184 protein-coding genes, 5 tRNA genes, 1 other RNA gene and 18 pseudogenes (1 of these 208 only partly in view) are annotated in these 230686 nt (G+C 35.5%); 115 read left to right on the top strand and 93 right to left on the bottom strand.

Translation table 11 applies throughout. The features are described from left to right. Positions 1-59 precede the first annotated feature (59 nt). From EA652_RS04465 to EA652_RS04445, 5 genes are all read left to right on the top strand, one after another. Positions 60-1832, top strand: a complete 1773-nt coding sequence (locus EA652_RS04465) for an Rne/Rng family ribonuclease (protein WP_012673301.1) — start codon at positions 60-62, stop codon at positions 1830-1832. Positions 1833-1918: 86 nt separating this feature from the next. Continuing rightward, positions 1919-3841 carry a molecular chaperone DnaK gene (gene dnaK, locus EA652_RS04460; protein ID WP_012673300.1) on the top strand — a complete coding sequence of 641 codons (1923 nt, stop codon included), beginning with the start codon at positions 1919-1921 and terminating at the stop codon, positions 3839-3841. Between the two features lie 70 nt (positions 3842-3911). Beyond that, the gene (locus EA652_RS04455) at positions 3912-4196 is read left to right on the top strand and encodes a BolA family protein (RefSeq protein WP_007549117.1); all 285 of its coding nucleotides are present in this window, start codon (positions 3912-3914) and stop codon (positions 4194-4196) included. Between the two features lie 7 nt (positions 4197-4203). Next, positions 4204-5445 (top strand): cystathionine beta-lyase, encoded by a 1242-nt coding sequence (gene metC, locus EA652_RS04450; RefSeq protein WP_012673299.1) that lies wholly within the window; start codon positions 4204-4206, stop codon positions 5443-5445. After that, entirely contained in the window at positions 5420-6847 is a 1428-nt protein-coding gene (locus tag EA652_RS04445) for a Mur ligase family protein (RefSeq protein WP_012673298.1), read from the top strand. Before metC ends, EA652_RS04445 begins: the two co-directional genes overlap by 26 nt. Before the next feature lie 188 nt (positions 6848-7035). Here the strand turns inward: EA652_RS04445 and EA652_RS04440 are convergent, their stop codons facing one another. From EA652_RS04440 to EA652_RS04420, 4 genes are all read right to left on the bottom strand, one after another. Further along, a complete protein-coding gene (locus EA652_RS04440) occupies positions 7036-7767 on the bottom strand; it encodes a ComF family protein (RefSeq protein WP_006280671.1) in 732 nt (243 codons plus the stop codon). A 115-nt stretch (positions 7768-7882) separates the two neighbouring features. Then, positions 7883-8527, bottom strand: a complete 645-nt coding sequence (locus EA652_RS04435) for a hypothetical protein (RefSeq protein ID WP_007549694.1) — start codon at positions 8525-8527, stop codon at positions 7883-7885. Positions 8528-8581: 54 nt separating this feature from the next. Next, positions 8582-11377 carry an excinuclease ABC subunit UvrA gene (uvrA, locus tag EA652_RS04430; RefSeq protein ID WP_012673297.1) on the bottom strand — a complete coding sequence of 932 codons (2796 nt, stop codon included), beginning with the start codon at positions 11375-11377 and terminating at the stop codon, positions 8582-8584. A 1242-nt stretch (positions 11378-12619) separates the two neighbouring features. After that, on the bottom strand, positions 12620-15583 hold the full coding sequence (locus EA652_RS04420) for a phosphoribosylformylglycinamidine synthase subunit PurL (protein ID WP_012673296.1): 2964 nt from the start codon (positions 15581-15583) through the stop codon (positions 12620-12622). Between the two features lie 108 nt (positions 15584-15691). Here EA652_RS04420 and EA652_RS04415 point away from each other — a divergent pair, with 108 nt between their 5' ends. Continuing rightward, positions 15692-18523 (top strand): WPE palindromic element domain-containing protein, encoded by a 2832-nt coding sequence (locus EA652_RS04415; RefSeq protein WP_012673295.1) that lies wholly within the window; start codon positions 15692-15694, stop codon positions 18521-18523. A gap of 290 nt (positions 18524-18813) precedes the next feature. Here EA652_RS04415 and EA652_RS04410 read toward each other — a convergent pair. Next, positions 18814-19694 (bottom strand): annotated as a pseudogene (locus EA652_RS04410) (IS110 family transposase). Between the two features lie 261 nt (positions 19695-19955). Here EA652_RS04410 and EA652_RS04405 point away from each other — a divergent pair. After that, positions 19956-21338, top strand: coding sequence for an IS66-like element ISWen3 family transposase (locus EA652_RS04405; protein WP_007548562.1), 1383 nt, complete (start codon positions 19956-19958; stop codon positions 21336-21338). Positions 21339-22017: 679 nt separating this feature from the next. Here the strand turns inward: EA652_RS04405 and EA652_RS04395 are convergent. Further along, positions 22018-22090, bottom strand: a tRNA-Gly gene (locus EA652_RS04395). A 172-nt stretch (positions 22091-22262) separates the two neighbouring features. Between EA652_RS04395 and EA652_RS04390 the strand changes: the two genes are divergently transcribed. The 11 genes and pseudogenes from EA652_RS04390 (at position 22263) to radA (ending at position 31131) form a co-directional block, all read left to right on the top strand. Next, on the top strand, positions 22263-22883 hold the full coding sequence (locus EA652_RS04390) for a ribonuclease D (protein ID WP_012673294.1): 621 nt from the start codon (positions 22263-22265) through the stop codon (positions 22881-22883). Positions 22884-22999: 116 nt separating this feature from the next. Beyond that, positions 23000-23323 (top strand): thioredoxin, encoded by a 324-nt coding sequence (trxA, locus tag EA652_RS04385; RefSeq protein WP_007548839.1) that lies wholly within the window; start codon positions 23000-23002, stop codon positions 23321-23323. A gap of 42 nt (positions 23324-23365) precedes the next feature. Then, a tRNA-Ile gene (locus EA652_RS04380) sits at positions 23366-23442 on the top strand. Positions 23443-23512: 70 nt separating this feature from the next. Next, entirely contained in the window at positions 23513-24169 is a 657-nt protein-coding gene (locus EA652_RS04375) for a CADD family putative folate metabolism protein (protein ID WP_007548840.1), read from the top strand. A gap of 39 nt (positions 24170-24208) precedes the next feature. After that, entirely contained in the window at positions 24209-24595 is a 387-nt protein-coding gene (locus tag EA652_RS04370; RefSeq protein WP_007548841.1) for a dihydroneopterin aldolase, read from the top strand. Further along, on the top strand, positions 24592-25875 hold the full coding sequence (folP, locus tag EA652_RS04365; RefSeq protein WP_006280499.1) for a dihydropteroate synthase: 1284 nt from the start codon (positions 24592-24594) through the stop codon (positions 25873-25875). Before EA652_RS04370 ends, folP begins: the two co-directional genes overlap by 4 nt. Then, complete coding sequence (locus EA652_RS04360; protein WP_007548842.1) at positions 25869-26357, top strand: dihydrofolate reductase; 489 nt, start codon at positions 25869-25871, stop codon at positions 26355-26357. Before folP ends, EA652_RS04360 begins: the two co-directional genes overlap by 7 nt. 1 nt (position 26358) lies before the next feature. Further along, positions 26359-27114: a putative folate metabolism gamma-glutamate ligase gene (locus EA652_RS04355; RefSeq protein ID WP_012673293.1), complete on the top strand. Its 756-nt coding sequence runs from the start codon at positions 26359-26361 to the stop codon at positions 27112-27114. Positions 27115-27181: 67 nt separating this feature from the next. Further along, positions 27182-28014 (top strand): IS5-like element ISWpi1 family transposase gene (locus tag EA652_RS04350; RefSeq protein WP_094189578.1). Its coding sequence is split into 2 segments (ribosomal slippage): positions 27182-27551 and positions 27551-28014, totalling 834 coding nucleotides; the frame shifts between segments, so codons are not numbered across the junction. A gap of 109 nt (positions 28015-28123) precedes the next feature. Then, positions 28124-29112 (top strand): annotated as a pseudogene (locus EA652_RS04345) (IS630 family transposase). Positions 29113-29787: 675 nt separating this feature from the next. Then, a complete protein-coding gene (gene radA, locus EA652_RS04335; protein WP_012673292.1) occupies positions 29788-31131 on the top strand; it encodes a DNA repair protein RadA in 1344 nt (447 codons plus the stop codon). On the opposite strand, the gene ftsY is transcribed toward radA, so the two are convergent. Then, positions 31118-32029, bottom strand: coding sequence for a signal recognition particle-docking protein FtsY (ftsY, locus tag EA652_RS04330; protein WP_007548850.1), 912 nt, complete (start codon positions 32027-32029; stop codon positions 31118-31120). The genes radA and ftsY overlap by 14 nt on opposite strands. A gap of 178 nt (positions 32030-32207) precedes the next feature. Here ftsY and iscU point away from each other — a divergent pair, with 178 nt between their 5' ends. The 4 genes from iscU to hscA are packed head-to-tail and all read left to right on the top strand — an operon-like array spanning position 32208 to position 35194. Then, positions 32208-32591 (top strand): Fe-S cluster assembly scaffold IscU, encoded by a 384-nt coding sequence (gene iscU, locus EA652_RS04325; RefSeq protein ID WP_007548853.1) that lies wholly within the window; start codon positions 32208-32210, stop codon positions 32589-32591. Between the two features lie 12 nt (positions 32592-32603). Next, positions 32604-33017 carry a HesB/IscA family protein gene (locus EA652_RS04320; protein WP_007548854.1) on the top strand — a complete coding sequence of 138 codons (414 nt, stop codon included), beginning with the start codon at positions 32604-32606 and terminating at the stop codon, positions 33015-33017. Continuing rightward, positions 33010-33468 (top strand): iron-sulfur cluster co-chaperone HscB C-terminal domain-containing protein, encoded by a 459-nt coding sequence (locus EA652_RS04315; RefSeq protein WP_012673291.1) that lies wholly within the window; start codon positions 33010-33012, stop codon positions 33466-33468. Before EA652_RS04320 ends, EA652_RS04315 begins: the two co-directional genes overlap by 8 nt. Beyond that, a complete protein-coding gene (hscA, locus tag EA652_RS04310; RefSeq protein ID WP_012673290.1) occupies positions 33446-35194 on the top strand; it encodes a Fe-S protein assembly chaperone HscA in 1749 nt (582 codons plus the stop codon). Before EA652_RS04315 ends, hscA begins: the two co-directional genes overlap by 23 nt. A gap of 7 nt (positions 35195-35201) precedes the next feature. Here the strand turns inward: hscA and lepB are convergent, their stop codons facing one another. The 4 genes from lepB to EA652_RS04295 form a co-directional block, all read right to left on the bottom strand. Beyond that, positions 35202-35948, bottom strand: coding sequence for a signal peptidase I (lepB, locus tag EA652_RS04305; RefSeq protein WP_007548756.1), 747 nt, complete (start codon positions 35946-35948; stop codon positions 35202-35204). A gap of 755 nt (positions 35949-36703) precedes the next feature. After that, positions 36704-36835, bottom strand: a complete 132-nt coding sequence (locus EA652_RS07305) for a hypothetical protein (RefSeq protein ID WP_255317428.1) — start codon at positions 36833-36835, stop codon at positions 36704-36706. Positions 36836-36880: 45 nt separating this feature from the next. Continuing rightward, the gene (locus tag EA652_RS04300; protein WP_006280416.1) at positions 36881-37768 is read right to left on the bottom strand and encodes an aspartate carbamoyltransferase catalytic subunit; all 888 of its coding nucleotides are present in this window, start codon (positions 37766-37768) and stop codon (positions 36881-36883) included. Positions 37769-37971: 203 nt separating this feature from the next. Next, positions 37972-38997, bottom strand: coding sequence for a Fe(3+) ABC transporter substrate-binding protein (locus tag EA652_RS04295; protein ID WP_006280417.1), 1026 nt, complete (start codon positions 38995-38997; stop codon positions 37972-37974). 721 nt (positions 38998-39718) lie between these two features. Here EA652_RS04295 and EA652_RS04285 point away from each other — a divergent pair. Then, positions 39719-40551 (top strand): IS5-like element ISWpi1 family transposase gene (locus tag EA652_RS04285; protein WP_094189578.1). Its coding sequence is split into 2 segments (ribosomal slippage): positions 39719-40088 and positions 40088-40551, totalling 834 coding nucleotides; the frame shifts between segments, so codons are not numbered across the junction. Between the two features lie 349 nt (positions 40552-40900). Here the strand turns inward: EA652_RS04285 and EA652_RS04280 are convergent. Beyond that, positions 40901-41362, bottom strand: a complete 462-nt coding sequence (locus EA652_RS04280; protein WP_006280933.1) for a hypothetical protein — start codon at positions 41360-41362, stop codon at positions 40901-40903. A 177-nt stretch (positions 41363-41539) separates the two neighbouring features. Between EA652_RS04280 and EA652_RS04275 the strand changes: the two genes are divergently transcribed. Beyond that, positions 41540-42372, top strand: a protein-coding gene (locus EA652_RS04275; protein WP_094189578.1) for an IS5-like element ISWpi1 family transposase whose coding sequence is annotated in 2 segments (ribosomal slippage) — positions 41540-41909 and positions 41909-42372 — 834 coding nt in all. Because the reading frame shifts where the segments join, the coding sequence is not laid out codon by codon here. A 5-nt stretch (positions 42373-42377) separates the two neighbouring features. On the opposite strand, the gene EA652_RS07555 is transcribed toward EA652_RS04275, so the two are convergent. Continuing rightward, positions 42378-43619 carry a hypothetical protein gene (locus tag EA652_RS07555; protein WP_007548761.1) on the bottom strand — a complete coding sequence of 414 codons (1242 nt, stop codon included), beginning with the start codon at positions 43617-43619 and terminating at the stop codon, positions 42378-42380. Positions 43620-43770: 151 nt separating this feature from the next. On the opposite strand from EA652_RS07555, the pseudogene EA652_RS07650 reads away from it, so the two are divergent. The 5 genes and pseudogenes from EA652_RS07650 (at position 43771) to tnpC (EA652_RS04240) (ending at position 49198) form a co-directional block, all read left to right on the top strand. After that, positions 43771-44711 (top strand): annotated as a pseudogene (locus EA652_RS07650) (IS5 family transposase). Positions 44712-44718: 7 nt separating this feature from the next. Further along, positions 44719-45057 (top strand): hypothetical protein, encoded by a 339-nt coding sequence (locus EA652_RS04255; RefSeq protein ID WP_238514583.1) that lies wholly within the window; start codon positions 44719-44721, stop codon positions 45055-45057. A 12-nt stretch (positions 45058-45069) separates the two neighbouring features. Continuing rightward, positions 45070-45342: a 30S ribosomal protein S15 gene (gene rpsO, locus EA652_RS04250; protein ID WP_006279944.1), complete on the top strand. Its 273-nt coding sequence runs from the start codon at positions 45070-45072 to the stop codon at positions 45340-45342. 14 nt (positions 45343-45356) lie between these two features. Beyond that, entirely contained in the window at positions 45357-47630 is a 2274-nt protein-coding gene (pnp, locus tag EA652_RS04245; protein WP_012673288.1) for a polyribonucleotide nucleotidyltransferase, read from the top strand. Between the two features lie 205 nt (positions 47631-47835). Further along, a pseudogene (tnpC, locus tag EA652_RS04240) lies at positions 47836-49198 on the top strand (IS66 family transposase). A gap of 265 nt (positions 49199-49463) precedes the next feature. Here tnpC (EA652_RS04240) and EA652_RS04235 read toward each other — a convergent pair. From EA652_RS04235 to rpmE, 3 genes are all read right to left on the bottom strand, one after another. Further along, positions 49464-50831 (bottom strand): hypothetical protein, encoded by a 1368-nt coding sequence (locus tag EA652_RS04235; protein WP_007548601.1) that lies wholly within the window; start codon positions 50829-50831, stop codon positions 49464-49466. An 83-nt stretch (positions 50832-50914) separates the two neighbouring features. Further along, the gene (locus EA652_RS04230; RefSeq protein ID WP_006280584.1) at positions 50915-51709 is read right to left on the bottom strand and encodes an NAD kinase; all 795 of its coding nucleotides are present in this window, start codon (positions 51707-51709) and stop codon (positions 50915-50917) included. Between the two features lie 38 nt (positions 51710-51747). Then, positions 51748-51951 (bottom strand): 50S ribosomal protein L31, encoded by a 204-nt coding sequence (gene rpmE / locus EA652_RS04225; RefSeq protein WP_007548602.1) that lies wholly within the window; start codon positions 51949-51951, stop codon positions 51748-51750. Positions 51952-52079: 128 nt separating this feature from the next. Here rpmE and fabD point away from each other — a divergent pair, with 128 nt between their 5' ends. After that, positions 52080-53060: an ACP S-malonyltransferase gene (fabD, locus tag EA652_RS04220; RefSeq protein ID WP_007548603.1), complete on the top strand. Its 981-nt coding sequence runs from the start codon at positions 52080-52082 to the stop codon at positions 53058-53060. A gap of 39 nt (positions 53061-53099) precedes the next feature. On the opposite strand, the gene gpmI is transcribed toward fabD, so the two are convergent. The 7 genes from gpmI to EA652_RS04185 form a co-directional block, all read right to left on the bottom strand. Beyond that, the gene (gpmI, locus tag EA652_RS04215) at positions 53100-54620 is read right to left on the bottom strand and encodes a 2,3-bisphosphoglycerate-independent phosphoglycerate mutase (protein WP_007548604.1); all 1521 of its coding nucleotides are present in this window, start codon (positions 54618-54620) and stop codon (positions 53100-53102) included. Positions 54621-54653: 33 nt separating this feature from the next. After that, positions 54654-54725: transfer RNA gene (locus EA652_RS04210), tRNA-Asn, on the bottom strand. A gap of 638 nt (positions 54726-55363) precedes the next feature. Next, the gene (gene purH / locus EA652_RS04205) at positions 55364-56875 is read right to left on the bottom strand and encodes a bifunctional phosphoribosylaminoimidazolecarboxamide formyltransferase/IMP cyclohydrolase (protein ID WP_007548605.1); all 1512 of its coding nucleotides are present in this window, start codon (positions 56873-56875) and stop codon (positions 55364-55366) included. Positions 56876-56955: 80 nt separating this feature from the next. Next, entirely contained in the window at positions 56956-57855 is a 900-nt protein-coding gene (gene fmt / locus EA652_RS04200) for a methionyl-tRNA formyltransferase (RefSeq protein ID WP_012673287.1), read from the bottom strand. A 12-nt stretch (positions 57856-57867) separates the two neighbouring features. Next, positions 57868-58233 carry a 50S ribosomal protein L20 gene (rplT, locus tag EA652_RS04195; RefSeq protein ID WP_006279340.1) on the bottom strand — a complete coding sequence of 122 codons (366 nt, stop codon included), beginning with the start codon at positions 58231-58233 and terminating at the stop codon, positions 57868-57870. Positions 58234-58253: 20 nt separating this feature from the next. Next, complete coding sequence (gene rpmI, locus EA652_RS04190; RefSeq protein WP_007548610.1) at positions 58254-58460, bottom strand: 50S ribosomal protein L35; 207 nt, start codon at positions 58458-58460, stop codon at positions 58254-58256. Between the two features lie 98 nt (positions 58461-58558). Further along, positions 58559-59002, bottom strand: a complete 444-nt coding sequence (locus EA652_RS04185) for a PAS domain-containing protein (RefSeq protein WP_006280113.1) — start codon at positions 59000-59002, stop codon at positions 58559-58561. 165 nt (positions 59003-59167) lie between these two features. On the opposite strand from EA652_RS04185, the gene alaS reads away from it, so the two are divergent. Together alaS and EA652_RS06955 are read left to right on the top strand one after the other, a co-directional pair. Next, positions 59168-61810, top strand: coding sequence for an alanine--tRNA ligase (gene alaS / locus EA652_RS04180; RefSeq protein WP_007548612.1), 2643 nt, complete (start codon positions 59168-59170; stop codon positions 61808-61810). Positions 61811-61996: 186 nt separating this feature from the next. Beyond that, positions 61997-62140: a hypothetical protein gene (locus tag EA652_RS06955; protein ID WP_153801319.1), complete on the top strand. Its 144-nt coding sequence runs from the start codon at positions 61997-61999 to the stop codon at positions 62138-62140. Positions 62141-62871: 731 nt separating this feature from the next. On the opposite strand, the gene EA652_RS04165 is transcribed toward EA652_RS06955, so the two are convergent. After that, complete coding sequence (locus EA652_RS04165) at positions 62872-64407, bottom strand: lysine--tRNA ligase (protein WP_007548613.1); 1536 nt, start codon at positions 64405-64407, stop codon at positions 62872-62874. A 108-nt stretch (positions 64408-64515) separates the two neighbouring features. Between EA652_RS04165 and EA652_RS04160 the strand changes: the two genes are divergently transcribed. From EA652_RS04160 to rsmD, 8 genes are all read left to right on the top strand, one after another. Next, the gene (locus tag EA652_RS04160) at positions 64516-64812 is read left to right on the top strand and encodes a type IV secretion system protein VirB3 (RefSeq protein WP_007548615.1); all 297 of its coding nucleotides are present in this window, start codon (positions 64516-64518) and stop codon (positions 64810-64812) included. A 9-nt stretch (positions 64813-64821) separates the two neighbouring features. After that, on the top strand, positions 64822-67227 hold the full coding sequence (locus EA652_RS04155) for a VirB4 family type IV secretion/conjugal transfer ATPase (RefSeq protein ID WP_010962886.1): 2406 nt from the start codon (positions 64822-64824) through the stop codon (positions 67225-67227). Further along, positions 67220-69784, top strand: a complete 2565-nt coding sequence (locus EA652_RS04150) for a TrbL/VirB6 family protein (protein WP_012673286.1) — start codon at positions 67220-67222, stop codon at positions 69782-69784. Before EA652_RS04155 ends, EA652_RS04150 begins: the two co-directional genes overlap by 8 nt. 9 nt (positions 69785-69793) lie before the next feature. Continuing rightward, positions 69794-72181: a TrbL/VirB6 family protein gene (locus tag EA652_RS04145; RefSeq protein ID WP_012673285.1), complete on the top strand. Its 2388-nt coding sequence runs from the start codon at positions 69794-69796 to the stop codon at positions 72179-72181. Then, complete coding sequence (locus EA652_RS04140; protein ID WP_012673284.1) at positions 72178-75123, top strand: TrbL/VirB6 family protein; 2946 nt, start codon at positions 72178-72180, stop codon at positions 75121-75123. The genes EA652_RS04145 and EA652_RS04140 overlap by 4 nt, the downstream gene beginning before the upstream one ends. A gap of 89 nt (positions 75124-75212) precedes the next feature. Further along, entirely contained in the window at positions 75213-78950 is a 3738-nt protein-coding gene (locus EA652_RS04135; protein WP_012673283.1) for a TrbL/VirB6 family protein, read from the top strand. Beyond that, on the top strand, positions 78940-79572 hold the full coding sequence (locus tag EA652_RS04130; protein WP_007549230.1) for a WD_0853 family protein: 633 nt from the start codon (positions 78940-78942) through the stop codon (positions 79570-79572). The genes EA652_RS04135 and EA652_RS04130 overlap by 11 nt, the downstream gene beginning before the upstream one ends. Before the next feature lie 122 nt (positions 79573-79694). Continuing rightward, the gene (rsmD, locus tag EA652_RS04125; protein WP_006280837.1) at positions 79695-80243 is read left to right on the top strand and encodes a 16S rRNA (guanine(966)-N(2))-methyltransferase RsmD; all 549 of its coding nucleotides are present in this window, start codon (positions 79695-79697) and stop codon (positions 80241-80243) included. Here rsmD and EA652_RS04120 read toward each other — a convergent pair. From EA652_RS04120 to EA652_RS04105, 4 genes and pseudogenes are all read right to left on the bottom strand, one after another. After that, positions 80201-80476: pseudogene (locus EA652_RS04120) on the bottom strand (hypothetical protein); the annotation flags it as partial. The gene rsmD and the pseudogene EA652_RS04120 sit on opposite strands and share 43 nt — an antisense overlap. 156 nt (positions 80477-80632) lie before the next feature. Continuing rightward, positions 80633-82015, bottom strand: coding sequence for an IS66-like element ISWen3 family transposase (locus tag EA652_RS04115; protein WP_007548562.1), 1383 nt, complete (start codon positions 82013-82015; stop codon positions 80633-80635). A gap of 147 nt (positions 82016-82162) precedes the next feature. Next, positions 82163-82753, bottom strand: a complete 591-nt coding sequence (locus EA652_RS04110; protein WP_007549231.1) for a COQ9 family protein — start codon at positions 82751-82753, stop codon at positions 82163-82165. 6 nt (positions 82754-82759) lie between these two features. Then, the gene (locus EA652_RS04105) at positions 82760-84313 is read right to left on the bottom strand and encodes a Mur ligase family protein (protein ID WP_007549232.1); all 1554 of its coding nucleotides are present in this window, start codon (positions 84311-84313) and stop codon (positions 82760-82762) included. Positions 84314-84966: 653 nt separating this feature from the next. On the opposite strand from EA652_RS04105, the gene EA652_RS07300 reads away from it, so the two are divergent. The 4 genes from EA652_RS07300 to EA652_RS04085 all read left to right on the top strand — a co-directional run bounded on the left by EA652_RS07300 (position 84967) and on the right by EA652_RS04085 (position 86951). Then, the gene (locus tag EA652_RS07300) at positions 84967-85089 is read left to right on the top strand and encodes a hypothetical protein (protein ID WP_007549233.1); all 123 of its coding nucleotides are present in this window, start codon (positions 84967-84969) and stop codon (positions 85087-85089) included. Positions 85090-85185: 96 nt separating this feature from the next. Next, on the top strand, positions 85186-85533 hold the full coding sequence (locus tag EA652_RS04095) for a ferredoxin family 2Fe-2S iron-sulfur cluster binding protein (protein ID WP_012673282.1): 348 nt from the start codon (positions 85186-85188) through the stop codon (positions 85531-85533). Between the two features lie 7 nt (positions 85534-85540). Continuing rightward, positions 85541-86581, top strand: coding sequence for a hypothetical protein (locus tag EA652_RS04090; RefSeq protein WP_012673281.1), 1041 nt, complete (start codon positions 85541-85543; stop codon positions 86579-86581). Beyond that, a complete protein-coding gene (locus tag EA652_RS04085; protein WP_015589263.1) occupies positions 86565-86951 on the top strand; it encodes a cytochrome c-type biogenesis protein in 387 nt (128 codons plus the stop codon). Before EA652_RS04090 ends, EA652_RS04085 begins: the two co-directional genes overlap by 17 nt. 344 nt (positions 86952-87295) lie before the next feature. Here EA652_RS04085 and EA652_RS04080 read toward each other — a convergent pair whose 3' ends face one another. Both EA652_RS04080 and EA652_RS04075 read right to left on the bottom strand, forming a co-directional pair. Then, complete coding sequence (locus EA652_RS04080) at positions 87296-87544, bottom strand: IS110 family transposase (RefSeq protein WP_049749685.1); 249 nt, start codon at positions 87542-87544, stop codon at positions 87296-87298. Beyond that, positions 87537-88369 (bottom strand): annotated as a pseudogene (locus tag EA652_RS04075) (IS982 family transposase). Before EA652_RS04075 ends, EA652_RS04080 begins: the two are co-directional and overlap by 8 nt. 85 nt (positions 88370-88454) lie before the next feature. Here EA652_RS04075 and EA652_RS04070 point away from each other — a divergent pair. Next, positions 88455-88775 (top strand): annotated as a pseudogene (locus EA652_RS04070) (transposase); the annotation flags it as partial. Between the two features lie 396 nt (positions 88776-89171). Beyond that, complete coding sequence (gene uvrB / locus EA652_RS04065; protein ID WP_012673279.1) at positions 89172-91085, top strand: excinuclease ABC subunit UvrB; 1914 nt, start codon at positions 89172-89174, stop codon at positions 91083-91085. 196 nt (positions 91086-91281) lie between these two features. On the opposite strand, the gene EA652_RS04060 is transcribed toward uvrB, so the two are convergent. The 8 genes and pseudogenes from EA652_RS04060 to hflK all read right to left on the bottom strand — a co-directional run bounded on the left by EA652_RS04060 (position 91282) and on the right by hflK (position 101336). Further along, on the bottom strand, positions 91282-92664 hold the full coding sequence (locus EA652_RS04060) for an IS66-like element ISWen3 family transposase (protein WP_007548562.1): 1383 nt from the start codon (positions 92662-92664) through the stop codon (positions 91282-91284). Between the two features lie 271 nt (positions 92665-92935). Further along, on the bottom strand, positions 92936-94948 hold the full coding sequence (locus tag EA652_RS04055) for a hypothetical protein (RefSeq protein ID WP_012673278.1): 2013 nt from the start codon (positions 94946-94948) through the stop codon (positions 92936-92938). A gap of 20 nt (positions 94949-94968) precedes the next feature. Continuing rightward, positions 94969-95199: a hypothetical protein gene (locus tag EA652_RS04050; protein WP_007549698.1), complete on the bottom strand. Its 231-nt coding sequence runs from the start codon at positions 95197-95199 to the stop codon at positions 94969-94971. Between the two features lie 93 nt (positions 95200-95292). Next, complete coding sequence (locus EA652_RS04045; protein WP_012673277.1) at positions 95293-96597, bottom strand: hypothetical protein; 1305 nt, start codon at positions 96595-96597, stop codon at positions 95293-95295. A gap of 390 nt (positions 96598-96987) precedes the next feature. Beyond that, positions 96988-97708 (bottom strand): annotated as a pseudogene (locus tag EA652_RS04040) (hypothetical protein); the annotation flags it as partial. Between the two features lie 230 nt (positions 97709-97938). Next, entirely contained in the window at positions 97939-99423 is a 1485-nt protein-coding gene (locus tag EA652_RS04035; RefSeq protein WP_012673276.1) for a DegQ family serine endoprotease, read from the bottom strand. A 3-nt stretch (positions 99424-99426) separates the two neighbouring features. Beyond that, a complete protein-coding gene (hflC, locus tag EA652_RS04030; RefSeq protein ID WP_012673275.1) occupies positions 99427-100299 on the bottom strand; it encodes a protease modulator HflC in 873 nt (290 codons plus the stop codon). Between the two features lie 2 nt (positions 100300-100301). Further along, complete coding sequence (gene hflK, locus EA652_RS04025) at positions 100302-101336, bottom strand: FtsH protease activity modulator HflK (protein ID WP_012673274.1); 1035 nt, start codon at positions 101334-101336, stop codon at positions 100302-100304. Positions 101337-101781: 445 nt separating this feature from the next. On the opposite strand from hflK, the gene EA652_RS04015 reads away from it, so the two are divergent. Beyond that, positions 101782-102381: an actin-bundling T4SS effector WalE1 family protein gene (locus EA652_RS04015; protein ID WP_041582619.1), complete on the top strand. Its 600-nt coding sequence runs from the start codon at positions 101782-101784 to the stop codon at positions 102379-102381. On the opposite strand, the pseudogene EA652_RS04010 reads toward EA652_RS04015, so the two are convergent. Beyond that, positions 102361-103193, bottom strand: a pseudogene (locus EA652_RS04010) (IS5 family transposase). The gene EA652_RS04015 and the pseudogene EA652_RS04010 sit on opposite strands and share 21 nt — an antisense overlap. On the opposite strand from EA652_RS04010, the gene EA652_RS04005 reads away from it, so the two are divergent. The 4 genes and pseudogenes from EA652_RS04005 to EA652_RS03990 all read left to right on the top strand — a co-directional run bounded on the left by EA652_RS04005 (position 103148) and on the right by EA652_RS03990 (position 106006). Next, a complete protein-coding gene (locus EA652_RS04005; RefSeq protein ID WP_458694593.1) occupies positions 103148-104590 on the top strand; it encodes an actin-bundling T4SS effector WalE1 family protein in 1443 nt (480 codons plus the stop codon). The pseudogene EA652_RS04010 and the gene EA652_RS04005 sit on opposite strands and share 46 nt — an antisense overlap. A gap of 451 nt (positions 104591-105041) precedes the next feature. Beyond that, positions 105042-105347, top strand: a pseudogene (gene cutA, locus EA652_RS04000) (divalent-cation tolerance protein CutA); the annotation flags it as partial. Beyond that, positions 105338-105412, top strand: a tRNA-Gln gene (locus EA652_RS03995). The pseudogene cutA and the gene EA652_RS03995, both read left to right, overlap by 10 nt. Before the next feature lie 18 nt (positions 105413-105430). Further along, complete coding sequence (locus tag EA652_RS03990) at positions 105431-106006, top strand: hypothetical protein (protein ID WP_006280734.1); 576 nt, start codon at positions 105431-105433, stop codon at positions 106004-106006. A 15-nt stretch (positions 106007-106021) separates the two neighbouring features. On the opposite strand, the gene EA652_RS03985 is transcribed toward EA652_RS03990, so the two are convergent. The 3 genes from EA652_RS03985 to recG all read right to left on the bottom strand — a co-directional run bounded on the left by EA652_RS03985 (position 106022) and on the right by recG (position 109363). Continuing rightward, positions 106022-106309: a hypothetical protein gene (locus EA652_RS03985; protein WP_007549783.1), complete on the bottom strand. Its 288-nt coding sequence runs from the start codon at positions 106307-106309 to the stop codon at positions 106022-106024. A 236-nt stretch (positions 106310-106545) separates the two neighbouring features. Continuing rightward, positions 106546-106746, bottom strand: coding sequence for a hypothetical protein (locus tag EA652_RS06950; protein WP_010962861.1), 201 nt, complete (start codon positions 106744-106746; stop codon positions 106546-106548). A gap of 595 nt (positions 106747-107341) precedes the next feature. Next, positions 107342-109363 carry an ATP-dependent DNA helicase RecG gene (gene recG / locus EA652_RS03980; RefSeq protein WP_012673272.1) on the bottom strand — a complete coding sequence of 674 codons (2022 nt, stop codon included), beginning with the start codon at positions 109361-109363 and terminating at the stop codon, positions 107342-107344. Positions 109364-109667: 304 nt separating this feature from the next. Here recG and EA652_RS03975 point away from each other — a divergent pair, with 304 nt between their 5' ends. After that, positions 109668-110615: a hypothetical protein gene (locus EA652_RS03975; protein WP_012673271.1), complete on the top strand. Its 948-nt coding sequence runs from the start codon at positions 109668-109670 to the stop codon at positions 110613-110615. On the opposite strand, the gene miaA is transcribed toward EA652_RS03975, so the two are convergent. Next, positions 110612-111496, bottom strand: coding sequence for a tRNA (adenosine(37)-N6)-dimethylallyltransferase MiaA (gene miaA / locus EA652_RS03970; protein WP_006280293.1), 885 nt, complete (start codon positions 111494-111496; stop codon positions 110612-110614). The two genes, EA652_RS03975 and miaA, sit on opposite strands and share 4 nt — an antisense overlap. A gap of 75 nt (positions 111497-111571) precedes the next feature. Between miaA and EA652_RS03965 the strand changes: the two genes are divergently transcribed. From EA652_RS03965 to EA652_RS03945, 5 genes are all read left to right on the top strand, one after another. After that, entirely contained in the window at positions 111572-112042 is a 471-nt protein-coding gene (locus EA652_RS03965; RefSeq protein ID WP_010082479.1) for a hypothetical protein, read from the top strand. 118 nt (positions 112043-112160) lie between these two features. Further along, positions 112161-112748 carry an L-threonylcarbamoyladenylate synthase gene (locus EA652_RS03960; RefSeq protein ID WP_006280292.1) on the top strand — a complete coding sequence of 196 codons (588 nt, stop codon included), beginning with the start codon at positions 112161-112163 and terminating at the stop codon, positions 112746-112748. Positions 112749-112765: 17 nt separating this feature from the next. Then, a complete protein-coding gene (locus EA652_RS03955; protein WP_012673270.1) occupies positions 112766-113587 on the top strand; it encodes an AAA family ATPase in 822 nt (273 codons plus the stop codon). A gap of 73 nt (positions 113588-113660) precedes the next feature. After that, positions 113661-114455, top strand: a complete 795-nt coding sequence (locus tag EA652_RS03950; RefSeq protein WP_012673269.1) for a hypothetical protein — start codon at positions 113661-113663, stop codon at positions 114453-114455. A 58-nt stretch (positions 114456-114513) separates the two neighbouring features. Next, on the top strand, positions 114514-115176 hold the full coding sequence (locus EA652_RS03945) for a hypothetical protein (RefSeq protein ID WP_006280401.1): 663 nt from the start codon (positions 114514-114516) through the stop codon (positions 115174-115176). On the opposite strand, the gene EA652_RS03940 is transcribed toward EA652_RS03945, so the two are convergent. The 6 genes from EA652_RS03940 to EA652_RS06945 form a co-directional block, all read right to left on the bottom strand. Next, positions 115173-116669 carry a proton-conducting transporter transmembrane domain-containing protein gene (locus tag EA652_RS03940; protein ID WP_006280400.1) on the bottom strand — a complete coding sequence of 499 codons (1497 nt, stop codon included), beginning with the start codon at positions 116667-116669 and terminating at the stop codon, positions 115173-115175. The genes EA652_RS03945 and EA652_RS03940 overlap by 4 nt on opposite strands. 510 nt (positions 116670-117179) lie before the next feature. Beyond that, entirely contained in the window at positions 117180-117536 is a 357-nt protein-coding gene (locus EA652_RS03935) for a holo-[acyl-carrier-protein] synthase (RefSeq protein WP_007549151.1), read from the bottom strand. Next, complete coding sequence (proS, locus tag EA652_RS03930; RefSeq protein ID WP_007549149.1) at positions 117533-118801, bottom strand: proline--tRNA ligase; 1269 nt, start codon at positions 118799-118801, stop codon at positions 117533-117535. The genes EA652_RS03935 and proS overlap by 4 nt, the downstream gene beginning before the upstream one ends. 101 nt (positions 118802-118902) lie before the next feature. Further along, entirely contained in the window at positions 118903-119439 is a 537-nt protein-coding gene (locus EA652_RS03925) for a hypothetical protein (protein WP_007549148.1), read from the bottom strand. After that, entirely contained in the window at positions 119436-120089 is a 654-nt protein-coding gene (locus tag EA652_RS03920; protein ID WP_007549147.1) for a hypothetical protein, read from the bottom strand. The genes EA652_RS03925 and EA652_RS03920 overlap by 4 nt, the downstream gene beginning before the upstream one ends. A gap of 412 nt (positions 120090-120501) precedes the next feature. Next, a complete protein-coding gene (locus tag EA652_RS06945; protein WP_162829040.1) occupies positions 120502-120666 on the bottom strand; it encodes a hypothetical protein in 165 nt (54 codons plus the stop codon). 181 nt (positions 120667-120847) lie between these two features. Here EA652_RS06945 and EA652_RS03915 point away from each other — a divergent pair. From EA652_RS03915 to EA652_RS03905, 3 genes and pseudogenes are all read left to right on the top strand, one after another. Next, positions 120848-122103 (top strand): annotated as a pseudogene (locus EA652_RS03915) (IS4 family transposase). A 440-nt stretch (positions 122104-122543) separates the two neighbouring features. Continuing rightward, positions 122544-123071, top strand: coding sequence for a c-type cytochrome (locus EA652_RS03910; protein WP_010082469.1), 528 nt, complete (start codon positions 122544-122546; stop codon positions 123069-123071). Position 123072: 1 nt separating this feature from the next. Next, positions 123073-123834 carry an alpha/beta hydrolase gene (locus EA652_RS03905; RefSeq protein ID WP_012673268.1) on the top strand — a complete coding sequence of 254 codons (762 nt, stop codon included), beginning with the start codon at positions 123073-123075 and terminating at the stop codon, positions 123832-123834. 175 nt (positions 123835-124009) lie between these two features. Here EA652_RS03905 and trpS read toward each other — a convergent pair whose 3' ends face one another. The 4 genes from trpS to rpsP form a co-directional block, all read right to left on the bottom strand. Continuing rightward, positions 124010-125008 carry a tryptophan--tRNA ligase gene (gene trpS, locus EA652_RS03900; RefSeq protein ID WP_006280207.1) on the bottom strand — a complete coding sequence of 333 codons (999 nt, stop codon included), beginning with the start codon at positions 125006-125008 and terminating at the stop codon, positions 124010-124012. A 17-nt stretch (positions 125009-125025) separates the two neighbouring features. Continuing rightward, positions 125026-125595 (bottom strand): nucleotide exchange factor GrpE, encoded by a 570-nt coding sequence (locus tag EA652_RS03895; RefSeq protein WP_012673267.1) that lies wholly within the window; start codon positions 125593-125595, stop codon positions 125026-125028. Between the two features lie 61 nt (positions 125596-125656). After that, the gene (locus EA652_RS03890; protein WP_006280205.1) at positions 125657-126634 is read right to left on the bottom strand and encodes a polyprenyl synthetase family protein; all 978 of its coding nucleotides are present in this window, start codon (positions 126632-126634) and stop codon (positions 125657-125659) included. A gap of 10 nt (positions 126635-126644) precedes the next feature. Beyond that, entirely contained in the window at positions 126645-126965 is a 321-nt protein-coding gene (gene rpsP, locus EA652_RS03885) for a 30S ribosomal protein S16 (RefSeq protein ID WP_006279266.1), read from the bottom strand. A gap of 533 nt (positions 126966-127498) precedes the next feature. Between rpsP and EA652_RS03880 the strand changes: the two genes are divergently transcribed. Next, on the top strand, positions 127499-128521 hold the full coding sequence (locus EA652_RS03880) for an IS110-like element ISWen2 family transposase (RefSeq protein ID WP_007548332.1): 1023 nt from the start codon (positions 127499-127501) through the stop codon (positions 128519-128521). 243 nt (positions 128522-128764) lie between these two features. Here EA652_RS03880 and EA652_RS03875 read toward each other — a convergent pair. The 3 genes and pseudogenes from EA652_RS03875 to EA652_RS03865 all read right to left on the bottom strand — a co-directional run. Next, positions 128765-129100: pseudogene (locus EA652_RS03875) on the bottom strand (ankyrin repeat domain-containing protein); the annotation flags it as partial. 19 nt (positions 129101-129119) lie between these two features. Next, positions 129120-129590: a hypothetical protein gene (locus tag EA652_RS03870; RefSeq protein ID WP_007549853.1), complete on the bottom strand. Its 471-nt coding sequence runs from the start codon at positions 129588-129590 to the stop codon at positions 129120-129122. Between the two features lie 144 nt (positions 129591-129734). Next, positions 129735-130205 carry a hypothetical protein gene (locus EA652_RS03865; RefSeq protein WP_007549851.1) on the bottom strand — a complete coding sequence of 157 codons (471 nt, stop codon included), beginning with the start codon at positions 130203-130205 and terminating at the stop codon, positions 129735-129737. Positions 130206-131088: 883 nt separating this feature from the next. On the opposite strand from EA652_RS03865, the gene EA652_RS03860 reads away from it, so the two are divergent. From EA652_RS03860 to EA652_RS03840, 5 genes are all read left to right on the top strand, one after another. Next, a complete protein-coding gene (locus EA652_RS03860) occupies positions 131089-131580 on the top strand; it encodes an RNA polymerase sigma factor (protein WP_012673265.1) in 492 nt (163 codons plus the stop codon). Between the two features lie 51 nt (positions 131581-131631). After that, positions 131632-132429 carry an ATP-binding protein gene (locus EA652_RS03855; protein ID WP_007549624.1) on the top strand — a complete coding sequence of 266 codons (798 nt, stop codon included), beginning with the start codon at positions 131632-131634 and terminating at the stop codon, positions 132427-132429. A 23-nt stretch (positions 132430-132452) separates the two neighbouring features. Next, the gene (locus EA652_RS03850; RefSeq protein ID WP_007549622.1) at positions 132453-132953 is read left to right on the top strand and encodes a hypothetical protein; all 501 of its coding nucleotides are present in this window, start codon (positions 132453-132455) and stop codon (positions 132951-132953) included. A gap of 179 nt (positions 132954-133132) precedes the next feature. Further along, the gene (locus EA652_RS03845) at positions 133133-134176 is read left to right on the top strand and encodes an AAA family ATPase (protein ID WP_238514224.1); all 1044 of its coding nucleotides are present in this window, start codon (positions 133133-133135) and stop codon (positions 134174-134176) included. Positions 134177-134199: 23 nt separating this feature from the next. Beyond that, positions 134200-136215 carry an AAA family ATPase gene (locus tag EA652_RS03840; RefSeq protein ID WP_012673263.1) on the top strand — a complete coding sequence of 672 codons (2016 nt, stop codon included), beginning with the start codon at positions 134200-134202 and terminating at the stop codon, positions 136213-136215. A gap of 15 nt (positions 136216-136230) precedes the next feature. On the opposite strand, the gene EA652_RS03835 is transcribed toward EA652_RS03840, so the two are convergent. Continuing rightward, the gene (locus EA652_RS03835; RefSeq protein ID WP_012673262.1) at positions 136231-137340 is read right to left on the bottom strand and encodes a hypothetical protein; all 1110 of its coding nucleotides are present in this window, start codon (positions 137338-137340) and stop codon (positions 136231-136233) included. Then, on the bottom strand, positions 137306-138502 hold the full coding sequence (locus tag EA652_RS03830; RefSeq protein WP_007549549.1) for a hypothetical protein: 1197 nt from the start codon (positions 138500-138502) through the stop codon (positions 137306-137308). Before EA652_RS03830 ends, EA652_RS03835 begins: the two co-directional genes overlap by 35 nt. Positions 138503-138814: 312 nt before the next feature. Between EA652_RS03830 and EA652_RS03820 the strand changes: the two genes are divergently transcribed. The 5 genes from EA652_RS03820 to EA652_RS03800 all read left to right on the top strand — a co-directional run bounded on the left by EA652_RS03820 (position 138815) and on the right by EA652_RS03800 (position 144215). Then, positions 138815-140446: a recombinase family protein gene (locus EA652_RS03820; RefSeq protein WP_012673261.1), complete on the top strand. Its 1632-nt coding sequence runs from the start codon at positions 138815-138817 to the stop codon at positions 140444-140446. Beyond that, positions 140367-141839, top strand: coding sequence for a YifB family Mg chelatase-like AAA ATPase (locus EA652_RS03815; RefSeq protein WP_147435546.1), 1473 nt, complete (start codon positions 140367-140369; stop codon positions 141837-141839). Before EA652_RS03820 ends, EA652_RS03815 begins: the two co-directional genes overlap by 80 nt. An 83-nt stretch (positions 141840-141922) precedes the next feature. After that, entirely contained in the window at positions 141923-142372 is a 450-nt protein-coding gene (locus EA652_RS03810; protein ID WP_007552865.1) for a hypothetical protein, read from the top strand. Between the two features lie 248 nt (positions 142373-142620). Further along, positions 142621-143817: a cell division protein FtsZ gene (ftsZ, locus tag EA652_RS03805; RefSeq protein WP_010962790.1), complete on the top strand. Its 1197-nt coding sequence runs from the start codon at positions 142621-142623 to the stop codon at positions 143815-143817. Further along, the gene (locus EA652_RS03800) at positions 143817-144215 is read left to right on the top strand and encodes an EVE domain-containing protein (protein ID WP_007549395.1); all 399 of its coding nucleotides are present in this window, start codon (positions 143817-143819) and stop codon (positions 144213-144215) included. The genes ftsZ and EA652_RS03800 overlap by 1 nt, the downstream gene beginning before the upstream one ends. 228 nt (positions 144216-144443) lie before the next feature. Here the strand turns inward: EA652_RS03800 and EA652_RS07550 are convergent, their stop codons facing one another. Next, the gene (locus tag EA652_RS07550; RefSeq protein ID WP_255322244.1) at positions 144444-144575 is read right to left on the bottom strand and encodes a hypothetical protein; all 132 of its coding nucleotides are present in this window, start codon (positions 144573-144575) and stop codon (positions 144444-144446) included. A 24-nt stretch (positions 144576-144599) separates the two neighbouring features. Between EA652_RS07550 and ybeY the strand changes: the two genes are divergently transcribed. Both ybeY and EA652_RS03785 read left to right on the top strand, forming a co-directional pair. Next, positions 144600-145052 carry an rRNA maturation RNase YbeY gene (gene ybeY, locus EA652_RS03790; protein WP_010082473.1) on the top strand — a complete coding sequence of 151 codons (453 nt, stop codon included), beginning with the start codon at positions 144600-144602 and terminating at the stop codon, positions 145050-145052. An 86-nt stretch (positions 145053-145138) separates the two neighbouring features. Next, a complete protein-coding gene (locus EA652_RS03785; protein WP_012673259.1) occupies positions 145139-145927 on the top strand; it encodes a succinate dehydrogenase iron-sulfur subunit in 789 nt (262 codons plus the stop codon). A 3-nt stretch (positions 145928-145930) separates the two neighbouring features. Here EA652_RS03785 and EA652_RS03780 read toward each other — a convergent pair whose 3' ends face one another. The 4 genes from EA652_RS03780 to EA652_RS03765 are packed head-to-tail and all read right to left on the bottom strand — an operon-like array spanning position 145931 to position 149364. Beyond that, positions 145931-147067, bottom strand: coding sequence for a hypothetical protein (locus EA652_RS03780; protein WP_006280096.1), 1137 nt, complete (start codon positions 147065-147067; stop codon positions 145931-145933). Between the two features lie 42 nt (positions 147068-147109). Next, positions 147110-147889, bottom strand: coding sequence for a GNAT family N-acetyltransferase (locus EA652_RS03775; RefSeq protein ID WP_121721688.1), 780 nt, complete (start codon positions 147887-147889; stop codon positions 147110-147112). Then, the gene (locus tag EA652_RS03770) at positions 147879-148361 is read right to left on the bottom strand and encodes a phosphatidylglycerophosphatase A family protein (RefSeq protein WP_006279290.1); all 483 of its coding nucleotides are present in this window, start codon (positions 148359-148361) and stop codon (positions 147879-147881) included. The genes EA652_RS03775 and EA652_RS03770 overlap by 11 nt, the downstream gene beginning before the upstream one ends. 19 nt (positions 148362-148380) lie before the next feature. After that, entirely contained in the window at positions 148381-149364 is a 984-nt protein-coding gene (locus EA652_RS03765) for an NAD(P)H-dependent glycerol-3-phosphate dehydrogenase (protein ID WP_006280098.1), read from the bottom strand. A gap of 325 nt (positions 149365-149689) precedes the next feature. Between EA652_RS03765 and EA652_RS03760 the strand changes: the two genes are divergently transcribed. Continuing rightward, a complete protein-coding gene (locus tag EA652_RS03760; protein ID WP_006280099.1) occupies positions 149690-150460 on the top strand; it encodes a response regulator transcription factor in 771 nt (256 codons plus the stop codon). 51 nt (positions 150461-150511) lie between these two features. Here EA652_RS03760 and rnpB read toward each other — a convergent pair. Then, an RNA gene (rnpB, locus tag EA652_RS03755) (RNase P RNA component class A) lies at positions 150512-150861 on the bottom strand. Between the two features lie 157 nt (positions 150862-151018). Continuing rightward, the gene (locus tag EA652_RS03750; protein WP_012673258.1) at positions 151019-153121 is read right to left on the bottom strand and encodes a hypothetical protein; all 2103 of its coding nucleotides are present in this window, start codon (positions 153119-153121) and stop codon (positions 151019-151021) included. A gap of 224 nt (positions 153122-153345) precedes the next feature. Here EA652_RS03750 and nuoE point away from each other — a divergent pair, with 224 nt between their 5' ends. The 3 genes from nuoE to EA652_RS03735 all read left to right on the top strand — a co-directional run bounded on the left by nuoE (position 153346) and on the right by EA652_RS03735 (position 157384). Further along, positions 153346-153846 (top strand): NADH-quinone oxidoreductase subunit NuoE, encoded by a 501-nt coding sequence (gene nuoE / locus EA652_RS03745; protein ID WP_007551984.1) that lies wholly within the window; start codon positions 153346-153348, stop codon positions 153844-153846. After that, positions 153847-155064 carry a tRNA guanosine(34) transglycosylase Tgt gene (gene tgt / locus EA652_RS03740; protein ID WP_012673257.1) on the top strand — a complete coding sequence of 406 codons (1218 nt, stop codon included), beginning with the start codon at positions 153847-153849 and terminating at the stop codon, positions 155062-155064. It begins immediately after the preceding gene. A 724-nt stretch (positions 155065-155788) separates the two neighbouring features. Further along, positions 155789-157384: a hypothetical protein gene (locus EA652_RS03735; protein WP_012673256.1), complete on the top strand. Its 1596-nt coding sequence runs from the start codon at positions 155789-155791 to the stop codon at positions 157382-157384. Between the two features lie 299 nt (positions 157385-157683). Here the strand turns inward: EA652_RS03735 and EA652_RS03730 are convergent, their stop codons facing one another. Then, positions 157684-158958 (bottom strand): M16 family metallopeptidase, encoded by a 1275-nt coding sequence (locus EA652_RS03730; RefSeq protein WP_006280495.1) that lies wholly within the window; start codon positions 158956-158958, stop codon positions 157684-157686. A 1-nt stretch (position 158959) separates the two neighbouring features. After that, the gene (locus EA652_RS03725; protein ID WP_012673255.1) at positions 158960-159577 is read right to left on the bottom strand and encodes a superoxide dismutase; all 618 of its coding nucleotides are present in this window, start codon (positions 159575-159577) and stop codon (positions 158960-158962) included. A 901-nt stretch (positions 159578-160478) separates the two neighbouring features. On the opposite strand from EA652_RS03725, the gene EA652_RS03720 reads away from it, so the two are divergent. The 7 genes from EA652_RS03720 to EA652_RS03690 all read left to right on the top strand — a co-directional run bounded on the left by EA652_RS03720 (position 160479) and on the right by EA652_RS03690 (position 168397). Further along, complete coding sequence (locus tag EA652_RS03720) at positions 160479-161885, top strand: cytochrome ubiquinol oxidase subunit I (RefSeq protein ID WP_006280502.1); 1407 nt, start codon at positions 160479-160481, stop codon at positions 161883-161885. Then, the gene (gene cydB, locus EA652_RS03715; protein ID WP_010962802.1) at positions 161878-162900 is read left to right on the top strand and encodes a cytochrome d ubiquinol oxidase subunit II; all 1023 of its coding nucleotides are present in this window, start codon (positions 161878-161880) and stop codon (positions 162898-162900) included. Before EA652_RS03720 ends, cydB begins: the two co-directional genes overlap by 8 nt. Positions 162901-163150: 250 nt before the next feature. Next, positions 163151-164035 carry a GTPase Era gene (gene era / locus EA652_RS03710; RefSeq protein WP_012673254.1) on the top strand — a complete coding sequence of 295 codons (885 nt, stop codon included), beginning with the start codon at positions 163151-163153 and terminating at the stop codon, positions 164033-164035. Further along, a complete protein-coding gene (locus EA652_RS03705; protein ID WP_012673253.1) occupies positions 164028-164849 on the top strand; it encodes a 3'-5' exonuclease in 822 nt (273 codons plus the stop codon). The genes era and EA652_RS03705 overlap by 8 nt, the downstream gene beginning before the upstream one ends. 207 nt (positions 164850-165056) lie before the next feature. Beyond that, on the top strand, positions 165057-167036 hold the full coding sequence (locus tag EA652_RS03700) for a WD0745 family porin (RefSeq protein WP_012673252.1): 1980 nt from the start codon (positions 165057-165059) through the stop codon (positions 167034-167036). A gap of 436 nt (positions 167037-167472) precedes the next feature. Next, a complete protein-coding gene (locus EA652_RS03695; protein WP_012673251.1) occupies positions 167473-168279 on the top strand; it encodes a DUF2163 domain-containing protein in 807 nt (268 codons plus the stop codon). 31 nt (positions 168280-168310) lie between these two features. After that, a tRNA-Ser gene (locus EA652_RS03690) sits at positions 168311-168397 on the top strand. Between the two features lie 106 nt (positions 168398-168503). On the opposite strand, the pseudogene EA652_RS07645 reads toward EA652_RS03690, so the two are convergent. Then, a pseudogene (locus tag EA652_RS07645) lies at positions 168504-169430 on the bottom strand (IS5 family transposase). A 357-nt stretch (positions 169431-169787) separates the two neighbouring features. Between EA652_RS07645 and EA652_RS03675 the strand changes: the two are divergent. From EA652_RS03675 to EA652_RS03665, 3 genes are read left to right on the top strand one after another with little or no spacing between them, the layout of a single operon-like run. After that, a complete protein-coding gene (locus EA652_RS03675; RefSeq protein WP_012673250.1) occupies positions 169788-170897 on the top strand; it encodes an outer membrane protein assembly factor BamB family protein in 1110 nt (369 codons plus the stop codon). Beyond that, complete coding sequence (gene lpdA / locus EA652_RS03670; RefSeq protein WP_012673249.1) at positions 170890-172260, top strand: dihydrolipoyl dehydrogenase; 1371 nt, start codon at positions 170890-170892, stop codon at positions 172258-172260. Before EA652_RS03675 ends, lpdA begins: the two co-directional genes overlap by 8 nt. A gap of 2 nt (positions 172261-172262) precedes the next feature. Continuing rightward, positions 172263-173183: a tyrosine recombinase XerC gene (locus EA652_RS03665; protein WP_012673248.1), complete on the top strand. Its 921-nt coding sequence runs from the start codon at positions 172263-172265 to the stop codon at positions 173181-173183. Here the strand turns inward: EA652_RS03665 and EA652_RS03660 are convergent. After that, positions 173180-174676: an ankyrin repeat domain-containing protein gene (locus tag EA652_RS03660; RefSeq protein WP_012673247.1), complete on the bottom strand. Its 1497-nt coding sequence runs from the start codon at positions 174674-174676 to the stop codon at positions 173180-173182. The two genes, EA652_RS03665 and EA652_RS03660, sit on opposite strands and share 4 nt — an antisense overlap. Positions 174677-174969: 293 nt before the next feature. After that, positions 174970-175992 carry an IS110-like element ISWen2 family transposase gene (locus EA652_RS03655; RefSeq protein ID WP_007548332.1) on the bottom strand — a complete coding sequence of 341 codons (1023 nt, stop codon included), beginning with the start codon at positions 175990-175992 and terminating at the stop codon, positions 174970-174972. Between the two features lie 204 nt (positions 175993-176196). Between EA652_RS03655 and EA652_RS07155 the strand changes: the two genes are divergently transcribed. The 4 genes from EA652_RS07155 (at position 176197) to EA652_RS03630 (ending at position 179500) form a co-directional block, all read left to right on the top strand. Next, positions 176197-176898, top strand: a complete 702-nt coding sequence (locus tag EA652_RS07155; RefSeq protein WP_006280344.1) for a hypothetical protein — start codon at positions 176197-176199, stop codon at positions 176896-176898. A 521-nt stretch (positions 176899-177419) separates the two neighbouring features. Next, the gene (locus tag EA652_RS03640) at positions 177420-177671 is read left to right on the top strand and encodes a hypothetical protein (RefSeq protein WP_010081945.1); all 252 of its coding nucleotides are present in this window, start codon (positions 177420-177422) and stop codon (positions 177669-177671) included. Continuing rightward, positions 177661-178176 (top strand): IS110 family transposase, encoded by a 516-nt coding sequence (locus EA652_RS03635; RefSeq protein WP_006280346.1) that lies wholly within the window; start codon positions 177661-177663, stop codon positions 178174-178176. The genes EA652_RS03640 and EA652_RS03635 overlap by 11 nt, the downstream gene beginning before the upstream one ends. A 265-nt stretch (positions 178177-178441) precedes the next feature. Then, entirely contained in the window at positions 178442-179500 is a 1059-nt protein-coding gene (locus tag EA652_RS03630; protein ID WP_094189589.1) for an IS481-like element ISWpi2 family transposase, read from the top strand. A gap of 165 nt (positions 179501-179665) precedes the next feature. On the opposite strand, the gene tsaD is transcribed toward EA652_RS03630, so the two are convergent. From tsaD to EA652_RS03610, 3 genes are all read right to left on the bottom strand, one after another. After that, the gene (gene tsaD / locus EA652_RS03625) at positions 179666-180673 is read right to left on the bottom strand and encodes a tRNA (adenosine(37)-N6)-threonylcarbamoyltransferase complex transferase subunit TsaD (protein WP_006280520.1); all 1008 of its coding nucleotides are present in this window, start codon (positions 180671-180673) and stop codon (positions 179666-179668) included. A 475-nt stretch (positions 180674-181148) separates the two neighbouring features. Further along, entirely contained in the window at positions 181149-181886 is a 738-nt protein-coding gene (locus EA652_RS03620; protein WP_012673220.1) for a WD_0702 family putative metalloprotease, read from the bottom strand. A gap of 869 nt (positions 181887-182755) precedes the next feature. Beyond that, positions 182756-183892, bottom strand: coding sequence for a cysteine desulfurase family protein (locus tag EA652_RS03610; RefSeq protein WP_007549200.1), 1137 nt, complete (start codon positions 183890-183892; stop codon positions 182756-182758). A 155-nt stretch (positions 183893-184047) separates the two neighbouring features. Here EA652_RS03610 and EA652_RS03605 point away from each other — a divergent pair, with 155 nt between their 5' ends. Then, a complete protein-coding gene (locus tag EA652_RS03605) occupies positions 184048-184746 on the top strand; it encodes an alpha/beta hydrolase (protein ID WP_007549199.1) in 699 nt (232 codons plus the stop codon). A 238-nt stretch (positions 184747-184984) separates the two neighbouring features. Here EA652_RS03605 and EA652_RS03595 read toward each other — a convergent pair whose 3' ends face one another. Together EA652_RS03595 and EA652_RS03590 are read right to left on the bottom strand one after the other, a co-directional pair. Beyond that, positions 184985-185659, bottom strand: a complete 675-nt coding sequence (locus EA652_RS03595) for an ABC transporter ATP-binding protein (protein WP_007549198.1) — start codon at positions 185657-185659, stop codon at positions 184985-184987. A gap of 39 nt (positions 185660-185698) precedes the next feature. After that, positions 185699-186166 (bottom strand): HesB/IscA family protein, encoded by a 468-nt coding sequence (locus tag EA652_RS03590; RefSeq protein WP_012673221.1) that lies wholly within the window; start codon positions 186164-186166, stop codon positions 185699-185701. A gap of 47 nt (positions 186167-186213) precedes the next feature. Between EA652_RS03590 and EA652_RS03585 the strand changes: the two genes are divergently transcribed. The 3 genes and pseudogenes from EA652_RS03585 (at position 186214) to tnpC (EA652_RS03575) (ending at position 189963) form a co-directional block, all read left to right on the top strand. Next, positions 186214-187413, top strand: coding sequence for a deoxyguanosinetriphosphate triphosphohydrolase (locus tag EA652_RS03585; protein ID WP_007549196.1), 1200 nt, complete (start codon positions 186214-186216; stop codon positions 187411-187413). Further along, positions 187413-188495: a bifunctional diaminohydroxyphosphoribosylaminopyrimidine deaminase/5-amino-6-(5-phosphoribosylamino)uracil reductase RibD gene (gene ribD, locus EA652_RS03580; protein WP_007550419.1), complete on the top strand. Its 1083-nt coding sequence runs from the start codon at positions 187413-187415 to the stop codon at positions 188493-188495. Before EA652_RS03585 ends, ribD begins: the two co-directional genes overlap by 1 nt. Before the next feature lie 112 nt (positions 188496-188607). After that, positions 188608-189963: pseudogene (tnpC, locus tag EA652_RS03575) on the top strand (IS66 family transposase). A 143-nt stretch (positions 189964-190106) separates the two neighbouring features. On the opposite strand, the gene rpe reads toward tnpC (EA652_RS03575), so the two are convergent. Both rpe and EA652_RS03565 read right to left on the bottom strand, forming a co-directional pair. Next, positions 190107-190787, bottom strand: a complete 681-nt coding sequence (gene rpe, locus EA652_RS03570; protein ID WP_007549508.1) for a ribulose-phosphate 3-epimerase — start codon at positions 190785-190787, stop codon at positions 190107-190109. Between the two features lie 111 nt (positions 190788-190898). After that, a complete protein-coding gene (locus tag EA652_RS03565) occupies positions 190899-191327 on the bottom strand; it encodes a zinc-ribbon domain-containing protein (RefSeq protein ID WP_007549510.1) in 429 nt (142 codons plus the stop codon). A gap of 75 nt (positions 191328-191402) precedes the next feature. Here EA652_RS03565 and dapD point away from each other — a divergent pair, with 75 nt between their 5' ends. After that, the gene (dapD, locus tag EA652_RS03560) at positions 191403-192233 is read left to right on the top strand and encodes a 2,3,4,5-tetrahydropyridine-2,6-dicarboxylate N-succinyltransferase (RefSeq protein WP_010962782.1); all 831 of its coding nucleotides are present in this window, start codon (positions 191403-191405) and stop codon (positions 192231-192233) included. Between the two features lie 6 nt (positions 192234-192239). On the opposite strand, the gene EA652_RS03555 is transcribed toward dapD, so the two are convergent. Both EA652_RS03555 and EA652_RS03550 read right to left on the bottom strand, forming a co-directional pair. Next, complete coding sequence (locus EA652_RS03555; protein WP_007549418.1) at positions 192240-192524, bottom strand: DUF2610 domain-containing protein; 285 nt, start codon at positions 192522-192524, stop codon at positions 192240-192242. Next, the gene (locus EA652_RS03550; RefSeq protein WP_022626336.1) at positions 192525-192896 is read right to left on the bottom strand and encodes a hypothetical protein; all 372 of its coding nucleotides are present in this window, start codon (positions 192894-192896) and stop codon (positions 192525-192527) included. 101 nt (positions 192897-192997) lie between these two features. Between EA652_RS03550 and EA652_RS03545 the strand changes: the two genes are divergently transcribed. Beyond that, entirely contained in the window at positions 192998-194047 is a 1050-nt protein-coding gene (locus tag EA652_RS03545; RefSeq protein WP_007549412.1) for a class I SAM-dependent methyltransferase, read from the top strand. Positions 194048-194424: 377 nt separating this feature from the next. On the opposite strand, the gene terL is transcribed toward EA652_RS03545, so the two are convergent. The 3 genes from terL to EA652_RS03525 all read right to left on the bottom strand — a co-directional run bounded on the left by terL (position 194425) and on the right by EA652_RS03525 (position 199314). Next, entirely contained in the window at positions 194425-195876 is a 1452-nt protein-coding gene (gene terL, locus EA652_RS03540) for a phage terminase large subunit (protein WP_012673222.1), read from the bottom strand. A 1069-nt stretch (positions 195877-196945) separates the two neighbouring features. Beyond that, positions 196946-198520, bottom strand: coding sequence for a penicillin-binding transpeptidase domain-containing protein (locus tag EA652_RS03530; RefSeq protein ID WP_006280388.1), 1575 nt, complete (start codon positions 198518-198520; stop codon positions 196946-196948). Beyond that, positions 198475-199314 (bottom strand): polysaccharide deacetylase family protein, encoded by an 840-nt coding sequence (locus EA652_RS03525; protein WP_006280389.1) that lies wholly within the window; start codon positions 199312-199314, stop codon positions 198475-198477. The genes EA652_RS03530 and EA652_RS03525 overlap by 46 nt, the downstream gene beginning before the upstream one ends. Before the next feature lie 122 nt (positions 199315-199436). Between EA652_RS03525 and EA652_RS07290 the strand changes: the two genes are divergently transcribed. The 4 genes from EA652_RS07290 (at position 199437) to EA652_RS03510 (ending at position 201145) form a co-directional block, all read left to right on the top strand. Further along, positions 199437-199559 carry a hypothetical protein gene (locus EA652_RS07290; RefSeq protein WP_255317433.1) on the top strand — a complete coding sequence of 41 codons (123 nt, stop codon included), beginning with the start codon at positions 199437-199439 and terminating at the stop codon, positions 199557-199559. Between the two features lie 84 nt (positions 199560-199643). After that, on the top strand, positions 199644-200303 hold the full coding sequence (locus EA652_RS03520) for a JAB domain-containing protein (RefSeq protein ID WP_012673223.1): 660 nt from the start codon (positions 199644-199646) through the stop codon (positions 200301-200303). A gap of 103 nt (positions 200304-200406) precedes the next feature. Then, positions 200407-200739 (top strand): helix-turn-helix domain-containing protein, encoded by a 333-nt coding sequence (locus EA652_RS03515; protein ID WP_041582615.1) that lies wholly within the window; start codon positions 200407-200409, stop codon positions 200737-200739. Between the two features lie 34 nt (positions 200740-200773). Beyond that, positions 200774-201145 (top strand): helix-turn-helix domain-containing protein, encoded by a 372-nt coding sequence (locus EA652_RS03510; protein WP_041582616.1) that lies wholly within the window; start codon positions 200774-200776, stop codon positions 201143-201145. Between the two features lie 136 nt (positions 201146-201281). On the opposite strand, the gene EA652_RS03505 is transcribed toward EA652_RS03510, so the two are convergent. Then, the gene (locus EA652_RS03505) at positions 201282-202364 is read right to left on the bottom strand and encodes a hypothetical protein (RefSeq protein WP_121721671.1); all 1083 of its coding nucleotides are present in this window, start codon (positions 202362-202364) and stop codon (positions 201282-201284) included. Positions 202365-202562: 198 nt separating this feature from the next. Here EA652_RS03505 and EA652_RS03500 point away from each other — a divergent pair, with 198 nt between their 5' ends. The 7 genes and pseudogenes from EA652_RS03500 to EA652_RS07545 form a co-directional block, all read left to right on the top strand. Continuing rightward, positions 202563-203486, top strand: a complete 924-nt coding sequence (locus EA652_RS03500; RefSeq protein ID WP_012673225.1) for a hypothetical protein — start codon at positions 202563-202565, stop codon at positions 203484-203486. A gap of 51 nt (positions 203487-203537) precedes the next feature. Beyond that, on the top strand, positions 203538-203867 hold the full coding sequence (locus EA652_RS03495) for a helix-turn-helix domain-containing protein (RefSeq protein WP_007549995.1): 330 nt from the start codon (positions 203538-203540) through the stop codon (positions 203865-203867). Between the two features lie 22 nt (positions 203868-203889). After that, positions 203890-204264, top strand: coding sequence for a helix-turn-helix domain-containing protein (locus tag EA652_RS03490; RefSeq protein WP_007549999.1), 375 nt, complete (start codon positions 203890-203892; stop codon positions 204262-204264). A 297-nt stretch (positions 204265-204561) separates the two neighbouring features. Next, a complete protein-coding gene (locus EA652_RS06940) occupies positions 204562-204693 on the top strand; it encodes an ankyrin repeat domain-containing protein (RefSeq protein WP_007551899.1) in 132 nt (43 codons plus the stop codon). A 3-nt stretch (positions 204694-204696) separates the two neighbouring features. Then, entirely contained in the window at positions 204697-204822 is a 126-nt protein-coding gene (locus tag EA652_RS07440) for an ankyrin repeat domain-containing protein (RefSeq protein WP_084741744.1), read from the top strand. Between the two features lie 59 nt (positions 204823-204881). Further along, positions 204882-205142: pseudogene (locus EA652_RS06935) on the top strand (hypothetical protein); the annotation flags it as partial. 50 nt (positions 205143-205192) lie between these two features. Continuing rightward, positions 205193-205312: pseudogene (locus tag EA652_RS07545) on the top strand (zinc ribbon domain-containing protein); the annotation flags it as partial. 452 nt (positions 205313-205764) lie between these two features. On the opposite strand, the gene EA652_RS03475 reads toward EA652_RS07545, so the two are convergent. Next, the gene (locus tag EA652_RS03475) at positions 205765-208545 is read right to left on the bottom strand and encodes an ankyrin repeat domain-containing protein (protein WP_012673226.1); all 2781 of its coding nucleotides are present in this window, start codon (positions 208543-208545) and stop codon (positions 205765-205767) included. Positions 208546-209162: 617 nt separating this feature from the next. On the opposite strand from EA652_RS03475, the pseudogene EA652_RS03470 reads away from it, so the two are divergent. Beyond that, positions 209163-210184: pseudogene (locus EA652_RS03470) on the top strand (IS110 family RNA-guided transposase). Positions 210185-210471: 287 nt separating this feature from the next. Here EA652_RS03470 and EA652_RS03465 read toward each other — a convergent pair. Continuing rightward, complete coding sequence (locus tag EA652_RS03465) at positions 210472-212736, bottom strand: hypothetical protein (protein ID WP_012673227.1); 2265 nt, start codon at positions 212734-212736, stop codon at positions 210472-210474. A gap of 9 nt (positions 212737-212745) precedes the next feature. Further along, complete coding sequence (locus EA652_RS03460) at positions 212746-214116, bottom strand: hypothetical protein (RefSeq protein WP_012673228.1); 1371 nt, start codon at positions 214114-214116, stop codon at positions 212746-212748. Between the two features lie 281 nt (positions 214117-214397). Between EA652_RS03460 and EA652_RS03455 the strand changes: the two genes are divergently transcribed. The 4 genes from EA652_RS03455 to tnpC (EA652_RS03440) all read left to right on the top strand — a co-directional run bounded on the left by EA652_RS03455 (position 214398) and on the right by tnpC (EA652_RS03440) (position 217393). Then, positions 214398-214724: a hypothetical protein gene (locus EA652_RS03455; protein ID WP_007549972.1), complete on the top strand. Its 327-nt coding sequence runs from the start codon at positions 214398-214400 to the stop codon at positions 214722-214724. Between the two features lie 391 nt (positions 214725-215115). Continuing rightward, a complete protein-coding gene (locus tag EA652_RS03450) occupies positions 215116-215733 on the top strand; it encodes an ankyrin repeat domain-containing protein (RefSeq protein ID WP_007549519.1) in 618 nt (205 codons plus the stop codon). Positions 215734-215757: 24 nt separating this feature from the next. Then, positions 215758-216090: an ankyrin repeat domain-containing protein gene (locus EA652_RS03445; RefSeq protein WP_007549517.1), complete on the top strand. Its 333-nt coding sequence runs from the start codon at positions 215758-215760 to the stop codon at positions 216088-216090. Positions 216091-216121: 31 nt separating this feature from the next. Beyond that, the gene (gene tnpC / locus EA652_RS03440; protein WP_007549515.1) at positions 216122-217393 is read left to right on the top strand and encodes an IS66 family transposase; all 1272 of its coding nucleotides are present in this window, start codon (positions 216122-216124) and stop codon (positions 217391-217393) included. Between the two features lie 122 nt (positions 217394-217515). Here tnpC (EA652_RS03440) and EA652_RS03435 read toward each other — a convergent pair whose 3' ends face one another. Then, a complete protein-coding gene (locus EA652_RS03435; protein ID WP_007548562.1) occupies positions 217516-218898 on the bottom strand; it encodes an IS66-like element ISWen3 family transposase in 1383 nt (460 codons plus the stop codon). Between the two features lie 255 nt (positions 218899-219153). Here EA652_RS03435 and EA652_RS06930 point away from each other — a divergent pair, with 255 nt between their 5' ends. Continuing rightward, on the top strand, positions 219154-219327 hold the full coding sequence (locus tag EA652_RS06930) for a hypothetical protein (protein ID WP_007549098.1): 174 nt from the start codon (positions 219154-219156) through the stop codon (positions 219325-219327). Between the two features lie 72 nt (positions 219328-219399). Continuing rightward, positions 219400-219645 (top strand): hypothetical protein, encoded by a 246-nt coding sequence (locus EA652_RS03430; RefSeq protein ID WP_146038228.1) that lies wholly within the window; start codon positions 219400-219402, stop codon positions 219643-219645. Positions 219646-219955: 310 nt separating this feature from the next. Here EA652_RS03430 and EA652_RS03425 read toward each other — a convergent pair whose 3' ends face one another. From EA652_RS03425 to EA652_RS03400, 6 genes and pseudogenes are all read right to left on the bottom strand, one after another. Next, on the bottom strand, positions 219956-221035 hold the full coding sequence (locus EA652_RS03425) for a hypothetical protein (protein ID WP_007549100.1): 1080 nt from the start codon (positions 221033-221035) through the stop codon (positions 219956-219958). Between the two features lie 212 nt (positions 221036-221247). Further along, on the bottom strand, positions 221248-221703 hold the full coding sequence (locus EA652_RS03420) for an Hsp20/alpha crystallin family protein (RefSeq protein WP_007549102.1): 456 nt from the start codon (positions 221701-221703) through the stop codon (positions 221248-221250). Positions 221704-222145: 442 nt separating this feature from the next. After that, a complete protein-coding gene (locus tag EA652_RS03415) occupies positions 222146-223195 on the bottom strand; it encodes an ankyrin repeat domain-containing protein (protein ID WP_238514220.1) in 1050 nt (349 codons plus the stop codon). Next, positions 223192-224024: pseudogene (locus EA652_RS03410) on the bottom strand (IS5 family transposase). Before EA652_RS03410 ends, EA652_RS03415 begins: the two are co-directional and overlap by 4 nt. 27 nt (positions 224025-224051) lie before the next feature. Beyond that, on the bottom strand, positions 224052-225905 hold the full coding sequence (locus tag EA652_RS03405; RefSeq protein ID WP_007549104.1) for an ankyrin repeat domain-containing protein: 1854 nt from the start codon (positions 225903-225905) through the stop codon (positions 224052-224054). Positions 225906-226285: 380 nt separating this feature from the next. Then, positions 226286-230686, bottom strand: partial view of an ankyrin repeat domain-containing protein gene (locus tag EA652_RS03400; protein ID WP_012673229.1) — the 3' portion only. 3024 nt of this gene lie beyond the right edge of the window; the window shows 4401 of its 7425 coding nt (coding positions 3025-7425); the start codon falls outside the window, past its right edge — the gene reads right to left on this strand; it ends in the stop codon at positions 226286-226288.

Here is a 230686-nt window from a genome sequence, read left to right as displayed (position 1 = left end):
TCAACAGTGCATTAAGTAGCATGAAGTTAACTTCAGAATGAAAAGCAAACGGTAAATAAGTGGTAAATAGTGGTAAAAGGTTATTATTGATAGAAAATTCCACCTGTTCTAATGAGGTAAGAGTTGCCTTGTCAGTTAATAATAAGGTTGTAGAATTTGAACAAGAATTCAAGGAAAAAAAACAATTAAGAGGTAATATATACGTTGCTTATATAAAGCGTATAGAGCCTTCTTTGCAAGCCGTATTTATCGAATATGGAAAAAATAAGCAAGGTTTTTTGTCTTTTTCCGAGATATCTCTAGATTACTTCAATATTCCAGAAAAAGAAAAGGAAACTATCTTTGAGAGCTACTCAAATGACGATTATACAGAAAAAGGGAACGATACCATAGCAAATGTCTCTTCAGATTCTGCAGCTAGTAAGAATGTCAACGAGTCAGGTAGTGGTTTTGTAAGAGAGGTACCTTTATATAAAAAATACAAATTACAAGATGTTATTTCAGTAAATCAAAAAGTATTGGTTCAGCTAACTAAAGAGGAACGAGGCAATAAAGGAGCTTCATTTACAACATACATAACTTTAGTGGGTAGATACTGTGTTTTCATGCCAAATTCCATGAGTAAAGGTGGAGTGTCTCGCAGAATTGAAGATGCTAATGTCAGAAAGCAGTTAAAGGAGATACTGAGTTCAATAAACTTGCCAAAAAGGTCAGGTTTAATAGTAAGAACTGTTGGTTCAGGAAAAAATAAGAAAGAAATTGAGCAGGATTACAATTACTTATCCTCATTATGGCAGAGCATTCAAAAAAATGCCTTCTCTGTAAACGTTCCATCATTAATTTACAATGAAGCAGATGTAATTATGAGATCTGTTCGTGATTTTTGTAGCGATGGTATAGAAGTTATAGTGTCTGGAAAGGAAGCTTTTGAGGCAGTTAGGCAATATGCTAACAATGCACTAAAAGGTAGTAAGTTGCGCTATAGATTGTATAGAGGTTATGCTCCGATCTTTACTTACTACGGAATCGAAGATCAAATTTCTGAGTTATATAGCAATAGAGTAGAATTGCCATCTGGTGGGTCTTTGATAATAACTTTAACTGAGGCGTTTGTTTCAATAGACGTAAATTCAGGAAAGATGACAGGAGAAGATAGCATAGAAGAAACAGCTTATAGAACCAACATGGAAGCAGTACCTGAAATATCAAGACAGGTGAATCTTAGGGGCCTATCAGGATTAATAGTAGTCGATTTTATTGATATGTTGAAATATCAGTATTGCAGAGCTGTTGAGTCTGCTATAAAGCAAGCGTTTAAAGATGATAAAGCTAAAGTTCAATTTAGCTACATAAATGACTTTGGTTTAATGGTATTTTCAAGACAAAGAATTAAACCAAACATACAAGAAATTAATACTACAGAGTGTTTACACTGCAAAGGTACTGGAAGAGTAAAATCAAACGAAGTAATTGTTTCATCAATACTAAGGGATTTACAACATATTGCTAACAAGAATCGAAATAAGTCTTTTGATTTAGTAGCACACAGTGCAGTTATAGCGCACATTTTTAATAACAAACGCAATACAGTTTCTACAATCGAAAAAGAGTTTAATATTACATTGAACGTTAGTATTGATAACAGTTTAGATGTAAATACATTTGTTTTAAAACAAGGAGATGATGTTAATTTAAACGGTTATAAGCCATTACAGAACTCTGGATACCAAGTTGGGGATAGCAGCAATGAAGAAGCTGATAATTCAAATAAACTACGAGGCAATTTTTGGCTGACTAAGTGGCTTTCGCGCCTTTTAAGTTCTAATAACTAATTAGAAACCTAAATTGGGCTTGTAATTAATGAGCCCTATACTTATATATTCTTATATCAGATAATATTTACAATGGGGTACTCATTATGGGAAGAGCAATAGGCATAGATCTCGGAACAACAAATTCTTGTGTTGCAATAATGCAGGGCAAGGATACAAAGGTAATAGAAAATAAAGAAGGGGCAAGAACTACTCCATCTATAGTTGCATTGACTTCTTCAGGAGAAAGGTTGATTGGTGCTCCAGCAAAAAGGCAAGCAACCACCAATGCAAGTAATACCTTTTTTGCTACTAAGAGATTAATAGGCCGTCAATATAGTGATCCTGAGATGAAAAATCTAAGTGTACCATACAAAGTATTTGCAGCAAAAAGTGGTGATGCATGGGTTAAAACAACTGATAATAAAGAATATTCTCCTAGTCAAATTGGTGCATTTATACTACAAAACATGAAAGAGGCAGCAGAAGCTTATCTTGGAGAGGAAGTAAAAGATGCTGTGATAACAGTGCCAGCATACTTCAACGACTCTCAACGTCAAGCAACAAAAGATGCAGGAAAAATTGCCGGATTAAATGTACTCAGAATAGTAAATGAACCGACTGCTGCAGCACTTGCTTATGGTCTTGATAAGAAACATGGGCACACAATAGTAGTATATGACCTTGGTGGTGGTACATTTGACGTTTCAATACTTGAAATAGGTGATGGAGTTTTCGAAGTGAAAGCAACAAACGGTGATACCCATCTTGGAGGTGAAGACTTTGATAATGGAGTAGTGAGTTATTTACTAGATGAATTCAAGAAAAGTAATGGCATTGATTTGAAAAATGATCCAATGGCTATGCAAAGAATCAAAGAAGCTGCTGAAAAAGCGAAAATTGAATTATCAAGTGCAATGGAAACGGAAATAAATCTACCGTTTATTACAGCTGATGCAAGTGGTCCAAAACACTTAAATATGAAATTAACGAGAGCAAAACTTGAAAGCTTAGTGAATGATTTAATCGAAAGAACTATGGCTCCTTGTAAAAAAGCTCTTGAGGATGCTGGTTTATCTGCTAGTCAAATTGGCGAAGTGGTTCTTGTTGGTGGCATGACTCGTATGCCAAAAGTCATAGAGAAAGTTAAAGAATTCTTTGGCAAAGATCCACATAGAGGAGTTAACCCTGATGAAGTTGTAGCAATTGGAGCTGCAATACAGGCGGGGATCATTCAAGGTGATGTAAGAGATGTGTTACTACTTGATGTGACCCCACTTTCTCTTGGTATTGAAACTCTAGGAGGAGTATTCACTCCACTTATTGAGCGTAATACTACAATTCCTACTAAAAAATCTCAGGTGTTTTCAACTGCAGAAGATAACCAAACAGCTGTTACAATTAAGGTGCATCAGGGTGAAAGAAAACTGGCAGTTGATAATAAGCTACTCGGTCAGTTTAGTTTGGAAGGGATACCTCCTGCTCCGCGCGGAAGGCCACAAATTGAAGTGACATTTGATATAGATGCAAATGGAATAGCACACGTTTCTGCAAAAGATAAAGCTACTGGAAAAGAGCAAAAAATACGCATTCAATCTTCAGGTGGTTTATCTGATGATGAAATAAATCGCATGGTAAAAGAAGCTGAAGAAAAAGCGCAAGAAGATGAAAAGCGCAAAAAGTTTATTGAAGTGAAGAATCAAGCGGATAGCTTAGTCCATTCTACAGAAAAGTCTCTGACAGAGTATGGTGATAAAGTTTCACCAGAAGATAGATCTGCTATTGAAAATGCAGTTAACGAATTAAAAGAAGTTAGTAAATCTGATAACATTGATGACGCTGATTCAATACAGCAGAAAGTCACTAATCTTTCTCAATTATCTATGAAACTTGGAGAAGCTATGTATCAAGCATCTCAACAAAATAGTGCTGAAAATGGCTTTTCATCAGAAGGAAATCCAAATGATAAAGAGGAAAAAGTAGTAGATTCTGATTATCAAGACATAGATAATAAAGAAGAGAATAAGTAATTGCGATTGTCATCCAAGTAGCTGATACTGGGATGACAAGAGGAGCATATTGTTGCTTAAAGAAACCATTATGGATATTATTAAAACGATAGAAGAAAAGATACACGATTCGATAGATGTAATTGATATCAACATTATCGATGAATCAGCAAAGCATGCTGATCATTATTTTGCTTCATCTTCAACACTACCTTCACATATCAAGCTAATATTGATATCTGACAGCTTTATCGGAATGAACACTCTCAAAAGGCATAAATTGATCTATGAATTATTAAAGAGTGAGATAGAGCTAATACATGCAATTTCTCTTCACTTGTATACGCAAAACGAGTACAATTTAAAAAATAAATAATAAAAATGTGAAGGAAGAGTCTTTATTAGTTAAAGCAGGAAGAAAATTTAAGGACTATAAAGGTTCTATGAACCCGCCAGTTTATCATTCTTCTACCATATTATTCCCTACTTACAAGGACTACTTAAATGCAGCAAATGGAGAAAGTATATACGATGTAATCAACGATGATGTTGCAAGAGATTACAGCTATAGTAATGTTGGTACTCCCACTGTTCATTATTTTTCAAATGCACTGGCTGAAATTGAAGGGAGTGGACAAGCGCTTATTTTTCCTTCCGGACTATTTGCACTTACTTTTGCTATTTTGACTTTCACTAAAGCAGGTTCTCATGTTTTAATTCAGGATAACAGTTATTACCGACTCAAGAGATTTGCCGAAAATGAGTTACCAAACAGGGGAATAGAAGTAACTTTTTATGATCCAACACAGGATATAACTGATTTAATTCAGAGTAATACTTCATTGATAATGATCGAGACTCCTGGTTCTGTAACGTTTGAGATTTCGAATATAGAGCATATAGTAAAAGTTGCTAAAGAACGTGGAATCGTAACCGTTTGCGACAATTCATGGGCCACTCCTTTGTTATTTAAGCCGCTTGATTATGGAATTGATGTTGCACTATATGCGGTAACAAAGTATCTAGCCGGTCACTCAGATTTATTGATGGGGACTATGATTGCTGAAGGTGAAATTTTTAAATTGCTTTATGAGAGCTATAAAAATTATGGAGTAACCATTCAATCGCACGACTGTTATCTTGCACATAGGGGACTAAGAACACTGCACACACGTATGAAAAAGTACCAAAATACAGCAATGGAAGTGGCAAAGTGGCTAGAAGCACAGCAAAAAGTTAGAAAGGTTTTATATCCAGCACTTCCCTCCCATCCTCAACACGAATTATGGAAAAGTTACTTTAAAGGAGCAAGCGGCGTATTCAGTATAGTATTGGGTAGAGAATATTCATGTGAAGAACTAAGCTGCATGGTTGATCACATGAAAATTTTTGGTATCGGTGCTTCTTGGGGAGGGTGCGACAGTTTGATATTACCAATAGATCGTAGATCTATGTCAAGATCTGTAATGAATTCAGATTATGGTGGAAGTTTTATACGGATATTTTGTGGACTGGAAGATCCTGAAGATTTAATCTTTGACCTTAATGACGCACTAAAAAGGTTACCATGTTTAGACTTTCAAAACGATGAAGTAGGACATGAAACTGAGAGAATTACTGCATAACATTATTGATGTTAACTTTGATATTGAAATCAAAGGCGTCACATGTAATCCCAAGAAAATCAAGGAAGGTTATCTTTTTGTTTGTGTGTCAGAAAGGGATAGGATTTACATAGATCAGATATTATCTTGTGGAGCTAAAGCGATAATTGCAAGTGATTGCATAACAGAAGCTTTAAGCCTTGGTATCATTCCAACGCGTGATGCTGGAATCTGTATCTTCCACCCAAACCCTCAAGAAATATACAGCGAAATAGTCAGCAGGTTTTATCAATTCAAACAGCCAAAATATGTTGCTGCTGTAACAGGCACAAATGGCAAGACTTCAGTAGTAGAATTTTGCCGCCAGATCTGGCAAAACTCTGGCTATAATGCTGCGTCTATTGGAACACTTGGAACATGCATCAATAATGGCAGAAAAGGTAATAGCAACAGCCTTACCACTCCAGGTGCAGAAGACCTTTACGCAACATTGCGTGGTATAAGTGTAGAACACTTAGTGTTGGAATCATCAAGTCATGGGATTGATCAATACAGAATCCATGGATTAAAGTTGAGTGCTGCAGCTTTTACTAATTTCTCGCAAGATCATTTAGATTACCATAAAAGTCTTGGTGGATATTTAGAAACTAAAAAAAGGTTATTTTACGAAGTATTACCAGAAGGAAAAACAGCGATTTTAAATGCGGATATAGATGAATACGGCGCATTGCTTAAAATAGCTGAAAAACGCAGTAATAAAGTTGTGACTTATGGAAAAAAAGGCTCTGATATTACTTTATTAGAGCAAACATCAACCCCTAATGGTCAACATCTTACAGTAAAAATTGATAACCAAATTTACAATACATTTTTCCCAGTTTTAGGAAAATTTCAAGCATATAATCTGCTATGTGCAATTGGTATATCTGGATTAAATTACAGAGAAATATGCGTAGAAAAACTCGTTTCTCCACCAGGAAGAATGGAAAAAGTGAAACCTTTTGCATTCGTGGATTACGCTCATACTCCAAGTGCGCTTAAACAAGCCCTATTGTCTTTAAAATGGCATATCAACAAAAAAATAATTCTAGTTTTTGGATGCGGTGGAAATCGCGATCAGACGAAACGTTCAGAAATGGGCAAAATAGCACAAATGTATGCAGATAAAGTAATAATTACAGATGATAATTCGCGTGATGAAGATCCGGCAAAAATTCGCCACGATATTTTGCTACATTGCCCTGATGCACTGGAGATAGGAGGTAGGAGAGAAGCTATAGAGAAAGGCGTAGATATTGCCTATAACGAGGGTATGATTCTGCTAGTTGCAGGAAAGGGAAATGAGAAATTTCAAATTATAGGCAACCAAACTTTTGAATTTAGCGATGTTGAGGTTATTAAAAATCATGCCTTAACATACTGATTTTCGCAATGGGCTTACCTCCGCTAATGTGCGAATATTGAAGCAAAAGTGATGTCATCCCAGTGCTTGACACTGGGATGACACCCTCCTTGGCAAACAATGTTCGTACAGCTATGTGCGTGACGCTGGCGCTGGAATCTAGAAAAAAATAGATCCAAGTAGTCAAGCTACTTGGATGATACTGACTGCTAATTTTTTATGCAAGAGGTCCAATCATTCACCGTTCTTGCAAGTGATAGCACTCTCACTTCTTTTGCACCGGAGTTTAAAATTTCCTGAGAGCAAGATCTTACAGTTGCTCCGGTTGTTACCACATCATCAACTAATATCACGATTTTATTTTCGATAATTTTCTTGTTGCTTGTTTTAAAAGCCTTCTTTAAATTTTTTTCACGCTGTTTAAGTGAAAGACCAGCTTGAGGCGCAGTATGGCGAAGGCGTTTTATTGCAAATGGCGTATAGGATAAATTGGATAACTTAGTCAACTCTTTTGCAAGCAGTGCTGCTTGATTATATTTACGTTTAAACAAGCGCATTTTATGTAACGGTATAGGAATTATGATCTCTGCGTTCTGAAATGTATCCTGATTAGCTTGGTGTATCCACTTTGCATAGATTTTTACGTAATTCAAATTATCAAAAAATTTGAAATTTATAATCATGTTTCTACTATGTTGATCATAAGCAAAAACTGATCTTAATACTTTAAACGGTGGAGGATTGATGATGCACTTACCACACGTATAAATATTGTCTGAGATTACTACGCCACAAACATTGCAGTAATGCTTAGTTAGAAAATTGATTTTTTTGTTGCATTCACTACACAGATTAAGATTTTCATCAATGATACATTCGCAACTTACGCATACGCTTGGAAATATGAGATTTGTAGCTTTTTTTAGTAAGAGAAGGTTCACAACTCATTAAATATATTATAAAATAATTTATATAGTATAGCTAAAGTAACTTAAGCTTACACTCTTTCACTTTTTATTCCATTTCAATATAGTTCATGCTGCTGAAAAGCAGAACTTATAACTCAGTTTGTGGTATACCATTGACTGAAGTAGTCTTTGAATTATCCTTAGATAAAAATTGATGTTTTTCTGGCTTCTGTACTTCACTCAACTTACTTTGCACTTTGTCACAAGCCCACACAAGTGGCGTTATGATTGACGCGGCAGCCCAAATGATAGCAGCGCAAGCATAACTTACAATCTTGTTAAATACTCTAGCTACTGCATTAGCACAATCTTGCCCCATTTCTAAAAATATGTTTGAATAATTAACGAATGATTTTGTATCCGTTTTAAAACAATAGTCCCCTGTTATTTTTGACAATAACTTGACTGGAAAGTATGACAAACATGCCACTATCAAAAGTAAAGGTTGCAATATTATGTTGGCTGCTAAAACAGCACCCAGTGTACACAATGAATACACTCTCTCTGCTCTGTGGCCCACGTATTCATATTTATCATTGTTTTTATAATACTTGTTATAATCGTCTTTACTCTCAACTCCACAAATTACATCTTTCACAGATCCTAGCACATTATCAACGTAATGTACGGACTTATAGAAACTATTTTCTGGAACTAGTGTGTTATCTTCTGCTTTCTTAGCAGGTACAACTCCATATTCAACGTACCTTCTAAAGTATCGATATACTGACATTCTTATCTCCAAATCATAAATATGCAACCTAGCCTAATATAATTAAGAAATAGTTTATAATAAATACGTTTTAAGATACCTGCCTGTAACACTTTCTGGAATTTTTACCACTTCTTCTGGAGTTCCAGTAGCAATCACTTCTCCGCCTTTTATTCCGCCCTCTGGTCCGATGTCTATTATATAATCTGCAGTTTTTATAACGTGCAAATTGTGCTCGATAACTATAACAGTGTTTCCCAGATCGACTAATCTATGGAGTATTTTTAGTAAGTTATTTATATCTTCAAAGTGTAATCCAGTTGTTGGTTCATCAAGAATATACAATGTTCTTCCGGTAAATCGTTTTGATAGCTCTTTAGATAGCTTTATTCGTTGTGCTTCCCCCCCAGACAACGTTGTTGACGACTGTCCGAGTTTTATATAGCCAAGTCCCACTTCCTGCAAAGAAACCAACTTTTCTTTTACCATTGGAAGGTTTTCAAAAAAAACACAAGCTTGATCTATCGTCATATCAAGCACATCAGAGATTGATTTTTCTTTATAAGTAACTTCCAATGTTTCCCGATTATACCTTCGCCCTTTACATTGCTCACACTTCACATAAACGTCCGGTAGAAAATGCATCTCTATCTTTAAGTGCCCATCACCTTTACAAGCCTCACACCTTCCCCCTCTGGTATTAAATGAAAACCGGCCTATATTATATCCCCTTGCTTTTGACTCTGGAAGACCAGCAAACCAATTCCTTATATGAGTGAACATACCAACATATGTTGCTGGATTTGACGCTGGAGTTCTACCAATTGGCGACTGATCAACTTCTATAATTTTATCTACGTATTCAAGACCTTCTATCTTATCGCATTGGCCATACCTTGCAGACGAATGATGTATCTTATGTGCTGAATATTTATATAACGTTTCTATGATTAAACTTGATTTTCCTCCTCCTGATATTCCAGTAACACAAATAAGATTCCCTATAGGAAATTTAACGTTTACATTTTTTAAGTTATTTTCACATGCATTTATTACTTTTATGAACTGAGTTGCTTGCTTTCTTCTCCTTGGAATTAAAATTTTTTTCTCTCCACTCAAATATTGCCCTGTTATGCTCCCTGAATTTCTTTGCACCTGGTCTGGTGTTCCTTCTGCAACAACTTTTCCACCATTTACGCCAGCTCCAGGACCAATATCAATCGCATAATCAGCAGCCATTATTGTATCTTCATCATGCTCAACAACGATTACAGTGTTACCCATGTCTCTTAAGTTTTTTAGTGTGGCAATTAACCGATCATTATCACATTGATGAAGGCCTATCGAGGGTTCATCAAGCACGTACAGCACTCCTGTTAAACCAGAGCCAATTTGTGAAGCAAGTCTGATCCTCTGACTCTCACCGCCAGAGAGAGTGCTAGATTCTCGATCAAGCGTTAGGTAATTCAACCCTACATTCTTTAAAAATGCTAGCCTCTTGATTATTTCATTTAATATTTTACTTGAGATTTGCTTCTGTTGTTCTGTGAGCTTGTCTGGCAAATTTTCAAACCATTTAAGGGATTCATCGATGCTGAGCCCTGATATTTCACCTATATGTTTGCTATCAATTTTTACTGTAAGCGCTTCTTTTCTCAATCTATAGCCAGTGCATTCTCTGCAGTGAGTAACAGAGCAATATCGCTCAACAAGCGTTTCATCATAATCCATCTGGTTTTCTAAGATACTGACCAAACCTTGAAATTTACCGAAGCCAAAGAGTATCATATCTTTTACTTCTTGATCTATGTTCTTCCACGGAACATCAAGGCTAAATTTACAATTTTCAGCCAGTGATAGAATTGCACTTTTTAAAAATCCATAACTTGTGTGCACTTGACGGAACATTGATCCCACTGGCTTTAAAGCGCCTTCAGATATTGAAAGAGTTTCATCTGGCACTATCAGCTTTACATCAACAGCCAGCTTTTTACCAAGCCCATTACACGAACCACATGCACCGTAAGGGCTGTTAAAAGAAAATAATCTTGGTTCTATTTCCTCAAGAGTGAAACCAGACTCGGGGCATGCAAAATTCTCTGAAAAAATCAGAATTTGACCATTTTTATACTCGGAATTATGGTTGTCAGGTAGGTTTACTATTTCTACATACATTAGACCATTACCAAGTTTTAGTGCGGATTCTATACTACTTGGCAGTCGATTTCCTATATCGTCCAATATTGATATTCTATCTGCAACCACAAAAACGTCGTGTTTCTTGTTCTTATCGAGTTTAGGCAAGTCATCTACATTGTACACTTCACCATCTATTTTGAACCTTACGTAACCTTGTCTTTTAATTTCCAATATCTCTTTGAGATGTTCTCCTTTTCTACCACGCACAACAGGGGCAAGTATATATATTTTAGTTTCTAAAGGTAACGCAATTATAGTATCTACAATTTGAGACACCGTTTGTTTTGTTATTGGTAATCCAGTTGCAGGTGAATAAGGAACTCCTATTCGTGCATACACTAAGCGCAAGTAATCGTAAATTTCGGTAACAGTTCCAACGGTTGACCTTGGATTTTTTGAGATAGATTTTTGGTTGATAGATATTGCAGGAGAAAGGCCTGTAATCGACTCAACATCTGGTTTATCCTGAATGTTGAGAAATTGACGTGCGTAAGCTGATAGGCTTTCGACGTACCGGCGTTGGCCTTCCGCATAAATTGTATCAAAAGCAAGGCTAGACTTGCCAGAACCACTAAGCCCAGTTATAACAACCAGCTTATTTTTCGGTATATTGACGTCTACACCTTGCAGATTATGTTCCCTTGCGCCCTTAACTCTGATAAAATCGTCCATATTATACCATATAGCGTATTAACCATTATAGCCTCAAAATACGTGAATTTATAGTGATATATTGATTTTCTATTGATTTTTTCAACTGTTACGGAAAATTAAGCAGCGTTTGATAAATCGTCATTCCGCTACTTGTTAGCGGCTGAGATACCGCGACGGTATGACGGTTAAGTAGGCCAGTGCCCCTATGATGTCATCCCAGTGTCAAGCACATAGCTGTACGAACGTTGTAGTTTAGGAGCAATTCCCACCAGTGGGCCAGTGCCCAGACACTGGTTCTATGCAACTTAATTAAAAACGTTTGTTTTAGCGTAAGACAACTACCTTTAGCTCATCAGCTCAGTTATAAGCAAAATTTCTGGATTCCAGACTGGAATGACACCATTTGCTGTGCAATTTACCTTCAAAAATGAATGTTCGTACAGCTATGTGTCAAGCACTGGGATGACACCATTCTTTTTTCTGGATTCCAGTGTCTGGGCACTGGAATGACACCCCCCTGATAGGCTCAAATCATAGTGTTTGTACAGTTGTGGGTTTAGGCTACCTATAAATTCTAAACTGTTGTTACGTATTAGGACCACCAAATACACCCCCAGGACCCAAAGTCAGTTTAGCTATATCAGAAAACAGGTTATGTGGAAATCTTAAAATACTTCTTGTTCGCCAAGCAAAATAAATACATTCCTACAAACAAGCAGATGCTCAATACTGACACATAAGAAAACTTAAAAATTAAATCTCTAATGTATATTGATAAGCATTTACCTGCAGAAAATTTGTATAGTAATCCAACACATACAACGGCACTATCAACCACTGATGCTATAATTAAAGTAATGAAATTTGCCATATGAAAATTCAACTTGGACTTCAATTTTTCAAAAATAATTATGCTTGAGAGAAGAGATACTAAAATTGCAGTATATGAAATCAATATCATCAAATTAAAACTTTGCCATTTAAAAACACAACATAGCGCTGTACACACTATTAAGTTGTACGTAGCTTTGCTTCTGCCATAAAATTCAACCATTGAATTTACAACTAAAGCAGCTCCCACAAATAAGGCAGCACATATCATCAATTTATTTGAAGTGTTGAGTAAAGAAAGACTGATAAACAGGAGTATCGATAAAATAGACATAATTACCTACCCAAAATTAATAACATACATTCATTCTAAATAAACATTACATATAGTAAAAGAGTTATTTAGCATAATAAGAAAAATATTTTATATTAGCATGCCACATCTTTCAGATCTACTTTTAAAACATCCTTTATGTTTAGCACCTTTTTCTCTGTTACTTTGCCAATACATGAATAAACTGCACCTTCAAACAATTCTTCAAACCTCTTCTGATTTTGTGGTGCAATAGTAACCAAAATTCTACTTTGCGATTCAGAAAACATTATTATCTTGTTTATTATGTCTGTATTTTGTATTTTTCCTATTGGCACTAGTGAAAGATCGATTTCAGCACCAAGGTCTCCTGCAATTAGCGATTTTGCCAGAGCAATAACTAATCCGCCTAAGTTTGGTGCAATTGCAGAGGCAATTATGCCATCTTTTATTGCCTGGTTGTAACGCTCATACAACTTCCTAGCGCTCTTTGCATCAACTTTTGGTACGTTGTTATTACCTATTCCACTATATAACTGATATTCAGATCTACCAAGTTCATCAAGTGTTTCTCCAAGCACGTATATTAAGTCCCCCGGCATTTTTACATCAAGCGATACTGCATTTTCAATATTTTCTATAATTCCAATTGCTGAGATGAGTAATGAAGGTGGTGCAGAGATTATCACTTTCTCGCCATTTTCATCATATCCCTTGAAGTCATTGAACATACTGTCTTTTCCGGATATGAATGGTGTTTTAAATGCAGTTGCGAAGTCGTAACAAGCCTCTGCAGCTTTCTTTAGTTGCCATAGCCTTTCTGGATTATAAGCATCACACCAGCAAAAATTATCGAGCAACGCTAGATGATTTATATTTCCTCCTGCGGCTACATAGTTGCGTATCGCGGTGTCAATTGCACATGCTGCCATGTGGTAGGTGTCAATTTCTCCATAACTTGAGCCAAATCCTTGCGATTTTACAACACCTTTATTTGAAGAAAGAACAGGCCTTGAGACAATAGCTTCGCTGCACATTCTTCCCTTGCCTTGCAGTGGTTTTAACACTGACGATCCTTGAACCTCATGATCATATTGCACCACTATGAACTCTTTACTGCAAATGTTTGGTCTGCTTAACATTTCTTTTAATTCAATTTCTAAAGAAGGCGAACTTGTTGTCATTCCAGCGCGTGGCGCTGGAAGCCCCTTAGACCACGGCTTTGTCTGTAAATGCATTTTAGGATTACCATCATGCAGAAATTCAGTTCCGATATCCATTATTACTGTCCCTTTAGGACATTTAACAACGGCTTTACCACTCTCATTAAACTCTCCAATCACACAAACCTCCACATCATGTTTTTTCATGATTTGCTTGAACATAGGGAGATTTTCTTCTGGCACTGCTAAGGTCATTCTCTCTTGTGATTCTGATATCCATATTTCCCACGGAGCCATACCATCGTTTTTAAGGAGAACCTTGCTCAAATCAACTTCAAATCCGTCTTTTCCCATTTCACCAATAGACGACGACAGCCCACCGGCTCCATTGTCCGTTATTGCATTATAAAGACCAAGATCTCTTGCTTTTATGACGGCATTGGATAGTTTTTTTTGTGTTATGGGGTCACCAATTTGCACAATTGTTGAAGGGCTGTTTCCCGACAAAGCCTCTGAGGAAAACGTTGCGCCGTGAATTCCGTCCCTTCCAACTCTTCCACCAATAATTACGATTTTATCGCCATTTTTTGGTCCTTTAATGTGTGAAGGTGCGTTATTTATGTTGCGCGGAATAATTCCGACACTGCCAACAAAAACTAACGGCTTGCCACAAAATCTATCGTCAAAATATACCGATCCAAGTTGCGTTGGAATACCAGAGCAATTACCAGCAACATTAACACCGTGGATCACTTCTTTCATTATATATTTTGGCGGTAAGATCTCATCAGTGCGCTCTTTGTCCCTATAAAACTTGCCTTTTGCTTCTTTGGCAAAGCAAAAGTAATAGGTATTCATTATAGGCTCCGCGCCTTTCCCGAAACCCACTATATCGCGATTAACTCCAAGCACTCCAGTCATTGCTCCACCAAACGGATCAAGCGCCGAAGGGCTATTGTGAGTTTCAACTTTATCTACAATTAAGTAATCGTCATCAAAAATTATTCCTCCGGCGTTGTCGGAAAAAACTGACACGCATATGTCAGAATTTATCTCACGCGTTGCACGCTTAATATAATGCTCATATAGGCCGTCTTTTATTTCATCAATGGGAGAGGAGAAAATGTTATGCTTGCAATGTTCAGACCAAGTCTGTGCCAGAGACTCAAGTTCAATATCATATGGATTTCTACCGAGTTTTTTAAAGTAATCCTTTATAGCTCTCATTGCTGCCAGCGAGAGCCCTAAAGTGCCGTTACCATCGATTCCATCTCTGCTGATTTTCTCAAGTTCTTGGTCAATTACATTTAAGTTAACAGATTTGGCTTTGCCATTAATGGTGTCATTTGAGTAGCTGACACTGGAATCTACATCTTTTTTCTGGATCCCAGTGTCTGGGCACTGGGATGACAAGTAAGAGAGCGCTGAAGAGTTTGCTTTGTATTTACCATAATATTTCCAGCTATAGTTATTATTTTCTTTACAGATAAGTGTGCAATACTCAGTGATAGGGTTGAATTCTTGTTTTATATCATCTTCAGTTGCTTGACTTAGAATCAATTTTGAACTTCTTGCTTTTATACAAACATTTTCATCAATGTAGTCCTTGTTTATTAAATATTCTCTAACAATTTGTTTCGCTGTGTTGCCTACATTGTCAGTCATGCCAGGTAAAAAGCTTATCTCCAAGCCCCACTTTGCTTGTGGTTCTATGAAGTTATATTGAACTTCTTCAAGGTTTTCATTGTAGGAATAATAACGGCAGTCTTGTATGACTTTATTATAAAATAGCCCACAAATTTCTTCATGTAATTTTGATGGTAATTCTTTGCTTATGTAAATCAAGTAAACATTAACTACCCTTCTGCGGCCAACTTGTTCACATTTATTTAAAACTTCTATTCTGATGTTTGCCATGTAATATTGTGAAAGACTTTAATATATCATAGCATAAGAAACTGCGAGCACATTTATATTTTAAATAATTTCTATACAATAAAAGTATTGTATTAATTGTTACTGTTAGTGGGAAGAGTTTTTACTGTTAATGTGGATGAATCCCTTTTTGATGTGCTGGTTCAGCACATATTTTCTGAATATGAAAGAGAAAAAATTCCCGAGATAAAGGTCATACTTCCTTGCAAGAGGGATGTGATAGCGCTACTCAATGCATTCAAGAATTATAACGCTGAAAAATGCATAATTTTGCCAGAGATAGTTTCGCTAGAGAACATTGATGAGGAAGATTTAATATTAAATCTTGATAGAGTTAAAGTTATAAGTCCAATAAAAAGGACGCTGCTACTCATTCAATTCATATTGGAATGGAATAGAAAAAATAATGATAATTTCCCAATTGATTTAGCTTATAGCCTGCCATCATTGCTTGATAAAATTCAGTATACCCAAATGGCAGAGTTCGATGAACATTCAAAAAAAATAGAAAGTTTCATAAATTTACTTATTGAAACATGGAATAAAATTTTAAAAGATTTAGGAGTAGTAGATATATTAGAACATAAGAGTGATTACATAAACAGTATGATAACCTCTTTACAAAAAGACCAACATATAATCTTTGTTGGAATCGGAAAGGATAAGTCGTTAATTAAGGCTATATATGACCTGCCGTTTGGAGAAATAATTTTGCCTAACCTGAATTTGAAAATTAAAGAGAAAGACTGGAAATTGCTTGATAAAAAACACTATCAATATTGTTTGAAAGATCTGCTCGATTATTTAAATGTAGATAGAAGGGATGTGAGTTTTCTGCCAGAAGCGTGTTCTCCAGTGCTCCGACACTGGGATCCAGAAAACTTAACTTTAAATGAACGCACCAGGTGGCTGTACAATAGAAACTGGATTCCAGTGTCAAGCACTGGAATGACACCATCTACTACTCAAATTACCTGCAAATTACAATGTTCGTACACTAAAAATCAGAGGGCTGGGATGACAGGAAGTCCTGAGCTAGATTATGTCTTTGATACAACTGCCGATCTAAGCAAAGTTAGTAGTGGACATATTGGCAATATTGAAGTCATCACTTGTGATTCCAGAGAGGAAGAAGCACAAGTGACATCATTAATTATAGAAAATGAAGGTTATGAAAACGTTTCTTTGGTTGTCTTTGATAAATTACTTGCAGCTCGTATAGCATGTTTATCAAGGCAACACAGTGCCATACCGGAAAATTATCCTTATATAACGCTTCTACTTTATAGTATCGAAGTTTTGACCTCAAATTGGAGCAGTGTGGCATTACTTTCGCTCCTTAAACATAGGCTAGTGACTTTTGGTTACACTCAAGAAGAGTACTCTCGGATTTTATCTGAATTTGAAATAGAGATATTACGCAACTTTAGTACAAATGGCCTGAGCGATATTATAAATGCTATCAATGCTCATAAAAAGCTAAAACATAAAGAAGATATATTACTTATTATCAGTAAGTTAGAGATTATATTTAATCCTTTACTTAACATTATAAATTGCCCTATTTCTGATGTGGTGGCAACTCATTTGCAGTGTATTAATGTGCTATCTGGTATAAATTTTTCAGAGCTAAATAGTGAAATAGGTAATTTCACCTGTAATTTCTTGAATGCATGTGAGGGTATAGAAATTAAGTGCTCCTTAGAGTTATATAGCCAAATTCTGACCTTATTTTTAGAGAAAGAGTTTTTCTCTGTAGCAAGTGACTTGAATAAATTCAGCTTATATCACAACAAAGTTGTAATACTCGCTGGATTTAATGAAGCGCCAAGCTTTCAAAGTCCGCTTTTGAATGCACTTACGAGAGAAAAATTTAACCTTCCTTCTGCGCAAGAAGAGCAGGGGTATTTTTTTTATACTTTACACAATTTGTTTTGTGCAAGTAAGGTTTATATTACAAGATCGCTAAGCCATAGAAAACCAATTCTATTGCAGCGTTTGGAAATTCTGCTTAAGGAGGGGAAACAGCCGTATCGTGATTGGCTGAGGGTATTAAATACGCCTGAATGTACTGTTCCATGTACTCAGCCTATGCCAAAACCTCAAACCGAAGTTAGAAAAGAAAAAATGCAGGTGATGTCTTGCAGTGCAATAGAAAAGCTAATCCGCAACCCTTATTCATTTTACGTTGAATATATACTGGGCCTTAAACAATTAAGAGACTTGAATTTTAAGCCATCGATATTGGAATTTAGCACTATGGTACACAACATTCTTGCAAGATATTTACGCAACAAAAAATCTCCAATGAGCATTGCACGAGAAGCATTTTCGACTAGTCAGTTTAATTTTTCAAATATGTGGTGGGTAAGACTACAAAAGATAATTCAATCTTTTGTCGAATTTGATGAAACTCGAAGCAATTATGTTGAGTTGGAAAAGAACTTTTCCTGTCCGATATTTCATATTCCAGCGCGTGACACTGGTTCTTGTGATCAGTATGAAACTGCTTGGATGACAAATAGGCCACAAGAAATCTTACTGACAGCAAGATGTGATAGAGTTGAGTATCTACCAAGTGGGCAAGTAGCAATTATAGACTATAAACTTGGTTCACCACCTTCCAATGAAGAAGTGATGTCGGGGTTTTTTCCGCAATTAATTTTGCAAGCTTTAGCGGTAGAGTATGTGACCGGAAGGGAAGTCTCAGAACTTGCTTATTGGAAACTTGATTATGATAAAATAAAAGTTATTTCTTTGCGAGATTATAGACAAAAAATGCAAGAATTTCAGAATGATCTGCCAGATTTTTTATCTAATTATTTAAGTAATTCCACACCCTTTATTGCCTCTCCATATTTTGATAAATTCCTGAGATTTAACAGCTATAAACAGCTAGAAAGGGTAGGAGAGTGGTTGTAAATGGTGTCATCCGAGTAGCTGACACTGGGATCACCGCGAACCGTCATACCGCCACGAACCGTCATATCAACTATGTTTTTTTTAAATTTTTTGAATTTAGTTTTATTACAACTCTTGTTTATAATTTTGTATTTTTATTCAATTAGAAAATGCATTTTTGACAATAAACACCCTAATTTATCATAGAAAAATTTTATATCAAACAACAGTTACTGCTTAGATTTTATGGTTTGTGCTTTAAGTGTGTGTGGACGCACATATTCGTTAACTTATTTCCTATGCAGATTTTTTTAATTCATATTAACTGCTTCTTTAAGCCTGGCATTAGCAATAACCATAATTTTACGCATTAGAGCTTACCATCTTCTTCTTACCACTTTCAATGAGCTTGGAATAAAATGCACCAAGTGCAGATTTGAGCAGCCATTGCAGCCGTTAGTACGAACATTGCTTCTACCGCCTGTTATTCTTCGATAACCAATAGCTTTTCCACTTTCTTTTGGATGCGCCAGCAAGACTTGCTACTTCTTTTCTGTTTAAGTAGCCAAGCTCTGGCATTAAACACAGAAAGTCTTGAGATAACTTTTCCAGGAACTGTTTTAAGGATTTTTTGACGTTGTTGTAACTCACGGCTTTCATCAATAATTTTTTGTATAGTATTATTGAGTTCATCTATTTGACTATTAAAGAATCCGATAGTTTTTTGACAACTTTCTTTTATATGGTCGTTTTCAGGTGCTTCCAGTCTACATTTTTCCTGAGTTCTCATTTGCGTAATGTCATCACGACGTTGACAAAGTGCAACCAAGGTTGATTGTTTTTCAGAAGTGGGGAGAGAGAGTTCCATGACGCATATTGAGCAAGAGCCCTTGCATCTGATTTATCGGACTTTGCTAAAGTTCCGTGTGACAAGATGAAGCTTTTTACTTTACGGGTATTAGCTCGATGTACAGCGATATTCTTGTCAATAAGAAAATGCGATAAACCAATTTCCTGTATTTTCTAAAGTTACTAAAGAATTAGGTAAGATATCTGAAAACTTTTTAAACAATTGTTGCCAACCAGAAGCATTATTATCAAATTCGACAACACTCTTCTGTGTGTGAACCGCAATAACATTTTTAAATTTTCCGATGTCAATACCAATAAAATTTTGATAAGATGTAACCATATTAATAACCTCGATAGTTTATTGATTTAAGATTGTAAACGGGTGCATACATATGTCCCATGCAACTATTCAAACGTATCGAGGGATAGCCTTGATATAAACGGTTGTCAACGCCGCGTCGGTCGCACACGCCCGCTATTCCTATAGTGAGTAGTTCCCTCTTGTTTCTTTTATAACATATTTGTATCCGTTCAGCGGAGTGGCAGAATAAGGTAGACAAGGTGATCTAAAAAGATAATCATAGAGCAAAAGTGAAATAATATGGTAAACCTTTTAGAACTTTGCAAAAATTTACAGCAAAAAATAGAAAGGTTAGAAGCAAAAATAGAAAGATTGGAAAAAGAGAATGAAAGTTTAAAAGCAGAAAATAAGGCTTTAAAGATAGAAAATGCTGAGTTAAGAGAAAGACTCGGTTTAAGCTCAAAAAATTCATCAATACCAAGTTCCAAAGAGTTGTATAAAATAAAAAAGAATAAGCCGAAAAGCGAAAGGAATATTGGCGGTCAGGTTGGTCATAAAGGAAGTTTTCGCGCCAACATGGATGCAGATAAAGTAGTAAAGATAGAGTTGCCTAATACTTGCGAATGCGGAGGAGAAATTGCAATATGTGAAAAACCATATATTCATCAGAAAGTTGATCTTCCAGAAATCAAGCCTTATGTAGTGGAATATCAGTTAGAACATGGCCGTTGTCGGAGATGCGGAAAGAGAAGAAGTAGCAAGTTACCGGAAGGTGTTACGCCAGATACATTTGGTCCAAGGGTTAAGTCAATAATTGCAGCGTTCAGCGGATTCTACAAAAATTCAAAACGCGAAATAGCGAGTGTCGTAAATGATATCTTCAATTTGAACATAAGCGTCGGTAGCATATCAAATAGTGAACATAGAGTTGCTTCAAAATGCAAAAAAATGTATGAGCAGATCGAACAAGAGATAAGTAGGAGTAAAGTTCTACATATTGATGAAACGAGCCATTATAACAAAGGTAAACTCGCTTGGTGTTGGATGTTTGCAAGCAATACGGCAAGTTTTGTAAAATTTACAGAGTCAAGAGGAATGAAAGTTTTACAAAATAGTAAATTCTGCAATCGCAATAGCTTGGTAATAACTGACAGGTATGCAGCATACAATTATTTTGCCGATAAAAACAGGCAAATCTGTTGGGCACATTTATCAAGAGATTTTGAAAGATTAGCACATAGTTGGAATATTGAAGTTAAAGTTCTGGGTTGTTACTTGAGAAACGTGGCCACTGAATTATTTGCACTAAAAAAAGCTTTACTAAAAAGTGAGATAGATGTTTTGAGGTTTGTCAGACGTGCCAGAAAATTAAGAAAACGTACAAAGTATTACTTGAAGGAGATATCTCGTTTACCTGAAGCAATTGGAGCCTCTCGAGTTGCAAAAAATGTTCTGAGATCTGAAAGAATGATGTGGAAATTTTTAGATGACCCAGAAAATATTCCGCTGACAAATAACCACGCTGAACGGCAAATTCGGCATTATGTCGTTTATCGCAAAAACTCATATTTTACACAATCAAAGCGGGGAAATACATTCCTTGAGCGGATAATTTCATTATACTTAACTTGGAAACAAAGGGGTCTCAATCCTTTCCAAAATCTCCTATCTATTGTTTCTTAAACCACTCTCCTGAACGGATACACATATTTTTAACTTACAACCGCCGCGGCGCTAACAAGAGATCCCGCTAACAAGTAGCGGGATGACGAGCTTATCGTCATGCCGCCGCGAACCGTCATACCGCGATTCATTCGCGGTATCTCAGCCGCTAACAAGAGATCCCGCTGCGGGATGACGGTTGTCGTTCAGCCACAAACATTAAGAAATTTACCAAATGAAAAAAAAGGCAAAAGAAGCCCCGTGGTTATTATCCGCTTTAAAATATTGGCGTTTTTTATGTTTTAAACGCTTGACAAGCGAGATTCAGCCGCTTTTAATTGCAACTAACTTACGCTGCAAATGTTTAAGAAATTTACTAAGCAGAAAAAAAGACAAAGAATCCCCAAGTTAGCTAGTCTTTTACTATCTCTGTCGAGTATTGGCATTTTTTGATGTCTTGTAACGCTTTATAAGCGCGTTCAGCTTATTTAGATAAAAATCTAGATGTAGATGAAGTTTTGTAAAGACATACAGTATCTATATACTGCAAAAAATTGAACATAAGACGCCGATACATTAAGTAATCCTTACCTTTTAATCTGCAGATTGGCGAAAGCAAATACAATAGCTTCAGTTTCATGATAAGGGGGCTAGCGGAGTTTGTCAAGGGATTTTTGACGAAATGATTTTGAAAGTAAAGAGCGGGAGAAGGGGTTCGAACCCTCGACCTCAACCTTGGCAAGGTTGCGCTCTACCAACTGAGCTACTCCCGCAATTAAATTAACCTAAATTTACTTAATTATAGGCATATACAGCGATTTGTAAACCCCGTGTACATGAAAAATGTGAGAGCCCATAAATTTGCGTGGTTCCTTCTATGATCTTTTCGTATACTTAAGGCTTATTTTTGATTATCATAAGTTTTTAATTATTCCACAAAGCTTTATGGGAATATTTTTATATAAAGACGACTTGCCAGCTAGTTCAATACCAGATGATGTAAGGTCTATAGCTGTTGATACCGAGGCAATGGGGCTACTTCATGGCAGAGATAGATTATGCCTTGTGCAGCTCTCTTTTAATGATGGCAACGCTCACTTAGTTCAACTCAAGAACGATTATACAGCGCCAAATTTGAGAAAAATATTAGAGGATAAAAATATAACTAAAATATTTCACTTCGCGCGATTTGATGTGAGCATAATACGTTATTACTTGGAAACTTGGGCACTTCCGTGCTATTGCACAAAGATAGCTTCACGTTTAGTTCGCACTTACACAGATAATCATAGCTTAAAAGAGTTGTGCTTAGAGCTGCTTGATACCAAACTAAATAAGCAGCAGCAATCTTCTGATTGGGGAAATGAAAATTTAACAGACAAACAAAAAAGTTATGCTGCATCTGATGTTTTGTATCTCCACAGGATAAAGGAAAAGCTAGACTTAATGCTGGAACGTGAAAATAGAAAAGAATTGGCCCAAAAGTGCTTTGAATTTCTTCCTACTCGTATTGAGTTAGACTTAATGGGTTGGGAAAACGTGGATATCTTTAACCACCAGATGTAATAGAAGTTTTTTGTTTGTGCAAAACACTTTAGGGCAATTTTTCAAGCTCTGCGGTAAGAATTTAGTTGATTAACTGCTAATAGATACGCTATATTTTACAAAAATTTAGGTATTTTATGAGTGATGATATTACATCGGTAAATGATCAAAATTTCAAATCTGAAGTCACTGACTATAAAGGGTTCGTGCTGGTAGATTTTTGGGCAGAATGGTGTGGGCCATGCAAAAGTCTAATGCCACGTATAGAACAATTGGCTAAGGATAGAAAAGGCAAGATTAAGATCTGCAAATTCGACATAGATGAAGGGACTGAAGTGCCAAGTAAGTATGGAGTGCAATCTATACCCACTTTAATCATATTTCAAGATGGTAAGGAAATTGCACGCAAAATTGGTGCAACAAATGATTTGTCAAGTTGGGTTGATAGTGAAATAAGCTAATAGACAAATTTGCTTTTGTGTGTATTATAAATATTGATAAAAGGGATTGTAGCTCAGTCGGTTAGAGCAGTTCGCTCATAACGAATTGGTCGTAGGTTCGAGTCCTACCAATCCCACCATTGTTAGCATGATCGTAACAATGAGAAAACTATAGTATATGAATTATATGTTGATATAATAGAGGAAATAATGGAATTTACTAAATCTTTGAATAATAAGTTAGATGGGTTGCACTTACTAAATCATCCATTCTACCAATCATGGAATACAGGAAGCTTAAGCTTGCAAGCTTTACAAACCTATGCTAAAGAGTATTATCACCATGTTGCTGCGTTTCCTCGTTATATCAGTGGTATACATTTTTTGTGCCCAGATTTAAAAATGCGACAGGTTTTGCTTGGTAATTTGATAGAAGAAGAACAAGGTGATGAAAATCACCCAGAGTTATGGAAACGTTTTGCTGAAGGGCTTGGTGTAACACGGTCTGATCTCCATAAGGATGCACAGATTAAAGAGACACAGGAGTTAGTTGATGGTTACTTTGATATTGTACGATCAGGTTTTGCTTCCGGTTTGGGTGCACTTTATGCTTATGAACGTCAAACTCCAGAGGTTTCTAAGTCTAAAATTGAAGGTTTAAAAAAACACTATTCAATAAGTGATGAGCGTTCTCTTCAATTTTTTACGGTCCATATGCATGCTGATGAATGGCATTCTGAGGAATGTGCAAATCTTATTGAAGATCTAGATGAAAAAGAGCAAGATAAAGTTATGCAGGGTGCTCAAAAGGGAGCAAGGCTCTTGTGGGGTTTTCTTGATGGAATGATGAATGCTAGCGTGTGTTAGTAGTTGTAAGTAGCTTAAACTCAGTGATGTTGGAATGCAATGTCTGCATGTAATCTTCTTATATCTGACTTACGGCTTTGGGTTCATTTAGGCTATAGTGCAGAAGAGAAGTATCATTCTCAATTAGTTAGTGTTAATATTGATTTTACCTTTAAATCCCCCCCTTTAGGACTTACAACTGACCGGCTTGAGGATACTATATGCTACTTGGAGGTAGTTCAGAGTATTCAATCTCTCGTTCAAAGCAAGCAATTCAACTTAATCGAGCATTTAACTCATGATATATACAGGACCATTAATAACCTTGTGATGCAAAAAAAGCTTATTATTTCTTCTATAGGCGTAACTATTCACAAAGTTGCACCACCTGTCCCCAGTGTGCATGGAGGTGTTTTCTTTACTTATCGTAATGCGTTGCAAGAATGATTTACATTTCTATTGGCTCAAATATGGGGAATCGCTTTTCCCATTTACAAAAGGCTGCTCAGTTACTGCAGGAACGCTATTTTAAAAATTTAAAATCTTCAATTATTCTGGAAACTAAGGCTATTTTACCAAATGATGCTCCACCTGGGTGGGACAGGCCATTTCTAAATATGGTTGTGTATGGAAGTTGTTCTTCTTCTCCTGAAGAGCTGTTAAAGGGCCTTAAACAAATTGAATGTGACATTGGCCGTCTGCAGGTCTATGAAAAATGGGCACCTCGCGTTATTGATTTGGATATTTTGTTATGGGATGACCTGACACTTGATACACCCTACCTTAAGATTCCTCACCCAGAATTGATAAACAGACCATTTTTGCTTCACTTGATGGCAATGCTGAGTCCCATGGCAGTAGTTAACAAAACGTTTGGTACTATTAACCCTAACATTAAGGATTGCTTTTTAAGGAGTTTTACGCTTTCACCAGAGCTTGTAGGTATTGTTAATATTACTCCTGATTCATTTTCAGATGGTGGTCTTTATTATGATGCAGATCAAGCAACCAAGCAGGCACTGCGGCTGTTATCAGATGGTGCAAGCATAGTTGAACTTGGTGCTCAATCAACAAGACCTGGCTCCTCAATACAAACTCCAAAAGCAGAATATGCACGCTTAAAACCAGTGCTTGATAATCTCAATCAGTATATGAAAGTTGGTGACATTAAAGTCAGCATTGATAGTTTCTGGCCAGATGTTATTTTGAATGTTTTGGAGCACTACAACATTGCCTGGGTAAACGATCAGAAGGGAGATCTAGATGATAATACCTTAAAAGCGATTGCTAGCAGTGGATGTAGTATCGTTATTATGCATTCACTCTCCATACCACCACATAGTGACAACATTATCCCAAGTGACATTGATCCAATTGATACCATAAATAATTGGGCAGAAAGGAACATTAATAGATTACTAGCTCTAGGTTTTGATCAAAGCTCGATCATTATTGATCCTGGTATTGGTTTTGGCAAATCTATGTACCAGAATATCCAGATTTTACGCAGTATAGAAACGTTACAAAATTTTGGCTGCAAAGTTCTGGTTGGTCATTCTAGAAAGTCATTTATTTCTTCTTTTTCTACAGAACCTGTCTTTAACCGAGATTTAGAAACAATTGCTTTATCATCTGCATTGCACAACAAGGTTGATTTCCTTCGAGTGCATAATGTGCGTGATCACATGCGATTTTTTGTAGCTCAAGCTGCTTTACAGGGATGCTAGTTATCGGAATTATGGCTGTTGATCCCAAGGGGGTAATTGGAATAAATAATGGATTGCCCTGGCATTATCCAAGTGAGTTAGATCATTTTCGTCAGGTGACTGACAAACAAGTTATTGTTATGGGGAGAAAGACATTTGAAACTATGCCTCAAGACATATTAGGGAATCGTATTCCTATTGTTTTTTCTCGTGACAAATTAAATTCTTGTTTTAACAGAGGAGTAAAATGCACTATTATTTCTTCTATGCAAGAGTTTTTGTCAATCCAAAGTAATTGGAGTTACCCTCAAATCTTTGTGATTGGTGGAGCACAAATAGCGCATCTTTTTTTAGAATATAATCTAATTTCAGAGTTCATCATGACAGAAATTTACAAACCCTATAAAGGTGATGTATATTTCAACTTAACACTTCTTGATGGATGGCATAAAACTATTCTCACCAAAACGAAAGATTATACTATATGTAGGCTAACACGTTAATATGCATGTTAAAGCAATTTATACCCACCGCATTGAATGTGGAGAAGTATTAGAGCAGGTTCTTGATCGCTATGTTTCAGAGTTGCTAGGAGAGGAAGTTGTTCTTGCTATCACATCAAAAATCATTTCTGTTTGTCAAAAACAAGTGGTTTGCAAAACTGCTTGTTCTAAAGAAGAGCTAATCAAAAGAGAAGCTGATGCAATTGTTGGTGTAGACCATAATTCTTACGGCATCTATTTAACGATTAAAGACAATATCTTAATTCCATCTGCTGGTATTGATGAATCAAATGGTAATGAAATGTATATTTTATACCCAAAGGATGTTCAGAAAACAGCTCTATCAATATGGAACTATCTCAAGACAAAACACTGCATAAAACATCTTGGTATTTTGATTACAGATAGTAATGTAACACCTATGCGTCGTGGGGTTACGGGCGTTGCTCTTGGTTGGTGTGGATTTGAACCACTTTATTCCTATATAGGCAAGCTAGATCTTTATAATCAACCACTGCAAGTAACACAAGTCAATCTTCTTGATGCACTGGCAACATCTGCTGTTTTAGTTATGGGGGAAGGGGCGGAGCAAACACCAATGGCAATAATTAGTGGTGCACCAAAGATTCACTTTCTTACTCGTCCGCCAACTGTAGAAGAAGAAAAAAGTGTTAAGATATCTATGGAAGAAGATCTTTACTCTCCTCTCCTCATGAGAGCCCGTTGGTTAAAGAGGAACTTAAAAATTTGCTATTAGACTTCTTAGAGGTTGTCCGGAAACAAGTAAAAGGCTATAATATCTGAAATTTTAGTACGGGGTAAAGATGAGAAAAAAGTATCCAACAGATCTAAGCGAAAGGGAATGGGCAAGAATAGAAAAACACTTCAGAGTATCATACAAGAAAGGAGGAAGGCCGCCAAAGTATAGCAAAAGAGAAATATTAGAAGCAATTTTCTATGTATTGCGTACAGGGTGTCAATGGCGGTATTTACCAAATGATTTTCCGCTATGGAAGACTGTGTATGAGCAGTTCAGGCAATGGAAGAAGCAGGGAATTTTTGAGAAAATGAATTATGAAATTACAAAATATAGTAGAAGAAAAATAGGAAGGAATGAGCAGCCGAGTGCCTGTATAGTAGATAGTCAATCTGTAAAGACTACAGAAAAGGGGGGATCAAAGGCTATGATGGAAGTAAAAAAGTAAAGGGTAGAAAAAGGCATATAATTACAGACACTCAGGGTTTTATACTAGGTTGTTACGTAGGCGCTGCTAACGAAAATGATAGAGATGGTATTAAAATAGCATTAAACAATATGAGAACAAAATATACTAAAGTTAAAAAAATGTGGGCTGACATGGGATACCAAGGAAGAAATTTAAAGAATCACATAAAGGAAGAATATGACATAGATATTGAAATTGTTAAAAGGCCTCCATGTAGATTTTGGGTGCACAAAGATACGCCACCTGAGCTACTACCAACAAGAGAACAAGGGTTTAAAGTACAGCCAAGAAGATGGGTTGTAGAAAGGACTTTTGCTTGGGTTAATAGGAATAGAAGGCTATCGAAGGAGTATGATTTACTCACAACATCCACTGAGAATTTCATATACCTAGCTATGAGTAGGGTTATGTTAAAGAGGGAATATGCTTGAATTTACTAGTTTCCGGACAACCTCTTATACCAATTCCCGCTACACAAGTAACGGATAGACAATAATAGAAAAAAAGCCATACTGAAGTAAGTAAAGTAGCGAGGTTTAAATGGCATTAAGATCAAAATTATTGGATGAAAAAGTGGTGGAATCAGCAAAAGAAATGCTGAAGAAAGTAAGAAATAACGCATATGTTGCAAAAAAACTAAATGCTGTAATTGCAGCAAAAAAGCACAGTATAACAGCCGTAGCAAAGATATGCTGCATTTCAAGAAAGGCACTTACTGCATGACCTAAAATTTGGCAGAGAAGAAAAATTATTTGCTCCGCCTCAACGCCGTAGAAAAACTATATTGAATCAAAGTCAACGTGAACAAGTTGAGGTGTGGATAGAGGAAAACCCCAATATTACTATAAAAGAAATGAAAATAAGAATTCAAGAAAAGTTTGGTTTGAATATCAGCAAATCTACAGTACACCGTAATATGCAAAGAATGAAATTCTCATATATCACACCAAGACCAGTGCATAACGGACAAGATAAAAGTAAACAAGAGGAATTTAAAAAAAAATCTTAATGAAACTATTGTCATGTATCCTGAAAAAGAGCTATTTTTCTTCGATGAATCGCGGTTTGGCACACATTCAAAGATTGGACACGGGTGGTTTAAAAAAGGCATTAGGACACAGGTTAAGGTAAAACTAGGTAGGCAAAATTTTTATCTCTATAGTGCAGTTAATCCCAGAAATGGAGAAAGTTCTAGCTCAAACGTCAATACTGATTGTATGAATATATTCCTTGAGCAGATGTCACAATATTTAGGAACAAGGGAGGCATTTCTTATCATGGATTGTGCTAGTTGGCATAAGTCAAAAAATTTAAAAGTACCTAAAAATATCGACATTATATACCTACCACCATACTCACCTGACCTCAATCCTGTTGAGAGGTTTTGGTTATATATAAAACAGAACATTTTGCGTAACAAAATCTACGACACAATTGCTTTGCTTGAGAGCGCTTTGTGCAAATTTATTACCTCTCTTTCTCACTCCACAATTAAAAAACTCTGCAATGCCGCTTATTTGATTCACTAGTAATGAGAATTGGTATTACATAACCATATAACATTGGGAATAGAAACAAAAAACTTACTTGACAAACTCCGCCAGCCCACTTATCATGAAACTGAAGCTATTGTATTTGCTTTCGCCAATCTGCAGATTAAAAGGTAAGGATTACTTAATGTATCGGCGTCTTATGTTCAATTTTTTGCAGTATATAGATACTGTATGTCTTTACAAAACTTCATCTACATCTAGATTTTTATCTAAATAAGCTGAACGCGCTTATAAAGCGTTACAAGACATCAAAAAATGCCAATACTCGACAGAGATAGTAAAAGACTAGCTAACTCGGGGATTCTTTGTCTTTTTTTCTGCTTAGTAAATTTCTTAAACATTTGCAGCGTAAGTTAGTTGCAATTAAAAGCAGCTGAATTTCGCTTGTCAAGCGTTTAAAACATAAAAAACGCCAATATTTTAAAGCAGATAATAACCCCAGGGCTTCTTTTGCCTTTTTTTTATTTGGTAAATTTCTTAATATTTATGGCTAAACGACAACCGTCATCCCGCTACTTGTTAGCGGGATCTAGAGATACCGCGAATGAATCGCGGTATGACATAGGGAACCCTTTCTTGGGTTAGCTATAGATTTACTTCGCATATTCAGCTAATTTTTATTACAATTACAACAAAATAATTTTGGCTTTGATGAAAACTGTATATGTATGTCAATCCTGTGGTCACAGCACTGGTAGGTGGGTAGGGAAGTGTATTGCATGTGACAATTGGGATACAGTTGTTGAGGAAATAGCAGTAAAAACGGGCAAAAGAAGTATATCTGCGCCAATTTTAATAAAGACGTTATCGGGTAGCGAAATTATCACTCCAAGTCGTTTTTTAACAGGAATAGAAGAATTAGATAGAGTTTTTGGTGGGGGTATCGTTCAAGGTGCTAGCATTTTAATTGGTGGCGAACCTGGAATTGGGAAATCTACCCTTTTGCTTAGAATTGCAGCTAATGTTGTGCAACTTTCCTCTTTTGAATGTCTTTATGTATCTGGCGAGGAATCTTTAGAGCAGGTGAGTCTCAGAGCAAAGCGTCTTAAGATAAATGAACCTAAAATTAAGCTTTTATCTACAGTGTCTTTAACTGATGTAGTAGCAACAATAAAGGAAAATAAAAGTATTAAATTCTTAGTAATTGACTCTATACAAACAATGTATGATAGCAGAATTACATCGGCACCAGGCACTGTAACTCAGGTCCGCACTTGCGCACATGAATTAACTATTCTTGCGAAACAATATGGTATTTCCCTCTTAATAGTTGGCCATATAACTAAGGATGGACAAATAGCTGGACCTAAAACTTTGGAGCATATGGTGGATACGGTATTATATTTTGAAGGTGAAAATAGTAATCAATATCGCATTTTACGCACTATTAAAAATAGATTTGGCCCTGCAAATGAAATTGGTGTTTTTGAGATGTCTGAAGCAGGACTTGTGCCTGTTGATAACCCATCATCATTGTTTCTGATGGCCCATGACAGAGAAGTAGTTGGCAGCGCCGTATTTGCAGGAATTGAAGGTTCAAGACCAATTTTAATGGAAGTGCAAGCATTAATAGCAGGGACTAATATGGCAACCCCAAGAAGGGCAGTAGTTGGGTGGGATATTAATCGATTGGCTATGATCATCGCGGTGCTAAATGCTTGTTGCAAAATGTTTTTGCATGATAAAGAGGTATACCTAAACATTGCAGGGGGACTCAAAATACAGGAACCATCGGCTGATCTTGCTGTTGCTGCTTCCCTTATTTCAAGTGTAGTAAATTTACCGCTGCCAACTTCTTCAATAATCTGCGGTGAAGTTGCACTTTCAGGAGAAATTAGGAATGTCTCGCATGCTGATCTCAGACTAAAAGAAGCACAAAAGTTAGGATTCAAAAAAGCAATTATGCCTAAAAATGGTAATTACTCTTCTCATGATATTGAGATAATTAAGCTTGGTCACGTAAGGGAATTAAGAGAAATTTTTAATTACAATTAAATAACGCTTCAGCAAATTCTTTGCTAGTAAACTCCCTTAAGTCCTCTATATTTTCGCCAATTCCTATAGCATGTAACTTTATCTTATAAGCTTCTGCAAGTCCAATTACCACTCCGCCCTTAGCAGTGCCATCTAACTTTGTTACGATTAGCCCGGTAACATTAACCATTTTGCTAAATGCTTCTAATTGGCTATAAGCATTTTGGCCGGTAGTTGCATCAAGAACTAAAATAACGTCATGAGGGGCAGTACCATCCAATTTCTTTATCGTTCTATATATTTTTGATAACTCCTCCATAAGGTTCACATTATTTTGCAGCCTTCCTGCTGTGTCAATTAGAACAACATCAACGTTATCCTTTATAGCTTGACTTACAGCTCTATATGCCACACTTGCAGAGTCGCTACCGTACTCTCCAGTAACAATCAAGCAATCAGAACGTTCTGCCCAAATGTTTAATTGCTCACTAGCAGCAGCTCTAAATGTGTCACACGCAACAAGCATAACGGATTTTCTCATCTCCTTATATTTATATGCAAGCTTACCTATAGTCGTGGTTTTACCATTACCGTTTACTCCGCATACCATTATTATATGTGGTTTTTTATTTAAAATTAACGGCTGCACGACTGGATTTAATATAGCTTCTATTTCATTCACTAATTGCTGCGTGATAATATTATACTCAACTTCCTTGTCAAATTTGATGCTTGTGAGCCTATCGATAATCAACTTAGAAGTTTTATGACCAATGTCCATGCTAATTAGCAATTCTTCTAGCTCATCTAAAAGCGACTGATCTAATTTTTTTTTGCCAGAAAAAATACTTTTCACTCCGTCGCTAAAGCGAGAAGAAGTTTTTAACAAGCCTTTATAAAGGTTACCAAATAAACTCAAGGGAATACTCCTTTTTAATTACAATATAGAGAATGACATGCACTACGTGTATTTGTAAAGTAAATACACTCGTAACCCATATATTTTGTGAGTAAAATATACTGTTTGCTAGTGCATTTTTCTTTAGTTTTTAACCTAAATATGTTATAATGTAGAATAGCGGTTCACAGGTAATTTTATGAGTTATAATGAGAAAATTTTAGATCATTACGAAAATCCAAGAAATGTTGGCTCTCTGGATAAAAATGATCCAAATGTTGGCACTGGTCTAGTTGGTGCACCATCGTGCGGTGATGTAATGAAATTGCAGATAAAGGTCAATGACAAAGGTGTTATTGAAGATGCAAAATTTAAAACTTTTGGCTGCGGTTCTGCCATTGCTTCAAGTTCCTTGTTAACAGAGATGATAAAGGGAAGAACCATCAGTGACGTTACACAGATAAAGAATACTCAAATAGTGGAAGAGTTGTCTTTACCTCCAGTGAAGATACACTGTTCGGTACTTGCTGAAGATGCTATAAAGGCTGCTATTCATGACTATCAAAGTAAACAAAAGAATTAAGAAGCTACGAACATGGGTGAATATCAAGAAGTAGGCGGAGGTGAAACTGTAAAAAAGAATAAAAAACTTATCACTATAACTGCGGAAGCAGTAGAAAGGATAAGGTATTTATTGGACCAAAAGAAGCATACTAACCTTGAGAAACCGGAAGAAGCAATAGGAATAAGAGTGCTAATTAAGCAAAAAGGATGTTCTGGTTTAAAATATGATATTGAATATGCATATGATACTCGTCCTTTAGAGTCGATAATTGAGGAAAACTGTAGTGATGGCCAAAAAGTTAAAGTGTTGATCGACCCAAAATCCGTCATGTTTATTCTTGGCTCTGAAATGGATTATGTAGAAGAAAAATTTTCATCGGGTTTTGTTTTCAAAAATCCTAATGAGAAAGGAAAATGTGGTTGTGGAGAGAGTTTTCATGTCTAGCAACTATTTTGCATTGTTTGAAATTGAACCAGCTTTCAATATCAGTTTTGATGAGTTAGAGAAAAAATATATTGAGCTAAGCAGGACTGATATAAATGAAAGACAGTCCCAAAACATGGAAAATATTAACAGAGCTTATCAAGTGCTAAAGTCACCACTAGAACGTGCTGAGCATTTGCTGGATTTTTTTGATGTGAAAAGCCAAAAGGACCACTTAAATTCTGAAATATTAAGTGAATCAATGGAAATAAGAGAGTATTTGCTGGACTGCGACGATCTACAATTTGCAAGCAGGATGATTGATGAAAAAATAAAAGATTGCGTTAAAAACCTAATTAACACTTTTGCTGTAAAGAATTTTGATGGAGCTGCTACACAAGTCTTAAGATTGAAATATTTATATAAGTCATTTGAGGAGGTGAAAAAGAATGCAACCAATTCAAATTTCTGAACCAAATTCAAGTGAAGTAGTTTTTGGTATAGATCTTGGTACTACCAATTCTTTGATTGCTATGGTAAATAAAGCTGGTAACGTGGAGATATTTAAAGATGAACAAGGAAGAGAACTGCTGCCTTCTGCTCTTTCATATGAAAATAATACATTGAAAACTGGCTACGATGTCGGTCAAAATGCAATCTACTCAATAAAGCGTTTAATGGGTAAAAGTGTTGAAGAATTAAATAAAGAAGGCCTCAATTTTGAAATAGATCATGAAAGCGAAAAAGTTATTAGAATAAAATGCGCAGAGGAAAAGTATCTTACTCCTATTGAGATTTCTGCTGAGATATTAAAAGCTTTATGTGAGAGGGTAAAAAAGTCTAAGGGACTGGAAGTAAAAAAAGCAGTGATTACTGTGCCAGCTTACTTTGACGATTCAGCACGTAACGCAACTAAATATGCGGCAAAATTAGCTGGCATAGAAGTTCTTCGCCTCGTTAACGAGCCAACCGCTGCAGCGCTTTCTTACTCCATTGAAAAGAACAATAGCAGTGGAATATATGCAGTTTATGACCTTGGTGGTGGAACATTTGATATTTCGATATTGAAATTGCATCAAGGAGTGTTTCAAGTTCTTGCGGTTGGTGGTGACACCAAACTCGGCGGTGATGATTTTGATCATTTGCTGAGTTCAATTGTGATTGATAAGTATAGAGAAAAGACGGCTAAGCAACTAAATTCCTTACTTATCGAATCACGTATTGTAAAAGAATACCTGAGCAAAAACACCTCAGGCATTTTTGAATTCAGCATTAACGGCAAGCCATTTGAATGTGAAATTACCAGAGAAGAATTCGAGCAGGCAATAAGTCCTTTAGTTAATAGGACTATCAATATAGTCACTCGTACTATAAGCGATATAGATCTTAAAATTGACGATATAAAAGGAGTAATTTTAGTTGGTGGTGCAACTAGAACACCATTGGTTCAAAATTCACTAGTCAAACTCTTTGGAAATAAAGTACTAAATGACGTGGATCCGGATAAAGCAGTTGCCATTGGGGCAGCTCTGCAGGCTCATGATTTAATTTCGAGCTCAAAAGATAGAAATATTCTCCTGGATGTTCTACCTTTATCACTTGGCATAGAAACTATGGGAGACATAGTTGAAAAAATCATACCAAGAAATACGCCACTACCAGTTTCAGAGATAAAAGAGTTTACAACTTATGTTGATGGGCAAACAGCAATGAAAATTCATGTTTGTCAGGGAGAACGTGAAATGATAGAGGATAACAAATCTCTAGCGCAGTTTGAACTAAAAGGTATACCGCCACTGCCTGCAGGTTCTGCAAGAGTTGAAATAGAATTCACAGTTAACGTTGACGGAATCTTGACTGTTACTGCAAGAGAAAAAACCACCAGAATCGAGCAGACAGTTGAAGTAAATTCAAGTTTTGGCTTGAGTGAAGCTGATATTCAAAATATGGTTGACCAGTCAATAAACAGCTTTGACGAGGATATGAAGGCTCGTTCCCTTGCAGGCGCTAAAATTAATGGAAATAAACTCATACACTTGGTTGAAAACAATAATAACCTTTCCACTGATCAAAAGTTGAAAAACCTATTACAAAATGCAAAAAACGCTTTACAAGGCAATGACTTGAATGAAATTAACAACACTATCGCCGAGTTAGAAAATTCTTCTTTAGAGTTGTGTGAATTAACAAATAGGTAGAAAAAGCTTACACAACCTTGTGCAATACCCTATTTAATCTCAAAGCAACAGGTAACCTGAAATTAAATGGTAACCAATCGACCTTTCCTAATTTAAATGATAAACCAACTATGCTTACACGCCCAATGATATTTTCCATTGGTACAAAACCAACTTCAGGAAACCTACTATCTAAAGAATTATTTCTATTGTCTCCCATAACGAAAAATTGATCGTTAGGTACATAATAAACCGGAGTGTTATATGATAGCTTATTAGAAATGTCATCTACCAAAATCTCATGTTCCTTGCCACTTAAAAGCGTTTCTATATATCTTGGTATGTTACGATTTGACTCATAATCAAAAAAACTTTCAATTTGCCTTCGCTTTACTTTCTGATCATTTAGGTATAATTCTCCCTCTATCATTTGCACTTTGTCACCTGGTGTTCCTATTACTCGCTTAACAAACCTGATGCTGTCATTTCTTGTGGGTTTGAAAACTACTATGTCGCCACGCTTTGGAGGGGTATAAAAAATCCTGCCGCTAAAAATGTTTGGAGAAAATGGAAAGGAGTGTTTACTGTAACCGTATGAATATTTACTAGTAAAAATGTAATCCCCTTCAAGTAGGGTGCTTTTCATTGAACCAGAAGGTATATGAAATGGCTCGAATAAAAAACTACGTATTGACAGCGCAATCAACAGTAAAAAAAACAATGAAGATAAAAATCTTCCCGTTCTTATCACCCAGTTTTTGCTTAGTTCTTCCAACTTTGTTTTTCTTATAAATTAAGCTTATTATAATACATAAATTAAAAAATGGTAATATGAAATTTTATTTGTGAATGTTATTCCTCTATTCAAAACGATTTTGGTTCATTTCTTTCAACGGTGTCATCCAAGTAGCGTGACACATAACTGTACGAACATTGCAATTTGCAGGTGGCAGATGAAAGTAGCTGATGCACATCTGTACGAACATTTGCTTTTGTTAAGGTAATATGGTGTTATGAAAGTAGCTGACACTGGAATGGCTTTGTTGCATCGCTACTTATGAAAGGCTAACTATAGTTAGGATTATAAGCAACCTATTGAAAATCTTGTTTTTTTGCAATCAATCTGATCAAATTTAAGAATAGTAATTTGTTATTTATATTAATAAATTTAATTCTATTGAAAATAGCTAAAGCATTGAAATTCTTGAATTTTAGCCGGATTGGTAAATGGTAGTGAAATTTCTTTTACTCAAATTTAGGTATTCATTGACCGTTCTTGTTATAAATACCAGAATAATAAGCTACTGATATTCCCTATCTTTTTTATCTTTAATCCATCATAGCTAGCGATGCAACAAAGCCCACTGGAATCCAGGTTGTAACCGTTCACGGATTGTGAGAATGAATAAAGAACTAAGCAGTCGTAACTTTTGGAAGGGATTTTGGCCATTGAGACGTGATGTCAAAAATATCGACAACATTCTTTCCACAAATCTTTCTCCATGTTCCGACCAGGTGAAAAAGCTGTTTTTACGATAGCCGTCTAATTTGCCGTTCTGCAAGGTTGTTGATTGACTTCAGGCTTTCGTAAAAACTTCCACACCATATCCTCGGCCTTAACATCTTAATGGCCATTCTCAAACCATTTACAAGCCTTGTCATTTCATGCCCCCCCTTTTTGCATTAGTTGTGTAGCATCTTTTAATATTAGCAAGGCCTATAATAGTGCAACACTGCCTTACGTATTGCCAATCCAAATTCTACTTGCTGTAAAATAACACAATCTGCTACATCGCTGCTAATCTCAATCCCTCTGTTTATTGGCCCTGGGTGCATAACAATCGCATCTGGTTTTGCGTATGATAGCTTTTGTGAATCAAGTCCATACAAATAAAAATATTCTTTCTCTGAAGAACTATTATTCATGCGCTCTTTCTGCAATCTCAAAAGCATAATTACGTCAGCATCCTTTATACCTTCAATTAATGAATAATGGACTGAATCTACTTCAGGAAAATGCTTACAAATCAAAGTTGGTGGTGCGACCAAGTTTATCTCTGCTCCAAACATTTTTAGCAATCTTATATTTGATCTTGCAACTCTACTGTGCAGAATATCTCCACATATCACAACTTTGAGGTCCTTTATTTGCTTTTTGTGATTGCTGATTACAAGATAGTCTGCAAGAGCTTGAGTTGGATGTTCACTACTTCCATCGCCTGCATTGATTAGCGAGCAGTTAACATACTTTGCCAGTGTATTAATGATACCACTACTTTTATGCCTGATTATTATGTAATCAGGATTCATTGCATTTAATGTTTTGATCATGTCTTTTAGATCTTCTCCCTTGTTAATAGAAGAAGATCTTATTGGCAAAGTTACAACATTTGCTCCAAGGCTTTTTGCTGCTATTTCAAAAGACGCAAGTGTACGCGTTGAATCTTCAAAGAATAAATTTATTACTGTCTTATTTTCCAAGATATGACTATTTGCAACTTCTTTTTTAAGGTACTGGTTGGCCAACTTAGTTATATTTTCTACATCATCGACTGTAAGGTCTGAGATGTTTAACAAATTCCTTCTCTTGTTCATAGTTTCCTTTTCAACTACTTGAACCTATTCTACTTTCTTATTACCTTTTTTCAATAGACTTCTTGTGCAGCAATTGTTTTGGTGAAAGAACGGAAAAAGATAGTAAAGTCAAAATTAAGTTAGAAGGAAGAAAAAGTTCAGCGAGTCAAGAGTAAGGTATATTAGCATAAATCTTTCATCCCAATGTTTAGTGGCGCTGGGGATTACTTCCACTTACACTCATCCGCTATCATAACAGCCTCAAAAAGATGCTTCTCAAGTTCACTTAGAGGCAAATCACTTTGTGAATAATTTCCCCAAGATTTTAGTATATCGGAAGTTTCAACGCCTTCAATAATAGGATATTCTTGGTTTTTTTTAGCGTATAACTCTTGAGCCTGCTTGCTTACTAAAAATTCCAATAAGACTATAGCATTTTCCCTGTTTTTTGCGTTTTTTGTTACTGCTGCACCACTGATGTTTACCATTACACCGTGATCGTTGCGATTAGGAAAAAAAGCCCCTAGCTTGTCTGCAACATTCTTTTTATTTTCTGATAAAAGAATTCTCGCAAAGTAGTAGCTGTTTACTATTGCAACATCTCCCTCACCCGCTGCTACGGCGTAAATTTGATCAGCATCACCACCACTTGGTTTTCTTGCCATATTGCTCACAATTCCGCTTACCCATTCTTTCGTCTTTTCAAAACCATTATTTGCAATCATAAAAGCAATTAACGATCTGTTATATGGACTTGTAGAAGAACGCACTAATATTTTTCCTTTCCATTTTTCATTTGCTAAATCTTCATAAGTACTTAAGTCCTTAGGGTCTACTGACTCTTTATTGTAAACCAATATCCTAGCTCTTTTTGTAAGACCAAACCAATAATCTTCACTGTCTCTAAATCTTGCAGGTATAACACTTTTTAAAACCTCTGAATCTACTTGAGATAAAAGTCCTCTTTTTTTTGCTAGAATTAAGTTGATTGCATCAGCAGTCAAAAATAAGTCAGCTTCACCACCGTTTTCCATTCGTGAAAGTAGCTGAGAATAATCATCAATGATGTAACGTACTTTAATACCTGTATTTTTCGTGAATTCATCAAACAAAGTACGTACTAATTCTTCTTTGCGCGATGAATAAACATTTACCACTTGTGAGTCATTAGTTCCGTCGTTTCTGTATAAATAAGTAATAACTATCAATATAATTGCTATTAAGGATGTGAATATAAAGGCTTTTTTCATATTGGATAAAAAATAACTTCTTTCAGTTAAAGTTACCAAGATGGTACAACTTTAGCAAGTGTAAAGTTCGTTAGATAAATCATAAAAACTTCCTTGACAAGCTTCGCCAGTCCCCTTATCATGAAACTGAAGCTATTTATTTATCTTCTCTGTACAGATTAAATGACAAAAAAACTCACGTATCTGGCGTCCCATGTTTAATTTTTTGCACTATGTGCATCTTATGTCTTTATAAAATTTCTAGGTTTTTACCTAATATAAGCTGAAATGCGCTTATAAAGCATTTAAAATATCAAAAAACGCCAACTTAAAAAATGGATAGTGAATAATTAGCTACCCTAGGGTTTCTTTTGCCTTTTTTTCTGTTTAGTAAATTTCTTAATGTTTATAATTTAGATTAGTTGCGGCTTAAAAGCAACTGAATCGCGGTTATTAAACGTTTAGAATAAAAAAACGCCATACTTGAAAGTATAATGTAAGTAATTAGCCAACCACGGGGCTTCTTTTGCCTTTTTTTTATTTGGTAAATTTCTTAATATTTATAGCTAAACAACAACCGTCATCCCGCTACTTATTAGCGGCTGAGATACCGCAGCAGTATGACGGTTCGCGGCGGCATAGTAATTCGTCATCCCGCTGCTTGTTAGCGGGATCTATGTTAAGAGGTTGTCCGGAAACAAGTAAAAGGCTATAATATCTGAAATTTTAGTACGGGGTAAAGATGAGAAAAAAGTATCCAACAGATCTAAGCGAAAGGGAATGGGCAAGAATAGAAAAACACTTCAGAGTATCATACAAGAAAGGAGGAAGGCCGCCAAAGTATAGCAAAAGAGAAATATTAGAAGCAATTTTCTATGTATTGCGTACAGGGTGTCAATGGCGGTATTTACCAAATGATTTTCCGCTATGGAAGACTGTGTATGAGCAGTTCAGGCAATGGAAGAAGCAGGGAATTTTTGAGAAAATGAATTATGAAATTACAAAATATAGTAGAAGAAAAATAGGAAGGAATGAGCAGCCGAGTGCCTGTATAGTAGATAGTCAATCTGTAAAGACTACAGAAAAGGGGGGATCAAAGGCTATGATGGAAGTAAAAAAGTAAAGGGTAGAAAAAGGCATATAATTACAGACACTCAGGGTTTTATACTAGGTTGTTACGTAGGCGCTGCTAACGAAAATGATAGAGATGGTATTAAAATAGCATTAAACAATATGAGAACAAAATATACTAAAGTTAAAAAAATGTGGGCTGACATGGGATACCAAGGAAGAAATTTAAAGAATCACATAAAGGAAGAATATGACATAGATATTGAAATTGTTAAAAGGCCTCCATGTAGATTTTGGGTGCACAAAGATACGCCACCTGAGCTACTACCAACAAGAGAACAAGGGTTTAAAGTACAGCCAAGAAGATGGGTTGTAGAAAGGACTTTTGCTTGGGTTAATAGGAATAGAAGGCTATCGAAGGAGTATGATTTACTCACAACATCCACTGAGAATTTCATATACCTAGCTATGAGTAGGGTTATGTTAAAGAGGGAATATGCTTGAATTTACTAGTTTCCGGACAACCTCTAAGGTATAGTAGGGGATCTATGTTAAGAGATACCGCGAATGAATCGCGGTATGACGGTTCGCGGCGGCATGACGAGAAAGGGGCTACTCGGATGACACCCTCTTGGATGGAAACCAGTGTCAGCTACTTTCATGACAAGAAGAGGGTACTGGAATGACAAAGTGGAGGGTCTGCTTCTGTCATCCTATGATAGCTAAAAAGACCTGGATTCCAGCGTCACGCGCTGGAATGACATTGTAGGGTGTTATCTGAGTCCTTTTTTCCGTCATCCGAGGACCGTATGACGTCATCCAAGCAGCGTGACTACTTGGATCTAGCGCTGAATTACCAAGTCCAGTCAAGTGCAACATCATCACCTACTGGAATGTCAAATTTCGGTTGTGACATTACGTTCTTTACAGCTTCTTGAAATCCATTATTACTAGCATTGACATCAATTGTAACGCTTGTTTTGAATTTGTCATCGCTTGTGAGTCTATTAAATATTGCATCCTCTGATGGAATTAGCCCTCTACTGTTTAAGAACTGTTTTGCTGTTTGTTCAGTTCCAACATTATACTCTGCTTTATCTGTGCTAGCTATGGCGTCCCCCAATTTATCCACTAGAATTGATTTGTCGCCGTCTTGTGCAGGAAGTATAGCTTCCGCGAAAGCTTTTTTGTTTGCTGCCTCTGTAAGGTTGGAAGCATCGATTTTAGCAAACGCAGTATCTGCTACTGATTTAGTATAAACCTTCTTAGTATCATCAGTACCAACTGTTGCAAGAGCAGGAACTAGAACATCCACGACAGCTTTTTCTGCAACTTTTGTTCCAAGATCTGCAGTTTTAACAAAAGGATATTTATCAGCTAAGAAATCTTTTGCTATTTTTTCCTGACCAGCAGCACCATATACTTTGTCGTTAGAGGTTGTCCGGAAACAAGTAAAAGGCTATAATATCTGAAATTTTAGTACGGGGTAAAGATGAGAAAAAAGTATCCAACAGATCTAAGCGAAAGGGAATGGGCAAGAATAGAAAAACACTTCAGAGTATCATACAAGAAAGGAGGAAGGCCGCCAAAGTATAGCAAAAGAGAAATATTAGAAGCAATTTTCTATGTATTGCGTACAGGGTGTCAATGGCGGTATTTACCAAATGATTTTCCGCTATGGAAGACTGTGTATGAGCAGTTCAGGCAATGGAAGAAGCAGGGAATTTTTGAGAAAATGAATTATGAAATTACAAAATATAGTAGAAGAAAAATAGGAAGGAATGAGCAGCCGAGTGCCTGTATAGTAGATAGTCAATCTGTAAAGACTACAGAAAAGGGGGGATCAAAGGCTATGATGGAAGTAAAAAAGTAAAGGGTAGAAAAAGGCATATAATTACAGACACTCAGGGTTTTATACTAGGTTGTTACGTAGGCGCTGCTAACGAAAATGATAGAGATGGTATTAAAATAGCATTAAACAATATGAGAACAAAATATACTAAAGTTAAAAAAATGTGGGCTGACATGGGATACCAAGGAAGAAATTTAAAGAATCACATAAAGGAAGAATATGACATAGATATTGAAATTGTTAAAAGGCCTCCATGTAGATTTTGGGTGCACAAAGATACGCCACCTGAGCTACTACCAACAAGAGAACAAGGGTTTAAAGTACAGCCAAGAAGATGGGTTGTAGAAAGGACTTTTGCTTGGGTTAATAGGAATAGAAGGCTATCGAAGGAGTATGATTTACTCACAACATCCACTGAGAATTTCATATACCTAGCTATGAGTAGGGTTATGTTAAAGAGGGAATATGCTTGAATTTACTAGTTTCCGGACAACCTCTTAGCATTATTTTGAACCCTATCCAAAGCTTCCCCAAGTTTATTTACTAAAATTGATTTGTTGCCGTCTTGTGCAGGAAGTATAGCTTCTGCGAAAGCTTTCTTGCTTGCTGCATCTGTAAGGTTGGAAGCATCGATTTTAGCAAAAGGATATTTATCAGCTAAGAAATCTTTTGCTATTTTTTCCTGACCAGCAGCACCATATACTTTGTCGTTAGCATTATTTTGAACCCTATCCAAAGCTTCCCCAAGTTTATTTACTAAAATTGATTTGTTGCCGTCTTGTGCAGGAAGTATAGCTTCCGCGAAAGCTTTCTTGTTTGCTGCATCTGTAAGGTTAGAAGCATCGATTTTAGCAACTATGTTAGCTCCAGTAAGTTTGCCTAGCATAGCAGTTACACCAGGATCAGTTGCATTGGAACCATCAACTTTAAGAACTTTATTTGCATCTATAAGTTTGCCTAGCATGGCAGTTACACCAGGATCAGTTGCATTGGAACCATCAACATTAACTTTACCATCGAATTTAGTATCTGCTGCTGTTTTAGTATAAACACCATTATCACCAGCACCTGCTGCGAGCCGTGGTACTAAATCGGCTATGCTTGTTATAGGCACTTGATTACCGTTGTCATCATAACGTAACAACTCAGCTTTAGTAGCTAATTCAGTATTTGCTGCTGTTTTAGTATACACCCTATTGTTATTAGTACCACCTGTTGTAAGGGCAGTTACAAAAGGGTCTGATATGTTGGTACCATCAACATTAAGTTTGTTAGCTAATGCAGCATCGGCAGCAGCTTTAGTATAAACACCATTAGCACCATCCCGTGCTGCTAGTGCTGTTACGAAAGCAGGCAACTGAAGATTGCTACCAGTAACATTAACTTTATCATTGAATTTAGTATCTAATGTTCCTTTAGGATACATTTGTGGATCCTGGCCTGCTGTAAGCTTTCCTACTAAAGCATTTATAAAATCATTGTCGTTTATGAGTTCTTGTTCTGTTTTATTACTCAATCGATCATTCAACGCCATATCACACTCTCCGTTAATTATAAAAACCATAGCATGCATGAAAAAAGTATAATTTTCGTTAATGCTAGATTTTACATAAGTTTTTTTTGAGGTTTGTCGTTTCAGAATTCTTCTCTTGCTATCCCAGTCCCCTCTCCTGTCATCCGAGTAGCTGACACTGGGATCCAGTTTTCCATATAATCTCATCGAAAATGTTGTAACCACTTTCTATACTAGTTTGCTTGCTCACAAGCAAACTTTCCTGGATCCCAGTGGGCTTTGTTGCATAGCAGCAGAAAAATTAGTGATTACTGACAAAATTCATTATAAATAGCGATTTAACTGTTGAAGGAAAAATATGCCACAAAAAATGAGGGTCAGTAACCATAGCGAATATAACAAATTTCTAGAAAAAAGAGGAAATATTTTTCATTATATCAACGAAGCCATAGAAAAGTGGTACGAGAATGGTCCAAAAATACCAGGTGGCAACAATATTTATAGCGATAAAGTTGTAATTTTGGTGCACATAATAACTTGTTTATTTAGAATAGGCCTGAGGCAAACAGTTGGGTTTATAGCAGGATACCTTGAGCAAATTGGGAAAAATTTGCAAGTTATCAGCTATTCACAATCATCAAGAAGGTTTAAGAAACTCAATATTAAGATCAATGATTGCAGAAAATAATATGGAAGATATCGAAATTGCTATAGACAGTACAGGAATTAGTATATACAACAACACTCCTGGTCATAGCAAAGAAAATAGCGAAGATAGAAAGTATCGCAGCTATGAACAGACAAGAAAATTGCATGTAATGTTGAATACAAACAGCAAAAAAGCCATAGCTGTAAAATACAGTAACGGCTGATCACTATGGAGCTTGTGATTTGCTAAAAGAAGTCGATTTTCAGTATGTCATAAAAGTACTATATGCAGATAGGGCATATGACAGAGAAAAGCTCTATAAGCTGTGTAATCAATATGGTATAAAAACGAAAATTCCTCCGAAAAACAACGCAGCAGAGCATCCAAAGTTAGACTATATGGCTGAGAGAAATTCTGCAGTCAAGCTCATAAAGTCATATGATGAAGATGGTATAAAGAAGTGGAAAAAAGAGATGAGTTATGGAAAAAGATCTTATATAGAAAGTTTTTTCTCGCGACTGAAACAAACATTCGGGTTTAGTTTTAGGAATAAATCTGAGACAAATAGAGAGAAGGAACTACTTGTTAAATGCTATTTGCTCAATAAGTTCACTGATATTGGTATGGCTAAATTTGAGATAGCTTCATAAATTTATTGTGCGTTACCTACTATCCGAAGAGCGATGCAACAAAGCCATCCCAGTGTCAGCTACTTGGATGACAGAGGGGAGTGGGATGACAGAAGATGATGGAGTGACAGGGAGTAATACAAAAAGTTTCGTCATCCCCATTGAATCGGCTTTAAAATCGATGTTCAAAGTTGAAATTTCCCTAGAAGATGCGGGGAAAATCAGAAAAGGTCAGGAAGTTGTATTAAATAACTTGCGTAATTTAAAGAATCATGATATTTGTTGTACGGTGGTGGGTAGTGTACCTATTGCAATCTGCAGTTTTATTTATGGTTGTGTGAAACCTATTCGTGTTTTTAATATTTAAAATGAGGTTTAGATGTCGATAACATCCGAAAAGAAAAAGAGTTTGATAAATATATATGCAATTAAAGAAGATGATACAGGTTCATCTTTTGTACAATGTGCAATTTTGACCGAGAGGATCAGTAACTTAACTGAGCATTTTAAAGTGCACAAGCATGACCATCACTCTAAGCGTGGTTTACTTATATTGATAGGTAGAAGACGCAAGCACTTAAATTATATAAAGCGTAAATTTGGTAATGAAGCCTATCAGGAATTAATAGAGAAGTTAGGCATTAGAAAATAATCGAGGAATTTAGTATGTTTAAAATTATAAAAAAATCTATAGAGTGGGGTGGTCGTACCTTATCTTTAGAAACAGGAAAAATAGCACGCCAAGCACATGGTTCAGTAGTTGTAAATTACGGTGATACTTCTGTTTTAGTAACTGTTGTAAGTAAAAAGAAGGAAGAAAATGTTGATTTTCTTCCTTTAAATGTACAGTTTATCGCAAAAAGCTATGCCATGGGTAAGATCCCTGGCGGCTTTTTTAAAAGAGAAGGCAAGCCATCTGATAGAGAAACTTTAATCTCAAGGGTAATAGATAGAAGTATAAGACCACTATTCCCAGAAGGATTTCATGATGAAATTAGTGTGGTGTGCAATCTATTAACTTATGATACAGTCAATCCTCCTGAAGTGCCAGCATTGATTGGTGCTGTTGCAGCTCTTGCAATTTCTGGTGTTCCCTTTCACTTTACTATAGCTGGAGTGATGGTTGGTTGTGATGAAAATAATAACTATATACTCAACCCTTCTGTTCAAGAGATGAAAGCAAGCAGCTTGGATCTGTTTTTGTCTGGTGATGAAAATTCAATTTTAATGGTTGAATCAGAAGTGAAAGAGCTCTCTGAAGAAAATGTTTTTAATGCAATAAAATTTGGCCATGAACACCTTAAGCCTGTCATTAAGCTCATAAAAGAGTTTGCTGATACAATTGGCAATAAACCTGAGAGCTTTGCCCCTATTGATGCATCAGATATAACACAAGAGCTCGAAAAATACGGTAAAGATTTTGAAAAAGCATATTCGCAAACAGTAAAACAAGAGCGAGTTCAAGCTCTAGAAGCGATCAGAGAGAATATATTGAATACTCTTAAAGAAACTGGAAAAGACGAAAAGTTAATTACGTATGCAGTAAAAAACTTTGAAAGATCTTTAGTACGTGAAATAATTAGGAAGAAAAGTGTAAGGATAGACGGTCGTAAGCATGATGAGATACGTCAGATAGAAGTTGAAGTTGATATTCTGTCCAAAACTCACGGTTCTGCACTATTTACAAGAGGCAATACTCAGGCACTGGTTGTTACTGCTCTTGGCACCACTCAAGATGAGCAAATTGTGGATGATATTGAAGGGGATAGACGTGAGCATTTCATGTTGCATTATAACTTTCCCTCATTTGCTGTTGGAGAAACTTCTGCTGCGCGTGCACCAGGAAGAAGAGAAATCGGTCATGGCAAACTTGCTTGGAAAGCAATTCATCCTGTTTTACCCGATAAGTCTGAATTTCCTTATACAATAAGAGTAGTGTCCGAAATTTTGGAGTCTGATGGTTCTTCTTCTATGGCAACAGTTTGTGGGACTTCTCTTGCTTTAATGGATACGGGTGTGCCAATAAAGGCCCCTGTTGCTGGAATTGCTATGGGTCTCATCAAAGATAAAGACGAGTATGTAATACTTTCCGATATACTTGGTGATGAAGATTATCTTGGTGATATGGACTTTAAAGTAGCAGGAACTAGTGAAGGGGTTACGGCGCTACAAATGGACATGAAAATTTCTGGTATAAGCTTTGAAATTGTTGAAAAATCTTTAGAACAGGCAAAAGCTGGAAGATTACATATTTTAGAAAAAATGAATGCAGTGATTTCAGAACACAGTGATGATGTCAAAGACCATGCACCAAGGATGTTATCATTTTACATAGATAAAGACAAAATTTCTGCTGCTATAGGTTCTAAGGGGAAAAATATACGCAGTGTGTGTGAAAGAAGTAATGCAAAAATTGAAATAGGAGATGATGGTAAAGTTTCTGTTTTTGCTACGAGTGGCACTGAAGCTGAAATTGCAAAGAGTATGATGATTGATTCAATAACAGAACTAGAACAAGGTTCTATAGTTGATGTCAAGGTTGTAAGAATAGAGAAGTCTATTGTAGAGCTTGAATTTCTTAATGGCAGAAAAGGAAAAATGCACATAAGTGAAGTAGCTAATGAACATATAGATTCTATAGAGAGCGTACTTAAACAAGATGATACTTTCAAAGCACTAGTAATTGACTTCGAAAAAGGTGGGTGTCCAAAGTTGTCAAGACGTCGGGTTGATCAAGAGACGGGAGAGTTTTTTGAAGGTGAGCTTTACAACGAGGAAAGGAAAGATGGTCCAAATGACAGGGATAATTATTACAATAATTCATTTAGTAGAAAACCTGGAGGAAGTCACCATAAGAGGCCTCCTCGTCCTCGTTCTGGTTTCAGCAACAGAAATAGGCCGAAATTTGGTAATAATGATTCATCATCAGGTTTTTATTAAGAGTAAACTTCTTGCGTTACCTCTCGTCATTCCAGTGCTTAACACTGGAATGACACCCTTTCTGGTGAAGGTTGTTCTCAAATCACAATGTTAGTACAATTGTGGTGTTAGCTATAGCTAACCCAAGGTATCCGTTCAGCGGAGTGGTAGAATAAGGTAGACAAAGTGATCTAAAAAGATAATCATAGAGCAAAAGTGAGGTAATGTGGTAAACCTTTTAGAACTTTGCAAAAATTTACAGCAAAAAATAGAAAAACTGAAAGCAGAGATAGAAAACTTAAAAGCAGAAAATAAAGCTTTAAAGATAGAGAACGCTGAATTAAAGGAAAGGCTTGGTTTAAACTCGAAAAATTCATCTCTACCGAGCTCTAAAGAATTGTACAAAACAAAAAAGGACAAGCCAAAAAGCGAAAGGAATGTTGGCGATCAGGTTGGGCATAAAGGAAATTTTCATGCTACAATGGAAGCGGATAAAGTAGTAAAAATAGAGTTGCCTAATATTTGCGAATGCGGAGGAGAGCTTGTAATATGCGAAAAACCTTATGTTCACCAAAAAGTTGATCTTCCGGAAATTAGGCCTTATGTAGTAATTGGAACATGGTCGTTGTCGGAGATGCAGAAAAAGAAAAAGTAGCAAGTTACCAGAAGGTGTTACGCCAGATACATTTGGTCCAAGGGTTAAGTCTATAATTGCAGCACTCAGCGGATTTTACAAAAACTCAAAGCATGAAGTGGCTAGTATCATAAATGACATTTTTAATTTGAACATAAGTGTTGGCAGCATATCAAATAGTGAACACAGAGTTGCATTAAAATGCGAAAAAACATATGAGCAAATCGAACAAGAAATAAGCAGAAGTGAGGTTTTGCATATCGATGAAACCAGTCACTATAACAAAGGAAAACTTGGCTGGTGTTGGATGTTTGCAAGCAATACGGCAAGTTTTGTAAAATTGACAGAATCAAGAGGAATGAAGGTTTTGCAAGACAGCACATTTTGCAATCGCAATAGTTTGATAGTAACTGATAGATATTCAGCCTACAACTACTTTAATGATAAGAAAAGGCAAATCTGCTGGGCTTATTTAATAAGAGATTTTGAAAGGCTGGCTCATAGCTGGAACATTGAAGTTAAGATTCTTGGCTGTTATGTAAGAGATGTCACTACTGAATTATTTGCACTAAAAAAAGCTTTACTAAAAAATGAGATAGACATTTTAAGATTTGCCAGACGTGCAAGAAAATTGCGAAAACGTACAAGGTATTATTTGAAGGAAATATCTCGCTTACCTGAAGCAATTGGAGCTTCTCGAGTTGCAAAGAATATTTTGAAATCTGAAAGAATGATGTGGAAATTTTTAGATGACCCAGAAAATATTCCGCTGACAAATAACCATGCTGAACAGCAAATTCGGCATTATGTCGTTTATCGCAAAAATTCATATTTTACCCAATCGAAGCGGGGAAATGCATTCCTTGAACGGATAATTTCATTATACTTGACATGGAAACAAAGGGGTCTCAATCCTTTCCAAAACCTCTTATCTATCATCTCTTACACCGCTTAGCTGAACGGATACACGTGAATGTTGCAATTACAAAAGCGATCTCTACTAGGAGGATGTCATTTCAGTGCCCCTGTGATGTCATTCCAGTGCTCCTTTTTTTGTCATCCCAGTGTCAGCTACTTGGATGACAGGGGAGGGAGGTGCTACCCTGACAATCGTCATCCCGCTACGTGTTAGCGGGATCTAGAGATACCGCGAATGAATCGCGGTATGACGGTCTGCAGCGGTATGACGTAGGGCTGCACTAGCTATATCATGCATTTTATTAACCGACACTATAAACAATATCCTTACAATTATGAGATTGAACCACAACTTGCTCAAGCGTTAAGCTGCTGCGTTTAGCGTCTTTACTGTGATTTTCCCCAAGAACATTTGTTCTTTCTCGTTTTATTTCCTCAATGAATTTCCCATTAACATCTTTAGGATCAATCTCTTCTTCAGAATATATAAGGTTAGTGCAATTTGTTTTTCTATAATAATGTATGCCAAAACCCACAATGAGTAATGCAAGTATACCAGAACCTATAAGTAATGATAATCCTATGTTATTAGTCAAAGGGTTTTGGTAAAATTTTTGTACACCATTAACACCATGTGTTGCAAGTAGCCCTAGAGGAAACGCTATATTTGCAGCAACTACACCAGTAAATAATGCAGTAAATATTGGTCTGTCGTTAATTACTGATTTTATTTTATTAGTTCTAGTAATTACTTTTTCGTCAATGTTAGTGAAGCCTTGTTTAGCTTCCCAAGCATTAAGTACAAAATTTGAATGAGTGCCATTGCTATATTCCAGTCTTACAGATTTTATAGCTTTATCTTTTGGCTGGTGCTCCAACACCTCAGCTAAAATTTTATCCGCATCTTTTTTTTGAATGGAATGTTCTTCAGTATCTATAAATTGCCTTGTTGCAAAAAATATTGGACCAATTGCAAGCAATGCAGCAAGTGCGATAACTGGTATAGTGATATATTTTGGGCTGTTTGTAAAAAATGCAATAAATTTTGCTTTATCTTGTAAATATAATAAAGCTGCAGATATACTGAGTATAATAGCACTTGCACCAAAAATTATAAAACCCTTCTGCTGCATGGCATACTTTGCTCTTGGCAAGAATCTGTTTGTTTTTTTATTTTTTAAAATTGCATCGTCATTTATGTTAAATTTACTATTTGTAAGCAAAGACTTTTTAGAGCCATCTGCTGCGCTTGTGTATGATGGTAGTGAGCCAGTTGGAGGTATACTTGAGCTGTTAGTTCTTTGTAAATCTTCTAATATTTCACTATTCCAAGGTGGACTAAATACTGTCTCTTGAAAAGGTGATCTGCTTAGAGTGGGATTTTGTGGCACGTCAACATGAGTTTCTTCACCTTTTGTTTCTTCTAGGGAAGGAGGTGATACTTGAGTCTCAAGAGTTAACGGATCTCTTGAATTAGCATTGCTGTTTTTTTTCTCTTTAAATTCTTCCTCTAACAAAGCTTCTAAAGCTGTATTTTCATCATTTTTTTTCGGAGTACTTGTCCTAAGTGCTGGTATTGGTAAAATTCCTGGTGTTATCTCGCCATCTTCACTTATTGATGTGGAAGAAATTAATGTTACTGTTTGTTCTTCATTTACTGGTCCAGGCATATTCACTCCAAAATTAATTACTATGCTGCATTGATTACGCTATAGTTATTAAGATATAGTAAATACCAATTTACGGATAATTATTAGTATAGAAATTGTCTATCAAAGATTCTTTCATTCAGAGGGTAATCTTTGTCAAAAAGCAAAGTGATTGTGTTCTCATGGTCTTTTTGTATTTTTATCTGTGATATATCATGAAATTCTTTGTAATCTGATACTACAAGTGCTGGACGGTTTTTTGTGTCGTTAATGTCAATTTGTACGATTGTATCGTTTGATATTAACGCTCCATTCCAATGCCTTGGGTAATAGCTATTGATAGAGGTTAATGCAAGTAAATTTGAATTTAGCGGCAAGATTGGGCCACCGGCAGAGAAGTTGTATGCAGTGCTGCCTGTGGGGGTAGATAATATTACTCCGTCCCCTCTAAATTTCTCTACTTTTAGCTTATCGTTGATAGTAATATTCATCTCTACTATTTGGTTCGCTTTTCTAAAAACGTATACTTCGTTTACTGCTATGTAATGATATCTCTTGCCACTTGTGTCTGTTGCTTCCATTTTTAGCAAAGTTAACTGAGTTGAAGTTGCATGCTCTATATGATCAATTAAATCTTCACTGCAGCTAAAGCATTTATTCATCAAAAACCCAACATTGCCAGTGTTTATCCCATACACATGCATGTTTTTATTTTCTATAACGTAATTATGCAAGGTACGCAGCATAAAGCCATCACCGCCAACAACTATCAGTAGATCAATTTCGGACTTATTTTCTTCTGTTATATTGATAAAATTAAGTTTCTTTAATAGTTTAGATACTTCCTGCGATTTTGGTGATGGAGAAGCAACATAGCCTATATTTTTGTATTTATGCATGCTTCAGTAAACTCTCTAAAACTTAAAGAGGAGGAGAATTAGAAAATGCTTCCATATTTATCGTTAAACTTAGCTAATTTGCTAGTTTTACTTGCTAACCCGCTTGTCAAACTTCCAGTCCATGCAGGGTGAGTAAGAGGATCTCTATCAAGTTTTACCCTATCTCCCTCCTTTCCATAAGTGGAACGAGTTTCAAACTCTTGACCGTCTGTCATAACTATAATAATTTTATGATAATTCATTGTTGCTTATAAACTTTTAGTCAGTTAATATTCTAGTGAACTTAATTCACTAAGTCAATCATTATTCTAAAATATTGACAAAAAATAGATAAAATGTTATACTCAATAGGGAATAAATAATAGTTATCATGATTTTCGCTTTCCCTGGTCAGGGCTCTCAGTTTGTAGGAATGGGAAGGAGCTTATATAGTGAGTTTTCCGTTGCAAGACAAGTATTTAATGAAGTAGATAGCATATTGGGTAGAAAGCTGTCTCATTTAATCTTCAACGGTCCTATTGAAGAATTAACCATTACAGAAAACGCTCAGCCAGCTATAATGGCAGTATCAATTGCAATGCTACGTGTTATGGAGCATATGTTTGGCAAATCTCTTTTCACTGATCACAATGTTAAATATGTTTGTGGGCATTCAGTTGGCGAATATACAGCGCTGTGTGCTGCAGGAGCGTTAACGCTTGAGTCTGCAATCAAGCTGCTGAAAGTTCGCAGCGAAGCAATGCATGAAGCTTCACTGAAATGTAAAGGCGGAATGGTTGCGTTGCTTGGAGCAGAGATAAATGAAGTGGAAGATATATTGAAATCAGTTCAAATTGACGGAATTTGTGAAATTGCAAACGATAACGGTGGCGGACAAGTGGTTATAAGTGGCACTAGAGAAGCTCTTGAAATGTTACCCGATTTATTCAAAAACTCGAGTGTGAGGAAACTAATTAAATTACAGGTTAGTGGGCCTTTTCATTCATCTCTTATGAAACCTGCTGATGAAAAAGTTTTGGAGTTTTTGAAGGGTATTAAAATAACCCGTCCTATAGTTCCTTTGATAACAAATGTTACAGCTAAAGAGGAGAGTGATCCCAAAGTTATAAAAACTTTACTCGCCAAGCAAGTTGTAAGCAGAGTGAAATGGAGAGAAATGGTTTTGTATATGTCAAGCCGTGGCATTAACAAATTTGTTGAAATTGGCCCTAATAAAGTTTTATCTAATTTGGTCAAAAGAATTGACCAATCTATCAGTACAAAAAATATAGATAGTATTGGTGATATTGACAGCTTCTTTAATGAATCATTAGTACTAACAGCGAAAAATTTAAAAGTTGGATTAAGTTAAAACACATCTATTTGATGTCATTCCGGTGCATAACGCTGCCTAGCTGGAATGACAGAGGGTAATGCAAGAAATCAATGAACTACCTGTCATTTCATCAGGTTTCTTAATTCCAAGTAGCTGTAAAATAGTAGGGGCGATGTCAGATAACCTTCCGTCTCTTAGTTTTAGATTATCGCAAGACACAATAAATGGCACTTTATTTAGAGTGTGTGCTGTATGAGGTGTATTATTTTCTTCATCGAACATACATTCCACATTACCATGGTCTGCAGTAACAATTAATGCGGTGTTGCTTGACTTTTTAACAGCACTCAGCACTTTTGCAAGACAATCATCTACAGCTAGCACAGCTTTCTCGGCTGCTTTTATATTACCTGTATGTCCTACCATATCAGGATTAGCGTAATTTACAACTATCAGTGCGAATTCTTGGGAGTGAATTTTTTCTACAAGCTTTTCTGTGAGCTCGAAGGCTGACATTTCGGGCTGCAAATCGTAAGTTTGAACTTTTGGTGAGGGAATGAGTATTCTTTCTTCACCAGAGAAAGGTTCTTCTTTTCCACAATTGAAAAAGAAAGTCACATGAGCGTATTTCTCGGTTTCGGCGATACGTAATTGTTGCAATTTATTGTCTTCTATTGTTTGTCCTAGAGTATCAGCGAAAGAAGTAGGAGGAAAAATATAAGGGATCTGAAGATCTTTTTTATATTTCATCATGCTTAGAATTGAAGAGAATTTTGCTACCTTAGCGTAATCTGTTTTGCCAAGCAAAATACTTGCTAATTGTATCATTCGATCAGCACGAAAGTTAGCCAACAGCACTCCATCTTCTGGTTTTATACCTTGATAGTCACCTATTACTGCGGGCCTGATAAACTCATCAGTTATGTTATTTTGATAATTTTCATCAATCAACGATACTGCATTATCATGACGAGGTGCCTTTGCAAATGCGATAGCCTCATAAGCTTCAATTGTTCTCTCCCACCTGTTATCACGGTCCATAGCATAGTAACGCCCAGAAACAGTAGCAATTCTTATGTCATTTCCCTTTATACTCTTTATAAATTCTTGAATGCATTTTTTTCCTGAATTTGGCAATGTGTCTCTGCCATCTAAAAATGCATGTATCACCACTTTGATTCCATGCTGTGATATTTTATTTGCTAAAGTTGAAATATGCTTTTGATGCGAATGAACACCGCCATCTGACACTAATCCCATTATATGGCATACTCCGTTCTTACTTTTTAGATTACTAATAAAACTTTGTAGATTTACATTGTTTTCTATTGTTCCAATCTCTTGATTAATGCGCTGAAGGCTTTGTATTACCACTCTACCACTGCCAATATTCATATGGCCAACTTCTGAGTTACCTATTTGACCACCAGGTAACCCCACATCAGTTCCACAGGCGGATAAACTGCATTTTGGATAATTAGAGCTAATATATTGCCAACAGGGTGGATTTGCGTTGCTAATAGCATTGTATTTACTGTTTTCTACTCCATTTCCCCAACCATCTAGTATACATAAAACGACTGATTTAATGCCCATATAAAATCAACACTAAAATTCAACAGAGAAGAGCTCCCCGGGCCGGATTCGAACCAGCGACCAATTGGTTAACAGCCAACTGCTCTACCACTGAGCTACCGAGGAATAAACCGTTTTTAATTTACCATGTTGAACGTTGGTTGTAAACGTTTTTTGTGTAGACTTTAAGTCCAACTGGTCACAGAAACGAAAAAACTTACTTGACAAACTCCGCCAGCGCCCTTATCATGAAACTGAAGCTATTGTATTTGCTTTCGCCAATCTGCAGATTAAAAGGTAAGGATTACTTAATGTATCGGCGTCTTATGTTCAATTTTTTGCAGTATATAGATACTGTATGTCTTTACAAAACTTCATCTACATCTAGATTTTTATCTAAATAAGCTGAACGCGCTTATAAAGCGTTACAAGACATCAAAAAATGCCAATACTCGACAGAGATAGTAAAAGACTAGCTAACTCGGGGATTCTTTGTCTTTTTTTCTGCTTAGTAAATTTCTTAAACATTTGCAGCGTAGATTAGTTGCAATTAAAAGCAGCTGAATCTCGCTTATCAAGCGTTTAAAACATAAAAAACGCCAATATTTTAAAGCGGATAATAACCACGGGGCTTCTTTTGCCTTTTTTTTCGTTTGGTAAATTTCTTAATGTTTATGGCTAAGCGACAGCCGTCATTCCGCTGCTTGTTAGCGGCCAAGAGATACCGTGACGGTTCGCGGCAGTATGACGATAAGACACAAAGCCTAATGGAAAAAACTGCGAACGCCAGTGAAAAACATAGCAATTTTATTTTCATTTGCAGCTTTTATCACATCTTGATCTTTCAGCGAGCCGCCGGGCTGAATTATAGCTGTAATTCCATGTTTTGCACTTTCTACTATGCTATCTGGGAATGGAAAAAATGCATCTGAAGCAAGCACTGCACCTTTACATTTTTCACCTGCTTTTTTCACTGCAATGTTCACACTATCTATTCTGCTTGTTTGCCCTGCGCCGATGCCAATAGCACAACCATCTTTTGCTATAACTATTGCGTTGGATTTCACATGCTTACATATTTTCCAGGCAAAAATAAGATCTTCCTTTCCTTTTTTTGTTGTAGTGCATTCTGTTACTTGTTCTGCTTTTATCTTGTGATCATTATTTTCTTGCACCAAAAACCCACCAATAACATTTTTAGTTTGGTATTTCACATTTTGTTGAAAAGATTTATGAATAATCACTCTTAAATTTTTCTTTCTTTGCAAAATTTTTAGTGCCTCATTGTTTACTGATGGTGCTATCACAACTTCTAAAAATATCTCGTTTAATTTTTCCGCTAGCTTTAAATCTATTTCCCGGTTTAAGGCAACTATACCACCAAAACTGCTTACTTCATCGCACGATAGAGCTTTTTCATATGCCTCCAAAGCATTATTACCAATAGCAGCGCCACATGGGTTATTATGCTTGATTATCACTGCTGCAGGTTCTTCGAATTCAGAAGTTATGTTAAGTGCGGATTCTATATCTACTATATTATTATAACTCAACTCTTTTCCATGTATTTTTTCCAACGGATATTTGGTAAATTGATTACTATAAAATGCAGCTTTTTGATGGGGATTTTCACCATACCTGAGTTCTTGTACTTTATGCCCGTATAGAGCAAAAAACTCTGGCAACTCATTATTTTTACTCTGGGATAAAAACCAACTGTGAATATTAGAATCGTAGTGTGCAGTGAGAGCAAATGCTTTGGTTGCTAAGTGTTTTCTATATTCCAATGTTGTTTTATTGTTATTTTTTATCATCTCAGCTTTTAGTGCTTCGTAGTCTTGAATGCTAGAAATAACTGAAGTAAAACGAAAGTTTTTTGCTGCAGCTCTAATTAACGCCACTCCGCCGATATCAATTTGTTCTATAATTTGCTCTTCATTTGAGCCGCTATTTACTGTCTCCCAAAATGGGTATAGGTTAGTTATAAGCAGGTCTATTGGCTTAATACCTAGATTTTGTATTTCCGTTTTGTGTTTTTCTCTATTGCAAAGTATTCCTCCATGAATTTTAGGGTGTAAAGTTTTTACTCTACCACCAAGTATCTCTGGAAATTGTGTGTAATCTGAGACCTCTTGTGTTTTTATTCCTGCACTAGATAGCGTTTTATAAGTATTTCCCGTTGAAAGAATTTCTATTTGTTGCTGCGTTAAAAACGATGCAAGATCAATTATATTCGTTTTATCGTATACTGATATTAAAGCTCTTTTTATTTTCATTTTTATATGGAAAGTTTTTTAAGATTATATCTAAGAAAAGGAAATTTAGCTATTACATTTCTACACTAATTTAAAGCAGCCTATTCTATAAATTTTTTTACCATGCTTGATTTCAAGCCACGAATAAAATCTTCAATACTGCAAGGATTTCTCCCTTCCATTTGTACAACTTTAGGAATTAAAGTGCCACCTTTTAAACTTATGTGCATATTATCGTTAACAATCTTACCTTGTTCTGAAGCGAGAGCTTCAAAGTCAGCATCAAGTATCCTGATACGTTTATTCTCTATCTTGATAAACGCTTTTGGGTAAAACGCTTTAACCTTTCTATAAGCAACTTCACAGGCATCACTTGCATAAATTTTATAGTCTTCCACTTTGTCAGCGTAACATGCATCGTTATCGTTCTGTTTTAAGGGAAGCTGTTTTTCAATTTCGTTTAGCACTTTCAGCAGTAAATCACTGCCTAGCTTAGATAATTTATCATGCAATGTCTTGTAGTTATCGTTCTTTTCGATAAGAAATTTTTCCTGTTTTAAAATAGGGCCAGAATCTAATCCTTCATCCAGTTGCATAATGCTAACCCCGGTTTCTTGATCTCCTGCTAAAATTGTGTGCTGTATCGGAGCTGCACCGCGCCACCTCGGTAGTAATGAAGGATGAATATTAATACAACCATATTTTGGAATATTCAAAATTTCTCTTGGAAGTATCAATCCATACGCGGCAACAACCGCAACGTCTGGCTTGAAATTTCTAAATTTTTCTTGCTCTGCCGAGAACTTTAGAGAGATAGGAGTACATACCTCTATGTTACTTTCTTCAGCGATAACATGTACTGGAGATTTCATTGGCTTCTGTCCACGCCCCGAAGGTTTTGGAGCCTTGGTGTATACTGCCACCACTTCGCTCTTTGATTTCAGTAACAAGCTCAGAGAATTAACAGCAAATCCTGGTGATCCCATGAAAATAATTCTCATGGTGTTTTTGCTTTAAGAATTCTCCGCTAATTTACCACTTACAGTTTCTACTAATTTGGCAAAATCATCCTTATAATTAACTGCCATCTCAGCAAGAATTTTTCTATTTAAATCAATGCCGGCAAGTGTAAGACCATGCATAAACCTACCATAGGTAAGCCCATGCTCTCTTGCTGCTGCATTAATACGTATTATCCATAAGCTACGGAAATCACGTTTACGGGTTCTTCTGTCTCTATAAGCATATTGCAGTGCTTTTTCAACTCTTTGTAATGCAATTCTATAACAACTTTTTGCGCGCCCTCTATAACCCTTTGCCAGTTTCAATATTTTTTTATGGCGAGCGTGAGTAGTGACTCCACGTTTTACCCGAGCCATTTTATTTTACCTCCATTTTGTTAAATACCGTAAGGCATATGAAGCTTAACTATACGCGAGTCAGATTTACCAAGAATCGTTGTACCGCGCTGATTACGAATATTAGATTTACTTCTCTTTACCATGCCATGCCTTTTGCCTGACTGAGTAGAAATAACTTTACCCTTAGCTGTAAGGTGAAAGCGCTTTTTCACAGAAGATTTGGTTTTTAATTTTATTTTCTTCATATTCCAAATAAATTTACAAGCACTACTATTGAGTTCTTTAATAGTAATTAAGCATTAGTATAAATAATTTTATTAAAGAATCAAATTAAAATTGTATATTAAAGGAGTTTAAAAGTAATTACGCCCAATATGTGTGTTATACCTTCTTTATTCCCAAGTGGCAACAATACTTGCCTCATTTTAACACTTTCACTTTCTTCCTCTTCATTGATTGGGCATTTACTCTCTATTACAGTATCAAGTTTATCAATGACTGCATCTATTTTATATAGTCGCAGAAATGGTGCATCAATTGCATACTTATTATCAATGCGCGTCTTTTTCTCAAAACCATAGAATTCAACGGCCTTTTCTCCTGCATTTTCGCAAATATAACCTTGATCTTTGACTTCAATGATAAAACAATGCTGCCATGACTCCATTATTTCTGCAGTGTCTATTTCATGCCTTTCTGGCCAATCTCTGTCTGATCCTTTTATGTCATTCCAGTGTTGAGTCACCACATTTGCTATTCTTTTTTCTTTGCCTACATAAATTTCCATTCCAATTTCCACATATAAAACACAGATATGAGGTAAATTTATCGTGAATATATTGATTTTTTCTTACCACAAGGTGCATGTCACTAGAAGTTCTGAGATCTAGAGAGTGGTATTGATTTTATTTCCATTACAACTTATTATTTATAGATAACCTCAATAAAAACGATGAAGCTAAACGAAATCAGAGAAAGATTTATAAAATTTTTTGTAAATAATGACCACGAGCAGGTTTCTTCTTCTCCTTTGATTCCAGAACATGACCCAACGCTCATGTTCACAAATGCTGGTATGGTGCAGTTTAAAAATATTTTTACTGGTGCTCAAAAAACTGAAATGAAACGTGCTGTCTCAAGTCAAAAGTGCCTAAGAGCAGGCGGTAAACACAATGATCTTGAAAATGTTGGCTATACAACTCGGCATCACACATTTTTTGAAATGCTCGGAAATTTTAGCTTCGGTGATTACTTTAAGGAAACTGCGATAGAATTTGCGTGGGAATTTATCACTAAAGAGTTATCTCTTGATAAAAACAGACTATCCATAACCGTCTACCATACTGATGATGAGGCGTACGAGATTTGGCGTAAGATAAGTGGCTTTTCAAGTGATAAAATCATAAGAATTACAACGGATGATAACTTTTGGAGTATGGGAAATACTGGTCCGTGCGGTCCATGTTCTGAAATTTTTTATGACCATGGGAGTCCTAATTTACAAGAGGGCGATAGAATTGTTGAAATCTGGAATCTGGTATTCATGGAGTTTAACAAAGATGAAGAAGGTAATTTACACAAATTGCCAAAAAAATGCATCGATACTGGAATGGGCCTTGAAAGAATAGCGGCTGTTATGCAAAACGTCCATGATAACTATGATATTGATCTATTTTCTGCTCTGATAAGTAAATCACAAGAGTACTGTGGAAGAACGGAAAATAAAATAGCGCATAAGATCATAGCAGATCATCTTCGCGCGGCTGCATTTCTCATCGCAGAGGGGGTGCTCCCTGGAAATGAAGGCAGGAATTACGTATTACGCAGATTAATTAGGAGAGCCGCGCGTTATATCCACCTGCTTGGATATAATGATTCCCTACTCCATCGCGTTTTTCCGGTGCTGATAGATAGCACGAGTTCGGCTTATATGGGGGATATTTATCCTGAATTGATCAGAGCTAAAAGCTTAATAGAAACGACGTTAAAATCAGAGGAAGAAAACTTTAAAGACACTTTGATGAAAGGCATTAGTCTATTGGAAAAATTCACTGCAGATTTAAAATCGGGCGATACTTTGCCTGGAGAATCAGCGTTTAAGCTATATGACACCTACGGATTTCCTTTGGATATTACACTTGATATTTTAAAAGAGAAAAAAATAAATTTTGACCAGAAGGGTTTTGATGATGCAATGGGAGAACAAAAAGAGAGAGCACGTGCTAAATGGGCTGGATCTGGTGAAAAATCTGTTGAGCAAGTATGGTTTGATTTGATCGATAAATTTGGCAAAACAAAATTTGTTGGTTATGAGTTCAATGAAGTAAATGATGCGAAAATACTAGCTATAGTTTCCTCTAAAAATGAAGTAATTGATTCTGCAAAGGAGGGAGAAAAGATAACCATTATACTTGATAAAACACCTTTTTATGGCGAGTCAGGTGGACAAGTGGGAGATACTGGCAGTCTGATCAAATCTGATAGAAGTATTATTATAGTCGAGAATACCAATAAGGTTAATGACCTATATTTGCACAGATGCATAGTTAAGTTCGGTTCAATTTGTAAAGGTAACACAGTTGCAGCAAGCATTGACAAGGAAAGAAGGCAAACCTTAAGAAGAAATCATTCAGCTACACACCTTTTGCACTTTGTATTGAGAAAAATCTTGGGTGATCATGTCACTCAAAAAGGTTCCCTAGTTGCACCGGATAAGTTACGATTTGACTTTAGTCATAACACTCAAGTTACTCAGGATCAGCTATTCTTAGTAGAAGATATGGTAAACTCTCTAATCAGAGAAAACCTTTCTACGTCTACAAAAATTCAGAGCATGAATCAGGCAATAGACGAAGGAGCTATGGCGTTATTCGGTGAAAAATATGGCAACCAAGTAAGAGTAGTGAAGATTGGAGATTCAAGGGAACTGTGTGGTGGCACACACGTTGAACATACTGGAGAAATCGGTTTATTTAAGATAGTAACAGAAAGTTCTGTTGCTTTTGGAGTGAGAAGAATTGAAGCTTTAACTGGTCAAGAAGCAATCAATTATGTACGTGATAATGAAATTAACTTAAAAAAAGTTGCAGAATTCGTAAAAGCGCCAGTGAGTGAAATAATAAACCGATTAAATATTTTAAATCAAGAGCGCAAAGAATCTGAAGCTAAAATAAAAAATTTATATAAAAAACTTATAAGCGCAGAGAGCATAAAAAGCACTGAAATAAATGGAATAAATTTTGTAAGTCATGCTTTTACCAATATTCCAGCGAATATAATAAGAGAGTTTGTTTTGCAGCAACAAAAACCAAAAACGATAATAGCTTTCACGGCAACAGAAAAAGATAAAACAGTCTTGATTATTAAAGTAAGTAAAGACTTAGCTAATAAAATTAGTGCAAAAGAACTAGTATCAATAGCAGTTGAAAAAAATTGTGGTGGGAACGCTGAACTTGCACAAACAGGCTGTGATAGCAATAAAATAGATGATGCCATTACAGCCATTTGTAGCAAAATAGCAGCTTCTAAGCACTCTACGTCATACCACCACGAACCGTCATACCGCCGCGGCGCTAACAAGCAGCGGGATACTTAACCATCGTCTACACCGTCATACCGCGATTCATTCGCGGGATCTCTTAGCCGCTAACAAGAGATCCCGCTAACAAGCAGCGGGATGACGAATTACTATGCCGCCGCGAACCGTCATACCGTTGCAAACCGTCATACCGCGATTCATTCGCGGTATCTCTTAGCATAGATCCCGCTAACAGGTAGCGGGATGACGGTTGTCAGGCTAGCTGTCATCCAAGTAGCTCGACTACTTGGATCCAGGAAAAAGAATGGTGTCATGAAAGTAGCTGACACTGATTCCTTTATGATGGTGTCATCCCAGTGCCCAGACACTGGGATCCAGGAAACTTAATTGCAAGTAATGCATTGGATTTGGTGAGTATGGGTTTTGCGTTATAGAATGAAGCACTTTTGGTGAATTTATAAAGAAAGCTGGATCCCAGTGTCAAGCACTGGGATGACAAGGTATAAACCTTATCGTCATGCCGCCGCGAACCGTCATACCGCGATTCATTCGCGGTATCTCAGCCGCTAACAAGAGATCTCGCTAACAAGTAGCGGGATGACGGTTGTCGTTCAGCCACAAACATTAAGAAATTTACCAAATGAAAAAAAAGGCAAAAGAAGCCCCGTGGTTATTATCCGCTTTAAAATATTGGCGTTTTTTATGTTTTAAACGCTTGACAAGCGAAATTCAGCTGCTTTTAATTGCAACTAACTTACGCTGCAAACGTTTAAGAAATTTACTAAGCAGAAAAAAAGACAAAGAATCCCCGAGTTAGCTAGTCTTTTACTATCTCTGTCGAGTATTGGCATTTTTTGATGTCTTGTAACGCTTTATAAGCGCGTTCAGCTTATTTAGATAAAAATCTAGATGTAGATGAAGTTTTGTAAAGACATACAGTATCTATATACTGCAAAAAATTGAACATAAGACGCCGATACATTAAGTAATCCTTACCTTTTAATCTGCAGATTGGCGAAAGCAAATACAATAGCTTCAGTTTCATGATAAGGGGGCTAGCGGAGTTTGTCAAGGAATTCTTATTAAAACTAAAGAGCTCAAATGAAAGGAGGTAAACTCTAAAGTATACATTTAGTAGCGCTTTCTATGAGAGAAATCGTATTACCTATTCCGTAAAGCTTTATGAAAGATCCCATTCTTGGACCGGTTTTTTGGCCAAGTAACGTTTCATATAATAGCTGAAACCAGTCACGTAAGTTGGTGTAATCATATTTTTTTCCAATAGAAAATACCTGAGATTGAATTTCTTCAGCAGTAGCAGTTGTAGATAGAGAATGTAAAGTGTCCTTCAAATCTAGTAACGCTGCTTTTTCTTTTTCATTTGGAGTTTTATATGATTTTGTTGGCTTGATAAAATCGTGATAATACTTTACTGCAAAGTCTGAAAGTCTATCAAGCATTTTATTATTTTCTGGTGTAACGTTTGGTGCATAAGAGGATATAAAACCCCATAGGATCTCTTTGTTTTCAGCATTACAAGCTGCTGCTAGGTTTAAAAGTAGTGAGAAATTTATGCCTGAAGTTTCTATACTGGGAACATTGCCCTGGTGAATGTGCCAAGCAGGATTATTTATATCCTTTTCTTTGTTCTCATGATAACGCTTTACAAATTCTAAATATTCATCAGTTGATTTTGGTATCACATCAAAATATAAACGTTTAGCTTTTTTAGGACTCTGAAAAATGTACAATGCTAAGCTCTCTGTTGGTGCGTAAGTTAGCCACTCTTCAATTGAAATGCCATTTCCTTTTGATTTTGATATTTTCTTTCCTTCTTTATCAAGGAAAAGCTCGTAGCAAAACAGAAGTGGTGGCTTTTCTCCAAGTATTTCACATATTTGACTTGAAAGCACAGCAGATGGAGTTAAATCTTTTCCGTGAGCTTCGTAATTTACTCCAAATGCGGCCCACCTCATTCCCCAATCAGGTTTCCATTGCAGTTTACATTTTCCTTTTGTCACTGGAACTTCTATTTTTCCCCCGTTTGGGTCTTCATATGTGATTGTTCCTTTCTCTGTATTTGTTTCAATTACTGGAACTTGTAAAACTTGAGAAGTTTTTGGGCATATTGGCAAGAATGGACTATAAGTCTGCTGTCTTTCTTCCCGAAATGATGGAAGCATTACGTCCATCACTTTATCATAATTTTTCAGTAAGAGTAAAAGTTTTTCATCGTAAACGCCAGATTTATAACACTCTGTTGCACTCCTGAACTCGTATTCAAATTCAAACATATCAAGAAATTTACACAACAATGAATTCATATGATGACCATAACTCTGATGAGTGCCAAATGGATCAGGTATCATAGTCAATGGTTTATTTAAGTGCTCTCTTAGCATCTCTTGATTTGGCACATTATCTGGTATTTTTCGCAAACCATCCATATCATCTGAAATTGCAATGATTTTGGTTTTTATACCAGGAGCTATTTTTTTTAATGCATTTACAATAACTGTAGTGCGGAAAACCTCTCCAAAGGTTCCTATGTGGGGTAAACCAGAGGGTCCATAACCAGTTTCAAATATTATTTCTTTTTTATTAGGAAACTCTTGCAATATTTTTTCTGCTTCTTGAAATGGCCAACTTGTCATTATCGGGATTAAATAATGTATCTTAACTTAAAGTGCTACTAGTTTCAATGGCTTTTTAATATAATGATATAGTATTAGTGTTAGAGCTATTATTAGAAGGTTAAAGATATGTCCACAGGTAGTATACAAACAGATCAATTATTTAAAGGTCTTACAAGACCTGCAATGCTCTTTGGTGTGAGTTATATGTTTGCAATATTAAACGTCCTGATTTGCATGCTAATTTTCATTAATTCAAATGATTTAAGAGTGATTCTCTTAATGTTACCAGGTATACATGGACTTGGTTATATAGCTTCTGCAAAAGAACCGTTGTTTATTGAATTATTTATGGTAAAATTGGGAAAGTGCTCGAAATGTTTAAATCGTTTTTACCATGGAGCCAATTCTTATGATATTGCTTAACGTTGTGTGATGCTGAGGTTTAGGGCTATTCAATCAAAGAATAAATCTACTCTGAACAGGGAAGTTCACGCTGCTGAATTTATTCCTTATTCTTGCTATTGGAATAGCACAACCTTGATGACAAAAGAAAATTGGTTGGTTAAGGTTATAAAATTAAGTGGTTTTGCATTTGAAACTGCCGATGACGAGGATTTAGTCATACAGAACAACATCAGGAATCAGATGCTAAGAAGCATTTCATCTCCGGCATTTAGTTTGTATTTTCATACTATCAGACGTAAGAAAAATATTTTTTCTGATGAATTTGCAAGTCAAGGTTTGCCGAATTTTTTCGCTAATCACGTAAATCTAAAATGGAGAGAAAAACACGCAACAAGGCAATCATTTATTAATGACCTATACATTACGATTATCCGTAGAGCGGACACAAAAGGAGTAGAATTTTTGTCACATCTACTAAAAAAATTCGGACATGTAACTTCAAAACATGCTTGGGAAAGTGATATACGTGCCACGTATGAAGATTTAGAGGAAACGACAAATCGTGTAGTGACAAGCCTTAGAAATTATTCGCCTAAAATTCTTGGAGTAAAAGAAACTCCAGATGGTTTGTTCTGCGAAATAATGGAGTTTCTATCTAGAATCGTAAATTGTGGCTTCGTTACAAATACGCTTTTTCCGCTAAGAACTGAAATATCAAGGTACTTACCAGTACATAGGTTATTCTTTGGCCGTAAGATGATACAGGTTGTGACTCATAATGAGAGTAAATATGCTGGAATAATTAGTATCAAAGAATATGGAAATCATACTTCTGCAGGAATGCTTGATTCGTTTTTACAACTTCCTTACGAGTTTATAATTACGCAATCTTTTCAATTTATAAACAGGCAAATGGCGATTGGAAAAATGCAGATACAGCAAAATCGAATGATACAGTCTGCAGATAAAGCTATTTCTCAAATAGCAGAAATTTCTCAAGCGCTTGATGACGCAATGAGTGGTAAGATTGCGTTTGGTCAACATCACCTGACTATTTTATGTATAGAAAAAAGTCCTAAATCATTGGATAACGCTCTGTCGTTGGTAGAATCAGAGCTTTCTAATTGCGGTGTTTACCCTATACGTGAGAGAGTTAACCTTGAACCAGCATTTTGGGCGCAAATTCCTGGTAATTTCGATTATATAGTGAGAAAAGCTACAATAAGTAGTCTTAATTTGGCTGGATTTGCATCTCAACATAATTATCCTACTGGTAATAAATTCAATAACCACTGGGGAGATGCCGTTACAGTTTTTGACACGACATCTGGTACTCCATTTTTTTTCAACTTTCATATAAGGGATGTTGGACACACTATGATAATTGGCCCAACTGGTGCTGGTAAAACTGTTTTAATGAATTTCCTGTGTGCCCAAGCGATGAAGTTTTCTCCAAGGATATTCTTTTTTGATAAAGATCGCGGTGCAGAGATTTTCTTAAGAGCACTTAGTGGTATCTATACTGTAATAGAACCAAGAACTAAAACAAATTTTAATCCTTTACAACTTGATGATACCTCTGATAATAGAACATTTTTAATGGAGTGGATAAAGTCTTTAATTTCGGTATATAATGATAAATTTACTTCAGAAGATATTGCACGAATTAATGATGCAATTGAAGGAAATTTTAAATTAAGAAAAGAAGACAGATTCTTGAGAAACCTCGTACCGTTTTTAGGGCTTGCAGGTCCTGATACTCTAGCTGGGGCAATATCTATGTGGCATGATAATGGTTCTCATGCTGCAATATTTGACAATAAAGAAGATTTGCTAGATTTTTCACGAGCAAGAGTATTTGGTTTTGAGATGGCTAGCTTGCTCAAAGATCCTGTTGCTCTTGGACCGGTCTTGATTTATTTATTTCATAGGATTAGTATATCTCTTGATGGCACTCCATCTATTATCGTTCTTGATGAGGCATGGGCGTTAATAGATAATCCAGTTTTTGCACCCAAGATAAAAGACTGGTTGAAGGTACTGAGAAAACTAAATGCTTTTGTGATTTTTGCTACTCAGAGTGTTGAGGATGCAAGTAAAAGTACTATTAGCGATACGCTTGTACAACAAACAGCGACACAGATTTTTTTACCAAATCTGAAAGCTACTAGTGTCTATCGGGATGTTTTTATGTTAACTGAACGTGAATATATATTAATTAAGCACACAGATCCGAGTACTAGATTCTTTTTGGTGAAACAAGGAGTCAATGCTGTAGTAGCTAGAATAGACTTAAAAGGCCTGGATGATATAATCAACGTATTATCCGGACGTGCAGAAAGTGTTCTATTGTTACACGATATATTAAATGAAGTTGGGGACAACCCAAAAGTATGGTTGCCTATATTTTATCAGAAGGTAAAAAATGTTTAAGACTAAGCTGTCATTGCTATTAATTGCGATATTTTTACTAAATATAGACTTTTTACTCTCATATCCAGTGCTTGCAGATGGAGTAAGTGGTACTGACAAGACAGAATTTGTTAGCAGATTTAATTCCATTGGCAGTTTTAGTCGTGCCTCTAATCCTGATTGTGGAGCGTTTAAAACAGCTGCAGCACTTGCTGGAATAGCGATTGCTGTTGGTGCAATATTTACTGGCATTGTTTTGATCGTTTCTTCTGCTGGTTTGTTTACCGCTCTTGTTATTGTTGGAATGATAGCTGCAATTGTTGGAGTCTGGAAAGCGATAGGAGGGCTTGTTGTTTGTGAACATAGTTTTGTTAAACACCCAGTTGCACGTGATCATGATGGAAAATACAAAAATTTTAAATTAGAAGACACAGGTTATAGTGGCTGCACCAATGAAAATTACCAAACAGAAGAGGAATATTTTTCTTGTTTGCAAAATAAAGCTCGGGAAGACGTGAACAAAAAAGATTATGACGGGAAAAGAGCAGAAAAAGAAGCCTTAAATTCTAACGTTCAGGAGAGTACAGAGAGTTATTACTGGCCAAAAAATGGTGTGCAATACAGTGAATATATAGAAGTATGTCATCGAAACCCTTTAACTTTTGGTAATCTTTTTAATAAGGTAGACTTTAATTCCAGAGGAAAACCTGGATACATAGACTTTGATGTCAGGGAGAAAGACACTGGATACGTAGATGGGTCATGGTCCTCGAAGGTTGATGGTGGTCTGGAATGTAGAGTTCTCAAAGCAGGACAGAGCGAACCCATACATGGAGCTACATTCAAAGCAGTGAGAAAAATGGGCAGATTGTGTGTGGAGTTAGCAAGTGTGAAAATGCTTGGTATCGAAATGACTCCTTGGCCGCAAGGGGTTGATATGGGGTGCACGGAATTGCCACCTGACCCACTTGCTCCTATGTGTGAAAAATCTGTGATGATATTCAAAAATAAAGATGGTACAGGAGAGGAAAAAGTTCCTATTGGTAATAATGATGACTATAAAACTATTATCAGATCTAAAGAAAAAAGACTCAACGGACAAGGGGGGAAAATTTTTGTAGGTTATGATAATGCTGGCTGTTTTAGCTCGTATGTTTCTGAAGCTTGTTATAACCAGGCAGGGAGTAAATCATTAGCTCCTATTCCCGTAACTTCTATGATAGTGCAATGCATTAAGGAATCGTTAGATAATTTAGTTGCAGGTAAAGGTGCACCAAATGGTGAGAGTTTTATATCTGTAGCACAGAAAAGGCTGAAAAACACTGTAACTGCTGTTTTAGTTTTAGCTTTAATACTGTTCTCTATAAAAGCCATGTCTGGTGGAGTTCAGAGGCCTCAAGAAATGTATATGTTGATCATAAAATTCGCTTTAGTGATTTACTTCACAACAGGCAGTACCATGTCTCATTATTATGGAGAATTAACTCGTCTCTCAAATGGTTTGTCAGAGATAGTGCTAAAAGCATCATCTGAAAGTAAAGGCATATGTAATTATAAAGCAGGTACAGATTATGAATATACTCGTGCAGGAAAGAGGGTATCTTACAGTTATCTTGCACCTTGGGATAGGCTTGATTGTAGAATTTTATTTTATTTAGGTGCCCCTTTAGATGGAATTGGTGGCAAAATTGGTACTGGAGGTGTTGCAACGTTAGCAGTCTTGCTTGGTGCTGCTCCTGTCTTATTAGTTGCAGGTTCGGTAATCGGTATTATTTTTGCTGGTGGACAAATTTTAGTAGCTCTTGTCTGTATATTTATGGCCGTTCTGATGATGATGGTTATTTTGTGGCTGTGCTATGTATTTATTTTATCTCTAGTTGCTTTAAGTGTAATCATCATTTTATCACCTTTGTTCATTCCTATGGTTTTATTCCAACACACCAAAGGATATTTTGAAGGCTGGGTGAAAGAGTTGATTACCTATAGCTTATACCCGGTTATCCTTTTTGCGTTTTTGTCCTTTATGTTCATAGCATGTGATAAAATCTATTTTAAAAATTTAAATTTTGAACTGGACGAGTCATATAAAAATGAACAACCGGACAAGTCATATGAAAAGAAACAAGCAGAAATCTCATATAGTAAGAAAAAACAGTGGTTTAAATTGAAAGATGGGGAATGTGATAAAAATGAAACTACTCTTGCATGTATGATGCAAAATTATAGCTTTAAAAAGAGCAGCATACTTGGTCTATTCGACTTTACATACATGGAGTTTGGCAGCTCTCTCATCGGAGAATTATTAAAATTGTGTTTAGTATTATTCCTCTTTTACCACTTTTTAAACATTCTTCCTGGCATGGCTGCTGAACTTGCTGGTAACCATAGAGCAGCACTTGGCTCAGGTCAGACACCTGGACAAATAGTGGGCAAAGCTTTATCTGCTGCCAAAGCTGCTGCTGGGGGTGTTGCTGGAGTTGCTGGTGCTGCTGCTAAGAAGTTGAGTGGTGGAGACAAGAGTAAATCTCGAGGTTCTGGTTCTAGTAGCTCCGAGAGTGTTAACAAAAGCACTGAATGAGTTGGATTTATGCTAAAATTTTTGCTGATAATACCGTTTTTTTTTCTGTCAGGCTGCGGGGAACATCACTGTATTAAGCCAGAAAATTTATCAGGTTTGCGTGAAAAACTAGATATAGTGTCAACAGAGCAGAAATGGGTTGATTCTGGTGTTAATATCTCAGATAGAATAAGAGTAACAGAGATTGATATAGTGCCTAGTAAGGTTAATTTTTGTCCTAAGCAGTATGCAGATTTTGCAATTGGGCCTGGGAGAAATGACGTTGCATTACCATTTGCACTTAAAAAAGGCGATACGATAAGCTTTAGTGTGATTGGAAGTAAAGTGTGTAAAGATAAAGAGAGTGAGACAAAAATCAGGTATTTGAAAATCGACGAAAAGTGTAGCGAGCAAGAAACGGAACATTTTGCACATGTTTTAAATCAAGAGAAATGCCAAGGTGGCAAGGATGGGATATGTCCTAATAAATATATAATAGGCGATGCGCAATGGTTGAGTGGAAGAGAGTACTGGTTTTCGAAGTTAGATCAAGATGAAAGAAAAAAGGAAATTGAAAATATTATTAACTCTATAAAACAAGGAGAGAATATAGATTGCAGCAAGCTTTCAGAGAGCAGTGCAAGTAAGATAGATACGCACATTTTAAATTCACTCTGTAGACGTATATGTAAATTTTCTTCTGGTCGTAGAGGCGAGGATTGCGTGTATATTGAATATAATAATATAGAAATTGAGCTATTCAATGCTTTAAATTCTAGTGGTGAATCTGTTGTTGCTGAAATTATTAGTAACGTATTAAAGGGAAAACAGGTAAAAACTGACATTACATTTCTAAAAGTTGGTATGGATAATGAAACTCTTGAACACATTCCAGGTGGTGGTTTATGTACTAGTTGTGATCATAAGATGGAGAATGACCATCAAATACCAAGTTTAACTTTTAGTCTATGTAGCAGAAATGACAAGAGCTGCTACAATACAAATGACAAAGGCGGGTTCAACATAAGAGTAACGAAGAACCATAGTCTGGAAAATAGCTTGTATATAAGTGTTTCCGATAAATTCCCTGAGCATAAGCCTGGTGAAAATCAAGCGGATATATCTGTAGATATCAGCAAAGTTCATGACATGGAAAACTTGAAAGGAAAATTAAAAGACAAAACAGGCACCATATATTACGGAATAAGAGACCATGGCTGCGATTACAAAAATGAAGGTCAGTTTAGCATTAACCTAACAACTCAAGAGCCACCTACAAAAACTTTTAGTGCAATATATAATTTCTTTGATGAAAAAGTGAAAACTGCATTTTTCGGCTCTAATTATAAAGACCCTAACGCAATTCACTCTGATACTAGTCCTGTAAAGTCTCTTTACGAAAGTTTTATAAAATCAAGCAGAACAAATACCATTAGATCTACTATAATATCACTATTAGTACTATATATAATCTTATATACTCTTTATTACTTTTTTGGATTAACTCATATTTCTATATATGAGTTTTTAATTATATGCGTAAAGATAGGAATCATCGCTCAGCTATTGCAGGATAATAGCTGGGACTTTTTTTATAACAACGCATTCTCTATATTTATTAACACTCCAAAACAACTAATAGAAATAGCAAATTTTAGAGGCACTACTTCAAATGTTTTTGAGTTTCTTGATTTGCCGCTCAATAGGTTCTTGTCATCGCATTCAGTATTGTTAATAGTATCTCTTATATTTTCTGGCCCTTTGGGCATTGTATCTTTTTGCTTGGTGATTTGGGGTTTAATCACAGTGAGCTTATCTATTTTTAATGCCTTATTTTCTTTTATTACATCTATAGCAATAGTTGCGTTATTACTTTCTTTAGCACCTATTTTTATTATTTGTCTTTTATTTGCGTATACTAGGCAGATGTTTCAAAACTGGGTTAAAAATTTAGCAAGATTTGCAATTCATCCAGTGGTCCTTTTAATTTTTATATCACTGATAAGTCAGGTTATGGATTATATTGTGTATTCAGTATTTGATTTTGAGGTCTGCTCTACATGTATACTTAATATTAACCTAAAGATTTTTAACCCTTGTATTTTTTATGGTTATGCTTCCAAATATACACCTAATATTACCGCTATGATGGCTTTTGTTATTTTGGGACACGCTATGAAAGCTTTAGTTGAAGCTTCTTCGGCAATATCTGACTCGTTGTTTGGTGCTTATGTAGCAAGCGAACCTGGAAGACAGTATCAACAAAGCTTAATGGGAACAGTAGGGTTAGATGAACAAAGCGTTCAAAGAAGAGAAAGAGGAGATGCCTCTCAACAGTCAGGTACGTCAAGACCTCAAATACCACAAGGGACTCAAAGGTCAACGCCTCAGATACCACAACCAGGAAGACAGCAATGATAAGTAAAAGATCACTATTATTGATACTGTGTCTTGCAATCACTGGTTGTAATATGGATTGTGTCGAGCCTGGGTTGCAGAGCAAAAACACCAGCGTTAATGTGGATGTTCCAGTTCGTAAAGCCGATAAAATTCATTGGGTTGATTCTGGTCAGGTAATTAGTCAGGGTGAGAAAATCAAATTCACCCTCGATGGATCAGTAAATTTTTGCCCTTTTAAAGAAGACAAAAATCCAAGGAAAGTACTTGTGCCAGCTAGCTTTTGTGCTGATGGCTCAGAACCAAATTATAGTAAGGCTGCGGATATTAATAGTGTACCTAACAATTATGGTGTTAATGAAAGTAAAAACGAACTATGTGGTGGCAAAGGATTTGGCAGCAATAGACGTTATGTGGACACTGGAATTAAAGTAAATCCTGGTGACAAGTTAAGCTTCAGCTTAGTTCCCAGAAAAATAACAATTGATTACGACAATCCAGAAGGGAAAGGCATCAATTTTGATGACAATTGTTATAAAGCTGTAGAAAATGATCGTAAGGAAACTGTATATAAGAAAGCTACAGTGAGTGAAGTACATCAGGGGGGAGAGTTTTTTTGTGATGGTAAAGATGGTACAAAAAATAAAATACAATTTTTACCTCTTGATAAAACAAAAGCAAAGGAAAGCAAAGTGCTAGTTGGCAATGGGTATACCCCATATGATAATAAGGTGCATTTTAATAAAGGTTATATTCAAGACAACGAACCATGGGTATATGGTTCACTACTTGATTTACGCCGCGCTAAAATAGGATTGAACGAGTTATGTGATGGAAAAAACTGTAGTCTTGATGAGAGAAAAAAGTACTCCTCCTATGAGCTTAACTGTTACCATCAAAATATATGCTATACTGAGAAGGGTATATGGAACTATGGTTTAGGTCAAGCAGGAGAACGGAACTGTGTCTCCTCTATAAGGTATAAGAAGTACGATAAAGGAAATAAATGTGATATGTATTCTTATCTAGAAAAAATGGAAGGGAATGTTAAAGCAGGTAGTTTTACTGAAGATGATAAATCTTGGGCTGAGGCTCTTGTTGCAAAAATTGGTGATCCTGATGATAAAAATACCGCTAAAGGTATTCAATGTCTTCCAAAGAAAGAGGGTGCAAAAGGGGATAATATGTGTTCGCAAATTGGCGATAACAATAAATTCGAGGATTTTTCTCTGGAATTGAACAATGATTATCCAGTAAATGACGAGGTAACGCCCGGTAGTAGTGTGATGCTCGCTATCGCAGATTATGGTCATTATTACTATAATAGAGGAGGGTACCATGTTAAAGTGACTAGATCATGTGAATATATTAATGGCGAAAAATTATATGTATATTTAGGTGATGAGCCACCTAAAGATTTGCATGGTGTGGGAACTAATGATTTTAAAGTGGTAGGAGTGAGAGAAAGAGTAAACGGAAAAGATGAGTACACCATATTAGATGTAATAAGCGGAGAACACTTTCAGAACGAAGAATCTAAGAAGATATATTTCGGCATCAATGTAAGCAACGTAGAGAGAGATGACATTACAGATAAAAATGGCAAATATTATGAAAATAATAAGTACACAGTAACTTTATTTGTTAAAAGAAAAATTAATGATTTTATTTCATCGAATGTAAACGGGGTATTTAAACTTATAAAAGAAGAAGTAATTGGGGACAGCGTTAAAGATTCATACAAAGGATATGCAAGAGGTCTTCTTCAAGGGGTAAGAGCTTTGCTTACTCTATACGTTATATTTACTGTCGTTGGCTATATGCTTGGAACAATACAGCTAAGTAAATTTGATTTCATTGTAAGAATGTTCAAGATAGCATTTATAGCTTTTGCCTTTAGCGATAGAAGCTGGGAACTTTTTGGTACAACTTTATCCAGACTTTTTATAGATGGTAGCACTTATTTAGTTGATAGTTTTTCTGGCTATGTAGGAGAAGGGGAGAGAAAATTTGCATTCTTAGACTTGACAGCAGGAGTATTATTCACAGCAGAAACTTGGTTAAAGTTTTTATCATTGATGCTCTCTGGTCCTTTTGGCTTTATTGCATTTTGGGTAATATTCTGCGCTACTTATGCGTTTTTAAAATGCATTATTAGCGCTACGTTTAAATATGTAATATCTACTGTTCTAGTGGCGTTTTTACTGTCATTAACACCTTTATTTATCGTATTTATTCTATTTCAAAAGACTAAACCCTTGTTTGATAATTGGATAAAAACGTTGGCTCATGTTTCATTAGAACCAGTCATTTTATTTTCATTTTTATCTCTTTTAAATCAGTTGATGTATTCAGTTTTATATAACCTCACAAATTTTTCTGCATGCTATCAATGTTTAATTAGCGTAAATTTCTTATCGTATGATCTGTGCTTGATGAAATCAATACTGCCTCTTGGATACAGTCCTGGCACTAGCGTTGATGTTGCACTCAGTACCGGAGAAAGGGCTGGTGGACACTTTGCAGCATTACCTATAGACCTAATCCAGGCGTTTATATACCTCATTATTGCCGGTGCAATGGAAGCTTTTGTTTCTATATCGGAAACTATGGTACAAACACTATTTAGCTCTGGTTATGGAGTTACTGGCAGTGTTGGTACAGTTGCTAAGAGCGCATCGCAAGCTATGCTGTCAACCGTTGGCCTTGATGATAAGACCCAAAGTATGATACAGAGTATCAAGCAGAAAATGAGTAAAGATCGGGGAAAAATTGAGGCTAAATTACCTAACACACCAAAGCAACCAGACAAAAAAGAAGATTCTAAAGGAAGTTCTGATAAAACAACGAGTGATAGACCTAAAACATTAAAACAATCAGATCAGCAAAAAAATTCTGATGAAACAATAAGAAGTGATCCTAGTGCTAAAGCTAAAAACAAGGAAGAAAATGGAGAGGAGTAAGATATGAATGATGTTATGGAGTAACTAATTAAAAAGATATTTTAAGTAAAGTTTTAGAAATTTATTCTGTATTTGGAAAAAGTTTAGATATGCAATCACGTTTAGGCAAATGTTGGTTTAGGGTATTACTTCTTGCAGCTTATGTGCTGATCACAGGTTGTAGTAAGAACGATATGCCTTTTCCAAGGTGCATATCTGCTGACTATTTTGGTCCTGAACCTATTGCAGTAAGCGCTCATTTTTCAAGCGATCATGATGCTTTTATTCCAGAAGGTGAAGATGAAAGCGTTATTGATCCTGACACTGGTGAAATTAATTCTGGTTTTCACCATAACCAAGTGGTGAAGTGGAAAGATACTGGATTAGAAACCAATGGAGATAGCTTAATAGTGCGAGTAAATGGTGCATGGACATCTTGGAGTAATAATAACAAGAAGGAATCTAAAAAAGGCAGTTATACCTTACAAAGCTTGGAGCAGTTAAAATATGCAACTAAATTTGAAGGTAAACAAAGTGATAATAGTTTACCTAATTTTCACTTAGTTTGTAATGATTATAAACCTAGCATACAAAAATTTTCAAGTAAGTCTGATACAAGTTGCACTGTAAATTGCAAGTGCATTAATGAAGATGATAGCGCAAATACAGTATCACGTGGTGCTCCATGTTGGTTTACCAATGGTCATGGTGCTTATCTTTTGTTTCAAACGGGGAAAGATGATCCTAACGAAAATCTAAAGTTAATGCGCGATCCTCAATATCCTACTGTACATCTAGGTTACAACTCCGTGGCAGAAAATGGGAGCGGTCTTTTTACTTTAGACAGAGATAGCACTAAATTAAAAGACAGAAATTGTAATGAGTTGAAGTTAAAAAAGGGATGGAAAATATATGTAAAAATATTAGATAGATATTACTTAGATAATGTAGGTGGCTACTCTTTTGAGTTCTTAAGTGGAGTGCAGCAGCCAAGTAGTTTTGGGTTTTTTGATTACATTTATAACTATCTAAAATGTGTATTATTGATTAACGAAAATTGCAAAGAACATTTTAATAGCAATGATCCTGCAGTTGCACAAGCTATGTTCGAAAATATAGCTGAAAAAAGTACGAGCTTTCACAATTTTGTTCTTTCCTTGCTTGTTCTATTTGTAATGATTTCATCGCTTCTTTATCTTTTTGGCATGATACAAGAAACTAAGCATGATATGCTCATCAGAATGATGAAAATCACTCTAGTAATAGTGCTTATATCTCCTGGAAGTTTTAGATTTTTCTATGATCATTTTCTTGTTTTATTCGTTAAAGGTCTTGAACAATTGATAAGTGTAATTACTAACTTTGCTCCCAACATGAACACCGGAAGTATTGCTCAAGAAGATGAAGCTAAGTTGTTTAGCTTCATGGAGGACATGTTCAATAAATTTTTTGCTTATTCTGTTTGGAAAAAGTTTGCAGCGTTTTTACATTACCAAATGTGGGCAAGCCTTCTTATGATACCGGCAATTTTCATAGGGATTGTGCTATACTTCTTGTTGTGCTTGTATGCTTACATAATATTTCTCTCTGGCTTTATGGGTATAGCTTTTCTTATAGCTATCATGCCACTGTTCCTGATCTCTATTTTATTTTCACCGCTGAAAAGTCTATTTGAAGGTTGGATAAAATTCTGTATAAGCTTTTGTTTACAGTCGATTATGATATTTACCCTGCTGTCATTGCTGGCTGCTATTATAATGAACACCTTTTATAGACAACTAGGTTTTACTGTATGCTACAATAAATGGTTCGAGGTAAAGTTATGTGCTCCAAAATGGGTGTTTGGCGGTTTTTGTATCGTTGATAAGCAGTACTTTGGTTGGACCCCAGGGCAAATTTTTGTACCTTACACTCTTGGAGAAGCTTCTTCTCTTAACATAGATAAAAGTATAGAAGGTATAGAAAAGATAAGCAGAGAAGGTGGTACAATAAAATTTACTGGAGGCGCTGGATATATCCCGCTTCCACCGGATTACCCTAAAGATAAAAATGGTGAACATATAAAAGGGTTTCGTTATATAGATTATCCTTTCTTTAATCCAATGCCTGGAACTAAAGATAATCCAGCAGACCACTATATTGCAGAAAGTGATATGGTAGTTAGTAATGGCTGTAGTGAAAAAGATCTAGTGCGCTTAACAAATAGTTTATCTCATGCATCAGAGAGGGCTGACATTATATTACTGATCAACAATATAGAGAAAAGGATAGGTGATGTTAGTGAAATAATAAAACGCTACTGTCAAGATATAAATAAATGCAATAGTTATAGGGAAATAATTAATGAAATAAGATCTTTAGTGCGGAGTGCGATAGAAAAACAAGGTTGTAGAATACTGAAACTTCATGATTTATATAAGGATCCCAACAGTGAATACTGTCAGAAATGTAAAGATTGTGAGGATTGCAAAAATTATCAAGAAAATAGCGATTACCAAAGGGTGCAAGACATACAGAGAGGTTATTTAATCAATGCAGGGGAAATCTTTGTGTTATTCTTGCTTTCATTTTTAATGTTCTCCTTACGCGAGTTCGTACAACAAATGGGCTCAAGTATAGCTGGTGGTGGATTCAGCGTTTACAATATATCTAGAATGTATGAAGCATCGCCTTTGGTTGGCATAATGGAAGGATTAAAACAGCATTATTGGCAAGACGCAATTGGTGGAAAACTAGAATCTTTAGGTAATTGGGCTACTCATTTACCGGATAGATTAGCCGGAGGTACAGCTAATCTACTGGGTAGGATACCAAGAGTTGGAGGAGTGCTGAAATACGCTATTGATGTGCCACGTAAGTTTGTAGGTGCTACTATTGAAGCAACGAAGTTTGCAACATCGCCTGAAAATGATGTTGATAAGCTCGAGGAAAAAATTTACAGGGCATTTGGAGTTGATAAGGAAGATATTACACACAGAAGGATCGGTAAATATTTAGATTATTATAAAGGATACGTAGGATCACATTTGGGCTATACAATAGAAGATGCTATGAAATTTACTTGGGAGCATGGTCTTGGCTCTATAGGAAAGCATGGCTATGATCATAACCTACTCTATAGAGCAAAAGAATATAGGCGAGATTTCTTAGAGAAGCTTCATGATTACACTATCGGCCGTAAGAGAGAACCAGAAAAAGACAATCCTGATCAATCAAATAAAGTAGAACGAGAGTTAGGCACGGAACTAGTAAGAGATAACCATGATCAGCCACTAGAAGAAGGCGACCCTCTTCGACTACGAGGGGGAGGTCAGCCAGATAAGGTAGTACGAGAACTAAGCACAGAACAAGAAGACAAGCCTAATCAACTACAGCATGATCAGCCAACAGAAGAAGATAAGCCTGATCAATCAAATGAAGTGACACGAAATTTAGGCACGGAACCAAAAGGTTCAGATGAAATTGATGATTTTGGATCTGCTTTTGAAGGTATGGAAAAACGTGCTGAAAGAGAAGGCAGAAGAAATCAAGATAAAGTTTACAACCTCTCACCACTTTTTGAAATGAACACTCCAGAAGCTGTAGAAAAACGTGCTGAAAGAGCTAGAAGAAAAGAAGAAAGAGATCGAAAAGACGAAGTTTATAATCTTAAGCCTTTATTTAAAGAACCAAAAAATCCAGAAGAGTACGTTAAGGCACTTTTTGAAATGAATACCCAGGAAGCTATAAAAAAACGTGCTGAAAGAGAGGAAAAAAGAAATCGAGAAGACAGTAAAAGGAAATTACCGGAACCAATGAGGAAACCAGATGCAAAAGGAGATGAGAAGAGGATTGAAGATGAAGACTAATAAAAATTTCAAAGGCCTTGATTATTATAAATTGCAGCAAGACAAAGATGGCAACATAAAGTTAAATGACTACGACGACATTTTAAATGCGCGTAGGGCAAGGGTAGACTTGTTGCGGGATAACACATCACTTGACAAGGATGTCAATTTTGCTAAATTGAATAAAGCTTTGAGTGAGAAATTTGTAGATAATCATGGTTTATTGTCTGAATTTGATAAGGAAGACAAAGAGATTGTACAAGAAAGGATTAAGGTGTTTAGTATTTTAGAAAGTCTTGAAGACCTTAAAAGCGTGAAAAGTGAAGATCTGTTAGAGGTTAGCTTACTGCTGTCAGATCTTAGCTTCATAGAGAGAAATGTTGTACTAAATACCGATCAGAATTCTGATCTAGCAGGATTTAAAAACCTATTTATTGAAAAAAAAGCATCTGGTGAAGAGTATAGTGAAGAAGAATGTAGAGGCTTTCTTGATAATATAGATAAAATCAATACTATAATTAAGTTAGAGTTAGAAAGCAGAATTGAAGGGCTAAATCATGATGAAAAAAATGATCATGATGATTTACAAGATGAGATTGGTCAAGCAATTAATGCAGCAGGCAAATCAGAAAAAGATAACTGATGAGTTTTGTGTTTGTGTTTTTCTTACAAGCGACTCGATAGCTTCTCTCTATTAAACTGCTAAAGCCATATTGACATTAATCATATAGTATAAATAATTAATTATTTTGGAGCTTATTTAATATGCTACGCATCATTGCAGGCAAATATCGCGGAAGAAAAATAACTACAGGTAAGCATTTAGCTGCACGGCCAACTATGAGTATTGTCCGAGAAGCAATATTTAATATGCTTTCCTCAAGAAAACCTATTTATAACTTGAATGTACTTGATTTATTCTGTGGTAGTGGTTCTTTTTCATTTGAAGCGCTTTCTCGCGGCGCTAAACATGCATTTATGGTAGATTCAGATTATTACAATTTGCAATTGCCTAAAAAAACAGCAAAAGATTTTGGAATTACGGACAATGTTACGCTAATTTGCTGCAGTGCTAACTGCTTACCACAACCTATTTCAAAATGTGACATAGTTTTTATAGACCCACCTTACAATAGCAATCTAGTTGAATCAACGTTGAATGGACTAGCTCACTCAGGCTGGTTAAGTGATGATGCATTGATAATTCTAGAGATTAGGAAAAACGAAGATTTTGAGTGCAATAAAAACTTCAGTATAATCTTGGAACGCACCTACGGTATAGCGAGAATAATTTTTCTTTCTCTATTAACTTGAACTTGCATATACTTTTCATTGATGAGTTCCAGTTCTATTTTCGTCAAGTTTCCGGAGAAATTACTTATTCTGTACTGCCCTAGATCAAAATTTTTATTAAATTCAGAGTCTATTAAATATTCATGTGCTTCTTCAATAAATTTATTTTCTTTTTCTTCGTAACTGGTGTATTTTGTTGTACCATTATTATCCTCACGATAAACTAAATGTTCTTTATGATCAGCATGAATATTGTATCCGTTCAGGGGAGCGGCAAAATAAGGTAGACAAAGCAAGATAATAATGTTGATGTTAACACTATTGTCAAGTTTACTGGCCTTTCTATTAGTGAGATTGAAGAATTAAGTGTGAGCGGTTACAAATAATTTGTATCCGTTCAGGAGAGTGGTTTAAGAAACAATAGATAGGAGATTTTGGAAAGGATTGAGACCCCTTTGTTTCCAAGTTAAGTATAATGAAATTATCCGCTCAAGGAATGTATTTCCCCGCTTTGATTGTGTAAAATATGAGTTTTTGCGATAAACGACATAATGCCGAATTTGCCGTTCAGCGTGGTTATTTGTCAGCGGAATATTTTCTGGGTCATCTAAAAATTTCCACATCATTCTTTCAGATCTCAGAACATTTTTTGCAACTCGAGAGGCTCCAATTGCTTCAGGTAAACGAGATATCTCCTTCAAGTAATACTTTGTACGTTTTCTTAATTTTCTGGCACGTCTGACAAACCTCAAAACATCTATCTCACTTTTTAGTAAAGCTTTTTTTAGTGCAAATAATTCAGTGGCCACGTTTCTCAAGTAACAACCCAGAACTTTAACTTCAATATTCCAACTATGTGCTAATCTTTCAAAATCTCTTGATAAATGTGCCCAACAGATTTGCCTGTTTTTATCGGCAAAATAATTGTATGCTGCATACCTGTCAGTTATTACCAAGCTATTGCGATTGCAGAATTTACTATTTTGTAAAACTTTCATTCCTCTTGACTCTGTAAATTTTACAAAACTTGCCGTATTGCTTGCAAACATCCAACACCAAGCGAGTTTACCTTTGTTATAATGGCTCGTTTCATCAATATGTAGAACTTTACTCCTACTTATCTCTTGTTCGATCTGCTCATACATTTTTTTGCATTTTGAAGCAACTCTATGTTCACTATTTGATATGCTACCGACGCTTATGTTCAAATTGAAGATATCATTTACGACACTCGCTATTTCGCGTTTTGAATTTTTGTAGAATCCGCTGAACGCTGCAATTATTGACTTAACCCTTGGACCAAATGTATCTGGCGTAACACCTTCCGGTAACTTGCTACTTCTTCTCTTTCCGCATCTCCGACAACGGCCATGTTCTAACTGATATTCCACTACATAAGGCTTGATTTCTGGAAGATCAACTTTCTGATGAATATATGGTTTTTCACATATTGCAATTTCTCCTCCGCATTCGCAAGTATTAGGCAACTCTATCTTTACTACTTTATCTGCATCCATGTTGGCGCGAAAACTTCCTTTATGACCAACCTGACCGCCAATATTCCTTTCGCTTTTCGGCTTATTCTTTTTTATTTTATACAACTCTTTGGAACTTGGTATTGATGAATTTTTTGAGCTTAAACCGAGTCTTTCTCTTAACTCAGCATTTTCTATCTTTAAAGCCTTATTTTCTGCTTTTAAACTTTCATTCTCTTTTTCCAATCTTTCTATTTTTGCTTCTAACCTTTCTATTTTTTGCTGTAAATTTTTGCAAAGTTCTAAAAGGTTTACCATATTATTTCACTTTTGCTCTATGATTATCTTTTTAGATCACCTTGTCTACCTTATTCTGCCACTCCGCTGAACGGATACTGAATATTTTTATTTTCACAAACCTTTTCAGGATCGTGCTCAAGTACTTTTCTACCAACAATCAATAGCTTATAAGAAATTTCCTATGATTCCTTTTAAGCGAGTTTTGAATTTTTGAAATGTCATGACATTGTTGATACGGTTATCAAGAAACGATAAAGTATCCGCAAAATCTTCTGAATAATCATTGATAAAAAAAAGTATCGTACTTAAGTACACTCCAGCTAATATTGCTCTTTTTGTATAGTAGTTAAAATCTGTTGATTGATCATAAATGCCATACCAAATCGCGCTAATAGTTCTATATAAAAGTTTACTAGAAAAATATGTATTTTTTGGTGATACGGAGAATGATAAAACATTTTTTAAAAGTTCTCTATAATTCGGTAGCTTAGCGTAGTTTGAAAGGCGTATTTGAATAGCTAACTTTACTCGCTCTCGCACTTTTATATCTTCTAAATTAGAATTCCTTAGTTCAGCTTCCATTGAGCTATTTAAGTCCTCTGCTATGTGCTCCAAAGCGCTATATATTCCATTCTGAAATTTGCAAAAGCTATTAGCTAGATTAAGGTCAGTGCACACCTTTAATAGGGTTTCATCGCTTATCCCTTCAAATGGAATAACCCTAATTAGCTTATCTATTATTAACTTTTGTTCCACGCAACATCATACTAAACAGCATGTGTGATTGTACCTGAGATTTTCAAACATTCTACAAAATGCTTCACCACGTTCCTCGAAATTTTTCCATTGATCAAAAGAAGCACACGCGGGAGAAAGTAATATTGTTACTTCTTCTGCGCTATTTAAGGCCTCTTCAAAAGCCAATCTGAATGCATCTTCTAGATTGCAACATTTAACATAATCTACTTTATTCTCCATAACATTTGCAAAAGCTTCGGTTGATTCTCCAATAAGAAAAGCTTTTCTAACCCTTGTAAAATGCTTGCTTAATGATTCTATTCCACCTTTTTTGCTTCTTCCACCAGCGATCCAATTTATGTTTTCATAAGATAAGATCGCCTTTTCGCTCGATTTTGCATTAGTTGCTTTGCTATCGTTCACGAAAAACACATTTCTTATTTTGCCAAGCAGTTCATTCCTATGCCTCAGTCCTGAAAAGGACTTGATTCCATTGATAATAGTGTTGCTATCTACTCCAAGTACCTTACATACGGCATATGTGGCTGCTATGTTTTCTGCGTTGGATATTAGGTTTATTTTCACGTCGCTTACTGATAAGCTATGATTCTCTAGTTTTAACGAGATCTTCTGGATCCCAGTGCCCCTTTTGTCATCCAAGTAGCTGACACTGGGATCCAGATAATTTCGATCTATACCAGTAATCTGTTCACTATAATCAAGCAAATTGTTACCTGCCAATGATATTAGATCTCTTGCACCACCCTCTGTCATCTGAGTAGTTGGCAATGGTTTTTCTTTTCTGGATTCCAGCGTCACGCGCTGGAATGACATCGGGGAATATGTTACTGAGATTGGAATTTTGTCTCCAGTGAATTTGTTGAATATATCAGCAGTAATCTCATTGTCACATCCTATTACGGCAACCTCACTACCGTTTATCAGTTTTAATTTAGTTGCTATGTAGTTCTCCATACTTCCATGCCTATCTATGTGATCTGGTGTAATATTGAGCAGTGCTGAAATGTCCACGTTAATTTCATTCATCAACTCCAATTGAAAAGAGGAGAGTTCGATTACATAAATTTCTGCATCTCTTTCTAGATCCAAAACAGGAACGCCTAAATTTCCACCAATAGCTACTTTTTTCCCTGCAGATTTTAATATGTGCCCTATTAGTGATGTAGTGGTTGATTTACCATTTGTTCCTGTGACGCCTATTACCTTCTGGTTCGTAGTTTTAGCTTCAAGAAATAGCTCAATGTCTGATTTTATTTTGCAATCAAATCTCCTTGCAAGTTTTACTATCCAATGTGGCTCTGTTGGCACTCCAGGGCTTAAAACCAATGCACTGATCTCATGCCAATTGTATTCCTTGGGATGAATAAAATTACATTTTTTATACATCATTTTTGCATTTGCTATTTGCTCTTCATGATCATCCCATGCATATATTCTTGCACCACTCTTTGTTAGAGCGTTAATGGCGGATAAACCAGTTTTACCAAGACCAAAAACCGCGACGTTTTGATTTTTGTATTTGTTTAGTTGCACTGCTAGATAACTTATGCGAACCATTTTATAAAGATATCGTACAAATTACAACAGACTTCTTTCGTAGGTTACAACTGTCATTCAATAGAAACAAAAAACTTCCTTGACAAACTCCGCCAGCCTCCTTATCATGAAACTGAAGCTATTTATTTGTCTTCTCTGTACAGATTAAATGACAAAAAAACTCACGTATCTGGCGTCTCATGTTTAATTTTTTGCACTATGTGCACCTTATGTCTTTATCAAATTTCTAGGTTTTTACCTACACAAGCTGAGATACGCTTATAAAGCATTTAAAACATTAAAAAACGCCAACTTAAAAAATGGATAGTGAATAATTAGCTACCCTAGGGTTTCTTTTGCCTTTTTTTCTGTTTAGTAAATTTCTTAATGTTTATAATTTAGATTAGTTGCGGCTTAAAAGCAACTGAATCGCGGTTATTAAACGTTTAGAATAAAAAAACGCCATACTTGAAAGTATAATGTAAGTAATTAGCCAACCACGGGGATTCTTTTGCCTTTTTTTCATTTGGTAAATTTCTTAATATTTATGGCTAAACGACAATCGTCATCCCGCTGCTTGTTAGCGGCTAAGAGATACCGCGGCAGTATGACGGTTAAGTGGGGTGTCATCCCAGTGTCAGCTACTCGGATGACAGGAGAAGGAGGCTACTTGCATGACACCATTCTTTTTTCTGGATCCAAGTAATCAGGGCACTGGGATGACAAGAAGAGGGCACTGCCGTCATAAAGGAACCAGTGTCAGCTACTCGGATGACAACAAAGAGCTACTTGGATAACAAGAAATATAGGTACTGGAATTGTAAAGAGTTTGCAAATATTAGTTATTACCTGTAGGATATAAAGAAATTAGTAAGGATTTTAATAGGAATAATATGCCATCTGTTACTTTTATTTTACCTGATGGGAGTAAGAAAAGCTATGAAGCTGCAGAGGGAGAAACTCTGCTCAATTTAGCCCACAGAAGTGATCCAGATCTGCTTGAAGGTGCATGTGAAGGTTCTCTTGCTTGCTCTACATGCCATGTAATTGTTGATCCAAAGTTTTATAATGCTGTAGAAATACATAACCCTATATCTGATGAGGAAAATGATATGTTAGACCTAGCTTTCGGCTTAACAGAGACGTCGAGGCTTGGATGCCAAATAAAAATCACAAAAGATATCGACGGCTTGTGTGTAACCATACCAAGGGGTACAAGAAACATATCATTAGATAAATAGGGGAATCATGCGTAAGATTTTTATCTATATTATCATCTCTTTACTTTTGTTTATTCCTGTAGCGTATAGTGGTTTTTGGTATTTTTCTGCATGTAAGGTAAAAAATCTTTTAGCTGAAACAATACTATACATTAACGACGAAAAATTTGATATTTCACATGATTTTAGTGGATTTCCTTCTAACCTAATTTTCCGTGTGACAAACCCAAAATTTTCCAATGAGCAATTAACCATCTCATCTGATGCTTTATTGATAAAAAATAGATTGTTTGATAAATCAGTATATATCTACATACCAAGCAATGAAGTCAACATTGCTGTTCATGATGATGAGAAAAAGAATATAAAATGCCACACAAACGATAGCAGCCACTTTGTTGTTAGACTAAACGATTTACCATCTTCATTGCGATTCAACAAAAATAGTACCGTGATAGACTATATAGATACACTTCGTTACGAAGATTATGGATTAAAATGTGATGTTTCAGAAAATCAGCAAAGTGTTATAACTGAAGTGAATGATAAAAGTAATTACATTCAATTTCATCTCGATAAAGAACCAAGTGGAAATACTAAACTAGGATTTGATTTTTATACTTATCGGTATAAAAATACTGCAAGTCCTGAAAATTACCTTAGTATCGACACTAAATTTGATTACGAATTTGTAAACCACATCTCAGCTTCCAGAGTTAATTTCAACATAGAGAAATTTTTAATTCAAAGTAATAATTTTTCTCTTGCTGCAGATGGTGGAGTGCAAAATTATAATTTGGTTACGTCTTCATTTAAAGACAAAATCAACGTGGCTATATCAAATTATAAAGAATTAATCTCGTTTATGATTGGTGACTCAAAAACTTCAGATGTGTTTGAAAAATTAATGTCTTCCTTATCAGAAAAAACAACTGATGATGGCATTCAATTTTCAATAAAGTACGATGATGATGTAGGGTCAAGCTTTATTGGAAAGTTATCCACTACTGATTTTATGAACCAACTTGGTAAAATAACCCAATTAACCAAGGATGAGAGCAGTAGTTAGTTTACTTTTCATATTGATATTTCACTCAGGCGTAAACGCTTTTACTCTGGATAATAAACTCAGAGATAAAAGCATGGAAAAACGAGCAACCAGTTTATTTGAAATAATAAGGTGTCCAATATGTTCTGGCGAATCATTGTCTGAATCTGGATCTCAGATCGCGTATGATATGCGAGAAGCAATTCGTAAAAAAATCAATGATGGATACACAGATGAAGAGATAATCTCAGAGTTAAAAAATTCTTACGGCAATTCAATTATAATCGTACCGCCTATAAAATCTAGCACTTACATTTTGTGGTTTATTCCACTTACAACTCTGCTTATTGGGTGTTTTTTAATACAAAGATACATCAATACAACCACTTAAACCTTTTATATATAGCTAAAGTGACTTAGGTTCTCTAATTGCACATAAGTCAACAATAATTTTCACACAAATCAAAACAGCATATCTTCTCCATAATCCTTGGTAATTCCACGTAAGTTAAAAGTAGCATATGGTTCTCTCCGCGGTCTGAGATGACAATAAACTTGTCAAGCCGCATTATACTTGTTAGGCGGAAGTGGACGGCAACATGTTTACCACGAAGTCTAACTAAGTTCTTGCTTGTCCCTTCCATCGGCATTGCTATCTTTATTTTCAATAAAATTATTGTCCTATGCTCTTTTGATGTTTATTGATAATAAAATTCTGTTTTATCAACCAACATCCTATGCATAATTACAGCTAATTTTCTTGCTACTGCTACAATTGCTTTTTTCATTCCTTTTTTCTTCGCAACCCCAGTTTTTTAATTTAAATGTCCTCTTGGTAACTGTAAGCATTGTTTGTGCAGCTTCATATAACATACTTCTACATTCCGCTGGTCCCATCTTTGATATGCTGCCATGCCGATCAACTTTTCCAGAAGAATATTGCCTTGGTGTCAACCCTATATACCCCAGTTGCGGATTAGCCAACGAAGTAAAGCTTAGAAATGCAGCGGCTGCATGGAATATGAAACAAGCGTAGAAAAAATGTGTACCAAAAAATTTATCGGTGATCTGTGGCGAGTATGCTCAATCTCAAATTTGTTTTTCAGAGAGCCAAAAACTGTCTCAATAATCGATCTTTTTCTTAACAAAATCTTCTCATTTAGCGCCATTAATGAGTTTTTCATACCCTTTTTTATACTGGTTACAAGCTTTAACCCTCTATCGAATAATTCGTGAAAAAGATCTTTTTTGATATATCCTTTATCTCCAAACAATAATCCAGTCAATTTCTTAGTTAAATTTGGCACAGGTATCAACGTTGCCTTTTATCACCGTAACCCCTTGAATTTCGCCAGTTTCATTGATTACTAGATGTACCGAAAAACCACCCATAAGTAGTCTTTCCAATCTTTGCCAACCCTTTGAAAACTTTGTTTCTCGAGGTCCTTTTTGGATGGCAAACAGCGATAGATTATGTACGAAATCCCTGTCACTTTTGACTGTTCGCAAAACCATTGCATTAAGAGCGCTAAATACCATAAAACCCGCGATTTTAGCCTGATAAACCTACTATAGGATGGCAATTTTGGAAACGCTGATTCGTATAATCATTTCAAATAATGCACATAGAAAATTTTAAAATTGTCGCACTTGATATAGCAATATTATGGTAAAAATCTCTGAATGCGTAATCTCTGGCGTCCTGGTTGGTTTTTTGCCACTTGGTAGAAGTTTTTCTGCAAAATTTTCATCGACTGTATTGCAAAAATCATCGACTATACAAAAGATTTCTGTTACTTTTTCTTTCATTGGTAACCTCCTATTTTAGGAATGAATATCAAATACCTCGGAGTTTACCCTATTTCCTTACCTTTTCTATTTTTTCTAATTTACAACTGGGGTTAGCAGTGCTGTGAGAATGGTTGAAAGCGCAAAAGAAAACCTCTCGGAAGTTAAAAATATACTGGTCGATGCAGGTTATACAGGAGAAAATTTTGCAACTCAAATAAAAACGATTATTGGAGCAACTGTAGAAGTAATAAAACGAAGTGAATTACATTCCTTTGCTGTATTGCCACAAAGATGGGTTGTAGAGCGATCTTTCGCTTGGTTAGAAAAATGCAGACGATTGTGGAAAAATTGCGAGCGAAAACTTAACACTAGCCTACAAATGGTCGTTCTTTCCTTCATTTCTCTTCTATTGAGAAGATTTTAAACAGGTTCTAAATCTTTATTTTAAAAATGTCATATTGACCACCGGTACCTGAAAATACTATTCCAATTGATCAGAGCTATCCTATTTCCTTAATTTTTGTAACGTTGTCATAGGAGTACTATAACTTTAGTATCAACTATGTTTTATTGTTTTTGCATCTAAAAAAATTTAGCTTATTCAAGCAGCATTTTGCCTTTTTTTGGATGTAGGGATTTTTTAGGAATTGTCTTCTTGAATTCTATGGTATTTTGTTTAACATTGAAACAAGATTCCAGTGTCAGCTACTTGCATGACATTGTTGGTTAATGTTTTATGGCTTTACGATAGCTATACAACTTATCTTAAAAGCAATATAGTGTTTACTATACAATGAATCAAAGATAGTAAGTAAAGTCTATGGAATTTCAAATCGCTACACATTTTCAACCGGCTGGGGATCAACCACAGGCAATCGATAGCTTAATTGCAGGGCTAAATAGCAATAAAAGAGATCAGGTTTTGCTTGGAGTTACTGGTTCTGGGAAAACTTTTACTATGGCAAATGTTATTGCAAGGACAAACAGGCCTGCATTAATTATGGCACACAATAAAACTTTAGCAGCACAGCTTTATGAGGAAATGAAAGGATTGTTTCCCCATAATGCTGTTGAATACTTCATTTCTTATTATGATTATTATCAACCTGAAGCCTATTTACCACAAACTGATACTTATATCGAAAAAGATTCTGCAATTAACGAAAGAATTGAGATGCTGCGTTATTCCACCGTCTGCTCCCTTTTGGAGCGCAGGGATACGATCGTAGTTGCCAGTGTTTCCTGCATATACGGTCTTGGTTCGCCTGAGAGCTACCGCAGCATGATCATACCGCTTAGTGTTGGAAATAAAATTCGTATTAATGATTTCCTGAGCAACTTAACTGATCTTCAATACAAGCGCTCTGATGCCAGGTTTGAGAGAGGATATTTCAGAGTGCGCGGCGATATTGTTGATATATTTCTTTCCCATTATGAAAATAAAGCTTGGCGTTTATCGTTATTTGGCGATGAAATAGAAGAAATTTCTGAAGTTGATGCTATAACGGGCAATGTTACCAAAGGCGTAAATAAAATCACCATTTTTCCAAATAGCTATTACATAACCCCGCGTGAGGCTTTGTTGCAGGCAATTGAACTAGTCAAAAAAGAGCTGCATGAACGCTTGGATTATTACTACTCGCAAAATAAGATTGTTGAAGCAAAGCGCCTCGAGCAACGCACTAATTTTGATATCGAAATGATGAGAACAACAGGAATATGTAAAGGTATTGAAAATTATTCGCGTTATCTCTATGGAATGGAAGCTGGGGATCCACCGCCTACTTTGTTTGAATATTTACCCAAAGACGTAATTTTATTTGTTGATGAGAGTCATGTCACCGTTCCTCAGGTTGGTGCGATGTACAGCGGTAATGAGGCGCGTAAAAAGAAATTGATTGACTATGGCTTCAGGCTCCCTTCCGCTTTTGATAATCGTCCATTAAAATTTGAAGAGTGGGAGGGAGTTAGGCCGCAGACTGTTTACATTTCAGCCACTCCAGGAAAGTATGAGTTGGCAAAGACCAATAATGTATTTATAGAGCAAGTTATCCGTCCAACAGGGCTTACAGACCCAATCTGCATTGTGAAACCAATAGAGAGTCAAATTGATGATGTAATTCATGAGGCACAAGTGACAATAGGGAAGGGATTTTGTGTTTTAATCACTACATTGACGAAAAAAATGGCTGAAAATTTAGCTGAATATATGAGTGAATTGAATATGAAAGTGAGTTATTTGCATTCTGATATTGCTGCGCTGGAGAGAATAGAAATTATATACAAATTGAGATCTAAAGAAATCGATGTTTTAGTAGGTGTTAACTTGCTGAGGGAAGGTCTTGATATTCCAGAGTGTGGGTTGGTTGCAATTTTGGATGCTGATAAAGAAGGATTTTTGCGATCGGAAACTTCATTAATTCAAACGATCGGTCGTGCTGCGCGTAATGCTGAAGGTAGAGTAATTTTGTATGCAGATAAAATCACTGGTTCTCTGGACCGTGCATTAAGAGAGACCGAAAGAAGAAGAAAAAAACAAGAAGAACATAATATATTGCACAATATTATCCCGAAGACTATAATAAAACCTATATCAAACACCTTACAGGAGAGGGCAATAGCAGAACCGAAAGTAAATACTAATAAGGATGATTTGAGAAAGCAAATGATAGAGCATGCTGAAAATTTAGAGTTCGAAGAAGCAGCAAGAATAAAAAAATTATTGCAAGGTTAAGTAATATATGATGCTATGGGCATAGTATAAAAATGGTATCCGTTCAGGAGAGTGGTTTAAGAAACAATAGATAGGAGATTTTGGAAAGGATTGAGACCCCTTTATTTCCAAGTTAAGTATAATGAAATTATCCGCTCAAGGAATGTATTTCCCCGCTTTGATTGTGTAAAATATGGTATCCGTTCAGGAGAGTGGTTTAAGAAACAATAGATAGGAGATTTTGGAAAGGATTGAGACCCCTTTGTTTCCAAGTTAAGTATAATGAAATTATCCGCTCAAGGAATGTATTTCCCCGCTTTGATTGTGTAAAATATGAGTTTTTGCGATAAACGACATAATGCCGAATTTGCCGTTCAGCGTGGTTATTTGTCAGCGGAATATTTTCTGGGTCATCTAAAAATTTCCACATCATTCTTTCAGATCTCAGAACATTTTTTGCAACTCGAGAGGCTCCAATTGCTTCAGGTAAACGAGATATCTCCTTCAAGTAATACTTTGTACGTTTTCTTAATTTTCTGGCACGTCTGACAAACCTCAAAACATCTATCTCACTTTTTAGTAAAGCTTTTTTTAGTGCAAATAATTCAGTGGCCACGTTTCTCAAGTAACAACCCAGAACTTTAACTTCAATATTCCAACTATGTGCTAATCTTTCAAAATCTCTTGATAAATGTGCCCAACAGATTTGCCTGTTTTTATCGGCAAAATAATTGTATGCTGCATACCTGTCAGTTATTACCAAGCTATTGCGATTGCAGAATTTACTATTTTGTAAAACTTTCATTCCTCTTGACTCTGTAAATTTTACAAAACTTGCCGTATTGCTTGCAAACATCCAACACCAAGCGAGTTTACCTTTGTTATAATGGCTCGTTTCATCAATATGTAGAACTTTACTCCTACTTATCTCTTGTTCGATCTGCTCATACATTTTTTTGCATTTTGAAGCAACTCTATGTTCACTATTTGATATGCTACCGACGCTTATGTTCAAATTGAAGATATCATTTACGACACTCGCTATTTCGCGTTTTGAATTTTTGTAGAATCCGCTGAACGCTGCAATTATTGACTTAACCCTTGGACCAAATGTATCTGGCGTAACACCTTCCGGTAACTTGCTACTTCTTCTCTTTCCGCATCTCCGACAACGGCCATGTTCTAACTGATATTCCACTACATAAGGCTTGATTTCTGGAAGATCAACTTTCTGATGAATATATGGTTTTTCACATATTGCAATTTCTCCTCCGCATTCGCAAGTATTAGGCAACTCTATCTTTACTACTTTATCTGCATCCATGTTGGCGCGAAAACTTCCTTTATGACCAACCTGACCGCCAATATTCCTTTCGCTTTTCGGCTTATTCTTTTTTATTTTATACAACTCTTTGGAACTTGGTATTGATGAATTTTTTGAGCTTAAACCGAGTCTTTCTCTTAACTCAGCATTTTCTATCTTTAAAGCCTTATTTTCTGCTTTTAAACTTTCATTCTCTTTTTCCAATCTTTCTATTTTTGCTTCTAACCTTTCTATTTTTTGCTGTAAATTTTTGCAAAGTTCTAAAAGGTTTACCATATTATTTCACTTTTGCTCTATGATTATCTTTTTAGATCACCTTGTCTACCTTATTCTGCCACTCCGCTGAACGGATACTAAAAATGTAAATAATTTTATTGATATCTTTATATTAATACTTTTTAAACATTTAGTACCATGCAATATCTGCAATGGACAAGAAAAACTAACACCAGTGCTTTCAGGGTCAGGGACTTTGGCCCCAACCCTAATAAACCATTTAGATGGTTAAGATATATCTAAAAACCTAAATTTATTTCCCCAAAGCTTCTCACGTACGCTCTACAGAATGTGAGTTTACCTGTTGCACACTACACTCTGTAACCTTTAAAGGGGCACTTCCCTTATGTTGTACAACAGGAGAAACAGGCGATCCCATAGAAGAAAAACCACTATCTCTATTAGAGTTATCAGGTGACGATAATTGTGCTTCTGCAAGTCGCCGTAACTGTAATTCTTGACTCTCGAAATTTTTTTTCATCTTCTCTTGCCCACTAGGAGTATACAGCAAGTGTTTAAGCTGCTCATCCTCAGGGGAAAGAGAGTTGGAGTCTAGCTTCTTTCGCAGCTCAGGAGAAAGAAATGGGCGTAGTTCCTCTCTCTGATCAGGATTAAGACGTTGTTGCCACTCTGGTCCACCTTCATGCGTAGGAGAAGTCACCGCTGAGGATGGATTACTTCTTGCTCTTATTCTAGCTGGGAATGAAGAAAATAGCTTAGACACAGATGATTTTTTAGTTACAGGAGTTTCAGGAGTACTGCGCGTTGTACCACGCCCTTCATCATGTCGCTTAAGGTTTACGTCATATTGCTTACTAAAAGTTGAAGAGAGCCATTTTTTCATTTTTTGAACACCACCCCCATGTTTCTTCGGAGATTTACTATCTTGTGACTTTGCTTCAGAACACTCATCACTACTTTTTCGATCACTTTCATCAGTAACTTGCTGTTTTTCAGGTTCCTCATTAGAACCCTCAAGATTTAAGAATGTTGAATCATTCCATGCTGTAGGAGAAGGAATCGATAAAGATAGCTGTGATTGATCACCAGTGGATTGACTTGAATCTATTTTCCCCGGCACCAACTGAAACAGCCCCCCTTTTCCTTCCTCTCTTTCTGATCCTTGCCTGGAAGAATCCTTTACTACACCCTGACTCTGCGTGGGAAACTCCTGTGTCGGTGATGCTTCAGCTAATAGCGTTCGAGGAAGCCCAGGATCAATCTCTATTTGACCATCTTTATTGATTACAGAGTTTTCTATAATTACAGGAATTAAAAGAGCAATCTGTCTATCGGACAAAGCATATACCTCATCAAATTCATTTGATTCTGTATCTTTAGTTTGACCTCTAACATTAGTGAAAAGATCATGAGAAAATTTAGCATTAATCTTATTTGCCTCCATATAATTTAGGTACCTTAAACTATTACCTTCCTTGACCATAGGTATAAAAGCAAAGTGATCTCCATTACTTATCCTGTCTTCGCTAATAAAATTATCACGATAGTACCCACAAATTGATACCCCAGCTAAGCGAAAGATTAGCTCGCCCATAGCACCCTTGTAGCGCTCAGCCTTCACTTTCAAATTACCAACTCCTTGAAGATTAAAATTATACGCTGTCTTCTTTTTAGAAGTCTCTGTTACACTTCTTACAAAACCAATATTTTCAACGTCTTTAAAATATACTTTATTGTCATCAATATCATAGAAACCTGAGTAGTTATAACCATGCTTCTTTATTTGTTCTTGAAGTGCTCCTATAAAATACGTTTGCAGATTTGGACTATTAAACAAAAGACATTTTATATAACCAGAGAACGAATCTATTTCTACCTGCCCTATACTTGCGTTTAAAATCTCTTCAATGTGTTTTTTACCAAGATGATGTTTTTCATCAATTGCTTTAATCACTTGGTTTTTCACGTCCAGTTTGAATTCCTCAGCAAAGTGCACCTTGAGATTAAAGATTACTCCAGAGTCTATAGGAACTGTAAGCTTAGTTATTCTTGTTTTCCCATCATACTTTAACCATTCCTTATCAAAGTGAAATGGAAAAGATCCAAGATCAAAAGCGTAACGCGCTACAGACTCATCAGAATAATATTCTCTTACTAAGTCTCTTGCCATCTGTGATAAGTACCTCTTTGCAGAGCGCCGACCACAGTTAAACTTAACGACGATATTATCGCCTTCGACAACAAAATTAGTGTTGACTTTAGAGCCGTAATTACTAACGTTAAATGCATTAACCAGCTCCTTAACAAAATCTAAACTAGTCATAACTCCCCCCTATTCAAATATTACTTTTTTTTATTACTACCTTGAGCACTCTCAACTTTAGCATCACTCATCCCTGTATAAGGATAGTTATAACACCTATCAAACTTACTAGGATCTTTATGCATGTCCGGTCCTCCACCCCCTGTTCCACGATTAGCTGCCATCCAAGCAGCAGAATCATACCCACCAGAGCCTACCTTAAAACGAGGATCCCCTTGTGAACTAGAGCTTGCTTGTTGTTTTTTATCCATAATACCCTCCATTAATAAAAATATTATGTAATCTATATATTATAAATAAATCATAAGTGCAAGAACTTTTTTGCATTTTTATAAATTTTTTTTTCATTTCCCTTTATAACCTCCTTTAGGTTGAACATTTATAGAATTAAGTTCTGATTCTGGTGAAATTTGATCCTGTCCAGCAAATAATTCACCGCAAATTTTATCTATATCAATTGTTTCTTTGCCAATATTACCGCTATTTCTCATATTTTGCTCACCAACTGACCCTATTGTTGGTATCTCTTGTCTGCTGGCATCATTTTCCCATTGGCCTCTTTCACTAGACTGCCCTGTATCTCTAAAAATTACTGGCTCCTTCTTTGGAGCTTTCTGTTTAAGTGCAGGTTCAGTTTTCTTCGGTTCCTCCTGCTTCGCTTTTTTCTCTTCTTCCACTTTTGGTTTTGTTTCTTTTACCTCGCGGTTCTCATTGTTTATAACCTCCTTAAATATAGAAGGCATTATAGGCTTTGGTAAAAGATCAAGTTCTGGTTTGCTCAGAGGGACTGGCCTTACAAATCCTGGTGAAACGTCAAAAAGGAAAACTGGCACTTTAGGTTTTTCTCTTTCATCCACTTTCATTTCTACGTTTTCGCAAACTTCTTTATTTTCTTCCTTTAATGATGTTTTTTCTGCTTTTTTATCTTCTTTTTCTGTAGATGCCGCTACCGCAGCCGCCAACTCAACTCCAAACATCTCTGCGAACATTGTAACAATCCATCCGACAACGGCCATTTGTAACCTGAGTTTCAGATCTTGCAATGCAGTTAATCTTTCTAACGCCCTTGTAAACTCTTCTTCTGATAACTCACCACTGCCTAATTTCTCCTGCAATTCTTTTATCTCTTTGTCCAACCTCTGATTGAAACTTAAATCGCGTGCAAAAATCTTCTTGATTAACTCCTTAAGCTTATCACGCAAAAACTTCATTATCGCAGCAATCAGGTTTTTTTCTTTCTTCTCCTTGAGCATTTGGTAGATTTTCGGATCATCTACATCTACTTCAAAAAGGGTAAAGAGAGATTCAAAGAAATTCCAGAAATCTCCGAGTACTCTTCCTTTTTCACCAGTGAAGTAATCCTCATCATCACCTTCTCCGATATGTAGCTCTGCTTGAGATGATATTTCATCGATACAACTAGAAGCCTGACGCTCACACTCGAGCCTTCTGAGCAAATCTTGTCTGGTGAGCTCCTCTATGGCTGCTTTTAGTTCATTTAACTTCTGCTCTGCAGAGAAATCTTGCTCCCTGAGTTTTCCTTGGAAGATCGAGCTACCGTTTCCGTTATTATCTGAAAAATTTTCCATTATTTTTGCTTCCTCAATAAAATTACTGCCTTTGTTGTTACCTGAAAAGCTTTCCACCATTTTTACTTCCTTCATAAAACTTAATAATTTAATTCTACAGTACTAAATATTTAAGAACTATTAATGTAAAGATGTCAATAAAATTATTTATATCTTTACACTATATTATATCATACGCCATTTAACCTTTCAATAATATTTTTTATTCTTGCTGTTTTTTCAAACTCTAGCATGCGCTTTTCTTAAATTATCCTTATTAATATTTGCTTTTGCCTCTATCACCACTTTTTCTTGTAAAGTATTTGATATAGATTTTATTATACTCTTTGGCATAACATTTGCAACATACTTTATCTATAAATGGAAATTATTATACTTGCAGCTAGACACAATTTGAAATAATTTACACTATAAAGTTAAGGAACGAGATCCCAGATACAAGTGTCTGGGCACTGGGATGACAGGAGGGGGGGTTGGAATGACACCAGTATGGTTATTAATTGAATAAATAACCTCCTTATTTTCAGAAATCATTGGCAAACAAATGTGATGCCATATGTTTTTTGGCTTAGATAAGAGGTGCCCAGTTAAGTCTTCCAGGTGGAGCCTATGCATCACAAGCACAATTACTCCTTTTTTTCTATCGTTGAGTCTCGTTACTAAAGTCTGATCGAACCAGTTTGTGGCACGTTTTCTAAATGTTTCACTCAAAGCTTGAGCAGGGTTAAGCGGATCATCCACAATAATAAAGTCACCACCTTCACCGGTTAATGTTCCTCCAACTGATGTTGCGATTCTAAATCCTCTCTGCACTGTTTGGAATTTATATTTAGTGTTCTGGTCTTTGGATAGTTCTACCTCTGGAAATAGTTCTTTATACCAATCAGATTGCATTATGCACCTGGTATCAAGCGAATGTTTTTCACTAAGCAACTTAGAATAACTTGCAACTATTATTCTTGCAGTTGCCCAGTATCCATGCGGGCCACGCAACACCCATACATATGGACTTCATTGAACGCGGAGGCATATTGAATATTATGCGCCTTACTTCGCCAGCATTCGCTGCTTCCAGCCTGTCTGCTATGACTTTTATGTACTGATAATCATTATACTCACATCCCGGCACTACTGTTTGAAAGCACAGTTCAATGAATTTTAGAAAGTTCATGTTAGACCTCCTATAGTATCACCCAAGTAACCCCTATGGTGTTATCCAAGTGGCCGACACTGGTTCCTTTATGACGGCGTCATGCAAGTAGCTGACACTGGAATGACATCCTTTGATTTTTTATATGGTTATGCAAGAAATCTAGTGTAGATTTTTATTTATTTTATAAGATTGAAGTGTTACAGTAGCGAGCTTACAACACTACTGTTTTGTAAATTTAGTGAATAAAATTACTTCTTCAACTTTATCGAAGTAAAGAATTGATTTCCATTGCGGTAAATGAGCAACATTATTGAATCTTTACCGTTTTTCTTTACTGCTGAATCAACTTGTTTTTGAAAATCATTAGTATTTTCTATATCGGTTCCATCTAATTGGATAATAATGTCTCCTTTTTTAATACCACGCAACGTGGCATTACTGTTACTATCTACATTGGTAACTATCACACCTTTTGTAGGATTACTTTCTTTTGATTCTTTTGGCAGATTTGAAACAGTTAAACCGGTTACATAATCAGATGTTGATTTATTTTCTTCTTGATTGTTATCTTGGCCATCATTTGTAGATTCCCCGATCACAACTTTAATATTAACCTCTTTGCTCTTTCTAAGTAACTTAACTTGCACTTTTTTCTCAGGTCCAGCTCTTGAAACCATTTGAGGTAATTGTGTCATTCTATCGATTTTTTTACCGTCAAATTCTAATAATATATCACCTACTTTAATCCCACCTTTTTCTGCAGGACTATCCTTTACTATACTTGCAACCAATGCGCCTTTTATATCTTTTAAACCCAAGGACTCAGCAAATTCTTTCGTTATAGGCTGAACTTGCACACCAAGCCAACCATGTTTTATTTTTTTGCCACTTTTTAATGTGTCAATAATTGACATAGCTAAATTAGATGGTATGGCAAAACCTATACCCACGTTGCCGCCAGACTCAGATGGAGAATAGATAGCAGTATTAATACCTATAACTTTTCCATTTAAATCAAATAACGGTCCTCCAGAGTTACCCCTATTAATTGCAGCATCAGTTTGAATAAATTCATTCATAGTGCCAATACTAATGTCCCTGGACCTTGCAGATATAATTCCTGTGCTTACAGAGCCACCCAAACCAAATGGGTTACCTATTGCCATAACCGTATCACCAACCCTTGCTTTATCAGAATCACCAAATGCAACAGAAGAAAGATCTTTATCAGAATTAATCTTAAGCACAGCAAGATCAGTTCTTGCATCATAGCCTAAAACTTCTGCTTTGAAATAAGTATTATCGTTCATAGTAACTGTGATATCTTTGGCGTTTTTAATAACGTGATAATTGGTTACTATAGTTCCACCTTTATCTATAATAAACCCAGAACCAAGCAACACCACCTCTTTGTTAACACTAGGGCCCCTATCCATAAAAAACTGATCAAAATGCTCAAAAAACTCTCTAAAATCGTCAAAAAAATTATTTCCTGGCATAGATGGAACTCTAGTTCTGCTGTTATTTTCTTGTTTGATGATTTGTTCGCTTGAAATATTTACAACCGCAGGAATGAGTTCTTCCACTAAATCGGCAAGTCCTTGATTACAGTTGCATGCAGTAGTGCTAGCATCAACGACCTTTTTTGCATTCCAATCAAACATATTAGCATACGAAGAAAACGCAATTAGAAAATATGCAAATATAGATAAAATAAATGCCTTACTTTTCATAAATTATTTCCATCCTTTATTTAAAATATCTAAAAAGTTATTGTTTGGTGAAAGTACAAATTTAGTATTATTTTCGGCAAATGATTTACTGTAAGCGCTCATAGAGCGATAAAAGTTAAAGAACTCTTCATCAACTTTAAATGCCTCATTATAAATTCTAGTTGCTTCAGCATAACCACGGCCCCTTATTTCGTACGATTCTTTTACTGCACTGGAGATAATTTCCCTTTTTAATTTATCAGCTTTTGATCTAACTTCCTGCCCAGCTTGCTCTCCTTCTGCTCTAATTTCTTTTGCTTCTTTTTCCCTTTCAGTTTGCATACGGCGAAATATTGCAGAACTATTTTCTTCTGGTAAATCTGCTCTCTTAATTCTTACATCTATTATTTCTATGCCAAATTTTTCAGCTTCAGAATAAACTCCACGCTGAATCAATTGCATAACCTCTGATCTTTTTTCATTCAACAAGCTAATCAACGAAAATCTGCCTATATTTTCTCTTATGTGTGCTTCTATAACCGGATATAATCTTCTAACCAGACCTGATTCATTCCTCACAGCCTGGTAAAAAGTAACAGGATTTGTTATTTTATATTTTGCATACGCATCTACTATAATACGTTTTTGATCCGCTGTTATCACTTCCCTTGGGATCTTATCAGGACTTAAATCTAAAACTCTTTTATCAAGAAACTCTACACTATTTATGAATGGCAACTTAAAATATAAGCCACTTTCCCTAACATCCCTTACAACTTTACCCAGTTGTATAACTATTGCTTGCTTTGTTTCTTGCACAACAAATATTGAATTAGATAAAACAATCAATAAAACAACAAATACAGAAACAAAAACAATTTTAATATTACTACTCATGGTTATTTTCCTAAATTTGTAAGAGGTAAATAAGAAAACATACCTTTCAGATCATCAGTTACAACAACTTTGTCTACCTTACTGAAAATATTTTCCATAGTTTCAAGATAAATACGATTCTTAACGAGAGAAGGATTCTGTCTATATTCCTCATAAAGAGATAAAAAGCGATTTGCATTACCTTTTGCTTCATTTATTACTTCATTTTCATATGCTTGTGCATCTAATTTTATCTTTATCGCTTCACCCTTTGCTCGAGGTATAATATCATTATTATAAGCATATGCTTCGTTTATAGTACGCTCTTTGTCTGCACGAGCACTTTGTACATCTCTAAACGAACTGATTACTTTTTCTGGTGGATCAATTTTTTTCATTTGAACAGATAAAATCTCTATACCCATTTGGTATCCATCAAGAATCTGCTGCAATAGAATTCTAGTATCTCTAGAAATTTCTGGTCTGCCTTGACCAAGTGCAAAAGAGATCGTATTTTTACCTATTATTTCTCTCATGGCACTTTCAGCAGCATTTTTAACACTGAAACCGGGTTTGTAATCCCGCACTTTGAATAAATAGTCCTTAGCATCTCTAACGCGCCATTGAACCTCGAAGTTAACGTTGACTATATTTTCATCTCCAGTTAGCATCACGCCTTCACCGCGATCTGTATCTCGCCCATAAGAACTACTTACCCCAATTTCTTCACGATTTACTTCCTTAACGTTCACTTTAAAAACCTTGCCAATAGGGTAGGGGAAGTGATAACGCAAACCGGACATTTCTGTGTTAGAGTATTTACCAAAGGTAAGTTCTATGCCTTCTTCACTTGGGTGAACAATGTAAAAGCCTGTACAAGCATAGAGTAGCAAAATAATGAAAATGATGAAATAAGGTTTTTTGCCCCTGTTTTTGGTTAATCCATTAAGAAAGAACCCTATATCAGATACAGCTTTACTTAAAATATCTTCATTATTAGGAGTTTTGTTCCCTACCGGTTTCTTTCCCAAATTCCAAGGATTATTCTCATCAAACATAATGATTGATTCTATAATTAATACGCTAATATTACTCATCTTATAAGAAAATGCAAAACTATTTTATTTACAAATTAATTATCAGAGCGAAGGACATGATCATACACTTCCTTTTCCCTATGTAATATGGTCGATTCTATGGAATTTTCTGGCTTTTTTTTGAATTCTTTATTGTCACTCTTTAAGTGCACTACGTCTTCGTGAAAATGGAAATGATAGCTGAATAATAAAACCATTATTATTAAAGTTATAACAGCCAAAAAGATGAGTGTTCTTTTTCTATACCTCATAAATGCTGCAGCTTCTTGACCTAATTTTCCACACTATCAAAAAACACGTCAAGCGAAATTATTTGAAGACAAATAAATACTGGCAATCAATTTAACACTAACTTAAGAATCAAGGAATACAATTATAATATATTTAATTAATAGTGAGGTTTAAAATGTCACCTAATGAAAAAAATTCTGTTGTAACTGAACAAGGAAATGATCTTGGTTTGAATAAAACGACGCAAGATTCATTAAATTTAGAGGCTGCTAAGGATCCCAAGAAGCTAAAAGAAAGAATTACTGACCTGTTAAAAGGGGATACAGAATTCTCTAAGATGAAACAAGGAGATAAGATTCTTGTAGTAAGTGCAGCAAGTGGATTATTTACGGCAGTACTACCACTTTTGGCAGTTGGTGCAACACTTGCTATACCAGGTGCTATAGTTGGTCTTGCTTTATATTTCGCTGTAAAAGTTGCTGTAAAAGCAGTTCAATCTGGATATAAAGGGCTCAAGTGGTCAGCAGAAAAAACAGTTGATGGGGCGAAATATACTGCTGGGAAAGTTAAGGACGCGTCAGTATATACTGCAGAAAAAGCAAGAGAAGGTTATTATTCAGTAAAAGGAGCTATAAGTTCTGTGGGACGAGCAACAAGAGAGGGAACTGGTGCTACGTTAGGAAAAATGGGGCGCAGTTTAAGTAATTTAAGTAAAAGTATGTCTAGTTTAGAGGTTGTCCGGAAACTAGTAAATTCAAGCATATTCCCTCTTTAACATAACCCTACTCATAGCTAGGTATATGAAATTCTCAGTGGATGTTGTGAGTAAATCATACTCCTTCGATAGCCTTCTATTCCTATTAACCCAAGCAAAAGTCCTTTCTACAACCCATCTTCTTGGCTGTACTTTAAACCCTTGTTCTCTTGTTGGTAGTAGCTCAGGTGGCGTATCTTTGTGCACCCAAAATCTACATGGAGGCCTTTTAACAATTTCAATATCTATGTCATATTCTTCCTTTATGTGATTCTTTAAATTTCTTCCTTGGTATCCCATGTCAGCCCACATTTTTTTAACTTTAGTATATTTTGTTCTCATATTGTTTAATGCTATTTTAATACCATCTCTATCATTTTCGTTAGCAGCGCCTACGTAACAACCTAGTATAAAACCCTGAGTGTCTGTAATTATATGCCTTTTTCTACCCTTTACTTTTTTACTTCCATCATAGCCTTTGATCCCCCCTTTTCTGTAGTCTTTACAGATTGACTATCTACTATACAGGCACTCGGCTGCTCATTCCTTCCTATTTTTCTTCTACTATATTTTGTAATTTCATAATTCATTTTCTCAAAAATTCCCTGCTTCTTCCATTGCCTGAACTGCTCATACACAGTCTTCCATAGCGGAAAATCATTTGGTAAATACCGCCATTGACACCCTGTACGCAATACATAGAAAATTGCTTCTAATATTTCTCTTTTGCTATACTTTGGCGGCCTTCCTCCTTTCTTGTATGATACTCTGAAGTGTTTTTCTATTCTTGCCCATTCCCTTTCGCTTAGATCTGTTGGATACTTTTTTCTCATCTTTACCCCGTACTAAAATTTCAGATATTATAGCCTTTTACTTGTTTCCGGACAACCTCTTAGACGGCATCCCATATTCAATAGGTAACGAAGGTCAAACTGTTGTTTTGAAAACAGAAGAAAAAATAAGGAATTTCAATAGTGTAAAGGAGATGTTTATTAAGGAAGTTCTTGAAGACAAAGCCGTAAATAACGCTGCTTTAACTAAGGAAATATTTTCTAAGCTGGGAGAAAAAATATTAGAGAAAGCTTATTCTGTTGATGGTCAACAAAGTGCCAAAAAGGACCAGTTGATCAACCGGTTGAGACAGCAAGTAGATTTTGTCAATAAATTAGACGCTAAGAAGTTGCAAAATTTGTTGTCTAAGGATAATAATAGTCTTTATGAAATTTTCTCTGAACATCATAATGAAATTAAGGAGATTATTAAAAAATGCAAAACAGAGCATAAACTTTCTAACTCTATAGAGAACCTTAATGAAGTAGCAGGAAAGTATGGTATCAGAAAAGGTTCAATGCAATCTTTTGAAAACAGCTCATCAAGAAGCAGTTCAATGAGTTTTCTAAATTCTGTAAGTACTGACAGTACCATTAGCAGTGAAGCGGAATTGTTAAATCCTGCAAACCATAAAGAAGTGAAAACAGCTACTTCACTTTGGGATAAGGTTTCATCACCTTTCAAAAGTGGCAAAAAGTCAGAAAAAACTTCTGAAGTTAAATATCAAGTTCTTTCTGAATCAGACACGTTGCCTAGAAAAATAGGAAATAGCACTTTTTACGTTGATACTCCTACTCCAATTGAGAATACTAATAAAACTGCAACAATAGGAGGAAGACCAGGAGTTGCACGACGTAATAGTACTAGCAACCTTACTAGGGTAGAAACTCCAGAAGTACCAACTAGAAGCGCCTCATTGACTAACTTAAATGGACAAAGTTCTTTCAGTGAAGATGTTCTCAGTGATCCTAAAGTAAACCAATATCTTGGTAATTCGAATAAAGGAACTCTAACTCGCAGTAATTCTTTTGATAGTGCAAGAGGTTCATCTGGTCCTTCTACACCAACAAGCTCATTAGAAAGATTGTTCCAATCTTTCAGTAAAGATGAAGTTGGGGCAGCAATGGAGAAAGACTTAAAAGAATTTAGTTTAAGTGCTAAAACTGAATCTACATTACACAATTCTTTTAGTAATCGTAATGGTTCTGATAGTGGATTCAATTCACCAACTTCTTCTCCAACACATACAATGTTTACTGAAAATGGCAAGGCAAAAACCCAAGCTGACTTAAGAAAGACAGGTCATCTGGACAAACTGGTGGGACAGCCTTCTACGAAAGTAGCTGTTGACACTGACGTTCAACAGCAAGCTGCACAAACAGCTGTGAAAACGAACTAAACAAAGCTATCCACCTTCTCCAAAAGGATGTTACTCAATGAGTAACATCCTTTTTTGTTTTTAAACTATAGAAAAATCCTAGATCCCAGCGGTATGCGTACAACCGTATGAACATTGTGATTTCTCTGCTAGGAAAGGTGTCATCCGAGTAGCTGACACTGGGATCCAGGAAAGTTTGCTTGTTTACAAGCAAACTAGCATAGAAAGTGGTTACAACGTTTTCGATGAGATTATATGGAAAACTGGATTCCAGTGTCAAGCACTGGAATGACATCACAGGGGCACTGGGATGACACCTTTACGTTTGAGGCAAACTAGCTATAACACTTAACATACTACCTTTGCAAACAAATGTTCATACAGTACGCGCTGGCGTTATTTTCTCTTGATGAATAAACCTGAGTGGAGTATAGTAGCAATGCGTTTATATAGATTCTAATGAATAATTTAGTTTTCAACTTTTTCAAATTTAAATGAGGCTAAAACTATTTCTGAAGAATTGTTAAACGAGAAGTTAATTGTATGTGTAACTGAAGTAAATTCTCTGTATTTATGGAAGGGTGAAATTAACAGTGGTTGTGAAGTAGTGGCAATTATGAAGAGCAGGAATGATCAAGTTGATAAAATTGTAGAAAAAATCGAAGCAATGCATTCTTATGATCAGCCAGCTATTGCTGTGATGCCCATAGAAAAAGCAAATAAATCTTTTACTAATTGGGCTAATAGTGTTATTGATGTAAGTAGTATTGGGGTGTAGCCAAGTGGTAAGGCAGCGGTTTTTGATACCGCCACGCGAAGGTTCGAATCCTTCCACCCCAGCCATATTGAAGTGGGTGTGAAATGATATCACTTTTCTATAAATTAAGATTATTGAATTATATATTAGGTAGTCTAAAAGATATAATTGTGAAACTGTTTCTCTTCACAATGTATCTTTACACATTCAGCATTGTGCTCATGTTTCTCAGCAATGGTTTTTGGTATGCTGTAGAATTTTGCTCTTTCAAAAATGCGTTTTACCGTTTGTTTCAATATTGCAAGTGGTATTATGAAAATAGGGAAGATCTCGGTTACGGAATTTCTATTCGAATATTAGTGGCGTTTCTTACTCCGCATTTTCTCTATAAATTATTACTTGGCACAGGCTGGAAGTCCTTTTTAAAGGAAAAGATAATACAGATACTCAACACAAGAAGAAAAAAGGGTAGTGAGTTCAGTAACAGTAGCAAACCAAGTGGCAGTAGTTATAGTAATAAGAATAATTACAGCAATAGTAGTGGTAACAATGAGCGTCAAGCTCAAGATGCAAAGCGAAAAGTAAACATGATAAAGCAGCTATTAATCAAAGATATAGAGGCAACTATAGATAGGAGATTGAATTATATTTTTTTCGGTAAAAGGAGTAAACCTCATTAAGTATATAAAAAGGCTTTATCTAGTAAGGCTTTTTAAGGTTGGCTGTATTTTATTTTTTACGTATACCGGATCACAATCAGCCAATATACATGTGTGCACAAAATCTTGACTAAAGTCTGACAACCAAGAAATTGCCTTACGTTTTTCTACCAAGCTTTCTGTTTTTTTGCAGTGACTTGCTGCATCAATCATTGCCTGCGCTATTACTGATTTCCACAGCAAATAATACCTTTGTATATCATCTGACGTACTATTTGTTTCATAGTGGTTAAAAAATTCTTTAAAATTGAAGTTGTTTGACATAATGATACCTCTTTGGATTGAAATTTGAAATGATTTGAGTTTATGTCGCCACAGCAGATTCCGCTAACAAGCAGCGGGATAACGAATTACTTAACCGTCATTACACCGTCATACCGCGATTCATTCGCGGTATCTCGCTAACAAGCAGCGGGATGACGGTTGTCAGGCCAGCGCCCCTATGATGTCATTCAAGTAGCTGACACTGGTTCCTTTATGACGGCAGTGCCCCTATGGTGTCATCCCAGTGTCCCTATGATGTCATCCCAGTGCCCAGACACTGGGATCCAGGAATTTTGATTGGACACTGGGTTGGTAAGCATAAAAGTGTTATGTAAAATACAACGTTCTTGATGGGATTGTGTGAAATGCTGGATTCCAGTGTCTGGGCACTGGGATGACACCATAGGAGGCTGCTTGGATGACAAAAAAAGGAGCACTGGAATGACAGCAATCTACGTCATACCGCGATTCATTCGCGGTATCTCAGCCGCTAACAAGAGATCCCGCTAACAAGCAGCGGGATGACGGTTGTCGTTTAGCCATAAACATTAAGAAATTTACCAAATGAAAAAAAAGGCAAAAGAAGCCCCGTGGTTATTATCCGCTTTAAAATATTGGCGTTTTTTATGTTTTAAACGCTTGACAAGCGAGATTCAGCCGCTTTTAATTGCAACTAACTTACGCTGCAAATGTTTAAGAAGTTTACTAAGCAGAAAAAAAGACAAAGAATCCCCGAGTTAGCTAGTCTTTTACTATCTCTGTCGAGTATTGGCATTTTTTGATGTCTTGTAACGCTTTATAAGCGCGTTCAGCTTATTTAGATAAAAATCTAGATGTAGATGAAGTTTTGTAAAGACATACAGTATCTATATACTGCAAAAAATTGAACATAAGACGCCGATACATTAAGTAATCCTTACCTTTTAATCTGCAGATTGGCGAAAGCAAATACAATAGCTTCAGTTTCATGATAAGGGGGCTGGTGAGGTTTGTCAAGGAAGTTTTTTCGTTTCTGCGGGCTACCTGGTTTTCCTACTGAAATTTTGAAAAATGTAATCTACTCCTATATTCAAATATATCAAGCAGTAATTCAAAATCAGCCATTGCGCCTTTTGCGTTATTATACGCGAGATTGAGCAGCTCTTTGTCCTGATATAAATCAGCAAATTTAAATTCCATACATCCTGATTGTTTTGTGCCTAAAATATCTCCACTGCCTCTTAGCATCATATCCCTTTCAGCAATGTAAAATCCATCTTGTGACTCACACATGATCTTTAACTTTGAAGATGAGCTTTTACTTAAATTATCGTATAATAATACACAAAAAGATGGCTTGTTTCCTCGCCCTACTCTGCCTCTTAACTGATGCAATTGTGATAACCCAAATTGCTCTGCATTTTCTATAATCATGATGGTTGCATCTGGCACATCTATACCAACTTCTATCACAGTGGTTGCAACAAGCAGAGAAAATTCATTCCTTTTGAAGGAAAACATAACTTGATCTTTCTGCTCCTGAGTCAATTTTCCGTGTATTATCCCGACTTTATCAAGAAATGTTTTTTGTAATTCCTGAAAACGCATCTCTGCTGCAGCAATATTGGTCTCTTCGTTTTCTTCTATATATGGACAAATCCAATATGCTTTTTCGCCCCTGTTTATAGCACCTTTTAGCTTTTCAATAACATCTGGCACCCTACTAATGTTCATAGTTACAGTTTTTATTGGCAATCTGGATTTTGGTTTTTCTTTCAAAATTGAACATTCAACATCACCATACATAGCTTGCTGCAAGGTTCTTGGAATGGGAGTTGCAGTAACGAAAAGTATATCGGCATTTTCTCCTTTTCCTACCAAGCGATTTCTCTGCATCACTCCAAATCGCTGTTGCTCGTCTATGACTGCAAGCCCTAAATTTTTAAATGTAACGTTAGCTTGAAATAGTGCATGAGTGCCAATCACTATATTTAAAACACCACTTGCAAGTTCGTTCATGATAATCTTTCTTTCCTTGCGCGAAGTTTTACCAGTAAGCAGCGCAACTTTTATATCGGTACAGGATAAAACTTCCTCAATCCAATTATAATGTTGCTCCGCCAAGATAGTAGTCGGTGCCATTAGAGCTGCCTGCATGTTGTTTTCTACCACATTTATCATCGCAAAAAGTGCAACTACGGTTTTGCCACTACCAACATCACCTTGCAGCAAGCTTATCATGCGATACTTGGATTTTTGTCTCTCTGAGATCTCATCTATTGCACGAGTTTGATCATTTGTTAATTGAAACGACAATTCATTTAAAACTTGCTCTTTGTATTTACTCAATATTATAAATTCTCTTCCCCTTTCTTTCACATGATTTTTTCTTGCAAGTTTCAGCGCTAGCTGATACGCAAACAATTCATCATAAGCAAGCCTTTTTCTACAAACCTCAGCTTCCGCCAATGAGCTTGGTCTGTGCAACTTTATGATGCTTTCCCTCCAACTTAACCATTTTTTTTGCTTGATTAATGTATCATCTATCCACTCTGGTAAATCAGGCAATTCCTTTAGATTAGAGCTTATTATGTTCCCAATGCGCTTATTGGTAATGCCACGGCATAATTGGTAAACTGGCTCTATGCAAGCTATTTTTTTAAATTGGTTGATGTCAAGCGACACGTAATCTGGATGAGTAATTTGCCAATGTTCAGCAAATTTTTCGAGTTTACCACTGATGATTACAGAAGCTCCAATTGGAAATAACTTATATAAATACTTAACTGAGTAATTAAAAAAGACTATGAATATATACTGACTCTCACTTTCAACAACTATTTTATATGGTCTACCTCTAAAAGTGGGCGACTGATGCTCATAAACTTTTGCAATAAAAGTTATAAATTCTCCAACTTGAGCATCAGGCAGTGACTTACTTCTATCCACATAACTAAGTGGCCTATAAAATAGCAAGTCCATTACTCTATCTCCACCACAAAGTTTAGGTAATATTGTGGAATGAAATTTAGGTATATTCTCCAGCCTGCTATTTAGAAAAATCTGATTGCTCATTGAGATTCATACATGTGTAAACTGTTATAGAGCCTTTTTAAAATCTTGTCACCTTATGGTCAGGTATGCACTATAGCTAGCACAGCTCTCTAACGTCATACCGCGATTCATTCGCGGTATCTCAGCATAGATTCCGCTAACACGTAGCGGAATGACGATTTGTCGTTTTTAAAATCGTCGGTAAGCCTAAGTTACCCCTAACTATATTTGCTGTCATAGAACTTGCGTTTATATAAAGTATTTTATTGACTTATTAATCATTTTCATGTATTATTATACAGTAGTCTATATTGAGGTACTAATAATGAGTAGCCCTATATCAGAAGAAAAGGAAAATCCAATAGTTACACTAAGAGCTCAAGCAGAAAAGTTTGATTTTAGTAAGTTAAGAGCTGATGAAAAGGATATCTCAGCGAACTCTGGTAAACAGATGTATGAGGATTTTGACAGAATGAATTTTGTTATTAACAAGAAAAATATAGACACAATTTTGATTAAAGCACTAATAAATAGAGATAAAGAAGAATTTGACAAATTTTGGGAAAAGTATTGCGAAGGTCTGAAGGTTTCTAATGATAAAGAAACTGATCGGTATAAAGAGGAAGTTGAAAAATTCTACAATATAGGTAAAGGATATACTAACCTATTAACGAAAGAAGAAGATGAAAATAAGAGTTATCGTGCGTTTGCAAAAGAAGTTTTTAAGGAAATATTTAAATATGCTGAAGCTCAAGTTCCAAGTGATTCTATTTTGGAAGAACTGGTTATCAATTGTAATCAAGCAGGGTACGTAGGTGCATTATACGCTGAAGATAAACCTCTTTTTCATGTAGCTATGGCATATGAGTTAGTTTTCGGTTCTAGTCATACAACACATATTAATTGTAGTGATCCAAGTCATGCAACAATCAGAATTGAAGAAAAAATTGCAGTTTGCACTTTAGCAAAATCAGAAGAAGAATTATGTAAATTGGATAGCTCGCTAGAATTCACACTTAAGTCTCAAGGTGATAAAAATGTAACATATGAAGATGGTAAATTGTCACTTACTGTTCCTAAGAGACTGAAGGACTATAATATAGGTGATAAAAACTTGTTTGACGTTATAAAAGAGTGTTTTCAGAAATTTTGCGAGAGGCTTGGATTTTTTAAAATAAAAATAGAGCATGGTTTAGGCGATCCACTAGAAGTAAGCGACCATCTGGAAAATATGGAACCCCCTATTCGTAGTAATGAGCACGGCCTGAATTAAAATATCTTGAGCTTGTTTGCACAATCAATCACTTCAGCATTTAGAAATTGTTTTTTAAACCAGGTATACTGACGTTTCGCGTAGTGTCTTGTGTTTGTTTGAGCAATTTGTATCGCTTCGTCTAAAGTAATCTCACCTTTCAAGTACTTTATAATTTCTGGCACTCCGTGTGCTTTCATAGCTGGCAAATGTGGGGCTAGGTTCATGCTAAGTAGCTTTTTTACTTCATCAATTGCTCCATTTTCAATCATTGTAATGAAACGAGAATTTATTTTTCGGTATACATCTTCACGTTTAGGCAGAATTGTATATATCTTAAAATTATTGAATAAAGGAGGCTGTCTATTCTCTTGCCATACAAAAATTGACTTGCCAGTTTCAGTGATAACTTCAAGTGCCCTTGAAAGGCGGTGCGAGTCATTCATGAACACTTTACCTTGAATCCTTGGATCTTTGCTTAGCGCTAATTTGTAAAACTCCTCTTTACTTAAATTTTTCCTGAGCTCACTTACGTTTTTTCTCACTTTCTGACTTATTTGTGGCATTGATGATAAGCCTTTGATTAAACTGCTGATGTAAAGCCCGCTTCCTCCAGTGATGATAGGTATTTGAGCATTTTCTAATGCGTGATTAACTTCTTTTTCTAAATCTTCTAACCATAGACCCACGGAATAATTTTCTTTTGCTGAAACATAACCATATAGTTTATAAAATACTTCTTGCTTTGGTGGTTGAGCAGTAATTATGGGAATTTCTTCATATACCTGCTTTGAATCACAATTTATTATACTAATATTTCCATATTTTTCTATCAGGTTATCGCATAATTCTGATTTACCTGAGGCCGTAATTCCTGTAATAATTACTATATTATTTTTCATTTATATTAATTTAATTAACATATGATAAAGTGTAGTAAAAGTTTGGATTCTACAATCTAAAGTTTGGAGATTTTTATGGCAGAAAACAACGACAATAATTCATTTACTAAGCGTTTCACAAACAGGACTCCTGGCGGTACAGGGGAAGGTTTTTCCAGTAAGTATTCGTCTCAAAACACCAAAGAACGGGCATTAGGGGAAAAAGGAAAAATTTCTGAATTAGCAGGCAAAAAAACCGAATCCAAGGAAGCTTTTTCTGAAAGTGGCGGCATAAAAAGTAAAAGCAGAACTGTCAATGAAAGATCTTTTGCTGATGCAACAAAAAGAAGTAGGTCAGATCTTATATACTTAGTCCGTGGTAAAGATCGTGGAAAATCAGCGTGGCATTATGTATTAGTTGATAAAGAGAAAAGAGAAATGTTTCTAGCAAAAAGCAGAACTGGCTCTATAGATGTTGCAGACTATGGAGAGATTTTGTATTCAGGATGGGGAGAGGATCCACCACAGGCAATAATTGATAAAGTCAATGAAGAGTTTGGGTTGTAGCAAATCTGCATAACAAATGGTAAGCTGCGTTGCATTACGTTTACAAAAACTAGCAGTTACTATATAAGATACAGTGCAACAAAACTGATCTAGTTGTTATGAATAAGTTTTTAGCTATATGGTATCTAAAATAATAAATGCAATACAGAACAATTTATTAGTGTGTTTTCCAACAGAAACAGTGTATGCTCTTGCTTGTAATGCACTAGATAATGAATCTATAGGAAAAATATATCAGATAAAGAAACGCTCTCAAAATAAACCACTGTCTATATTTGTTAGTGATATTTACAATTTGACAAAAATAGCAAAGGTAAAGGAAAGATATATTGATTTAATAAACCACTTTTCTCCTGGACCAATTACCTATATTTTACCACTTAAAAACAACAACATATTGCCAAACGAATTCTTTAAAGATAGTATAGGTATCAGAATTCCTGAGCATCCTATTGCAATTTCAATACTAAACAAACTGAAAGTTCCAATAGTTGCAACTAGTACAAATATTTCAGGAAAAGAAAGTGTATGTAAGGCAAACGATATACCACAATCCATTAAGCAACATTTATCTGTAGTGATTGAAGATGACGAACTAGTTTCTGGTATAGAATCTACTATTATTGACTTAACCGAAGATAAGATTAAGGTTTTAAGGGAAGGTGCAATTTCATTACAAACAGTAAACAACGCATTTTCAAACTAAAATCTATAGGAGAAAGAATGAAAAAAGTAATAGGCCACAACCAAGCCAAAAAAAAAATAATGAACAACTTATCTGTTCAGTCTTGGCTGATCTGTGGTAAAAAAGGTATAGGAAAAGCAACACTTGCAAAATCCTTCTCCAATTGGTTACTCATAAAAAACTATAATGAAGTAGCATTGGACTTACACATTGTTGAAGGTGATACTATCGGAATAGAAAAAGTCAGAGAAATGAAAAACTTTCTACACTTAAGTCCCATTCAATCAGAACACAAAATAGCTATAATAGATAGCTTAGAGGCAATGACTAATAACGCTAAAAACGCAATATTGAAAATATTAGAAGAGCCGCCAAAAAATTCTAAGATATTTATAATTAGCCATAAGCCATATGATATACAAACCACTATCTTGTGTAGGTGCTTTCAGCTGAATTTACTTCCATTAACTTATGATGAAACAAAGCAAGTTGTTTCATCTCAATGTAAATTTGATAATCAAACGTTTGACGAAATGATTACTTTATTTCCTGGAATGCCAGGAATGATAATAAATACAATAAGTAGTGATGCTTATGAAGCATACAAATGCTTTTATAAATTTCTTCATGATTTAAAGAATCCCAATATGATTAATAAAGTAATTAATAGCGAAATCGAACTAGAACTAGCATCATATATAATTCAGGCCTTCATTTTAGAAAGCATAAAGAGAGAGGTAAATGGTGTTGAAATTCTGCTAAGTCAGTGGAAAAAAATAGATGAACTTTTCGTTGCCGCAAAGCAACTCCACTTAGATAAAAAGCATGTTTTAGCTAATGTAGTTAATATCATGACATAAGTTTACAAAGTATAATACTTTTAACATAAATTCATGATAAAATTCTGTTAATTTAATACTCGAAGTATATAATTTGACTGATAATAAATTAACTGTATGGCAATCAATAGAAGTTTTGACGAAAGCCATATTGAACATGCAGAAAAAATTAAGCTTAATTAAGAATATAGCTTCAGATCAAGACATAACCCTAGAAAAAGGAAAGGAGTTGTTAAGTGGCATTTATGAAGCAAATTTTAAGCTAAACAAGACAATCAATATAGCTACTTTGCCAAAAATTGGCTATCATATGCTAAATGGTGAGCTTGTTGTACGTAATCATATTACGGAAGAGGAAGTAAAGATTCCTGGAGATTTTCATTACCTTAAAGTCGTTAAATCCGATCATGATAATTATAAATTAACGTTTTGTAATTTTTTAGGTAATGAGTTTTTTGAATATAAAAAGTATGATCCACAATATTCTGGTATTTCAGATGAATATAAATTTGTGGATTTTGGTAGTGTAAAAAAGACTCATAATCTAAAATTTAAGGAATACATTGGTCATGCACCTAAATTTTTTGCTGCAGAAGGGCCTATTGAGCCTGGATCCCAAAACCATGTAATTGATCTATTTGAGCTAGTCAAAAGTGGTAAAGGTAGCAAAGTGGGAACCTTTGCTGATGAATTTGGTTATTTTGATGATCAAAATAAATTACATTATTATAATTATCACAAAAGTGTAGAAAGTAATACTTATGATCCTGAAAATTTCAGTGTAAAAATGATAAATATAGATGTGAGCAAAATCGATAAATTCTACCTTATTGCGGAACAAGGTGATATAATCATTCATCCTATTTTGGAAAATTTAGACATATTTTAAAGTTTTTTAGAGTATCTAATCTTGTTGTTATTATAATTGGATTTGGTAGCATTGTGTTATGGAAGATAAATTGCTTGAATCAGTAAAAAACAAAAGTTATTTCAGTAAAGCAGTCGAATGGTACTGCCATAGGTATCTGTTTTGTGTAGCAGAAAGATCTTGGATGGCATTAATAGTATCGCTTCTCCTAGTATGCTTATGTTTATTAACATTAAACATATACCTGTTATTTCCTGTTAAAAAAGATTTAAATTTTGTGAAGTATATGAACCACACAGAAGATGAGTTCTCTGCAATGCATAAGCTTAGTTTCAGTAAAAAGGAAGATGAATACACTTCCACAGCGAGGTACTTAATAAGTAAATACATTGAAATATACGAGTCCATTAAGACCGTTGAACCGAAGTACCAAGAAAATTTTATAAGAAACAATTCTATACATAAAATCTATCAAGGCTTTCAGGAAAAAACGAATAATGAAGCTGGTAATTTGTCTTTATCTAAAAGAAAAATCGCCAACATAAATGTAATAACATTATCTATTGATCGATCGACCAAGGACTTAGTTACATTTGCTGGAAATGCTACTGTAGTTTTTACAACCGAGCAAAATAAGGAGGATACTGTGGAGATTAGCTTCACTTTGTCGAATATAAAAGCAACTCTGGCTGGTATAATACCATTTAAATTTATTGTTAATGGTTATAAATACAGATTTTAAAATATTACTTGGTAGCTAAAAAAAATAACCAAAGTGCACATAGCAGTAATAACTGGAGGTAAAACTAGAAGAATTGGCGTTTTTTTAATAAAGTAATTCTGAGAAGGTTTTAAGAAAAAGGCGTTGTAGATTATCGGCAAAAAGTACAGAGCGTTGAGTATAGTACTAACAATTAACACTAAAGTTACAAACACAGAAAGTATTACATTGCCAGAGTTGAAAACAGCTTGAAAAATGAGAAATTTACCCCAAAAAGTCGGAGCAGGCGGCACCCCTATCATAGACAATGCACCTATAGCAAATGCTGTCATGCTAATTGGCATACTGCGTCCTATACCGTAAATCTTATCTATATATTTCTCACCTGCTCTCGTTATTATTGCTCCGGCAATGAAAAACAAAGTGATTTTTGCAAATGCGTGGCAAACTAATTGAAAAATTGCAACCCTCATGCTGAGCTCACTAAAAATTGAAGCAAATAATATAATATACGACAATTGAGAGATGGTAGAGTAAGCAAGCAATTTCTTTAATTCTTTTTGCTTTAATGCAATCAATGATGCAGTAATAATAGTAAATCCAGCAACGTATGGAAGCCACCCTCCAGTGAACCAATTTTGCTGCACAAAACGTTGCATGTTATCGACGCCGAAAGTGTATAATATAACTTTTATGATGATGAAAACTCCGGATTTCACAACAGCAACAGCGTGCAGTAGTGCACTCACAGGAGTTGGTGCAACCATTGCTTTTGGTAACCAAAAATGCATTGGCATTAATGCAGCTTTTCCTATTCCGTAAATCAGCATAGCAAAACACACTGCAATGAAAGTGATGAGTGAAGTATCAAATTTGAATATTCCACCGCTTACAAAGTCTAAAGTATGAAATTCATTATATAAAAGGCCTATTGCAGGAAAAAACAATACCAAAGAAGAGAAAAATAGCACGCCAAAGTAATAGCGTCCTGCAATCATTGATTCATTTGTTGAGTTGTAAGTAACCAGAGGGTATGTACTAATAGTTAGAAGCTCATAAAAGACAAATGTAGTGAGCAAGTCTCCAGAAAAAGCAATAAACATTGCACAGCTAATCGATATTGAAAAAAAGCATAGAAAACTTGAGTGATTGCTATCAGCATAGTTATTCTGCATATAACATATTGCATATATACTGGTTAGTATCCATAAAAAAGATATTAATAAACTGAATATTACTCCGGTAGACTCTAGCTTTAAACTAATGTGCAAATTATTACCAAAATCCATGAGAATAAATTGAGAATGATCACCATATACCCAATATAAAGTGCACAGACACGTATACGTAAACAGAAGTACAGAAGAAGTGACAGTAATACTATTGTTCACTCTGGGCCATTTACCAGTAAAAAAAATAACTAACGCACTTAAAAGTGGAATCAACGCAGTAATTAATAAATAATTCTCGGTAATTGAAAATGGTAAGGAAAGAGACGTTAAAACACAGTCCATTAAATAATTCATCTTTTTGTTTAGGTAAAGCTAGAATTATACTAAAATCATAGAAAAACCGCTATGTTTTTTTAGTTGTTGCATATGCTATAGCTATACTGCCGCGGTATCTCTAGATCCCGCTAACACGTAGCGGGATGACGAATTTGTCGTTACGTCATACCGCGATTCATTCGCGGTATCTCATCCGCTAACTAGTAGCGGGATATGAGGTTATCGTCATGCCACCGCGAACCGTCACGGTATCTCTTAGCATAGATCCCGCTAACACGTAGCGGGATGACGAATTTGTCGTTACGTCATACCGCGATTCATTCGCGGTATCTCATCCGCTAACACGTAGCGGGATGACGAGCTTATCGTCATGCCACCGCGAACCGTCATACCGCCGCGGTATCTCGGCATAGATCCCGCTAACACGTAGCGGGATGACGGTTTTTCAAATTGTTGTAAGTCGGTTTAGCTATATAGATAGCATAAAGTCAACTGCATAAATTGAAACAATATCTGCTAGACGCAAATTACAACAAATGCAGTAGCGTAATCTCCATCGTCACTCAGAGAAAGATGAATTTTGGAGATAAAATCCTTGCTAACGGTAAGATATGGCTTGCCTCTTACATCATTGTATATTTCTATATCTTTCATTATAATACCCTGACCACTACCTCGTGCTTTAACAAAAGCCTCCTTTGCCGCAAAACGCTTAGCGAAATACCTTGCTCGCATTTCTTGACTATTATACTTTCTACTTAGCTCTATTTCTTTCTCAGTGTAGATTCTATTGAGAAATTTTTCCCCGTATTTTTGTAATATCCTCGATACTCTTGGTATATATACTATGTCAGTGCCGATACCGTGTATCATTTTGTGCTAAAGTGATTTATTGCTTCCTCAATCTGCATTTCCTTTACCTCTCCAGTTGCTCTATTTTTTACTTCAACTATCTTTTCATCTATTGCCTTTTTTCCGACAATTATTTGCCACGGCAAGCCTATCAGATCCATTCTAGAAAATTTTACTCCTACACTTCCTTCCGTGTCATCGTAAAGCACTTCATCGCTCTTCAAAGCTTTGTATATTTTATCTGCAGCCTCCGTTACTTTCGTTTGTAAATTGATTAAACCAATTCTGAAAGGAGCCACCGATTCTGGCCAGATAATTCCTTTATCATCATGAAAAGCTTCTATTATTGCACCGACAAGCCTTGAAACTCCAATGCCATACGAACCCATATGTATATTGACATTTTTTCCATCTTGAGAAGTAACACTTGCCTTCATAGGCTTTGAGTATTTGTCGCCAAAATAAAAAATATGCCCTATTTCAATACCTTTACTAACATTTAACTGCTCTTGTGATATAGGGCAAGTCTCAGGATCATGCATATCATCTGCAACTGCGTATATACTCTTCAAACTTTCAACATCTTCGCTTTCTAGCAACTCAGAAAATTTGTTGTCGTAATATAAAGTGCTTTCACCAGTGTTTGCCAATATATGAAACTCGTGGCTCAAATTTCCTCCAATTGGCCCCGTATCAGCTCTCACTCCAATTGGGGTAAGTCCCATGCGTTTGAAGATTTTTATGTAAGTTTTGTACATCAAATTATATGAATTCAGTGCACCTTCGTAATCTACATCAAAACTGTATGCATCCTTCATCAAAAATTCCCTGCCCCTCATAACACCATAACGTGGTCTTACCTCATCACGAAACTTCCATTGAATTTGGTATAAACAAAGTGGCAAATCTTTGTAACTTTTTACCACATCTCTAATTAAATCAGTTGCTACCTCCTCATGCGTTGGACCAAAAAGCATATCTTCCTCATGCCTATCCTTTATGCGTAGCATTTCCTTACCATAATCATCGTAACGCCCTGATTCTCGCCAAAGATTTGCTGGTTGGACACAAGGCATTAACACTTCAATAGCGCCAGATTTATCCATTTCATCTCTGATGATGTCTTCAATATTCTTAAGCACTAAGAGACCAAGTGGTAACCAGGAATAAATGCCAGATGCTATCTGCTTTATTAAACCTGCACGTAAAGAATATTGATGGGAGATAATTTTAGCATGGGCAGGCTTTTCCTTTAGAGTTGGTAAGTAATACTTGGATAAACGCATATAATAGATCTGATTGTATTAAGTAATCTTAATACAATCAGACCTGTAGGTAAACTTATTTTGAAAAAGAAGGGAAGTGCGTCTTGACCATTTCATATAGCTCATTGTCTTCGTGCAACAAATTGTTTTTGCCATGGCAACGCTTTTCCACCAAACTGTGCTATGCAATCCTCAACAGAAAGAGGAGGTGGATCTTGCACCTCATTATCCACTGGGTCAACATTATTTACTTGTGGTGAATCAACACACGAACTTGGTGACTCCTCTGTCTTTTGTTCAGGATGTATCGGAGATGTGGCTCTAGATTCTATACCACTGTCAGAACTTTTGCTTCTTTCTTCCTTGCTTGATGGGGGATTTGTGTGTTTTGTCTGCTCCTCTTTTTCCTGCTCTATCTCTTTCTGTGTGTCTTTGCTTTCACCTGTAGTCCAATCTGAATCGCTAATAGAATCAGAATGCTCACTTTCACTATCTGAGAATCGCATGACTGCTGCTCTCTCCTTAAGTCTCTTTGTCCACTCTGAATCATTATCATCCGACTTCTTTCTCTCTGCTTGCTCCCTATCTATTCTTGCAGCAAACTCTTCTGGTCTTTCTTTTTTGTCAGTGCCCCCACTACTTTCTAATTTTGCTTTCAATTCATTTGTAAAATTTTGTTGCTGCTCACTCTTTTTAACGTAGTACCTCCTCTTATCTGTTCAAACAGAGTAGAATGATTATTATTCTCAGGTTCACCAGCCTTCTTCGGTGCATCATTCTTAGGTTGCTCCGTACGCTTGGAAGCTGTAAAAAAATGCGGAGGCGGAGGTGGTAGTGCAGCATCTTGTGGCAATGGAGGAGGTGGTGGCGGTGGTACACTGACACTTGGATTTGGTTGTGTACCCAATGTTACTGGAGGTGATTGAGGAGTAGGTACATTTGATTTATTCTCCAGATTAGTACAATTTTTACACACAAATTTTTGTGGTTCTTGAGATGGAGTATGGCCGAATTTCTGTCCATTAAGACCTACTTCTTTCTTATTATCATCTCTAGAAATAGCCAGTTTAACAAGATATGTCACTGAAATAAGTGCAACAACCGTAGAAACAGCAAAAATTGCTAAAGGAACTGCTGCAATGGCACCAGAACCAGAAACTGCTGCAATAACATAAGGAAGATATTGACCAGATGTGAAACTAAATACAGATAATAATGAAACAGCAATTAAAGGTTTCCATATAGTCCCCTTAGTTTTAGTAAGCTCCTGACTATCTTTTAGCAATGAAGAATTATTGGATGTCATCATTTCTTTGCCTCACTTGTTAACGATAATTTAATAATAACCCAATTAATAATTTCTGTCAATAATGAATTATGAAAAATAAAGTCAAAATTTGAATAGATAAGCTATAAGTAATATACGATCAGCAATAGCTATACAATAGACTTCTTGTATAACCCACACTAAGTAGAAAAAAGGTGTCATCCAAGTAGCTGACACTGCTCTCCTTTGTCATTCCAGTGCTTGACACTGGAATGACACCGAAGGGGCTACTGCCGTCTTGGATGGAAACCAGTGTCAGAACTAGTTAACCATGGGGCTTCTTTTGCCTTTTTTTCCATTTGGTAAATTTCTTAAATATTTATGGCTAACATGAAGCTAAGTACGAACTTTGTTAAACATAACAAATGGTGCCATTCCAGTGCTCCTTTTTTTGTCATCCCAGTGCTTGACACTGGGATCCAGTTTTCCATATAATCTCATCGAAAATGTTGTAACCACTTTCTGTGCTAGTTTGCTTGCTTACAAGCAAACTTTCCTGGATCCCAGTGTCTGGGCACTGGGATGACATCATAGGGACACTGGGATTACACCCTGACAATCGTCATCCAGCTACTTGTTAGCGGCTAAGAGATACCGCGAATGAATCGCGGTATGACGGTTCGTGGCGGCATGACGATAACCTCGTCTCACTGCCATTAAGTTAAGGAAAAAAGATAGATTTTATGGGATAATGATGTATACCAATAAGTTTAAAGGTAGTATGAGTAAAAAAGGCAGTAATAAAATTTATTCAAAATGAATTGGCAAGTCTAGAATTTATAGAATCCCATAAATCATCTTCAAAAGATTTTATGAGAAAGAGGAAGTTATCTTTTATTGACATATTTATCTTAATTTTAAGAAAAAGTGTAAAGTCGCTGCAAGTAATACTAAACGAATTTATTTTATATAGGAAAAAAGACTATACCGTTACTGCTAGTGCTTTTAGTCAAGCAAGAAAAAAAATGAAACACAGTGCATTTTCAGAAATTAACGAAGGTGTGGTTTCCTTGTACTACCAAGACCAAAAATTTAAAACTTGTTTTGGCTTTAGAGTGTTAGCTCTTGATGCCTCCAAAATCATTTTACCAACAAGCGTTGAAATAAAAAATGAATTTGGCTCAAGAAAAATACGTAACCAAAAACCAAAAGATTTAGGTGATTATGCAAGTGCAACCTTTGCGGTTTGTTAAGATGTGCTAAATAATGTTGCCATAAGGTCAGTGTTAGATAGAGGTAACACTCATGAAATTAACTTAGCAGATGAAATGCTTAAAGTTGTAAATACTAATGACTTACTGATTTGTATATTTATCTTATAAATTTCTTTCTAGCCTTACAAAAAGAAAAATTGCTTATGTCATTCGATGTCCCAGATCATCTTTTAATGAAGTGAATGCTATGTTTGAAGAAAAAAGCCCATCTAGTGTTGAGGTTACCATATGTGCTCAGCGTAAGATAAAACAAGAAAATAGTGGAATAACGCTTCAAAGTGGTACTGCCATCTGGTGAAATTGAAGTGTTAGCTACATCATTAATGGATGAACAAAAGTTTCAAACTGGAGGATTTAAGGAGTTATATTTTTTACGCTGGGGAGTTGAGACATTTTTTGCAAAACTCAAAGGAAGACTAAGTCTAGAAAATTTTACAGGAAAAAGTGTTGAGTCTGTTAAACAGGATTTTTGGTCAGCTATCTTTATTAGCAACCTAGAAAGTGTTATGACAGAAGATGTAGAAGAAGCGTTGAATATGGACTTAACCGATGATAAGCTTAAGAGGAGCATTAACAAATCTGTCTCATTTAACGCGATCAAAAACTTGGCTTTCGACATTTTTGCTACGGAATCAGATACTGACTGCATTATGGATCAATTATCAAAGCTATTTTTGATGAACACTTTGGCGGTAAGAAAGGGAAGGAAAGTTGATCGTCATAAGGTACCTTATCTTCGTTCGTTCAATTACCAAAAAAGGGTTAGAAAACACATATTTTGACTAGAGGTAGTATTCATATCTTCTGATAATAACTGGGTAGCTTATTGCCATAGCTCCTGTAAAATGACTTCTAAACAAACTATTTCTTAAGTAATTTACACTTCAGAGTTTATCTGCTTTAAAGTTTACTCTATTCTGTTTCAGCATTTGTCATAAATCCTTAATTATTTCTGACTTTTTAGTTCAGTTTTTAACCATTCTTTCCTTAACTTAATGGCAGTGAACCTCGTCATCCCGCTACTTGTTAGCGGGATCTCTTGTTAGCGGCTGAGATACCGCGAATGAATCGCGGTATGACGGTTCGCGGCGGTATGGACGTAGGAAAACCTTTCTTGGGTCAGCTATAGAGACTCTCATCTTTAGCGAGCTTCAAGGTAATTGGTTGCTATTTGCGAAAATATTCGCATAATTTAAGTAACATTACTTAATAAAAATTAACTATGGAGCTTAATAAGATTGCAGCATCGATTTTACTTTCTGGGCTAATCATTATGATAGTTAGTAATGTAGTTGATATGCTTTACAGTCCAGAAGAATATAAGATTGAACACCAAACGATAGTAGCTGCTGGCAGCAATGAGTTCCAGCAAAAAATCGAGCAAGTGGCGCTTGATATTGGAGCGCTCATGCAGAATGCTAGCTTTGAGAAAGGTAAATCAGCAGCAAAAAAATGTATAGCCTGCCATAGTTTTGAGAAAGGTGGAATGAATAAAGTAGGACCAAACTTATGGAACATAGTTGGAAATAAAAAGGCCCATCTTGGTAACTCATTCAATTACTCAAAAGCAGTGCTTGAAAGAGGTGGAAAATGGGGGTATGAGGAGCTATTTGCCTTTTTAAAGAACCCAAAAGCCTATATAAAAGGTACACGTATGGCATTTGCAGGTATTTCCAATCCACAAGAAATTGCAGATCTAGTTAGTTATTTGCATCAATTGAGTGATAGCCCGGTTGCTTTGCCAAAGTAGTATGGATTATTGTAAATTGTTTGATGGAAATAATGGTCACATAGCATATCGAAAGCTACAAGGAAAGAAAGCTTCTGTAGTTTTTTTCGGTGGATTTGCATCCAATATGGATGGAACTAAAGCAACTGCTATTTACAAATTTTGCCAAGAAAATGACGTAGCACTTGTGCTATTTGATTATTTTGGTCACGGTCATTCAAGTGGTAATTTTATTGATTACACGATAAGTGATTGGCAAAAAAATTGTGCTAAAGTAATGAGTGAATTAACTAGCGATAAACAAATAATTATAGGTTCAAGTATGGGAGGGTGGCTGATGTTGCTCACTGCCCTTCAATTTCCAGAAAAAATTGCAGCACTAATTGGTATATCGTCTGCTCCCGATTTTACTGAAGATTTGATATTCAAGCAATTGTCAGGCAAGCAAAAAGAAGAACTAGATTCTAAAGGTGTAATAGATTTTACTTCAGAGCATTGTACATACAAAATAACTAAAAATTTGATCGAAGATGGCAGAAAGAACCTTCTTTTAAACAAAAAGACAATAGATATAAACTGTCCTGTGCGCTTGCTGCATAGCATTAATGATAAAGATGTTCCTTATCAAACTTCATTGAATTTAGCTGAAAAAATTAAGTCAACCGATGTTGAAGTACACTTAATAAAATCAGCAGAGCACAATATGTCTGACAATCATTCACTGGAAGTTTTATTTAAGACCATTAGAGAATTTTGTAACCAGACTGCATTCTGTGATTTTTAGCAAAACACGATTTTTCATTTGAGCTTTCTTCAACTTAAAATAAATACAGAAAATTGCTGCCTATAGCTAAACTGACTTAGATTTACCGACAATTTGAAAAACCGTCATCCCGCTACGTGTTAGCGGCTGAGATACCGCGGCGGTATGACGGTTCGCACCATCACACTTTGGAACCTTACAGATATTGAGCAAATCCAATAATATCCTTGATTTCTTTTATATTATGGGTTGCAATTTCTGCTGCTTTCTTTGTGCCTTTTTTTAATATTTCATGTAAATGGAATTGGTCTTTTAAAAGATCATTCATTTTCTCACGTATGGGTGATATAACACTGATAATTAAATCAGCTAACTCTTTTTTGAAGTGCTTCATGTCATGTTTGTTCACTTCTTCACATACTTTTTCTGCATTTACATTACTAAGCACTGAATAAATGTTTATCAAATTGCTTATTTCTGGTCGGCACTTTAAAGTAGCAAAGCCTAGAATTGAATCTGTTTTTGCTTTTTCTATTTTTTTGACAATTAAGTCATCCGTATCATCAAGGTTAATGCACGAATGTTCTGAAGGATCAGATTTACTCATCTTGCTTGTGCCATCCCTTAAGCTCATTATCCTTGATGTGCAATCCAAAGTTAAGATTTCAGGTACGATGAAATAATCCAGCTTATAATGATTGTTAAAAGCTGATGCAATATCACGTGCAAGCTCCAAATGCTGTTTTTGATCATCACCAACAGGAACGTATTTAGTTTGATACAACAATATATCTGCAGCCATAAGTACTGGATAACTATATAATCCAAGAGAGGCTTTTTGTTTATCGCTGCCAGCTTTATCTTTAAATTGAGTCATGCGATTAAGCCAACCAATTGGTGTATAGCATCCAAGCAGCCAGCCCAGTTCTGCATGACCACTAACTGTGGACTGACTAAAAATAATGGACTTTTCTGTATCTATTCCGCATGCAATATAAGCTGCTGCTGTTTTGAAAATATTACTTTTTAATTCACTTGCGGGAAGCTTATTTGCTGTGATTGCGTGTAGGTCGACAATACAAAAAAGAGATTTGTATTTATCCTGTAAGTCTATCCACTGTTTGATTGCACCAAGATAATTACCTAAATGTAGTACGCCACTTGGCTGGATACCTGAAAAGACAATACTTGTCATTATACATTTACCTCATGCTAATCGCTTCCACAATCAGCAGATTTCTTAGAAAGAATAACCATTGCAGGACGGAGCAACCTATTTTTGATAGTATAACCAGTTTGTAGTACTTCTACAATGGTGCCAGGCTTTTTTTCATTGTCTTCTCTTTCCACAACAGCTTGGTGTAAATTACTATCAAAAAGCTCACCAAGTGGATCTACTTCCTCTATTCCATGTTTTTTTAGATCATTTATAATTTTTTGATAAGCTACTTTAATCCCCTCATGAACAGGATCACCGTCTTTCAAAATTTCCATTACTCTTTTTAAATTGTCGCACGAGTCGATCATATCACGTGCAAGTTTTGTGACTGCGTAGTCACTTGCATCGCTAATTTGCTTTTGCATTATACGTTTGACGTTTTCATTATCTGCAACAGCACGGCGTAAATGATCTTCAAGCTGAACTGCACGTTCTTTTAATGTATTGAGATCTTCATTTAAATCATCAGTTTGCTTATGGTTATCACTTTGTTGGTCGTCACCTTTCTGCCTACTTACCATATCAGCAAACTTCTTCTTTTTCTCCTTACTGCTATCTGACATATCATTACCCTTAAGAATCTAATAAATATATAACAATTAATCTGAAAATATCAAGCGCCAGCTACATTCGTCTTTCTATGCTCGCATTTAAAAAGTTAATTAAAGTAGTTTTATAAAAAGAATCAGAAAAAGTACTAATATCATTTTGTGCCATATTAATGTAGTGTCTAGCTTTTTCCATAGAAAGCTGAATGGCATTATGGTGATTAATATAGTGTAATGCTTGGTCAAAATTGTGTCTAGCTGAAGAAAAGCATTTTTCCCAGAATTTTTGCTCTGCTGGACTGCCCTTTTCGTATGCTATAATAGCAGGTAAGGTGACTTTACCTTCGAAAAAGTCTTTTCCGACTTGCTTTCCAGAAGTGCCTTGATTAGCAGTATAATCGAGCATATCATCAACTATTTGAAATGCCATACCAAAATTAAAACCAAAATTCTTTAGCCTCTCTGTTTCGTCATTTGTTGCACCAGATACTGTTGATGCAGCTTCACAGCATGCAGAAAATAAAGATGCTGTCTTTTCTCCAATGATATCAAAATAATTTTCCCTGACTGTGTGGGGGTCAAAGCGTGCTGTCATCTGCTTTATTTCACCCTTCACAAGTAAATGCGATGCTTTAGATAAAATAGAGAGAATATTTAAATTTCCACACTCTATAAGCCATCTAAATGCTAGAGTCAACAATAGATCACCAACTAAAATGCTTGATTTATTTCCCCAAATCTTATTCGCTGTTTTAACTCCATGGCGTGCCTCACTTTCATCGAGCACATCATCATGAAGTAAAGTAGCATTGTGTATAAACTCTACCGATGCAGCAACGTTGATCCTATTCTCCCCAGAATAGTTTAGCATTTTACATATAATAAAAACTAGTTTAGGCCTTATTTTTTTTCCACCTGACCTAACAAGATGAGATATAATATCAGTAGCAAGCTTAGCATCTTCATCATTGACATTTTTGAAGACAAAGTCATTCATAGCTGACAAATCAGAAGATACAATATCGTCTAATTTATCGCTGTTTGTTATTAGCATTTTAAGAGACTTATGCCTCTTGCCCTTGTGCTTTCTCGTTCTCTACTTTCTTCTTTTCTGTTTTCTTTGGTTCTGTTTCTAAAGTTACTATGCCTTTTTTGATAAACCACAGTACTCTTTCAGTTGCCTGCGCGCCTACACTTAGCCAATGTTTTAATCTATCAGCTTTCACCACAACACGATTTTTATTGTCTTTTGGTAACATTGGATCATATTGTCCTATTTTCTCAATAAAACGCCCATCTCTTGGTGCTCGTGAATCAGCTACAACTATCCTATAAAAAGGGCGTTTCTTTGCGCCAAACCTCGCCAACCTTATTTTAACTGCCATGTTAACCTTTATTCATATATTAGCCACAATTTTATACAATGAGCCGTTTTAAGTCAAATGAATTATACAACTTTTGCACCTTATAATATAATTACCAATAATGTAGGGCAGTGCCGGGCGCACAGCTATACGAACATTCATTTTTGAAGGTAAATTGCACAGCAAATGGTGTCATTCCAGTGCTTGACACTGGAATCCAGCCTTTTTTTAATCATTAAAACGTTGTATTTTAACATAAAACGGCTACTTTTATGCTTACCAACTTAATAAAATTCCTGGATCCCAGTGTCTGGGCACTGGGATGACATCTTGTATCTTGAAAAAAGCATCTAGTGTTTTTAAGCTTAAGCATTAGGTGGAGAAGGGAAGAACTCTGGAAGATTCCTTAGATATAAAATCTGTAGAAAAGAAAAGAGTTCCCTTCTCAAAAGTAGAGGCTGGACGGTATCGTAGAAAGGCCTAAATGGTTCTAATTCTGTATTCACAAGGTAAGCCTTACTTTTCATTTTTAATAGTAGTATATGGAGTTATATATGATCAACAACTTTTTAGGTATAGATGTTTCAAAAGAACGCTTTGATGTTTCTCTCTCATTCATAAGTAAAAAAGGAAAGCGTGAAACTAGGAAAAGGAAATTTAAAAATGATGATACTGGGTTTCAAGGTCTACTGAACTTTCTACAAAAACATAACGTAGAAGAAGTAAAAGCTTGCATGGAATCCACTGGTTGTTATAGCGAAGCTTTGGCTGAGTTCCTCCACAACGCTGGATATTTCGTTAGTGTTGTAAACCCAGCTTGCATAAGATTTTATGCAAAAAGTAAGCTTACACGACAAAAGAATGACCAGACTGATGCAGAGATTATTGCAGATTATTGTCAAAGACAGGAACCTTCTCGTTGGACACCACCTTCTCCTGAAAAGAAAAAATTAAAACATCTTTATCGTTGCTCAAATGCGTTAAAGGATGAGTTAACATTAGCAAATAATCATTTAGAAAAGAAAGAGAGACTGCCTAAAGAAGTTGCAAATGCTTGGGAAGACCTTGCAATGAACATAGAGCAAAAAATAGAAACAATAAAAAACTCCATACGCGAACTATTAAAACAACACAAAGAATTGTTGGAAGATTTTCAACTCCTATTAACTATTCCAGGAATAGGAGAGGAAACAGCAATAGCTATTTTAGCTGAAATTCCTGGTATAAAAGCCTTTATAAATGCTAGGCAATTGGCAGCATATGCTGGAACTATACCACAAAATATAACATCAGGCTCATCCGTACATGCCAAGCCCAGATTAAGTAAAACCGGTTCACGAACATTACGTAAAGCAATGTACTTTCCTGCTATAGCAGCTAAAAAGCATAATCCTATCATTATGGCTTCTTGCGAAAGATTAAAAGAGAAAGGCAAGCATGCTATGGCCATAGTTGGTGCTGCAATGCGTAAGTTACTTCATATAGTTTTTGGTGTTTTAAGTTCAAAAAAGGCCTTTGATCCAGATCATATCAAGAACTATAGGGCTAAAAGGTTAACTGAAGGTTTAGTACTTTAAAATCAAAAAATGCTTCTAATTCATCTTATGTAAAATGGCATCTTACACAAATTTATTGAATGTTGTTGGTTAGTGGATATGTTGATAAGTAAATTTCTGCTGTTTTATATGTAACTAATTTACTTATCAACATATCCACTAACTATAATCTGTATACTGCTACACAGTTGGAAGTATTTTTTGATTTTATTATGCAATTTGGAGAATTTTTATGACTTTTTTGTTGACTAACAAGACGGTATCTTTTCTGATCAAATATCTAACTGCATTAACTTCACCTATCATTGCAGCTAAATGAAGTAAACTATCTTGCTCTGATCCGTATTTGTTATTAATTAGTGCTTGTAATATTTCTGCTTTTTTCCCCTCTTTGGCGTAATCAAGAGATGTTTTACCTTCATTATCTTCCACAAAAGGATTAATATTCTTCTTCGTGAGTAACAAATCCACCATGCTTAATTCATCAAACTCTATAGCGCAATGCAGTGGAGTTTTTCCGTTTAACCCTCTGACATTAACATCTAATCCAGGTTGATTAATGAGACACTTTATTAACTCCAAACTTAAGTTATCAGCCATTTTATATTCAAAATCTTTTTTATATTTGAAATTTAGTATTAGATAATTCTTGGAGTGAGTTTGTAATCTCTTCAGTTAGTACCATATGAATCTTTTCAGTGTCACTCAGTGATGCAAGTAGTGCTGAAACTCTATTTGGAATATTAAGCAAATTATTACGAACAACTCTTGCTACGTTAAATGCTTCAGTTTTTACCTCTTCAATTGACACAAATTTGCCTATTTCAGCTTTCACTTTAGCTTCCAAAAGTTTACCACGCTCGGTTTCATTTTTTATTCGCGTTTTTAGCAATATCGTTGAAAGTGTTTCTCCGCGCTCTTTTCTCCTCAGTGGTTGACTTGGATCTCTTATTGCTGCTACCGCTTCATTTGCTTGTTCTCGGTCAATAAGTCCATCTTCCAGCTCAACTATTCCTTTTTTTACTAAAGAACAGACATATTGCCTCGAAAATCCTTTTTCCCTTGCCCACTCTGCTTGCGTAATTCTCACCTTTTTTTCTCCTTTTTTAGCACTGCTCAAGCACTTCTCAGCTATAATTTCGTAAGTAGTTAACATTTGAAATATGTCTAACGCTAAAGAAGGCCCGAGGTCAGGACCACCAAATCCGCTATTCTGGCCAAAAGGACCCACTTTTTATGATATTTCTAGTGTATTAAAATCTTTACTAAAATTCATAACATAGAACATTAATGCTAAAGAATCTGCTTCATTATCATCTGTTGGACAAAAACCCTTTTTCTGCACTGCTTCAATAACATCAGCTTTACTTGCATTTCCCTTGCCAGTTATAAAACGTTTAATAGTCTTAACCGAAACACCTTGATAGGGAATATTGCTTTCCTCACACCAAGCAGAAAGGTGTGCTAAAAACCCTCCATAGATATGTGCAGCATCAGTTCCCAAGTGTCTTCTCACTTCTTCAAAGTACACAACTTCAATGCCTGGAAATTTATACTTAAGTGAATTAAGCCAATTACGAAAATTTAAAAACTGCATTCCACCACCACTAAACCTGCTAACATGAAAACTCTTACTTCCACTTTGCACTATTCCATCATTTAAAATAGTCCAGCCAGTTTGTTTGCCAAGATCTAGGGTGAGCATTTCCTTTCAGTTGTTGTGTACATATATATACAAGATTCGAAAAAATTATGTCCAAAAAATCTTTAATTTTCGAAATTTAACAACTAACATGAAAACTCTTTTACAGCCAGTTTGTTTACCAAATCTTTCAATTGCCGAGTACATATATATACAAGATTTGAAAAAATTACGTCCAAAAAATCTTCAATTTTTGAAAATTTTTTATAATTAACTCTTTCTTGAAGATGTTTATTTAAAAACCTTCTAAACATGATTTTTCTACTTTCAGAGGTTCTTTTATTATTCTAATCTGATATTTTATATGTTTTTATATATGTGTATATTTTTATATATGTATTATATATATATATTATATATAAGGGTTTCAGGAAGCTAGAATCCTCCATATTGGCGGACTTCAGATATGCCGTTCCTAGGAACGGTTTTAGGAACGCATGGTGAAAACCCGCCATACAGGCTAGTTTTAGATTCCTGATTCCTAATTCCTGATTTAGGAATCCAGTAATTAGGAACGGAACTTAAGGTTATAGAGAGCATACTTTTCAACTATTTTCCTCTTAAAAATTTAAGCTATTCTTTTAATAGCGAAATCCACATTTTTAGCTCTTTAGGTGATATTGAATTTCAAAATATGAAATTCTTATATATTTTTAATATAACTTTAGGAAGCCTGAGCTACCCATTCTTTGAAATCCATTCAAAATAGGTTCCAAAAACCTGAATTGTATTATTTTAAATTGCATCAGTATTATTCTCAAAAAAAAATAACAGAATATCAATAGATTAAAAATCGCATCAGTATTATTTATTTTTGCTCCTGTCCTACATAACAGCATTAATAACTCTCATCCTTAAAAGCATCAATTTGTTTTTAAGGAAAGTTATGAAATTACAAAACTACCATATAGTTATTAAAAATGTAAAATATCAAGCTTATAGACTGAAACTTGCTAAGTGCTTTATTAATGAAGCTCACGAAGATCTTGAGCAAGAACTCTTCTGTGAAATTTGGCCATGCCTTGATCAGTATGATGAAGATAAAAGTAGCTTTAACACCTTTGTAGCAAGATTAACTGAAAATAAAGCTATTAACCTGTTAAAGAAACAGCGATGTGCAAAACGTGACATCAATAACTATATTAGCACTGATGTAACAGAGCTACTTGAGAGTGAAATAACAAAACGCATTGATGTAGACTATATGATCTCGGTTTTACCAAAGGAATGGCAAAATATATGTGAGCAACTTAAATTTTTCAACTTACATGAAGTTGCCAAAATGAACAACGTTTCAAGAACCACTTTAAACAATATTATCAAGAAGATACGTGCCAAACTTTCTTCTATTTACTACGCAGGCAAAAAGAAAAATTGAACAAAATTTTTGCCTTTCTTGTATATATATACATCGTAGCATGGATAAATAATGGTTCTTAAAATTTTGAATAATAATGAAAGATTGCAAACAATATCAACTGTAAAAATGGTCATCTTTGGTCCTTATGGTATTGGTAAAACAAGTCTCCTAAAGACCATAGATGAACCAACACTTTGTCTTGATTTTGAAGCAGGACTTCTAGCTGTACAAGACTGGAAAGGAGATTCAACTGAGATTCGCACTTGGAATGAGGCTAGAGATATTGCTTGTCTTATAGGGGGGCCTAATCCTGCACTGAAATCTGATCAAGCATACAGCCAAAGACACTATGAACATGTATCTAGTAAATACAAAGATTTTTCCTCTGAGTTTTCTAAGTACCGATGCATTTTTGTAGATAGCATAACCGTTGCTTCACGTTTATGTCTATTATGGGCAAAAATGCAACCTGAAGCTTTTTCTGAGAGATCAGGAAAACAGGATATGAGAGTTGCCTATGGGTTACTTGCTCAGGAAATGATGGCTTGGCTCAATCAATTTCAACACATCAGAGACAAAGACATCATTATAGTTGGCACTTTAGGTCAATATCTCGATGACTGCAATCGTCCAGTTTGGCTACCTCAATGCGAAGGAACTAAAACTGCTAGTGAAATTCCTGGGATAGTTGACGAAGTAATCAGTATGGTTGGAATCAAGAAAGATGATGGAACGGAGAAGCGCTCTTTTGTTTGCCACACTTTAAACCCTTGGGGATACCCAGCTAAAGACCGCAGTGGACGCCTGAGTATGGTTGAAGAACCGCATTTAGGCAAGCTGCTTACAAAGATTAAAAGCAAGTTTTAAAATTTAAACATGGAGAATGATATATGTTAGAAGACCTGTTAACTGACTTTAACACTGTAAAACCGCAAAGTAGATTAATACCAAAATGTACAATAGTAAAGGTAAAAATGACAATCAAGCCTGGAGGTTATGAAAATTGGTTTACTAAAAGCTATGCTACCGGCAGCATCTATTTAAACGCTGAATTTATTGTCACTGAAGGTCCATACGCAAAACGCAAGATTTTTCAAGTAATTGGTATTAAAAGTGGCAAAGCAAGCGTTGAAGGAGATACTTGGGGAGAATCTGGTCGTTCCATGCTTAGAAGTATTTTGGAGTCAGCACGAAATATTCATGCACATGACACTTCAGAGAAAGCAGTTATTGCTAGAAAAATCAACTCTATAGCTGATTTTAACGGGTTAGAGTTTACTGCAAAAGTTGGTATTGAAGCTGATAGTAGATACGGAGACAGGAACAGAATTACTGCAGTTGTTACTCCAGAACAAAACAATAGCATTGAATCTGATTGGGTCCCGTTTTGAAGTACGACGAGGAAAAGCTTTGGTCTGCTGTCGTTACTAGAGGTATTCAGGACGCAGTAGGAAAAAACCCAAAGCTAAGAGAAGAAGCAATTAATTGGCTGAATTCAAAATCTTTTGAAACTGTTTGTGAGCTAGCTAATCTCAACTTTACACGTATGAAAAATATGTATGGGAGTTTTATGTCTAAAAAGCAAGAAAAGATAAAAGCATTATTAATTGATAATATCAAAGAGTGTGTTTCTTACCTACTTCCAAATGGTGAGTTTTACCGAGATAAAACTTATATTGGAAACTTAAATGGAAATACAATTACAGTTAAAATAGTAGGTAAGGAAGCTGGTGATTGGCGTAATTTTACTGAAGGAACTGGTGGTGATATTATTGATCTTTGGATTTTAATTAAGGGTGATATATATTCTGCTAGAAAGTGGCTCAATAAAAAATCAAAGAGTGGAGAAAAAAAAGGGGGGAAAAGAGAAGAAAAAATATTTTCTGTAAAGCAGTACTTGAGTGATCAATCACCAATACCAGAAGACATAATAGCTCCACGAATTCTCACTCCAGGTGGTCTTTTAGTCATTGGTGGTACTCCAAAGGTTGGCAAAAGTTATTTTCTTCTCTCTTTGCTTGCACATCTTGCAGCAGGAGTGTCGTTTCTTAAGATGAAATCAGCAAGGCCACTAAAAATAATCTATCTGCAAAATGAGATGGAGTACAATTACATCAGGGAACGAATACAACAAATCATAACCAATCAAAGGCTGCCAAATCTAGCAGAAGAAAACTTGATTGTTACTACAAAGATGAGATTAACTTTAAACGATGAAGGTATAGAGAGAATAAAAGAGATCATAGGAGAAAAATTTAAAACAATAGACCTTATCGTCTTGGATTCTCTTGACTATGAAAATATGTTTTCTGGCCTGCAAAGCAGAGTAGAAAAACTACGTTCTATAATTAATCCTATGGCTGGAATCATTATTACACGTCACACCAGAAAAGTATCGACAGCTACACTCGCAAAAAGCCCTTTTCAAGCTTTAATTGGTGCTAATGCTTTAAGAAGCTTTTATACATCTGGTATGGTAATGTTTCAACCAAGTAAACGTGCAAATGTCTTGCAAGTAGTATATGAACTAAGAAACGGTAAATCAATACCAGCAAAATTCATTAGCAGGGTAAATGGGCGTTGGCAGAATTCTAAAATTATAGCTACGGCTTAACTTGTCCGCAAAAAACGGATACTATGGTAGAGCTAAAGACTCAGCTTTTGCAAAATATCAGATCTTGTCTTTTTCATCTACTACCAAGAGGGACATTTCGTGGTGATAAGTTTTATGTAGGTGATGTACAGGGTAACAAAGGCAAAAGTACTGTAATAGAATTAACAGGCGAAAGAGCTGGATTATGGAAAGATTTTGCAACAGGAGAAGGCGGTGACATTATTGATCTTTGGGCAACGGTACATGGGAAAAATGCCAAAATAGAATTTCCTGAAGTAATGGCTTCAATAAGTGAATGGCTTGGTCTTAAGAAACAAAACAATATCAGAAATCTAGAACAATATCTGACTTGTAGTTGGAATTACTACGATGAAAATAACCAATTGATTGTAATAGTCTATCGTTATGATCCTCCTTTAGAGAAAAAACAGTTTAAACCATTTGATGTTAAAAGACAAAAATTCAAAGAGCCAGAGATCAGGCCACTCTACAACATTCCAGGTATTTTAAAGTCCGATAAGGTTATTCTGGTTGAAGGAGAAAAATGCGCAGAAGCACTTATAGAGAAAGGAATTACAGCTACAACTGCGATGTTTGGAGCAAATGCACCTATTGATAGAACAGATTGGACTCCTCTTAGAGGTAAACATGTTATCATTTGGCCAGACAACGATGAAGCAGGTAATAAATATGCCAAAAACGTTGAAAAGAAACTTTTAGAACTTGGTGTTGCATCACTTGCTATGCTTAAGATTCCACCGAATAAACCAAAGAGTTGGGATGCTGCTGATTGTCTGTTAGAGGGAATAAATATTGAAGAATTTATCGAAAAAAACTCAAGAAAAATAATTATTAAACCACCACTTGATATTTTTAGTTGGAGCGTAGAGCGTTTTGTAGGCCCAGTACCAAAGCAAAGATTCTTGGTTGAAGGATTATTTCCTTTGGGTGTAACATCTATTTTGGCTGCAATGGGTGATACTGGTAAAGGTATGCTACTTCTTGACCTAGCCCTTAAGGTTGCAGGTAGCGTAGATCAGGTGTGTGGATTTGGCCAACTTGTTACTGAACACGGATCTGTGGTGGTATTTTCTGCAGAGGATGATACAAATGAAATACATCGTCGCTTAGAACGACTTGATCCAAAATGCGAGAGATTAAAATATAAAGACAGGCTATTTATTGTACCACTGCCAAATATAGGAGGATCATTTACCATACTTAAGAATGTTCGCGGTAAAGTTGTAGAAATATCTCCAGAATTTGAGTCTGTAGTGAAACAGCTGAGCAAGGTAAAAGATTTGAAGCTCATTATATTTGATCCTCTTGCTTCTTTCATTCATGCAGATTTAAATGCTGATCCAGCAGTAGGAGATTACCTCATGTGTTTATTGTCTGATTTAGCATGTAGCACTGGAGCTTCAATAATTACTGCACATCATATGAGAAAGCTGAAGGGAGAAAAGCCTATATCAACAGTAGAGCAAGCACGAGATGCTATTCGAGGCACTTCTGCTCTCGTAAATGGAGTCAGGTGTTCTTTTGCTTTTTGGCCTGTTGAAGATATGACTAAACCAATGATTTTTAGGTCAATTGGAAAAATCCCAAGACAAAATGCACTATTTTATGGAGCTGTTGTTAAAGCAAATGGCCTGGCTGATCGTACCATACGCACTTACCTAAGAAATGAAGAAACAGGGCTATTGGAAGACATCACTGAACAATTAAAAGCTCAAAATATTAGCGATAAAGATCTTAAAATATATCTTACTGATTCAATTGCGCGAGCTGCTAGTTCAGGACATCCATTTACTCATACAGGAAGTGCAGGAATACATAAACAACGACATAGATTGCCTGAAGTTTTTCATAGTATGGGAAGGGATAGACTAGAGCGTATAGTTCAGGAGCTTTTACAAGCAAAGCAAATAGTTAAAGGAATGGCTAATGGTTCAAAAGAAGATAAATGGCTTGATGTAAAAACAGGACCATTTGCACGTGGAGTTGGAAAATTTACTCATGGAGCTGAAAATTTTTAAAAAACATAGTTGATTCTATTTTTTTATAGTCAAAGTAAAAGGGTTAATACGATAACCATGTGATGATCTTTGCCAACCAAGTGTTTGTATTACATCATCACGTTCAATACTTAATCCTAATTTCTCAGCAAGTATAGATTTGATTGTTCTTTGCATCTTATTTAATGGCTTTCTGATTTGTTGTTCTAAATCTGCTTCTAAATTAAGTCCCAAGAGCTTTTCTAACTGATTAATATTGAGAAGCGTATGTTTTTCAGGTGGTAACTCTTTCTCGCAGTCATGTAAAAATTGCCTAAATAATATTCGAAAAATATTAAGACATGATGCAGCTTTTTTATTTATAACTTCAATACTATTAACATATACCATACCTTTAACTACTTGTAACTCCAAAAGCTTTGTTGGTATAATTGGTTCAATACGTTTAAGCGAAATATATGAAGCTGGTAAAACTTGCAAAGAAGTATTTTCTACTACCTCTGGTACTCCTCTTTTAGCTGCTTCTTGAAATATCTCAGTTAAAGTTTTAAGCTGACAAAACAGTTTCACCATTGGCACTACATATAAACTCAATAATAGATTCGGTATATCTTTTTTTAGAGTTATTAGAACTGTCGGATGGACTCTAAGTTTATCTATTGTTAAAAATATCGCATCAGTACAAAAATCAAGGATTATTAGATTTACAATGCGACCTTGATTACAAATATAATAAACTCCTTTTTCTACTTTTTCCCACATAAGTCTTGAATCATTCAACTTTATTTCAAACCAGTCTATGATTCTCTCTGTATTTAAGTATATGGATAAGAGATGAAATCTCTGTTTTTTATAAGTATTAGGCAAAATATGACGAGAGCAGTTTTCACAAATAGCGTCATCACATGCTTCATCAAAGTCTGGATCAATAAAAATCTCATTGCTACAACTTGGATCAATTACATTCGGCCAATCAAGATGATCTTCTTCACGAGAACAAACAATATAGCACCTTTCTTGCATTTTTATCAATCCAAGATCAAATAAGTATCTTGCTGCTTTAATATGATTTTGACTTGGATTGATCCAGGAATTATTCAAACTTAAAAGATCAGCAATTTGCTCGTGAAAGGATTTTAAGACCATAAGATTGTTCCATATGTTTCTTCAGGTCCTCTCTTTCTTTTTTATTGAGTGGATGCTCTGAATAATAAACTTCCCCACTTATTTTGAAAGAAAATGTTACCTTTTTGTTTTGGAACATTACTTTAGCTGATTGAATAGATTGTAGTATGTTGCCAATAGCTGGCTTTAAAATATGTAACTCTGGTGCAATAGGATCATATGGCTTTACACTCAAAGTAAGATATGTATTACTATTTTTAAAATAATCTGACTTAAAATTTAACTCAAATATACAAATGTCAGGGTCAGAACCATCTATACATGCTTGAAGAAATTTGTACACTTGTAATGGAAAGTTCTTATCTTGTATATTTACAAAAGTACATTCGCAGTTAAAATAACCACTTACAATACTATTTGCTATTTCCACAGCTTTATTGGTATTTTTAGCACAGAGATTAACCTTTGTACCATCAATCGAAAAATCTAAAATCATCCACTCAGGTTTATGGCCATGAACAACTTTGTTTGAATTAAGCAGTAAATCCATGTCACTTCCTCGACGTACAAACATATATATCCGATCTTGATGATGGAAAAAACCCTGCAATTGGTTTTCAAACTTCAGTATCTGCTCTACAGCTTCTTGTGACATAAATTCCTTGAATGAAGTGTTTATTTGTCTTGGTGATTTCTGTAGAGCAAATGATACGAAACCTCTCTTTTGTACTTTATCAAAGTGATAGACAGATTTTAGAAGTTCACAATTTATGTGAAATAGTAAAAACAATAAGGATCTTTTATCATACTTGGTATTGTTTTTTACCAGGTACGATCTCATTAACTTCTCAGTCAGAGCAAATCTTGCTACTTCACTAACTGTAGCCTCAAGTTTTGTACGATCAAAGTAGCTAATGAGATAATAGTCAAAAAGAGAGTCAGAGTAACTGGTAAGTATCTTACGTTTTTGTTGAGTGGATCTATCGTCATAATTTCCGTCCTGAAAAAGTTGCCCATTTAAATGATTTTTAAAGCAATGCTGAAAAATGATGCTAAGTTGTTTACCAGAAAGGGAATCTAACCAAGATTGACGTACATTAGAATCCTGAAAACGTTCTAGTAAGAGGTTAACAGGAACTTCTAAATCACTCTCCCAGAATTCATTACTTGGATAAACATTCATGATACTTTAAATAAGCTATATCATATATAATATGATAATTTAAGCAAAGATTTTTTGGACATAATTTTTTCAAATCTTGTATATTTATTAGGGAGAATTTGTGTGAACTAGACAGCTTTCTTAAATAAGGTGTGCGTTGATTTAGTTTAATAGGAGTCTCCTAACCTTATAAAAAAACTCACAGGAAGAAAAACATGCAAAAAGGGGAATTAACTATTAATTGCCGTTATGAACCTCACAGATTGGCGAGTACATATTTGGCAAATGCTTATGAACAATTATTGAAATATAAAATAAAGGAGGTAGAAGAAAATGGTAACGGTAAGCTTGTATGCAAGAGTTTCATCAAGACAACAGGCACAGGAGAATACAATAGAGAGTCAGATTGTAGAACTGGAGCGTCGCATTAGTAGTGATGGACATGAGTTATTAGATGAGCACAGGTTTGTCGATAATGGTTATAGTGGATCAAATTTAGAACGTCCTGGCTTAGAGAGTTTACGTGATAGAGTAGCAGAAGGTAAGATTGATAAGATATATATTCATTCACCTGATCGGCTATCACGTAAATTTTCATATCAAATGATCTTACTCGAAGAGTTTAAAAAGGCTGGATCTGAAATAGTATTTTTGAATCATAAGTTTGATGATAATCCTGATTCCCATTTATTTCTACAGATTCAGGGAGCAATAGCAGAGTATGAACGTGCAAAGATTATGGAACGAAACCGTAGAGGTAAACTTCATGCGGCCAAAGCTGGGTGTATAAGTGTGATGGGTAGGGCGCCTTACGGTTATCGCTACATAGCAAAACATGTAGGTGAAGGAAGTGCTCAATTTGAGGTTGATGAAGAAGAGGCAAATATAGTGCGTAAAATATTTAGTCGGGTTGGCCAAGAAAGAGCAAGTATAGGAGAAGTTGTACATGAACTGAATAAGATACCGATAATAACACGAACAGGAAAAAGGTATTGGAAAAGGAGCACTATTTGGAACATGTTAAAAAATCCTGCTTATATAGGACAAGCAGCTTATGGTAAAACTAGGACATGCTCAAAACCACAAGTAAAAAAATCAAAAAAAGGAACTTGTGGTAAACTTAAAAGTGGTCGCTTTAATAGTGATAAAGAGAATTGGACTTATATTCCAGTACCAAAAATAATCAATGAAAATTTATTTGATTCAGTGCAAACACAATTAGCTGAAAATAGACAAAGAGCAAGAGTACGGCAAAGAAGAGAAACATATTTATTACAAGGTTTAATGGTATGCCAACGTTGTCAATATACTTATTGTGGTACAAACCACGTTCATAAAAAGTCGACATATTATTACTATCGTTGCTCTGGTACAAACTCTAGCAAATTTAATGGCAATAAAATCTGCGATAATAAATCAATACGCACTGATGTACTCGATACAGTCGTATGGGAGGAAGTTAAGAGTATATTAAAAGAGCCAGATAGGATTGCAAATGAATATCAACGTAGATTGTCAGAGAACAAAAAACCTTTACATAATCAAACACGTGAAAAGCAAGAAAGTAAGTTAAGATTAAGTATCAAAAAATTTATCGATAGCTATGCCAAAGGGTTTATAAGCCAAGAAGAATTTGAGCCAAGAATTACAACAATGAAACAGCATTTGAAAGAAATTGAGGAGGAAAAAGAAAAAGTACTTGATCAAAAGAAATTACAACAAGAATTGAGCCTTGTTACAGATAGCTTGAAAAACTTTTCCTCAAGTGTTGAATCAAAGCTTGATCAAGTAGATTGGCAGACTAAGCAAAATATTATTAGAATGTTAATTCATCAAATTGAAATCAACCACAACCACTTATACATAGTATTTCGCATAAAAAGTCTTGCAAATTTTGATCAAAATAGGCATAATAGAATTATGCAATGTTGTACTAGCAGTCAATATTGTTGGATTGCCAGATAAAACTGTTGCGGAATCCAAAGAACGCATCAGAGCAGCGTTAAATTCAATCAATCTACTACTACCTCCAAAAAGAATTACAGTTAATCTCTCCCCTGCGGATTTGCTGAAAGAAGGCAGTCATTATGACTTGGCTATTGCTATTGGACTACTTGTTGTAATGAATGTGATACCAGTTGAAAAAGTTCAGTCTTATATAATCATGGGTGAACTGGCTCTTGATAGCAGAGTTATTCCAGTTTCAGGTGTGCTGCCAACAGCAATTAATGCAAAAAAGGACAATAAAGGAATAATTTGCCCGAGAGGAAATGGTGTAGAAGCTGTATGGGTGAAGAATGTTTCAATTCTGGCTATAGAGAAATTAACTGATATTATCAGACACTTTAAGGGTGAGCAATTAATTCAGCCAGTAATTTTTAATTATAGTGATGCACCCAAAGAAAAAAGATTGGTTCCCGATATGAAGGATATCAAAGGCCAAGTTGTTGCAAAAAGAGCAGCTGAAATTGCAGCAGCAGGTGGGCATAATATGCTTCTTGTTGGCCCTCCTGGTACTGGAAAATCAATGCTTGCTAAGCGCTTTATAGGATTGCTGCCTGATTTAACCGAACAGGAGATGATTGATGTTAATATTATTTCCAGCATAACAAAAACTGGTAATGAAATATTCAAAGTAACTCGTCCCTTTCGTGAACCTCATCATTCATGCTCTATGCCAGCGATGATAGGGGGAGGAAAGAATGCAAAACCTGGAGAAATTACCATGGCTCACAATGGCGTGTTATTCCTTGATGAGTTGCCAGAATTTCCAAGACTTGTGCTTGATTCTCTGCGCCAACCACTTGAAGATAGAAAAGTTACCGTTGCAAGGGCAAATGCTCACATAACCTACCCTGCAAATTTTCAACTGATTGCTGCAATGAACCCTTGCAGGTGCGGTTATTTAGGTGATGCAAGCAGATCGTGCAACAAAGCTCCAAAGTGTGGCACAGATTACAAAAACAAAATATCAGGCCCATTGCTTGATAGAATAGACATATGCATTGAAATGCCAAACGTTAGCATACTCTCTCCTGAAATCTCTGTGGAGGGAGAAAGTACTAAAATCATAAGAGAAAGAGTGATAGCAGCAAGAAAAGTTCAAACTGAGCGCTATAGTGAATTAAATATTCGTTGCAATTCAGAAGTAAGCGGTGAAGCATTTAATAAATTTACTGAACCAGATCAGGCAGGGTTAGAATTGCTAAAATACGTACTGAAAGAAAATTACATTTCCAATCGAGGCTACACACGCGTATTAAAAGTTGCAAGAACTATTGCAGATCTTGCAAAAAGTGAAGAAGTAAAAAGAGCACACATTGCTGAAGCGCTCAATTACAGAATAAAGGTATATTAAAAAATTAGTTTACTTGACAGGCAATTTTTTTTACTATATGCTTCCTTAATGAAATTTTAACATTCTATTTAAGGAGTAGAGTTATGGCATTAACAAATTATGAGTATGGAAAAGGGGATGGCATTTTTTATGCTATTCCACAAGGATATATACAAGCTGAAAAATACTGGGGAATTCCCGGTGCTGCTAGTGGAGCTGGTCAGTACGCTATGCATAATAAAGGGAGAACAGCATTATTTCCGCTTGCAGTTGCAAGTGTTGTCTTTACAGCAATGCATATGAAAGCAGGCTTTGTTAGTGCAGCAGAAGCTTCTGGGTTTCTTGCTAAGACTGCCAGTTACTTTGTTGGAACAAATCAAGCAATAGCTGCTTCATTACCTGGATTTATCGGAACAGGTGTTGCTGGTCAGATAGTTGCGGGTGCCATAATGGCAATTGCTGCAGTTGCTGCTGTTTATGGAACATATCAAGTTGCCTCAAAATTAAAAGATGTTGCAGTTGAAGCATTGAAAGGGAAAGGTCAGGAAGTATAATAATCTTCAACAAAATAAAAAGGGATAGGTTTCTGTCCCTTTTTATAAACGTTTTCTATTTTTTGCATCGGTTAAGTGATGTCATCTAAGAATCTAGTTATTATAATTAACGGCACTTATTAGTATAAATGTTAAGAATAAGTAAATCCCGTTTACTGTTTACGCCTATAGAAGTGAAAAGTATTTGCATATTATTAAAAAAGCGGTAACTTATTATCAAGTGAATTCGCTAAATTTGAGTAATTTAAATGTCTATTGATCTTAGTCTGCCGGAGTTACCTATATTGCACCCAAGGATTACCGTTGTGGGAGTGGGTGGTGCTGGTGGAAATGCTGTGAATAACATGATCCAATCTAATTTGCAAGGAGTGAATTTTGTTGTCGCAAATACCGATGCTCAAGCACTAGAAAAGTCGTTATGTGATAAAAAAATTCAGCTTGGCATTAATTTAACTAAGGGGCTTGGTGCTGGTGCTTTGCCTGATGTTGGCAAAGGTGCAGCAGAAGAGTCAATTGATGAGATTATGGAGCATATAAAAGATAGTCATATGCTTTTCATCACAGCAGGAATGGGCGGTGGTACTGGAACCGGTGCAGCACCGGTAATTGCAAAAGCAGCCAGAGAAGCAAGAGCCGCAGTTAAGGATAGAGCGCCAAAAGAAAAAAAGATATTGACTGTTGGAGTTGTAACTAAACCGTTCGGTTTTGAAGGTGTGCGCCGTATGCGCATTGCAGAGCTTGGACTTGAAGAACTGCAAAAATACGTGGATACACTTATTGTCATTCCAAATCAGAATTTATTTAGAATTGCAAATGAAAAAACTACATTTTCTGATGCATTTAAACTTGCTGATAATGTTCTGCACATTGGCATCAGAGGAGTAACTGACTTGATGGTCATGCCAGGGCTTATCAATCTTGACTTCGCTGATATAGAAACAGTAATGAGCGAGATGGGCAAAGCGATGATCGGCACCGGAGAGGCAGAAGGAGAAGATAGAGCAATTAGTGCTGCAGAGGCTGCAATATCTAATCCATTGCTTGATAATGTATCAATGAAAGGTGCGCAAGGAATATTAATTAACATTACTGGTGGCGGAGATATGACTCTGTTTGAAGTTGATGCTGCAGCCAATAGAGTGCGTGAAGAAGTAGATGAAAATGCAAATATAATATTTGGTGCTACTTTTGATCAAGCGATGGAGGGAAGAGTTAGAGTTTCTGTTCTTGCAACTGGCATTGATGGTCGCAATAATAAATCAGAAACTTCACCTATAAGTCAGAGCGAAGACTCAGAGAAAGAGAAATTTAAGTGGCCATATAGTCAAAGTGAAAGTACACAAGACAAAACACTGGAAACAAAACCAGCTGAACAGGTAAGCGAAGGAGCTAAGTGGGGCAGCAATATCTATGATATACCAGCTTACTTAAGAAGAAAAAAATAATGCAATTTTGGCTACTTAAGTCAGAGCCAAGTGAATACTCATGGCAAAAAATGGAAAAGGAGCAGGTAGTTGAGTGGGATGGTGTGCGCAATTATCAAGCTCAAAATTACATGAAAATTATGAAAGCAAGCGATCTTGCGTTTTTTTATCATACAGGTAAAGAGAAAGCAATACTTGGAATCGTTGAAGTATTTAAAGAGTATTATCATGTTAATGATCCCAAGTTCGGATTAGTGAATGTAAAGTTTTTGAAACCTTTAAATAACCAAGTAACGTTAAATAATATAAAACAAAACCCACTTTTGAAAAATATGACTATATTAAAACAACCACGTTTATCAATTGCCCCAGTTTCGGAAATTGAATGGAATGAAATAATAAGGATGAGTGATGTGTAATACCTGTCATTTCAGTTCCTAAATGATGTCATCTCAGCACACAACGCACAGCTGTATGAATATTTGTCTCGAAGGCAGTGCATTAAACGTTATAGCCGATTTTGCATCAAACACAAAGGTGTCATTCCAGTGCTTGACACTGGAATCCAGCCTTAATGCAACCACATTAAAGCCGTTGTGTTTTAATATAAGATTAGCTACTTTTATATTCACTAACTTGATGTCTAATCAAAATTCCTGGATCCCAGTGCCTAGACACTGGGATGACATCCTTCTAGTGTACAATATTCGTACAGTTGTGTACATGACACAAGGGTCTATAACTCTTCTTTTTTGGATTCCAGTGTCAGCTATTTGCATGACACCCTTACTGATGTGTCACTCATGTTAGAAGTAAATATTCTTGACAAGAAATGGTGCAGCATTATAGAAAATCCTAAAAATTTTGTATTAGGTGTCATCAATGCTTCTCTAAAAGAATTAAAAATAGACCACTATAAACCAAATATATCAATAGCTCTGGCTGATGATGACTTGCTACATCAACTTAATTTAAAATTTAGAGAAATGGATAAGCCAACTAACGTACTATCATTTCCGTATGAACAATTGTCTAATGAGTGCGATTTAGGAGACATAGCAATTTCAATAGACACAATAAAAAGAGAATCGCATGAGTATTATATACCCATTCTTGCTCACATTGCACACATGTTAGTGCATGGATTACTGCATTTACTTGGTTATGATCACCAAAAAAAAGATGAAGAAATTATAATGAAAAATCTAGAAAGAGAGATTTTAGCTTCGCTTGGCTACAATATGTGTGCGATTTAAAAGGAATTTAATAAAAATATAGTAGATGATAATAAAATATGTTATCTACAAAGGGTTTTAGCTATAAACAATAAAAGGTAAGTGATATGGTTCAGTTTTCTTTGCCAAAGAATTCTAAAATTAATCAAAAGGGCAAAATTTATCCTATTCCTGCTAGAGCAAAAAACATCAGAAGATTTCAAATTTACCGTTGGTCTGCTGATGACGAGAAAAACCCTAGAATAGACACATTTTTTATTGATATGGATAGTTGTGGCCCTATGGTACTTGATGCATTAATAAAAATAAAGGATGAAATAGATTCGACTTTAACTTTCAGACGTTCTTGTAGAGAAGGCATATGTGGATCTTGTGCCATGAATATTGACGGAACCAATACTCTTGCATGTACTAGATCTATACATGATATAAAAGGTGACGTAAAAATATATCCATTACCTCACATGTATGTAATAAAGGACCTAGTCTCGGATTTGAGCCAATTTTATGAGCAATACAAATCAATTAAACCTTGGTTACAAGCAGATAAGCCTGCCCTACCAAATAAAGAATACTCTCAATCTTCTGAAGATAGAAAAAAATTAGATGGCTTGTCCGACTGTATATTATGTGCTTGCTGTTCGACTGGTTGCCCAAGCTACTGGTGGAATAGTGATAAATTTTTAGGACCAGCAATACTATTACAAGCTTACAGATGGATTGCTGACAGCCGTGATAATAAGACAGGTGAAAGACTTGATGTTTTAAACGACCCATTCAAGTTGTATCGTTGTCATGCAATAATGAATTGCACAAAAACTTGTCCTAAAGGACTTAATCCAGCAAGAGCAATAGCGAAAGTAAAACAGCTCATGGTAGAGAGAGAAGGAGTTTAAGTATTATCTTTTGCATTCTTCGTAAGAGAACAGCAAACCTTCCGAAGCGTAGGGTATTGTTAATACCCTGAACGCTTTTCCGTTTGTGAAGTGCATCGTATCATCGTACGATTCAAATAATTTTTTGAACAACTCATGTCTTTGGTTACTAATAGTTTGAAAATCCTCTTTTTCTAAAAGCTTTTTAGATTCGAAGAGGTAAAGCATAACTTCGTGATAAGTTGGGTAAGATGCCAAAAATTTTGGGTCAAATTGAAAGGTTTTTATAAAAGCATTATTATAAAATTTTAGCTTTTGATTCTTACTATATATTACTATAGCAACCGGTAACCTCTCAAGCAAATTTTTCTGTGTAGCTAAATCACTGTTTAATTCAGTATATAATTTCTCTGCATCACTAACATCTTTCCCATACATTACTATGCTACCAGAACCTTGTATTGGAATTTTAACAAAATCGAAAACCTTAGGTTCGTTCTTATAAGTTATGACATGTCTTCCTGGTTTTGTGCTATGAGCGCTACCGGTAATAGCAAATTTCTTAGAACCATCTACATATTTATCATAAAACAAGTTATAAAATTCCACCTTTCTACTCTTGTTATATCTTAGTATTGGAAATGGTAAAGAGTTGAAAACGTTTTTATAGCTCTCCACTTCCTGTGTAAGCTTACTATTTTCTAACTCAAGTCCGTTAGCCTTTATCTTACAGTCTGAGACATTCCTTATCCATAACAGCACACCTATCACATTGTTAGAATCATCTATTATGCTTCTACCGTAACATATGCAATAAACCTCACTGTCTTTTGACTTTAAATCTAGAGTAAAAGATTTATTTATTTCCTTTGCCTCAACAAAATTTTTGATTAAGCTTTCTGATTGCTCAAAAAAATTCACAAACTCATTAAATGAGTAAAAAACAGTATTAAGCAAAATTAGTAAATTGGGAGAGAACTTTTCTATACGTTTTTTTGCATCCCAAATATAAAACCCATCATTCACAGTATCAATTAAATTATTTATGATAACATTTTGATGCTGTAAGTTCTTAATCTTATTACTAATTTTTAATTTAGAATAAGAGAGAAAGAATAATATTAGAATCAATATTAAAACCACTTCATACAAAAAAAACATAGCACTTTTAAAACAAATGTAAAAATTTGTAACCGCTCAGAATTATGCTGAAGAGGTATATAAGTAAAGATTGCCTAACATTTGAAAGCCCAATCTCTTATAAAGGTTCACAGAAGATTTCATACAATGTGCTACTATATATTTGCATTCAAGCTGTTTAGCTATCTTTATTCTTTCTAAAACTATTTGGGTACCTATTCCACGATTCCTGTAAATTGGTAAAACTCCATCACTATAAAAACCAGCTACGCTATCTTGAACATAAAGACCGCATGTCCCAATAATTTCATTATTTAGTGTTACAAGAAAAAATCTTAATCTTGAGTTCTTATCATCATAATTTGATAATCCGCGAAAAAATGTGCTGACAATTCCAACGCCATGATAAAAAATTTTAGAAGTGTGTAGATCTAACTGTTCTAAGAGGTTGCTACCATTCACAGCATTTAACCTCAAGTTTGGAATAACATCAGCAGGTAAAAAGTAATTTTTCATATTAAGTAAAGCTTTTTTTGGTGTGCTAACGTGTTTTATTTCACACTTTTCTAAAATATCTCTTATTTTCATATGTGAATTTATTACCCATGTTGCTTCTATATCTCTTGTTCTGAGATAATCTAGAGTTTTTTGTATAGAAAGCTCGGTACATTGATCTCCACAGAACACAAAATTAAATAATGACTCCCTGGTACCATTTATTGTAAATATGATGTTATCAAATTCATCGTGTACTTCCCACTCAGATAAATTCGCTGTGTACAGTATATAATCCTTTAGATTTTGAACAATTAAGCTTGAATAATAAATTTTTTTATCCTGCATACACCAACAATAAACAATAAAAGGCTCCTATAAGAACACAGGCTAAAATTGCAGCTATAACGTCATCTAGCATAATACCTAAAGGACCTTTGGTATTTTTATCGATTAAATTTATAGGCCACGTTTTTATTATATCAAAAAACCTAAAAGAAAAAAAGCACAACAACAATGAAGAACAATTCATCTCTTGGCTTAACAATATCGAAACTAAAAGTATCGTCAGCAATTGACCAACCACTTCGTCAATTACTACCTCTTTTGGATCACATGAAGTCTTGTAATGTTTTATATAATTACCTGTAGACCATAATCCAATTAAGAATAAAAAAGAAATAATTGCTGCACCTAAAATTTTGTTGCTCAGGATTACAGGAACAAGCGGAAAAGAAGCCAAACTACCCACAGTACCTGGCATTTTTTTTACTGTTCCAGACAGCCACCACGTTGATATTAATTTATATAAAAATTTCACAATATATCCAAATACAAAATTAACTTATAAGAACAGAAATAGTATCCTCTATAGAGGCGCTTTCATACAATAATCTATAGACCGCTTCACATATAGGCATTTTTATCTTTAGCTTTCCTGCTAAATTAAATATGGACTCAGCAGTGCTAAAACCTTCAATCACTGACTTGCCTTCTGACAAAATCTGCTGAACATTAAAGCCATTGTCACTATTACCTATTTTAAACCCAAAAGATAAGTTTCTTGAATTCAAGGATGTGCATGTCATAATTAGGTCACCCAGACATGCTGGCCCAAGTAGTGTATTTATATCCACACTACCGTCACCAATTTTTGCTGAGTATAAAGCCTTAATTTCGCTCATACTTTTCGTAATCAATGCTGCATGAGCATTAAACCCAAGTTTACTACCTAGAACAATCCCACACGCTATAGCAAAAACGTTCTTTAACGCTGCACAAATCTGTACTCCTATAATGTCGTTACTAAACTCCAATTTAACATTTTCTTGTTGCAGCTCTGATACTAGCTTTGAACCTAATGTGTTATTTTGGCATGCAAGAACCATTGAATAGGGTAATTTTCTTGCAACTTCTACAGCAAAGCTAGGACCTGAAAAAATAGCAATAGGATTGTTAGGTAAAATTTCATTTACTATTTCACTAGGTAATTTTAATGTAGACTTTTCTATTCCCTTACAAGCTAAAATTATTGCTACATCTTTTTTCAGATTACAATTATGCAATTGCTGACATACCTTCCTCAGAGACTGAGTGGGAACAGCGAGGATTGTTACTGAAGCATTAATTGTGTCTTCAATAGCCAATTTTACTGACACATTATCAGAAATTCGACAACCGGGTAGCTTGTCACTTTCTCTTTTCCCGTTGATTGATTCAAATGTAGTTTCATTGCGAGTCCACAAAATCACATCTTTCTTACTACCTAATGAAATTGCGATTGCTGTACCCCATGCACCAGCACCTAAAATTGATATTGCCACACAATATTCCTGAAAATATTACTTATACTTTAAAATAGTAGGATAAGTAAATTAAAAATATAACACAGACATATAGAATAGTTAAATATTTATTAACCGAAGTATTCTTTTAATAATAGTAACTTTAATTCAATATTTACTAAAAATATTATTACTATCATGGTATGTCTATTATATTTTAGATCTATTTATATAACTTTGGAACAATATATTTACTATTAATTAATAAGTGTAATTTTGATCATTTGTTAATAAAAATTTGATTTATTACTTTCCTTAGTTATATATATTACTAAAATTATAAATTATTTATGGGGTGTAAAATATGCGTATATTATTAATTGAAGATGATCAAGTAAGTGCAAAGACTGTGGTTAACGCCTTAACTTCTGATGGACATTTCTGTGACGTTGTTACTTCTGCACAAGATTATAACAATAATATGGTTTCCTCAAACGGAGATTACTATGACCTAGTTATTTTAGATATACACTTGCCTGGTGATATTGACGGATATGATATATTGCTAAGACTAAGAAGTGCAAAAATCAAAGTTCCTGTCTTAATACTTTCATGTATATCCGCTGTCAATCACAAAGCTAAAGGACTCGGGTATGGTGCCGATGATTACTTAACCAAACCATTTCATAAAAGTGAGTTATTAGCTCGAATTAAGGCCATAGTGCGTCGTACTAAAGGCCATCCTGAATCGGTGATAAAGATTGGTAATATAAATATCAATTTTGATCACAGGATTGTTGAGGTGAAAGGTAAAACGGTTCACCTTACTAATAAAGAGTATTCTATGATAGAATTGCTAGCACTGCGTAAAGGAACAGTATTAACAAAAGAAATGTTCTTAAATCATCTTTACAATGGCTTAGATGAACCTTCAGATAACAAGATAGTTGATGTTTTTATGTGCAAATTACGTAAGAAACTTGAAAGTGCAAATGATGGAAAAAGCCACATAGAAACCGTTTGGGGCAGAGGGTATGTTCTGAAAGAGTATATTGATGATGATGAATATTCTAATGTTAATGTAGGCGAAAGTAGTGATGGCTATCAAGCAGAACAAGTGAAGGACAACGCATGAAATGCCTACACATTTAAATATAGCATGGCTTATATCGCACGTATCATGTGAACGCCTAGGTGAAATATAAGCCGAGTTCTGTTTATGTAGCTATTTATCTGGAGTAAATGTTACCATTTACCGCATGCGATTTACCCGAGTAGATATGAGGAAAACATAAAATCTACTTCTATTTAATCTTGCTCCTAGTGTTGGTTACTCGACTACCAATGTTGCCATTGCCATGGTGTGCTCTTACCACACCTTTTCACCCTTACCTAAAAATATTTTAGGCGGTAATTTTCTGTAGCCCTATATCTGGAGTTACCTCCGGCGGGCATTACCCGTCACTATTTTTCCTTGGAGCCCGGACTTTCCTCTGCTATGTTTATCACACAACAGCAGCTACTTATTTCACCTAGGAATTATACTTTAACATGAAAATCACAAAAGCAAAAGACAATTTCCTAACAGTCTACATATTAAAAACATTTAGACAAATAGCTAAAGGTGATATTCCGGCACATCATCACTATCCCAAGATAAGCTTTTTTCACTTTTAGACTCCGCTTCAGTTAGTCAAGAGCCTGGTCCACCGCTTGAAGACGATGAGCTACTTCTTGATCGACTACTACTTTCTACTGATATACTATTTAGCACTGTTTCAGATTGATATATAGTTCGCATTCTGTTACCAGTGGTAAAAATTTCTTCATCGCTACTTGAAGATGATCGCCTTCTATAACCCAAATCAGTTAGTTCTAATACAGGAGCAGCATTACGACCCTTAACATATCTATATGCTATGAATCCTATAATTCCAACAATACCTATTGCTCCAACCAAAGATCCCCCTATCATTCCTGCCTTATTAGACCCTATAGCAAGTTGAGTAGGTTGTGGTGAAGAAGTAGACTGAGGAAGTAAAGTCGTGGTGAATATAGGAGTTGTTGACTCTTTTGTTCTAGTACTTGGTATACTAAATACTGTTTGTGTAGTTTTCTCTGAGCTTGTTGTTGGCGCAGTTGGTTCCACTGTTACTGTGCTTGTTTGAGTCGTTGACTCTGTTGAAGGTTTATTCGTTGTAGAAGTAGGTGCAACGGCTTCTGTTGTTGGTTTCACTGTTACTGTACTTGTTTGAGTCGTTGACTCTGTTGAAGGTTTACTCATCGTAGAAGTCGACGCACCAGTCGCTGCTGTAGGTTTTACAGTACTTGTCTCAGTCCCTGAAGTTACTATCGGCACACTAGTTGACGTTGTAGCAACCGTGGTCGCTTGTGAAGTAGTAGTTGTTTTTGCTACTGTCGTTGACTCCGTTGAAGGTTTACTTATTGTAGAAGTAGGTGCAACGGCTTCCGTTGTCAATTTAGTAGTCTTCACAGCGTCGGTTTCTGCTGTGCTAGTAATTGCAGCAGTCGGCGTTTTCTTAGAAGTCACAACCGTTTCTGCAACAGTTATAGGAGCCACGGTACTACTAGAAATAATATCTGGCGTTAATCGACCGTTAATGATATTAACAAAATCACTGAGAGTTTTGATGCTATTTGCCGGTATTATTGTTGCTTCAGAAGATTTTCCAGAGCCGTTTTGATTAAAAGTTACAATATTTTCTCCACTTACCGCAGTTACGATAAAACCACCCTGACCGTTGCCTTTAATATATAATTGCTCTATAGGATCTGTAAATTGATAGATAGGAAAATCTGACACTGATCCATTTTTAAGTGGAGTTGCTATATGTAACCTCTGCTCATTAGCTGATTGGTCATTTTCAAGAAAAGCAACTAGATCATTTCCTTCCGTTTGTTCAACATACTGCAAAAAGCTTATTTCATGTTCTCTAGAAAGAGATAGTGCTTTATTATCTATTTGACCTTTTCGATTACCAAGTAAAAAGCCATTAACTCCATCCTTCAGACCCTGAATCACTTTAGCCATATCAAATTTAAAAATACGTGTTTTTCTCACCTCTTGATTTTCCTTAGTAATCCTTTTGCTCACTTGCGAATAAAGCATCGTGTTTCCATTTAATGCCAATTGCCCCTGATTATCAAAATTGAACAATTTTCTTTCTGTAACACCTTTTTCTCCAGTCAATACCTTAAATTTTCCGCTCTCGCTTGACTTTAAGTACCAAGAAACTAAAGTTTGATCCTTTAAGTTATGGGCGATTACAATTACGTCACCATTACCAACTTTCACTGCTCTTGGTTGAAAGTAACTATTGCCCACATTTGCAAGACTATTATTATCAATATTCTTTTGTAATTTTCTTTTATCTAAATGTTCAACTGAAGGAGTATTAACTGATTGTTTAATTCCGTAAGTGTTAAAAGATAAGCCTTTAACGCATTTTTCTCCTTCTTCGCTAATTCCTTCTTCAGGAAAGATAACTCCAACTTTATCTATTTCAGCTGAATCTTCTATTAATGTGAGAGATAATTGATCTTTGAATTCATTTGCTACGCTGATATTTGTACCACATTCGTATGTTTTTGATTGATATAATGGACTAATAAGTAATTTTACTTTACTGCTCCCATTACCATTATCTTGATAGCTGAGTCCGTAAGCAACTCCATTCCCCTCAATTAATTCTACGTTTGTTGGATTAAAACCTATCGCTTCTTTAATTTCCGGTGTATTTGAGTTGATCCCGAGCAATCTTCTTAATATAGACATAATTTTATTTAAAATATTAATAAAATGCTATTATGATTACTCCTGTGTGTTAATGTCAATGAAAATTTTAACTAAAATTAAAAAATTAATATAATATTTTATACTAAAAGGTAAATATAAGCTTGAAGAGGGCTAAGAAGCTTTATGCTATTTCTCAAAAAACCAACAATTGCAATCATTGGTTCTACAGGTATAATCTGTTAAAGTTTACACGAGTCTCATGAATGATAGAAAAAGAAGAGCAGTTTAGTTTTACATCAGAAAACCTCAAGAAAGCGGGAAAGTTTATAGAGATGTATCCCAAAGGTAGAGAAGGTAGTGCTGTTATGCCTTTACTATATCTGGTTCAAGAGCAATGCGGATGGGTTTCTGAATCTGCTATGCGTTATGTTGCTGATATGCTGCATATTCCACATATTCGTGTATATGAAGTGGCAAATTTTTACACCATGTATAATTTAAAACCAGTAGGCAAATATCTAATACAAATTTGTAGAACAACTCCTTGCTGGTTGTGCAATAGTGAAGAAGTTTTAAATACCTTTAAAAAAAAACTTGGAATCAATATCGGTGAGACTACTAAAGATAATTTGTTCACTTTAAAAGAAGTTGAATGCCTAGGTGCATGCATTAATGCTCCCGTTGTGCAGATTAATAATGACTTCTATGAAAATCTTACTCCTGAGAAAGTAGAAAACATCATAGCAGAACTTTCAGGCAAATAGATGAAAGAAGAATTTGCATTCAAGATAATCAAGCAATCAGGTTCTGCAAGAGTTGGCATTATTAAAACTCCAAATGGAAACATAGAAACACCAGCATTTATATTTTGTGCAACCAAAGCTGCTATTAAAGCTGCAGATATCGAGAGAATCAGAGAAGAAGGTACTCAGATAATACTTTCCAACACCTATCACCTAATGCTTCAACCAGGAGAGAATACTGTTGCAAAACTTGGTGGTTTGCACAAGATGATGGGATGGAATGGGCCAATGCTAACTGACTCAGGTGGATATCAGATATTTAGCTTAGGCCACGGATCAGTTTCGGAAGAGATAAAAGGAATAAGAAAAAAACAAAAAACTTTGATCAAAATTAATGAGGATGGGGCAATTTTTCGTTCTTACATCAATGGCAAAACTTATTGCTTAACTCCTGAAAAGTCTATACAAATTCAACAAAAATTAGGTGCAGATTTAATCCTAGTTTTAGATGAATGCACTCCATTTCACGTAAGCAAAGAATACACAGCAAAATCAATGCTCATGAGCCACAGATGGGCTGAACGTTCTTTAAATGAATTTGAAAAAAACAATAATGGCAAGCAGGCACTGTATGGAATTAGTCAAGGCGGAATATATCACGATCTGCGTAGAGAAAGTTGTGATTTTATCAACAATTTACCATTTTTCGGCCAAGCAATAGGTGGATCACTTGGTCAAAGTAAAGAGCAGATGTACGATGTAGTTTCTTTCACTATGGACCACTTGAAAAAAGACAGGCCTACTCATTTGCTTGGTATCGGTGGGATTGTGGACATCTTTCATGGAGTAAGTCTTGGAATTGACACGTTTGATTGTGTGCATCCAACTCGTTTGGCAAGGCATGGTGGTGCGCTTATTAAAGTAAAAAATAGAGATTCTATTTCTTCAAAGTGCAAAGAGCATATCAATTTGCGAAATCAACAATTCGAGCTGGACGATAACCCAATTGAAAGTGACTGTTTATGTTTTACCTGCAGAAAACATTCAAGAGCTTATATACACCATTTACTGAAAGCTAAAGAGCTCCTGGCTTACACGCTCGTTACCATTCATAATATTTTCTTTATGAATAAGTTAATGGCATCAATAAGGCAGGCAATATTAGATGATAGGCTAGATCAGGAGAAAAATAATTGGATTAGTGAAATACCATTGCACTTTGATTTGGCCTCTCTTTAAGTCTTTTCTTCATTAGACTTCTTGCATAACCATATAACGAACTTTTATTGGAAATAGAAACGAAAAAACTTACTTGACAAACTCCGCCAGCCCCCTTATCATGAAACTGAAGCTATTTATTTATCTTCTCTGTACAGATTAAATGACAAAAAAACTCACGTATCTGGCGTCTCATGTTTAATTTTTTGCACTATGTGCACCTTATGTCTTTATCAAACTTCTACCTACATAAGCTGAAACGCGCTTATAAAGCGTTTCAAACATAAAAAAACGCCAACTTAAAAAATGGATAGTGAATAACTAGCTACCCTAGGGTTTCTTTTGCCTTTTTTTCTGTTTAGTAAATTTCTTAACGTTTATAATTTAGATTAGTTGCGGTTTAAAAGCAACTGAATCGCGGTTATTAAGTGTTTAGAATAAAAAAACGCCATACTTGAAAGTATAATGTAAGTAATTAGCTAACCACGGGGCTTCTTTTGCCTTTTTTTTTATTTGGTAAATTTCTTAAATATTTATAGTTAAATGACAACCGTCATCCCAGCGGGATCTAGAGATACCGCGGCGGTATAGCTATACCTTTTTTCTACTTAGTTTGGGTTATGCAAGAAGTCTATTCTGTTAACTCTTCCTTTTATTATTTTTCCTTCAGAAGTGCTATAATAAATAATTAATCTATTAATGTTAGTCTCTACCCATATGATTTGTAAGGATTAGAGGTGAAGATATGGCTAAAGGAAATAATACCCTATTAATATTTGACTTTGATAACACTATCACTAATGGACACATGCACAATGCTCTTTCTAGGTTAAGCAAAAGTGACTTTAATTCTACTCAAAATAATGCAGCAACTGATAACGACATAAAAAATTTTCTAGAAAATACAGACGGAATAAAAAATAAAGAGGGGTTAAAATCTGTACTGCAATCTGCACTTTCAAGTGGAATAGAAGTTAATATTGCATCATATACAAAATATCCGGATGCTGTAAAAGAGGTTGTAAAGGATCACTTGGGTTTATTTGAAGAACAAACAGGTAGCATTTCTGTATTTGGTGGGTTTCCAGGAGATTATGATAATCAGTTGCAAGAGTTAGATGTTAGAGAACAACAAAGTCAAGTCGGAAAGAATTTGCACATCTGTGAGGCAATTGTGAAGTATAAGAATAAACACGGTGAGTTGCCAAAAACTGTCATGCTAGTTGATGATGATGTAAAAAATATTCAAAAGATTAATGAGTTTGTTGCATCAATGAGCAAAAGAGGGGGATGGCTTAAAGAAAATGGGCTGAGTGTTGAAGATATAAAAAACATTAAATTTGAAGGTGCGCGAGTGCCTAAAGAGGACAAAAATGTTGGTTATCTAGAAAGAGTACAAGAGTTTATCAGTCCTAGGAAAGAAGAGTCACCACAATTACCTCCTAAACTTAAGAATTTAAATGCAGTATCCCAGAATAATGAGGAGCCACCACAATTACTTCCTAAAAAAAGGAAATCAAGTGATGGTATGGTTGCTGATGGTGAGAATAAAAAACAAGATATTAAGGGCATGTTGTCATCTGAAACACAAGCAAACCCAACACGCTCAAAACGTCATGCAATGATGCTTGACCCTCAGCAAATAGAATCTATACACCAGAATGCTGAAGAGCCACCACTAGGTAAAAAATACGCACATACTGAAACCATCTCCTTATCAAAGGCATTTGATACAATCAGAGATTTTTTTCAAGATTGTGGTCAAAAAATAATAAATACTATTCATAGATTACTAAAGAAGGAAGTAATAACAGGAGTTAAAGAGCAAGGCTATGATGTGAATAGTGAAAAAGGTAAAAGTGAAATTACGATTTATGGTAATAAATTGATAGATATTGACAAAATAAAAACGGATTTTATTGATACCTCTCTAATTCGAATAATGGAATTGGGTGAGGAGAAAATCAAAGATCTTAACAATAATTATAAAGGTGATCAGCTAGGGCGAGAGATATCGAAATTATTGAACGCTGGTTCGCAAAAGGAAAATATAAACTCAAACTATAATGATGGAGAGCCTATATTCCAGACTCGTAAAGAGGCATTGAACTATCCTCCGCAAAAGAAAGACATAAACTCGAACTCTGTGAGAGGAAACTATAATGGTGGAGAGCCTACACATCAGACCGTTCAAGAAGCACGGAACTATCATCGGCAAAAGAAAGGTATAGACTCAAACCCTGTAAGCAAAAAACCACTTGCACCACCAGTACCTCCTAAAAATTATACGGAAAAAGTTACGCAAAGCAGAAATGCAGGTGGGATTAAAATAGGTAAGTGATTCATGTATAAAAGACAAGAGTTAACTGACAGAAGAATTAAAACTAATGTCAGGCTCTTGCTTAATACATATAATTGCTTATATGTGTGGTTCATAGCACATTGTTTCAACTTTACGCTTCTTTAATCACTGTGCTATAGCTAACCCAAGAAAGGTTTTCCTACGTCATACCGCCGCGGCGCTAACAAGTAGCGGAATGACGAATTTTTGTTTTTCAAATTATCGGTAAACTTAAGTCACTTTAGCTATAAATTATGAAGATCTATTGTAAAGCAGCCAAATCAATATAACAGAATACACTAAGCTTTAAGCATAGAAACCACTTTATCGTAACTTGGCAGTGACTTAATTTCTCCAATTGCAGCTAGAGTGGCTTTTTCATGCTGAGATAATAATTCTTCTGCTGCTTTTTTTACGTTAGCAGTGGTAACTGCACTAATTTTTTCTATTAATTCATTTTTACTGATGTACCTATTATAGTTACCGTAGTAGTGCCCCAATGTTTCAGCACGTGAGCTCACACTTTCGCGTGACATTAAAATTTGGGATTTTACTCGCTCTTTCACTCTATTTACTTCTTCTTCCCTCAAATCATCTGTAGACAACTTCTTCAACTCTGTCGTTATAGATTTTAAAAGCTTATCTAAGTTACTACTGTCTGTACCAGCAAAAATGGAAAACATTCCTGTATCAGTATAGCTGGAATTAAATGAATAAACAGAATAAGCTAATCCCTGCTTTTCCCTTACTTCCTGGAATAAACGTGATGACATTCCGCTCCCTAATATAGAATCAAGCACTTGAAACGTGTGATATTTATCGTCATGGCGAGAAACACTAGGTAGACCAATTAGCAAGTGCACCTGATCTAATTTACGATGTTCTAAATACTCACCACCAGTGTGGCTCGTCGCATTTTGGCTTTTTTTCAGCTTTTTAGAATGAATCTTTGAGAAAAAATCTTTGGTTAATGCAACAACTTCTTCATGTTCAACATTTCCTGCAACGGCAAATAGCATATTCTCGCCAAAGTAATGCTCATTTATGTAATTATCTAGATCTCCTCGAGTAAAAGATTTTACAGTATCTTGCGTGCCTAAGATTGACCTGCCGAAAGGTTGATCTTTATAAGCTGCCTCAAAATATTTATCGAAAACAATGTCACTTGGTGAATCATTAGTTTGAAAAATCTCTTGTATTACAACGCCCTTCTCACGCTCCAATTCATCTTCTGGAAATGTTGAATTCATCAATATATCTATTAGTATATCAATACCAGTTTTGATGTCTTTCTTGAGGACTTTTGCATAATAGGTGGTGCTTTCCCTACCAGTGCTGGCGTTGAAAACCCCACCTATGTCATCAAAAGCTTTTGCAATTTCAAAGGCAGTTCTTGTCTTCGTCCCTTTGAAAGCCATGTGTTCTAAAAAATGGGATATTCCATTTTGCTTTGCACTTTCTGCTCTACTGCCAACACCAACTCGTATGCTTAAAGCTACGGAATCAATATCACGCACCTGCTCAGTTATTATGCGCAGACCATTATCTAATTTTGTTACCCGGGGTACATTCATCTTATGTGTTCTTTTTTAAATTCTCTTCTGCAAAATCCCAATTAATTAAATGATCAAGGAAAACTTTTATGTAGTCAATTCTACGGTTTTGACAATCTAAATAATAGGCGTGCTCCCACACATCCATAGTGAGTAGTGGCACTTGGCCATAAATTATTGGCAAATCTGCATTTGGAGTCTTGGTGATTTTGAGCTTTCCTAACCTACCTTTTTCGAGCACTAACCATACCCATCCACTGCCAAACTGGCTTACTCCATGGTTGGAGAATTCTTCATAAAATTTATCAAAGCCACCGATATCGTCCTGAATTTTTTTTGCTAAAAGACTACTATCTTTAGGCTTACCACCACCATTTTTTTTCATTGAGTTCCAATAAAAAGTGTGGTTCCAAACTTGTGCTGCGTTATTAAATATAGGCAAGTTGCTGCTATTACCATGAACTTCTGTTATTAATTCCTCAATTTTTACATGTTGATAATCTGTATTTTCAACTAGCTCGTTGAGTTTATTTAAATATCCTTTATGGTGCTTATCATAATGAAAATCTAAGGTTTTTGCAGATATATAAGGCTCCAAAGCTGTTTTATCGTATGGTAATTCAGGTAAAGTAAAACTCATAAAAACCTCTTTATTTCTAACCTACTTGGATGGTAGGGCAATATATGCTTTTGTGCAACATATAATTAATAGCTAAAACATTTAGGTATCTATTGCATTATTCTAAATTATACTACAATAATAATTATTATATAAGCCATAGAAACGGATTAAATACAAAAACTTCCTTGACAAACTCCGCCAACCCCATTATCATGAAACTGAAGCTATTTATTTATCTTCTCTGTACAGATTAAATGACAAAAAAACTCACGTATCTGGCGTCTCATGTTTAATTTTTTGCACTATGTGCACCTTATGTCTTATAAAATTTCTACCTACATAAGCTGAAACGCGCTTATAAAGCGTTTAAAACATAAAAAAACGCCAACTTAAAAAATGGATAGTGAATAACTAGCTACCCTAGGGTTTCTTTTGCCTTTTTTTCTGTTTAGTAAATTTCTTAACGTTTATAATTTAGATTAGTTGCGGTTTAAAAGTAGCTGAATCGCGGTTATTAAACGTTTAGAATAAAAAAACGCCATACTTGAAAGTATAATGTAAGTAATTAGCCAACCACGGGGCTTCTTTTGCCTTTTTCTCCGCTTGGTAAATTTCTTAATGTTTATACGGAAGGTGTCATCCGAGTAGCTGACACTGGGATGACAAAAAAAGGAGCACTGGGATGACATCATAGGGGCGCTGGCCTGACAATCGTCATTCCGCTACGTGTTAGCGGGATCTAGAGATACCGTGACGGTATGACAAGGGAGAACAGTTGTATTCCTGCACAATTTATTCTCATGACAAAAACGTCTTAACTTTCTCTCTACTTTTTCTGGATAAGGTCAATTTTGTGAAAAAATGGATTGAATTATAGGCAGATTTGGCTATTATTTGTAATACATGGGTATTAGGTAAAATGTTTAAATTTGATCCTTTATTATTAGCTCGAATTCAGTTTGCCTTCACAATAGGCTTTCACATTATATTTCCTGCTTTCACGATCGGGCTTGCAAGTTTTCTAGCCTTTTTGGAATGGTGTTGGCTTAAGACTGGTGATACACGTTTCCGTGATGTTTATAAATTCTGGATCAAGATTTTTGCCGTTGCTTTTGGCATGGGAGTGGTATCTGGAGTTGTAATGTCATATCAACTTGGTACCAATTGGTCGATTTTTTCTGACCGCATAGCCAATGTTCTCGGCCCTCTATTTTCCTTTGAGGTTTTAACAGCCTTTTTTCTGGAGGCATCTTTTTTGAGTATTATGCTATTTGGATGGAATAGAGTAAGTTCTCGTATGCACTTTGCTTCTACTTGTATTGTTGCAGTGGGAACGCTTATTTCAGCTTTTTGGATTATTGCGGCCAACAGTTGGATGCAAACACCCGCTGGATTCACGATTGGTGAGAATGGTCTCCTATATCCAACCAATTGGTTAGAGATTATTTTTAATCCTTCTTTCCCTTATCGCTTTATTCATATGGTAACAGCAGCCTATCTTACAACAGCTTTTGTGGTTGGTGGTGTAGGAGCATTTTATCTTTGGAGAAAACGACATGCTCCTCAAGCAAGAATTATGCTTGGTATGGCAACCATTATGGTAGCTTTAGCTGCACCATTTCAGCTGTTCATGGGAGATAGGCATGGATTAAATACACTAAAGCATCAACCTGCTAAGATTGCTGCAATGGAAGGTATATGGGAAACCGAAAAAGGGGCTGGCTTACTTTTATTTGCTTATCCGGATCAGCAAAATGAAATTAATCACTACGAGATAAAAATTCCTAATCTTGCCAGCTTGATCTTAACACATGATTTTTTAGGAGAAGTAAAAGGATTAAAGGAATGGAAAAAAGAAGATAGACCACCTGTAGTATGGGTATTCTGGTCCTTCCGTATAATGGTTGGAGTTGGAATTTTAATGATCATAATTGGGTCAGTAAGTGTTATACAGTATCTTCGTGGCAAATTATTCCAAAGTTGTTTCTTACATGGATGGTGGATATCAATGATGCCGTCTGGGTTCATAGCGTTACTTGCAGGTTGGTTTACTACTGAAATTGGCCGTCAACCTTACACTGTATATGGAATTATGCGCACAATTGAATCATTTTCATCTGCGATTACCGGTCCTCAGGTTGCATGGTCTTTGATTGCATTTATCGTTATGTATACCCTTATATTTGGAGCAGGTAGTTACTATATTCTGAAACTTATATACAAAGGAATTCCTGTCATTAAAGAAGAAGAGCAATTTTATAAACACGGTATTGGAGCTTCAGTGATTGATGCTGGTACATCTGGAAAGGACAACAATCATGTTTGATTTTTCTTCCTTAATTAATTTACCCCTAATCTGGGGATTACTAATTGCCATAGCTGTTTTACTGTATATTTTAATGGATGGGTTTGATTTAGGTATTGGTATTTTACTTCCTTTTGCACCGTCAGATAAATGCCGTGATCACATGATAAGCTCAATTGCACCATTTTGGGATGGAAACGAAACATGGTTGGTACTAGGTGGTGGAGGGTTGTTTGCTGCTTTTCCTCTTGCATATTCAATATTAATGCCTGCTTTTTATATTCCAATCATTATTATGCTGCTTGGCCTTATAGTGCGCGGAGTATCCTTTGAGTTTCGTTTTAAGGCAGAAGGAAAATACAGGCGATTATGGGATTATGCCTTTCATTTTGGGTCACTTGGTGCTGCATTTTGCCAAGGCATGATTTTAGGTGCATTTATACATGGTGTAGAAGTAAACGGACGCAACTTTTCTGGTGGCCAATTTGATTGGGCAAGTGCTTTTAGTGTAATGACAGGCATTGCTGTGATATTTGGATATGCACTTTTAGGTTCTACATGGCTCATAATGAAGACAGAAAATATAACACAAGAATGGGCACGCAAGGTTGCTTCTTATACGCTTGGTTTTGTAGGTATTTTCATGGGACTAGTGAGTGTAGTGACACCATTTTTAAATGAACGTATTAAAAACTTTTGGTTTAGCATGCCAAATTTTTATTATTTATTTTCTATTCCATTACTCACATCTTGGCTATTTTTCATGCTGTGGTTTGATCTTCAGAATACTAAACGGGAGTACCGTCCATTCTTTCTCAGTATTGCTATTTTTTTTATGGGATATTTAGGTTTAGGAATTAGTATCTACCCATGGATTATACCTTTTCAATATACCATTCTGGATGCAGCCGCTTCTGGGCCAAGTTTATCTTTAATGCTCATTGTTATAATACCGCTTTTACCAATCATTTTAACTTACACTGGTTATTGCTATTATGTCTTTCGTGGAAAATCAAATTATGAACACACATATTAAGGAGTTAGTGACCTTATGGTTAAAACGTTACCCTTAAATCAAGCAGTCGTTCAGGCAATGGCGTCAACTCAAGAACCTTCATTAGCAAACCCTCCTATGGATTTTCTGAAAAGTTTTTGAGTATATTGTATTTTTAATTTGTAGAATAAGTTTTTTTCCTTTTTGCATGCTAACCAAAAAGGGTTCTGTCATCCTTCTTGTCATATAAGTAGCTTGACGCGGGCATTCAGTTTTCTTTATAATTTTCTTTGTGAAAGAACAAAAATGCTTATTTGTAACCATAGCTGGCTTACCAAATGCTGGGAAGTCTACATTAATTAACAGCATCATAGGCAAGAAAATTGCAATTGTCACCCCTAAAGTGCAAACAACAAGGACGCAAATAAGGGGTGTTGCAACATGCAACAACACACAAGTTGTCTTTACTGACTCCCCAGGAATTTTCTCAGCAGAAACAAAACTTGAAAAAGCTTTAGTCAAATCTGCATGGTCGGCAGTTAAGGATAGTGACATCACTTTGTTGCTTGTTGATGTAAGCAATTATTTGAAAAATATAGAAAGAATTAAGACTATATTTATGCGGCTGCAGCGCACAAAAGGCAGATGCATTTTGGTTATCAATAAAACTGATTTGGTAAAAAGGCCTGAATTAAAGATGGCGCATGAGCATCTGAATTTGCTTTATAAATTTGAAAAGGTTTTTATGATATCAGCATTAAAGAATGATGGACTTTCTGATTTGATGAATTACTTGTCTGAAGTTGCATCGGTGAGCCCCTGGTTTTATGAAGAAGATCAAATAACCGATTCCTCGACAAATTTTTTATCAGCAGAAATTACGAGAGAAAAATTATTCTTGAACTTGCGTGAAGAATTGCCATACTCTACAGCTGTTATAACTGAACAATTTGAGGAAAAAAAAGATAAGAGTTTAGTCATCAAACAGATCATATTTGTGTTGAAAGATAGTCATAAAAAAATAGTACTAGGAAAAGATGGCAGTAATATTAAAAAAATTAATATCGAAGCGCGTGCTGAACTAGAAAAATTATTTGAGTGCAAGGTACACCTCTTTTTATTTGTGAAAGTGCGACCTTGGATCGACCGTCCGGAGGAGTATATAGGCAATGCTTAATTCTTTATTGGTATTTGATATTGAAACTATACCAGATGTAAATTCCTGCAAAAATTTACTCAATATTAGTGATGATAGTAGTGTAGAAGAGAAGAGGGATGCATTAACAAAATATCATCTTGAAATAACAAACGGGCAAAACTCTTTTCTGCGTCAGCCTTTTCACCTTGTTGTAGTTATTAGTTTTTTACTTTGCAATATAAGCTACCAGAGTGGTTATGAGGTGTTCACACTGCAAGAAATAAGATCTGGAGGCACACTAAATTCCAGTGAAAAGGAGCTAGTGAAAGGATTTTTTAACTACATATCAGAGAAAAAGCCAAGATTAGTTTCGTTCAACGGACGCACTTTTGATATACCAGTGCTGAAGTATCGTGCTATGGTCCATGGCATTCAAGCAGAATATTTTCATAAAGCTGGCGATAAGTGGAATAGTTACAATCAGAGATATAGCAGTGATTGGCATTGTGATTTGCTTGAATCCCTCTCTGATTTTGGAGCTTCTGCGAGAGTAAAAATGAACGAAGTTTGTGCAGCATTTAATCTTCCTGGTAAGATTGGAGTTGATGGGTCACAAGTTATGGGCTTATACGATAGCGGCAAGATACAAGAGATTCGAGATTATTGTGAAACAGATGTAATTAACACTTATTTGATTTACTTAAGGTTCATGCATCATCAGGGAAGGATTACTACTGAAAGCTACAACAAAAGTGTGGAAGAGCTACTTTTAGAGTGCGAAAAAAAAGAATACCTAAAGAAATTTAAAGAAGAATGGCAAATAACTTGTGGTGGAAAAATTTTACTTCCATAGAATAAATAGTCGAGTTATAATGCACTAACAAGCGAACCTCTGTACTAAATTTTGGTTAATATACACGTTGAGCATATTAAGAAAGTTGCTTTTAAGGTATTGCATTTTACTTTTATTTTCGTTATAAGGTTGCTTTAAGTTGAATTTTCAACATTTTTATACTATTTACATTTAAGATATGATTTCGAAATTTTTTGGGGGCACTTCATGAAAAAGTCTATGTATACTAGAACTGCTCTAGTTTCTTTATTAACTTTATGTTCTTTCAGCAGTTTTGCAGCTGACTTTCCTGATGAGAGTATGAAGGAAATAAAAAAGCAAGAGAGCACAAAAACTTCTGGAAAAACAGAAGTTATGAAAACATCAAATAAAAAACTGAAAGAAAAGATGGACAGAATATGTAATGCTGATCCAAGAAAAAAAGCTGAAGAGCTTAAGAAAAAAGAGGAGCTAAGATTAGCAGCCGAGCAGAAGAAAAAAGAGGAGATCAGGCTAGCAAATGAGAAAAAAGCAAAGCTTATAGAGGATTCAAAAGCGAAAGCTCTAAACGCTAAGAATTCTAATATAGAAAAAGGTAAAGTTTCAAAAACTAAGCGTTCTAAAACTAAGAATGCTAAAGTTGAAGCTAAAGATGTAAAGAAGGATATAAAAGTTGTTAACAAAAATACAGAGGAAAAAGGTAAGGCAAGTCCTGTTGTTTCAGTTGGTGGAGTTGATATTATCGATACCAATCAAGGGCAAAGTAATTTAAGAATAACTTTTGGTGGTGTTGTTGATGCTCAAGGTTATGGCAAAGCTGGACCAAGTGGCGCAGATTATAAACGTTATAACGTTATGCCAAACAGATCTACAGAGTATTATAATGCCACTCCAGATATAACAAAAGGAGCAAATCCAATATTCTATGAAGGAATAGGAAATATTGGTGATTACAGCAACGATATGGGTATGATTGCTGATGCAATATTGCACCTCAGAGCAGAAAATAAGAATGAAGATTTAGGTCTTCTTTATGGTGCTGACGTGCAGTTTCATGTCCCAGTGACCGAAGGTAAGGGAGCTTCACAGGGTGTTTATGCTGCAAAAGGCAGAAGTGCGCATGTGTTTGTTAACTCAAAATATGGTGACGTGAAGCTTGGTTACCAATTTGGTCCTGAGGCTCTGATGAGGCTTGATGCAACAAGAATTGCGACTGTTGACGGAGCTGCAGATAGTGACTGGTTCAGAAAAGTGAACTTAGAAGGAAGCGCTGCTAGCTTTCCATTTTATGTAACACCACGTCTTTACACTGAAAGTTTTTCGAGTGAAAGTGAAAAATTCTCTTTCCGTATGGCAGGGAAATATAACAAAGGCGTTATGACTACACTGCCATTTAGAGTTGCTTACTACTCACCAAATTATATGGGCGCAAGATTTGGTATCAGCTACTCACCTCGTTATGATAGTGGTTTGTTTACTGTAAAAGAAACAGTTTCAGAAGATAAAGGCGGTAAGATAGAACATAAGGAAACGATAAAGCATGTCGGCCCAGACTATGAGCACATAGTAAGTGCTGGTGCATCATATGAATATGACTTTGATAAACATAACATAAAAGTTAAAACTTCTGCAGTTGGTGAATATGGCTTTCCAAAGCAACCAAGTAAAGATAAGCATCTTTATAAGGAATTTGTGGAGTATAATGACCTGATGGGTGTTAATTTTGGTGTAAGCGCTGATTATAAGATTAATGAAGATCAAGGCGTAAAGTTTGCTGCCTCTTTTGCATACTTGGGCAAATCTGGTCAACCGAAGGGTATTAAAAAATTAATTGGTGATACCTATACGGAAATTGATAGTAAAGATGCTACTGATGGCAAAAGAGTGGAAGGGCTGAAAGCTCAATTTGGTAAAGATAGTATAGATACCATGTATTGGACTGTAGGAGCTGGGTATCAACATGAGAATATCTACACAAGTTTGACGTATTTTGGCAGCAGAATGAATGACAAAGATATGCTTCATGATGGTGCACTTGGCGTTCAATATGATCTGTCTCCTGCATGCAGTAAGAACAAATTTGTTCCTTACGCAGCTCTCCATTATTTTATGACTAACGAAACAGGTAAGCTGAAAGATGAGTCTGATGCTGATGTACCTTCTAACCAAGGAATTCTCCTTCTTACTGGTGTGAAGTTTTCTTTCTAACCAGCCAGTACACACCACAGTTAATTGTGGTGTATTCTTGTCTGTTAGTGTTTATTTGTCGATCAAATAAACATATGGTGTCCTCTCTCCTGTCATCCCAGTGCGTGACACACAACTGTACGAACATTGTGATTTGAGGACACTCCACCAAGAAGGATGTCATCCCAGTGCCCAGACACTGGGATCCAGCTTTCCATGCAACTTCATCAAAAGCGTTTATTCAGCATAAGATCAGCCACTTTTTATGCTCACCAAATCAGTTTGCTTACTTACAAGCAAAATTTCCTGGATTCCAGTGTCAAGCACTGGAATGACACCCTATGGTCACCGGAATGACGCTTTATGGCTACTTAGATGATGAGAAAAGAACACACTGCCCTTATTCTACTGGCCGTATAGCTACTTTCAAATTTAATCAATTAAGCAGGAGGACCCTATGCAAACCACACTAAAAAATCATTTAGCTGGAGAATTACTTACCACTGCTACGTGCTGGAAATTAACGCTTGCAGGTGGAGAAGTAATGGGATTCACTGACTATGATGAAGACTTAAATATTGATAATATACTCTATAAATCTTCAAGTGGATTTACAGCCAGTAGTATAATATTAAACAGCAATTTAAAGACTGATAATTTGGAAATTGAGGGAATATTAAATAGTGTTGATATCAAAAAAAAAGATGTTTTATCAGGAAAGTACGACTTTGCAAATATTGAGATATTTCTTGTGAATTATAAAGACTTGACCCAGGGAACAATGAATCTACATTCAGGAATTTTTGGTAAAGTGACATTAAGTAGTGGAAGATTTATTGTTGAAATTAGAGGGCTTTCAGCAAAGCTTGAGAGAAGCATAGCAGAATTATACTCTCCTGCATGCAGAGCACAATTTTGCGATGATAAATGTAAAGCCGATACTAAAAAATTTAGTAAAATAAGTACAATCACTAAAGTAATAGACGAAAGAAGATTTGAAGACACGAATTTAACTGAGAGTGATGAATATTATAAGCACGGAGTAGTAAAATTCTTTGGCTCAATAGCGTTTGAAGGTGTAGTAAAAGAATATAAAAATAAAGTAGTTACGTTGTTTACTTCGCCTCCATACCAAATTTTTGCTGGAGATAAATATTCAATACTCGCAGGTTGCGATAAAACATTTCCAACTTGCAGAAGCAAGTTTAACAATACTGTGAATTTTCGTGGTGAACCCTATATACCAGGTTTTTATATTGTTTAGCAGTACAATTTTCAATATTATGAATAAGCATGGAAAGGTGGCTGAGTGGTCTAAAGCACACGCTTGGAAAGCGTGCACATATGAAAATATGTCGGGGGTTCGAATCCCCCCTTTTCCGTATGTTACTTCTAGAATAGAATAAAACCCCCGGTCGCGCACACAACTGTACGAACATTGTAATATGGTACAATGTTACAACTATGCGGTGGTAATTTACGATAAATTCATGTAGCCATTTCAAATTTAGCCATACCAATGTCAGTAAATTGATTAAGCAAATAACACTTGAGTAGCAGTTCCTTCCCACGATTAATTTCAGATTTGTTCCGAAAATTAAACCCGAATGTTTGTTTCAGTCGCGAGAAAAAACTTTCTACATAAGATCTTTTTCCGTAGTTTGTTTGCCTTTTCCACCTCTTCATTCCATCTTCGCTGTATGACTTTATTAGTCTAATTGCAGCATTTCTCTCTACCATACTTTGGATGCTCTGCTGCATTGTTTTTTTGGAGGAATTTTTGTCTTTATGCCGCATTCATCACACAATTTATAGAGTTTATGTCTGTCATATGCTCTGTCTGCATATAGTGCTTTTATGGCATGCTGAAAATTAACTCCTTTAAGTAAATCGCAAGCTCCATAGTGATCAGACCGTTACTGTATTTTGCAGCTATGGCTTTTTTGCTGTTTATATTCAACATTACATGCAATTTTCTTGTCTGTTCATAGCCACGATATTTTCTATCAGCGCTATTTTCCTTGCTGTGTGTTGTTATAAATGCTGATGCTTGTGCTATCTATGGCAATTTCGATATCTTCCATATTATTTTTATCAATTCTGCAATCATTGATCTTAATATTAAGTTTTTTTTGAAGCTTGCGAATAGCTGATAACTGCCAAATCTCTTCCTATTTGTTGCAAATATCCTTTTATAAACCCGACTGTTTGTCTTAAGCCAATTCTAAAAAGATTAACGATTATATGCACTAAAATCACAACTTTATCACTATAAATATAGTTGCCGCCCTGCATTTTTGGACTATTTTCATACCAATTTTCGATAGCTTTATCGATGTAACGAAAAATATTTCCTCTTTTTTCTAGAAATTTGTTATATTCATGGCAGTTACTAACTCTCATTTTTTGTGGCATATTTTTTCTTCAACAGTTAAATAGCTATTTATAATGAATTTTGTCAGTAGCCACCAGATTTTTTCAGTTGCTATGCAACAAAGCTATCCCAGTGTCAAGCACTGGGATGACAGGAAAAGAGGCTATTTGGATGACATCTTTCTTCTTGGTATAAATTATTTTATATCTCAATGTTCATACAGCTATGCACGTTGCTGCATAGTGGATGAGGTGTACTACCTCTAAGAATATACATTATCTCACATAATAATATAATATTTCGTTCATAAATCAACGTTTTTAACATGCAGCAAGAACATTTCCGTTGTAATTAAGGTTCTTAAGATGTATATTAATGAATCTTGTTTTCAATAAATAATGAAAGTAATAATTGTCATGATAATGTTATTGTGTAGCAGTTACACAATGGCAAGCGAGAGAATAAGTCTAGTGGATAAAAAACTATCTCAAGGATATGTAGCTCCAGTGCTTATAGAAAATAGCGTTATTTTATCAGACAAGCACGGCGCTTTATATTCCTTTGATATTGATAACTCAAAGGCTATGAATTGGAAATTACACCTCTCACATAGGAAAAAAATTGGTAACATGAGCCTATCACATTATGAAAAAAATGTTTTCTTTATAGTGGATAACACTTTACACGCAATAGGCGCAAAAACTGGCAAGATTGAGTGGGAAAAAGAATTGAGAGCTCCAGTAAGAGGAAAAGCAGCAGTAATAAATAATAAATTGGTAGTATTGACTATTGATAATTATCTGTACGTGTTTGATATAAAAGATGGCAGCTCCGCTTGGGCTTATCAAAACGGTATCAATGAGGTTCGAGGTTTGTATTCCATATCGCCAACAATTTCTAACGATAAAATAATAGCACCATTTTCAAATGGTGAGTTAATAGCTTTTAATGAAGACGGTAAAAAATTGTGGAGCCAAAAATTGGCTACAAACCTTTTGGATACACAGCTCACAGATGTAACTACTACACCGAGAGTGCTTGGCGATACTTTAATAGCTACAAATAATTCTTATATTTATGGTATTGACGTAAAATCAGGAAATATTTTATGGTCAAAGTCACTGCAAGTAAAAAGTGTATCAGACATTGAATCATATTACAGTCCTCTTATTCCTGCAGAGAAACAAAAAGAAGGCGGCAGAATTTTTATAGTTACTAAAGATGATAAAATAATTGGCCTGGATATAAAAAATGGAGAAACAGTCTGGGCATCTGATTTAATAGAAAATACGCAATTGTTTGCTCCAATTATGCATGCCCATACACTGTGGGTGACAAGCAATAAAAGTTCAATGTTTGCTTTTCCGGGATCTGAAAGTGCAGGAAAGGTAGTCAAAGTACCTGGTAATGTGTTTCACACTCCAGTGTTTACTCGCAATAAGATATATGTAACAACTGAGAAGAATGGTGTTTATTCTTTAGAAAATAGGTTTGTTTTTTATGACTGATTATGATTTAATTGTTATAGGTGGTGGCCCAGGAGGCTATAAGTGCGCTATCGCTGCTGCAAAGCTTGGATTGAAAGTTGCCTGTATAGATAAAAATAGCATTTTTGGTGGCACATGCCTCAGAGTTGGGTGCATACCCTCCAAAGCATTGCTCCATTCTTCCTATCAGTATGCTCACACGAAAAATGATCTGTCGAAGCTTGGCATAAAAATTAAGGACGCAAGTTTCGATTTAAAAGAAATGCTAGGTTATAAGGACGCCAGAGTTCAGGAACTTGGAAAAGGTATAGAATATCTGTTTAACCTTCACAAAATCACTAAAATCAATGGGCTTGCTTCTTTTGACCAAGGTAATCTTGAAGTTTCAGTTGAAGGTAAGGTGCTGAAGACAAAAAATATAGTAATTGCAACCGGTTCTGACGTTATTTCTTTGCCAGGAATTAATATCGATGAGAAAAATATTATTTCATCAACTGGTGCATTATCTTTAACTGAAGTACCAAAAAAACTTGTCGTAATCGGAGCCGGGGCAATAGGGCTTGAAATGTCTTCTGTATGGAGCAGGCTAGGGTCTGAAGTCACTGTAGTAGAATTTTTTGATAGAATCGCTGCAGCAATGGATGGAGAATTAAGTAAGTCTCTACTTTCTAGTCTACAAAAACAAGGAATAAAATTTTTACTCAGTACTAAAGTTGAGGAGATAAAACAAAGTAGTAATTCTTTGAGTGTGAAAGTTTGCTCTGTAAAAGATAATCAAACAAACACTATAGAGGCAGATAAGGTGCTGGTTGCAGTAGGTCGCAAACCATGCACTGAGAGTCTTGAAAAAATAGAGAAAGACAGTCGTGGTTTCGTTCAAGTTAACAACAGATATGAAACTAATGTAAAAGGAATATTTGCTATTGGTGATGTGATCGGTGGAGCAATGCTTGCTCATAAGGCAGAAGAAGAAGGAGTGGCAGTTGCAGAGATAATCGCTGGGCAAGTACCTCACGTTGATTATGAAATCATACCATCTGTCATTTACACTCACCCTGCGGTTTCTTCAATCGGTAAAACTGAAGAGGAGTTGAAAAGTGTTGGCCGTAAGTACAAAGTTGGTAAATGTCAATTTGCTGCAAACGGCAGAGCAAAAATCACTGATGATGCTGAAGGATTCGTGAAAGTGCTGACTTGTAGCAGAGCAGATACAATACTAGGTGTGCATATCATAGGAGCATACGCTGACACGCTAATAAACGAAGCAGCGGTTGCAATGGCATATGGCGCAGCAGCAGAGGATATATACAGAATTTGTCACTCTCATCCTGATATAAATGAAGCCTTTCGAGATGCGTGCATCGATGCTTTCTTTAAAAAATAATTGTGGACCTCGGTTCAATCATTGAAAAATGGTATGAGTGGCTGAGGTGCAACAGATCTTATTCACCAAATACTTTAGAGTCATACATGAGGGACTTGAAGGATCTTATAAGTTTCCTAAATACTCACATTGGCGGAGAAGTAAATGTTGGTACTCTGAAAAATTTAAGCATACCTGAGTTAAGAAGTTGGCTTACCTCTCGTTACGCAAGAGGTGTAAACGCAAGATCCAACACTCGAGCACTCTCAGTAATCAGAAATTTCTTCAAGTACATAAAAAATAACCACAATATAGACAATGAAGCTGTATTTTCCTTATCAAGGCCAATTCAGAGAAGAACTCTGCCCAAAGCATTATCAATACCTAATATAAAAACTTTATTGAAAGAAATGAAACTATCCGACCTGGGTGAACCTTGGGTGGTAAAAAGAGAAATTGCGATTATCGTCCTGCTATATGGTACAGGCTTAAGAATCAGTGAAGCGTTGAACCTTAGGGTTAGTGATATTAACAATGAAAGTTTAATAGTAACAGGTAAAGGAGATAAACAAAGGCAGGTATTCATTCTCCCCGTAGTAAAAAAATGTATACAAGAGTATATAAAAGCTTGCCCTTACCTTGATGAAGCACAACATCTTTTTGTGGGAGTAAGAGGAAAAAAATTGGGAAGAACTTATGTGGCCAATCGTTTGCAGAAAATAAGGAGAATGTTAAATTTACCAGAAATTTTATCTCCACATGCATTTCGTCATAGTTTTGCTACTCATTTGCTTCAGGAAGATATTGACATAAGATCAATACAACAACTGCTTGGTCACTCAAGCCTGGAAACTACTCAAATTTACACTCACCTCAATTATCAAGATGTTTTTAACATGTACAAAAATTTTCAGCAGGGCCTGGAGAAGAAATCAAAACTTTAACTTCGTTCTAAACCACCAAGCTGAGTGCTTTCAACATCACTAAGTATTGTGTTTGCTTTATATAAATTACAACATCCTAATAAAAAAAAAGCCAGTGCAACTGCTGTAAAGAAAGCACTTATTATCCCTGGATAATCTTCTATTACTAAACATGCAACAACAGTATATACTCCAAGCAATATAAAACATGCAGAAGCGTAGTTGCTTAGTTTTCTACCAGAAGAAATTGCTTGCGAGGATTTTTCGTTTTTATTACTACGGAGCAGTCTATTTTCTGATGAAAGCCTATCTCTTTCTTCCCTTACTTGTTTCAAATCTCTTTTTAATCGTGAAATTTCGACAGTGTCGCTTGCTCTTCCACACACAATTCTTTTAAATTCAATCAATTCACTTTGTTGAGCCGATTTTTCCTGCCTTACTTGTACTAAATCTTTTTCTAATTGTGAAATTTTGCCAGTTTTATTCGTTAGCTCTTGCTCTTTCTCTACAAGTTGAGCTTTTGTTCTTTCAAGCCCTTGTAAAAACTTCTCAAAATCTTCTGGTATATTATTCGTATTTGCAGGAAATTTTTCATTTAAATAATCTTTAATAGAGTTAACTGGATTATCAACACCCCCCAATGCAGCAGTAACAACTGCACGATTTATAAAACAATTATCTTCTACTAATTTTTTCACATCATCTAAATCTTTTCTATTAATAGTATCAGTTAATCGGCTCTGAATAGCTTGTTCAATTGTTTGCTTTAATTGTGCATACTGCTCGTAACTAAAATCTAGGTCTTTATGTTTTAAAAGTTTTGTCAATACTTCTTTTTCATCTTCTGTTATCGTTCGTAAACATAATCGAATAATTAAGCTAAGTGGTGTTTTTATTCTTCCATCTTGGGTTCTTCTCCAGCAATTAGGATGAAGCTCTTGATTCAATAGTCTTTTCGCTTGGCAAATATTTCCGCTAGAAAGAGCAGCTAATAATTCTTTTCCTTTCTGTGCTTTTTGTATTTCTATTATCAAATGCCCAGCACGATTTTGTCTAGCACATTCCTCAGGATTTTGATGGTTTTTATTGGTTAGATAAGTGTTTATGTTTGGATGACTTAGTAAGAGTTGTAAAGTTTTCTTTTGTTGAAAGCACATTGCTAGATGCAAAACTGTATTGTTATTATTTTGTTCAGAAATATTAACATCTATGCTCCGGTGCAGTAGGAGCAACCTAATCATATTCTGATATTCTTTTTCTGTTTCAGAGCCTGCAGACAAATTAGTAACTATGGACATCAAAGGTGTCATGCCTTCTTTATCAAACGCATTAACATCCGCACCCTCTGCCAGAGCTTCTTTAAAATCTTCTAGGTTTCCATCATCAATAGCCTTAAATAGCTGTTTTGTTGATTCACTTAGCTGTCTTGAAGTTGTCGGATTTCGAGCTTGCGATGCCGTGTTATCACCACCTCCATAAGCTCCATAATATGCTACACCGTTTCTATAAGGCATACTAAACCCTCTTTATTAATGATTTACTAATATAATTATGTAAAAGAAAAGATACCGTCTTGTTAGTCAACAAAAAAGTCATAAAAATTCTCCAAATTGCATAATAAAATCAAAAAATACTTCCAACTGTGTAGCAGTATACAGATTATAGTTAGTGGATATGTTGATAAGTAAATTAGTTACATATAAAACAGCAGAAATTTACTTATCAACATATCCACTAACCAACAACATTCAATAAATTTGTGTAAGATGCCATTTTACATAAGATGAATTAGAAGCATTTTTTGATTTTAAAGTACTAAACCTTCAGTTAACCTTTTAGCCCTATAGTTCTTGATATGATCTGGATCAAAGGCCTTTTTTGAACTTAAAACACCAAAAACTATATGAAGTAACTTACGCATTGCAGCACCAACTATGGCCATAGCATGCTTGCCTTTCTCTTTTAATCTTTCGCAAGAAGCCATAATGATAGGATTATGCTTTTTAGCTGCTATAGCAGGAAAGTACATTGCTTTACGTAATGTTCGTGAACCGGTTTTACTTAATCTGGGCTTGGCATGTACGGATGAGCCTGATGTTATATTTTGTGGTATAGTTCCAGCATATGCTGCCAATTGCCTAGCATTTATAAAGGCTTTTATACCAGGAATTTCAGCTAAAATAGCTATTGCTGTTTCCTCTCCTATTCCTGGAATAGTTAATAGGAGTTGAAAATCTTCCAACAATTCTTTGTGTTGTTTTAATAGTTCGCGTATGGAGTTTTTTATTGTTTCTATTTTTTGCTCTATGTTCATTGCAAGGTCTTCCCAAGCATTTGCAACTTCTTTAGGCAGTCTCTCTTTCTTTTCTAAATGATTATTTGCTAATGTTAACTCATCCTTTAACGCATTTGAGCAACGATAAAGATGTTTTAATTTTTTCTTTTCAGGAGAAGGTGGTGTCCAACGAGAAGGTTCCTGTCTTTGACAATAATCTGCAATAATCTCTGCATCAGTCTGGTCATTCTTTTGTCGTGTAAGCTTACTTTTTGCATAAAATCTTATGCAAGCTGGGTTTACAACACTAACGAAATATCCAGCGTTGTGGAGGAACTCAGCCAAAGCTTCGCTATAACAACCAGTGGATTCCATGCAAGCTTTTACTTCTTCTACGTTATGTTTTTGTAGAAAGTTCAGTAGACCTTGAAACCCAGTATCATCATTTTTAAATTTCCTTTTCCTAGTTTCACGCTTTCCTTTTTTACTTATGAATGAGAGAGAAACATCAAAGCGTTCTTTTGAAACATCTATACCTAAAAAGTTGTTGATCATATATAACTCCATATACTACTATTAAAAATGAAAAGTAAGGCTTACCTTGTGAATACAGAATTAGAACCATTTAGGCCTTTCTACGATACCGTCCAGCCTCTACTTTTGAGAAGGGAACTCTTTTCTTTTCTACAGATTTTATATCTAAGGAATCTTCCAGAGTTCTTCCCTTCTCCACCTAATGCTTAAGCTTAAAAACACTAGATGCTTTTTTCAAGATACAAGGAAGATTTAGAGAGGGAAATTCGACAACTTGAACCTGGAAAATCACTTGCAGATGAGCTAAGCGAAGAAAATACGAAGAGGGAAATAGAAAAACTTCAATATCAACTTAAGGAAAAGGAAGGGATGTTAACGTGTACACAGGAAGAGCTGGCATCTGTCAAAGAGAGTCTAGAGCAACTGCAGAACATATTACAGCAGGAAAAAGGTCAGGCAACTCAAACTGAAGTTGAATATGAAAGTAGAGGAACAAGCATGCAGCAGCAAGACCAAGGTATACAAGCTGTAAACAACAACTCAAGCAGAATAGCTAGTGGGTTAAGACAAGAAAACAAAAAATTGACTAGAGACAAACTAACTATATCTGAACAATTAAAACAAAAAATAAGAGAGATTGACGAGTTAAAGAAAAATTTAAAGCAACTGCAAGAAGAAAATAAACAACTAAAACAAGAAGTTACCAAAAATGCAGGCGTTGATGCATCATCTTCAACAGGTCAAAAAGAAGCTAAAGAAGCAGAAGTTATACCGCAAAACATTATGGATTGGCCTGTTCCAATTCCAGACGATAAACCAGAAGAGCAGAAAACTCCATTAGAGCCAATCAAGGTAAATACAGAATTATCAGATCCAAAATCAATCTCCGCTGAGGGTCCGGAAAAATCTCTTCCTCTTTCAAAATGATGAGTTTTGCTTCTATAGCTGACCCAAGCAACACGTCATCCCGCGATTTATTCGCGTTATCTCAGCCGCTAACACGTAGCGGGATACTTAACCGTCATACCGTGATTTATTCACAGTATCTCTTAGCCGCTAACAAGCAGCGGGATGACAGCAATCCTACGTCATGCCGCCGCGGTATCTCTAGATCCCGCTAACTAGTAGCGGAATGACGAATTTTTGTTTTTCAAATTATAGCTAAACATACTGTAATTGCTATTGAATGATGGAGAGACATACTCCATTATTTTAGCACGAAGTAACAAATTCAATGAATTGGTTCTTCAAAAATAATTTAAACTTTTACAGTAGGTCATGAAATATTATAGCGATCTCATTAAAAGAAACTTTTATAAGTATCGTTGATGAGAAAGGAAAAGTTGTTAAGGAAGAAGTTGTTGCAAGCGAAAGTAAGGTAATAGCAGATTAGCCAAGGCAAAAAATACGAACCCATAGGAATAGAAAGTGGATAGTTGTCAATATCAATGTGCAAAGAGTTAAGGAGTTTTGGATTACCAGTAATTTGTGTAGATGCAAGGCATATGGCAGCAGCGTTGTCTGCAAGAATCAATAAGAATGATAAAAACGATGCGAGGGGTATAGCGCAGATGATGAGAAGTGTTAGTAAAATCAGTTGTCAAATTAAAATAGCGCTTGGAAGCAGAAGACAGCTAATGTGTAGCAAACAGCAGGTTATTGGAACAATAAGAGGGTTGTTGAAGATACATGGTCGATAAAGGATCAAAATTTGAAACTTTCGCTTTAAGAATACAAGAGGCAATAAATAATTTGGATGAAATCAGTAGGAGTTCAATTGAAGCGTTAGTTTGTAGTTTGGAAGCAATAGAAAAGTCATTAAGAAAGCTTGACAAAATGCTTTCAGAACAAGGTGAAAAAGACGATGATTGTAAATTGTTAACTACTGTTCCAGGAGTGGGGATTATAGTAGCAATGACGTATAAAGCTGCAATTGATAACCCACATAGGTTTGAGAAATCTGATACAGTTGGAGCATATATATGGTTGACACCAAGGCAATATTCTTCTGGAGAAGTTGATCGGCATGGCAGCATATCAAAGATGGGACCAGCGGAATGTAGAAGTATGTTATATGAAGCTGCACAAACAATGCTTACAGTTACCAAGAGGACATTTAAATTAAAAAACTGGGGTTGCGAAGAAAAAAGGAATGAAAAAAGCAATTGTAGCAGTAGCAAGAAAATTAGCTGTAATTATGCATAGGATGTTGGTTGATAAAACAGAATTTTATTATCAATAAACATCAAAAGAGCATAGGACAATAATTTTATTGAAAATAAAGATAGCAATGCCGATGGAAGGGACAAGCAAGAACTTAGTTAGACTTCGTGGTAAATATGTTGCCGTCCACTTCCACCTAACAAGTATAATGCGGCTTGACTGTATTAAATAAGACTTGACCTGACACTTTAAAAAAGTAAGTTAAAAATAAAGGAGTGTTAGATATGAGTACAATACAGACAAAAATATTAAAACCAAAGCTAGAGAACTAGCAAAACAACTAGGAAATGTGTCTCAAGCATGCAAAGTGATGGGATACTCAAGAGATACATTTTATCGCTTTAAGGAGTTATATGAAAATGGAGGAGAGGAAGCATTACATGAAATAAGTAAGAAAAAACCGCTATTAGCAAACAGAGTTTCCGACGATATAGAAAGAGCAGTGATTGGTATAGCAACAGAATTTCCAGCATATGGGCAAGAAAGAGCTGCAAATGAACTGAGAAAAAGAGGTATAATAATTTCTCAGGGAGGAGTAAGGTCTGTATGGCTAAGAAATGACCTTGAAACTCTCAAAAAGAGACTTAAAGCACTAGAGACAAAAGTAGCTCAAGACGGAATCATTTTAACTGAAGAACAACTTGCAGCTTTAGAAAAAGTGAAAGAACAAAGGGAAGCTCATGGTGAAATTGAGACGCAACATCCAGGTTATTTGGGTTCTCAAGATACCTATTATGTGGGCAATATCAAAGGTATAGGGCGCATTTATCAGCAAACTTTTGTTGATACTTATTCCAGAGTTGCAATGGTTAAACTTTACACGGACAGAACAGCTATTACAGCTGCAGATCTTCTCAACGATAGAGTTATTCCATTTTTTGATGAGCAGAAAATTCCATTATTACGCATTTTAACTGATAGGGGTACGGAGTACTGTGGCAAGCCCGAAAATCACGCTTATCAGCTTTATTTGGGCATAGAAAACATCGATCATTCTAGAACTAAAGCCAACTCTCCACAGACTAATGGCATATGTGAAAGGTTTCATAGAACCATGCAAGATGAGTGTTACAATATCATCTTTAGAAAGAAAATCTACAGTTCTTTGGAAGATCTACAGATTGATGTTGATCATTGGTTGCGTTCTTATAATGAGACAAGACCTCACTCGGGTAAATATTGCTATGGCAAAACGCCTATGCAAACTTTTCTTGATAGCAAATATATTGCTTTTCAGAAAAATATTAGTAGCATTACACAAGAGCCTGATATTAGTTTTGACTACCTCAATTCTTCTGTCAGTTAATTCTTGTCTGTCAGATCAAATCTTGTCTTTTACATTTTAACTTATGTAAAATTACCAAGGATTATGGAGAAGATATGCTGTTTTGATTTGTGTGAAAATTATTGTTGACTTATGTGCAATTAGAGAACCTAAGTCACTTTAGCTATAATTCAGAATTGAGAGCTTTTAATAACTCTCTAACTCCCACTTAGGTCTTGGTGCAAAATTAAGTGGATCTATATAATTTTTCTGTAACCTTTCAATTCCTGTCCATCCAACCATAATTGCATTGTCTGTACATAGGTCGTTAGGGGGAAAAAATATGTTTAAGTTTATGTGTTGTTTTAATTTTTCTCTCAAGAAATTATTTGCTGCAACTCCGCCGGTAATCACAAAGTCATTGATTTTGATATTTAAAGATTCGGCCATAATAATCGCATTACTAACCCTGTCCAGCAGTATGTCACTAATACACTCTTGAAACGAAGCACATACATCACACACATCTTGCTCGCTCATTTTAAGTTCTTGCACTAAGTTTTTTACTGCTGTTTTAATTCCAGAAAACGAAAAGTTACATCCATAACGTTTTATCATTGCCCTTGGCAATTTAAATCTTGCACCATTGCCTTTTTTAGCTAACTTTTCAATTAATGGCCCTCCGGGATAGCTTAAACCCAGCATCTTAGCAACTTTATCAAATGCTTCTCCTAGTGAATCATCGAGCGTTTCTCCAAGTTTAATGTATTTACCTACATCCTGTGCAATTAAAAATTGACAGTGACCACCTGATATTAGTAGGACTAAAAATGGAAATTTTACCTCATGCAGTAACCTAATAACCAATGCATGCGCTTCTAAGTGATTCACTGCAATGAATGGTTTTTGTGCTACATGCGCAATTGCTTTAGCCATCATTGTACCAACTATTAATCCACCTATGAGTCCTGGTCCTGATGTTGCTGCAATTGCATTGAGGTCACAAAAGTTAAGGTTAGATTTTTCCACGGCGCTTTTTATTAGACCACTTAAATGCTCCATATGAGCACGTGAAGCTATTTCAGGGATCACCCCACCACGTTTTTTGTGTTCTGCTTGGGAGAGAATTTCGTGAGCAAGGACTTGCTTGTCACTATTTACAATCGCTACTGCAGTTTCGTCGCAGCTTGTTTCAACAGCTAAAATGGTTTTCATGTATATTCGAGCACTTTATTATCAAAACTATATCTTGAAACGCTGTAGAAGTTAACTGCAAAGTTAACTTCTACAGCTAAAAGATTTACCGACAACCGTCATCCCGCTACGTGTTAGCGGGATCTATACCGCGAATGAATCTACAATCGTATGAACATTGCGCTATTGAGATGGAGCACTTTCTTGTTATTCCAGGTCTCCTCTCTCGTCATCCCAGTGCCCTGACTACTTGGATCCAGAAAAAAGAATGGTGTCATGAAAGTAGCTGACACTGATTCCTTTATGATGGTGTCATCCCAGTGTCACGCACTGGGATGACAGGAAGAGGAGACTGAGATGACAAATGTGAGTGCTGATGTAACAAATGTAAATGCTCGAATGACATCAATAGTTATATACATTTTATCACTAAACTAGACGTTCGTACAGTCGTGGAATGAATCGCGGGATGACGTAGGAAAACCTGCACTATAAGCTAATCATCATCTCCAAATATAGAGCTAATTTTTTTGCCCCCAGGAGAAAATTTATTAGTCCAACTGCTTTGCACTTTGGTTACGTCTTTAGTGGCAGTTTTATTGCTGTATTCCTTGATTTCCTTATCTATTCTCTCCATCATTTGTGAATCAAGGTAGCTCTTTTTCCATTGGCCAGTAGCAAGGAACACTTTGTTTAAGTCTTGAGTGCGGATTAAGTATTCTTTATCTTTAGGGTAAACCTCCTGCGCCCAAGCAAATAGCTCAAAATAGCGTGCAAATAATTCAGATGCACGTGATTTTGCAGTTTGATAAGCCTGTATCTCCTTAAATATAACTTGGCCGATAATTTTCTGCACAAGAATATTTGCTTGCTTTAGGTTCTGCTCAATATCCTGGTAAACTTTATGGAGGAATTCCTGCTCCAAATTTAAGTTCAGTTCATTTTCAACCATGTGTGAAAGTTCATGCACTATAATGTATGGGTTTGACTTCCTCAGTACAATAACATATCTATTTACACTGGAAGACCTGATTGTCTTACACACTCCCTCTTCCATATCCACTAATCCCTCTTGGTATATTTCAAATGAGAGCCTATTTTGCTTTATTAGTGATAAAGTGAGGTTTAATGTGTTTCTAAACTTCTCAAATTGATAGAGATATTCGACATACCGTATTGCATTTTCACTGCTTCCTACTTGAGTTGCTTGTTTTATTAAATTCCTGATTAGCATACCTTATTATTAAAGGAATTCTTTTTATACTCAAGAATTGATTGGCTACAAAGTGTTTTTAGGAAGCCTGATTGCATAGCTAAAGTAATTCATGTTTACTGATAACCGTCATACCGCGATTCATTCCATAGCTGTACGAACATTGTGATTTGAGAGCAATTTCCATAAGGGAGGATGTCATTCCAGTGCTTGGCACTGGAATCCAGCCTTTCCATAATCATCAAAACATTGTATTTTAACGTAAAACAGCTATTTTTATGCTCACCAACTTAATAAAATTCCTGGATCCAAGTAGTCAGGGCACTGGGATGACATTACAGGGGCACTGAAATGACACCATTTTCGGTCTCTTAAATTGCTTTAGCCATAAATATTTAAGAAATTTACTAAATAAAAAAAAGGCAAAAGAAGCCCCGTGGTGGTTGGCTATTTACTATGTACTAAAATATCGGCGTTTTTTTTATTCTAAAACGCTTGATTAAGAGCGATTTAGCTGCTTTTAACTTGCAACTAACCTACACCGCAAGTGTTTAAGAAATTTACTAAGCAGGAAAAAAGGCAAAGAAACCCCGTAGTAGCTAGCATTCAAATTCTCCCTTGTCAATTTGACGTTTTTTGCTGTCTTAAACGCTTTGTAAGCGCGTTTCGGCTTATATAGGTAAAAACCTAAAAATTTTTAAAGACATGCGATGCACGTAGTGCGAAAAATTAAACATGAGACGCCAAATACCCTAAGTTTTTTGTCATTAACCTGCACAGATTGCGAAGATAAATAAATAGCTTCACTGTTATGATAAGGGGGCTGGCGAAACTTGTAAAGGAATTTTTTACATCTAATTTATAGCTCCCTGCATGATATCACGTATTATCTATACCAAGGTGTTCTGCTTGTAGATATTATACCAACAATCCACTATTTTTTTTATGTCTTGTGGTTTAGTTTCTGGACCTATACTGATTCTAATTGAACACTCTGCTTGCTCTTTTGTTGCCCCCATTGCAAGCAAAACATGGGAAGGCTCAACTTTTCCAGAAGAACATGCGGAGCCATTACTAACTGCAATATAATTCAAGTCAAAATGCATGAGCTGCACATCACTCTTTACTCCTGGCATATAAATAAAACTTGTGTTTGGCAGCCTCTTAGAGTTTTTACCGAAGATTCTTATGTCACTGGCAAAATTTAATAATTCACACTCTAATTGATCACGTAGCTCCTTTACTTCATCCATTTTTGATAGAAGGTCTGGAATATTTTGCAGTGCAGCAGAAAGGCCTGCAATCGCAACAATATTTTCCGTACCACCACGAAATCCCTTCTCTTGTCCACCACCTATTATAATCGGTTCTATCGCAAGTTCTTTATTGAATATTAAAACTCCACTTCCTGCTACACCGCCAAATTTATGGGCGGATAAAGTGAGTAAATCCACTCCTAAATCTTCCATATTAACTTTAATTTTCCCAACACTTTGAGCAGTGTCAGTGTGGCAAATTGCTCCAAATTTGTGGGCTATTTCAGCTATTTCCTCAATAGGTTGAATAACTCCGGTTTCGTTATTTGCCATCATAACTGAAACTATTGCTTTGTTTCCTTTAAGTTCGCTTAGAATTTTTTCTAGCTCTAAAAAGTCAACAATGCCCTCCTGATTAACGGGTATTATGTATGGATTACATGCAGAATTAAGAATTGAAGGATGCTCTATAGCTGAAATTACATGCAGGTAGCCTGCTATTCCTCTCATAACAAGGTTATTCGCTTCGGTTGCACCAGACGTGAAAACTATTTCTTTATCACTTGAGACGCCAATAGCACCACGTACGTTATCTCTTGCATCCTGAAGAATCTTCCTCGCTTCTTGTCCTCTTTTATGTAGTGATGATGGATTGAGCGTTTGTTTTAACAAGACCTCAAATATACTTTTTTTTACATTTTCACTAATTGGAGCAGTTGCATTGTAATCAGCATATACGCAACCACTATTTTCTAAAGAGAATGGACTCATCTGTCACTTAAATAAGTTTACCATCAACTATAGCCATAACTATGTACGTTAGCTTTAACACGATAAAAAATTTATTGCAAAAACAGCGAAATTAATACATAATTAATAACTCACGTCATTAATACCTGTCAAGCGGGTTCTTATTAGGGGTTACCATGGTTGAAGTTTTTTTGAATAATGCAACAAGAAAGATAGAAGGTGAATACCACCAAAGCAAAGATGCCAACGCGCCGGTTGTGCTGGTTTTACATCATCATCCTCAATATGGTGGTCATATGGATAGTAAAATTGTACATAGTACATATACGTCTTTTATCGATAACAATTTTTCTGCATTGAAGATTAACTTTCGTGGTGTGGGAAAATCTACCGGAACTTTTGATAAGGGTATAGGAGAATTAACTGACGCTGCGGTAGCCATTGATTGGCTTCAGGAACATAATCCTAGCAATGTTCCAATTTGGATCGCTGGTTTTTCTTTTGGAGCATGGGTGGCTATGCAGCTAACAATGCGCCGCCCTGAGATAGTGGGTTTTATTGCTCTTTCTCTTCCGGTAACTAAGTACGATTTTTCTTTTCTTTCTCCCTGTCCAGTTTCTGGGCTTATAATACAAAGCAGTAATGATACAATCTCAGAAGAAAGCGATGTAACAGAATTAGCAAAAAGGTTGATAAATTCAGTAAGAAGTGATCACATGAAATACCATATAATAGATGATACTAATCACTTTCTAAAGGATAAAGAAGAGGAAGTGACTCAAATCGTGGACAATTATATAAAACTGCGCTTGAATAGTGCAACTATTTCTTCTCAAAAGGTCAAAAAAGAGGTAAGGGTAAAAGAATATGCCTAATCTTTACAAACAAGAGAAATGAGTGTAGTAATATAAATGAAAAGGTTTTGTTATGTTTAAAAAGCTATTATTTTTTGTTTTAGCTGTGTTTATGTTATCGGGGTGTTCCCTAAGTAAACAGCGTAAGTTAAAAAGTCCGTGTATAAAAAGCAATGAAAGCATTTCATGCGAGTTGTACTCTGTTAATGATCATTGGTTAGATAAGTATAAGGCATAGAAATTGTGCTATTTTTCCTATTCACAACTTCACTAATGATCGATCTCTCAATTGGAAAATGCAGTCTGCCTTTTCTGCAAGGAGATGATTGTGTGTTACTATAAGCATAGAGCTGTTATTTTCCTTTACGTATGAATGTAGCAGTAAAAACACCTTAAAAGAATTTGTTGGATCTAAATTTCCTGTTGGCTCATCTGCAAGTAAAAGCTTTGGAGAATTTACAATGCTTCTTGCAATTGCAACTCTCTGCCTTTCCCCACCCGAAACTTCAGATACCATGCTACTTGCTTTGTTTTCCAGACCAAATTTTTCCAACATTGCTTGCGAATTTTTTTTTGCTTCAGCTTTGCTTTTTCCTGCAATGAGTTGAGGAAGCATAATATTTTCCAACACCGATAACTCTTGTAACAAATAGTGAAATTGATAAACAAAACTAAGAAAATTTCTTCTTACATGAGTTTTATGCTTATTACTGGCTTGTGTGCAATTTATTCCATCTATCGTAACTATACCTGAAGTTGGCTTGTCCAACAAGCCTGCGATTTGCAATATAGTTGTTTTCCCTGCACCTGAATCGCCAATCAGCGCTACTACTTGCCCTCTTGTGACACTTAAGTTGATATCCTTTACAACAGCAGAATTGTTCTTGAAGCTTTTATCTACGGAAGTTAGTTCTAGTGCTACATTACCACCCATGTTTAAAAGATCCAGAAGGCATCTAAGTTTTAGTAATAATTAAACCGAAAAACTGTTACCACAACCACATTGAGACTTAGCAAAGGCATTCTTTATTTGAAAACCAGAACCACTGAGATCCTCAGTATAATCTATAACTGAGTTATTTAAAAATTTTGCTGAACAATTATCAACCATTAATACAGGGTTTCCATTTTCATCATTAATTACTATATCTTTACCTTTTTCGCTAAAACTGGAGTGGCTTCTATAGTCCTCACTTTCTTCATAGTCATAGTCATCATCTTCGTCTTCGTCATCAAACTCATCATCGTAATCATCGTCTTCATCATCCAAAGATAGATTTTTATTCATTTGATCCATAAGAAAATTGTATTTGAAGCCAGAACATCCACCACCTGAAACTGCAACCCGTAAAATGGAACTCTTATCCCCTTCCTGCTCTGCAAGAGAGTGAATTTTTTTTAGTGCATTATCAGTTAAGTTGATGTTGTAATTTGTTGACATAGTAACCACCGTTTATTATTGATAACTTATTATAGTAGAAATTTTACATGTCAAACAATAATTTTCTATTAAATTATGCATGTTTTCCAAGCAAAACAAAAGGGAGATACTTCAAAGAGCCAGAAGATGAGAATCGCAGCTGCTTTCAGCGTGATAGGGACCGTATCATTCACTCTAATGCGTTTAGAAAATTGGAGTACAAAACACAAGTTTTTATCAATTATGAGCACGACTACTATCGCACTCGGCTTACTCATAGCCTTGAAGTTGCACAAATTGCAAGGTCCATTGCGCGTAGACTTGGCTTAAATGAGGATATCACTGAATGCATAGCGCTCGCACATGATCTTGGTCATCCTCCATTTGGTCATGCAGGTGAAGATGCTCTAAAGAAATCAGTTCAAGATTTGAATCTTGATAATGAGAAGTATGAGTTTGATCATAATGTTCAAGCTATAAGGATTTTAACTTATCTTGAACAAAAACATGCTGATTTTGATGGTATGAATCTAAGTTGGGAGGTGATTGAAGGAGTTGCAAAACATAACGGTCCCTTGCTTGGTCAAAACGCGGAGTCTTCTACAAGTAATCAGCTGTTATTAGAATACAACAAAAAATATGATCTAAAACTTGAAGAATTTTCAAGCATTGAAGCGCAAGTTGCTTCAATTGCCGATGATATTGCTTACAGTGTTCACGATCTTGATGATGCACTCAGGGCGAATTTAGTAACCATCGAAGATTTGCTGAATGTTCCTTTAATTGAAAAAATGTTTAAAGACATAAGGAGCAGATATTCAGAATTGCCTCAGAGCAAACTCATACATGAATCACTGAGTGGAACTATAGGAACTATGATAAGTGATGTTGTTTCTCAGACTGAAAGAAATATTGAAGATCACAAAATAAAAAGCGTAGAAGACGTAAGAAGTCTAAATAAAATGCTAGTCACATTTTCACCAGAAGTTGCGAGTGCTACAAAAGAAATGAAAAGATTCAACATGGAGAAAATATACAGAAGCTATAAACTGAGTAGAACGATGAACAAAGCAAAACGCATAATACAGGAACTCTTTCAATGTTTTTATGAAAACCCAGGATTACTTCCCACAGAGTGGAGCAAACTCGCTTGTGAATCTCAGCGTTCAGTAATAATATGTGACTATATCTCAGGTATGACAGATAGATTTGCTATACACGAGCACAGAAGAATTTTTGATACCTCATACGAAATGACTTCTTTCTAATGACTGATGATCATTTCATGTCAATTGCATTAAGGCTTGCAGAAAAAAATCTTGGAAATGTTGCACCAAATCCTGCTGTCGGGTGTGTTATTGTAAAGGATGGTACAATTGTTAGTGAGGGATACACAGGGATTGGTGGGCGTCCGCATGCGGAGGTAGTCGCTTTGCAAAACGCTAAAGATTCAACTCATGGCGCAACTATATATATCACTCTTGAGCCATGTTGTCATCACGGAGTCACGGGGCCTTGCACTGCAAAAATCATAAAAGCTAGCATAAAAAGAGTAGTAATTGCAACTATTGACCCAGATAGTAGAGTTTCAGGCAGAGGCATGAAAGCTCTGAAAGAAGCAGGAATTGAAGTTGAGCAAGGTATTATGCAAAAAGAGGCAAAAGAACTGAATGTCGGTTTTTTCACCACTAAAGAATTACATAGACCATTTATAGCTTGCAAAGTCGCAACAACTCTTGACGGAAAAATCGCAACATTTACAGGCGATAGCAAATGGATAACAAGTGAAAATACGAGAAACTGGGTGCATGAGCTCAGAACGAAATATGATGCAATTATGATCGGCAGCAATACTCTTATTAATGATGATCCACTCTTAACTTGCAGATTACCAGGACTTGGAAGTAGATCGCCAATAAGGCTAATTATAGATAGCCAAGGGAGATTAAAGGAAGAGCATAACATTGCAAAGACTGCAGACAAAGTAATAACTTGGGTCATCACAAATAAAGAAGTAGAGAAAAAAATAAAAAACATTAACTACTTAGTAGTTAATTCAAGCAACGCAGGTAAGGTTTGCCTAAAGGACATGGCATTAAAACTTGTTTCAGAAATTGGTATAACAAGATTATTAGTTGAAGGTGGAGGAGTGTTAATCACAGAACTATTAAAGTGTAATTTAATCGACAGGTTGATAATATGCCGCAGTGGTAAAATTTTAGGCAATGATGCCACTCCTTTTGTAGGAGATTTAGGGATTCAATTCATTAACAACTGTTATCAGTTTAAAAAAACAAAGATAATAGAGTTTAGTGAGGATATAGTTGAGGTTTGGGATAGGTCGTCATAATCCTTACATACTCAAACAGTAAAAAAAAGGTATCCGTTCAGCGGAGCGGTAAAATAAAAAGTAGACAAGGAGTGCTAAAAACATAATATCACAAGTAGTATGTGTGGTAAATATGTCTGATCTACTAGCTAGTCTTCTCAAGCTCTGTGAAAGCTTTAAAATAGAGATAGAGCAACTAAAAGCAGAGATAAAGAGGTTAGAGATAGAAAACGAAAATTTTAGATCTGAGAATAAGGCGCTAAGAATCGAAAATGCTGAATTGAAAGAAAGACTAGGTCTGAATTCACAAAATTCATCGATACCGAGCTCAAAAGAGTTATACAAGCTAAAGAAGAAAAAGAAAAAAAGTGACAGGAAAATAGGGGCACAGATTGGGCATGAAGGAAAGTATCGCCCTAAAATGGAAGCAGATGAAGTGGTGAAAATAGAGTTCTTGCGAGTGCGGAGGAGAAATTGCGATATCGAAAGAGCCATACATTCATCAAAAAGTTGATTTGCCAGAAATTAAGCCTTATATTGTGGAATACCAATTACAGAATGGCCGCTGTTGCAAGTGTGGAAAAAGAAAAAGTAGCAGGCTACCAGAAGGTGTTACTGCGGATACATTTGGTCCAAAAGTTAAGTCAACAATCGCGGCGCTGAGCGGATTTTACAAGAACTCGAAAAGAGAAGTAGCAAATATTATAAAAAATATTTTCAACCTGGACATCAGTGTTGGTAGCGTGTCAAATAGCGAGGCTAGAGTTGCAGAAAAATGCCAAGAAGCATATGAGCAAATCGAGCAAGAAGTAAGTAAAAGTGAAGTTCTGCATATCGATGAAACGAGCCATTATAACAAAGGTAAACTTGGTTGGTGCTGGATGTTTGCCAGTAATACAGCAAGTTTTATAAAATTGACAGAGTCAAGAGGAATGAAGGTTTTACAAAATAGTAAGTTCTGCAATCGCAATAGCTTACGACAGGTACGCAGCATACAACTACTTTGCCGATAAGAACAGGCAAATCTGTTGGGCACATTTATCAAGAGATTTTGAAAGATTAGCACATAGTTGAAGTTAAAGTTCTGGGCTGTTACTTAAGAAACGTAGCCACTGAATTATTTGCACTAAAAAAGGCCTTGCTAAAAAATGAGATAGATGTTTTTAGATTTACCAGACGTGCCAGAAAATTGCGAAAACGTACAAGGTATTACTTGAAGCCGTTTACCTGAAGCAATTGGAGCTTCTCGAGTTGCAAAAAATATTTTGAAATCTGAAAGAATAATGTGGAATTTTTTAGATGACCCAGAAAACATTCCGCTGACAAACAACCATGCTGAACAGCAGATACGGCATTATGTCGTTTATCGCAAAAATTCATATTTTACCCAATCGAAGCGGGGAACTTGAACGGATAATTTCATTATACTTGACATGGAAACAAATGGGCTTTCCAAAACCTCTTATCTATCATCTCTCACACCGCTTAGCTGAACGGATACAACCCAAGAAAGGTTTTTCTACGTCATACCGCCGCGGTATCTCAGCATAGATTCCGCTAACGAGTAGCGGAATGACGAATTTGTTGTTTTTCAAATTGTAGGTAAACCTAAGCCACTTTAGCTATATAGGGTCACAACAATAGATTTTTAAGATCGTTTACGGCCTTCTTAATATCTTCAGCCTTGAATATCGCCGATCCCGCAACTAAAATATCAGCACCTGCTTTTATTATATCAGCTGCGTTAGAAAAGTTAATTCCACCATCTACTGAAATTTGTGTTTTAAGATTACGCTCCTGTATCATTTTTTTTATAGTAGATATCTTGTTCAACTGTGAATGAATGAATTCCTGTCCTCCAAAGCCAGGGTTGACTGTCATAATCAGCACAATATCTAGCTCATGTATTATGTATTCAAGCACACTTGGAGAAGTTGAAGGAACAATTGAAACTCCAACTTGAATCGGTTTTTTTTCGTCGTTTACATTTTTGTATGACTTTATCTTTCTTATCAACCTCTCAAGGTGTATCTCTGCTTCTGCATGTACAGTGATAATATCAGCACCAGCATTTATAAAGCTTTCAATGTGGTTACCAGGAGATGTGACCATTAAATGCACATCAAAAGGAAGATTGCTATATTTACGTATTGCAGAAACAACGCTAGGACCAATTGTAATATTTGGAACGAAATTCCCATCCATAACGTCTATGTGTATGTAATCCACACCTAAATCGCTAATTTTTCTTACTTCTTCCCCTAATTTTGCAAAATCTGCTGAAAGTATAGAAGGTGCAATTTTAATACTCATGAGCTGCCTTTTTTGCTAAAAAATAACTTATTTTTAAAACTCTGTCACCCTAATACTATGCGCACCATCTGAGTAGCTATAGAAACTGGATACTGATATCGGTATGCCTATTTAACTAGATCTTAAATTAGATAAAAAAAGGTAGTCTTGATAAAACTTATTTACAGCAAGTTTTTTTACATTTGGACTTTCTGTTTGTTCTTTTTTGTACCCTAATTTATAGCTTATTGAATCCTTATATGAACTGATCGTTTTGTATGCTTTGTTCATCTCTCTAGGAAAGATGCCATTAGCAATTACAATGCATAACCCTGTAGCTGTTGCAAAAGCTAGAGTGGTAAATGCTAGATTTTGTAAAAAATTCCTTCCACTAACTTTTTTTTCCTGTATATTAGCAGAGTGCGATTTGTTTGACACTTCTTCTAGATATTCATGCCATATGTGATTGCAGTGCGTACATTTTACCTTTCTTCCAGACGCACCAATTTGCTTAGGAGATACTAAGTAAGTCTTAGTACAATTATAACATTGTATTTTCATAGTACTTACGTATAAAGTAGTAACAAGCTTAAATGATACAGAGCTACAAATTTAATATCAATATATATATAACAAATGGAAGGTTTGCAACTAAAAAAAACACAGAGTGAGATAAAAGATATTTGGAAAAATAGAGAAAAATTTAATGACTGTAATCTAAAGAAAACAGCAAGAATAGCAATTAAAGAGGTAATTGAGCTCCTTGATAGTGGCAAAATTAGAGTAGCAGAAAAGCTATCAAGTGGAGAATGGGTAGTACATAAGTGGATAAAGCAGGCAATATTATTACATTTTCTCACCGAAGAAAATAAAATAATAGATAATACTAATTGCTGGTTTGATAAGATCGGTAACAAGTTTAGTGAATGGAATGAGGAGAAATTTCGCCGGTTAAAAATTAGAGCAGTTCCTGGGTGTTTTGTTCGCCGATCTGCTTATATAGGTACAAATGTTGTTCTAATGCCAAGTTTTATCAACGTTGGTGCATATGTTGATTCAGGAACAATGATAGATACCTGGTCAACGATTGGTAGCTGTGCGCAAATAGGAAAAAACTGTCATATTTCCGGTGGAGTGGGAATAGGTGGAGTTCTTGAGCCTATTCAAGCTTCACCTGTCATTATAGAAGATAATTGCTTTATTGGAGCACGTAGCGAAGTGGCCGAGGGTGTGGTAGTGAGAGAAGGATCAGTCCTTGGCATAGGCGTGTTTATTGGGGCATCAACAAAGATTATTGATAGAGAAACTAGCAAGGTATTTTACGGCGAAGTGCCACCTTATTCTGTAGTGGTACCAGGGTCTATTCCATCTAAAAATAATATTTCAACCTATTGTGCAGTCATAGTAAAAAAAGTGGATGAAAAGACGAGATCGAAAATCTCTATAAATGAAATATTGAGGGATTAAACTATCTCACTGCTTGTCGTCACTTTTTTTATCATTATTACTAACCACAGTAATGGCATAAGCGCATAACTCTGAGAAAGAGACTCCATTTTCTTGAGATAGTTTATATAATTTTTGTAGACTTTCTTTTACTTTATTAGGAATATTCCCTCCACGTTCTTTTACAAGCCAGGAATCTTGATGATGAATTGGATGAGCATCACTTTTTGGATTTCCTATGTATATTGCAAAAGGTGAACTTTGTCCTTTGAAGTCACATTGTACAGTAAATTTTTTTATAGATTCAGCCATCTAAAGACCTCTACTTTTCTTTTTGGTCGATTTTATAGCAGGTGGAAGAGGTGGTTTCTTTATAAAATCTTGTCTATTGACAACACTTTCTCTACCTTCCAAAGCTCGGCGAACATCAGCTCTGCTTAATTGCGACTCTTTTGCTACCTTCATTCCATGCTTTGCCATAATATTAGCACATGCTAGTACTTTTTTTACCAATTCTAGATCACCATTTAGCATTTGAACTAGCACTTGAAACACTTCCGCTAAAGTTAGCCCATCAGCATTTATAACCTTGTTTTCTATAAAATTGACAGCTTCTTCAAATTTGTATTCAATACTATCATCTTGAGGTATAAGGGCAACATAATCGGTGTTTTTGTCGTCCATAACTGAAGCACTATTACTCACAAACTTAAGTTTATACTATATATATAAATACTCTACTATTTTATATTATGGCACGCTATAGTTAAACATTTATTAATAACATGCTCACTTATATACACGAATTAATTGACAAAAGTCAAGGATCAATATCCATCAGTGATTTCATGAATGCCGTTTTGTACCATGAAAAATACGGCTATTATACAAGTAAATTACCGCTTGGTAAGGATGGTGATTTTACTACCGCACCTGAGATCAGCCAATTATTTGGTGAAGTAATTGCAGTTTGGATAATGCATACATGGGAAAAATTAGGAAAGCCATCAAAATTTTCTCTAGTTGAACTTGGGCCAGGCAAAGGAACACTCATTCACGATATAATAAGAGTCACTAAAAAGTACAGCAGCTTTTTTAATTCAATGTTGATCCACTTAGTTGAAATAAGCCCTACTTTACGGAAGATACAAAAGGAAAAATTAAAAAGCTTAGATGTTAATTGGCACAAAAATATTGACAACCTACCAGAACAACCAACCATTTTTTTAGCAAATGAGTTCTTTGACGCTCTTCCGATAGATCAGTTTGTATATCATGATGAGGGGTGGTATGAAAATATGGTGACAAAACAAGATGATGGCAGTCTCTTGGTGTCATGCCAGTGCGTGACACTGGAATCCAGAAAAAAAGAATCATGGATTCCAGTGTCAGCTACTCAGATGACAAATGGAAAATTTTTTAATGGTGCAGTGGTGGAAATATGTTCAGTTGGGGTTGAAATATTAAAAAAACTTGAGAAGAAGATATATAATAATAAAGGAGCTGCTTTGATTGTAGATTACGGTTATGTATACCCCGCATATAAGAGCACTTTGCAATCGATAAAACAACATAAGTATGCTAATTTTCTTGAGAATGTTGGTAATAGTGATATTACCGCACTTGTGAACTTTCAAGCGTTAAGAGATTCATTAAAGCATGTAGATTGTGAGATTTTAACTCAAAGGGAATTTTTATATCTTTTTGGCATAAAAGAAAGAACCCAGGCTTTAATGAAAAGCGCAAGTGATGAACAAAAGAATAGGATCTTTAGTGAATTCTTAAGGTTGACTGAAAATATGGGCACTCTTTTTAAAGCAATGCTATTGATATAGCTAACCCAAGAAAGGTTTCCCTACATCATACCGCCGCGATATCTCAGCATAGATTCCGCTAACGAGTAGCGGAATGACGAGCTTATTGTCATGCCGCCGCGAACCGTCATACCGCGATTCATTCGCGGTATCTCATCAGCTAACAAGCAGCAGTTCTACGTCATACCGCCGTGGTATCTTTTAGCATAGATCCCGCTAACACGTAGCGGGATGACGAGCTTATCGTCATGCTGCCGCGAACCGTCATACCGCCACGAACTGTCATACCACCACGAACCGTCATACCGCGATTCATTCGCGGTATCTCTAGATCCCGCTAACAAGCAGCGGGATGACGGTTGTCTCCTAGCTGTCATCCCAGTACTGGTAGACTCAAATCACAATGCTCGTATAGCTGCAACCCTGGAGGTACTGTTTCTCACCCACTGCAAATATTGCACGGTACTGTCCACTTGGTCGTCGTGGCGCGTTTCAGGAAACATTAAAATCTCATACTCAAAATCGTTCAGCCATACTGCTTGATGTGGCAGAAAAACCTTGCCAGACTCTATCATCGGAGCAATCCGGTGGAATCGAGTGAGCTTGTCATCATGTGGCACTATTTCAATAATCGGTAAATCACTGTTTGTCTTTAGCTCTTGCACCAATTGTTGACCACTTGTTTTTGCTTCGATTAAAATTGCGTGTGGCGTCCATCTTGCAGCTAGTGACAAAACCTGTTCTTTAAGCTTTGGATACTCAAGCTTTGCGCGATATACGTCGAGTAAATAGAATTTATTATCTATTTTTGCCCAGGTGGTGCAGACACTAAAGTTGCTCATGTTACTTGTTGAAACCGCAGTATCCCAACTTTGTGTTATATGCGAGAGATTATCAGGAAATTTTTTATAGCGTTTCAACCACTCTGGTTTAATTATACCACTTGAAAGCGGCAGAGGGTTTTGTTGATATTGAGCAGCAAAAGCGTAACTCCCAAGTTCAGCTTTTATTATCTCAACTTCTTCTTTTCCTCCATCGAGGGGATATAACAACTGACCTTCTTCTCTTGAATATAATATCCTTACAGGTGACGCTGGTTTATTATATAATCGCCTGGTCGCACAGTGCTGAGCTACTCGGATGATAGGAACGGGAGGTATTGGCTTTTTGATTGAATAAATAACCTGCTTATTTTCAGAAATCATTGGCAAACAAATATGATGCCATATGTTTTTTGGCTTGGAGAGAAGGTGTCCAGTTAAGTCCTCCTGGTGTAGCCTGTGCATTACAAGAACGATGACTCCTTTTTTTCTATCGTTCAGCCTGGTTACTAAAGTCTGATCAAACCAGTTTGTGGCACGCTTTCTAAGCGTTTCACTCAAAGCTTGAGCAGAACTGAGCGGATCGTCCACAATGATAAAATCACCACCTTCACCAGTTAGTGTTCCACCAACTGATGTTGCGATTCTGTATCCTCTCTGCACTGTTTGAAATTTATATTTGGTATTCTGGTCTTTGGATAGTTCTATCTCTGGAAATAGCGCTCTATACCAACTAGACTGCATCACGCACCTGGTGTCGAGCGAGTGCTTTTCGCTGAGCCGCTGAGAATAACTTGCAACTATTATTCTCGCAGTTGGTTGGTTTCCCAGTATCCATGCGGGCCACGCAACACTAGCGCACAGGGATTTCATTGAACGCGGAGGCATATTGAATATTATTCGTTTCACTTCACCAGCGCTCGCTGCTTCCAGCCTGTCTGCTATGACTTTTATATACTGATAATCGTTATACTCACACCCCGGCACTACCGTTTGAAAGCATAACTCAATGAATTTTAGAAAGTTCATGATATAATGTTGAAACCAACGCGTGACGCTGGGATGACAAAAAAAGGAGCACTGGAATGACACCCTACTTAACCGTCATACCGCGATTCATTCGCGGTATCTCTTAACATAGATCCCCTACTATACCTTAACATAGATCCCGCTAACAAGCAGCGGGATGACGAATTACTTAACCATCATTACACCGTCATACCGCGATTCATTCGCGGTATCTCTTAACATAGATCCCCTACTATACCTTAACATAGATCCCGCTAACAAGCAGCGGGATGACGAATTACTTAACCATCATTACACCGTCATACCGCGATTCATTCGCGGTATCTCTTAACATAGATCCCCTACTATACCTTAACATAGATCCCGCTAACAAGCAGCGGGATGACGAATTACTTAACCATCATTACACCGTCATACCGCGATTCATTCGCGGTATCTCTTAGCCGCTAACAAGCAGCGGGATGACGAATTACTTAACCATCATCTACACCGTCATACCGCGATTCATTCGCGGTATCTCAAAGCATAGATCCCGCTAACACGTAGCGGGATGACGGTTGTTGTTTAGCTATAAATATTAAGGAATTTACTAAATGAAAAAAAAGGCAAAAGAAGCCCTGGGGTTATTATCCGCTTTAAAATATTGGCGTTTTTTATGTTTTAAACGCTTGACAAGCAAGATTAAGCTGCTTTTAATTGCAACTAACTTACGCTGCAAATGTTTAAGAAGTTTACTAAGCAGAAAAAAAGACAAAGAATCCCCGAGTTAGCTAGTCTTTTACTATCTCTGTCGAGTATTGGCATTTTTTGATGTCTTGTAACGCTTTATAAGCGCGTTCAGCTTATTTAGATAAAAATCTAGATGTAGATGAAGTTTTGTAAAGACATACAGTATCTATATACTGCAAAAAATTGAACATAAGACGCCGATACATTAAGTAATCCTTACCTTTTAATCTGCAGATTGGCGAAAGCAAATACAATAGCTTCACTATCATGATAAGGGCGCTGGCGAAGGGTGTCAAGTAAGTTTTTTCGTTTCTATTCCCAATAAAAGTTTGTTATATGGTTATGCAAGAAGTTTAATACTCATAGTTTCAAGCATATACTGAAATATTTCATTAGCTATAGCAACATCTTGGCGTGGGGCTTTGCCGTGTTCTATAAACACAGAGATTGCATAGCGCGGGTTATGGTAAGGGCCATAAGCGATAAATAACTTATGACTTTCACCCTTAGAGTTTATCTCTGGTGTACCGGTTTTACCGGCAATTTGTATACCGCTTAGCCCTTTCTTATAGGTTCCAGTTTTAGAATTCACCACATCAAACATAGCTTTTCGAACTATGCTAAGATGCTCACAATCCACATCAATATCGGGAAAATCTTGTATCGTTTCATTCATCTTAATGCGGGGAATTACCTCTTTTCCTGTTGCAATCCTCGCTGCAAGAACTGCAAGCTGTAGTGGTGTTGTAAGCATATACCCTTGTCCTATAACTAAGTTGATAGTGTCACCTAAATACCACTGCGAATATAGCTTTCGTGTACGCCAATCTCTATCTGGCAACAACCCTGGAGCTTCTTCTTTAAACGTTCCAATCAGTGGCCCACTTCCAATACCAAATTTTCTGGCCATTTCTACTAGAGAGTCTACACTTATTTTTTTCCCTATATTATAAAAGTAAGTGTTGCATGATAATGCCATTGCCTCATTTAAAGATACATACCCATGGACTTTGCTTTTCAGACAACGAAATTTCCGCTCACCTATTTTCATATAGCCCTTGCACGAGAATTTCTCTTCTGGTGTTATTATCCCGTCTTTTAAACCCGCAAGCGCAACTATTACTTTAAATATTGAACCAGGTGGAATTTGATATGATAACGCACGATTCACAAGCGGTAATGAAGGAGCATTCAAGCTCTCCCAAGTCTCATTTGATAGCCTGCTAGCAAAAAGATTATTATCGTAAGAAGGTGAATTATATAATGCTAAAATTTCTCCATTATTTACATCAATTACCACTGCGGAGCCTTGGTGATCTTTAAATACCTCTGCGGTTTTCTCTTGCAGATTAATATCAATTGTCAGTTGTACATCTTGTCCGTCTTGTTGTGGTATGCTTGATAATTCTTTTATGACGCGTTTTTTAGAATTTATTTCCTGCTCAGATTTTCCTGACTTGCCTTTCAATATATGATCATATGTATATTCAATACCGCTGATTCCTACTTCGCTTATGCCTTGCTGTCTTTTTGTATATCCGATTACATGAGAACACATTGAACCAAACGGGTAATAACGTTTATAAAGAGCAGTTATTTTTTCTGACGATTTTGCTATTTTAGACTCGACTTCTGATAATGTCTGCAAATCAACTTCCTTACCAGAACCATCAAACAAAACAACATACGAAATTTTGTTTACCGCAAGTTCAATGCTATTCCTATCTAAAATTTTGCCCCGCTTAGGCATAATAGTAGCAACTCTTATTCTATTACTATTAGATAGTGCTTCGTACTTTTGTCTGTTTCGTATTTGTAAATTATATAACCTGCAACTAAAAACCGCGGAAATGGTAAGCTGAATACCACCTAATATGAATGCTCTGCGGTTAAAGACTTTATTTTTTGTCCACATAACATTCCTTCAAAACGCACTTTTTTCCCCTCTTTTATTGTTACACTTCTGGCTTTTACCGTATTACAAACCCTTTTTTCCCACTCACTTAAGGTCACAAACTTATAACCTGATTTTTTTAGTATTTTAATAATATGAGGTAAAGCTTCAATTGTGTTTGACCTGTTATTGTGATCATGAAACAGTATAACTGCTCCATTATGTACATTACTTAAAACTCTTTCAACTAAAGTTTCTGGCTTATCACCTTGCCAATCTAGCGAATCAACTGTCCATAATATTGAATACATATTTAATTGATCAGTATTTTCAATCAGATTATCGTCATAACATCCATATGGCGGACGAAACCATTTTACATCTTGTTTTATTGCATTTTTAATTGCTGTATTTGTCTTTTCCAATTCTTGCAATTGTTCCTCACTTGAAAGTGATGTCAACTTCCTATGCGACCAAGAGTGATTGCCTAACTCATGACCTGATTCATGAATTTTCTTTACTATTTCAGACGTTTTTTCATTTATACGTTCACCAAGCACAAAAAATGTTGCTTTTGCTTCATAGCTTTCCAGAACATTAATAATATCGTTTATTCTATTGTTGGAAGGTCCATCATCAAACGTAAGCGCAACAAACTTATCGTCGTTATTCAATAATTTTTTTATATTACTTAAATTTCTATATGATAGATCTAGATTACAACTGAGCCCACAGTATGGTAAATTAAAATTACAATCACTACAAAAAGCCGTACTTGAATATAGTAAGAAAAAAGTGATTATCCTTATAAACATTTGTAATCAGCAAAGTGATAGAATACTACACTTTTTTGCTAAGTTAAGCCATCTTTAATTGCTGTAGCCTTTACTTCATCGCTTCTTTAATATATTATATTAACAATTTTATATAATATATTATGATTGCAAATATAAATACCGTTGCGCTTCAGGGAATTAGCACAGTAAATGTCAATGCACAAATTCATATGGCAAATGGTATTCCAGCTTTTAAAGCAACAAGGACAACATTGCAAATTTAGAGTTCAAAAGGGTTATTCCTCGAGAACTACTGCGTCAGAAAGCTGGCGTTGAATTTGTATATAATGTTGACCTTGGAGGTTTTTATGAATAATAGTGAGAGAAAAGAAAAATTGGAAACTCGCATTTTATCAAGTAGAGGAAGGTCTTTACTTGACCATGAGCTACTGGAACGTACTCTATCTGAATGTGAAGAAGGAAGAGAAGTGGCCAAAAAGCTAATAGAGCTCTTTAGTAGTTTAGGAAGGGTAATTAACGCTGACTTTCATGAGCTAAAAAATGTTACAGGAATGAATGATGGAGCAATAGCAAGTATCTTTTGTCTGAAAGAGATTTTCGATAGGATACTGAAAGGTAAGTTAAAAAAGCTGTCGATTCTTGATAACAGAGAAGAGCTACTAAAATACTTTAAAACAGCAATAGGGCAGTCACGAAAGGAAAGCTTGCGAGTAATATACTTAGATCGAAGTGGTCATTTGATATACGAGTATATTCAAGACTGTGGAACTATAGACAGAGTACCTCTATATGTGAGAGAAATAATCAAACAGGGATTACTGATCGATGCATCATCTATTGCAATTTCACATAATCATCCAAGTGGAGATACAGAACCATCAAAGGAGGATGAGGATAACACACTTACATTAGCTGCAACCTGCGAAAATGTAGGAATGAAATTAATAGATCACATAATCGTAACACAGAAGAGCCACTTTAGTTTTTATGATAGTGGTTTATTGTAATCTGTAGACCGGAAGGAAAGTTCTCCAACTTTCCTTCTTTTTTTCTACTTCATAAATTAAAAAATTCAATATAAGCTTGAGCAGCTAAAATTAGTAATGAAAGGTGGAATTAGGCAAAAAAATAAAAGAACTTAGATTATACTGTGGTTTAACACAAACTGAGTTGGGAAAGAAAATAGGCGTTTCGTATAGACAAATACAAAGGTACGAAAATAGTTCAAACCAAATTTTGGCCAGTAGGCTATACGACTTAGCAAAAGCACTATCGATTAATGTGGCTGATTTTTTTACTGATGTGCATGTCGACTCACATGAAACTTATGATGAAGAAATACTAAAATTAGTCAAAGGATATAATGAAATTAAAAGCAAAAGGTTACGTAGCGTAGTTTATATATTGGTAAAATCTTTTTCTCAAAGTTACAATGAGAGTTAGTATTGCTTCAATACCTCAGTTAATATATTAATAAATGATTGTACAAGATGAACAACATCCTATTGATAAACAAATAGGTGAAAGAATAAGGAAGAGAAGGTTAATATGCGGTTTTAGCCAAAGAGACTTAGGAAAAAAGCTCGGAATTTCATTTCAGCATATACAAGGATATGAAACTGGAGAGGTAAGGCTTGTAATTGATAGATTGTATAATTTGGCAGAAGCTTTGTCCGTTGATATGTCATATTTTTTTACCAAAGCTTCTGAAGACTTACACGATAAGGCCTTTTGTAGCGATGTGGGTAGTGAAGAAATATCAAGGCTAGTGAGGGAATACAGGAAAATTAAGGATGAAACGTTGCGTGATATTGTGCATTCAGTGATAAAAGCGCTTGCCAATAAATAATATTGCCTGAATATATCTTCAATCCACTTCTACAAGCAATGCTAGTTAAGGTAAATTTTTTATGGTAATTTTGATTAAATTTCAAGAACTACTTTACTTTGCAATAATTATGGCTATGTAAAAACATAGCCACCAATCAAGAACGTCCTACAGATGTCGTTTTGGTATCTTTTAATTTGCTCACCCAAGAAAAGGTCTCACTACTTTTAGAATTTTGGTCGCCCCACCTTCCACATCTAGTAAAGCTGCCTTTTTCCACTACTTCTTTAACAGACATTCCACCAAATAAACAACCCTTTCCTACGATTTCTCCTATTTCTTGCAACTCGTTCCACATTTCTTCATCTTCTACCTCAACTTGTACTTGATGATAGTCTTCTGTGTCATGATATACCATTAAATTTAGCTCTCCTAGGCTAGTGCAAAGTGTTACTGTAAAAGCGCTGTTATCGGATATATCTACGTAATTTCTTTTACCGTCTTTCCCAGTTTTGACCTCAACTTCACCATCACCTATTTTTATGATACTATCGCCAAGGTTTAAGTCTCCTTTACTTAAGCCCAAATTTTTTGCACCTTCTACAACTTTGGCAACATCAACTATGCAGCTATGTGAAAATTCAATATAGAAGGTCTTATTATCGATTTCTACATCTTCAACAGTTCCTTCTATAGTAGCGTCTTCTCCAACTTCCCTAAGTTTCTTGAGCCTACTATATATTTGTGGCTCAATTTCTTTTTGCACTTTTTGATACATTTCAGCTATTTTCTTATCAACTTGTACATTAAAATCTGCTCCATGTAAGGCTAACTTTCTGATTATATCTTCTTGTTTATTTTCTTTGAATTCATCACGATACATCTTAAACATTGTAACGTTAGTGAAGCTAAAGCCATCTTCGTTGCGAGCGTTTACTCTTATTCCTAAATCCAAAGCTTCATCGACGATTTTACTTAATTTGTCTAGATTTTCAGCTGCAATAGCTTTTTCCAAGAATTCATTTAATTTCACATTTTCATATTCACTTAGCCTTATCTTGCATAAAGCTGATCGAAATGGATTGAGCTCCTCAGGATATGTTAAGACAGGTAATTTACTAATCTTTTTATTTGCTGTTGGAGCAGCTTTTATAAAATTAGGTAATAACCCTTCTTTTGCTATTCGCTCTACCGCTTTTAACATTTTACTAGACAATTTTTTACCATTTATTTTTTTCATTGTAACCCTCATTTAATTTCATTACTATTCGATCATATCGTGATAAATATTATTTAATTGTTAATATTATACGACTTATTGATTTACTATATATTATAATAACAAGTTTTGCGGGCATCTACACTAGAAAAACACATCCTATAAAAATTATTTCAGTTTCAACAAAAATGGGGTATCGTAATCGTAAAATTGAAAAAAATGGATATCCTATCTTACTCTACTGAAAAGCTGAAAAAGCATTGTCAGCTACTTGATGATGAAGAAAAAATAGTTCTATATGAGCAGCTGCTAGACAAGGCTAAAGATATACTTGAAAACTCAAGAGATGATATTGCAAAGTTGAAAGAGGTAAGCAAAGCAGTTGTAGCAATAGAGGAAACTACCGATAAGCAGTTACTAGAAAAGTTTAATGATGATCACCCGCTAAGAGAAGTGGACATTTTAATCTACTCTCCTCAAGGAAATACTGAATATCTATTCAGCATAGATAACTCATCAGAGCTTTATGATTTAAAAGAAGATAAAGAAAAAGCTCTTTATAATGCAGTAAAGTTAAATGATGTTGAGCTTGTAAAAAAGCTGCTAATGATCCTTTCACCTACAGAAGTAAGTAATTTTGACACGAAATACTTGGAAGAATTGAAAATATTGCTGTCAGGAATTCACAAAGAATTGCAATTATCACAAGATATGAAAAATTATCTTGAGAAGACGATAAAGTTCTATAGTTTTTTATGTAGTAATTTTAACTTACTAGTTACAAATCCTACTGACGTAAAAGCCATAATTGATCTATTTGCTGCTCAACCAAATATTGATTACCAAATAGATAAGCTTCTACTTTCTTTTATTGTAAGAGATGTTGAGGAAAAAAAGCTAAACTCTGAAATTAGTCATATGATAGAACTTCTTGAGCAACACGAAAGATTTGCTGAGCTCGAATACAAGGTTAGAAGATTAAGATCAGAGTTTGCAAGTGGCAAAAGCAGATACTCGGCTGAAGTAATACGAAATAGCATTGCAGAACGAGAAAAAGAGATGAGGGAAATTGAGAAAAAATACGTAAGGCCAAACGATTTAATTAGCGAGAGGCAGAAATTATTAAAGCAATTACTTTGCTAGCTTTTTTTCCACTTCATAAAATTTGTTGTAAATTTGAATAAGAGGTGAAAAGTGCAATTAGGTAAAAAAATAAAACAACTTAGGTTAGATCGTGCTTTGACACAGACCGAATTGGGAAAGAGAATAGGTGTTTCGTATAGACAGATACAAAAGTACGAAAATGGTTCAAATTGTGTTTTGGCCAGTAGATTATATGATTTAGCAAAAGCACTATCGATAGATGTTGCTAACTTTTTTACTGATATGCACACTGACTCACATGAAGCTTATGATGAAGAAATACTAAAGTTAGTCAAAGGATATAACGAAATTAAGAGCAAAAGGTTACGTAGTGCAGTTTATATATTGGTAAAATCTTTTTCTCAAAGTGATAATACATAGTTAATATTACCTGATACGTAAAATGACTATACAACATCCTATCGATAAACAAATAGGTGAAAGAATAAGGAAAAGAAGGCTAATGTGTGGTTTTAGTCAAAGAGACTTAGGAAAAAAGCTTGAAATTTCATTTCAGCATGTACAAGGATATGAAAGCGGAGAGATTAGGCTTGTAGTTGATAGGTTATATAAATTAGCAGAAGTACTATCGGTTGATATGTCGTATTTTTTTACCAAAGCCTCTGAAGACTTACATGATAAGGCCTTCCATAGCGATGTAGGCAGCGAAGAAATATCAAGGCTAGTGAGGGAATATAGAAAAATTGAGGATGAAACTCTGCGTGACATTGTTCATTTAGTGATTAAGGCTCTTGCTAATACAGGCTTTAAAGCATAAATTCTCTCCTTGAGTCGTTGAAGAAAACTTAAACTTTCATTTTCTTCATCATTTTGCTTTTCTTTCACTTTGATGCGTGTAGTTATACCCTACACAAAGTATAATGTTTTAAAAATAAAAACCTGCACCATAAAATATTGAGATTTAGAATATTAACTTATAAAGTCTTTTCGGCAGTTTTAGTGAGGGTCTATTAGCAAGGATGTTGGAGGTTAGAAATGACTATATCTGAAGGTGTAATACAGGGTATAAGGCATAATGATAAGAACGCGATAGGGGGATGATTTTTTGGTCAAGGTGGCTGTGCACCATCCAGCTAAGTTTGATAGCTTAGAAGTAACAAAATTTTTAGTAAATAATAAAGGTGTAAGTTTTAACGCTAAAACTAATGACGAAAACAAGCCTATTCATATTGCAGCTGATTTTTGAAATATCGATATTGTAAAGTTTTCTCTTAATAAGGGAGTAGAAGTTGGTACAAAAGGTAAAAACAATTGGACTCCTTTGCATTATGCTACCAATAAAGGATATCTAGGGATTGTAAAGCTTCTAATATAAAAGCAACAACAAGAATCATTTATTAATTCTAAAACCACAGATCAGTCTACTATGCTGCCAAGGAAGGACATTTATCAGCTGTAGAGTTTCTCATAGAAAAAGGAGCAAGAATTGATATTAAAAATTCCAATAATAGATCACCATTGGAACTTGCAAATGATGGAGGACATGAAGAAGTTGAAAGTTTACTAAGAAATGAATTACTTCTTGATGCTGTCAAGAGAAAAGACCGCAGTGGAGTAGAAGCTCAACTTGATAAAGGGGCTAATGTTAATTATGTACGTCGAGAAGATGGCTGTGCACCATGCTGTCAGTTATAACCATGAAAATCTTGAGTTTGTGAAGTTCTTAATAGGGAAAGAAAAGGTGAAATTATTTAGCACCAAAGATTAAAGAAGATATAGTAAATGGGAGGCAGCCAAGAAATTTGAAATTAGTTGATTTGAGAGAAATACCGGTGTTGTGGAGTGAGCAGATGGAAAAATTGTAAGGAATGGCGTCTTAATTTACAAAAGTAACAGAAAGAGTACGTGCCAGAAGGAGCTGATACGAAGGGCCATTCCAAAAGATGTTGAGGAAGTCAAGATTGATGTAAAAAAGCAAATCAATGTTATAAAAGCTGACACTCAATTATGCAAAAATATCAATATAAATGACGAAGATTTTAGCATGCTAGATACGACAATGGCAGAAAATGTATCGAATTTTAGCTGCACATTTTAATAATAGATCTGGGGAAAAATTCTATAGAAATCGAAAAATGCAACGTACAATACTCTAAATCCCAGCATACAACTCGAGAAAGTAGTACATGTGGACTAATCTACAGCTTCCTTTGAACCTGAAAGCGTACTTGAAAATTCATAAGTGCTAAGTAAATTCTTTTTTAACCATCTAAATAAACTTCCTCCATCATTGCTGTGTAACAAGTCATATACGGAGCTATGATCCACTTACAAGTAGTGACTTATGTTGGTGAGATTCTATCTTTAACTCGTCCATACTACACCTTGGTAAGCTTGAATAGCATTTTGCCAAGATTTTATTACTATTAAACAGTGGTTCAAAATGATCATGTCCCTTATTTACTATATGTAAGACATTATTGTCATCATAATCTATCCTATTATACTCACCTGTACTTCTTGATCCTAAACTATCTATTAGTTGATGCAAGGATGGATCTTGTTGTTCATCAGTAGCATGTAATGGATTACTCTCTACAACATGCAATTTTACACCATACTTTCCGCAAAGTATTCTACCTTCAACCTCAGGATCACCCCATCTATTGTTATTTAGAATATTTTTTGCATAAAAATCTGGAGTTTCCCTACGCACCACGCCATTATTATCATGACTGTTAGTAATAGCATTTATGAACCATTCTGGTGGGTTATTTCGTGCAAACTCTTTACAATATTGTCGCAATTGCTCAACAGTAGCTTTTATCCCTAATTGTTGTTCTAGTTCTTGTCTAAACGAATCAAAAAAACAGTTTCCATCTTCAATTGCTTGTCCTAAATAGAAATTATCAGGTATGTTTGATTTTTGTTCTTTATCACCTTGTTTTTCTGCTTTTTCAATAACTCCTTTCTCTAAACCAAAAATCTTACTCCAGTTATATTTACCTTCTAACCCCAATTTTTTACTTTCCTTTTCTGCTGCTTTAGCTAAGTCTGTTTTAGAAATATCCCCTTTTTCTTCACAGAATCTAGATAAAGTTTTAAAGATTTCTACCAGGTGAGTTTTTATGTCAAAATTCTTCTCCTTTTTTACAATATTAGACTCAATATAGCGTAAATCCTGTAATAGTTGTTGCTTTTCATTTACAGTTTGAGCAGCTGAACTAACTGTTTCGGAATATTGACAAAGTTTTCCTGATCTAGTAAAGAAACCTCGTTCTATGGCTTGATCAACTGGTAACCCCCCTAGTAAGCAATTCTTACCTATTTTTTCGTTACAATTTTTTAATTCCTCCAGTAAATCTTGATCGTTCACCTCTACTCTTATTAGATCTTTATTTTGTGTATCAGGATATAACCTGACCTCTAGTTCCCCCTGAATGGTATAGAAAGTTAATACTATATCACCACCTTCTGTAAGATCTGTGTAATTCCTTACACCATCTTTTGTGATAATCTCTACTTCACTATTACCGATCTTTACTATATTTCTTCCACACTTTACATCTCCATGGGTTAGCCCTAAATCCCTTGTTCCATCTGTAATTTGTGCAACATCTATTGTACTGTCCTCTGAATATTCTAAGTAAAAAGTAGCGTTATCCATTTTTGCACGATTTAACTTGCCGTTGGTCGCATTTTTTGCGATTTTCAGGAATTTCTGAGTACAATTAACATACTTTTCATGAGCTTTTATCATATTAGCTTTGTGATCTTTAAATTCTAATTCCAGTTCGCCAATTACATCTATACTGTTTTTAGTATAGCACGCTGCTCCCCACGATACCAACTTACATACTATATCACTTGCAACTTTAGGATTCTTTTCTAATCTACTAATTTCTTTTATTACATAATCTGTAAAGTTGTACTTTTCACCTTGAGAAGATTTTTTAGCGAAATTTAACATTACTCCGAAATCTATAGCTCTATCTACAACTTTTTCCAGTTGATCCATACTTTCAACTTGAGATATGTCATTTAAAAATCCACCTAGCACTATCTGTTGGTTTGGGATACTCCATAAAGTCCTAGGTGGAAGCAAACACTTTTTCTTCTTATTGCACATATTTGCATCTTTTTTAGGATCAGTTGCTCCTGCCTTTAGAAGTAAATCCACTGCTTCTTTGCAAGTAGCTCTAGCATAACTAAGTACTTTTGACATACCTACTCTATCCTGAACAATGAAAATCATTTTGAGATCCTGACTATTCTTATGTTTATCCAGAAACTTGCCTAAATTTTCAATAGCCTGACGATTAAAAACTTCACCTATAACATGAGGTTTTTTATAATATTCAGGCGAGAGTATACCTAAAAGTATATCATACAGCTCTTTACTCAACTTTTTCTGATTGTCAGTTAAGAAGCATTCTAAAATGTGGCAGTTATTATTATCAATAGCAGTTTGTAATGGGGTTTTTCGTTTATTGTCCCGTATGTTAGGATCAGCTTTTCCCTCCAAGAGTAGATTTATAGTGAGATACCTATAGTTACTATCAGCAGCATAATGTAAAGGTGTTTTCCCTTCATTGCTTTCTATATTAGGATCAGCCCCTGCTTGTAGAAGTAAATTGACTAAAGTAGGACCGCTCTGATCATCATTGAGTCTTGAAGCAGCATGCAATAACGTTAATCCTGACTCTCCCCTTTTAAGGTTAAGAACAACTTTTAAATCTTGATCGTCCTTGTTATTTTTTAAAAAATTTTCAAGTTTTTTAGTATCGTACTCATGAAGATAAGAACCTATACCCTTAAGAGTTTTTAGTAATTCTTTATTTAACTTTTTTTGATTCTCGTTCAAATTTGTTGTATGAGCAAGCCATATACACACCAGCTCCTCAAATGAACATTGACCATCAACTAGAGATCTACCTCCATTTAATTCAGATGGAACCCATAAATATTTTTTAATTAACTCGTACTCTTCATCCAATAGTTTGTCTGTTTCTGACCACTCTTGTCCAGGACTTAATTTCTCTTCTAGCTTTTTGCTCGCTTGTTTACTTTGCCCGTTGATAGCTTCAGCAATAACCATATTTTCCTCCTAGCTTGATATATTATGTACAATATATAATATGAGTCAAGCTGATTTTAATATAATATTTTTATTATTTTGCAATTTTTGAGTTTTTGTAGTAAGTTCAGGTGTTTACATAAACTTTCTTTTAACCTAATAAAGATGCCTGATAGGATAGTAAACTTGCAACCTTGATTCAGAGTGTTAAGCAATCAACATAGCAGAATTTATAGTCTCTTTCCTTCCACATCAACTTCAACTTGACACTTCTATAAAATTCTCCGACATTGATTTTGAACTTACTACACGGATTTTTTTGCCTGCCCATCTGTAATCCACTACTCAATAAAGCCGATCTGGTTACAAAATGAAGTAGTCAATATAACACTATCAACCAATTCTAACTATAAACCTTGTATCTTGAAAAAAGCATCTAATGTTTTAAGCTTAAGCATTAGTTGGAGAAGGGAGGAACTCTGATATAAACCTTAGATATAAAATCTGTTTTGCAGATAAGAGCTCCCTCTCAAAAGTATAGGCTGGACGGCGTCTTAGAAAGACCTAAATGGTTCTAATTCTGTATTAACAAGGTTAGCCTTACTTTTCATTTTTAATGGTAACGTATGGGGTTATATATGATCAACAACTTTCTTGGCATAGATGTATCAAAAGATCGCTTTGATGTTTTTCTCTCATTTATAAGTAAAAAAGGAAAACGTGAAACTAGGAAAAGGAGCTTTAAGAACGATGATCATGGGTTTCAAGGTTTACTGAGCTTTCTACAAAAACATAATGTAGAACAAGTAAAAGCCTGCATGGAAGCTACCGGTTGTTATAGTGAAGCTTTGGCTGAATTTCTACACAATACTGGACATTTTGTTAGTGTTGTAAATCCTTATTGCATAAAATCCTACGCAAGAAGTAAGCTTACACGGCAAAAAAATGATCAGACTGATGCAGAAATTATTGCTGATTGTTGCCAAAGACAGGAACCTACTCGTTGGACACCACCTTCTCCTGAACTGAAAAAATTAAAACATCTTTATCGTTGCTCGGTTGCGTTAAAAGATGAATTGATATTAGTAAATAACCACTTAGAAAAAAAAGAGAGACTGCCCAAAGAAGTTGCAAATGCTTGGGAAGACCTTGCAATGAATATAGCTCAAAAAATAGAAACAATAAAAAACTCCGTACGTGAACTATTAAAGCAACACAAAGAGTTGTTGGAAAATTTTCAACTTCTACTGACTATTCCAGGAATAGGAGAGGAATCAGCAGTAGCTATTTTAGCTGAGGTTCCTGACATAGAAGTTTTTAGAAATGCCAGACAATTGGCAGCATATGCAGGAGTTATACCGAGAAATATAACATCAGGTTCATCTGTATATGCCAAACCCAGATTAAGTAAATCCGGTTCACAACCATTACGTAAGGCACTTTTCTTTCCTGCCATAGTAGCTAAGAATCACAATCCTATTATTATGAGCTTTTGCCAGAGATTAAAGGAAAAGGGTAAGCATAATATGGCCATAGTTGGGTCTGCAATGCGTAAGTTACTTCATATTGTTTTGGTATTTTAAGATCAAAAAAGGCTTTTGATCCTGACCATATCAAAAACTACAGGGCCAGGAGGTTAACTGAAGGTTTAGTACTTTAAAATCAAAAAATGCTTCCATTCTATCTTATGTAAAATGGCATCTTACACAAATTCATTGAATGTAATTGGTATGTTGATAAGTAAATTAGTTTTATATATACAAGACAGCAGAAATTTACTTATCAACATAACTATAATCTGTATCCGCTATACAGGATGTGAGTTGGAAGTATTTTTTAGTTTTACAATACAGCCTAGGCAATGAGACAATTTTTATAAATTTTTTGTTGACTGACAAGACGGCGTCTGCTATTTATGACAGACAATTAAACTCTCAATAATCCCTTTTATCTATAAGGAAAGTCGTCCACAGTGTCAATTCCTAAGTTATCTTTTATGCGTAGAACATTACTAACTGCTATAAGGGTATTTGGGACATTTTGTGCTGGTGCTGGCGCTTGATCATTAAATACGGCATACGAGAAAACCATTTTATCTCCATCAGTAATGCGATCAAACCCTCTACTCTGCAGATAACCCTCCACCTGTTCATCTGCTTCTTCTTCTCTATTTTGTACGTCTGCTTCAGTGGCAGCAAACTTTAGCTCTGTTCCAATCGGATAAGTACCTCCCATCCTTCCTATAGCTCGTGACAATACTAAGTCTAACTTTCCTCCTCCTCCAACCTGAAATTCACTAACTACCCTAGCAGGATTATCGCAAGTGTAAAATAATCCATGCAATGCAGCATGAAACCCAGCTTCTCTAGCATTATCTCTGTTCACTACCCATGCTAATGATTGGAGTCCTGCATTATTTGGCTGGGGTGGATTTAGCACGTTGGAAATTGCTTGGTAAAACCGTTCATGACTGTCTGGATCTTCATTTTCCCAGCCAGTATTCATCATTACATTTGCAGCGCGATGCACATTACTAACGCCACCTATTCGTAAAAGCTCACCTTGAAAAGGCTGATTACCTCTATCAAGCAGGTAGTCAGCAGGCGAGTCAAATGTTTCTACATTAACAGTTAAACCAAGATTATCATTTACTCCTCTTGTCCTTCTATTTATGGTCAAATTACACACCACTTCATGTACCATAGCATTCGGCCAACGCGATAGATCCAATCCATTGTCCGGAAAAAGTTGATTAGCCAATACGTGGCGAACATGAAATACGATCACCTCCTCCTTCTGGTCTCTACCTCGTGATACATGCAAAACCATAGTCAAAGCACGATCTCCAATATTTACTTGTGTATTGTATCTTTGCTCATCTAACATTTTTGCATTACCGTCATAGTGAAACAAGTGCTTATCTACTATTGCACGATTTCCTTCTATTGGCACAGTTCCTTTTGCAAATGCAATACTTGCGAAAGCAAATCCACTTGTATAGAGAAATATTCTTCTATCTCTAGCGTTAACACCACCCCTATTCCTAATACCTGGTACAGCAGGTACACCAAAGGCTGGATGGAGTAGATAATCCCTAACATTTTCTCCAATCTCCTCATCCTCTACAGGTTCAAATAATCTTTCCATTAAAGAAGAACCTTTTGCTAAAAAAGCCCTCACACCAAGCTGTAAACGTCCTGGGTTACCAAAATCGAAATTCACTCCAGCGGAGACAGCTCTTGGTGATAATGTTGGAATAGATATGGATGAAACGGGACATCCATTAACATAATTTCCAGCCTGCTCTAATGCACGGCCAGCATTCCTATCTGCTCTTCTGCCTGCCTTAAGTTCAGTTACACAGGGAACAGAATTAATTAACCTCTGTGTACCACGTACAATAGAAGTAATATCTGCATATCCACCACCTACAAACAGCTCAAGGTAAATATTGGCTACATTGCGATATCTAAAATGCATCAAAACACCGGAAACAAAACCATGATAGTCAGACTCTCTACCATAGAAGTCCAATGCCTGACTATATCTATCGTAGACACCAATAATATGCTGAAACACTTCCTCAGTAGTGTCGTGTACATCATCTGCATCATCACTTTCTAGCTGATTCATCAAATCCGGTAAATAATTATTTTGCAGCCCAGGTGTTCTGGTAATCTCTTGAAAACTATGTCTACGAGTTAAATAAGATGCATGATTTCCAGTAAACGGCCCTTGTCCTGCCTGAAATATCCTACATCTTACTGCTTCCTCTTCTTCATCTTCACCTTGATTATCCGCCCATATAAATGTTTTATACTCTTGCCATTCAAGCTCTTCATCTCGCAGGATACCTTCCAGCTGCTCCCTTTCCTGCTGGCTAAACCTAGAACCGTAGCTATTCTCTCTGTCAGCAATAGTATAGCACCTTACAACTCTTCTGTTATTTCCATCAGTTGTTAGAATTGCAACCTTTAGATTTCCCCTTCCAGGACTACCTGGATCATTATCAAAACGAAAGAAGATTCTTTCATCATTGTTTGCAACACCAGAATCATGTGCAGTAGCAAACATGCCAAAAAAGAACGCAGGAAAAAAGTGATCTTTGCCAACTGAATGCAGAAAAGATGGACATGAATCCAAGAAATATTCAAACTTTTCCGTGAATTCTCCACAATTTCCATTTATTAAACTTCTAACTAACCCATGCATAAAATACTCCTACTTATTGCGACCAGAAAAACTACTAACTTCAGTGCTTCCTAGTGTAGACTGTGGGTCACCAGCTCCACCAAAATCACCTCTTCCGTTAGGCACGGATACCGTATCTAATTCAGCAAACAACTTTTCTGCTAATTTACCATAGTCTATATTTTTTCTCATACCATCCCTACCAACCATTTTTAGGTTATCAACAACAGATTTTTTAAAATACATAAAACTTTCAACTGCACAAAACTCTTTGGCAAACTGTAGTACCTTTAACACCTCTTCCTTTTTTGTACAACCAAGTTGCCAATCGACAATCAATCCTGCAAGCGCACGCTTAATCGGAACCCTTCCATTAGAAAAAAATACCGCAGCTTTTTCCTCACGCCCCTCATGATTATTGAAATTACCACACTTTATAAGGTTCATTATAGCTTCCCTAGCTTGAATAGTTGACTCAGAATTTTCGAGCATCATGTCCGAAAGTGAGGAGAGAAGAAGAGTATAACTCCTAGGTGAAAGTATCTTATCCTCCAGTATTTTATCTTTAAACATCGGAAGTATAGCTTGCATCGTATCAAAAAAACCTTGATGTATCAACGCGCTAAAGAGAGAGTACACTCCTTTATCTTTTTTTGATAGCTCAGAATCTTTAAACAGCTTGTTTTTTGCTTGATCGCTCATTTTACTAAGACAAAAGTCTAAAGTAACAGCACCATTATGGTCACATTGAACAGAGGATAATATAGTAACTGCATCAGTAATTTTCCTTTCTCTTTCTCTTTCTTTTTCATTTAGAAGGCTATAAAAATATTCTACTCCTTCGCTCCACTTAAGTTCTATAGCTTTCTTAAATCCTTCTGTTGCGCTGACATGCTTCTTAAATTCTCCAGATTTTTTATCAACCCAAAAGCTAAATACAGGGTCTTGACTCTTCATATAACCCAACAACTCACTCTTTACATATTTGTTATTGCTAGTTGCAGGCTTACCATCATCATCTATCTCTTCAGAAGAGAAGCTACTTTTGTAAGATTCAAACTGCTTCTGAAAGAGCAAAGGAATTTTATCTATCACGCAGTATCGACATGCCATATCATATATAGGAAGAGGGTTCTTTATTTCGCCTATTTTTTCTTCAGTAAACCTCTGTCCTAAGATTGTATTGTTCAATCTCGTACCTGACCAACAACTTTCATCGCGAAATATGTTGTATAAGAATTGTAGCTTATCATCTTTAAGATATTCTACCTGCCTAATGTAAGTTTTTACCCATCTTTCAATAGCTGAACGCCTTTCAGCCATGACCTTGGAATCTGTATGTTGAATAACACTCTTTAACTTACTAAGCACTGCAGCATGACGCTCCATCTTTTTTGGCATTGTACCTCCTATATAAAAATATTGAGAGTACTATGCAAAAGTTAGAATTAAATAGCAACACTAAAATCACCAAAGATAGAAAAAACTCCATGCAAAATATTTTCTATGTTCGAACAAATACAAAAATTCTATTGGAATTATAAGAAATACAAAAGAAAACATCCTTTACCGTTCAAGAAGTTAAACAAGAATCACAAGCGATAAAAGATATACTTACGTTATCATCACAGTCTAAAAATCTAGGCTATAACAATCAAAAAATAAGCGCAAAACCAAAAATAGTGGGAGCGGTTCTTAAAAAATCAGTTAAAAGTAAATCGATAGTACCATTAAGAGCTGAGAATCAAGATTATAGACAAGTAGTGCCAAAAGTGGAGGTGCCTGTTATAGTGGTTAATCGCAAGATGAAAAGTAAAGTAAAAGCAACAGTGGAAAATTTTGAGCAAAACCAAGCAAGAGAATGTGTAGGTATGCAACCCGCTAAAAGTAGTGCCATTATAGCAGCACAATCAGATGTTGGTATAAAGAAAAATCCATTAAAAGTTGCTTCCCAAGCTCAGTCATCCTTTATGAGAAATAAAAGATCTCTAGAAAATCCTGCAAAGTAGCAGTTTGATCATGAGCCTTGTGAAAGCTCTCTTAATTACACATGTAAACGTAAAGCAGTTAGTTACACAGTTTGAAAGACACCTAGAAATAGAGTGAATCCAAATAGATTCTCTAAAAATAGAGTTAAATTTGTTACTTGTTATAATTACAACTTCTATAGACCTGTTGCAAAAGGAAAGCTGCTGTTTTTTACGGTAGTTATTTTCAAAAAAAATCTGATTTACTTTACAGCAGGTCTTATATTATTTTGAAACTTGTTTTTCTACTCTAACTGCCTATTCTGTAAAACCTAAAGAGGTATGCATAAAAACTACTTGCATTGCTAATGTTATTCATTAGCATATAATCAAATCTAATATAGGTTTCTATATAAAATAGGCAGTGGAATTTATGCTCAAAGTGGAGCGTTCAATAGATTACTTAGAAAAAGAAAAAAATAATTCAGAAGCTTCCAAAATATTAGAGAAAGTACAACGTATAGGACAAGCTTATAAATCTTCTGAACTTAAACGTTATCGTAGGTTTGATAGTGATGGTGAAAGAGAGAAAAATACAGAGCTATTTTCTGCTATAAGAAATGGCAACCTGCAGAAAGTACAAGATCTTTTAAAAGCAGGAGTAAAGCTTAACATCATTGATAAAAATAATAAAGATAATACACCTTTACACTATGCTGTTGAAAGGGATAAAAAAGAAATAGTTAGAAAATTACTGCAAGAATGGAAGGCAGATGTTAACGCTAAAAACAATAAAGGTGATACACCTTTGCATATTGCTGTTTCCAGAAATAACAAAAAACTTGTATCGCTACTTCTAGATAAACAAGCAAGAAGTGATATCAAAAATAATGAGGGTAAAGAGCCATATGAATTAGCTAAAAATCAAGAGGTAAGCTATATTTTTAAACATAGGAGCTCTCATTCTTCTGACTATAATGATATTATGAGTCAAGCCAATCTTAATGAGGAGTTGATAAAAATTGTTAAGAGTAGCACCTCAGAAAAATAAAAATCAAACGACATTGAAGATCTTTTGAAGAAAGGAGCGAACATTAATTTTCAGGACGCTAATTATGAGTTAAATACACCGTTACATGCGGCTGTTCGCAAACAGGAACCTAAAGTAGTTAAGCTGCTTGTCAAAAATGGAGCAATACAAATCAAGAATAGTAAAGGTAAAATGCCACTAGATATTGCTAAAAGTCTTAATAACGAAGGTATTATTCAAGAATTAGGCAGAGCTTCACTTCTAAAAAGGGCAAATACTGGAGAAAACAAGCCAGAAATTGGTTCTTCTAAAAAGCCAAGAATTTCCGTAATCGCTCACAGAGATAAGGTGATTTACAAAGTAAATATAAAAGTGTAAAGAAATAGGAAGCTAAATATGGAATGGGTAAATGACAAAAGTGCTGCAAGAAAAGATTGTAGCAGAAAACGCTAATCTCAAGGAAGAAATAAAAGCGCTGATCAGAGAAAATGACAGCTTGAAAGCAAAAATAGTTGAATTACAAGACAAATTGGGCTTAAATTCGCAAAATTCATCGCTGCCACCATCACGAGATATATATCGTAAGAAAGCAAAAAAGAAAAGTGATAAAAAACCAGGAGGTCAGCCAGGACATAAGGGGCATAAGCGTGAATTAATGGCTGCAGACGAGGTAGTGAGCTGCACAATTGATACGATTTGTATGTGTGGAGGTAAGGTTACTTTAGAAGATGAAATTATTCATCAGAAGGCAGAATTGCCAGAAATTAAGCCAACTGTAACTGAGTACAGATTGCAAAGAGGACATTGTAGAGTATGTAATAAAAGAATTACAGCAAATTTACCCGAAGGTGTTGCAAGAGATCTTCTAGGATCTAATGCTAAAACAATTATAAGCAGCCTTAGCGGCTTTTTTATTAACTCAAAAAGAGAGGTACAGCAAATTTTAGGCAGTATTTTTAATCTAAATATAAGCCTTGGTTTAGTCTCAAATACTGAACGCAGGGCATCGAAGAAGTGTGCATCTGAATATGAGAAAATGAAGGAAGAGTTACAAGGAAGCGAATATTTGCATATAGACGAAACAGGACACAGAAATCAAGGAAAGAGAGGCTGGAGTTGGGTAATAACGAACAAAGCGTTGACACTTTTGAAGGTAAGCGAGTCTCGTGGTAAGAAGGTGTTGAAGAGTTTACTGCCAGAATATGATGGCATAGTTGTGAGCAATAGATACGCTGTATACAATTACTTCAATCGTGAAAATAGACAGATATGTTGGACACATTTGGCAAGAGATTTTGAGAGATTTGCCCATAGTAAAAATGTTGAAGTGAGCAAAACTGGCCAAGCACTAAAATCGCTCAGCAATAAGGTGTTTGTAGTAGACAAGGAAAAAAAACACAATTCGATAGATAATTTGAGATTTTATCGACTGATGCGAAAAATTCGGAAAAGGGTAAAACATTTTTTGCGTAAAATGACGAGGGTTGTAAATAGCACTCAAGCTTCAAGAATGGCCGCTAAGATGTTACGGTCTGAGGATATGATGTGGAAGTTTTTAAGAAAACCTGAAGTGATAGAAACAACCAACAACCTTGCAGAACGGCAAATTAGACGGTACGTAATTTATCGTAAAAACAGCTTTGTATCCGTTCAGGAGAGTGGTTTAAGAAACAATAGATAGGAGATTTTGGAAAGGATTGAGACCCCTTTATTTCCAAGTTAAGTATAATGAAATTATCCGCTCAAGGAATGTATTTCCCCGCTTTGATTGTGTAAAATATGGTATCCGTTCAGGAGAGTGGTTTAAGAAACAATAGATAGGAGATTTTGGAAAGGATTGAGACCCCTTTGTTTCCAAGTTAAGTATAATGAAATTATCCGCTCAAGGAATGTATTTCCCCGCTTTGATTGTGTAAAATATGAGTTTTTGCGATAAACGACATAATGCCGAATTTGCCGTTCAGCGTGGTTATTTGTCAGCGGAATATTTTCTGGGTCATCTAAAAATTTCCACATCATTCTTTCAGATCTCAGAACATTTTTTGCAACTCGAGAGGCTCCAATTGCTTCAGGTAAACGAGATATCTCCTTCAAGTAATACTTTGTACGTTTTCTTAATTTTCTGGCACGTCTGACAAACCTCAAAACATCTATCTCACTTTTTAGTAAAGCTTTTTTTAGTGCAAATAATTCAGTGGCCACGTTTCTCAAGTAACAACCCAGAACTTTAACTTCAATATTCCAACTATGTGCTAATCTTTCAAAATCTCTTGATAAATGTGCCCAACAGATTTGCCTGTTTTTATCGGCAAAATAATTGTATGCTGCATACCTGTCAGTTATTACCAAGCTATTGCGATTGCAGAATTTACTATTTTGTAAAACTTTCATTCCTCTTGACTCTGTAAATTTTACAAAACTTGCCGTATTGCTTGCAAACATCCAACACCAAGCGAGTTTACCTTTGTTATAATGGCTCGTTTCATCAATATGTAGAACTTTACTCCTACTTATCTCTTGTTCGATCTGCTCATACATTTTTTTGCATTTTGAAGCAACTCTATGTTCACTATTTGATATGCTACCGACGCTTATGTTCAAATTGAAGATATCATTTACGACACTCGCTATTTCGCGTTTTGAATTTTTGTAGAATCCGCTGAACGCTGCAATTATTGACTTAACCCTTGGACCAAATGTATCTGGCGTAACACCTTCCGGTAACTTGCTACTTCTTCTCTTTCCGCATCTCCGACAACGGCCATGTTCTAACTGATATTCCACTACATAAGGCTTGATTTCTGGAAGATCAACTTTCTGATGAATATATGGTTTTTCACATATTGCAATTTCTCCTCCGCATTCGCAAGTATTAGGCAACTCTATCTTTACTACTTTATCTGCATCCATGTTGGCGCGAAAACTTCCTTTATGACCAACCTGACCGCCAATATTCCTTTCGCTTTTCGGCTTATTCTTTTTTATTTTATACAACTCTTTGGAACTTGGTATTGATGAATTTTTTGAGCTTAAACCGAGTCTTTCTCTTAACTCAGCATTTTCTATCTTTAAAGCCTTATTTTCTGCTTTTAAACTTTCATTCTCTTTTTCCAATCTTTCTATTTTTGCTTCTAACCTTTCTATTTTTTGCTGTAAATTTTTGCAAAGTTCTAAAAGGTTTACCATATTATTTCACTTTTGCTCTATGATTATCTTTTTAGATCACCTTGTCTACCTTATTCTGCCACTCCGCTGAACGGATACACAGCTTTTTCACCTGGTCAGAACGTGGGGAAAGATTCGTGGAAAGAATGTTGTCAATATTTTTGACATCACGTCTAAATGGCCAAAACCCCTTTCAAAAGCTACAGAATCTACTAGCTGTCACTGCTTAGTTCTTTATTCATTCTCACAATCCGTGAACGGTTACGAATTTCCTTCATGAAAAAAGAAGAGCCTGAAGGAACAAAAATCGAAGAGGATGAATCAAGAACATACCTTGCTTCTGGATTAAATAATACTCTTCATGGCAACATTTACCAGCTAAAATTGTTAATGTTATTTTTAAAGCGTGGACTAGATAAAAGCTACTCTTTTCGTTTGGCTACAGAGTAGAATAATGCTGAAAAATTTGATGATTTGGTTTTTATATGTAATAATTCAAAATCAAAAAAAATATATCGTTTTTTGCAAGCAAAACACAAGCAAAATAAGGAGGATAATAAAATTGGAATAAGCGATTTACTCACAAAAAATAAAGATGGTGAATTTAATTTGGCAAAGTATTTCATTTCCTACTTAAAGATTAAATACAATCAAGACTTTATCAATGGTGAACTGAAAGATTTTGTTATTTGTACCAACATTGATTTTGATCTAGATCAAAGCAGAACACAAGATGCAGTAAAAAAGTTGAAAGTGCAAAAAAAATAAAGGAAAGGAAATTTTGGTTGAAACAATTAAAGATAATGATGTCTTCTTTAAAGATGGCGGTGAGAGATATAAGCTTTCTTATGAAGTATATAACAATGTTACAAAAAATAATATCATAGAATTCAGTAGGATTATTCCTAGGATGTTTCTATGTTCCAAAAGAGGAAACTTAAATAACAAAATAAATACCCTTTTAATATACACAGAAGGCATTCTATAGCTAACTTAAGTAACCAGATACAACTATAACTTTTATTGTTTAATAACATTTGTGCCATTCTCTCTAACTTGAGCTTATGGTTTAAAGTACTTAATGACCAAGAGCATAATTATTACTACAAATAGGTGGTCTTAGGCTTTCAAGATGACTATTTACTTTCAGCGAATCGTCCAAATCATGCTCTATTTTTTGTGTTTTTATCTCGAATTTAAATCCTAATTTTTCGCAGAATTTTTGAAAATATTCTTTAATAACATCAAACAAGTTTCTACTTTCCCCTTTATAATTTTTTAGTTCCTTAGGAATAGTAAGTAATAATTTGCCATCTTTATAGGTTACACCATCTTGAGACTCAAGTACAAATTCAAGTGAAGTCGATAGATCGCATATTTTTTCTCCTGGGTTATCAAACTTCGTTACGAACACTAACATATCAGATTTTACTTTTGTACTGATTGGATCAGCACAATCAATACACATTGTTTTATTCTTGCTATATTCCCCTTTTAATCCATATTCCAAGAGTGAACTTTCAAGAATAGGGATGCTTACAGCAAATTCATACCCCGCTTGGTTACAATTAGTGATTATTTCTTCTAAAATAGGGTCATTCGGAACACTTGCTTCTGCGTATTGGAACATTTCCTTAAAGACTTCTTTTACAAATGGGCGATAGTTCTTATTCTCATCTCCTACTTTTAGTAATAGATGCAGATGCTCTCTTCCAGCATTGTAAAATCTCTCAAAATCTTTCCCATATGAGGTGGTTTTCTGATAATCAGGAATTTCAGAATTTTTGCAGTGACTTTTCCATAATTCACATAACGCATTATGTGCAAGTTCCTTTTCAAGATCCTTGAGGACTGAATCAACAAAAGCTCTACCATAATCTGTATCTATTTCTCTTTGTTTTTCTCTTGCGGTTTCACTACTGTATATATCATAACTATTAAAAAGGTTGCTTTTGCGATATTGAGCTCCTTCAATTAATGCAGAGGTTAAAACTGTATCTATAATTTTTCCATTAATAACAAAGTTCATTCTTGGAAAATCGAAATACATTGTTTCACCAGAGTTTGCTGATTTATTGCTCTCACCAGCCTTTAATTCACTAAAACCAAATTCTTTAATTTTAGCCTTCAATGTAACTATTGGATTTGCCTCACTCATACTCCCTCTTTCTTCAAAGTCAATTATACCATAAGAGTTATTAATAGATTATTGACAATATGTAAGCTTAACAAAGGCTTTACACTATCTGTATAATAAATACGCTAAGACAAAAATTTAGATCTAGAAAAGATAATTGAACTTTATTACATTCCATCTATAATAATTTAAAGTAGCAAGCCTCAAACTAGAAGCCTGCTATTACTTACTGGTTACTTTACATCAATTCTCTTGATATGTTTCTCCGACTTAGGTATGGTTACGTGCAATATTCCATCTGAAAAATTAGCAGACACTTTATCTTGCTCTACATTTACTGGAAGCTGAATAGACCTATAGAAAGATCCATAGTATCTTTCTCGATGGTAAAACTGCTTATCTTTTGACTCGTTATTACACGTCTTTTCACCCTTCACTATTAAGCTGTCGCTAGATATACTAATGTCTATGCTTTCTTTGGAAATACCTGGTAGCTCTAGTGAGAGACAATAGCTTTCTTTTGTTTCATAAAAATCGCAAGCTGGTAATAGACTACTACCTCTTCTGGAAAGCTCTGAGTCCCATCCTGTAAAGAAGCTATCAAATATGTTATCAACGGCTCTTTGTAGTCCTCTTACACTAAAGTTATCACATTTATTGTTTTTATTTGAATGAACTATATTACTCATGTTGTACCTCCTTTCACTAATATATGCATTACGTAATCATTCTACTTACTAATTTCAATCCTAAATCTAAAGTCAGAGCTTTTGTTAGATGTGAAAAGTTGTTCCAATTTACTATGACTTGATTATGAGAAAAAAATCTTATTTGGATTACCATGGGTAATGCTATAAACTAGATTAATTGTAGTACGTAGAGTTATTGCATTCCTCCCATTTCTGCGATTATTTTCTTCATCTTCATTTGATAAGTATTTTACTTTCCAAACTTACCTCCAATGATTTATTTAATATTCCCCAACTTTTAGTGCACTAAATTTGCTCATTTTTCCTTAACTTGACACGTATACTTTTTTGAATATTTCCATAAAACCTTTAAAATAATCTTTAAATTACTAAAGCCATTACTTAATGTTGAAAGTAGCTTGTTCTGCTATTTTTCCTTAACTTAAACGTACTGTACTTGAGATGTACTTGAGGTAATCACTACATTGTTAATATTAGTATTAGGATTACTGATGCTAAGAGGGTTACAAGCATCTATCAAAATTCTTAAGTCTTCGTTACTCAGGTAGCTAAATATTTTTTCAGTACAGTCATATGGTAACTCAGGAAAATTGTTAAAGAGAAAATGGAAAATTTTATTGCCTTGTTCAAGTAACTCTTTTCTTTCCATACCCTTTCTGAAATGACTTTCGATCATACTAGCATATATTGGAAATTTTGTTTTATAGTCGTCTGATTTTAAAACCTGCACTATATTTTCATTCCTCATATATATTGCTAATGAGCTTGTACCTTTTGCCAAGATATCATAAAATGAAATGTTAGGATTATTAATCTTCTCACTCTTCATCCTTGCTATTTCTTCCTCACATTCATCCTGAAAGCCACTTATTTCACCACTGATACTCATTGATAGTAAATTTTTTTCACTTACATATAAATTTGCGGTTTTCATTTTAACTATGTGGCGTTTAAGAGCTTCAGCAGTTACTTCACACGAACAGACACCACGATCAGGATCGTAATAACCATCATCATCAGAGTCATAGTTGTTGAGTTGACTATAGAATGACCTTATACCAGCCATAGCAGAATCAAGTGGTGTATGATTATTTCTACTCGTAATATTAATATCAGAGCCATATTCCAAAAGAGTTGTAACAACTTCTTCATGTCCTTCTTTAGAAGCAATGTGAAGTGCTGTTCTGCCATACTCATCTCTAGAGTTAATATCAGCACCAAATTTCAAGACAGTCTCAATAATTTCCTGGTAACCTTTTTGAGCAGCCAGGTGCAGTGGTGTTATGTCACTTTTAATTTTAGAACCAACTTTAGCACCGCATTCTAGCAATACTTTTACAACCTCTTTATGGCCTTTTTGAGTTGCAATATGAAGCGCAGTTATTCCATCTTTTTGCTTAGCGTTTGCGTTAGCTCCTTTGTTCAAGAGCATTTTGCTAATTAGAGGTTGTCCGGAAACTAGTAAATTCAAGCATATTCCCTCTTTAACATAACCCTACTCATAGCTAGGTATATGAAATTCTCAGTGGATGTTGTGAGTAAATCATACTCCTTCGATAGCCTTCTATTCCTATTAACCCAAGCAAAAGTCCTTTCTACAACCCATCTTCTTGGCTGTACTTTAAACCCTTGTTCTCTTGTTGGTAGTAGCTCAGGTGGCGTATCTTTGTGCACCCAAAATCTACATGGAGGCCTTTTAACAATTTCAATATCTATGTCATATTCTTCCTTTATGTGATTCTTTAAATTTCTTCCTTGGTATCCCATGTCAGCCCACATTTTTTTAACTTTAGTATATTTTGTTCTCATATTGTTTAATGCTATTTTAATACCATCTCTATCATTTTCGTTAGCAGCGCCTACGTAACAACCTAGTATAAAACCCTGAGTGTCTGTAATTATATGCCTTTTTCTACCCTTTACTTTTTTACTTCCATCATAGCCTTTGATCCCCCCTTTTCTGTAGTCTTTACAGATTGACTATCTACTATACAGGCACTCGGCTGCTCATTCCTTCCTATTTTTCTTCTACTATATTTTGTAATTTCATAATTCATTTTCTCAAAAATTCCCTGCTTCTTCCATTGCCTGAACTGCTCATACACAGTCTTCCATAGCGGAAAATCATTTGGTAAATACCGCCATTGACACCCTGTACGCAATACATAGAAAATTGCTTCTAATATTTCTCTTTTGCTATACTTTGGCGGCCTTCCTCCTTTCTTGTATGATACTCTGAAGTGTTTTTCTATTCTTGCCCATTCCCTTTCGCTTAGATCTGTTGGATACTTTTTTCTCATCTTTACCCCGTACTAAAATTTCAGATATTATAGCCTTTTACTTGTTTCCGGACAACCTCTTACTTCATTTCCTTGTTGAGCAGAAAGATGGAGAGGTGTTATATCACTTTTAACTGTAGAATTAACATCTGCATTATATTCTAAAAGAGCTTCAACAACTTTCGTATATCCTTTCTGAGCAGCAGCATGAAGCGTCGTAATACCATTTTTGGTTTGAGCATTTATATTAGCTCCCTTACTTAGAAGCAGTTTAGCAATTTCTCCCTTAATATTAATATCAGGATCTTCATTAGTAAGAAATCCAAAAAAACCTTCACTCTCACTTAAAGCAGTAAAATGCAATGCTGTTCTTCCATATTTATCACTAGCGTTAATATCAGTATCGTGTTGCAAAAGAGCTTCAACGATTTCTATGCATTCCTTCTTAACAGCAATATTCAATAGCTCAGGATTATCTTTTACATTAGCTCTATTAGTTAAAAGTAGCTTGGTAATTTTTAAATCGGCATTCTCAGTAGCATAAAATATTGGAGTTTTTCCAGTTTTGTCTTGAGCATTTATATCAGCTCCATAGCTTATCAATAATTTAGCTACTTCTTCCTGTTTGTTTTTGGCTGCACTATGTAAAGGTGTAAAACCTTCTTTAGATGTTGAATTGTGTAACGTATTAACATCAGCACCATACTTCAATAGGTCTTCAACAATTTTCAAATATCCTTTTTCAACAGCAGCATGTAATAACTTAGGATTATTTGCATCTTCGAGATTAACAATAAGACCATATTCTAGAAGAGCCTCAACAATCTTTTTATACTCTTCTCCATAGCCGTGCACTGCGATTTTAAGAGAGCTTCTGTTACTTTGATGATTAATATCAGGACAATACTTTAAAACATCCTCAACAATCATTAAATATCCTTTTTCAACAGCGAGGTGTAGTGTGGTTTTACCATCTTTGTCCTGATTATCAACTTTAGCTCCATGTTGTAAGAGCAGCTTTACAACTGTTTTACGTCCTGTTTTGGTAGCAATATGAAGTGGCGTTAAATTACTATTTGTGCTAGCATTAATATCAGCACCTTTATTCAAGAATAATTTCACAGCTTCTTCATTGCCTAGTTCAGAAGCAAAATGTAGTGGCGTATATCCTTCCTTCAATGTGAAAGAATGAGTACAAGCACCATGGTTTAGAAGATCTTCGGCAATATGCATATATCCTTTCTTAGCAGCAATATGAAGAGGGGTTATACTATCTTCCCCTTTAACATCAACATTAGCACCTCTACTTAAAAGCAACGTGATAACTTCTTTACTACCTTTTTCAACAGCAAAGTGCAGTGGTGCATAACCTTTTTTCCATGTTGAAGTACACACACAATTAACATAAGCTCCATATTTTAAAAGATGCTCAACAATCTGTAAATACTCTCTCTCAGCTGCAATATGAAGAGGAGTTATACCATCATTGCTTCTGACGTTAATGTTAGCTCCACGATTTAAAAGTAGTTCGGTAATTTCCATTTTCTTATTTTCAATCGCATTGTGAAGCGGAGTTCTGCCATACTGATTTTTAGCATCAATGTTAGCACCTCTGTCTAGAAGCATCTTAACAATTTCTATGTCACCATTTATAGCAGCAAAATGAAGTGGAGTATTAGAAGGTCTTTTGTTTTTGCTGTTAACTTTAGAACCGTTTGTTAAAAGTAGTTTAGTAACCGCTGTATGTTTATTCTCAATAGCATCACGAAGTAAAACATATCCTTCTGACCATGCTTGTGAATAAGATAGTCCAAAAGAATTAATTAACTCCCTTGCTCTTTCTAGTCTTCCTTCACGAACTGCAGAAATTAAACTGTAGCTTGTATTATCATTGCCTAGCATAACTACTTACCCTCCAGATTATAACATTTTCCTTATATTAATATAATCATAAATAGATGATATATTATCCACAGTATATAATATAAGTCAAACTAGTTTAAACATAATATTTTTACTATCTTGCAGTGTTTTAGTTTCTGTAATAAATCCAGGTGTTTACATATACTCTCCTTTAACGCAATAAATATGTCTAATAGAATAAAATGGTAAACTTGTAGCTGTGATGTGGAGTATAAAGTAGCCCATGTACCAAAAATTTGTACTTTTTTCTATATCTACTTTCCTTAATTTGACTCTATGGCTTGCTGAAACTCAGATATTGTAACTGATTTAAGTATAATATTAACTTAGGTTATATATAAATATTTCAATAGTATTATTCAAAGTTTCAAACTTTTAACTCCACTTTCTATATTGACGTCTTGTAAATTTTGATCTGGCTCCTTCAGCATTTTTAACAATTTAGTTGCAATATTCTTATGTTTATTGGCTATAGCAACTTGCAATAATGTATTCCCTTGATTATTACGAGCATTTGTTACAGCTATAAACTCATCAGGTTTTACTGCTTTAAGCTTGCTGATAATTTCAACATTACCTTTTTTTGCATCTCCAAACAATTCTTCAATTAATTTCAGTAGGTTAGTAACTTTTTGGTCCTTAGAAAGATCAATAGGTATTTTACCTTCTTTGTTCTCAATGTTATAAATTGCACCATGTTTTAATAAAGATTTTACAACTTCCAAGGAGCCACCTTTAGCTGCAACATGAAGTGATGTAGTACCACTAGAAGTAGTTTTAGCATTAACAAAGTCATTTAATTTATCACGACTGATATGTTGTAACAGAACCTCAACAATTTCTTTGTAACATTTGGAAGTAGCAGTGTGTAATGGTGTATTACCTTTATTAGTAACTTGACTAACATTAGCTCCATTTGTTAGTAAGATGTTTACAATATCTATGTGTCCATTGCTAACAGCGTAATGCAACGGTGTTCTTCCATCAATATCTTTATCGTTGGCATCAGCTCCATCTTTTAACAGACGCTGAACAGTTCGTATATCACCTTTACTAGCAGCAATGTTGATATCTTTCTGCAGATGCTGGAGAACCTCTGATGCTTCGCTACCCTCAAGCTTAAATCTAAAATTAATCATCTCTATCTTTTTTAAAATGTCTAAAACACTCGGATGACTTGGTCCAAAAACAGCTTTTCTTTGATCAAAACTTTCTCTGTAGACTTTAAGTGCGCTGATCCATTTCCCTTGAGCAAAAAGTACATTTGCTATGTTGTATTGAGTATTCAAGGCTTCTGGGTGATTTTGTTGTAAAGCTTTTTTCTGTATATTTAAAACCTCTTGAAAAGCTTTCAAGGCTTCATGATATTTATTTTGATTGAAGAGTACCCCAGCAATGTTATGTAACGTTCTCAAGGTATCAGCATGATTAATACCTAAAATTATTTTCTTCTTTTCAAAAACCTCTTTATAGATTTTTAAGGACTCTTCGTATTTACCTTGGTTAGCTAGTACCATTGCTATATTATTTTTGGCACTCACAGTGGCTAGATCATGTGTACCTAGTGTTTCTTTCCTCTTTTCAAAAACTGCCCTATTGATATTTAACGCTTCTTCATATTTTCCCTGTTTATCTAATACTAATGCCATGTGAAACTGAGTATTTAAGGTATCTGAATGATTTGACCCTAGTATTTCCTTTTGTCTCTGATAGACTTCTTGATAAATATTAAAAGCTTCTTCATCTTTCCCCTGTCTATGCAGCACTAAAGCGATTGTACTTCTTGTACTTAAAGTATCCTTATCGTTTGAACCCAGCATTTCTTTTTGTTTCTGAAAAATCTCTTCAAGCATATTTAAAGCTTCTTGGTAAATTCCTTGCTTATATAGCACTTTGGCTATATATGTCTGAATATCTAAAGTACCAGGATTGTCTGTTCCTAGTATTTCTTTTCTTCTTTCAAATGCGCTTCTGAAAATACTTAAGGCTTTTTGGTAATTGCCTTGATTCAAGAGCACTAAAGCTGTATCAATCTGAGCGGATACGTCACTTTGCGATATCTGCTTCAACTGCTCGACTTTTGAAAAGTTACTATGTACTGCAGCAACTACTAACGTTTTGTTCTCTCTATTACGAGCACTCATCACTGCTTTTACTGTATCAATATCCTTTATCTTATTTAGGTCATTAATAACTTGAGCATTACCATCTTTAACCTTTTTAAATGATTCACTGACTAGTTTAAATAAGCTAGTTATACTTTTATCCACAGTAAAATCTGATGGTGTTTTCCCACTGTCAGAGACAGCATTGTATACTGCACCATTAGATAATAGGGCCTTTACAACTTTTAAGTGAGAGAACTTAGCAGCATAATGCAGAGGAGTAAACCCCTTGTTACCAACCACATTAGGATTAGCTTTATTTTGTAATAGAATATTGACAACTCCATCATAGCCCTTCCATGCAGCATAATATAATGGTGTTACACTATCAGCATTTTTGGCATTAACAAACGCTCCTGCTTTAATGTAATTCTCAACCTCTGAAGAGCTATTACGTTTTACAGCCTCAAATAATTTCTCAGTTGATGCTAATAGATTGATAACGTCTTTATCGTTAGTCATTTCTAATGGTCTTCTACAAAGCTTGTCAACAGCGTTATAAACTGCACCATTTTTTAATAAAACTTCAATAACGTCTTTATAACCAAAATTAGCAGCAATATGCATAGGGGTTAAGCCATTAGTATCTTTAGCATTAACGTCAGCACCTTGTGCTATCAAATACTTTACAACTTCTAACCGACCTTTCATTGCAGCATAGTGTAGTAATGTCTGGTTAGCTGTACCAAGCTCATTAATACTCAACCCCTTGCTAAGGAAAAACTCTACGGTATCTTTATAACCTTCTCTAGCTGCAATGTGTATAGGCTTTGATCCAGAGGCATTTTTAGCATTAATATTAGACCCTTCATCTACTAGACATTTTACCATTTCCAAGTTACTTTCCTGTGAAGCAATGTGCAGTATAGTCCAATCATCATTGCCTTTAGCATTCATATCTACTTTTTTATACTGCAGTAACATTTTAACCACTTGCAAATGACCATGTGCAACTGCTAATTCTAAAGGTGTTCTGCTCTTATTATCCTTAACATTAACTTTTGCTCCATTACTTAATAGGACTTCAACAACATTAACATGGCCGTGTCCTGCAGCTATATGTAGTGGAGTACCTTCAACATTTACAAAGTTAACATTAGCCTTGTTTGCTATCAAAACTTCAGCAACTTCTTCATGGCCTTCTTGTGCCGCAAGATATAATGGTGTTATACTATTAATAGTCATAGCATCAACATTGGCTCCCCTTTCTATCAGAGCATTTACTATCCCCTTATGTCCTCTTTTAGCAGCCAAATGTAATAGTGTAGCATCTTCAGGACCTTTTATATCAATATGGGCCTTGTTTTTTAGCAAAATCTCTACAATATCCCTATAACCAGCGAGTACTGCTAATGATAAAGGTTCACCACCTTCTGCATTAACACTAGCTCCATTTTCTACAAGAACTTCAACGATCTCCTTATGATTATGCTTAATAGCAGAAAGCAATGGTGTTAGGTTGTTACTCTTAACATTAACACTGGCTCTATTTGCTACCAAAATTCCAACGATTTCCTTATGACCTCCTTCCACAGCTACATGTAATGGTGTACTACCTGCAATACCTTCTGTGTTAACTTTAGCTTTATTTTTTATTAAAAGATTCACAATATCTTTGTGACCTCCCACAATAGCTGCATGTAAAGGTGTAAGACCATAATTAGCACTAGTATTGACTTCAGCTTTACTTTTGATTAGAAAAGCAATAGCGTCTTTATGTCCACTTAGAGCAGCTACATGCAATGGCGTCATGCCATCATTAGTTCTAGCATCAACTTCAGCTTTATTTTTTATTAGAAGATCAATAATATCTTTGCTACCATTCATCGCAGCTGCATGTAATGGTGTACTAACCTTAATGCCTTGAGCTCTAACTTCAGCTTTATTTCTTATTAGGAGTTCAATAATATCTTTGTGACCTTTCAGAGCAGCTACATGTAATGGTGTTAGATTATTATTGGCTTTATCATTGATTTCTACTCCATTTTTTATTAAAAGCTCAGCAACTGCCTTATGACCACTCTCTGCTGCATAGTGTAATGGCGTAGCATTATTTTTATCTTTAGCGCGAATGTTAACCCCATGCTCGAGAAGAGCAACAACTATCTTCAAGTGGCCACTCTGCACTGCAAAATGTAGTGGGGTTATACCTTCCACAGTGGCAATACTAGCATTTGCCTTATTTGTCAGTAAAGCCTTAACAATTTTCTCATGTCCATCTTTTGCTGCGTAGTGCAAAGGTGTGTTATTATAGGTTTTGTCAACAACATTAACATTAGCTCCATGCTTCAATAAAATATTAGCTATCTTTTCATGACCGTTTTCTATTGCATAGTGTAATGGTGTACAACCATCTATAACTCTGGAGTTAACATCGGCTCCTTTGAGAATTAAAGCATTCACTACTTCTAGGTGGCCATTTAGTGCTGCTGTATGTAATGGTATTCCCTCCTTATCGTTTCTTGCATTAACATTTGCCTCATTTTTCAGTAAAAAATTAACTAGCCCTAGATAACCACTTTCTGCAGCTATATGTAGTGAAGTAAAGCCACCCATAGTTTCGTTGATGTCAACATTCGCTTCTTTTTCCAGCAT

The organism is Wolbachia endosymbiont of Drosophila ananassae (genome assembly GCF_008033215.1).
Lineage (GTDB): Bacteria > Pseudomonadota > Alphaproteobacteria > Rickettsiales > Anaplasmataceae > Wolbachia > Wolbachia pipientis.
This window is presented reverse-complemented; position numbering and strand designations above follow the sequence as displayed.

Bases quoted from the DNA above. Each gene is read 5' to 3' on its own strand.
- EA652_RS03465 (WP_012673227.1), bottom strand. From the start codon at position 212,736: ATGCATGGGTTAGTTAGAAGTTTAATAAATGGAAATTGTGGAGAATTC.
- EA652_RS03920 (WP_007549147.1), bottom strand. From the start codon at position 120,089: ATGATGACATCCAATAATTCTTCATTGCTAAAAGATAGTCAGGAGCTT.
- EA652_RS04095 (WP_012673282.1), top strand. From the start codon at position 85,186: ATGCCATCTGTTACTTTTATTTTACCTGATGGGAGTAAGAAAAGCTAT.
- EA652_RS04060 (WP_007548562.1), bottom strand. From the start codon at position 92,664: ATGGTAAACCTTTTAGAACTTTGCAAAAATTTACAGCAAAAAATAGAA.
- EA652_RS04185 (WP_006280113.1), bottom strand. From the start codon at position 59,002: ATGGAAATTTATGTAGGCAAAGAAAAAAGAATAGCAAATGTGGTGACT.
- EA652_RS03910 (WP_010082469.1), top strand. From the start codon at position 122,544: ATGGAGCTTAATAAGATTGCAGCATCGATTTTACTTTCTGGGCTAATC.
- iscU (WP_007548853.1), top strand. From the start codon at position 32,208: ATGAGTTATAATGAGAAAATTTTAGATCATTACGAAAATCCAAGAAAT.
- EA652_RS03840 (WP_012673263.1), top strand. From the start codon at position 134,200: ATGGTAGAGCTAAAGACTCAGCTTTTGCAAAATATCAGATCTTGTCTT.
- rpmE (WP_007548602.1), bottom strand. From the start codon at position 51,951: ATGAATTATCATAAAATTATTATAGTTATGACAGACGGTCAAGAGTTT.
- trxA (WP_007548839.1), top strand. From the start codon at position 23,000: ATGAGTGATGATATTACATCGGTAAATGATCAAAATTTCAAATCTGAA.
- EA652_RS03520 (WP_012673223.1), top strand. From the start codon at position 199,644: ATGAATAATAGTGAGAGAAAAGAAAAATTGGAAACTCGCATTTTATCA.
- EA652_RS07290 (WP_255317433.1), top strand. From the start codon at position 199,437: ATGATTGCAAATATAAATACCGTTGCGCTTCAGGGAATTAGCACAGTA.
- EA652_RS04375 (WP_007548840.1), top strand. From the start codon at position 23,513: ATGGAATTTACTAAATCTTTGAATAATAAGTTAGATGGGTTGCACTTA.
- EA652_RS03635 (WP_006280346.1), top strand. From the start codon at position 177,661: ATGGTCGATAAAGGATCAAAATTTGAAACTTTCGCTTTAAGAATACAA.
- EA652_RS04050 (WP_007549698.1), bottom strand. From the start codon at position 95,199: ATGGATAAAAAACAACAAGCAAGCTCTAGTTCACAAGGGGATCCTCGT.
- fmt (WP_012673287.1), bottom strand. From the start codon at position 57,855: ATGAGAATTATTTTCATGGGATCACCAGGATTTGCTGTTAATTCTCTG.
- EA652_RS03960 (WP_006280292.1), top strand. From the start codon at position 112,161: ATGGTATCTAAAATAATAAATGCAATACAGAACAATTTATTAGTGTGT.
- EA652_RS03895 (WP_012673267.1), bottom strand. From the start codon at position 125,595: ATGTCAGATAGCAGTAAGGAGAAAAAGAAGAAGTTTGCTGATATGGTA.
- EA652_RS04015 (WP_041582619.1), top strand. From the start codon at position 101,782: ATGTCACCTAATGAAAAAAATTCTGTTGTAACTGAACAAGGAAATGAT.
- EA652_RS03595 (WP_007549198.1), bottom strand. From the start codon at position 185,659: ATGGGTGGTAATGTAGCACTAGAACTAACTTCCGTAGATAAAAGCTTC.
- EA652_RS03835 (WP_012673262.1), bottom strand. From the start codon at position 137,340: ATGGTCTTAAAATCCTTTCACGAGCAAATTGCTGATCTTTTAAGTTTG.
- EA652_RS03500 (WP_012673225.1), top strand. From the start codon at position 202,563: ATGGATATCCTATCTTACTCTACTGAAAAGCTGAAAAAGCATTGTCAG.
- EA652_RS03675 (WP_012673250.1), top strand. From the start codon at position 169,788: ATGAAAGTAATAATTGTCATGATAATGTTATTGTGTAGCAGTTACACA.
- ftsZ (WP_010962790.1), top strand. From the start codon at position 142,621: ATGTCTATTGATCTTAGTCTGCCGGAGTTACCTATATTGCACCCAAGG.
- EA652_RS07300 (WP_007549233.1), top strand. From the start codon at position 84,967: ATGACACCATTCTTTTTTCTGGATCCAAGTAATCAGGGCACTGGGATG.
- tnpC (WP_007549515.1), top strand. From the start codon at position 216,122: ATGACAAAAGTGCTGCAAGAAAAGATTGTAGCAGAAAACGCTAATCTC.
- EA652_RS03605 (WP_007549199.1), top strand. From the start codon at position 184,048: ATGGTTGAAGTTTTTTTGAATAATGCAACAAGAAAGATAGAAGGTGAA.
- miaA (WP_006280293.1), bottom strand. From the start codon at position 111,496: ATGAAAAATAATATAGTAATTATTACAGGAATTACGGCCTCAGGTAAA.
- EA652_RS03510 (WP_041582616.1), top strand. From the start codon at position 200,774: ATGATTGTACAAGATGAACAACATCCTATTGATAAACAAATAGGTGAA.
- EA652_RS04115 (WP_007548562.1), bottom strand. From the start codon at position 82,015: ATGGTAAACCTTTTAGAACTTTGCAAAAATTTACAGCAAAAAATAGAA.
- EA652_RS03775 (WP_121721688.1), bottom strand. From the start codon at position 147,889: ATGCAGGATAAAAAAATTTATTATTCAAGCTTAATTGTTCAAAATCTA.
- rpe (WP_007549508.1), bottom strand. From the start codon at position 190,787: ATGAGTATTAAAATTGCACCTTCTATACTTTCAGCAGATTTTGCAAAA.
- EA652_RS07305 (WP_255317428.1), bottom strand. From the start codon at position 36,835: ATGACAAGGCTTGTAAATGGTTTGAGAATGGCCATTAAGATGTTAAGG.
- pnp (WP_012673288.1), top strand. From the start codon at position 45,357: ATGTTTAAAATTATAAAAAAATCTATAGAGTGGGGTGGTCGTACCTTA.
- EA652_RS04090 (WP_012673281.1), top strand. From the start codon at position 85,541: ATGCGTAAGATTTTTATCTATATTATCATCTCTTTACTTTTGTTTATT.
- EA652_RS03750 (WP_012673258.1), bottom strand. From the start codon at position 153,121: ATGTCTATATTAAGAAGATTGCTCGGGATCAACTCAAATACACCGGAA.
- EA652_RS03555 (WP_007549418.1), bottom strand. From the start codon at position 192,524: ATGGCTGAATCTATAAAAAAATTTACTGTACAATGTGACTTCAAAGGA.
- EA652_RS03860 (WP_012673265.1), top strand. From the start codon at position 131,089: ATGAAATTACAAAACTACCATATAGTTATTAAAAATGTAAAATATCAA.
- EA652_RS03420 (WP_007549102.1), bottom strand. From the start codon at position 221,703: ATGAGTAATATAGTTCATTCAAATAAAAACAATAAATGTGATAACTTT.
- EA652_RS03800 (WP_007549395.1), top strand. From the start codon at position 143,817: ATGCAATTTTGGCTACTTAAGTCAGAGCCAAGTGAATACTCATGGCAA.
- ribD (WP_007550419.1), top strand. From the start codon at position 187,413: ATGACTGATGATCATTTCATGTCAATTGCATTAAGGCTTGCAGAAAAA.
- EA652_RS03405 (WP_007549104.1), bottom strand. From the start codon at position 225,905: ATGCTAGGCAATGATAATACAAGCTACAGTTTAATTTCTGCAGTTCGT.
- EA652_RS03725 (WP_012673255.1), bottom strand. From the start codon at position 159,577: ATGAGTTTTACTTTACCTGAATTACCATACGATAAAACAGCTTTGGAG.
- EA652_RS04420 (WP_012673296.1), bottom strand. From the start codon at position 15,583: ATGGCAAACATCAGAATAGAAGTTTTAAATAAATGTGAACAAGTTGGC.
- ybeY (WP_010082473.1), top strand. From the start codon at position 144,600: ATGTTAGAAGTAAATATTCTTGACAAGAAATGGTGCAGCATTATAGAA.
- EA652_RS03425 (WP_007549100.1), bottom strand. From the start codon at position 221,035: ATGAGTGAGGCAAATCCAATAGTTACATTGAAGGCTAAAATTAAAGAA.
- trpS (WP_006280207.1), bottom strand. From the start codon at position 125,008: ATGACAAGTATTGTCTTTTCAGGTATCCAGCCAAGTGGCGTACTACAT.
- EA652_RS04370 (WP_007548841.1), top strand. From the start codon at position 24,209: ATGTCTGCATGTAATCTTCTTATATCTGACTTACGGCTTTGGGTTCAT.
- EA652_RS04300 (WP_006280416.1), bottom strand. From the start codon at position 37,768: ATGAACAAGAGAAGGAATTTGTTAAACATCTCAGACCTTACAGTCGAT.
- EA652_RS03565 (WP_007549510.1), bottom strand. From the start codon at position 191,327: ATGAAAATACAATGTTATAATTGTACTAAGACTTACTTAGTATCTCCT.
- EA652_RS03865 (WP_007549851.1), bottom strand. From the start codon at position 130,205: ATGCTCACCCTAGATCTTGGCAAACAAACTGGCTGGACTATTTTAAAT.
- rpsP (WP_006279266.1), bottom strand. From the start codon at position 126,965: ATGGCAGTTAAAATAAGGTTGGCGAGGTTTGGCGCAAAGAAACGCCCT.
- EA652_RS04235 (WP_007548601.1), bottom strand. From the start codon at position 50,831: ATGCCTGGACCAGTAAATGAAGAACAAACAGTAACATTAATTTCTTCC.
- rplT (WP_006279340.1), bottom strand. From the start codon at position 58,233: ATGGCTCGGGTAAAACGTGGAGTCACTACTCACGCTCGCCATAAAAAA.
- EA652_RS03855 (WP_007549624.1), top strand. From the start codon at position 131,632: ATGGTTCTTAAAATTTTGAATAATAATGAAAGATTGCAAACAATATCA.
- uvrB (WP_012673279.1), top strand. From the start codon at position 89,172: ATGGAATTTCAAATCGCTACACATTTTCAACCGGCTGGGGATCAACCA.
- EA652_RS04160 (WP_007548615.1), top strand. From the start codon at position 64,516: ATGTCCACAGGTAGTATACAAACAGATCAATTATTTAAAGGTCTTACA.
- EA652_RS03550 (WP_022626336.1), bottom strand. From the start codon at position 192,896: ATGGACGACAAAAACACCGATTATGTTGCCCTTATACCTCAAGATGAT.
- EA652_RS04230 (WP_006280584.1), bottom strand. From the start codon at position 51,709: ATGCATAAATACAAAAATATAGGCTATGTTGCTTCTCCATCACCAAAA.
- EA652_RS03850 (WP_007549622.1), top strand. From the start codon at position 132,453: ATGTTAGAAGACCTGTTAACTGACTTTAACACTGTAAAACCGCAAAGT.
- recG (WP_012673272.1), bottom strand. From the start codon at position 109,363: ATGAGCAATCAGATTTTTCTAAATAGCAGGCTGGAGAATATACCTAAA.
- dnaK (WP_012673300.1), top strand. From the start codon at position 1,919: ATGGGAAGAGCAATAGGCATAGATCTCGGAACAACAAATTCTTGTGTT.
- EA652_RS03780 (WP_006280096.1), bottom strand. From the start codon at position 147,067: ATGTTTTTTTTGTATGAAGTGGTTTTAATATTGATTCTAATATTATTC.
- EA652_RS04085 (WP_015589263.1), top strand. From the start codon at position 86,565: ATGAGAGCAGTAGTTAGTTTACTTTTCATATTGATATTTCACTCAGGC.
- EA652_RS04045 (WP_012673277.1), bottom strand. From the start codon at position 96,597: ATGGTGGAAAGCTTTTCAGGTAACAACAAAGGCAGTAATTTTATTGAG.
- EA652_RS03660 (WP_012673247.1), bottom strand. From the start codon at position 174,676: ATGCCTTATAGAAACGGTGTAGCATATTATGGAGCTTATGGAGGTGGT.
- EA652_RS04150 (WP_012673286.1), top strand. From the start codon at position 67,220: ATGTTTAAGACTAAGCTGTCATTGCTATTAATTGCGATATTTTTACTA.
- EA652_RS03585 (WP_007549196.1), top strand. From the start codon at position 186,214: ATGTCAAACAATAATTTTCTATTAAATTATGCATGTTTTCCAAGCAAA.
- EA652_RS04445 (WP_012673298.1), top strand. From the start codon at position 5,420: ATGAAACTGAGAGAATTACTGCATAACATTATTGATGTTAACTTTGAT.
- EA652_RS03475 (WP_012673226.1), bottom strand. From the start codon at position 208,545: ATGGTTATTGCTGAAGCTATCAACGGGCAAAGTAAACAAGCGAGCAAA.
- EA652_RS04435 (WP_007549694.1), bottom strand. From the start codon at position 8,527: ATGTCAGTATATCGATACTTTAGAAGGTACGTTGAATATGGAGTTGTA.
- cydB (WP_010962802.1), top strand. From the start codon at position 161,878: ATGTTTGATTTTTCTTCCTTAATTAATTTACCCCTAATCTGGGGATTA.
- EA652_RS03845 (WP_238514224.1), top strand. From the start codon at position 133,133: ATGTCTAAAAAGCAAGAAAAGATAAAAGCATTATTAATTGATAATATC.
- rsmD (WP_006280837.1), top strand. From the start codon at position 79,695: ATGCTACGCATCATTGCAGGCAAATATCGCGGAAGAAAAATAACTACA.
- EA652_RS03990 (WP_006280734.1), top strand. From the start codon at position 105,431: ATGATATCACTTTTCTATAAATTAAGATTATTGAATTATATATTAGGT.
- EA652_RS03830 (WP_007549549.1), bottom strand. From the start codon at position 138,502: ATGAATGTTTATCCAAGTAATGAATTCTGGGAGAGTGATTTAGAAGTT.
- EA652_RS03880 (WP_007548332.1), top strand. From the start codon at position 127,499: ATGATCAACAACTTTTTAGGTATAGATGTTTCAAAAGAACGCTTTGAT.
- EA652_RS03945 (WP_006280401.1), top strand. From the start codon at position 114,514: ATGGAAGATAAATTGCTTGAATCAGTAAAAAACAAAAGTTATTTCAGT.
- EA652_RS03720 (WP_006280502.1), top strand. From the start codon at position 160,479: ATGTTTAAATTTGATCCTTTATTATTAGCTCGAATTCAGTTTGCCTTC.
- EA652_RS03530 (WP_006280388.1), bottom strand. From the start codon at position 198,520: ATGTGGACAAAAAATAAAGTCTTTAACCGCAGAGCATTCATATTAGGT.
- EA652_RS04135 (WP_012673283.1), top strand. From the start codon at position 75,213: ATGCAATCACGTTTAGGCAAATGTTGGTTTAGGGTATTACTTCTTGCA.
- EA652_RS04140 (WP_012673284.1), top strand. From the start codon at position 72,178: ATGATAAGTAAAAGATCACTATTATTGATACTGTGTCTTGCAATCACT.
- nuoE (WP_007551984.1), top strand. From the start codon at position 153,346: ATGATAGAAAAAGAAGAGCAGTTTAGTTTTACATCAGAAAACCTCAAG.
- EA652_RS03905 (WP_012673268.1), top strand. From the start codon at position 123,073: ATGGATTATTGTAAATTGTTTGATGGAAATAATGGTCACATAGCATAT.
- EA652_RS03735 (WP_012673256.1), top strand. From the start codon at position 155,789: ATGGCTAAAGGAAATAATACCCTATTAATATTTGACTTTGATAACACT.
- EA652_RS04320 (WP_007548854.1), top strand. From the start codon at position 32,604: ATGGGTGAATATCAAGAAGTAGGCGGAGGTGAAACTGTAAAAAAGAAT.
- EA652_RS03705 (WP_012673253.1), top strand. From the start codon at position 164,028: ATGCTTAATTCTTTATTGGTATTTGATATTGAAACTATACCAGATGTA.
- EA652_RS04390 (WP_012673294.1), top strand. From the start codon at position 22,263: ATGGGAATATTTTTATATAAAGACGACTTGCCAGCTAGTTCAATACCA.
- EA652_RS03590 (WP_012673221.1), bottom strand. From the start codon at position 186,166: ATGTCAACAAATTACAACATCAACTTAACTGATAATGCACTAAAAAAA.
- EA652_RS03785 (WP_012673259.1), top strand. From the start codon at position 145,139: ATGGTTCAGTTTTCTTTGCCAAAGAATTCTAAAATTAATCAAAAGGGC.
- EA652_RS04405 (WP_007548562.1), top strand. From the start codon at position 19,956: ATGGTAAACCTTTTAGAACTTTGCAAAAATTTACAGCAAAAAATAGAA.
- EA652_RS03620 (WP_012673220.1), bottom strand. From the start codon at position 181,886: ATGCTAATCAGGAATTTAATAAAACAAGCAACTCAAGTAGGAAGCAGT.
- EA652_RS03505 (WP_121721671.1), bottom strand. From the start codon at position 202,364: ATGAAAAAAATAAATGGTAAAAAATTGTCTAGTAAAATGTTAAAAGCG.
- EA652_RS03730 (WP_006280495.1), bottom strand. From the start codon at position 158,958: ATGAATGTACCCCGGGTAACAAAATTAGATAATGGTCTGCGCATAATA.
- EA652_RS04035 (WP_012673276.1), bottom strand. From the start codon at position 99,423: ATGAAAAGTAAGGCATTTATTTTATCTATATTTGCATATTTTCTAATT.
- EA652_RS03695 (WP_012673251.1), top strand. From the start codon at position 167,473: ATGCAAACCACACTAAAAAATCATTTAGCTGGAGAATTACTTACCACT.
- EA652_RS03965 (WP_010082479.1), top strand. From the start codon at position 111,572: ATGGCAGAAAACAACGACAATAATTCATTTACTAAGCGTTTCACAAAC.
- lpdA (WP_012673249.1), top strand. From the start codon at position 170,890: ATGACTGATTATGATTTAATTGTTATAGGTGGTGGCCCAGGAGGCTAT.
- EA652_RS03975 (WP_012673271.1), top strand. From the start codon at position 109,668: ATGAGTAGCCCTATATCAGAAGAAAAGGAAAATCCAATAGTTACACTA.
- EA652_RS03490 (WP_007549999.1), top strand. From the start codon at position 203,890: ATGACTATACAACATCCTATCGATAAACAAATAGGTGAAAGAATAAGG.
- hflC (WP_012673275.1), bottom strand. From the start codon at position 100,299: ATGAGTAGTAATATTAAAATTGTTTTTGTTTCTGTATTTGTTGTTTTA.
- proS (WP_007549149.1), bottom strand. From the start codon at position 118,801: ATGCGTTTATCCAAGTATTACTTACCAACTCTAAAGGAAAAGCCTGCC.
- EA652_RS07555 (WP_007548761.1), bottom strand. From the start codon at position 43,619: ATGAGATTATATGGAAAACTGGATCCCAGTGTCAGCTACTCGGATGAC.
- gpmI (WP_007548604.1), bottom strand. From the start codon at position 54,620: ATGGGCATTAAATCAGTCGTTTTATGTATACTAGATGGTTGGGGAAAT.
- radA (WP_012673292.1), top strand. From the start codon at position 29,788: ATGAAAACTGTATATGTATGTCAATCCTGTGGTCACAGCACTGGTAGG.
- EA652_RS03700 (WP_012673252.1), top strand. From the start codon at position 165,057: ATGAAAAAGTCTATGTATACTAGAACTGCTCTAGTTTCTTTATTAACT.
- EA652_RS03985 (WP_007549783.1), bottom strand. From the start codon at position 106,309: ATGTCAAACAACTTCAATTTTAAAGAATTTTTTAACCACTATGAAACA.
- EA652_RS03610 (WP_007549200.1), bottom strand. From the start codon at position 183,892: ATGAGTCCATTCTCTTTAGAAAATAGTGGTTGCGTATATGCTGATTAC.
- rpsO (WP_006279944.1), top strand. From the start codon at position 45,070: ATGTCGATAACATCCGAAAAGAAAAAGAGTTTGATAAATATATATGCA.
- hflK (WP_012673274.1), bottom strand. From the start codon at position 101,336: ATGTTTGATGAGAATAATCCTTGGAATTTGGGAAAGAAACCGGTAGGG.
- EA652_RS04455 (WP_007549117.1), top strand. From the start codon at position 3,912: ATGGATATTATTAAAACGATAGAAGAAAAGATACACGATTCGATAGAT.
- EA652_RS03810 (WP_007552865.1), top strand. From the start codon at position 141,923: ATGGCATTAACAAATTATGAGTATGGAAAAGGGGATGGCATTTTTTAT.
- EA652_RS04315 (WP_012673291.1), top strand. From the start codon at position 33,010: ATGTCTAGCAACTATTTTGCATTGTTTGAAATTGAACCAGCTTTCAAT.
- EA652_RS03890 (WP_006280205.1), bottom strand. From the start codon at position 126,634: ATGCTAATAACAAACAGCGATAAATTAGACGATATTGTATCTTCTGAT.
- EA652_RS03435 (WP_007548562.1), bottom strand. From the start codon at position 218,898: ATGGTAAACCTTTTAGAACTTTGCAAAAATTTACAGCAAAAAATAGAA.
- dapD (WP_010962782.1), top strand. From the start codon at position 191,403: ATGGAAGGTTTGCAACTAAAAAAAACACAGAGTGAGATAAAAGATATT.
- EA652_RS03760 (WP_006280099.1), top strand. From the start codon at position 149,690: ATGCGTATATTATTAATTGAAGATGATCAAGTAAGTGCAAAGACTGTG.
- EA652_RS03460 (WP_012673228.1), bottom strand. From the start codon at position 214,116: ATGCCAAAAAAGATGGAGCGTCATGCTGCAGTGCTTAGTAAGTTAAAG.
- EA652_RS03820 (WP_012673261.1), top strand. From the start codon at position 138,815: ATGGTAACGGTAAGCTTGTATGCAAGAGTTTCATCAAGACAACAGGCA.
- EA652_RS04105 (WP_007549232.1), bottom strand. From the start codon at position 84,313: ATGGTTCGCATAAGTTATCTAGCAGTGCAACTAAACAAATACAAAAAT.
- EA652_RS04155 (WP_010962886.1), top strand. From the start codon at position 64,822: ATGCTGAGGTTTAGGGCTATTCAATCAAAGAATAAATCTACTCTGAAC.
- uvrA (WP_012673297.1), bottom strand. From the start codon at position 11,377: ATGGACGATTTTATCAGAGTTAAGGGCGCAAGGGAACATAATCTGCAA.
- EA652_RS04130 (WP_007549230.1), top strand. From the start codon at position 78,940: ATGAAGACTAATAAAAATTTCAAAGGCCTTGATTATTATAAATTGCAG.
- EA652_RS03935 (WP_007549151.1), bottom strand. From the start codon at position 117,536: ATGATACACGGTATCGGCACTGACATAGTATATATACCAAGAGTATCG.
- EA652_RS03450 (WP_007549519.1), top strand. From the start codon at position 215,116: ATGCTCAAAGTGGAGCGTTCAATAGATTACTTAGAAAAAGAAAAAAAT.
- EA652_RS04165 (WP_007548613.1), bottom strand. From the start codon at position 64,407: ATGACAAGTTGGCCATTTCAAGAAGCAGAAAAAATATTGCAAGAGTTT.
- rpmI (WP_007548610.1), bottom strand. From the start codon at position 58,460: ATGAAGAAAATAAAATTAAAAACCAAATCTTCTGTGAAAAAGCGCTTT.
- EA652_RS07550 (WP_255322244.1), bottom strand. From the start codon at position 144,575: ATGCAAATAGCTGACACTGGAATCCAAAAAAGAAGAGTTATAGACCCT.
- EA652_RS03640 (WP_010081945.1), top strand. From the start codon at position 177,420: ATGTGCAAAGAGTTAAGGAGTTTTGGATTACCAGTAATTTGTGTAGAT.
- tgt (WP_012673257.1), top strand. From the start codon at position 153,847: ATGAAAGAAGAATTTGCATTCAAGATAATCAAGCAATCAGGTTCTGCA.
- folP (WP_006280499.1), top strand. From the start codon at position 24,592: ATGATTTACATTTCTATTGGCTCAAATATGGGGAATCGCTTTTCCCAT.
- terL (WP_012673222.1), bottom strand. From the start codon at position 195,876: ATGAACTTTCTAAAATTCATTGAGTTATGCTTTCAAACGGTAGTGCCG.
- EA652_RS04295 (WP_006280417.1), bottom strand. From the start codon at position 38,997: ATGAAAAAAGCCTTTATATTCACATCCTTAATAGCAATTATATTGATA.
- EA652_RS06955 (WP_153801319.1), top strand. From the start codon at position 61,997: ATGACGGTTGTCAGGCTAGCTGTCATCCAAGTAGCTCGACTACTTGGA.
- EA652_RS03525 (WP_006280389.1), bottom strand. From the start codon at position 199,314: ATGTTTATAAGGATAATCACTTTTTTCTTACTATATTCAAGTACGGCT.
- EA652_RS04055 (WP_012673278.1), bottom strand. From the start codon at position 94,948: ATGACTAGTTTAGATTTTGTTAAGGAGCTGGTTAATGCATTTAACGTT.
- fabD (WP_007548603.1), top strand. From the start codon at position 52,080: ATGATTTTCGCTTTCCCTGGTCAGGGCTCTCAGTTTGTAGGAATGGGA.
- EA652_RS03955 (WP_012673270.1), top strand. From the start codon at position 112,766: ATGAAAAAAGTAATAGGCCACAACCAAGCCAAAAAAAAAATAATGAAC.
- tsaD (WP_006280520.1), bottom strand. From the start codon at position 180,673: ATGAAAACCATTTTAGCTGTTGAAACAAGCTGCGACGAAACTGCAGTA.
- EA652_RS04360 (WP_007548842.1), top strand. From the start codon at position 25,869: ATGCTAGTTATCGGAATTATGGCTGTTGATCCCAAGGGGGTAATTGGA.
- EA652_RS07155 (WP_006280344.1), top strand. From the start codon at position 176,197: ATGCTTTTTTCAAGATACAAGGAAGATTTAGAGAGGGAAATTCGACAA.
- EA652_RS03940 (WP_006280400.1), bottom strand. From the start codon at position 116,669: ATGGACTGTGTTTTAACGTCTCTTTCCTTACCATTTTCAATTACCGAG.
- EA652_RS03545 (WP_007549412.1), top strand. From the start codon at position 192,998: ATGCTCACTTATATACACGAATTAATTGACAAAAGTCAAGGATCAATA.
- EA652_RS04145 (WP_012673285.1), top strand. From the start codon at position 69,794: ATGCTAAAATTTTTGCTGATAATACCGTTTTTTTTTCTGTCAGGCTGC.
- purH (WP_007548605.1), bottom strand. From the start codon at position 56,875: ATGAAAATAAAAAGAGCTTTAATATCAGTATACGATAAAACGAATATA.
- EA652_RS06930 (WP_007549098.1), top strand. From the start codon at position 219,154: ATGAAAAAAGAAGAGCCTGAAGGAACAAAAATCGAAGAGGATGAATCA.
- hscA (WP_012673290.1), top strand. From the start codon at position 33,446: ATGCAACCAATTCAAATTTCTGAACCAAATTCAAGTGAAGTAGTTTTT.
- EA652_RS04355 (WP_012673293.1), top strand. From the start codon at position 26,359: ATGCATGTTAAAGCAATTTATACCCACCGCATTGAATGTGGAGAAGTA.
- alaS (WP_007548612.1), top strand. From the start codon at position 59,168: ATGAAGCTAAACGAAATCAGAGAAAGATTTATAAAATTTTTTGTAAAT.
- EA652_RS03655 (WP_007548332.1), bottom strand. From the start codon at position 175,992: ATGATCAACAACTTTTTAGGTATAGATGTTTCAAAAGAACGCTTTGAT.